This is a genomic window from Bacillus sp. G16 (assembly GCF_021282335.1).
Classification (GTDB): domain Bacteria; phylum Bacillota; class Bacilli; order Bacillales; family Bacillaceae; genus Bacillus; species Bacillus inaquosorum.
In genome coordinates this window covers 115,343-346,028 of the sequence record NZ_JAJSOZ010000003.1, presented here as the reverse complement: position 1 = coordinate 346,028, position 230,686 = coordinate 115,343, and the positions used below count along the sequence as shown (strand labels likewise).

General features: G+C 43.8%; 174 protein-coding genes and 2 pseudogenes (1 of these 176 only partly in view). 13 read left to right on the top strand and 163 right to left on the bottom strand.

Annotation, left to right across the window (positions count from 1 at the left end; translation table 11 throughout):
- Positions 1 to 308 precede the first annotated feature (308 nt).
- The 5 genes from glnA to spoVK all read right to left on the bottom strand — a co-directional run bounded on the left by glnA (position 309) and on the right by spoVK (position 5,864).
- Positions 309 to 1,643 (bottom strand): type I glutamate--ammonia ligase, encoded by a 1,335-nt coding sequence (gene glnA / locus LWH95_RS05390; RefSeq protein WP_003238339.1) that lies wholly within the window; start codon positions 1,641 to 1,643, stop codon positions 309 to 311.
- A gap of 57 nt (positions 1,644 to 1,700) precedes the next feature.
- Positions 1,701 to 2,108, bottom strand: coding sequence for a transcriptional repressor GlnR (glnR, locus tag LWH95_RS05385; protein ID WP_003238341.1), 408 nt, complete (start codon positions 2,106 to 2,108; stop codon positions 1,701 to 1,703).
- Between the two features lie 109 nt (positions 2,109 to 2,217).
- A complete protein-coding gene (locus tag LWH95_RS05380; RefSeq protein WP_003238343.1) occupies positions 2,218 to 3,483 on the bottom strand; it encodes a methionine gamma-lyase family protein in 1,266 nt (421 codons plus the stop codon).
- 17 nt (positions 3,484 to 3,500) lie between these two features.
- Positions 3,501 to 4,763: a GTPase HflX gene (gene hflX / locus LWH95_RS05375; protein ID WP_148981799.1), complete on the bottom strand. Its 1,263-nt coding sequence runs from the start codon at positions 4,761 to 4,763 to the stop codon at positions 3,501 to 3,503.
- A 132-nt stretch (positions 4,764 to 4,895) separates the two neighbouring features.
- Positions 4,896 to 5,864 carry a stage V sporulation protein K gene (gene spoVK / locus LWH95_RS05370; protein ID WP_019258474.1) on the bottom strand — a complete coding sequence of 323 codons (969 nt, stop codon included), beginning with the start codon at positions 5,862 to 5,864 and terminating at the stop codon, positions 4,896 to 4,898.
- An 860-nt stretch (positions 5,865 to 6,724) separates the two neighbouring features.
- Between spoVK and cwlC the strand changes: the two genes are divergently transcribed.
- Positions 6,725 to 7,492 (top strand): sporulation-specific N-acetylmuramoyl-L-alanine amidase, encoded by a 768-nt coding sequence (gene cwlC, locus LWH95_RS05365; protein WP_133487375.1) that lies wholly within the window; start codon positions 6,725 to 6,727, stop codon positions 7,490 to 7,492.
- Between the two features lie 62 nt (positions 7,493 to 7,554).
- On the opposite strand, the gene LWH95_RS05360 is transcribed toward cwlC, so the two are convergent.
- The 9 genes from LWH95_RS05360 to LWH95_RS05320 form a co-directional block, all read right to left on the bottom strand.
- Positions 7,555 to 8,175 (bottom strand): hypothetical protein, encoded by a 621-nt coding sequence (locus LWH95_RS05360; protein WP_232919105.1) that lies wholly within the window; start codon positions 8,173 to 8,175, stop codon positions 7,555 to 7,557.
- A gap of 47 nt (positions 8,176 to 8,222) precedes the next feature.
- Entirely contained in the window at positions 8,223 to 9,212 is a 990-nt protein-coding gene (gene nrdF / locus LWH95_RS05355) for a class 1b ribonucleoside-diphosphate reductase subunit beta (protein ID WP_014113879.1), read from the bottom strand.
- Positions 9,213 to 9,229: 17 nt separating this feature from the next.
- Positions 9,230 to 11,332: a class 1b ribonucleoside-diphosphate reductase subunit alpha gene (gene nrdE / locus LWH95_RS05350; protein WP_003238357.1), complete on the bottom strand. Its 2,103-nt coding sequence runs from the start codon at positions 11,330 to 11,332 to the stop codon at positions 9,230 to 9,232.
- Positions 11,292 to 11,684: a class Ib ribonucleoside-diphosphate reductase assembly flavoprotein NrdI gene (gene nrdI, locus LWH95_RS05345; RefSeq protein ID WP_003221104.1), complete on the bottom strand. Its 393-nt coding sequence runs from the start codon at positions 11,682 to 11,684 to the stop codon at positions 11,292 to 11,294. The genes nrdE and nrdI overlap by 41 nt, the downstream gene beginning before the upstream one ends.
- Before the next feature lie 243 nt (positions 11,685 to 11,927).
- Positions 11,928 to 12,158: a hypothetical protein gene (locus LWH95_RS05340; protein WP_003238362.1), complete on the bottom strand. Its 231-nt coding sequence runs from the start codon at positions 12,156 to 12,158 to the stop codon at positions 11,928 to 11,930.
- 81 nt (positions 12,159 to 12,239) lie between these two features.
- Positions 12,240 to 12,512 carry a YmzC family protein gene (locus LWH95_RS05335; protein ID WP_019258471.1) on the bottom strand — a complete coding sequence of 91 codons (273 nt, stop codon included), beginning with the start codon at positions 12,510 to 12,512 and terminating at the stop codon, positions 12,240 to 12,242.
- A 185-nt stretch (positions 12,513 to 12,697) separates the two neighbouring features.
- Positions 12,698 to 12,919, bottom strand: a complete 222-nt coding sequence (hfq, locus tag LWH95_RS05330) for an RNA chaperone Hfq (protein ID WP_003221097.1) — start codon at positions 12,917 to 12,919, stop codon at positions 12,698 to 12,700.
- A gap of 39 nt (positions 12,920 to 12,958) precedes the next feature.
- Positions 12,959 to 13,903 carry a tRNA (adenosine(37)-N6)-dimethylallyltransferase MiaA gene (gene miaA / locus LWH95_RS05325; RefSeq protein ID WP_060398666.1) on the bottom strand — a complete coding sequence of 315 codons (945 nt, stop codon included), beginning with the start codon at positions 13,901 to 13,903 and terminating at the stop codon, positions 12,959 to 12,961.
- 99 nt (positions 13,904 to 14,002) lie between these two features.
- Positions 14,003 to 14,416, bottom strand: a complete 414-nt coding sequence (locus LWH95_RS05320; protein WP_232919104.1) for a YmaF family protein — start codon at positions 14,414 to 14,416, stop codon at positions 14,003 to 14,005.
- Between the two features lie 89 nt (positions 14,417 to 14,505).
- Between LWH95_RS05320 and LWH95_RS05315 the strand changes: the two genes are divergently transcribed.
- From LWH95_RS05315 to ebrB, 3 genes are all read left to right on the top strand, one after another.
- The gene (locus tag LWH95_RS05315; RefSeq protein WP_003238366.1) at positions 14,506 to 14,739 is read left to right on the top strand and encodes a hypothetical protein; all 234 of its coding nucleotides are present in this window, start codon (positions 14,506 to 14,508) and stop codon (positions 14,737 to 14,739) included.
- A gap of 141 nt (positions 14,740 to 14,880) precedes the next feature.
- A complete protein-coding gene (gene ebrA / locus LWH95_RS05310) occupies positions 14,881 to 15,198 on the top strand; it encodes a multidrug efflux SMR transporter subunit EbrA (protein ID WP_019258469.1) in 318 nt (105 codons plus the stop codon).
- A gap of 12 nt (positions 15,199 to 15,210) precedes the next feature.
- Positions 15,211 to 15,564 (top strand): multidrug efflux SMR transporter subunit EbrB, encoded by a 354-nt coding sequence (gene ebrB / locus LWH95_RS05305; RefSeq protein WP_232919103.1) that lies wholly within the window; start codon positions 15,211 to 15,213, stop codon positions 15,562 to 15,564.
- 12 nt (positions 15,565 to 15,576) lie between these two features.
- Here ebrB and LWH95_RS05300 read toward each other — a convergent pair whose 3' ends face one another.
- The 3 genes from LWH95_RS05300 to LWH95_RS05290 form a co-directional block, all read right to left on the bottom strand.
- Positions 15,577 to 16,029 (bottom strand): OsmC family protein, encoded by a 453-nt coding sequence (locus LWH95_RS05300; protein ID WP_232919102.1) that lies wholly within the window; start codon positions 16,027 to 16,029, stop codon positions 15,577 to 15,579.
- 74 nt (positions 16,030 to 16,103) lie between these two features.
- The gene (locus tag LWH95_RS05295; RefSeq protein ID WP_003238370.1) at positions 16,104 to 16,811 is read right to left on the bottom strand and encodes a poly-gamma-glutamate hydrolase family protein; all 708 of its coding nucleotides are present in this window, start codon (positions 16,809 to 16,811) and stop codon (positions 16,104 to 16,106) included.
- Positions 16,812 to 17,096: 285 nt separating this feature from the next.
- Positions 17,097 to 17,330, bottom strand: a complete 234-nt coding sequence (locus LWH95_RS05290) for a hypothetical protein (protein WP_003238371.1) — start codon at positions 17,328 to 17,330, stop codon at positions 17,097 to 17,099.
- Between the two features lie 224 nt (positions 17,331 to 17,554).
- Here LWH95_RS05290 and aprX point away from each other — a divergent pair, with 224 nt between their 5' ends.
- From aprX to LWH95_RS05270, 4 genes are all read left to right on the top strand, one after another.
- Complete coding sequence (aprX, locus tag LWH95_RS05285; RefSeq protein ID WP_232919101.1) at positions 17,555 to 18,883, top strand: serine protease AprX; 1,329 nt, start codon at positions 17,555 to 17,557, stop codon at positions 18,881 to 18,883.
- Positions 18,884 to 18,993: 110 nt separating this feature from the next.
- The gene (locus LWH95_RS05280) at positions 18,994 to 19,818 is read left to right on the top strand and encodes an MBL fold metallo-hydrolase (protein WP_232919100.1); all 825 of its coding nucleotides are present in this window, start codon (positions 18,994 to 18,996) and stop codon (positions 19,816 to 19,818) included.
- Positions 19,819 to 19,896: 78 nt separating this feature from the next.
- Positions 19,897 to 20,253, top strand: coding sequence for a hypothetical protein (locus LWH95_RS05275; RefSeq protein WP_019258463.1), 357 nt, complete (start codon positions 19,897 to 19,899; stop codon positions 20,251 to 20,253).
- 233 nt (positions 20,254 to 20,486) lie between these two features.
- A complete protein-coding gene (locus tag LWH95_RS05270) occupies positions 20,487 to 21,704 on the top strand; it encodes a cytochrome P450 family protein (RefSeq protein ID WP_232919099.1) in 1,218 nt (405 codons plus the stop codon).
- A 42-nt stretch (positions 21,705 to 21,746) separates the two neighbouring features.
- On the opposite strand, the gene LWH95_RS05265 is transcribed toward LWH95_RS05270, so the two are convergent.
- The 16 genes and pseudogenes from LWH95_RS05265 to LWH95_RS05190 form a co-directional block, all read right to left on the bottom strand.
- On the bottom strand, positions 21,747 to 29,366 hold the full coding sequence (locus LWH95_RS05265; protein WP_232919098.1) for a beta-ketoacyl synthase N-terminal-like domain-containing protein: 7,620 nt from the start codon (positions 29,364 to 29,366) through the stop codon (positions 21,747 to 21,749).
- A 14-nt stretch (positions 29,367 to 29,380) separates the two neighbouring features.
- Entirely contained in the window at positions 29,381 to 45,841 is a 16,461-nt protein-coding gene (locus LWH95_RS05260) for a non-ribosomal peptide synthetase (RefSeq protein WP_232919114.1), read from the bottom strand.
- 67 nt (positions 45,842 to 45,908) lie between these two features.
- Complete coding sequence (locus tag LWH95_RS05255) at positions 45,909 to 58,712, bottom strand: type I polyketide synthase (protein WP_232919097.1); 12,804 nt, start codon at positions 58,710 to 58,712, stop codon at positions 45,909 to 45,911.
- A 15-nt stretch (positions 58,713 to 58,727) separates the two neighbouring features.
- Complete coding sequence (locus LWH95_RS05250; protein ID WP_232919096.1) at positions 58,728 to 72,425, bottom strand: type I polyketide synthase; 13,698 nt, start codon at positions 72,423 to 72,425, stop codon at positions 58,728 to 58,730.
- Positions 72,409 to 87,525: a non-ribosomal peptide synthetase gene (locus LWH95_RS05245; RefSeq protein WP_232919095.1), complete on the bottom strand. Its 15,117-nt coding sequence runs from the start codon at positions 87,523 to 87,525 to the stop codon at positions 72,409 to 72,411. The genes LWH95_RS05250 and LWH95_RS05245 overlap by 17 nt, the downstream gene beginning before the upstream one ends.
- Positions 87,526 to 87,570: 45 nt before the next feature.
- Positions 87,571 to 88,320 carry a polyketide synthase gene (locus LWH95_RS05240; protein WP_232919094.1) on the bottom strand — a complete coding sequence of 250 codons (750 nt, stop codon included), beginning with the start codon at positions 88,318 to 88,320 and terminating at the stop codon, positions 87,571 to 87,573.
- Positions 88,321 to 88,361: 41 nt separating this feature from the next.
- A complete protein-coding gene (locus LWH95_RS05235) occupies positions 88,362 to 89,141 on the bottom strand; it encodes an enoyl-CoA hydratase/isomerase (protein WP_133487405.1) in 780 nt (259 codons plus the stop codon).
- Entirely contained in the window at positions 89,129 to 90,391 is a 1,263-nt protein-coding gene (gene pksG, locus LWH95_RS05230) for a hydroxymethylglutaryl-CoA synthase family protein (RefSeq protein WP_232919093.1), read from the bottom strand. The genes LWH95_RS05235 and pksG overlap by 13 nt, the downstream gene beginning before the upstream one ends.
- Complete coding sequence (locus tag LWH95_RS05225; RefSeq protein WP_232919092.1) at positions 90,392 to 91,639, bottom strand: beta-ketoacyl synthase N-terminal-like domain-containing protein; 1,248 nt, start codon at positions 91,637 to 91,639, stop codon at positions 90,392 to 90,394.
- Positions 91,617 to 91,865 (bottom strand): acyl carrier protein, encoded by a 249-nt coding sequence (locus LWH95_RS05220; RefSeq protein WP_003238395.1) that lies wholly within the window; start codon positions 91,863 to 91,865, stop codon positions 91,617 to 91,619. Before LWH95_RS05220 ends, LWH95_RS05225 begins: the two co-directional genes overlap by 23 nt.
- An 88-nt stretch (positions 91,866 to 91,953) precedes the next feature.
- The gene (fabD, locus tag LWH95_RS05215; RefSeq protein WP_232919091.1) at positions 91,954 to 94,236 is read right to left on the bottom strand and encodes an ACP S-malonyltransferase; all 2,283 of its coding nucleotides are present in this window, start codon (positions 94,234 to 94,236) and stop codon (positions 91,954 to 91,956) included.
- On the bottom strand, positions 94,233 to 95,207 hold the full coding sequence (locus LWH95_RS05210) for an acyltransferase domain-containing protein (RefSeq protein WP_232919090.1): 975 nt from the start codon (positions 95,205 to 95,207) through the stop codon (positions 94,233 to 94,235). Before LWH95_RS05210 ends, fabD (LWH95_RS05215) begins: the two co-directional genes overlap by 4 nt.
- A 513-nt stretch (positions 95,208 to 95,720) precedes the next feature.
- Positions 95,721 to 96,587: an ACP S-malonyltransferase gene (gene fabD, locus LWH95_RS05205; RefSeq protein ID WP_232919089.1), complete on the bottom strand. Its 867-nt coding sequence runs from the start codon at positions 96,585 to 96,587 to the stop codon at positions 95,721 to 95,723.
- Positions 96,587 to 96,782 (bottom strand): annotated as a pseudogene (locus LWH95_RS05200) (hypothetical protein). Before LWH95_RS05200 ends, fabD (LWH95_RS05205) begins: the two are co-directional and overlap by 1 nt.
- A gap of 182 nt (positions 96,783 to 96,964) precedes the next feature.
- Positions 96,965 to 97,642: an MBL fold metallo-hydrolase gene (locus LWH95_RS05195; RefSeq protein ID WP_232919088.1), complete on the bottom strand. Its 678-nt coding sequence runs from the start codon at positions 97,640 to 97,642 to the stop codon at positions 96,965 to 96,967.
- A 187-nt stretch (positions 97,643 to 97,829) separates the two neighbouring features.
- Complete coding sequence (locus LWH95_RS05190; protein ID WP_003238404.1) at positions 97,830 to 98,447, bottom strand: TetR/AcrR family transcriptional regulator; 618 nt, start codon at positions 98,445 to 98,447, stop codon at positions 97,830 to 97,832.
- 119 nt (positions 98,448 to 98,566) lie between these two features.
- Here LWH95_RS05190 and LWH95_RS05185 point away from each other — a divergent pair, with 119 nt between their 5' ends.
- Both LWH95_RS05185 and LWH95_RS05180 read left to right on the top strand, forming a co-directional pair.
- Complete coding sequence (locus tag LWH95_RS05185) at positions 98,567 to 99,124, top strand: hypothetical protein (protein WP_019258448.1); 558 nt, start codon at positions 98,567 to 98,569, stop codon at positions 99,122 to 99,124.
- A 174-nt stretch (positions 99,125 to 99,298) separates the two neighbouring features.
- On the top strand, positions 99,299 to 99,766 hold the full coding sequence (locus LWH95_RS05180) for a regulatory YrvL family protein (protein WP_232919087.1): 468 nt from the start codon (positions 99,299 to 99,301) through the stop codon (positions 99,764 to 99,766).
- A 608-nt stretch (positions 99,767 to 100,374) separates the two neighbouring features.
- On the opposite strand, the gene LWH95_RS05175 is transcribed toward LWH95_RS05180, so the two are convergent.
- From LWH95_RS05175 to LWH95_RS05155, 5 genes and pseudogenes are all read right to left on the bottom strand, one after another.
- Entirely contained in the window at positions 100,375 to 100,980 is a 606-nt protein-coding gene (locus LWH95_RS05175) for a hypothetical protein (RefSeq protein WP_232919086.1), read from the bottom strand.
- 415 nt (positions 100,981 to 101,395) lie between these two features.
- A complete protein-coding gene (locus LWH95_RS05170) occupies positions 101,396 to 101,764 on the bottom strand; it encodes a hypothetical protein (protein ID WP_003238415.1) in 369 nt (122 codons plus the stop codon).
- 96 nt (positions 101,765 to 101,860) lie between these two features.
- On the bottom strand, positions 101,861 to 102,241 hold the full coding sequence (locus LWH95_RS05165) for a hypothetical protein (RefSeq protein WP_133487419.1): 381 nt from the start codon (positions 102,239 to 102,241) through the stop codon (positions 101,861 to 101,863).
- Positions 102,242 to 102,259: 18 nt separating this feature from the next.
- Positions 102,260 to 102,517, bottom strand: a complete 258-nt coding sequence (locus LWH95_RS05160; protein ID WP_060398657.1) for a hypothetical protein — start codon at positions 102,515 to 102,517, stop codon at positions 102,260 to 102,262.
- 284 nt (positions 102,518 to 102,801) lie between these two features.
- A pseudogene (locus LWH95_RS05155) lies at positions 102,802 to 103,205 on the bottom strand (tyrosine-type recombinase/integrase).
- Between the two features lie 506 nt (positions 103,206 to 103,711).
- On the opposite strand from LWH95_RS05155, the gene LWH95_RS21785 reads away from it, so the two are divergent.
- Entirely contained in the window at positions 103,712 to 103,975 is a 264-nt protein-coding gene (locus LWH95_RS21785; protein WP_133488188.1) for a tyrosine-type recombinase/integrase, read from the top strand.
- Between the two features lie 121 nt (positions 103,976 to 104,096).
- Here the strand turns inward: LWH95_RS21785 and mutL are convergent, their stop codons facing one another.
- The 108 genes from mutL to LWH95_RS04615 all read right to left on the bottom strand — a co-directional run bounded on the left by mutL (position 104,097) and on the right by LWH95_RS04615 (position 212,573).
- Positions 104,097 to 105,983 carry a DNA mismatch repair endonuclease MutL gene (gene mutL / locus LWH95_RS05150; RefSeq protein ID WP_060398656.1) on the bottom strand — a complete coding sequence of 629 codons (1,887 nt, stop codon included), beginning with the start codon at positions 105,981 to 105,983 and terminating at the stop codon, positions 104,097 to 104,099.
- Between the two features lie 15 nt (positions 105,984 to 105,998).
- On the bottom strand, positions 105,999 to 108,581 hold the full coding sequence (gene mutS / locus LWH95_RS05145; RefSeq protein WP_232919085.1) for a DNA mismatch repair protein MutS: 2,583 nt from the start codon (positions 108,579 to 108,581) through the stop codon (positions 105,999 to 106,001).
- Positions 108,582 to 108,713: 132 nt separating this feature from the next.
- On the bottom strand, positions 108,714 to 109,259 hold the full coding sequence (cotE, locus tag LWH95_RS05140) for an outer spore coat protein CotE (RefSeq protein WP_003221022.1): 546 nt from the start codon (positions 109,257 to 109,259) through the stop codon (positions 108,714 to 108,716).
- Between the two features lie 262 nt (positions 109,260 to 109,521).
- Complete coding sequence (gene ricA, locus LWH95_RS05135; protein WP_003238428.1) at positions 109,522 to 109,953, bottom strand: regulatory iron-sulfur-containing complex subunit RicA; 432 nt, start codon at positions 109,951 to 109,953, stop codon at positions 109,522 to 109,524.
- A gap of 1 nt (position 109,954) precedes the next feature.
- Complete coding sequence (miaB, locus tag LWH95_RS05130; protein WP_003238430.1) at positions 109,955 to 111,484, bottom strand: tRNA (N6-isopentenyl adenosine(37)-C2)-methylthiotransferase MiaB; 1,530 nt, start codon at positions 111,482 to 111,484, stop codon at positions 109,955 to 109,957.
- A 144-nt stretch (positions 111,485 to 111,628) separates the two neighbouring features.
- Positions 111,629 to 112,807: a glycine C-acetyltransferase gene (locus LWH95_RS05125; RefSeq protein ID WP_133487429.1), complete on the bottom strand. Its 1,179-nt coding sequence runs from the start codon at positions 112,805 to 112,807 to the stop codon at positions 111,629 to 111,631.
- A 13-nt stretch (positions 112,808 to 112,820) separates the two neighbouring features.
- Positions 112,821 to 113,864, bottom strand: a complete 1,044-nt coding sequence (gene tdh / locus LWH95_RS05120; RefSeq protein ID WP_232919084.1) for an L-threonine 3-dehydrogenase — start codon at positions 113,862 to 113,864, stop codon at positions 112,821 to 112,823.
- 265 nt (positions 113,865 to 114,129) lie between these two features.
- Positions 114,130 to 114,390 carry a stage V sporulation protein SpoVS gene (gene spoVS / locus LWH95_RS05115; RefSeq protein WP_003154135.1) on the bottom strand — a complete coding sequence of 87 codons (261 nt, stop codon included), beginning with the start codon at positions 114,388 to 114,390 and terminating at the stop codon, positions 114,130 to 114,132.
- A 199-nt stretch (positions 114,391 to 114,589) separates the two neighbouring features.
- Positions 114,590 to 115,384, bottom strand: a complete 795-nt coding sequence (gene ymdB / locus LWH95_RS05110; protein ID WP_003238436.1) for a 2',3'-cyclic-nucleotide 2'-phosphodiesterase — start codon at positions 115,382 to 115,384, stop codon at positions 114,590 to 114,592.
- 69 nt (positions 115,385 to 115,453) lie between these two features.
- On the bottom strand, positions 115,454 to 117,016 hold the full coding sequence (gene rny, locus LWH95_RS05105) for a ribonuclease Y (protein WP_003221010.1): 1,563 nt from the start codon (positions 117,014 to 117,016) through the stop codon (positions 115,454 to 115,456).
- A gap of 275 nt (positions 117,017 to 117,291) precedes the next feature.
- The gene (locus LWH95_RS05100; protein WP_133487433.1) at positions 117,292 to 118,467 is read right to left on the bottom strand and encodes a serine hydrolase domain-containing protein; all 1,176 of its coding nucleotides are present in this window, start codon (positions 118,465 to 118,467) and stop codon (positions 117,292 to 117,294) included.
- A gap of 167 nt (positions 118,468 to 118,634) precedes the next feature.
- A complete protein-coding gene (gene recA, locus LWH95_RS05095) occupies positions 118,635 to 119,681 on the bottom strand; it encodes a recombinase RecA (RefSeq protein WP_003238440.1) in 1,047 nt (348 codons plus the stop codon).
- 172 nt (positions 119,682 to 119,853) lie between these two features.
- Positions 119,854 to 121,104 carry a competence/damage-inducible protein A gene (locus tag LWH95_RS05090; protein WP_232919083.1) on the bottom strand — a complete coding sequence of 417 codons (1,251 nt, stop codon included), beginning with the start codon at positions 121,102 to 121,104 and terminating at the stop codon, positions 119,854 to 119,856.
- A gap of 18 nt (positions 121,105 to 121,122) precedes the next feature.
- Positions 121,123 to 121,704, bottom strand: a complete 582-nt coding sequence (gene pgsA / locus LWH95_RS05085) for a CDP-diacylglycerol--glycerol-3-phosphate 3-phosphatidyltransferase (protein WP_003238444.1) — start codon at positions 121,702 to 121,704, stop codon at positions 121,123 to 121,125.
- Between the two features lie 49 nt (positions 121,705 to 121,753).
- Positions 121,754 to 122,668, bottom strand: a complete 915-nt coding sequence (gene rodZ, locus LWH95_RS05080) for a cell shape determination protein RodZ (protein WP_003238446.1) — start codon at positions 122,666 to 122,668, stop codon at positions 121,754 to 121,756.
- Between the two features lie 18 nt (positions 122,669 to 122,686).
- Positions 122,687 to 123,478 carry a DUF3388 domain-containing protein gene (locus LWH95_RS05075; RefSeq protein ID WP_003220998.1) on the bottom strand — a complete coding sequence of 264 codons (792 nt, stop codon included), beginning with the start codon at positions 123,476 to 123,478 and terminating at the stop codon, positions 122,687 to 122,689.
- Positions 123,479 to 123,607: 129 nt separating this feature from the next.
- Positions 123,608 to 123,865: a DUF3243 domain-containing protein gene (locus LWH95_RS05070; RefSeq protein ID WP_003238448.1), complete on the bottom strand. Its 258-nt coding sequence runs from the start codon at positions 123,863 to 123,865 to the stop codon at positions 123,608 to 123,610.
- Positions 123,866 to 123,945: 80 nt separating this feature from the next.
- Positions 123,946 to 124,674 (bottom strand): elongation factor P 5-aminopentanone reductase, encoded by a 729-nt coding sequence (ymfI, locus tag LWH95_RS05065; protein WP_232919082.1) that lies wholly within the window; start codon positions 124,672 to 124,674, stop codon positions 123,946 to 123,948.
- Positions 124,675 to 124,728: 54 nt separating this feature from the next.
- Entirely contained in the window at positions 124,729 to 126,015 is a 1,287-nt protein-coding gene (yfmH, locus tag LWH95_RS05060; protein ID WP_232919081.1) for an EF-P 5-aminopentanol modification-associated protein YfmH, read from the bottom strand.
- Entirely contained in the window at positions 126,012 to 127,292 is a 1,281-nt protein-coding gene (gene yfmF, locus LWH95_RS05055) for an EF-P 5-aminopentanol modification-associated protein YfmF (RefSeq protein ID WP_232919080.1), read from the bottom strand. Before yfmF ends, yfmH begins: the two co-directional genes overlap by 4 nt.
- Before the next feature lie 271 nt (positions 127,293 to 127,563).
- Positions 127,564 to 128,775, bottom strand: coding sequence for a bacillibactin exporter BcbE (bcbE, locus tag LWH95_RS05050; protein ID WP_080010808.1), 1,212 nt, complete (start codon positions 128,773 to 128,775; stop codon positions 127,564 to 127,566).
- Between the two features lie 124 nt (positions 128,776 to 128,899).
- Positions 128,900 to 129,625, bottom strand: coding sequence for a GntR family transcriptional regulator (locus LWH95_RS05045; protein ID WP_003238458.1), 726 nt, complete (start codon positions 129,623 to 129,625; stop codon positions 128,900 to 128,902).
- 143 nt (positions 129,626 to 129,768) lie between these two features.
- Entirely contained in the window at positions 129,769 to 132,132 is a 2,364-nt protein-coding gene (gene spoIIIE / locus LWH95_RS05040) for a DNA translocase SpoIIIE (protein WP_232919079.1), read from the bottom strand.
- A 129-nt stretch (positions 132,133 to 132,261) separates the two neighbouring features.
- Positions 132,262 to 132,474, bottom strand: a complete 213-nt coding sequence (tepJ, locus tag LWH95_RS05035; protein ID WP_087991647.1) for a TepA modulator TepJ — start codon at positions 132,472 to 132,474, stop codon at positions 132,262 to 132,264.
- A complete protein-coding gene (gene tepA / locus LWH95_RS05030) occupies positions 132,471 to 133,208 on the bottom strand; it encodes a translocation-enhancing protein TepA (protein ID WP_003238463.1) in 738 nt (245 codons plus the stop codon). The genes tepJ and tepA overlap by 4 nt, the downstream gene beginning before the upstream one ends.
- Positions 133,209 to 133,324: 116 nt before the next feature.
- Positions 133,325 to 134,992, bottom strand: a complete 1,668-nt coding sequence (gene rnjB, locus LWH95_RS05025) for a ribonuclease J2 (RefSeq protein ID WP_003238465.1) — start codon at positions 134,990 to 134,992, stop codon at positions 133,325 to 133,327.
- Between the two features lie 178 nt (positions 134,993 to 135,170).
- Entirely contained in the window at positions 135,171 to 136,043 is an 873-nt protein-coding gene (gene dapA, locus LWH95_RS05020; protein WP_003238467.1) for a 4-hydroxy-tetrahydrodipicolinate synthase, read from the bottom strand.
- A gap of 30 nt (positions 136,044 to 136,073) precedes the next feature.
- A complete protein-coding gene (dapG, locus tag LWH95_RS05015) occupies positions 136,074 to 137,288 on the bottom strand; it encodes an aspartate kinase (RefSeq protein WP_003238469.1) in 1,215 nt (404 codons plus the stop codon).
- A gap of 91 nt (positions 137,289 to 137,379) precedes the next feature.
- A complete protein-coding gene (asd, locus tag LWH95_RS05010; protein ID WP_232919078.1) occupies positions 137,380 to 138,420 on the bottom strand; it encodes an aspartate-semialdehyde dehydrogenase in 1,041 nt (346 codons plus the stop codon).
- Positions 138,421 to 138,545: 125 nt separating this feature from the next.
- Positions 138,546 to 139,148 carry a dipicolinate synthase subunit B gene (gene dpaB, locus LWH95_RS05005; protein ID WP_232919077.1) on the bottom strand — a complete coding sequence of 201 codons (603 nt, stop codon included), beginning with the start codon at positions 139,146 to 139,148 and terminating at the stop codon, positions 138,546 to 138,548.
- Between the two features lie 2 nt (positions 139,149 to 139,150).
- Complete coding sequence (gene dpaA, locus LWH95_RS05000) at positions 139,151 to 140,044, bottom strand: dipicolinic acid synthetase subunit A (RefSeq protein ID WP_003238474.1); 894 nt, start codon at positions 140,042 to 140,044, stop codon at positions 139,151 to 139,153.
- 188 nt (positions 140,045 to 140,232) lie between these two features.
- Positions 140,233 to 140,490 (bottom strand): YlmC/YmxH family sporulation protein, encoded by a 258-nt coding sequence (locus tag LWH95_RS04995; RefSeq protein WP_003238478.1) that lies wholly within the window; start codon positions 140,488 to 140,490, stop codon positions 140,233 to 140,235.
- A 77-nt stretch (positions 140,491 to 140,567) separates the two neighbouring features.
- The gene (locus LWH95_RS04990) at positions 140,568 to 141,797 is read right to left on the bottom strand and encodes a M16 family metallopeptidase (RefSeq protein WP_003238480.1); all 1,230 of its coding nucleotides are present in this window, start codon (positions 141,795 to 141,797) and stop codon (positions 140,568 to 140,570) included.
- A gap of 39 nt (positions 141,798 to 141,836) precedes the next feature.
- Positions 141,837 to 142,796 carry a polysaccharide deacetylase family protein gene (locus tag LWH95_RS04985; RefSeq protein ID WP_232919076.1) on the bottom strand — a complete coding sequence of 320 codons (960 nt, stop codon included), beginning with the start codon at positions 142,794 to 142,796 and terminating at the stop codon, positions 141,837 to 141,839.
- A 116-nt stretch (positions 142,797 to 142,912) separates the two neighbouring features.
- Positions 142,913 to 145,030 (bottom strand): polyribonucleotide nucleotidyltransferase, encoded by a 2,118-nt coding sequence (gene pnp / locus LWH95_RS04980; protein WP_019258423.1) that lies wholly within the window; start codon positions 145,028 to 145,030, stop codon positions 142,913 to 142,915.
- Positions 145,031 to 145,202: 172 nt separating this feature from the next.
- Positions 145,203 to 145,472: a 30S ribosomal protein S15 gene (rpsO, locus tag LWH95_RS04975; protein WP_003154182.1), complete on the bottom strand. Its 270-nt coding sequence runs from the start codon at positions 145,470 to 145,472 to the stop codon at positions 145,203 to 145,205.
- A gap of 156 nt (positions 145,473 to 145,628) precedes the next feature.
- On the bottom strand, positions 145,629 to 146,579 hold the full coding sequence (gene ribF, locus LWH95_RS04970; RefSeq protein ID WP_019258422.1) for a bifunctional riboflavin kinase/FAD synthetase: 951 nt from the start codon (positions 146,577 to 146,579) through the stop codon (positions 145,629 to 145,631).
- 18 nt (positions 146,580 to 146,597) lie between these two features.
- Positions 146,598 to 147,527, bottom strand: a complete 930-nt coding sequence (gene truB / locus LWH95_RS04965) for a tRNA pseudouridine(55) synthase TruB (RefSeq protein WP_232919075.1) — start codon at positions 147,525 to 147,527, stop codon at positions 146,598 to 146,600.
- Between the two features lie 83 nt (positions 147,528 to 147,610).
- A complete protein-coding gene (gene rbfA, locus LWH95_RS04960) occupies positions 147,611 to 147,964 on the bottom strand; it encodes a 30S ribosome-binding factor RbfA (protein WP_019258420.1) in 354 nt (117 codons plus the stop codon).
- A gap of 16 nt (positions 147,965 to 147,980) precedes the next feature.
- Complete coding sequence (locus LWH95_RS04955) at positions 147,981 to 148,259, bottom strand: DUF503 domain-containing protein (RefSeq protein ID WP_003238492.1); 279 nt, start codon at positions 148,257 to 148,259, stop codon at positions 147,981 to 147,983.
- Positions 148,256 to 150,409 carry a translation initiation factor IF-2 gene (gene infB, locus LWH95_RS04950; protein WP_003238494.1) on the bottom strand — a complete coding sequence of 718 codons (2,154 nt, stop codon included), beginning with the start codon at positions 150,407 to 150,409 and terminating at the stop codon, positions 148,256 to 148,258. The genes LWH95_RS04955 and infB overlap by 4 nt, the downstream gene beginning before the upstream one ends.
- 19 nt (positions 150,410 to 150,428) lie before the next feature.
- Positions 150,429 to 150,731 (bottom strand): YlxQ family RNA-binding protein, encoded by a 303-nt coding sequence (locus tag LWH95_RS04945; RefSeq protein ID WP_003220946.1) that lies wholly within the window; start codon positions 150,729 to 150,731, stop codon positions 150,429 to 150,431.
- Position 150,732: 1 nt separating this feature from the next.
- A complete protein-coding gene (gene rulR / locus LWH95_RS04940; protein ID WP_010334283.1) occupies positions 150,733 to 151,008 on the bottom strand; it encodes a glucose-induced regulator RulR in 276 nt (91 codons plus the stop codon).
- Between the two features lie 13 nt (positions 151,009 to 151,021).
- On the bottom strand, positions 151,022 to 152,140 hold the full coding sequence (gene nusA / locus LWH95_RS04935) for a transcription termination factor NusA (RefSeq protein ID WP_003220941.1): 1,119 nt from the start codon (positions 152,138 to 152,140) through the stop codon (positions 151,022 to 151,024).
- Positions 152,141 to 152,174: 34 nt separating this feature from the next.
- Positions 152,175 to 152,645, bottom strand: coding sequence for a ribosome maturation factor RimP (rimP, locus tag LWH95_RS04930; protein ID WP_133487459.1), 471 nt, complete (start codon positions 152,643 to 152,645; stop codon positions 152,175 to 152,177).
- Between the two features lie 331 nt (positions 152,646 to 152,976).
- Positions 152,977 to 157,290, bottom strand: coding sequence for a PolC-type DNA polymerase III (locus LWH95_RS04925; protein ID WP_133487461.1), 4,314 nt, complete (start codon positions 157,288 to 157,290; stop codon positions 152,977 to 152,979).
- A 108-nt stretch (positions 157,291 to 157,398) separates the two neighbouring features.
- The gene (proS, locus tag LWH95_RS04920; RefSeq protein WP_232919074.1) at positions 157,399 to 159,093 is read right to left on the bottom strand and encodes a proline--tRNA ligase; all 1,695 of its coding nucleotides are present in this window, start codon (positions 159,091 to 159,093) and stop codon (positions 157,399 to 157,401) included.
- 32 nt (positions 159,094 to 159,125) lie between these two features.
- A complete protein-coding gene (gene rseP / locus LWH95_RS04915) occupies positions 159,126 to 160,394 on the bottom strand; it encodes an RIP metalloprotease RseP (RefSeq protein ID WP_148981760.1) in 1,269 nt (422 codons plus the stop codon).
- A 6-nt stretch (positions 160,395 to 160,400) separates the two neighbouring features.
- Complete coding sequence (gene dxr / locus LWH95_RS04910; RefSeq protein WP_003238505.1) at positions 160,401 to 161,552, bottom strand: 1-deoxy-D-xylulose-5-phosphate reductoisomerase; 1,152 nt, start codon at positions 161,550 to 161,552, stop codon at positions 160,401 to 160,403.
- A 61-nt stretch (positions 161,553 to 161,613) separates the two neighbouring features.
- The gene (cdsA, locus tag LWH95_RS04905) at positions 161,614 to 162,423 is read right to left on the bottom strand and encodes a phosphatidate cytidylyltransferase (protein WP_080010796.1); all 810 of its coding nucleotides are present in this window, start codon (positions 162,421 to 162,423) and stop codon (positions 161,614 to 161,616) included.
- 3 nt (positions 162,424 to 162,426) lie between these two features.
- Positions 162,427 to 163,209, bottom strand: coding sequence for an isoprenyl transferase (locus LWH95_RS04900; RefSeq protein WP_060398636.1), 783 nt, complete (start codon positions 163,207 to 163,209; stop codon positions 162,427 to 162,429).
- 130 nt (positions 163,210 to 163,339) lie between these two features.
- Entirely contained in the window at positions 163,340 to 163,897 is a 558-nt protein-coding gene (gene frr, locus LWH95_RS04895; RefSeq protein ID WP_003238508.1) for a ribosome recycling factor, read from the bottom strand.
- 1 nt (position 163,898) lies between these two features.
- Complete coding sequence (pyrH, locus tag LWH95_RS04890; protein WP_003238510.1) at positions 163,899 to 164,621, bottom strand: UMP kinase; 723 nt, start codon at positions 164,619 to 164,621, stop codon at positions 163,899 to 163,901.
- A 145-nt stretch (positions 164,622 to 164,766) separates the two neighbouring features.
- Positions 164,767 to 165,648: a translation elongation factor Ts gene (gene tsf / locus LWH95_RS04885; RefSeq protein WP_003238511.1), complete on the bottom strand. Its 882-nt coding sequence runs from the start codon at positions 165,646 to 165,648 to the stop codon at positions 164,767 to 164,769.
- Positions 165,649 to 165,748: 100 nt separating this feature from the next.
- Complete coding sequence (rpsB, locus tag LWH95_RS04880; protein WP_003220918.1) at positions 165,749 to 166,489, bottom strand: 30S ribosomal protein S2; 741 nt, start codon at positions 166,487 to 166,489, stop codon at positions 165,749 to 165,751.
- A 143-nt stretch (positions 166,490 to 166,632) separates the two neighbouring features.
- Positions 166,633 to 167,136 carry a hypothetical protein gene (locus LWH95_RS04875; RefSeq protein ID WP_003238512.1) on the bottom strand — a complete coding sequence of 168 codons (504 nt, stop codon included), beginning with the start codon at positions 167,134 to 167,136 and terminating at the stop codon, positions 166,633 to 166,635.
- Between the two features lie 28 nt (positions 167,137 to 167,164).
- Positions 167,165 to 167,929, bottom strand: a complete 765-nt coding sequence (gene sigD / locus LWH95_RS04870) for an RNA polymerase sigma-28 factor SigD (RefSeq protein ID WP_003220911.1) — start codon at positions 167,927 to 167,929, stop codon at positions 167,165 to 167,167.
- Positions 167,930 to 167,951: 22 nt separating this feature from the next.
- Complete coding sequence (cheD, locus tag LWH95_RS04865) at positions 167,952 to 168,452, bottom strand: chemoreceptor glutamine deamidase CheD (RefSeq protein WP_019258413.1); 501 nt, start codon at positions 168,450 to 168,452, stop codon at positions 167,952 to 167,954.
- Positions 168,449 to 169,078 carry a CheY-P phosphatase CheC gene (gene cheC / locus LWH95_RS04860; protein ID WP_019258412.1) on the bottom strand — a complete coding sequence of 210 codons (630 nt, stop codon included), beginning with the start codon at positions 169,076 to 169,078 and terminating at the stop codon, positions 168,449 to 168,451. Before cheC ends, cheD begins: the two co-directional genes overlap by 4 nt.
- An 18-nt stretch (positions 169,079 to 169,096) precedes the next feature.
- On the bottom strand, positions 169,097 to 169,567 hold the full coding sequence (gene cheW / locus LWH95_RS04855) for a chemotaxis protein CheW (protein WP_003238516.1): 471 nt from the start codon (positions 169,565 to 169,567) through the stop codon (positions 169,097 to 169,099).
- 21 nt (positions 169,568 to 169,588) lie between these two features.
- Positions 169,589 to 171,598 carry a chemotaxis protein CheA gene (gene cheA / locus LWH95_RS04850; protein ID WP_232919073.1) on the bottom strand — a complete coding sequence of 670 codons (2,010 nt, stop codon included), beginning with the start codon at positions 171,596 to 171,598 and terminating at the stop codon, positions 169,589 to 169,591.
- A 5-nt stretch (positions 171,599 to 171,603) separates the two neighbouring features.
- Positions 171,604 to 172,674: a protein-glutamate O-methylesterase CheB gene (gene cheB / locus LWH95_RS04845; protein ID WP_232919072.1), complete on the bottom strand. Its 1,071-nt coding sequence runs from the start codon at positions 172,672 to 172,674 to the stop codon at positions 171,604 to 171,606.
- Position 172,675: 1 nt separating this feature from the next.
- Entirely contained in the window at positions 172,676 to 173,572 is an 897-nt protein-coding gene (gene flhG, locus LWH95_RS04840) for a flagellum location/number ATPase FlhG (protein WP_232919071.1), read from the bottom strand.
- A complete protein-coding gene (locus LWH95_RS04835) occupies positions 173,563 to 174,663 on the bottom strand; it encodes a flagellar biosynthesis protein FlhF (protein ID WP_232919070.1) in 1,101 nt (366 codons plus the stop codon). Before LWH95_RS04835 ends, flhG begins: the two co-directional genes overlap by 10 nt.
- On the bottom strand, positions 174,663 to 176,696 hold the full coding sequence (flhA, locus tag LWH95_RS04830) for a flagellar biosynthesis protein FlhA (RefSeq protein WP_232919069.1): 2,034 nt from the start codon (positions 176,694 to 176,696) through the stop codon (positions 174,663 to 174,665). Before flhA ends, LWH95_RS04835 begins: the two co-directional genes overlap by 1 nt.
- A gap of 32 nt (positions 176,697 to 176,728) precedes the next feature.
- Entirely contained in the window at positions 176,729 to 177,811 is a 1,083-nt protein-coding gene (gene flhB, locus LWH95_RS04825) for a flagellar biosynthesis protein FlhB (protein WP_003238523.1), read from the bottom strand.
- Entirely contained in the window at positions 177,811 to 178,590 is a 780-nt protein-coding gene (gene fliR, locus LWH95_RS04820; RefSeq protein WP_003238525.1) for a flagellar biosynthetic protein FliR, read from the bottom strand. Before fliR ends, flhB begins: the two co-directional genes overlap by 1 nt.
- Before the next feature lie 7 nt (positions 178,591 to 178,597).
- Entirely contained in the window at positions 178,598 to 178,867 is a 270-nt protein-coding gene (fliQ, locus tag LWH95_RS04815) for a flagellar biosynthesis protein FliQ (protein ID WP_232919068.1), read from the bottom strand.
- A 14-nt stretch (positions 178,868 to 178,881) separates the two neighbouring features.
- On the bottom strand, positions 178,882 to 179,547 hold the full coding sequence (gene fliP / locus LWH95_RS04810; protein WP_019258404.1) for a flagellar type III secretion system pore protein FliP: 666 nt from the start codon (positions 179,545 to 179,547) through the stop codon (positions 178,882 to 178,884).
- On the bottom strand, positions 179,540 to 180,199 hold the full coding sequence (gene fliZ / locus LWH95_RS04805) for a flagella biosynthesis regulatory protein FliZ (protein ID WP_003238527.1): 660 nt from the start codon (positions 180,197 to 180,199) through the stop codon (positions 179,540 to 179,542). Before fliZ ends, fliP begins: the two co-directional genes overlap by 8 nt.
- A gap of 14 nt (positions 180,200 to 180,213) precedes the next feature.
- Positions 180,214 to 180,576 carry a chemotaxis protein CheY gene (cheY, locus tag LWH95_RS04800; protein WP_003220882.1) on the bottom strand — a complete coding sequence of 121 codons (363 nt, stop codon included), beginning with the start codon at positions 180,574 to 180,576 and terminating at the stop codon, positions 180,214 to 180,216.
- Between the two features lie 25 nt (positions 180,577 to 180,601).
- Positions 180,602 to 181,735, bottom strand: a complete 1,134-nt coding sequence (gene fliY / locus LWH95_RS04795) for a flagellar motor switch phosphatase FliY (protein ID WP_003238528.1) — start codon at positions 181,733 to 181,735, stop codon at positions 180,602 to 180,604.
- Positions 181,725 to 182,723 carry a flagellar motor switch protein FliM gene (gene fliM, locus LWH95_RS04790; RefSeq protein ID WP_003220879.1) on the bottom strand — a complete coding sequence of 333 codons (999 nt, stop codon included), beginning with the start codon at positions 182,721 to 182,723 and terminating at the stop codon, positions 181,725 to 181,727. The genes fliY and fliM overlap by 11 nt, the downstream gene beginning before the upstream one ends.
- A gap of 33 nt (positions 182,724 to 182,756) precedes the next feature.
- Complete coding sequence (gene fliL, locus LWH95_RS04785; protein ID WP_148981753.1) at positions 182,757 to 183,179, bottom strand: flagellar basal body-associated protein FliL; 423 nt, start codon at positions 183,177 to 183,179, stop codon at positions 182,757 to 182,759.
- A complete protein-coding gene (gene swrD / locus LWH95_RS04780; RefSeq protein ID WP_003220876.1) occupies positions 183,176 to 183,391 on the bottom strand; it encodes a swarming motility protein SwrD in 216 nt (71 codons plus the stop codon). Before swrD ends, fliL begins: the two co-directional genes overlap by 4 nt.
- A gap of 39 nt (positions 183,392 to 183,430) precedes the next feature.
- Entirely contained in the window at positions 183,431 to 184,225 is a 795-nt protein-coding gene (gene flgG / locus LWH95_RS04775; RefSeq protein ID WP_148981752.1) for a flagellar basal body rod protein FlgG, read from the bottom strand.
- A gap of 20 nt (positions 184,226 to 184,245) precedes the next feature.
- Positions 184,246 to 184,668 (bottom strand): flagellar hook assembly protein FlgD, encoded by a 423-nt coding sequence (gene flgD / locus LWH95_RS04770; RefSeq protein WP_148981751.1) that lies wholly within the window; start codon positions 184,666 to 184,668, stop codon positions 184,246 to 184,248.
- The gene (locus LWH95_RS04765; RefSeq protein ID WP_148981750.1) at positions 184,665 to 186,122 is read right to left on the bottom strand and encodes a flagellar hook-length control protein FliK; all 1,458 of its coding nucleotides are present in this window, start codon (positions 186,120 to 186,122) and stop codon (positions 184,665 to 184,667) included. Before LWH95_RS04765 ends, flgD begins: the two co-directional genes overlap by 4 nt.
- Before the next feature lie 12 nt (positions 186,123 to 186,134).
- Positions 186,135 to 186,749, bottom strand: coding sequence for a MotE family protein (locus tag LWH95_RS04760; RefSeq protein WP_232919067.1), 615 nt, complete (start codon positions 186,747 to 186,749; stop codon positions 186,135 to 186,137).
- An 11-nt stretch (positions 186,750 to 186,760) separates the two neighbouring features.
- On the bottom strand, positions 186,761 to 187,204 hold the full coding sequence (fliJ, locus tag LWH95_RS04755) for a flagellar export protein FliJ (RefSeq protein WP_003238536.1): 444 nt from the start codon (positions 187,202 to 187,204) through the stop codon (positions 186,761 to 186,763).
- A 2-nt stretch (positions 187,205 to 187,206) separates the two neighbouring features.
- Positions 187,207 to 188,523: a flagellar protein export ATPase FliI gene (fliI, locus tag LWH95_RS04750; RefSeq protein ID WP_232919066.1), complete on the bottom strand. Its 1,317-nt coding sequence runs from the start codon at positions 188,521 to 188,523 to the stop codon at positions 187,207 to 187,209.
- Complete coding sequence (fliH, locus tag LWH95_RS04745) at positions 188,520 to 189,272, bottom strand: flagellar assembly protein FliH (RefSeq protein ID WP_232919065.1); 753 nt, start codon at positions 189,270 to 189,272, stop codon at positions 188,520 to 188,522. Before fliH ends, fliI begins: the two co-directional genes overlap by 4 nt.
- Complete coding sequence (gene fliG, locus LWH95_RS04740; RefSeq protein WP_003231981.1) at positions 189,265 to 190,281, bottom strand: flagellar motor switch protein FliG; 1,017 nt, start codon at positions 190,279 to 190,281, stop codon at positions 189,265 to 189,267. Before fliG ends, fliH begins: the two co-directional genes overlap by 8 nt.
- A 12-nt stretch (positions 190,282 to 190,293) precedes the next feature.
- Positions 190,294 to 191,904 carry a flagellar basal-body MS-ring/collar protein FliF gene (fliF, locus tag LWH95_RS04735; protein ID WP_232919064.1) on the bottom strand — a complete coding sequence of 537 codons (1,611 nt, stop codon included), beginning with the start codon at positions 191,902 to 191,904 and terminating at the stop codon, positions 190,294 to 190,296.
- A gap of 45 nt (positions 191,905 to 191,949) precedes the next feature.
- A complete protein-coding gene (fliE, locus tag LWH95_RS04730) occupies positions 191,950 to 192,270 on the bottom strand; it encodes a flagellar hook-basal body complex protein FliE (protein WP_003238544.1) in 321 nt (106 codons plus the stop codon).
- 11 nt (positions 192,271 to 192,281) lie between these two features.
- Entirely contained in the window at positions 192,282 to 192,734 is a 453-nt protein-coding gene (gene flgC, locus LWH95_RS04725; protein WP_232919112.1) for a flagellar basal body rod protein FlgC, read from the bottom strand.
- Complete coding sequence (gene flgB, locus LWH95_RS04720; protein WP_232919063.1) at positions 192,734 to 193,123, bottom strand: flagellar basal body rod protein FlgB; 390 nt, start codon at positions 193,121 to 193,123, stop codon at positions 192,734 to 192,736. Before flgB ends, flgC begins: the two co-directional genes overlap by 1 nt.
- A gap of 381 nt (positions 193,124 to 193,504) precedes the next feature.
- Positions 193,505 to 194,284 carry a GTP-sensing pleiotropic transcriptional regulator CodY gene (codY, locus tag LWH95_RS04715; protein ID WP_003238551.1) on the bottom strand — a complete coding sequence of 260 codons (780 nt, stop codon included), beginning with the start codon at positions 194,282 to 194,284 and terminating at the stop codon, positions 193,505 to 193,507.
- A gap of 39 nt (positions 194,285 to 194,323) precedes the next feature.
- Positions 194,324 to 195,727, bottom strand: a complete 1,404-nt coding sequence (hslU, locus tag LWH95_RS04710; protein WP_003238553.1) for an HslU--HslV peptidase ATPase subunit — start codon at positions 195,725 to 195,727, stop codon at positions 194,324 to 194,326.
- A 16-nt stretch (positions 195,728 to 195,743) separates the two neighbouring features.
- Complete coding sequence (gene clpQ / locus LWH95_RS04705) at positions 195,744 to 196,289, bottom strand: ATP-dependent protease subunit ClpQ (RefSeq protein ID WP_003238555.1); 546 nt, start codon at positions 196,287 to 196,289, stop codon at positions 195,744 to 195,746.
- A 12-nt stretch (positions 196,290 to 196,301) separates the two neighbouring features.
- Positions 196,302 to 197,216, bottom strand: coding sequence for a tyrosine recombinase XerC (xerC, locus tag LWH95_RS04700; RefSeq protein WP_003238557.1), 915 nt, complete (start codon positions 197,214 to 197,216; stop codon positions 196,302 to 196,304).
- Positions 197,217 to 197,283: 67 nt separating this feature from the next.
- Positions 197,284 to 198,591: an FADH(2)-oxidizing methylenetetrahydrofolate--tRNA-(uracil(54)-C(5))-methyltransferase TrmFO gene (trmFO, locus tag LWH95_RS04695; RefSeq protein WP_232919062.1), complete on the bottom strand. Its 1,308-nt coding sequence runs from the start codon at positions 198,589 to 198,591 to the stop codon at positions 197,284 to 197,286.
- Positions 198,592 to 198,666: 75 nt separating this feature from the next.
- Positions 198,667 to 200,742 carry a type I DNA topoisomerase gene (gene topA / locus LWH95_RS04690; protein WP_225515051.1) on the bottom strand — a complete coding sequence of 692 codons (2,076 nt, stop codon included), beginning with the start codon at positions 200,740 to 200,742 and terminating at the stop codon, positions 198,667 to 198,669.
- 184 nt (positions 200,743 to 200,926) lie between these two features.
- The gene (gene dprA, locus LWH95_RS04685; protein ID WP_133487478.1) at positions 200,927 to 201,820 is read right to left on the bottom strand and encodes a DNA-processing protein DprA; all 894 of its coding nucleotides are present in this window, start codon (positions 201,818 to 201,820) and stop codon (positions 200,927 to 200,929) included.
- Positions 201,821 to 201,880: 60 nt separating this feature from the next.
- The gene (gene sucD / locus LWH95_RS04680) at positions 201,881 to 202,783 is read right to left on the bottom strand and encodes a succinate--CoA ligase subunit alpha (RefSeq protein ID WP_003238566.1); all 903 of its coding nucleotides are present in this window, start codon (positions 202,781 to 202,783) and stop codon (positions 201,881 to 201,883) included.
- A 28-nt stretch (positions 202,784 to 202,811) separates the two neighbouring features.
- Complete coding sequence (gene sucC / locus LWH95_RS04675; protein ID WP_003238568.1) at positions 202,812 to 203,969, bottom strand: ADP-forming succinate--CoA ligase subunit beta; 1,158 nt, start codon at positions 203,967 to 203,969, stop codon at positions 202,812 to 202,814.
- 173 nt (positions 203,970 to 204,142) lie between these two features.
- Positions 204,143 to 204,424, bottom strand: coding sequence for a FlhB-like flagellar biosynthesis protein (locus LWH95_RS04670; protein ID WP_003220834.1), 282 nt, complete (start codon positions 204,422 to 204,424; stop codon positions 204,143 to 204,145).
- Complete coding sequence (locus tag LWH95_RS04665; RefSeq protein WP_232919061.1) at positions 204,421 to 206,151, bottom strand: hypothetical protein; 1,731 nt, start codon at positions 206,149 to 206,151, stop codon at positions 204,421 to 204,423. Before LWH95_RS04665 ends, LWH95_RS04670 begins: the two co-directional genes overlap by 4 nt.
- A gap of 29 nt (positions 206,152 to 206,180) precedes the next feature.
- The gene (gene rnhB / locus LWH95_RS04660) at positions 206,181 to 206,948 is read right to left on the bottom strand and encodes a ribonuclease HII (RefSeq protein ID WP_133487480.1); all 768 of its coding nucleotides are present in this window, start codon (positions 206,946 to 206,948) and stop codon (positions 206,181 to 206,183) included.
- Between the two features lie 70 nt (positions 206,949 to 207,018).
- Positions 207,019 to 207,867, bottom strand: a complete 849-nt coding sequence (gene ylqF, locus LWH95_RS04655) for a ribosome biogenesis GTPase YlqF (RefSeq protein ID WP_019258385.1) — start codon at positions 207,865 to 207,867, stop codon at positions 207,019 to 207,021.
- Positions 207,868 to 208,011: 144 nt separating this feature from the next.
- Positions 208,012 to 208,359, bottom strand: a complete 348-nt coding sequence (gene rplS, locus LWH95_RS04650) for a 50S ribosomal protein L19 (protein ID WP_003220825.1) — start codon at positions 208,357 to 208,359, stop codon at positions 208,012 to 208,014.
- Between the two features lie 139 nt (positions 208,360 to 208,498).
- Positions 208,499 to 209,230 carry a tRNA (guanosine(37)-N1)-methyltransferase TrmD gene (gene trmD / locus LWH95_RS04645; RefSeq protein ID WP_003238578.1) on the bottom strand — a complete coding sequence of 244 codons (732 nt, stop codon included), beginning with the start codon at positions 209,228 to 209,230 and terminating at the stop codon, positions 208,499 to 208,501.
- A complete protein-coding gene (gene rimM / locus LWH95_RS04640) occupies positions 209,227 to 209,751 on the bottom strand; it encodes a ribosome maturation factor RimM (protein ID WP_060398618.1) in 525 nt (174 codons plus the stop codon). Before rimM ends, trmD begins: the two co-directional genes overlap by 4 nt.
- A 4-nt stretch (positions 209,752 to 209,755) precedes the next feature.
- Positions 209,756 to 210,142, bottom strand: a complete 387-nt coding sequence (locus LWH95_RS04635) for a YlqD family protein (protein WP_003238581.1) — start codon at positions 210,140 to 210,142, stop codon at positions 209,756 to 209,758.
- Between the two features lie 121 nt (positions 210,143 to 210,263).
- Entirely contained in the window at positions 210,264 to 210,509 is a 246-nt protein-coding gene (locus LWH95_RS04630; RefSeq protein ID WP_003238584.1) for a KH domain-containing protein, read from the bottom strand.
- Positions 210,509 to 210,781 (bottom strand): 30S ribosomal protein S16, encoded by a 273-nt coding sequence (gene rpsP, locus LWH95_RS04625; RefSeq protein WP_003220815.1) that lies wholly within the window; start codon positions 210,779 to 210,781, stop codon positions 210,509 to 210,511. Before rpsP ends, LWH95_RS04630 begins: the two co-directional genes overlap by 1 nt.
- Positions 210,782 to 210,886: 105 nt before the next feature.
- On the bottom strand, positions 210,887 to 212,227 hold the full coding sequence (gene ffh / locus LWH95_RS04620) for a signal recognition particle protein (RefSeq protein WP_232919060.1): 1,341 nt from the start codon (positions 212,225 to 212,227) through the stop codon (positions 210,887 to 210,889).
- Positions 212,228 to 212,240: 13 nt separating this feature from the next.
- Complete coding sequence (locus LWH95_RS04615) at positions 212,241 to 212,573, bottom strand: putative DNA-binding protein (RefSeq protein WP_003238590.1); 333 nt, start codon at positions 212,571 to 212,573, stop codon at positions 212,241 to 212,243.
- Positions 212,574 to 212,752: 179 nt separating this feature from the next.
- Here LWH95_RS04615 and LWH95_RS04610 point away from each other — a divergent pair, with 179 nt between their 5' ends.
- Positions 212,753 to 213,238, top strand: coding sequence for an Ig-like domain-containing protein (locus tag LWH95_RS04610; protein ID WP_232919059.1), 486 nt, complete (start codon positions 212,753 to 212,755; stop codon positions 213,236 to 213,238).
- A gap of 36 nt (positions 213,239 to 213,274) precedes the next feature.
- Here the strand turns inward: LWH95_RS04610 and ftsY are convergent, their stop codons facing one another.
- The 13 genes from ftsY to LWH95_RS04545 form a co-directional block, all read right to left on the bottom strand.
- On the bottom strand, positions 213,275 to 214,264 hold the full coding sequence (gene ftsY / locus LWH95_RS04605) for a signal recognition particle-docking protein FtsY (RefSeq protein WP_003238594.1): 990 nt from the start codon (positions 214,262 to 214,264) through the stop codon (positions 213,275 to 213,277).
- A gap of 19 nt (positions 214,265 to 214,283) precedes the next feature.
- On the bottom strand, positions 214,284 to 217,844 hold the full coding sequence (smc, locus tag LWH95_RS04600) for a chromosome segregation protein SMC (RefSeq protein ID WP_232919058.1): 3,561 nt from the start codon (positions 217,842 to 217,844) through the stop codon (positions 214,284 to 214,286).
- Positions 217,845 to 217,944: 100 nt separating this feature from the next.
- Positions 217,945 to 218,694 (bottom strand): ribonuclease III, encoded by a 750-nt coding sequence (rncS, locus tag LWH95_RS04595; protein ID WP_003232030.1) that lies wholly within the window; start codon positions 218,692 to 218,694, stop codon positions 217,945 to 217,947.
- A gap of 139 nt (positions 218,695 to 218,833) precedes the next feature.
- A complete protein-coding gene (gene acpP, locus LWH95_RS04590; RefSeq protein WP_003154310.1) occupies positions 218,834 to 219,067 on the bottom strand; it encodes an acyl carrier protein in 234 nt (77 codons plus the stop codon).
- Positions 219,068 to 219,151: 84 nt separating this feature from the next.
- Positions 219,152 to 219,892 carry a 3-oxoacyl-[acyl-carrier-protein] reductase gene (gene fabG / locus LWH95_RS04585; protein WP_003238596.1) on the bottom strand — a complete coding sequence of 247 codons (741 nt, stop codon included), beginning with the start codon at positions 219,890 to 219,892 and terminating at the stop codon, positions 219,152 to 219,154.
- A complete protein-coding gene (gene fabD / locus LWH95_RS04580; RefSeq protein ID WP_232919057.1) occupies positions 219,885 to 220,838 on the bottom strand; it encodes an ACP S-malonyltransferase in 954 nt (317 codons plus the stop codon). The genes fabG and fabD (LWH95_RS04580) overlap by 8 nt, the downstream gene beginning before the upstream one ends.
- Positions 220,839 to 220,856: 18 nt before the next feature.
- Positions 220,857 to 221,858: a phosphate acyltransferase PlsX gene (gene plsX, locus LWH95_RS04575; RefSeq protein ID WP_232919056.1), complete on the bottom strand. Its 1,002-nt coding sequence runs from the start codon at positions 221,856 to 221,858 to the stop codon at positions 220,857 to 220,859.
- A gap of 13 nt (positions 221,859 to 221,871) precedes the next feature.
- Positions 221,872 to 222,438, bottom strand: coding sequence for a transcription factor FapR (gene fapR, locus LWH95_RS04570; protein ID WP_003238599.1), 567 nt, complete (start codon positions 222,436 to 222,438; stop codon positions 221,872 to 221,874).
- A gap of 108 nt (positions 222,439 to 222,546) precedes the next feature.
- Positions 222,547 to 224,595: an ATP-dependent DNA helicase RecG gene (recG, locus tag LWH95_RS04565; protein ID WP_060398615.1), complete on the bottom strand. Its 2,049-nt coding sequence runs from the start codon at positions 224,593 to 224,595 to the stop codon at positions 222,547 to 222,549.
- Positions 224,573 to 225,475, bottom strand: coding sequence for an L-serine ammonia-lyase, iron-sulfur-dependent, subunit alpha (gene sdaAA, locus LWH95_RS04560; RefSeq protein WP_003238601.1), 903 nt, complete (start codon positions 225,473 to 225,475; stop codon positions 224,573 to 224,575). Before sdaAA ends, recG begins: the two co-directional genes overlap by 23 nt.
- Positions 225,476 to 225,498: 23 nt before the next feature.
- Positions 225,499 to 226,161, bottom strand: a complete 663-nt coding sequence (gene sdaAB / locus LWH95_RS04555; RefSeq protein ID WP_232919055.1) for an L-serine ammonia-lyase, iron-sulfur-dependent subunit beta — start codon at positions 226,159 to 226,161, stop codon at positions 225,499 to 225,501.
- A gap of 138 nt (positions 226,162 to 226,299) precedes the next feature.
- Positions 226,300 to 227,961, bottom strand: coding sequence for a DAK2 domain-containing protein (locus LWH95_RS04550; RefSeq protein ID WP_232919054.1), 1,662 nt, complete (start codon positions 227,959 to 227,961; stop codon positions 226,300 to 226,302).
- A 15-nt stretch (positions 227,962 to 227,976) separates the two neighbouring features.
- Entirely contained in the window at positions 227,977 to 228,339 is a 363-nt protein-coding gene (locus tag LWH95_RS04545; protein ID WP_003238605.1) for an Asp23/Gls24 family envelope stress response protein, read from the bottom strand.
- A 278-nt stretch (positions 228,340 to 228,617) separates the two neighbouring features.
- Here LWH95_RS04545 and rpmB point away from each other — a divergent pair, with 278 nt between their 5' ends.
- Entirely contained in the window at positions 228,618 to 228,806 is a 189-nt protein-coding gene (gene rpmB, locus LWH95_RS04540; RefSeq protein WP_003221548.1) for a 50S ribosomal protein L28, read from the top strand.
- A 72-nt stretch (positions 228,807 to 228,878) separates the two neighbouring features.
- Here the strand turns inward: rpmB and spoVM are convergent, their stop codons facing one another.
- The 4 genes from spoVM to rsgA all read right to left on the bottom strand — a co-directional run.
- Positions 228,879 to 228,959 (bottom strand): stage V sporulation protein SpoVM, encoded by an 81-nt coding sequence (spoVM, locus tag LWH95_RS04535; RefSeq protein WP_003221545.1) that lies wholly within the window; start codon positions 228,957 to 228,959, stop codon positions 228,879 to 228,881.
- Between the two features lie 69 nt (positions 228,960 to 229,028).
- Complete coding sequence (locus tag LWH95_RS04530) at positions 229,029 to 229,673, bottom strand: thiamine diphosphokinase (RefSeq protein ID WP_133488192.1); 645 nt, start codon at positions 229,671 to 229,673, stop codon at positions 229,029 to 229,031.
- A gap of 70 nt (positions 229,674 to 229,743) precedes the next feature.
- The gene (rpe, locus tag LWH95_RS04525; RefSeq protein WP_060398613.1) at positions 229,744 to 230,397 is read right to left on the bottom strand and encodes a ribulose-phosphate 3-epimerase; all 654 of its coding nucleotides are present in this window, start codon (positions 230,395 to 230,397) and stop codon (positions 229,744 to 229,746) included.
- Between the two features lie 4 nt (positions 230,398 to 230,401).
- Positions 230,402 to 230,686, bottom strand: the 3' end of a protein-coding gene (gene rsgA, locus LWH95_RS04520) for a ribosome small subunit-dependent GTPase A (RefSeq protein WP_232919053.1). It continues 612 nt past the right edge of the window; 285 of the gene's 897 nt are visible here — the last part of the coding sequence; its start codon lies beyond the right edge, outside the window; its stop codon occupies positions 230,402 to 230,404.

The following is a 230,686-nucleotide window of genomic DNA, read 5'->3' as shown; positions in this document are numbered from 1 at the left end:
TCCAAAGAGTATAAGCACCAAAAGATAATAAACCAACACCTAGTAGAAGTGCTAAAATCAAACCACCAAAGAAATAAAATCCTCCCATGAATCTCACTCCTTTCAGTATCATTTTGCCATTGTAGAAGCAATCTTCTTGATTAACTCATGTCCGTACCTACTTTCTAAAGTTGTATTCGTTGGTGATGATGCCTTTTCAGAGTGACACTTCTGGTGTTTTGTGGGTGATACAAGATTATACCAATTTATTAAAATAGAAAACAGATAAAAAAATCCCCTGACACCAATAGTGCCAAGGGATTGAGAGATTAATACTGAGACATATACTGTTCGCGTTCCCAAGGGTGAACTTGTGTGCGGAACATATCCCATTCGATTTCTTTTGCTTCGATGAAGTGTTCGAATAGGTGCTCGCCTAGCGCTTTGACCATGACTTCGTTTGATTTGAACTCTTCTAGCGCTTCCGCAAGTGTTGCTGGAAGGTCAACGATTCCGTTTTCCATGCGCTCTTCTTTGCTCATCACATAGATGTTGCGGTCGATTGGAGCTGGCGCTTCCAGTTTGTTTTTGATTCCGTCTAAGCCTGCAGCAAGCAATACGCTTAGTGCAAGGTACGGGTTAGCAGCTGGATCTACGCTGCGTACTTCAACACGTGTGCTGATGCCGCGGGAAGCCGGGATACGGATAAGCGGGCTTCTGTTTTGCGCGCTCCATGCTACGTAGCAAGGTGCTTCATAGCCAGGAACAAGACGTTTGTAAGAGTTTACTGTCGGGTTTGTTACTGCTGTAAAGCTTGTTGCGTGCTTCACGATACCTGCAATGAAGTGTTTCGCTGTTTCACTTAACTGAAGATCTGCGTTTTCGTCATAGAATGAGTTAACGCCATCTTTGAAGAGTGATAGATTACAGTGCATACCGGAACCGTTCACACCGAACAACGGTTTTGGCATAAATGTCGCATGCAGGCCGTGTTTGCGGGCAATTGTTTTGACAACCAGTTTAAACGTTTGGATGTCGTCACAAGAGCGGACTGCACCAGCATATTTAAAGTCGATTTCATGCTGGCCAGGCGCTACTTCGTGGTGAGACGCTTCGATTTCAAAGCCCATCTCTTCAAGCTCAAGTACGATATCGCGGCGGCAGTTTTCTCCCAAGTCAGTTGGAGCCAAGTCGAAATATCCGCCTTTGTCGTTTAGTTCAAGCGTCGGCTCGCCTTTTTCGTCTAATTTGAATAAGAAGAATTCAGGCTCAGGCCCGAGGTTGAAATCACTGAAGCCTAGGTCTTCCATTTCTTTCAAAATCCGTTTTAAGTTGTTTCGCGGGTCACCTTCGAAAGGTGTGCCATCCGGATTGTAGATATCACAGATGAAACGTGCTACTTTACCTTTTTCAGCTGTCCATGGGAAGATAACAAATGTATTTAGATCTGGATACAGGTACATGTCTGACTCTTCGATGCGAACGAATCCTTCAATAGAAGAACCGTCAAACATGACTTTATTATCAAGCGCTTTTCCAAGCTGGCTTACAGGAATTTCAACATTCTTGATCGTTCCAAGAATGTCAGTAAATTGAAGACGGATATACTTGACGTTTTCTTCTTTTACTAATTTTACGATATCTTCTCTAGTGTACTTTGCCATTTCGTAAAACTCCTCCTCTAAAAGGTAAATGTATATAGCAAAACAGTTGCTAACGGATTAATGAAAGAAGCGGGACATGTCGCCTTGACGGAATGTATTCCCTCTTTGAAAACGGCCGGCTTGCATGAGCTCGTTTTTCAAGAGTTGTCTCAGCTCGTCATCGGACAGATCATGTTTCATTGGTTTTTTCGTCTTCTCGTTTTGTTTTTGCTCCGGCTCGGCTTCTGCTTTCGCCAGAATCTGTTTGATTCCTGCCATGTTTACACCTTGTTCTATCAGGTGCTTGATTTCTAACAGTTTATCTACATCATGAAATGAAAATAATCGTCTATTTCCTTCGCTTCTAGCTGGAAATATTAGTCCATTTTCCTCATAATATCGAATTTGTCTTGCTGATAATTCAGTTAACTGCATGACAATTCCTATTGGAAATAAAGGCATTGAGCGGCGAATATTATCACTCATCTCAATTTCCTCCTTTTCTTAACTTAGTTTCATTATAGGTGATGTTATATTTTGTGTCAATACGATGTAAGGATTCTTAACATGAAATTCAGTGAAATTTTTAAAAAATTTAAATTAATTGTTTTTCCATGAGTGAATCCACTGCACTGCATATGGCATTCTTCACATGCGAATAGGTTAATCCTCCCTGAACATACGCTACATACGGCGGGCGGATAGGGCCATCTGCTGATAATTCGATGCTTGCTCCCTGAATAAATGTGCCTGCTGCCATAATGACATCATCTTCATATCCCGGCATGTAGGCCGGATAAGGCGTCACGTGGGCATTGATCGGCGATGCAAATTGAATCGCCTGGCAAAAGGCAATCATCTTTTCTCTGTCAGAAAACTCAACGGATTGTATCAAATCTGTTCTTTTCGCATCCCATTTCGGGTTTGAAGTGAAGCCCAGTTTTTCAAGGAATCTCGCTGTAAACACCGCTCCTTTTAAACTCTGAGACACAACGTGAGGCGCCAAAAAGAAGCCTTGATACATTTCTTGGAGCGAGTAAAGAGATGCTCCTGCTTCTCTGCCGATGCCAGGTGACGTCATACGGTATGAGCAAGCTTCAATCCATTTCGCTTTTCCGACGAGATAGCCTCCTGTTTTCGCAAGACCGCCGCCGGGATTTTTAATGAGAGATCCCGCCATCAGATCGGCTCCGACATGGCAAGGCTCAAGCTCTTCCACAAATTCTCCGTAACAGTTGTCCACAAAGACGATCAGGTTTTCATTGATTTCTTTTACAAAACGGATCATTTCTTTTATTTCACTAATTAAGAAAGAAGGACGATTTGCATATCCTTTTGAGCGCTGAATGCCGATTACTTTCGTCTTCGGATTGATCGCTGCGGCGACTGCATCATAGTCTATTTTTCCGTCTTCTGTCAGATCAACCGCATTGTAGCCGATTTGAAAATCCTTTAATGATCCAGCGTTTTCTCCGCCTCTGACGCCCACAATTTCTTCTAGCGTATCATATGGCTTGCCGGTTATATAAAGGAGCTCGTCCCCCGGTCTGAGAACACCGAACAAAGCAATCGAGATGGCATGGGTGCCTGAGATAATTTGCGGCCTTACAAGCCCCGCTTCTCCGCCAAACACATCCGCATAAATGCTCTCAAGCGTGTCTCTTCCGATATCATCATAGCCGTATCCTGTAGACGGCGTGAAATGAGTGTCACTTACTTTATGTTTTCTATAGCTTTGAAGCACCCTCCATTCATTGCGCTCGCTGATTTCTTCTATTTGTTTATGAACGCCGGCAATGTCTGATTCCACTTCCATTGCCGTTTTTTTCAATAATTCTCCGTGTGTTAATGTGTCAAACATGTCTTTGAATTTCCTTCCTACATATACTTCTTTAATTCACCGATGATGCTTTGCTCTTCTTGCACATAGCCTGATATGTCGTACCGTTCATTTTCTTCATTAAAATAGAAGCGGTCAACCATCGTTTCCGATTTGATTCTCGAAAGGAGCTTACCTTCACTTGCCGGCACATGCGCTTCAAAAGATGTTAACAGCTCTTGGCGCAAATAGCGCTGAATCGCTTCTTTAAACGCTTCAGCGTCTTCCTCAAATTTCGCACTGACCATAATGTGATCCCTTCCGGCGGACGGTATAAAATCAGGCAGCTTTTGATCACGTTTATTGTAAGCTGTCAGCATCGGGATGTCATCTGCTTCAAGCTCTTCAAGCAAACGAAGCACCGTTTTTTCGTGTCCCACGTAATCCTCATTTGAGGAATCAATCAAATGAAGGATCAAATCCGCTTCCTTTACTTCCTCAAGCGTTGACCGAAATGCAGCAATCAGTGTCGTCGGAAGATCCTGAATAAATCCTACTGTATCTGACAGAAGCACGCTGTAGCCGCTTGGCAGGACCATTTTTCTGGTCATCGGATCCAGTGTGGCAAACAGAAGGTCTTCTTCATAGCTGTCAGCACTTGTCAGGCGGTTGAACCATGTTGATTTCCCTGCGTTTGTATATCCGACAAGCGCAATTTGAAGCACACCGTTTTTCTTTCTTCTTTCACGGTATCGGCTTCTATGGCGAATAACAGTTGAAAGCTGTGTGTTGATTTCATGAATGCGATTTCTGATATGGCGGCGGTCGGTTTCCAGTTTCGTTTCCCCGGGACCTCTCGCCCCAATTCCTCCGCCTTGCCGGGAGAGATTGATCCCTTGCCCCGTCAGGCGCGGAAGTGCATATTGCAGCTGAGCCAGTTCAATCTGAAGTTTGCCTTCTCGCGTTCTTGCCCGCTTTGCAAAAATATCTAATATCAATTGCGTACGGTCAATCATCTTCACTTCAATCGCTGTTGCCAACGACTTCAGCTGACTTGGAGACAGCTCATCATTAAAGATAAGGAGATCAGCCTCAAGCTCTTCCACCAGTGCCTTCAGCTCTTCTACCTTCCCTTTTCCTATATATGTAGCGGCGTCAGCCCTGTTCCGTTTTTGTGTGACGCTGGTCAATACTTTTCCGTCTGCTGTTTTTGTCAAAGATGCAAGCTCTTCCATAGAATTTTCAAAATGCTCATCCGTGATATGCGGCAGCTGACATCCGACTAAAATAGCTTTTTCCTGTCTTGTTTCCTGTTCGTTCAAATGGATGTTCCTTTCTTTTGCATATTGGGCAGTAGTATTATCATACCAAACCCTGCATGTGTATACCACAAATCGATTGCTTTGAAAAGCAAGAAATACAGCAAAAAACAGACCTCTCGAAAACTGAGAGGTCTATACAGAGCCAGACGCTTCTTCTTTAATGGAAAGATCTTGGCTTTTAATAGTCATCAAGTCGCTTTTTAAGTATTGATCGCCCATTAAAAGCCTCATGGCTTGCGCTCTGATCGATTTTTCGATCACATTTCTGACAAAACGGCCATTGCTGAATTTAATGGGACTTGTCGTGCTTTTAACTGTCATTAAGTAATCTTTTAATTTCCATTCCGCTTCTTGACTGAGCTGGTATTCCCTATCAGCGATCATGCGTTTCGCAATCTCCATGAGCTGGGTGACAGAATAATCCGGAAAATCAATGGAGATGGGAAACCTTGATTGGAGACCTGGATTTAATGAGAGAAAATGATCCATTTCCCGAGAATATCCGGCGAGTATCAAAATAAACTCATGCTGTTTGTCTTCCATATGCTTTACGAGTGTGTCGATCGCTTCTTTCCCAAAATCCTTTTCGCCGCCTCTTGCCAGCGAATAGGCTTCGTCTATAAACAAAATGCCGCCTAATGACTTTTTGATTAAATCTCTCGTCTTTTGGGCGGTGTGGCCGATATATTCCCCGACCAGATCAGCCCGCTCTGCTTCTATCAGATGGCCTTTTGACAGCACATTCATTTCAAAGAACAGCCTGCCGATCAGCCGTGCAACAGTTGTTTTTCCTGTTCCCGGGTTTCCTTTAAACATCATATGCAGCGCTTGCTTCCCCACCTTCAAGCCTTGCTCCGCGCGTTTTTGGTTCACAAAAATCCAAGCGTATATTTCCTTGATGTTGCGTTTCATTTCCTCCATCCCAACCAGTGCGCTCATCTCTTTTTCTATTTCCTTCAAAATGCCGTGCTTCGCTTCGTTTTTTTGCAAAGCGGCTTGATATTCCGCCTCAGCCTCAGCATTTGTCAGCACTTGTTTTTGCCCGTTCAGAATAATGTTGATCTGTCCGTTGTTTTTATAAGTCACAGCGCGCTCCAACATTTTCACCTCTCTGTTCTCTCTATATGATATTCAAGCGGATGCCGTTTGTGACAAACGCCTATCATGTGTCGAAACAATTGCTTTTTTCGGGAACGATAAGGAATCTTGCGCTTTCCCGAGAAATACTTTATTTCTTATTGTATTCACGGACATGGGGTGGACAAACCAAGAGATTTTATTTTTAATCATTTTGTCAGAACATTGAGCTATAAAAATGGTGATATTTCTTTGGATGTATCAACCTCTTTATCATTATTTTCCCAAGTATCAGCCGGAAGCATCGATATGAAATCCCTTATTCTTTCTATAACCTTGTTACGACACTTCACTTAACGAAGCCCGAGCGGAAGCTCCGACGATACCGTGTTCTTTTTTCATAACGTACCCCGGTTTGGCGTGCGGCTTTCGGTTTTGAACAGATCCAATCCAAGAATACGAGGCACTCACACGTCAGCATATGATTCGTAGTTAATTTGCCGACCTCATTCACCTAAGATACTGACACATTCTCTTTCTTCTATTTATAAAGAGATATCTTTAACGATTCGTTCCTTTCTTAGCATATGAAAGTACTCCGCTTGTAAATTTACGTTCCAAATGCCTGCTCCAAAATTAGAACGCAAAGACTTAAAACGAGACGGAATCAGTGTAAATAAAGCCGAACCCATAATACCCGCAAACAAATGACATGTCTATATTTTTTATTCGAATGGAATCTGCTGTCGCTTCATGTTGAATTGTGCGCTTTCCCGAGAAATAATTTCCGCATGCGTAGAGGTTATTTCCTCATTTTTCAGACAGATGATACTCGTACAAGCAGAAGCCGTGTTTTTTCATATCCTGTAATGAGGTGATGAAGAATGGTTAAGATTTTTATTGATCCTGGCCATGGCGGGTCTGATCCAGGTGCAACAGGAAATGGCCTTCAAGAAAAAACGTTAACCCTGCAAATCGCTTTAGCTTTACGTACGATATTGACAAATGAGTATGAAGGAGTTTCTTTGCTGCTGAGCCGGACAAGCGACCAATATGTCAGCTTAAGTGACCGGACAAATGCCGCAAATAACTGGGGAGCAGATTTCTTTTTGTCCATTCACATTAATTCCGGGGGCGGCACAGGTTTTGAAAGCTATATTTACCCGGGTGTAGGAGCTCCAACAACAACTTACCAATCTGCAGTTCACTCTGCAGTGATACAAGCTGTCGACTTTGCCGACCGCGGCAAAAAAACAGCAAACTTCCACGTCCTAAGGGAGTCGGCAATGCCTGCCCTATTGACCGAGAACGGATTCATTGATACCGTTGCTGATGCAAATAAGCTTAAAACAAGCAGCTTTATTCAAAGCTTAGCGAGAGGCCATGCAAACGGGCTGGAGCAAGCCTTTAACCTTAAAAAAACATCCAGCTCAGGATTATATAAGGTTCAAATCGGCGCATTTAAAGTAAAAGCGAATGCGTACTCACTCGCTAGCAGTGCCGAAGCTAAAGGCTTTGACACGATTGTCGTTTTAAAGGACGGATTATACAAAGTGCAGATTGGCGCATTTTCGTCCAAAGACAATGCGGACGCTCTTGCTGCCAGAGCGGAGAATGCCGGCTTTGACGCAATTGTCATTCTAGAATCATAGTCTAGACGCGGACGAGCGTTTCATAAAAAACCCGGCTCCTCATCGCGAGAAACCGGGTTTTTTTATTCAAGAATATCAACAACAAATTGTGACCATGTTTCCAGACGGTTATAGATGTCGTCCTGTCTTAATTCTGAGACTTTCATCCATTTACCCTCAATTTGTTCTTTCTCCTTTACTTCCACTTCTGAGCCAGGCTTCAACTGTAGCGCAGAAAGAATACCGATATGCACTTTGCCGACACTGTTTTCATCATCATTGATGAGTCCAAGTGTGACAATCGCCTGTTTATCCTCTTCATGTATTTGCAGTTCTTCGTCAAGCTCCCGATCTGTGTTCAGCTTTAAGACTTCAGCAAATGTGGCTGCTCCTTCGATGGCGTTCATATGGCCTCCAAAGCCGAGAGAAAGCTTATTGTGCAGACGTGATTCTCCGCCGCCAGCCAGCCGCTCGTAAAGGAAAACTTCATCTTCGCGTTTAATGACGACATAGGGAATCGGCTGCTTGTAATGAGGATCTTCTTCTGCGTCTCCCCTTCTCATTTCACGATAGGCTACTTCGATCTGAGCCATGATTTCTGCTACTCTGCTATCTTCACTGTTCACGCCCTGAAAGGTTAAGCTCTCTTTCTTAAACACGTCGTCTCGCGGGGCGACCAAAATCATTTCGTCCATCTTTCCCATGGTTACTGCGTCCTCCTTATTTAACCTTCAAGCGAAAAGAGCAGATATTATATCTGCTCTTTTTCATCTCCAAAATAAAAGTCATCGTCTTTGAGCGGCTCAACTGTCGCTTTTTTATAACCGTTCCCCTTCATAGAGAAGAAGTCATGTGATTTTGTTTTTGTATTTAATCCGTTTAAAACGATCGGATTAATATCTTCCTCTTCAAAGTATGGATCAAATCCAAGGTTCATCAGCGCTTTATTGGCATTATAGCGGATGAATTTCTTTACATCGTGCGAGAGTCCGACCTGATCGTACAAGTCTTCTGTATACTCAAGCTCATTTTCATATAACTCATTCAGAAGGTCGATCGCAAATTCGCGAAGCTCTGCTTTTTTCTCTTCTGTCTGCTTATTATAGATTTCCTGAGCAAGGAGACCCACATAGACGCCGTGAATCGCTTCATCACGAAGGATCAGGTTGATGATTTCACCGCTTTGCATCAGTTTTCCTTGTCCGTAGAAATATAACGGATAATAGAAACCGCTGTAAAAGAGGAAGCTTTCAAGATAGACGGAAGCAACCATCGCTTTGAACAGTGAAATCTCGTCATCTTTTTGAATGGCTTTGTAAAGTCCGACGATGATTTGCGCTTTTTTCTGCAAATATTTATTTTGTTTAACCCATTCGAATACTTCATTAATCGTTTCAGTCGGTGCCAGGGTCATGAAAATATTAGAGTACGACTTCGCATGGACAGCGTTCTCCATCATTGCCATAAAGTTCAGCACCGCTTTCCGCTGATGACCGTCTACGTGTTCAGCCACGATTGGCATTCCCGTATTCCCCTGCTCTGTATCAAGAAGAGTAAGTCCAGCCAGTACCTTCATATAAGTGTCCTGCTCGTTTTTTCCGAGGTACTTCCAAGTGAGGAGATCGCCGTTTAAAGCAATCTCTTCCGGAAGCCAGAACTGTTTCACGTTTTGGTTATAGAACATTTGGGTAAAATCGTCTTCATGCTTTGACCAGTTTGCTGCGTCATAAATTTTCGTCACTATAAACTCTCCTTTAATCAAACAACACAAGAAAGGCAGCTGTCTTGCCCAGTATCTTTCGTTCTTGCATAGTAAATGGTTTTAATTCCTCTGTGATGTGCATACAGATCGATTCGGTTTAAATCACGAGTCGTCATTGTGTCTTTTAAGAACAATGTGAAGCTGATTCCCTGATCAATGTGCTGCTGGATAGTCGCGATCATATCTACAACCTTGAACATGTCCATATCGTAGGCTTCTTTATAGAAGAACCAGTTATTAGATGCAAGCCCAGGCATTGGGTAGTACGTTTTTGAGTTGCCGTATGTTCTTTCTTCAATCCGTTCCATAATCGGCATGACAGACGCCGTGCTTGATTGAACGTATGAGATAGAGCCTGTCGGCGCAATGCATAATCTGTAGCTGTGATACATGCCGTGTTCAGCCACAAATGCTTTTAGCTTTTCCCAGTCCTCTTTCGTCGGGATATGCATGCCTTCAAACAGGTTGGCGATTTTTTCGTATTTCGGTGAAAAATCAGTTGAAACGTATTTGTCGAAGTATTCACCTGTCGCATAGGTTGATCCTTCATATTGATCAAACGTTTCGCCCTTCTCTTTTGCGATTTCCGCAGAACGCTGGATGGAGTAGAAGTTCACCATCATAAAGAATGTGTTTGCAAAGTCACGCGCTTCTGGACTTTCATACGCAATGCCGTTTTGCGCAAGGTAGCCGTGAAGGTTCATAGCGCCGAGACCGATTGATTTCATCGCTTTGTTTGCCCGTCTTACAGCAGGCGCATTGCGGATATCAGTCGTTTCAGACACGTGTGTTAAAGAGTCTGTTGCAAGCTTAACTGTCTTTTCGATTGATTTGTGCTCCATGACGTTGAGAATGTTAAGCGAACCCAGGTTGCAGGAAATATCCAAACCGATTTCATCTTCTTCATCATAGTCTGTGTATGAAGAAACCTGAGATGCCTGCAGCACTTCAGAGCAAAGGTTAGAAAATTTCACCTTGGAAATATGGTTATTCGCATGCACTTTATTCACGTTATCTTGGAACATGATGTATGGATAGCCTGATTCAGAACGAAGCATCGCCAGTTTTTCAAGCAATTTCCGCGGGTTGATTTTTTCCTTTTTCACCCGAGGGTTGTCGACAAATTTGTCGTACATTTCGTTCATGTCCATCTCATCCATGTGCTGGCCGTACTCTTTATAAATCGTGTGCGGATAAAATACGTAAGCCGCTTTGTCCTCACGCGCAAGCTCAACGAACTTATCCGGAATGACAACACCGATAGAAAGCGTTTTGACGCGCACATCTTCATCGGCAGAAATCTTTTTCGTATCGAGAAAATCATTGATATCGCGGTGGAAAATGTTTAAGTACGCCGCGCCAGATCCCTGTCTTTGTCCCATTTGGTCAGCGTAACGGAACGCGTTATCAAGAAGCTTCATGACGCCTACAACACCTTTTGTGGCATTTTCAACATCTTTAATGGCTTCACCTTTCGCGCGAAGCTTGGACAGGTTAAGAGAAACCCCGCCGCCCAGTTTAGAAAGCTGCATGGAAATATCGATCGCTCTTGAAATATCGTTTAATGAATCATTGACCTCGAGCAAGAAGCAGCTCACCAGTTCACCGCGGCGTTTTCTGCCGGCGTTCAAAAATGTCGGTGTGCTCGGCTGGTATTCCTGATTGATCATCAGGCGCACATATTCTTTTGCTTTCTCAGTGTCGCCGTTTGCGAAGAACAGCGCGACAATTGAGATCCGGTCCTCATAACGCTCGAGGATTTTTTTCTTGTCATTCGTTTTCAAAGCATAGTCATTATAGAATTTAAACGCACTCATGAAGGAAGGAAAACGAAACTTCTTAGCGTAAGCTGTCTTAAACACTGCTTTAATGTCTTCAAAAGAATAAAGGCTTAAGAATTCCTCTTCGTAGTATTGGTTTTCAATCAAATAATCCAGCTTCTCTTTTAAATCGTGAAAGAAAACTGTGTTTTGATTGATATAATCTACAAAATAGCTATGTACAGCCTCTTTATCCTTATCAAACTGGAATTTTCCATCTTTTTGGATCATAATTTCGTTATTTAACTGGATCCATTTTGGCACTTGATTTTGTGACAACTCTTTCTACCTCCTGAGTAAACAATTCAACGTCTTTAGATGTGCCGCTGAGTTCAAATTTGTGCAAGATCGGCACCTGATATTGTCTTGAAATGGTATCGGCGCTTTTTGCAAAGTTATCGCCCCATACTTTATTGCCGCTCGCAGCGACTCCTAATAAGAGATGGGCGTATTTTTCGAGAAATGATTGTGTTGATGCCGGTACCTGACCGAAGTTTGTCGTGTAGGTGACCAAAACAAACGGAGTGTCCAGGTGGTCAATTTCGTCCACCTTGCGTATCTGCTGAAAGCCTATTTTGTTCACAAACCGCTGAACATTCCCTGTTTTTGAATCAAATATGATTTGTACCACGTTTTATCACGACCTATCAAAAAATATGAATCTCTCATCACTAACACTATATATAGTATACTACCCTCTAGCAAAAACACAATATATAGATTTGTTTTTATGAAAAATTCATATTTTGATCAAATCAGGCAAATGGGCAGACTCATAAGGGCCCAAAAAAGAGAGCAGAACGAGAATCATCTCTCGTCCTACTCAGGGTGTCGTTTTTAAGCCGATGTATATCATAACATGAAAAAAAACTGCTTAGTAGTCTAGATTTTTTTTTCTTAAGCTATCACAGCATTTTTCGCTCTCTACTGTTTCTTCTATTTCAACATCCGCACCGATCTCTTCTAAAACCGCCTTCAAAGCGCTGATGATTGACGCTTCTCTGATTAATTCTTTTCCGTTCACAATGATGCTTGTTCCGTATTCATAGCAAGAATCATCTTCGCAAATTTCTTCCCAATGATTCACGATCACTTTATGCTTCATTTTTTCACCCTCTGTTTGATCTGTGTCTGTATTTAGTTTAGCGGGTAGCATCCTCTTTGTAAAATCGGATGCTTGTGAATTTTATTCAAGCTCATCATCCGCGTATTCTTTCTTCAGCTTTACCTCATTGCGGGACTCATTATACTCATAAATTTTAATATAGCCGTCCTCCAGAACCCCAAAATGATTATGTTCAAGCGGAAACGAGGTTGGCTGAGGCGTATCATCATCTGAATTGCCGCTGTCTGTTTCAATGATGGTTTCTTGGTTCCCGCACGCCCCGAACAGCAAAAATACAGCTATCCACACAAGCACAATCCTGATTCGTCTCAGTTCTGCTTCACTTTCAAACAAGATCGCGTCACTCCCAGATTCAGATTTTTACATGATATTCGTTATAGCCTTACATATGTTGATCTCATAAAAAAAGACCGTGCCTTGGCATGGTCAGCTTACAGAACAACTTGGTTCATTTTAAAAATGGCTGCCGAGATTCCCCCGACAGCCTCCCCATGCGGTTGACATGGTATTTTTGTAATCTATTCGAGTTCAAGCTGGACGTTTTTTTGCGGCGCAAACGTTGAGATCGCATGTTTATATATAAGCTGCTGCTTCCCTTCCGATTCCAGCAATACGGTAAAGTTATCAAAGCCTTTCACTTGGCCACGCAACTGAAAGCCATTCAGCAAAAAAACAGTGACATACGTATTTTCTTTCCGGATTTGATTCAAAAACTGATCCTGAATATTAATCGGTTTCATGTTTCGTCCTCCTTGATTCTCTATATCATACAGTTTCGATTAAAGTTCGAGTTTTCCTGCTATATGTGTGAAAATTTCCTTTTTTTTCAGCTCCATATCAACGGGCGGTGTCATATCGAACCAGGCAACCTGCATTTTGTTGCGGAACCACGTCAGCTGGCGTTTCGCATACCGTCTTGAGTTCTGCTTTAGCTGATCGACAGCATCAGAAAGTGTCACAAAACCGTCAAAATATGCATATAGCTCCTTATAGCCTATCGCCTGTATCGACTGACAGTCTCTCACATTCCGGTCGTAGAGGCGTTTCACTTCCGGAAGAAGACCTGCCTCCATCATCATATCGACCCGCTGATTAATTCTAGCGTAAAGCGTGTCTCTGTCCATTGTCAGTCCGATTAACACAGCATTGTACAAGAGTTCTCGTTTTTGCTCCTTCAAATGCTGAGACATCGTTTTTCCAGACGTGTGTAAAATTTCCAGCGCGCGAATGACTCTTCTTGTATTATTCGGATGAATCGCAGCTGCTGCCTCAGGATCTGCCGCAGCAAGTTTTGCATGAAGAAAGTCAGCGCCTTCCCGCTCCGCAGCTATTTGCATGCTCTGTCGAAACGCAGGGTCGTTCGCCTCTTCCGTAAATGTATAATCGTACAGCACAGATTGTATATAAAGCCCTGTACCGCCGACAATCATCGGAAGCTTTCCTCTTTTGGCAATCTCGCTGATTTTGTTTCTCACTAAGCCTTGATAATCGGCGGTGGAGAAGGAATCTTGGGGATCTAAAATGTCAATCAGATGATGGGGCACTCCCTCCATCTCCTGTTCGGTGATTTTAGCTGTTCCAATATCCATCCCTTTATAAACCTGCATCGAATCTCCGCTGATAATTTCCGCGTTCAAGGATTTAGCTAGCTGAATACTTAAATTTGTTTTCCCCACTGCCGTCGGTCCGACTAAAATGACAACGGGCTGCTTCGTATTATTCAATATGTATCACTCTCTTTTATAAATCTCCCCCCATTATAGCATTCATCATGTACAACCACCTATCCATTTTGCCCTTTTTTTGCACCGGTAAACATCCTGCTACCAGCCGAGCGGCTCATTGCCGACGATTTCTCTCGTCCTTCCTTTCAGGGCATGCCGATGCGTTTTTCTTCCGTCATCTTTCGGATCATACACAACGCCTCCGTACCGGATCTCAATCGGTTCATTATAGGCCAGATACGTCGTTTCTTCGATTTCGTGATAATGAGTGCCGTCTGCTAAGGGAATCGCAGGGCCCGAGATTCCGTAATACCGGTGGAAATGACCGCTTTCAAAAGACGTAATCCCAGTAAAGTAGTGTGTATGCTGATCGGTATTCGATCCATTAGCCGGCTGAGTAAATCCTTCAATGAGATGATAATGTCCCTGTTCTCTCGTCGTTTTGACATGATAAGCATGTGCGTGAGGCGGTGCTTTTGACCAGTCAGACGGATACAGGCCCAATGTGATCACATCCCTTCTTTTTCATCAAACGCCCAATCAAATCTGGGTAGGCTGAATACACTGCATCATCTACAATTTATTACAGGAGGAAAGAAAAAATGAACGAGATAGAGAATTTCACTGCTGAAGATACAAGAATATTTGGAAGACCTTTTGGGTTTGGAAGACCTGGATTTGGCTACGGGTTTGGATTTGGCCGTCCATTCGGATTTTACGGGGGGCCTTTTTTCGGCGGCCTTGTAGGCGGGCTTGTAGGAAGCGCTTTATTTAATCCTTATTTCTATGGCGGATATCCCTATTATCCGTTTCCTCCATATCCTTATTACTATTAAACACAACAGACCTCTTAAAAAAGGGGTCTTTTTTATGTCAGTGAAAATGAATCTCTTGACTCATACTTAGGCATACACTAATATTTTTCTAGCTGAGATTTTTATGACCTAAAAACATATTTGAAGTGAGGAGAATTTACAATGTTAATAGGATACATATTCCTCACGATTGCCATATGCTCGGAATCGATAGGAGCGGCCATGCTGAAAGTGTCTGACGGCTTCAAAAAATGGAAGCCAAGCGCCTTGGTCGTGATTGGCTATTCCCTCGCCTTTTACATGCTGTCGCTCACCTTAAACCATATCCCCCTGAGTCTCTCATATGCGACATGGAGCGGTGTGGGCACGGTGCTGACGGCAGTGATCGGAGTGAAATGGTTCAAGGAAGAACTGAACGTGAAAGGACTAATTGGAATCCTTTTATTAATTTCAGGGGTTGTGTTACTTAACTGGCAGTAAGGAGTGATGATCATGAAAGGATTTCTTTATTTGGCTCTTGCCATTGTATCTGAGGTTTTCGGGAGCACGATGCTGAAGCTTTCAGAAGGATTTACACAAGCCTGGCCCATTATCGGAGTCATTGCCGGGTTTCTTTCTGCTTTTACCTTTCTAAGCTTTTCTTTAAAAACAATTGACTTATCAAGTGCGTATGCGACATGGTCGGGCATTGGAACGGCGCTTACAGCCATTGTCGGATTTTTGCTTTTTGGCGAAACCATCAGTTTAAAGGGAGTGTTCGGGCTCACGCTTGTCATTGCAGGCGTCGTCGTGTTAAATCAGTCAAAAGCCCCTGCTAAAGAAAAAAAACAGACGGCCTGTGAGTGACCGTCTGTTTTTTTATTCACCAGCCCGTTTTACAGTGGCCTCAAGCTGCAGCTCTACATTTCCTTGAACTGCGCGTGAAATCATGCATGACGACTCCGCCTTTTCACAAAGCTTGTGCGCCAATGCAATGTCTTCTTGTGAAGCATCATGTTTGAGCATGACGGAGGGACGGTGAATGATCTTTTTGTATGTAAAGACTCCTTTTGTGACGTCGACAATACCTTCTGACTCCATCTGCAAGTCTTCTTTTTCCAGCCCGCTTCTTTCCATCATCGCAGCAAGTGTAATAATGTAACAGGTCGCTGCCGCCCCGAGAAGCATTTCATCTGGGTTGGTCCCCTCTCCCGGTCCATCCATTTCTTTAGGAATAGAAATAGATGTGATGAGGTTTCCGCTTTCGATCGTACCGACGTCATTGCGGTTTCCCGGCCAGTTCGACTTTAAATAAAAATGATGATCTGCCATCGTATGTTTTGCCTCCTTTTATGATCCTATTTCAGTCTACTGATCTTCTCTTATTTTGTCTTCAGATCTGCTTGTTACGAATACTCTTTTTCAAGGACACTTTTGATCGCACGAACATAAGCATAAAATTCACTGTTCTTTGTGTATTTCCTATTTTTATAATAAAAATCATCGAAAAATGCTTCTCTCTGTTCGCGGCTGATTTCCAGCTGGATACTCAGCCCTGTTTCCCCTTGGTTGTTAATGTTTTCGGCACTCAATCCAGCGAGACCGCTTTTAGACGACGCTAGCTCAGCCGAAAATCCTCTTCTCTCAAGGGCTCTTACGATCATTTTCGCCCGCTTTCGGTCTGTGCCTCCAACAAGTGTATTCTTGTTCTCCCCTTTATATCCGTGAAAAGCCACAACATATTGGTGCTCCTTGATTTTCTTTGCAGCCAATGGCTCATCAAAGTTGGTGCTTGTAATGTGCAGCGTTTGGTTATCGTGTGACTTCAGCCCTTCAAACAGGTATGTAGAGTATTCATTATTGAAATACCGCACAAGCTCGCTTACTCCGCCTTCAATTCTTCCGCCGTGCGGAGACATAATTAAGACTTTGCTTCCCTTTTTTTCATTATAAGAAATATCATAATCGGCTGGGCTCTCATTCTCTGCCAAGCTGCTGAAATTTGAATATGTATCTGGCTGATCAGATGGTTCAGGTTCTAATGAGTAATGAACATATCTTAGGAATAAGACAATGGCTAAGACTAATATGACATTTAGTATAAATCTTCTCATGTTTAACTCCTTTCATAAGAATGGCACGGTTCATTATATGAGGTTTAGCCAATAGGTTTTATCTTACCATTGTATACACTATATCATCAGTGAAAAAGTTCCCGGTTTCAAAAAATCAATTGATTGTCACAGTTAATAGCGGTTCATTTCAAATATGAGTGAAAAAAGATTGAGAGGAAAGGCAAAAAAGGTAGGAACAACCTCACTTGGTAATTAAATGTATAGAGGTTTAAGGAGGGTTTTTCCAATTAACGGGCTGCCCGGTATACAGAAACGGACAGCCTGTTATCGTCCTGCAAAATAGAAATTTTGCTTATTTGTTCTCACAAAGTCACAGGAGAGAATAGAGTCTAACAAAAACGTTCTGATCTGTTGTTTCGAAAAACAAAAAGCTTTGATTTGCGTTTTGCTTTTCTGTCTTACAATAATCGTTCTTTTGCTTATCGTTCCGTCTTTCTTCATATATATAATGCTGATTGGCATTTGGCTTTCCAAAGACCGATGTAAGAAGAAATTCATCAAGCTGCACCCTTCCTGCCTGTTTAATATGACAACATTATAGTACGAACAAACGTTCTTTTTCAATGTCCAATGATTGCCACGACTTATGAATCTTTCGTATCTGATTCGAAAGGTTCATAAAAACCAACTCATGTCTGCCTCTTATAAAGGACAAACAAACTTACCAAACCTATCATCTGTTCATAGAGTATACAGAGAACCTTATAATAGGAGGAAAATACATGTTTGGGTACTCTATGGTACAAATGGTGAGAGCAAATGCTCATAAGCTAGATTGGCCGTTACGGGAAAGCGTCTTGCAGCTTTACAAGCCCTTCAAATGGACTCCTTGCTTCTTGCATCAATTTTTCGAAACCAAATTGAAAAACAGAAAAAAAATGTCAGTCATTATTGAATTTGAGGAAGGCTGTCATGAGGCTGGCTTCCAAACGGCTGGACAGGTGCTGCAAAAAGAAAAACGCAGCAAGCTAAAAAGCCGCTTCAACAAAATCAATTGCTGCAGCGCGGAGGTTACCCCTTCAGCGTTACATTCTCTTCTTTCTGAATGCGGCGATATCCGCAAAGTGTATTTAAACCGAGAAGTCAAAGCGCTTCTGGACACGGCAACCGAAGCAAGCCACGCGAAGGAAGTCGTTAGAAACGGGCAAACCCTGACAGGAAAAGGCGTTACCGTCGCTGTTGTCGATACAGGAATCTACCCGCACCCTGATTTAGAAGGCAGGATTGTCGGATTCGCGGACATGATCAATCAAAAAACCGAGCCTTATGATGATAATGGTCACGGCACACACTGTGCAGGTGATGTTGCAAGCAGCGGCGCGTCCTCTTCCGGCCAATACCGCGGACCTGCACCGGAAGCCAACCTAATCGGTGTGAAGGTGTTAAACAAGCAAGGTTCAGGAACGTTAGCGGATATTATTGAAGGTGTAGAGTGGTGTATTCAATACAATGAGGACAACCCGAATGAACCGATTGATATTATCAGTATGTCGCTCGGGGGCGATGCGCTTCGATATGATAATGAACTGGAAGACCCGTTAGTCAGAGCGGTTGAAGAAGCGTGGAACGCGGGGATTGTCGTCTGTGTCGCTGCCGGAAACTCAGGGCCTGATCCACAAACGATTGCAAGTCCGGGCGTGAGCGAAAAGGTGATTACAGTAGGTGCGCTTGACGATAACAATACCGCAAGCAGCGATGATGATACAGTCGCTTCCTTCTCAAGCCGCGGGCCGACAGTATACGGGAAAGAAAAGCCTGATATATTAGCGCCCGGTGTTAATATTATTTCCCTTCGCTCTCCGAATTCTTATATCGATAAGCTTCAAAAGTCAAGCCGTGTAGGATCTCAGTATTTTTCAATGTCAGGAACATCGATGGCAACGCCCATCTGTGCAGGAATTGCAGCTTTAATCCTTCAGCAAAATCCTGACCTTACACCGGATGAAGTGAAAGAGCTGTTGAAAAACGGCACGGACAAATGGAAAGGTGAAGATCCGAATGTTTACGGAGCGGGCGCTGTAAACGCAGAAAATTCCGTTCCCGGCCAATAGACAGCATCATAAAGCCGGCAAATCTCTCTCAGCAGAGTTGCCGGTTTTATGTTTTGAATTTTCATAATAATGGGATAAAATAATAGAAAATGGATGAAGGAAGTGGGGAAATGCCATATTATATCTGCAACACATGCGGTGTACAACATGCGCAGACTGTAAATCCGCCTAACTCATGTCTGATTTGCGATGAAGAAAGGCAGTATATTCATCCTGATGGACAATCTTGGACAACCCTTGAAGACATGCGTGAAAAAGGAAACCTTCAAAACATCCTCAAAAAGGAAGAAAAACATCTCTACAGCATCAAAACTGAACCAGAGTTTGCGATCGGACAGACAGCATTTCTTATCCAGCATAAGGGCTTCAATGTGCTGTGGGATTGCATTTCATATCTTGACCAAAAGACAATTAACCAAATTAACGAATTAGGAGGTATCAAAGCCATCGCTTTGTCTCATCCGCATTATTACTCTGCTCAGGTTGAGTGGGCTGAAGCGTTTCAGGCCCCGATCTATATCCATGAGGATGACAATGAATGGGTGGCAAGGCCGAGCAATCACATTCATTTCTGGTCAGGTGAAACTCTCAAGATGAAGCCGGGACTGGACCTCTACCGCCTGGGCGGACATTTTAAAGGCGGTGCTGTTCTCCATTGGAGCAAAGGCAATGAAGGGAAAGGCTGTCTATTGACCGGGGATATCATTACGGTTGCGGCGGATCGGAACTGGGTCAGCTTTATGTACAGCTATCCAAATCTCATTCCCCTTCCCGCCTCCAAAGTTGAAGAAATAGCGGCCAAAATGAAACCGCTTCAATTCAACCGGCTTTACAACGCTTTTTCTAAAGTTGTCAGAGAAAATGCCGGCGAAGCCGTCCAGCGTTCTGCCGTACGTTATATCAAGGCTCTGAACAGCGAATTGTTTCATACATAAGGGGTGAGGCGGTTCTTATGCGTGTAAAAGATGCAGTAATTGGGAATAGTATCGTGTAGATCAAAAGGAGGAATATTGATGGCATACACGAATACACAGCTATCTCAATGGCTGGAATCCAAAGTCGGCCAGACGCTTGATATTAGAAAAGGCGAATTGACCCATGATGAAGAGGTTTCAGATTTGGATCAGATTGTTCTCCACCTTCAAAAAGTGGGTATAAGAAGCACGAATCATCCTGATGACTATGTTGCAAAAGAAGAACTTGTTTTAGAAGGCGAAGGAACAACTTATACTGAGGATGGGGACGTACCGCTTCCGCAAAATGCCTATGAGATTCCTTTATTAGGTGATATTCATATTCACCAAGAAAACGAAGGATTGAAGGTTGTAACAGATCGTGCAGTATACACAATTGATGTTCAGCACAGCTGACAGTCACTCGAAGCAAAATAATATAGCTTAGCGCCTTTGAGCTTTCATTCAAAGGCGCTGCTTTACATGGACTCACTTTTTCATTTTTTTCGTTCTTCACCCTATTGAATGCCGCCTAAAATAGATATATAGTTTTAGAGACAGGATTAAGTTTCAAACAATTCCGTTTTTTACTACAACTTGTTTAACAGAATGAAATCATCTATTTACCCTATTAGGCGAGGAGAATGCACATGGAAAAATTGATGTTTCATCCGCACGGAAAAGAATTTCATCACGATCCTTTTTCAGTTTTGGGCCGATTTAGAGAGGAAGATCCCATTCACCGATTTGAATTAAAACGGTTCGGCGGCACATATCCGGCTTGGTTAATCACCCGTTACGATGATTGTATGGCCTTTCTAAAAGATAATCGAATTACAAGAGATGTTAAAAACGTGATGAGCCAAGAACAAATCAAAATGCTCAACGTCAGCGAGGATATCGATTTCGTATCCGATCATATGCTGGCAAAAGACACACCTGACCATACCCGCTTGAAATCACTTGTTCATCAAGCATTTACTCCACGCACCATTGAAAATCTGCGTGGCAGCATCGAACAAATTTCTGAACAGCTTTTAGATGAAATGGAAAATAAAAACAAAACGGATATCATGAAATCCTTCGCATCCCCTTTGCCTTTTATTGTTATATCTGAATTGATGGGAATTCCTAAAGAGGATCGGGCACAGTTTCAAATCTGGACCAATGCGATGGTTGATACCTCTGAAGGCAATAGAGAGCTGACAAATCAAGCCCTTCGTGAATTCAAAGACTATATCGCCAAGCTGATCCATGACAGAAGGATACAGCCAAAAGACGATTTAATCAGTAAACTTGTGCATGCTGAAGAAAACGGCAGCAAGTTAAGCGAAAAAGAACTTTATTCGATGCTGTTCTTGCTGGTCGTAGCGGGTCTTGAAACGACCGTTAACTTACTCGGATCAGGCACCCTTGCATTGCTTCAGCACAAAGAGGAATGTGAGAAGCTGAAGCAGCATCCTGAAATGATTGCTACTGCGGTTGAAGAATTGCTGCGCTACACCTCGCCTGTCGTGATGATGGCAAATCGGTGGGCCATCGAGGACTTTACATACAAGGGGCATTTAATCAAAAAAGGAGACATGATCTTTATAGGCATTGGATCTGCCAATCGCGATCCAAACTTTTTTGAGAACCCTGAAATTTTAAATATCAATCGGTCGCCGAACAGACATATTTCTTTCGGCTTTGGCATTCATTTCTGCTTAGGAGCGCCGCTTGCCAGGCTGGAAGGCCACGTTGCATTCAACGCACTTCTAAAGAGATTTCCAGATATTGAGCTCGCGGCAGCGCCTGATGAAATCCAATGGAGAAAAAATGTCTTTTTAAGAGGGTTAGAAAGTCTCCCTGTCTCACTTTCAAAATAACATATTCAAAAAGCCCCCTTCAAAAGGGGGCTTTTGTGTTTCTCAGCGCTTCACCAATTCATCTTCCTTTTCTTCTCTTGCTTCATGTTTTTTCCGGAAAGCCTTAAGAAAATTCGCGTTCACTACTCCCTTGTTTGAATAGAGCTTTTCGCAAAATTCTAACATGGCTCTGGACGCTTTTGGTTCCGTTAATATCATGAAGTGGTTGCTTGAATCGACATCTATCAGATTGAACTGGGGAATTTGACGCTCCCATTCCTCCCAGTAGGCAGCTTGATCGAACGGTGCTTTTTCATTTGATAAAGTGAAATAAATGTCTAAATCACCAAAGAAAGACCTGCTTTTGTTGCGGAAGTAATAACATTTTACCGCCCCAGGATCAGGCAGAGGCTGTACAGTGTACGCTTCAAAATCATAGGCACGCTGTGTTTTCATCATTTGCTGAGTCTGCGCACGTATTTGCTTCTCCGGTTTGTTTAATCCCCGTTTCTTTGCCAAATCGATCAGCTCAGACAGGAATTCTTCATCCTCTGTGCTTGATTCTACCTCTTCACGGCTGATGAGAACGTCAGTAAGCTTATCCGGCTTCGCAATCGATGCCAGCATTGTATTGATTGTTTGCAGCATTGACGTTTTCACAGAAGCCTCATGCTCTTTCGTGTCAGAACTGTATGGAGAGTCAATCATCACCATGCTTTTGACAGCAAGGCCTTGGCTTTGGAGCTGGCGTGTGACTTCATATGCAATCATTCCGCCTAAGGAATACCCGCCTACATCATAAGGGCCTTCCGGCTGTATGGCTCGAATGATCTCTATATAATAGGAAGCCATTTGTTCAATTCCGTGCAAAGGAGCATGTTGAGTCATAAATCCCCTTGCTTGAATGCCATAAAAAGGTCGCTGGCTTTTTTGTGCAAATTGCTGATAGATTTCAACGCCTCCTACTCCTCCATGAAACCAAAATACAGGGCGCCCCCGCTTGCCGTCATTTAACGGTATCAATTCCGGAAATGTAGGAGTGTGCTCGTTTTGTATGGATGAATCCTCCTGTTTCTTTGCGATCAAATCCGTCATATCCTGCACGGTTTGGCATGCTTGCAGCTCCGGCAAGGTGATGAAAGGATCAACTTCTGATTGCAATTGCTGTAATAACTGTATGCAAGAAATCGAATCAAATCCGTAATGCTGCAATGGCTTATGAGGATGCAGTTCTTCTGGAGCCATCCCTAATACATCAGCTAACATGTGATGATCGCTGCTGTTGATATGCTCATCGTGTGATACAGAGGGCGTATTCTCAATTGCTTGAAAGCCATTCCAGCAGCTTCTCTTTTCAAATGGATAGGTCGGCAACGGTATTCTTCGTGCACCTTTTCCTTGATAAAGCTGCTCCCACGGGATTTGCACCCCTTTTGTCCAGCAAAATGCAATCTTTTCAAGGTTGTTTTCAGACAACAGAGTCTCTATCACCATTTCTCTTAATGGACCATCAAGCAAGGTTTCGATATCTGATGAACACTCTTCTGCATTTCCGCTAAACACGGGTACAGACCTTTTCGGCTTTTCGCCTTTTTCCGCAGCTGTTAACCAGTCTCGCAAGCCGATTACGAGTTCTTTTTTACTGCGGACGACCAGCGCCAGCCGTTCACCCATCTCCTCTCGCCCGGTTTGAAGTGTATAAGCATAATGTTGGAATGACAGTTCTTGTTGTTTGTTCACATAATCTAACTGCTGTTGAACAACGGCTTTTAGCCTGTCCTGGCTCTTTGCAGAAAGGACGATCATGTATGCTTCATTCTCATTCATATTAGCCGGTGCTGTTGGTGAAGGAATATATTCTTCTAAAATGACGTGCGCATTTACGCCTCCAAAGCTATAGCTGTTGATACTCGCTCTGCGCGGGATTTTACTGCCAGCGCCGTCCTTTATATCCTCCCACTGCTGGTTCTCTGCAGTCATTCGGAAACGGGTGCCCTTCATTGACACCTGATCATTCAAAGAAGAGAATCCGGATATGCCTGGTATTGTTTGATGCTTCATCGCCATGCTGATTTTCATGAGAGCAGCCATGCCGGAGACCAGTTCACCGTGTCCGATGCTTGGCTTTAAGCTGCTGATATAACATGGCGCTTCCTCCTGTACTTCTTGTGGAAGTTCCAATTCAAGCTGGCTTAATCCTGAAGTTAACGCACCCATTTCTATCGCATCTGCCAATGGAGAAGCGATCCCATGCGCTTCTATATATGTTACCGTTTTGGGATCGATTTGCGCTCCTTGATAAGCCTTAAACATTGCATCCTTCATACCAACCGGATTTGGCGCGTGAAGTGACATTCCCCTGCCGCCATGCGATACACCTGTACCTTTAATAACCGAATAAATATGATCAGAATCATCTATGGCTTTTTGCAAAGGTTTAATGATGAGAACCCCTGCTCCTTCGCTTCTGACAAAGCCATTCGCATCTGCTTGAAAGGATTTGGCCTGTCCTTCCGCACTCAAATATCCCATTGAGTCGAATCCAATGAAGCCTTTTGGTGAAAGCAGCAAATTCACAGCCCCGACAATGGCTTGCTCACATTCGCCGTTTCGGATGGATTGTATGGCTCTGTGCAAAGCCACAAGAGCTGATGAGCAGGCAGCTTCGTAATATTCGCTTGGCCCTTTTACATCCAGTGCATAGGAGATACGGTTTGGAATTAAGGAAGGAATCACAGCTGTATCCGTATTGCCGGCTGCGACGAACACTCCTGTCGGACGGCCGGATAAGGCCTGTCCTGTTAAGCCTGCGTCTTCCATCGCCTTCCATGCATGTATCAAGAGCAGAAACTCCTGCGGATCCATATGTGCCGCTTCTTTAGGTGATATGCCAAAAAACAGCGGATCAAACTCACCTATTCCTTCAATAAATCCGCCCCATTGAAGACTTGATGGTCCCTCTTTATCAGCTGAGGCAAATTTACGCCAGTCCCAGCGTTCTTTTGGCACTTCAGAGATACAGTTCCTTCCGTGAATGATATTATCCCAAAATTCCGTTACACTGTTTGCTTTCGGAAACTGTCCCGACATGCCAATAATCGCCATACCGTCGGCCATAAGTTCGGTTGATTTATCCGTCTTCATCTCATAAGCCGGTATTTGTTTCATTTGGTTTTCGATTTGAGCAGAGCGTTCCTGCTGCTGATTAGTTTCGCCAAAAAGCCGCACAAATGATGCTTCATGTTTGTCCGCAAAAAAATCGATCAGCTCTTGAACAGTCGGATATTCAAAAAACAACGTCGGATTTAATTCGAGCTTTGTCTCTGATTCCATCTCCCTTGTTAATGCAACCAATTGAGAAGAATCGATCCCTAAATCCATAATATGAGCTTTTGAAAGAGACAGTTTTGACGGGTCGGCCATGTTTACTGCCAGTTTATCTGTTACATAGCTTCTGATACGATCTTTTAAACCGCGGTTCTGATTTTCATTGCTGAATTGATTTGAAACACGCAGTTGTTTTAACGAGTACCCCGAATAGTGCAGCACCGTTTCTGACGATTCATTGATCACATCTACATCGAACAGAAACATGTCACCTGTATTCTTAACCAATGTAACCAGAAGCCAGCAATCCTCTTGTATCGTATGATTTGTAAATTGAATATCATTGATTCCAAATGGCAGGAAACTGCCCTCAACGTCAAATTGCTCTAAGAAACTGAGGATAGCCAAGTAGGCGCTGTTTGTCATCAATGGGCTTACAGTGTAATGATGCCCGTTTGCCAGACCGCTTTGAGGCAGGCGAATTTTTGCCAGTATCGACTTATTGTCTCTGTAAAGATGAGTAATCGTCTTAAATAGCTCTCCCCACTCAGGCCCGTTTCCGGTTTTATACATCTGATCGATGTGATGAAGCTCGGTTAATGAATGCTTTAAGCTCTCGATATTGACTTTTTTTGGATCAAAAGAACTTCTTCCGCATTGTCCGATTGCGGCGGGCTTCCATATATCAGAGGCCATCTCGCGATACATGATTTGTAATTCTATGACATGATCCTTTTGAAACGGCTTTGCCTGCAGTTCAATGGTCTCGCCTTGTTTGATGACAATTGGATTGATATAGCTTAATTTGCTGATACGGCCGCTGTTTTCCTCAGGAAACAAATTAAAAAATGCATCAATGGCCAGACTGCTGTATGTTGCACCGACAAGCACCCGTTCATTGTTGAAGACGTGGCCTTGCACATAAGGCTCATCATATGTGAATTGATCTTTGACCGGATGATTGATATTGCTTTCCACAGCCGATGTTTTTCCATCACCTGCAGGAACATCGAAATGAAATGCTGTATGATGATCAAATGCATAGTGAGGCAGATGAACCCAGCCGGATCGGTTCCCTTGAGCAGCTTCTTTAAAATCAATGGATGCCCCTGCTGCCCATTGCTCTGCTGCACTTGTTTTTCTTTCCTTATGGGCTGATTCCGCGCATGGCTGTAAATCGAATGATGTATAAATACCTTGCTGGAGTGAACTTTCTTTTGATGTTTGGAACACCTTTAGTTTTTCAATCAGTTCCTGAGTCGATGTTACTGTAAATGCAGCCCTATGCTCTAAATCGTGGTTTCTCCTGTGTAAAGCCTGTACAATTGGTTCAATATCCAGAGCATCTTCCTTCTCTAAAAACAATTGCATGTGTTCAAGATAGCTGAGCAGGCTCCATTTTGTTTTTGCTGAAAAAACGGCTGTAAATTCCTGCTGGCGGGAAGCGATGTGTTTCTCAGGGGCCCTCCCCATATATTCTTCTATAATGAGATTGGCATAGGCCCCCCCCGCTCCGAAGGAATTGATCATGCTTCTGCGAGGCAATTGCTTTCCGGTTTCAGGATCATTCAAGCGATGCCATGGCTCCGTTTGTTCCTGAAGATAAAAAGCCGTGTTTTCCAGTTGAATATTTGGATTGACAGGTGTTGCGTTGATTGTCGGCACCAGCGTGCCCTTCTTCATCTGCAGCAGCACTTTTGTCAGCTGAGAGATGCCGGAAGCCGCCTCCAAATGCCCCAGGTTGGATTTGACAGAGCCAATCGCACAAAACTGTTTCTTATTTGTGTATTGCTGAAACGCATTTGTCAGCGCAATCACTTCAATAGGATCACCCAGCGCTGAACCATTTGCCGCTGATTCAATATAGCCGATAGTCTCCGGATCAATGCCCGACTGCTGAATCGACTTGGCAATTAATTTTGCTTGCTGCTTCGGGTCTGGAGCTGTATACATCTGTCTTCCGCCGCTATGGTTGGCAAAGCTGCTTTTGATCACAGCATAAATATGATCCTGATCCTCAATTGCCTTCGAAAGCGGTTTTAACAGGACAGCTCCAACACCTTCCCCGGGAATAAGCCCGGTTCCTGTGCCAAAACTTTTGCTTTGATTTCCGCTTTCCAGCAGATTGGCTCGCTCCAAAGAATCATACTTTGAGAGATCGAGTGTTAAATTGACCCCTCCTGCAATTGCCATAGAGCAGCTTTTCAATTTCAGGCTTTCACAGGCAAGATGAATGGCGTTTAATGAACTGGAGCATGCTGAGCTCACAGCAATACTCGGCCCGGTCAGGTTGAAAAAATGGGAAACGCGGTTTGCGATATGCCAGTCTCCCCCATTTGAGCTGAGGACTGCCTGCTCTAATGATGGTATATTCCAAAAATACTGGTTATACATATTCCCAATAAAGACGCCCACTCCGGTGTCTCCATCCCGCAGTTCATCCAGCCTGGTTCGGGTATAGCCGCCATCCTCAAATGTTTCCCAGACGGTTTCTAAAAATAAGCGGAGTTCCGGCGTCATTTCCATTACTCGGCTTTGCTCCACCTCAAAAAGCTGATGGTCAAACGATTCTATGTCTTGTAAAAAACCGCCATAACGCTTCTTATCTGCCGGCTGTATTGAATCTTTTGATAATGTTTTCAATAACGATGTGCACCATCTGGATTCCGGAGCCTCTGTAATACAATTGTCTCCAGCGATTAAATGCGCCCATAGCTCTTCTAAGCTATCAGACATCGGATAGCGTCCGCTGACCCCGATAATTGCGATATCTTCTATACTAGGATCATTCGTCTGCACCACTTGGAAATGGCTTGTCTTTTCCTTTTTCAACTCGTTATTTGATGCTTGCTGAGTTTCTTTGACCTGCTGCTCTTCGGCAAAGCGGCGCGTGTTAAAAGTAAACGGCTTATTAGGAGCTGTACGCTCTGTTTGAAGAGGCGCTTCATTTTTTGCAGGCTGTTTCGTTTCTTTTAACAATGTTGTCCGGAGCTTGCTTTCGTGTTCCTTAACTAAATAATCGACGAGTTCTTTCGTGTTGTTATGTTCAAATAAAATGGTTTTTGGAAGATCCCCCGTCACTTTTTCTAATTCACGAATGAAATTGACCTGCAAAATCGAATCGATTCCATACTTTTCGAATGTCGTATCTTCGTGAATACGCTCTGGTGATAGTTTTATTGATTTTGCCAGCGTATGCTTCACAAATTGTGCCGTTTGTTCAATGAGAGAAGCATTTTCTTTTGAATGATCTTTTTCAGCATCTATTTGTAAATGGCCTGTATCTTCTTCTGTCTCAGTTTTCTTCTTTTGACGGACGACTCCGTTACTTTCAGCAGCAATGATCTGCTGGCCGAGCTGATGTGATTGTTCAGCCATAAAGGATACATAGCGATATCCCTCACTCTCAAGCACCATCTTCCAAGTGTCCGGATACAGACCCGGGCAGCCCGGTATACGGAGGTCAGGATCCTCATACAGCCACCAGCCCTCTAAAAGGCCGAACGTCAAATGCGAATATATATTATGATCACTTATTTCATTTAATAGGAGCAGCCCGTTCTTTTTCAAAACTGCTTTTGCATTTCGCAATGTCTGCCGGATATTTTTCGTCGCATGCAGCACATTCGCTGCAATGACCACGTCATAGCTCCCCGGATCAATATGCTGTTCAGATGCCGGTTCCTCCACATTAAATCGTTTATATGTCAAATACGGATTGTCCGGACCGTACTTATTTTCTGCATGTATTAAAAATGCTTTAGACAGATCTGTATAGCAATATTCTTTTATATGTGTCTGCCATGCTTTCAATTTTTGAAAAACAGCCGCGCTTGTACCGCCGGTTCCGGCTCCGATTTCTAATATTCGAATCTTCGCCTCAGGCTCTTGCTTCAGACGTTCTTGCAGGTAGGCCGCTAACGTGTCCGCCAGCACATCATTAAAATAGTCAGCAACTTGGTTGTTTTTATAGACCCCTTCTACTAAATCCATAGATGAATTCGGAAACAGGATATCGGTGGCAGACGCCTTGCCGGTCAGAATATCCGGCAAGGCTTTCAGTGCTGTCTCCACCAATGTCACCATGGCTTTCATATTATTGTCTTGAAGCAGGTCAGATTTTTGTTCATTCCATTCTTTCCACAGCTCACTCATGGTGCCTATAGAGCGTGTTGGAACATGTCCGTTCTCCGTTCGCTTGAGAAATTGATGCCGTTCTAAAATCGATTGGCTTTCTTCAAACCATCTGCCATAGAAATTCTCCAATACCGGCTGGGATTTACTTTCTGTGAAAAACCCTATGGACTGTAATTGTGCGAAAAGCATTTTACAGAGAATGTCTTCTGTGTTCAGCATTGGCGCTTCCCCTCCTATAACAGTTGTTGAATCTTTGTGCTGTCACCCGGGTGATAGCTTCGCAGCTTTTGAATGGCGGAGCCGTGAGTTTCCGGGTAAACTTCAATAGTTTCTTCTGTCTGTTCCGCTTCATCATTCGTTTCGTTTGCCATTTTCATCATCACTAGCTGCTTCAGCGGTCCCCCGAGCAGCAATTCTAATGCTTCCATCGCTTCAGGGGCTTCAATAGAGCCAATGCCTGCCTGAGCCATTCTCTTCTGATAATCCGGTGAGGAAACCACACCGACGCTTCCCCAATAACTCCAATTCATCACGGCTACTGTACAAGGCCATACTTGAGAAAGCCGTTGTGCAAAAGCATCCTTAAAGCTGCAGCCGGCAGCGTAATTGCTTTGTCCGGAAGCTCTCGCAAACGATTGTACGGAAGAGAAAAATAAAACAAAGTCGAGTGGTTCATGCCGGAAAACTTGAGCCATTCGCACACTGACATCAACTTTTGCAGAAAGAACGTTCCTGAAACATTCCTCATTCATATTCATCAAGCTTCGGTCTTGCAAGACAATGGCCGAATGAATAATGCCGTTGATTTCTAGATGCATTTGTTTCGTTGTTTCATAAGCGCGCTCTAATTCCTCCCGGTTCGCCGCATCAGCTTGAATGTAAAACGGGGCAGGCCCCAGACGCCCAAGTCTGTCCAGCTTACTTTGAATAGCTGCATCCATTTTTCTTCTGCCAATCCAAACGATCTGCGCCTGGTATGTTCTGATCATATATTCGCTCCAGGCTTCGCCTATTCCGCCTGCGCCGCCTATCACGACATAAACGCCTCCGTGTTTATACTTCGTGTGCACCGGTTGATTGTTGTGTACTGGAATCAAGCGCAGTTTATGCCAGAGCTGATTTCGATAGGCCCAAGTATTCCCTTCTTGATCAGCAGGCAGGGAAAAGATCTCAGACACCGGCAAGTCCTCATGGTTCTTGACATCGATTAGCTTTGTCTGCCAATTTGGATATTCTTTTGCCATCGAACCGATCAGGCCGTGCACAGCGGCATCAGACGGGTCGACAACATCATCCTGATCAACACATTGCGTGTTCGCCGTCACGACCGTCCAGCTTATGGCTTTTTCACCATAGCCTAAAGAGAGCATTGCCTTAATGAGCCTGAACATTTGAATCACGCCTTGATCTTGGGCTTCAATCATGTCATCGCCGACTTCCCCTTCTGTCACACGAGAAGGAGACAGCCGCACAATATGGTCAAACGATCCGAGTGCTTCAAGCTGGTTTGCAATCTCATAATTCGATGCGTTCGGTTCAATGTGCAGCTCTTTGGCAAACGGGAACTGTCTTTGAACAGCTTTTCTGCTGTTGTCATCCCCTCCGAGGATGACAATACGCTCATCTGCAGGAGGAATGATGTTCTTCTCCTGTTTCACTTGATCCCATACCGGCGCCATAAGAAGCGATCCATCAAGAGATGCCTTGATATCTGGTGATGTCGGCTCATCTTGCGGCTGTATGTCTTCTTCCAGCACCCTTGAGGAAATACCCTTGATTCGTACACACACTCGACCTTGATCATCACACAGATCAATATCCAGTCTCTGTATTCTGTCCTCATTTGGACGAGATGTGATAGACACCCACATTTTGTCTGTACACGGACTACATATTTCAAGCTCTTGCAGCGCAAAAGGCAGGGAAAGCTGCTCGTCACCTGAATTCAGCTTCAGCCCGATCGACGCTTGTAACGCAGAGTCTGCCATACTTGGATGGAGAACGAATTCGTCCAGCGTGTGGGATACACCAGGAGGCAGTGAAAGTTCTGCCAAGGCCTGATTGCGGCCGATATAAAGCCGATTTATTCCTTGGAAACCTGGTCCGTAATCTATACCGATCGCCTTAAATAATTCATAGCATTGTTCGTGTGAAAGTGTGCTTAGGTTGCATTGGTCTTGAAGCACGCTGATATCCTGAACTTGAATGTCTCCTGCTTCGCTGATTGATGCACTGCCTTGACAGTGTATCTTTCGCCCATCGCGCGCATCCTCTGTAAAGATGGTAAAGGCAATCTCACCGTCCTGCTGAGGACCTAGACTGATATCGACTTGAACTGGCTGGCCGTCCGCCACAATCGGCTGTACCCATACAACATTTTTAATGTGAATAACAGATTGTGTATCTTCGATTCCTCTCACTGCTCTAGTAACGGCAGCATGAACCATCTCGAGATATGCGACACCCGGCATGACCGGGTTTCCCTTCACCTTATGATCGGTGAAAAAGAACTCAGCACCTGTAAAGGTTGAGCTGAAACGCTGCTCTGACAAATCGGATGTGTTTGACTGTACTAATGGGTGTAAAGCTGCTGTTTCGACAATAGTTGTTGCATGATGTGCGAATGCTTCCTCTTTCATGTCCGTTATCCAGTAGCGTTCTTTTGCAAATGGATAGGTTGGGAGGCTGATGCGTTTCGGCTGTTTGCCGCCATACAGTTTACTCCAATCTATTTCCATGCCTTTTATCCATAATTCAAGCAGTCTTTCATATATTCCGGGCTCCCAGCTGCTTTTGAGCATTTTCTGTATTTCATCATCTGATCTCAATGTCTGTACGATCCCTCTGTTTGCTCTGCCTGACATGTACTTCGCACTTGCATGTCCAGCTATAAAGAGGTTCAGTTTTTCCAGCAAGTCCTCTGCCGAAACAGCGATAATCCCTAATCTCTCCTCCATTGCATCACGCCCCACTTGGAGTGTATAGGCAATATCAGTGAGATCATGCGCTGTGGTAGATTGCTTGCTGATAAAGTCTGCTAATTGCCGGGCTTGGTCTTTCAGGCGATCTTCATCCTTTGCCGACAAGATAAAGATACCCGGGTGTTGTTCTGTCACAGCTGGTGCTTGTGCAGGATCAGTTGTTTCTTTTGGAATATATTCCTCAATGACAACGTGGGCATTGACGCCTCCAATGCCAAATGAACTGACACCTGCGCGCCGCGGCAGCTCTCGGCCGGATTCATCTTGCAGCGTCTTCCACTCTCTCGGTTCCTGCACAATATAAAACGGGCTGTCTTCCAGTCTGATATACGGATTGATCGTTTCACTATGCAAACTTTTTACAAGCGTCTTATGCTTTAGCTGCAATAACACTTTAATGACTCCCGCCACACCGGCCGCCAGCGATAAGTGGCCAATGTTTGTCTTTGCAGATCCGAGACCGCAATGGCTACCATGAACAGCTGGGTCTCCCGTTTTTTCATACAGCTCTTTAAATGCCGCTTTCAGGCCGTTGATTTCTACTGGGTCACCAAGCTCTGTTCCAGTTCCATGCGCTTCAATATAGGTCACAGTTCTTGGATCGATTCCCGCTTTTTCATATGCTGTTTTTACGACATCCGCCTGAGCCTTCGGATTAGGAGTCGTCAGAGAGTTTGCGCGGCCTCCGTGGTTTACCGCACTTCCTTTGATGACACCGTAAATATGATCTCCATCTCGTTCGGCCGCTGTCAGTTTTTTCAGGAAGAGAATGCCGGCACCTTCACTGACTGCGAACCCATCAGCTCTATCAGAAAATGTTTTGCATCTTCCTTCTTTGCTCAGCGCCCCGGCCTTATCATAGGCGATATGGCCTTGCGGTGTTACGACTGTGTTGACACCTCCTGCAATCGCCATTTCACAGTTTCCGTTTTCAATTGCGCAAACCGCATGATGAATGGCGACCAAAGAACTTGAACATGCAGTGTCAATCGGTTCGCTCGGTCCATGAATGTTCAGGAAATAACTAACCCTATTCGGCCCGGCGGAAGGACTCATATTCGCAGCTGCTGAGCCTTCTATATCTACATTTGACAGCAGCGAACTGTACCCCGTGTTTCCAGTCCCGATATAGATGCCCGTTTTGGTTCCTGACAGGCTTCTCGCTGAGTATCCCGCTTCTTCTATCGCCTTCCACGCATAGGTCATTAACAGGCGCTGCTGAGGCTCCATCTGCTCAGCCTCCAGCGGAGATATGCCGAAGAATAATGGATCAAAGTCAGCCACTTCATCAATAAAACCGCCCCATTTGACGTTTGTTTTATTCGCTTCTTTTAGAGGGTCTCCGTAATACTCCTGCCAATCCCAGCGGTCTTTTGGAACCTCTGTAATGCAATCTGCCCCCAATTTCAGATTCTTCCAGTATTCGTCGATGTCCTTTGCCTTCGGGAACACCCCGCTCATCCCGACAATCGCAACAGGCTCAGGCACGTGATCAGCTGCCTTTTGCACTGGCGGAACCGATGGTTTTACAAAGCGGTTCTCAGTTGAAAATGTCGTGTTTTTTATATTTTGTTCGACAGGCTGTAAAGGCTGCTCAGCTTTGGCAGGCGTTTGGGCTGTAAATGCATTTGGATATTCTTTTGACAGATACGCTGCAAATGCATAAACAGTTGCGTGCTCAAAGAAGATCGTAGGCGTCAGATCCAGCTTGTGCTGCACATTCAGTGTATTTGCGAATTCAGTCAACGTAATCGAATCAAATCCATATTGATTAAACTCCATATCCGGGTCAATCTCTTCAGGTTTGATTTTGAGCAATTGAGAGATTGTTTGCTTTAATGTTTCTTGAATGTGGTCAAACAAACTGTCTTGGCCCATTTTTTCCTCAGATGGCATCGGTGCTTGCGCTGTTTTCATTGGAGCATCATCAGAAGACGGCTTTTGAGTCATCTTTTCCCTCATCATGTCTTTGATGCCTTCCATGACGATGACTTGATCTTTGCCAAATGCCAAACCTTTATACAGTGCCTGAATGCCGGTCTCGGTCCGCATTGGAGTCACACCCGTGTTTTTCAAAGTCATGTTTTCAATTTCTTTATTCGCGCGCATGCCGCCTTCCTTCCAGAGCGGCCAATTGATCGACAATGTTTTTCCGTGCCTGTACATGGCGGTCACAAGCGCATTTCGATAAGCTGCATAACTGTCCATAAATGCGTTAGCCATCGCATAATCTGCCTGCCCCGCACTGCCGGCGACACTTGATATTGAAGAAAAGAGGATAAAGAAATCTAAAGCAAGATGCTCGGTTGCCTCATCCACATTCACAAGCCCTTTTACCTTAGGAGCGAGAACTTGTGTCAGCTCTTCATTGGTTTTGTTCATGAGATAATTATCTTTAATCAGCCCTGCGCTGTGAATGACGCCATGCAAGTCACCATAATCAGACGTAATGCTTGTGATGAGCGCGGAGGCTGCTTCCGCTTGTGTCACATCAACCCGCCTGTATTCTGCGCGAGCCCCCAAGCGCTGAAGCTCGTTAAGCTGCGCCTGCCGATCCGCATTCAGCGCAGATCTGCCTGTCAGAATGAGCACAGGCTGTTCGGTTTGACGAGCAACCTCTTTTGCAAAAATAAATCCAAGTCCTCCTGCACCGCCCGTAATGAGGTATACACCCTTATCTCGCCACGGCAGGCTTATTTCCTGATCAGCCATTTGCATTTCGCGTAATTCATTGATATACCGTTTGCCCGTTTCATATTTGATGTGCTGATCTTCTGCGTGTCTTTTATTCTCGTTCAGTTTTTCTATCATACTTTCAATATTTTCATTTGAATCAATTTCTATCGTCTGGCCTATTAGTTTTTTATTCTCCAGGCCGGCGGTTTTAAGGAGCGCCGATAGCCCTGAGAATGAGTACTGCTTTCTTTGTGCAGAGGTAAGCAGCTGAATCAGAACATTGCCCTGAGGTCTGCTTTTGAGAAGACCCTGGACCGTCTCAAGCGCTTGTTCGGCATAATCCTGGAACCTCTCTGCAAGTCCTTTGCGGTCAGACTTTAAAACGATGCATTCGGCGCCTTTCAGTCTTGATTCAAGACTGTCTTTTGAGAGTCCATTCATATTACAAAGCATGACAATGTGCCGTTCATAATGAGGCTCAGGACTTTCTTTTTCATCATCCTTAGGAACCCATTTTTCTTCAAACATCAGGGTTTCCAGTGTTTGATCAAGTTCTGCCGATCCAGAGCCGCCTTCCGCTGTTCTGAAAGACAACCCCCTTATCCGTACGCAAACATTGCCATTCTCATCTAACATATCAATATCCCGCTTTTGTACCTTATCAGTTGCCTTGCTGTCTTGACTGTATCTTGCGTATACCCACATTTCTGACGAGCAAGCTCCGAAGACTTCAAGCTCTTGTACCGCAAAAGGCAGTGTCAGCTGGTTATCCCCCGCGCCTGTCAAAATGCTTGACGCCTGCAAAGCAGAGTCCATCAGCCCCGGGTGCATTTTGTATTGGCTGAGCGTATCTAAAGCAGACGGATGCAATGACAATCTTGCCAAAACAAAATGTTCAGCTGTATAGATTTTTTCCACACCGCGATAAGCAGGACCATATTCAAAACCGATCATTTGATAGGTGTCATATACTTCGTTAACGCTGAAATGGCTTTCCTGACACTGCTCCCGCAAGGATTGCAAATCAACCACCGGGAGATTTTCAGCAGGATTCAATACTGCGCTGCCTTGACTGTAGACGATTGACTGTTCGCCTGCAGTGTTTGGATTACCGTAAATTTCATAAGATATCTCACCATTTTCCTCCGGTAAAAGCCTGATGTGTACTTGCTGCGGCTGGTCCTCCACAACAATAGGCCGCACCCATACCGCGTTCTTTAGCTTCATGGTGCACGGAACACCTTGTACCTCTGCCGCCTGTTCAACGGCAGCCCGCGCCAACTCAAGATGCGCCACCCCCGGCAAGATCCGTTGGCCTTTGACAACATGTTCGGCAAGGAAAAACTCTTCTCCCGTATAGATGGAGCTAAACCTTTGTTCCGAGAGGTTCGATGTGTTTTGATGCATTAATGGATGCAGCACGGCTGCGCCAAGTCGGGAGGCTGCTTTGTTTGCTTTAGGGCTGTCGCTTTTTTCAATATGATCAGAGATCCAATAACGGTCTTTTGCGAAAGGATACGTCGGCAAGCTGATGCGCTTTGGTAGATTCTCGCCATACAGTTTCGTCCAGTCTACATCAAGCCCCTTTACCCATAATTCAAGCAGTTTTGCGTACTTTCCCCGTTCCATCCATTTTTCGACGGCTTCTTGAATCTCTTCGTCCTCTGTCAGCATTTGCAGTGTGCCTTTATCAATCCTGCCTCTGAATACATCCTCCACATTGTTTTTGCCTGCAGCAAAGTCTTCTAATTTTTGCTGCAAATCCTCAATGGAACCGGAAATAATCCCAAGACGTTCTTCCATCGCGTCTCGTCCGGCCTGCAGTGTATAGGCAATATGAGTCAGATTTACATCTCTATATGTTTCCTTATCAAGCGCAGCTGCCAGCTGCTGTGCTTGCTCTTTTAGCCGCATTTCATTTTTGGCTGATAAAACGAAGATACCCGGATGTTCAGGCGTGATGAACGGTATATTCTCATCGGCTGCTTCTGGAATATATTCCTCAATAATCACGTGGGCGTTTACGCCGCCGATTCCAAATGAACTGACACCTGCTCGGCGAGGCAGTTCTTCTCCCCGTTCATTTTTCAGCGCTTTCCATTCTTCCGTTTCCCGTACGATATAGAACGGACTGTTTTTCAGCTGAATGTACGGGTTCACGGTTTCGCAGTGAAGACTTTTCACTAAGGTTCTGTGCTTAAGCTGCAATAATATTTTAATGATCCCTGCTGCACCGGCTGCCAGCGATAAGTGGCCAATGTTTGTCTTCACAGACCCCAGTCCGCAATAAGGGTTGGCTGATGCATCCCCCTCATTCACACCCAGTGCTTTAAAGGCTGATTTCAATCCGTTAATTTCAACCGGGTCACCAAGCTCCGTCCCGGTTCCGTGCGCTTCAATGTAGGTCACGGTTTTCGGATCAATTCCCGCTTTTTTGTATGCCGACTGAATGACATCCGCCTGCGCCTTCGGATTAGGAGTTGTTAAAGATTGTGCACGGCCGCCGTGATTGATTGCGCTGCCTTTTATGACTCCGTAAATGTGGTCTCCCGCTTCTTCAGCCGCTTTTAATTTTTTCAGAAACAGTATGCCGGCCCCTTCCCCATGAGCGAAACCATCGGCTTGATTTGAAAACGTCTTGCATTTTCCTTCTTTACTTAGTGCACCCGCTTTATCAAAGCTGATATACACTTCAGGAAGGATAATCGTATTCACGCCGCCGGCTAATGCCATGTCACAAGTGCCTTCCTCAATTGAAGAGATCGCGTGGTGGATAGCCACCAATGAGCTTGAACACGCTGTATCAATTGGTTCGCTTGGCCCATGCAGATTCAGAAAATAACTGACCCGGTTCGGACCGACTGACGGGCTCGTATTGGCAGCCGCCGAGCCTTCTATTGCCAAGTTGGCTTTCGACAAAAGGGAGCTGTATCCAGTATTTCCCGTTCCGATGAAGACGCCTGTTTTTGTGCCAGATAGACTTTTCGCCGAATATCCTGCATCTTCGATCGCTTTCCAGGCGTAAGTCAATAGTAAGCGCTGCTGAGGTTCCATTTGTTCAGCTTCACGTGGGGAAATGCCGAAAAATAATGGATCAAAATCTGCAATTCCGTCAATAAAACCGCCCCATTTTACGTTCGTTTTATTGACTTCCTTCGTTGGATCACCTTCATATTCACGCCAATCCCAGCGGTCTTTCGGAATTTCCGTCATGCAGTCTTTGCCCACTTTTAAGATCTTCCAGTACGCATCAACATCTTTCGCCATAGGGAAAATCCCGCTTATGCCCACAATGGCAATTGGCTCAGGCCCAGCATCACTCTGTGCGGCGGTTGGCAGCATGACCTGCTGCTTTCGGCGTCTTTTAGCTTTGACATGCAAGGCTTGCTCCGGTTTGGCAGCAGGCTGAACCTGGGGCGATGCAGTGCGCACAGCAAATGTGTTCGCAAAAACCGCTTGATATTCTTCTGACAAATGCTTGCCAAACGCATGAATCGTCGGGTGGTCAAAAAAGACGGTTGGCGTCAGCTCTAGTTTATAGGCGCGGTTGATATGGTTCGTGAATTCCGTCATTGAGATAGAATCAAATCCATACACCGTCATCTCGGCATGATCATCAATCGTTTCAAGCTTGACCTTTAACAGCTTGGCGACCTCCCGCTTTAACATCGCCTTTACTTTATCCAGCAAACTGTCTGTATCAATGTTCTTTACTTGTTCAGTCATGCTTTCTGTTTCCTTCTTTTTTATAGGCGCTGAGGCGGTTTTTGCCAGCATGTGTTGTTTTATTTTCTGCACATCGCCTTCGATCACCATTACTTGGTTTGCCTCGGAATGAAACGCTTGATATAATGCCTGAATTCCTTTTTCTGCTGTCATAGGAACAATCCCGGCCATTTGCACAAGCCTTTTTTCTGTTTCTTGATCGACCTTCATTCCGCCCTCTCTCCATAACGGCCAGTTTACAGAAAGCGTCTTCCCGTGCCGTTGGCTGAGACCGGCAAGCCTATTTCGATATCCTGCATACATATCCATAAATACATTGGCTGCCGCATAGTCAGACTGACCGATGCTTCCTAAACTTCCTGAAAGAGATGAAAAAAGAATAAAGAAGTCCAATGGAAAATCCTTGCTCGCTTCGTCTAGGAAAACAAGCCCTTTTACTTTAGGCGCCAGTACATCGTGCAAGTCTTCTGCCGGTTTATTGACCATATAGCTGTCTTTGATGATTCCCGCGCTATGAAGAATGCCGTCCAGACGGCCGTATGTTTTCTGAATTCCGTCAATGAGCTGGTAGACTTCAATCTTATCGGTAACATCTGTTTGCTGATAGGTGACCTCAGCCCCCTTGCCGTGAAGCTCTTTAAGCTTTTTGCTTTTGCTTTCGCTAAGAGGTGAGCGGCCCGTCAGAATGACTGTCGCATTCTTCGTTTGTTCCGCGATTTCTTTTACAAAAATAAGACCTAAGCCTCCGGCACCTCCTGTAATGAGATAAACGCCATCGTCTTTCCACGGCTTGCTGATGTCAAAGTTTTCCGTTTTGATATCACTCCAATCAGCAATGTACCTTTTACCGTTGTGATATTTGATATATGAATCGGGGCTCATTTGATTTTCTTTCAGTTTGCCAGCAATGCTTTCTCCGCTTTCTTCACTGCTGACTTCAATCATTTGGCCGGTTAGCTTGGCATTCTCCTGCTCAGCAGTTTTCAGCAGTCCTGTCAATCCTGAAAACAACTGCTGTTCTCCTTCTGCAGAGGTTACGATCTGAATGAGCATGTCGCCTTTCGATTTCTTGCGGATGATCTCTTGTACCTTCTTAAACACTTGTTCCGTATAAGAATGGAAACGCCCATCCACTGAAGAAGGCCTTGCTTCCAGGCTGTATACATGGGCATCCTCTATTACTGCTTCAATCTGTTCTCTCGTCTCATTGTCATATTCACAGAGGAACACGAGATGCTCTGCATATTTTTTTGCTGCCGCGCCTTCAGCTGCCTTTTGTTCTTGCCAAACGGGCTGAAGCAATAAAGTTTCAGTGTTCATTTTTGATGGTTCGGTTTGTATATCTGCCTCCATCACTCTCGTCGAAAATCCTTTCATCCGCACGCAAATCGTGCCATGCTCATCGCATAGATCAATATCGACTTTCTGTATCAAATCTCCCGGTTTGTTTTTCGAGTTGAATTGAACATAAACCCACATGTCAGCGACGCATTGATGAAAGACCTCAAGCTCCTCCAGGGCAAATGGCAGTGCGGCCTTAAAGTCTTCACTGTCTGAAAGCTCCGCCCTGATGACGTTTTGCAAATATTCAGCCGCCTGTAACGCCCCGTCCATTACACTTGGATGAAGAACATAATCGTCTGACGTATGCATCACAGATTCGGGCAGTGATAATTTGGCAAGCAGCTGGCCGTCGCCTTTATATACGGCCTCTACACTTTTGTAACCAGGACCGTAATCGGCTCCGATCATTCCTTCATAAAACGAGGCAGCGTCCATTCTGCTTTGATCACATCGGGTTTTGATCTCAGAAAGATCAAGCAATTTTTCTTGCTTTACCTGAATCAATTCCGCTATACCTTGGTTATATACAACTGGTTCTGCATCAGCAGATTCCGGCTCACCATACATCCGATAAAGAATGTGTCCGCCGTCTTCATCATAAAGTCCGATGTTTACTTGAACAGGCTCATCCCCTGCTACAACCGGGCGAATCCACACGACATTTTTCAGCCTGATTCCAGTTTCATGATCCTCCACTCCGCCAATTCCTTGTTCTATAGCGGCTCTTGCCATTTCAAGCGTGACCGCCGCCGGCAAAATCGCCATGCCTTTAATGATATGCTCGGAAATAAAATACTCTTGTCCTGTGAAGATGGAGCTGAACCGCTGCTCAGACAGAACCGATGTATTATGGTGCACCAAGGGATGTAAACGCGATGGTTCAACTGTTCTTGGTTCGCTGGTGCTGCTTTCAGGCCAGTACCGTTCTTCAGCAAAAGGGTATGTCGGCAAACTGATGCGGCGCGGCTTCGTATTTTGATAAAGTCTGCGCCATTCAACATGAAAGCCTTTGGCCCACATCTCGGCAAGCTTTTTCAATTCTCCTTTTGACATTCGTGATGCAGCCATCTCTTTTGCTTCTGCGTTGCCAAGCAACTGTTCAGCGGAGGTCATTCTCGTTTTTTCTCCTTGGATACAGCCTTCTTCCAGCGGCTTTCCATCCACAAAAGCTTCCAGCTGCTGTTTCCATTCTTCCAGATCGTTCGCCATAAAAATGATCCTGCTGTCCATTGCTTCCCGGCCGATCTGGAAGGTGTATGCAATATCTCTTAAAGTGATATGAGCTTGCTCGTTATGACTGATATAGATCAGCAATTCCTTCACGTATGCTTGGAGCCGCTCTCTGTTTTTTGCTGATACAGGAATGAGGCAGGGCAGATTTCCCTCGTTCTCGGCCCTCACATCAGAGTGGTTTTCATATTGCTCAAAAATAGCATGGGCGTTAGTGCCGCCAAGACCGAATGAGCTCAGAGCCGCCCGATGGACACCTTCACTTTTCTCTAACGGCTTTCGTTCCCGGACAACATAAAAGGGAGAGCTTTCAAAGTTAATATTCGGATTCGGCTCAGTGCAGTTGATGGTCGGTGCAAGTTCATTATGGTATAAACTCATCGCAACTTTAATGCATCCGGCTAACCCAGCAGCTGTATCTAAATGGCCGATATTCGTTTTCACCGAACCAATTCCACAAAATTGTGTTTTGTCAGTGTATTGCCTATACACTTTATTTAAAGCAGACATTTCAATAGGATCGCCTAATTTTGTTCCCGTTCCGTGCGCTTCAATATAACTGACCGTTTCGGGATGAATGTTGGTTTTATCCAATACTTGCTGTATCACTTCTGTTTGGCCTTTTACACTTGGCGCATAGAAGCCGGCCTTATCTGCGCCATCATTATTAATGTCTATTCCGCGCATAATGGCATAAATATGGTCTCCGTCTTTTACGGCATCCACAGCTTTTTTCAGCAGGATGACCGCTACGCCTTCACCTCCGGCCATTCCATCTGCTGAAGCATCGAACGCCTTAACATGTCCGTCGCTTGAAAAATTCAACCCGTTTTGGTGCACGTAGCCTATCGCTGATTGCGCGTGCAATGTTGCGCCTCCGACAAGTGCGTATTGAGATTCACCTGATGTCAAGCTTTTGTATGCCTGATACAAGCCGACTAGTGATGAAGAGCAGTTAGAATGAACAAAATAGCTTGGCCCCTTTAATCCGAGCTTATGCGAAATCATCGTCGGAATGGTTCCGCTTTGAGCTAAAACCCATGAGACATAGCCATCCGGTGATTCATGCCCTTCTGTTGCCTCCTTCGGCAATAACGTTCTGTATGAATTGCTGCTTGCAGACATATATACACTTGTGCCCGGAATCTCCTTTGCCACATATCCTGCATCCTCAATCGCTTTCCAGGAATGCAGCAATAAGAGGCGGAGCTGAGGGTCCATATACTCAGCATCTTTCGGAGAGATTTGAAAGAAACCGGGGTCGAATAAATCTTTCCCTTCGATCGCCGATTGCACAGGCACATAGTCAGGATGTTGAATCAATTCTTCCGGAACGCCGTTTTCGCGAAGCTCTTCTTCAGAGAAGAACTGAATGCTTTCTTTGCCTTCTTTGATGTGATTCCAAAAATCATGATGATTTTTCGCACCCGGAAACTGGCAGGATATCCCCACAATCGCGACACTGTCATCAAAATAAGGAGGAATCGTCTGCTGCGGGTATTTTCCATCTCTTTTGACATCATGATTGCCTTCATTTTCAGTCGCAGCTTGATCTGAGTTTTTCATCTCCAAAATGTATTGGCTGATCGCACGGATCGTGGAGTACTCGAACAGCTCAGTGACACTAAACTCACAGTCCAGTTCTTTTTTGATTCGTTCAGCCACAGCTACAGCCAGAAGCGAATCGCCGCCCGCATCGAAAAATCCGTCTTCCGTCCCAAAGCCGCTGACCTTGAGCGTTTCCTCCCAAATACGAAGCACCTGATCCTCTATTTTCGTTAACTGCAAGTGATTTGGTTTCTTTCTATTGAAAACGATCTCTCTTTTTTCCAGTTCTTTACGGTTCACTTTCCCGCTAGGGGATAACGGCAGCTCATCTAAGCGGATAAAGTGTGATGGTATCATATATTCAGGCAGACTGGATTTTAGATGACGGCGTAAATCTTTTGGGTCTGCAAGGGAATGTCCGCTTTCCTCTGTATAATAAGCAGCGAGCTGTTGATGGCCTTCCAGCTGCTTTACCACTACCGCCTGATCTAAAATGCCCGGATATTCACTCAGCTTTGTTTCTATTGCACCCAGCTCTACGCGAAAACCGCGTATTTTGACTTGGCTGTCAATCCGTCCTAAATATTCTATGTTGCCGTCAGGGAGCCATCTTGCTGAATCACCCGATTTATAAAGCTTCGTCCCTGGTTCAAACGGATTGTCAATAAATTTTTCAGCCGTAAGCCCTGGCTTATTATAGTAGCCTCTTGCCAAACCGGCTCCTGCGATGCAAAGTTCACCAGGCTGTCCGATCGGGGCAGGCTTCAAATGCTGGTCCACAATATAAATTTTCACGTTGGAGAGAGGCTTTCCAATCGGTGTATGGTGACTTGCGATATCTCCTTTTCTGCACCCAAAATACGCAGCGTAAATGGAGGCTTCGGTAGGTCCGTAAATATTGTCAACACGGCAGTTTTTAAAGATCGATACCGCCTTTTTCACTAATTCTTTAGGAAAAGCTTCACCTGCAACCATCATATACTTGAGCGGTCCATTATCAGTTAACTGCTTGTTGTCTTTCGCCGTTTCTAAAAAAACATGCAGCATAGCCGGCACAAAATTAATGTGGGTCACTTGATATGTTTCAATATAATCCATGCATTGCTGCGGTGATTTCTCTCCGTTTGGCGGAAGAATCACAAGGCGGCCGTTTCCGATAAACCATCCGAATAATTCCGAGATCGATACATCGAAAACATAGTTCGTCTTCAGTAAATATGCATCCTCAGCAGTCACGGGATAGTGAGATTCAAGAAAATTCAGGGTATTCATTATGCTACGATGTTCTACCATAACCCCTTTAGGCTGTCCGGTGCTTCCCGATGTGTAAATGATATAAGCGAGATGCTCCGGTTTTACTTCTCGCTTTAAACCACTGCTTTGCAGATCTGTATAACCGTTTCGGCAAGCCAAATCGATATTGATTGCTTTTATATGGCTGCCAGTTAATCCGCTGATCCTTTGATGAACGTTAGATTGGGTCAGGACAATGGACGCCTGACTGTCTTTGAGCATGTACTCCAACCGTTCTTGCGGGAAGCTTGGATCTAACGGCACATACGCTCCGCCGGCTTTCAGTATTCCTAAAATCCCGATAATCATATCAAACGAACGCTCTGCACAAATTGCAACGGGGTGTTCAGGTCCAACCCCCTGATGTTGAAGGTAGACTGCCACAGATGTGCTTTTTTCATCTACTTCTTTATATGTAAGAGACCTGTCTTCGAAAATCACAGCAACCGCATTTGGGGTTTGTTTCGCTTTTTCCTCGAATATTTCATGTATACACTTGGCATTTGGCGTATTTGTGCCTGTCGCATTCCATTGTTCCAGTAAACTGCTTTGCTCTTGATGTAACTGCAAAGAGTAGGTTTCAAGCGGCAAAGACGGGTCCTCCATCATATGTTGCGCGAGCTTCATATAGTTCTCCATCATACTTTCAATGAAGGACAATTCATATAGATCAGGGTTGTATAAAAGATGAAGCACTGTTTCATTTTCTTGCTCGTATATTTCGAGTGCCAGCTCAAACTCTCCCTCTTGCCGAATATCCTCCATATATTCAATGCCAAGCGTTTGATATGATTCAAGCACTTTTTGCAAGCCTGTTGCCTGAAAGAAGTTTTGGTACAGAAAGGCTGTTTGAAAAACCGGGGAATTTGCAGCCGATCGGTCTACATTGAGCTCTCTTACCAATGCAGGGAACGGATATGCCGCATGGTCCAGACCGTCAGCCATTGTCAGCTGAAGCTCCCGGATAAATGCTGTAAATGGCTGGGATCCGATATTCTTGCTCCGAACAGCCATCATATTGATAAAGTATCCGATAATAGATTCAAAACTATCTTCAGGCCGTCCCATTGTCGGAACGCCCACAATAATATCCTTTTGTTTTGTATAGTGATGCAGCAGCACCTTGTAAATGCAGAGAAACACAGCCGATTCATTCACATGATAGGTGCGGGCAAACGATTTGATTTGATTCCTCAGGTTATGAGGGAGCAAGCTTTTATAAGCTTGCCCCTTGAATTTTCGTGCTGAAGACCGCGGACGGTCAGCAGGAAGATCAAGAACTGGCAGATTCCCAGACAACTGTTCTTTCCAGTAAGCGAGATGCTCTTCCCCTTCTTTGCTGTTAAGCATCCGGGTTTCCCATTCGACAAAATCGTAATAATCAGCTGTGAATAGCCGCAGCACGGGCTCAATTCCATTCAGCAATTGCTGATACGCCTCGAAAAGCGCAGATATCAATGTCAGCATCGACACACCGTCAAATATGATATGGTGAATCGTTATGAGCACAATGCATTCTTCTTTTGATCGATGAAAAAGATGTGTGCGGAATAACGGGCCAGCTTCCAAACGAAAAGGTTCTTTTGCTTTTTCTTTTAGAAAAGGCAATACTTCTGCTGATTTCATTGAAGATATATCCTCTTCCTCAAAATAAAGAGCCCCAGATGACTGAACCGTTTGAAATGGAATGCCATTCTCCTCTTGAATCACACTAGTTAAAACAGGATATTGTTTCTGTACAAACAGAAGGGCTTTCTTGAACGTCTCTGCATGTATTGGTTTGCTAATGCGAAAGCATAAAGGAAGATTATATGCATTCATATCAGGAGACATTTTTTGAAGCATCCACAGCCCTTTTTGCCCTTCTGATAGCGGGCTTTTGAACTGCCGCTTCATGCCTTGAAGATGTTCTTCTACCTCAGTAATGGTTAATTCTCCTGATCTGAAGGCATCGAGAATTTCTTTATGATTCATACGATTTACTCCCTTCTATGATGTTTTGCACACTCTTAAAATCCAATTTTCCTTGCGCCACCTCTTGCATTAATCCGATGATCTGTTCGTCTGTATACGTGCCCTTTGTTTGATGTGCTGCCGCGCTTTGATTGTGTCTTTCTGCTTTCGAGGCCAAATGAGCGGATAGAGCTTGGACAGTCTGACATTCAAGGATTTCCCGGCCAGTCATCTTCATCTGCGTGGTTTTTTCGATATGACGCATCAATTTTCGGCCAAGAATTGAATCCATCCCATAATCCAGAAAGTTTCTTTTGAAATTGATTCGATCCTCAGATATGCCCAACTCTCGTGCTAAAAATTGAACAATGATCTTTTGAATGTGTGTCTCCCTATTTGGCTCGTCAATCTCTGTTTTCATGTCTTGTGTATGCGGTTTAACGGACTCTGATTGGTGATTGCCTGATGAAACCCAATATCGCTCCCTTGCAAATGGATAGCCAGGTAAAGGGAGCATCCGAACGTCATCACCTTCATGAAGGAGTTCCCAAGGGATCTGATATCCTTTCACCCAACATTCCGCAATGTTTTCCAAATTTGTCTCTTTTGCAAAAGCTTGCAGGAAAGCTTCATCTTGTTCTTCTAACATCCCTTCCGTATGTCCTGTATAAAGGAATGCCTGTTGGCCTGATACCCCACCATTCTTCATCGCTTCCGCATATTCCTTCAATTTTCGCACCAATTGCTCCTGATTGTTTACAACGATCGCGAGCCTTGCTTCCATGGCTTTTCTCCCCACCTGAAGTGTATATGCAACATCAGGTAAAGAAAGGTTATGATTCTGCTCAAGATACACAATCATGCGGGTGACAGCATCCTGAAGCCGATCGTCATTTTGGGCTGAGAGCACGATGACCTGCGGGCATTCAGCCGGCTCTTTATGTGGCTGTGTGAACGTCTGCTCATCCGGGATGTATTCTTCAATGACTGCATGCGCATTGGTGCCGCTGATTCCTGTCGTGCTGATTGTTCCCATCCTCGGCTTCTGATTTTCCCTGATCCATGGACGGTTCTCTTTACAAAGCACGAACGGGCTTTCTTTAAACTGAATATACGGGTTGTCCGATTCACAGTGATGAGTAGCCGGAATGGTCTGGTTTTTCATTGCCATCAGCATACTGATTAAAGCAACCACCCCTGACGCTGCAAATGTGTGACCGATTAAAGGTTTAATCGAGCTCATCATGCAGAATTGCTTCTGCTTCGTATATTTGCTGAACACGCTCGTTAATGCTTGGACCTCAAGCGGATCTCCAAGATTTGAGCCGGTACTGTGTGCCATCACATATTGAATATCGAGCGGGTTGATTTCATTTTTTTCATAAATGTTTTCAATCAATTCCGCCTGGCTGAAAGGATTTGGTGCAGTAATGCCATTGGTTTTGCCATCGTAATTCACACCGCTGGCCTTTATGCAGCCATAAATATGATCTTTATCTTCAATTGCCTTTGATAATGGTTTCAGGAGAACAGCAGCTACTGCTTCACCTGGCACCAGACCATTGGCATCTTGGTCAAACACTTTGCATTGTCCGTTCGGAGAAAGCATTTCGGCTCTTGTCAGCGCCTCAAAAGACATTTGAGAAATATTCAGGCTGACGCCGCCGGCTAAAGCCATTTCACAATCTCCTTGACGCAGGGCTGAACACGCCTGATGAATCGCCACAAGTCCAGATGAACATGCTGCTGTCAACGCCATATTAGGCCCTTTTAAATCTAACGCGTATGCGATTCGCGCAGATAATGTGGCGTTTTGCGTTCCATTAATGTAATCCGTATCTCCGGTTAAATGCGCATATTCTCCTTCTTCCACACCTACATAAACACCACAGGATTTCCCTTTTATCCGATGTCCCATATAGCCAGCGTCTTCAAATGTGTGCCATGCTTCCTCAAGAAAAATGCGCTGGCGCGGATCCATGCTTTCAGCTTCTTTAGGCGATATTTGAAAAAACAGCGGATCAAACCGGTCTATGTCCTTCAAAAATGCGCCCCATCTCGGCACTGCTTTTTCTGGATCTCTGTTAGCTCTTCCCCAGTCCCAGCGTTCTTTCGGAATCTCAGAGATACAATCTTTCCCCTTTTTCAGATTGTCCCATAGCTCATGAACCGAATCAGCTTGAGGAAACCTGCCGCTCATGCCGATAATGGCGATTGGCTCAGCGTGAGACTGCCGGACGCTTTTTTTATTGGTTTCTGGTTCTACAGAAACCGGAGCATCAGCTTCAGAAGGCTTTTGTGCCTCAGATGCATCATCCCGGTAAAATGCTTCGATCAGCTCTTTGTGATCCGTTAAGAAGAAGCGGATCAATTCTTGTAAAGTCGAATAGCCAAAAAATAAAGCCGGTGGCACTTCAATGTTGAAATGCTTTGATAATACATTCGAGAATTTAGCCAAATAGATCGAATCAAATCCGAAGTCGGCCCAATTTTTGTTCAAATTCAGCTTGTCCTTTGAGATTTTAAGCAATGCGTGAATATGCTCTTTCAAATCGTGTTCTAAACGCTTTTCAATGCTTAGCGTTTTGATCTCGCCCCTTTTTTCTTGTGCAGCAGGGGCTTGAATGGCCGGTTCCTGAATAGGTTCAGTCATTCCTAAAAAGCGGCTGACCCGGCTGGGCTGGCCGGCTATCACGAGATGCTGAGCATCCTGCTGAGACAGGATGTGTTCAAACATACGGATGCCTTCATCAGCTTCTAAGAAGCGCTGGCCGCTTGATTTCAGATACATATCGGTTGTTTCTTCATCACCGATCTTCATTCCGCCATCTTTCCATACAGGCCAGTTGATGACAAACGTTTTGCCGCTATGAAGCTCGTTTCTGTATTGTGCATAAGCCATTTGGAACCGATTCCCTATTGCATAATCACAACAGCCAAAATCTCCTAAAATCGCAGAAGATGAAGAAAAATAACAAATAAAATCAAGATTTTCATTTTTAAGCCATTCATCAAGCGCTATCGTACCGTTGATTTTCGGTTCAATGATGCGCTGGAAGCTTTCAATCTCTTTGTCAAAAATAGCAGAATCGCTCTCGACTCCGGCTGCATGAATAACGCCATTTATGGCGCCGAATCGGTCTTTCCCTCGTTTCACGCAGTCTCCCATCGCGATAGGATCAGAGACATCTGCTTCTGCATACATGGCTTCGCCGCCTAGATCCTTTACTTCTTTTATTTTCTTTTGCTTTTCTTCATTGAAAGGCGACCGCCCTGTTAAAATAACGTTTGCGGCATAGTGTTTAGCCAAATGTTTGGCGAATAAATAACCGAGCCCTCCTAAACCGCCTGTAATCAGGTAAGTACCGCCAGACTTCAATTTGCTGTTGTTCGGTTGTATCGCTGTCTGTTCAATGTGACTTACATATCGTTTGCCATTCTGATACAAAACAGTTTGTTCAGTTGAAGCCTGTAATTCCGTCCAGATCTTTCGAGCCCAATCATCCATTGATTTTTGTCCTGCCGGCTGAAAGATTCCAGTCACTTTTGTATGCGGGAGAACAAGCCCGAGTGAACGTTCGAAGCCAATCCATGATTCCAGATAGCTCCGGTCAAGACCATTTTCAAAACGTCCTGCCAGCAGAAGCCGTGAAGGATGAAGCTTTGCCGCGGACATACCTTGTAATAGATAGACAATCAAGGAATGGTCCTTTATACAGCTCGCGTCTTCCGCAGGCCACATATAAAGGACTGCATCTGGCTCTCCATGTTCGTCCTGAATGCTCTGGAAGGCTTTTTCAAAAGTGGCGGGTTGTTGCCGTACAATCTGATAGCTGTTTTGAGATTGTTTGACGTACACCTCACCCTGCGAAATAAAAATGACCTTGGTGTCTTGATCAACATTTTTCACAGATGCAGCGAATGCGTTTTGCTTTTCTCTATCAGTCAGAAAACAGATAAACGTTTTGAAGCGTTTCGATGTGAGAGACACTGGCTCTTCTTTCCACACTTCTTTAAAAGTCATCACCTCGAAATGTTCTTCTGTTTGCTGTTCATGATGCTGTTCTATAGGAGCTGGGGCCTTTGCCGTGCCTGGTGCCCAGTAACGTTCTTTTGCAAATGGATATGCCGGAAGACTGATCCGGATCGGCTTATGGGTTTCGTACAGCTTCCCCCAGTCAAAAGACAAGCCTTTCACCCAAAGATCCAGCAGTTTCGTGTATTTCCCTTTACTCATCCATGCCTCTATGATTTTTTCCGTATCTTCATCAGCTGATAAGACCGCTAATGCTTTTTTGTTATCATCAATGCGATCCAAGTAGAGGCTGTCTGTTTTGTTTTCGATAAAATCGTTTAGTTTTCTTTCAAGATCCTCTAATGATTCTGCTATAAAGCCCAGCCGTTCCTCCATTGCTTCACGGCCCGTTTGTAAGGTATAGGCGATCCGGATCAGATCTGTTTCGCTGTACCTTTTTTCCTGAATGGCTGTGAGCAGCTGCTCCGCTTTTTCTTGAAGCCGTTCCCTGTTTTTCGCTGACAGCACAATCAGCGCAGGAGGATGAGCTTCAGGAGTTTGCGCTTCTGTTCTCGGAATATATTCTTCCAGGATCATATGGGCATTGGACCCTCCGGCGCCAAAACTGCTCAATCCGGCACGTCTCGGCACCTCCTGCCCGTCAATCACCGGGCGCTTCCATTCACCAAGATCCTGCTGAACGACAAATGGCGTATGGTTGAATTCAATGTTTGGATTCAATCGCTGAGAATGCAATGATGGCGCAATTTGGCCGTATTTAAACTGAAAAAGTATTTTTGTCAGCCCTGCGATTCCAGCTGCACTTTCACAATGGCCGATATTTGACTTGCTGGAGCCAATCGCGCAAAACTGTTTCTCTTGCGTATCTTCCTCAAACGCTTTTGTTAATCCCGCTATCTCAATCGGATCTCCTAACGCGGTGCCTGTTCCGTGCGCTTCCACATAACTGATGGTTCGGGCAGGAATGTTGGCGCGCTCAATCGCTTCTTTAATCACCTGTGCCTGTGCATGAGGATTAGGAACGGTATAGCCATTCGTTTTTCCTCCGCTGTTAATCGCACTGGCCTTTATCACACTGTAAATATGGTCGCCGTCTGCTATTGCTTGCTGCAACGGCTTTAACACAATAGCTCCTACTCCTTCTCCGTCGACAAATCCATCTGCGTCATCGCCGAATGATTTACATGTATCACTTGCAGAGAGCATATTCATGACAGATAAGTTCTGATAATGGACCGGATCGACAACTAAATTAACACCGCCGGCAATGGCGCAATCACTCGATCCGCTATAAATGCTTTCCAGCGCTAAATGAATCGCTGTCAGAGAGGATGAGCAGGCAGTATCGACGGCAAGGCTCGGGCCTTGGAAATTCAGCAAATAGGATATTCTGTTGGCGATAGACCAATAGCCGTAGCCGGTCGGATAATTTTTGTTCATCACTCCGGCAAAGACGCCGATTTTTCTGCTTGTACAGAGCGTGTCAGGCGTGTATCCCGCATCTTCTATACTTGCATAAGCGGTTTGCAGAAATAATCGCTCCTGAGGGTCCATTCTTTCTGCTTCGAGCGGAGAAATCTGAAAGAATAAAGGATCAAACTTGTCCATATCCTTGATAAATCCGCCCCATTTCGTATAAATCGACCCTTCTTTTCCTTTTTCTTTATCGTAATAGGCTTTCCAATCCCAGCGTTCTTTCGGAATTTCCTCAATACAATTTCTTCCTTCTTTTAGGTTGTTCCAAAAATCTTCTGCTGTTTCAGCCTGAGGATAACGTCCGGAAATGCCGATAACGGCAACGTCACGGCTGGCAAGAGCGTGTGTTGGCGTTTCTTTCTCCCTGCTGAAGCCGAGCTTGCGAAAGCGCCGCGATCTTTTAGCGGCCTGTCCAGACTTTTGTAAAGATTCATTCTTGCTTGCGGCTGGTGGCTGTTGTTGAACTTGACGGTCAAGACCAGTCAGTTTCATGAGCGCTTCTGATTTTGTTTTGATTAAGTGTTCCACTAACGCGTCAATGGTCTGATACTCGAAAAATAAAGTGCTGCTTACATGGTCAAATTCTTTACGCAATTTATTTGTCAACTGGACAACGACGATAGAATCAATACCGTACTTTTCAAGCGGTTCAGATGACTCAATCTTGCCTACAGGAATTTTCAATGTTTCTCCAATTAGTTTTTTCATATATTCTGTGCTTTTTTCTCTGAGAGCAGCAGTATTTGATTGTCCATCTTTCTGCGTATCTATGTTTTGTGTATAGGCTTGCTCTTTATTAGACGCGGGGGAAACATCCTTCTCTGGCGAGACCACACTTTTCATCATCATACGGCGAACCAGCCCATTGCTTGAGGCTACGACGATCTGGTGACTGAGATCACGGGCCGCTTCGGCCGGGAAGAAGACAGATTCAAAGCCTTCGCTTTCTAGTGCCGATTTCCAGCTGTTAGGATATAAGCCTGGACATCCGGGAATCCGCACTGCAGGATCTTCATACAGCCACCAGCCTTCCAAGAGACCAAAGGTGATGTGAGGGAACAGGCTGTTTCCCGCCATTTCATTCAGCAGCAGCATTCCGTTGTTTTTCATCACTGCTTTTGTATGCCGCAGGGTTTGACGGATATTTTTTGTCGCGTGAAGGACATTAGCGGCAATGACGACATCATAGCCGCCAGCCTCGATCTCCTGCTGGTCAATCGGTTTTTCTACGTCAAAAAGCTGATACGTCAGGTACGGATTTACGGCCCCATATTCCTTTTCTGCATGCAGCAAAAATGCTTTCGACAGATCTGTATAACAGTATTCTTTAATATGATTTTGATAGGCTTTCAGTTTTTGAAAGATTCCGGCACTCGTGCCGCCTGTGCCTGCGCCTATTTCCATAATGCGAATCGATGCCTCAGGATCATGCTTCAGCCGTTCATCCAGGTAAGCTATTAACGTATCGGCAAGCACTTTATTAAAATAGTCTGCCACTTGGTTTTGCTTATAAATGCCTTCCACCAATTCCATTGAGGAATGCGGGAACATGATATCTGTGGCAGGCACTTCCCCTGTCAAAATATCCGGTAATCCTTTCAGCATAGTCTCTGCTAAAACAACCATCGCCTTGGTGTTGCTGTCTTTGAGCCATTTTTCTTTTTTCGCATTCCATTCTTGCCAAAGCAGCGCGATATCCTCTGCTCGATTCTTCCTTACCAATGAATCTCCATCTTTCTTAAGGTAATCATGCTGCAGAAGGAATTCACTGCTTTGCTGAAGCCATTTTTCATAAAATTCACGAGTCTTGTATTGTTTAAGGCGCTCAACTGATAATCTATGACCATCAAACAGCCCGGCCGTTTGCAGCTGACCTAATAACAGCCTGTAAAGAAGATCGTCCAGCTCTTCATGTGTAGCTCTTTGTACTTGTCCTGTTTTCGGCAGGCGCTCCTTCAGGCTTTCAGCGTCTGCTGAAGGGTGCTCGGGATAAAGGGTGATGAATTCATTCTGATTCACACCTTCGACTGCGACAGGTTTTGTCGTATGAATGAAAGCCGTTTGACTGACTGGCCCAGAAAGCAGTGCTTCCAGCGCCTTCATACCTTCCGCAGGTTCAATTAAACCTAAGCCAATTTGATTCATGAGCTGTACATATTGTTCATCCTCGGCCGCTTCACTGTTCCCCCAATATCCCCAGTTCATGACTTTTACAGGGCAAGCCCAGCTTTGGGAGAGCTGGTGAGCAAAAGCATCTGCAAATGCACAGCCAGAGGCATAATGGCTTTGCTTTACGTTTTTGATATGAGCTACAAGCGAAGAGAAGAATAGTACAAAATCCAAACGTTCATGTTGGAACACTTGAGCCGTACGGACACTGGCATCCACCTTGGCCGCCAGTCCGGTTTCAAATTCTTCCAGTGTCATATTTTCCAGGCTTTGCTCAAATAAAACCATTGCAGAGTGGACGATCCCGTGAATGTGAGGATGACGCTTTTTCACTTGATCATAAGCCTGCTGCAATGAATGCAAGTCCGCTGCATCGGCTGAAATATAGTAAGGCTCAGGGCCAAGCTCGGAAAGACGGTCTACTTTCGCCTGAATGGCATCATTGATTTGACTGCGTCCAATCCAAACGATTTGCGCCTGATAGCGGCGGATCATGTACTCACTCCATGCCCCCCCGATGTACCCGGCACCTCCGATGACCACATATACTCCGCCTGTTCGATATAGCGTGTCATTTGACGGTGAATGGCGATATGGGATCAGTTGCTGCTGATGCCATTGCTGATTCCGATAAGCCCAAGTGTGGCCAAGATGGTCAGCAGGGAGCGTAAACATTTGATGTACCGGCCATGTGCAGCCTTCTTCAAGATCAAGAAGACGGATGTTCCAATGCGGATATTCCTTAGCGATTGTGCCGGCGAGTCCATGAATGCTTGCATGAGCGGGATGTACTGTCTCGTGTTGAGTAACCGGCTGCGCTTGGACGGTCACAAAAGACCATTCTAGCTTTTTCTCACCATAGCCTAATTGAAGACATGCCTTCACAAGCTTAAATGCCTGAAGAACAGCCTCTCCTTGTCCCTCACTAACCATATTCTCCGGGTGTGACGGGGCAATCCACAATACATGGTCAATGTCTCCGCATGCTTGCAGCTTGTCCGCTATTGCAGCAATGTCATCTGCAGGCCGGATATCTACAAATGAAACCTGAGGATGATGCTGCTTTATTAACATCCGTTCACCTTCAGTACCGCCGCATAAAACAGCCTGCATCCCAACAAACGAAGCATTGTCTTTACCATTTGGAGAAACCGGTTCCCAGGCAGGGATCATCATTGTATGCCCTGTCAGCGGAGAATCAGCTGCTGCTTGAGGTTTGGTCTGCTGTTCTCCCTCAAGTGCTCGCATCGAAGCCCCCTTCATTCGAACACAAACGTTTCCGTTCTCATCGCATAAATCAATGTCGTACTTCCTGACTTTGTCCTCCGCTTTACTGTCTGAACTGTATCGAATATAAGACCAAATCTCCTCAGGACACGGGCTGAAAACGTCAAGCTGCTGCAATGCAAACGGGAGAGACAGCTGATGGATTTGCGCTTCAGCATTGACTGAGCTAACGATAAAACCGACTGTGGCATGGAAGGCGGAATCCATCAAACTCGGGTGGAGCGTAAAATGCTGCTTGCCGTCTTTTAGAAAAGCGGGTAACGAGATTTTTGCAAGCAATCGATCTTGTCCGACAAGCACTTTTTCAATCCCTTGATAGCCCTTGCCATAGTCAAGCCCAATCTTTCGAAACGCTGTATAGCATTGTTCTGACGTCACTGTATCCAGATTGCATTCTGTCTGTATTGATGCAAGGTCTAAAACAGGAGTGTCCGCTTCAGCTGAAATGACTGCACGACCTTGACTGTGTATCATCGGGGTTTCTTCTTTATTTTCAGAGCTGCTGTAAATGTCAAAGGAAATGTCCCCGTTATCCTCAGGATAAAGGCCAATATGTATTTCTTTTGGTTCACTTCCTATCGTGATAGGACGAATCCAGACGATGTCCTTAAGCGACACAACTCTTTGTTCACCTTCCGGATCTCCCGCAGCTTTTTCGGCTGCTTCCCTTGCCATTTCTAAATAGGCAACACCCGGCAAGATTTTTTGTCCCTGCACAACATGATCAGATAGGAAAAATTCCTTGCCTGTAAAAACAGAGCTAAAGCGCTGCTCAGTAAAGTCTGACGTATTGCGGTGCACCAGCGGATGTAAGGTATGATCTACTGTGCTGGTTTTTGTTTTAGGAGCCGGTATCCAGTAGCGCTCTTTAGCAAATGGGTATGTCGGAACACTGATTTTAAGCGGCTTGCGATCACCGTATAGGTCGTCCCAGATGACCCGCTTTCCTTGAACCCATGATTCCGCCATTTTCTTCAATTCGCTGTCTGTTATCGTGCTGTTTCTCAGCGCATTCTTCGATGTTGGCCCGGCGGCCTCCTGATTCTCCTTGGCTTGTCCGGTCCAGCAGCCATCGAGCTCTTTGTCACCATTTGCAAACGCCCGAAGTTTAGCAGTTAAATCCTTTATGTCCTTCACGATGAAGGCTGCCCGTTCCTCCATTTCCACCCGTCCTGCCTGCAATGTATAAGCTAATGCTACAATATTGATATCCTCGCTAAGAAAATCAAGGAGTTTTAGAGCATAAGCCTGCAGACGGTCTTTGTTTCTCGCGGACAACGGAATCATTATTTGGTCATTTTTCGCTAAAACCGGCTCTGAAAAACTCTCTGCCGGAATATATTCCTCCAAAATAAGATGTGCATTTGATCCTGAAGCGCCAAACGAACTTAAACCGGCGCGGCGGGGATATGTGATGTCCATCCCGTTTTCTGTCAATGATGGCTGCTCCCATTTTTTCGTTTCATGCTGGACAAAAAACGGGGTTTGATCGAGCTGCAAATATGGATTCAACTCTTCTGAGTGTAATGATGGCACCAATGTTTTATGATGCAGCTGCAGGACAGTCTTCGTTAAACCGCTGATGCCGGCTGCAGATTCGGCATGGCCAATATTTGATTTAACAGAACCAATTGAGCAGAATTGCTTGTCCTGCGTATTGCGGCTGAAAGCCTTCACCAATCCTTGTATTTCAATCGGATCTCCTAATGAGGTGCCAGTGCCATGGGCTTCAACATAGCTGATGGTGCGCGGATCAATTCCTGTTTTCTCTAAGCACGCTTCGATAACATCAGCTTGAGCTACCGGGCTCGGAACTGTAATTCCGCTTACTTTTCCTACATGATTAATTGCACTGCCTTTGATGACAGCATAGATCCGGTCGCCGTCCTGTTCAGCTTTTCGCAGCGGCTTTAACAGCACTGTTCCGACACCTTCTCCGGATACGTAGCCATCCCCGCCTTTGCCGAATGTATGGCAATAGCCGTCACTTGAGTGCATCCCCACACTGCCGTAGCTGATATATTTAGCCGGATGCAGTGACAAATTAACACCTCCGGCAAGCGCGGCCTCACATTCTCCATTCCGGATGCTCTCTATTGCCAGATGAACCGCAGTTAATGAAGAAGAGCAGACTGTATCCACCGCCATGCTTGGACCGTGGAAATTACAATAGTAAGAGACCCTGTTGGCAATTTGCGCATAATTCAGCGATAAAGGAAATGCATTTTGTTCTGATAGAGCCTCCGCTCCTATAAGGGAGTAGTCCTTATGCATAACACCTGCAAATACGCCGACATGCTGCCTTTTATTTTCTCCCTGCGGTGAAGCAATTGTTTCTGGTGTATACCCCGCATCTTCAATGGCTTCCCAGCACGTCTCTAAAAATAAGCGTTCCTGAGGGTCCATGGTTTCCGCTTCACGGGGTGAAATCCTGAAAAATTGAGGATCAAAACAATCAGCATCCTCGATAAACCCGCCCCATTTTGACAATGGCTTGCCCGAAGGTGAATCCAGCCCATTGTTTTCCTTCCATTCCCAGCGCGAGTTTGGGATCTCCGTGATGCAGTCGGTACCTGCCTTAAGATTTTCCCAAAATTCCTGTATGTTTTTTGCCTTAGGATAACGGCCTGCCATTCCGATAATGGCGATATCTTCCCCGAATTCTCGTAAAGAGGGAGCGGCGTCTGAAGAATCCTGCATTGGTTTAGGAGACTGGCGGACTGTTTCGTCCGCCTCTCCCATTGAATAGTGTTCAGCAAGATGCGCAGCTAGTTCTGCAATCGTTGTATATTCAAACAGCAGCGTTGGCGAAAGATCCGCTCCAATCTTAGCCCCTATCTCCTGAACTACCTTAAGCAAAGATGGTGAATCCAGTCCAAGCTCATAGTATCCGGCGTGGATATCCATTTGTTCTGCCGGCCTTTCAAGCTGTTCAGCAAGCAATTGTCGCAAATACGTTTCAAATGCAGTATAGTCCCGACCGGTATTCTGAGAGACAGCATGTCTTTCTTCTTGAATTTCTTTTGCCGAATGAAAGGCTGACCCGTCCCGTACAGACTTGCCTGCAAACTGTTTCAGCTCGGCCACTTTTTGTCCGGAGGAATTAAAATATTCAACCGTCATATAAGTGAGTTCTTTCTTCTGGCGCACGGATGAAGAGAGGATCCGGGCTGTACATCCTTTTTGTAATCGTTCTGAAGCTGAAAACGATTCATAACACAATGGCAGATACATCGTTTGTTCTGAGAGCAGGCAGCTTGAACCTATGCCGCTGCCGTCAATGAGAGTCGGGTGAAACAGAAACGCCTCAGAATGAAGCAATGCTTCCTGTCCGACAGATAGATCAATTAAAGCACCCTCCTTGGTTTCATAAATCTGCCCTTTTGCCTTCATCATGCCTGTATGAACTAATTGTTGAGAGCGGCATTGTTCATACAGGTCATCTAAATTCAGAATCCTGTCAGCTGTACTTTTCCACTGATTAAGGTTTATGGTTTCGGCAAAAGCAGTCCGTTCTTTACGATGCATTTCAGCCGTCACATATTGTCTTTTGTCCGATAGCGACTCGCCATGCTGTTTTTGTCCGACGATGATGATGGACCATGTCCCTTCCTTGCTTTCAGACGCATGAATGGTCAGGGCAATGTCATACGATTCGTCTGCGGTCAAAGGGTAAAAAATGATCAGATTTTTTAATTCAAGCTCTTCGTATGAGAAACCATGTTCTTGGAATACTTGATAGATCAAATCTATATAAGCAAGGCCGGGTAATAACGCTTGTCCATATACCTTATGGTTGGACATAATCGGATTATTTAATGAAATGTGCAGTTGTTCAGTTATCATTTTCCCACTCCTCTCTTATTTGAAAGTTTTCCAAAACATTTCTTTAGAAGCTCCCGTGCCTGAAAGCACTTTTTTCTGCACGGTCTGAGCCGATGGTTCTCTTAAAACGGGCTTCCGATTTAATTCCAGCAGAGGCAAAGGTTTTCTTCTGATTGCACGCTCGGCCGAGTCTTTCCAGCCTTCTACAATCAGATGGGCATTCGTTCCGCCATCTGCAAAACAATTGATTGCTGCAGCCGGCGTTGTCTCCTTCCACTCGTCTTGCGATTTACAGAAATACAAATCAGTCTCTTCTATATCAAAATGCGGCATGTTTTCGTCACCTGACAGGAATGGAACCAATTGTCTATGTTTCAGCATCAAAGCGACTTTAATCAGGCTCGCTATTCCTTCTGCACATAAAGGGTGGCCGATGTTAGGTTTCACTGATCCCAGCCCTAATGGCGCCTTTGAGCCGGAACGGTAAATGGCTTGAATCGCCTTCAGTTCAAGTAAATCTGTCACCGCTGATCCCGAGCCATTCGCTTCAAGATAACTGATCTCTTCAGGCTTTTTGCCGCTTTTTTCAAGCGCTGTCTGCATGACATCCTTTTGCGCCTCGAGATTCGGTGAAGATGGGCCTGCCGTTCTTCCGTCATTGTTGATAGCGGCGGCTTTAATGACAGCATATATGGAATCTCCGTCTTTGAGTGCCTGGCTGACGGTTTTGACGAGAACCATGCCCACGCCTTCTCCTAAAATGACACCGTCTGCCCGCTTATCAAAAATATGGAATGACGGCTTATCACATAAGAGTCCGCGCTCCTGAAACATTTGATGCGCATCAGCATCAAGCAAACTGACGCCGCCGACAACCGCTGCCTCAATATCTCCGCTCCGCAGAGCCTGAATGGCCATATTCAGTCCGACCAGTGCAGAGGAACAAGCAGTATCCAGTACAATACTCGGGCCCCTTAAGTCAAAAAATTGCGAGATGTTAGCTGCTAAATAGTTTTGTCCGCCAGCGACAATCGGATTTCTTGCTTTTGAAAGACTGGACGGATCAGGCTTGTGCTGGCTGCGGCCTCCTATATAAACACCAGCTCTCATGCCTTTCACTTCTTTCTCTGTATAACCGGCGTGATACCACAGCTTCAGGCTTTCCTCCAATACGGCCAACGCTTGAGGGTCCATCGCTCTGACATCGTTCTCGGACATCATGAAGAAATCATGATCAAATCGATTTATATCATCAATGAGGCCCGCGTAATTAGTACTGGAGTACCCGAATCGTTCAGGCAGTACAGGTTTAATTGCAGACTGTCCATCACGTATTAAATCCCAGTATGCCTCAAGTGTTTCCGCTCCAGGGAACCTGCAAGTAAGACCGATGATGGCAATATCTTCTGCAAGACCCGCCGTTTTTTCATGACTTATTTGTTGTGGCTGCTGTTCTTGCATGGGCGCCTGTTTCACTGCCGATTGTGTCTTAGCAGGTATTTGTGTCTCAGGAACAGATGGATGCAAAACAGCTGACACATCATATTTCGATATGAGCCAGTTTGCAAAGGATTCTATTGTCGGATATTCAAACAAAATCGATGGATCAATATCTCCATTTAATGTTTGGTTCATCTGCTGTACCAGCTGAGCCAATATAATTGAGTCGATTCCATATTCTTGGAAAGGCTCGTCCGTTTCAAAGTCTTCAGCTGCTATCTTCAGTTCATCTGTAAAAAGAGTTACGAGCCAGTCAACTGTTTCAAGGAACAGGTTTTGAGGGCTGGCTTGCTCTTTAGTCTCAGGATGTGAGAGGGCTTCAACAGGCAGTGACTGCTGCATAAGCTTGTCAGGCTTCCATACATTTGTATCTGGAATCGCCGGCAGCACGACAGCATGCTGTGTATCTGATAAAATCTGATCCAGCAGTTGTAATCCCTCATCGTTTCTCAAGCTCACCAATCCAGTCTGCTCTAAAGCTTTGCTTCGAACCTCACCTAAACCGGTCTCCTTCCAGTTAGGCCACTGAATGCTGACAATTGGACATTCATCTTTATGGGCCTCCGCAAAATAATCCATAAAAGCATTCGCCATGGCGTAATCAGCTTGTCCGGCTGCAAGAACAGGAATGACTGCTGATACTGATGAAAACAAGGCAAAGAACGCCAATGGTTCGTCTTTAAGCTGGTCAAATAACGTTTGCAGGCCTTCGACTTTCGGTTCAAGCACCTGTTCGATCTCTTCTACTGATTTTCTGATAAATGCCGGATTATGTTTGTTCACCTTCCCGGCACAGTGGATGACTCCGCCAATTGCCCCCATTGTTTCGTGTATTGTCTTCAGGCTCTGTTTGACAGCAAATGAATCGGTCAGGTCCAGAGACAGCACTTGAACTTGCGCACCCATGACTTCTAGCTCTTGAATGGCTTTTATCTTCTCAAGTGAGGCATTTTTCACTGAATTCCACTGATCACGCGGCGGCAGCTCTTCCCGGCCGATGAGCACCAGCCGCTTAACGCCGTATGTTTTCACAAAATGCCGCGCACACAACGAACCGAGACCTCTTGTCCCGCCTGTAATCAGCAGGACTTTGTCTGATGAAAACGATACTTGCTCAGGAGTAATCTCGGCTTCTGCTGGTTTCTCTGCCAAATATGCGCGATACCTCTGTCCGTTTCGATAACATACTTCTGATTCGGCACTATTAGCATAAAACTCGTCTGCGATCAGTCTGGCCAGCTCCTCATGAGAGGCTCCGCACTCCATGTCTGCGTGTCTTGATGTAAGATGGCTGTACTCGTTTTGAAGCATGCGGTATAAGCCGGCCCGCGAAGCACCGGACAAATGAACAGCTTCATTTGCGTAAGCCTCCAGCCCCTTCGTTACACCCAAGATCATTAAATTGCGCTTGCTTGTACGTCCTTGCTCGATCAGCTTTTGGAGCCAGTTTATCCAGCTTGTAGACTGCTCATGGCTCGTTCCGCACCCGATCAGATCGATTGCTCCGTCAGCATCTTCATAGTCAGCGGCAGATACATGATCGAGCTCTTGACTGTTAAATATACGGTAATCCAAGAAATACTTCGAAAGCTCTGCCGCCAATGCCATAGTCTCCTCGTTTGCTAATATGGCTACGGCTTGATTCGTACGTACTGCTGGTTCAATCGGACAACGCTGCCACTGTTTATGCAGAATGCAATGCTTAGTAAGCGGTTCGGAGTGAGGCAGTGCTGAACCACTGTTTTCGGTGTTTTCTTCTAGATTTGGCAGCCAGTAAAATTCTTCTGCAAACGGATAAGCAGGCAGACTGATTCGGCGAGGCATGTGATCTCCATAAAGTCCGTTCCAATCGACCTGCAGCCCTTTCACCCATAATTCCGCAACTTTCTCCAGCCTTTTCTTCTCTATCCATGTTTGCAGCAATTCCTTGGCATCGTGATCTGTTTCAAACAGCTTGATTTCGCTTTTCTTCGTTTTCACGTGAGCGGCATATAAGTTGCTGTTCGGTACATCTGCCAAATAATCATCCAAAGCTTTGATCAGCGATTCCTTTGAATCCGCCAAAAACGCCATGCGATAATCCATGGCTTCCCGGCCCGTCTGAAGTGTATATGCCATATCCTCCAGATTGATTTCTTCAATCGAATTTGTGAAATCTTTCATTGCTTTTGCATAGGCCTTCAGCTGCTGCTCTTTTTTCGCTGAGAGTACAAAGAGTGTTGAATGATGCTGCTTTGTTAATCGATCATGCCTCTTTTTCGGCTGATATTCTTCTATCACGATGTGGGCATTCGTCCCGCTATATCCGAAAGAGCTGACACAGGCTCTCCGCGGTTTTCCGTCAGCCGTTTCCCAAGGCTTGAGCTCCGTATTTACATATAAAGGAGAATGTTCAAATTGAAAATGCTCATTCGGCGTCGTGAAGTTCAATGTCGGCACCAACATTTTATGGTTCATACACAATAACACTTTTTGAACTCCAGCTACTCCGGCCGCCGCAGATGTATGGCCAATATTGCTTTTGACTGAACCGATAGCGCAAAACTGTTTTTTATCTGTTTTTTCTTGAAAAACGGTAGATAAGGCCTCTAATTCAATTGGATCGCCTTGTTTTGTTCCGGTGCCGTGCATTTCTACATAACTAATACTCTCAGGATCTATTCCGTATGTTTCATATATACCTCTTTCCAGATCCATTTGGCTTTTCGCACTCGGTGCCGTGATTCCGTTTGTTTTCCCGTCCTGATTAATACCTGAGCCAATGATAATGCCGTAAATATGGTCACGGTCCGCTTCCGCATCTTTCAGCCTTTTCAGTACCAACGCACCCGCACCCTCGCCGGGCACAAAACCATTCGCGCCATTGTCAAATGCTTTACATTGTCCATCAGGTGAAAGCATGCCGGCCTCACACATACTGATGTAAGATTCCGGCGTCAGGTATAAGCTGACACCGCCAACCAGCGCCATATCAATTTCTTTGTTTATGAGTGCCTGTCGTGCTAAATGTGTGCCGACCAATGAAGATGAGCATGCGGTGTCAATAGGAATAGCAGGCCCTTTTAAATTAAGAAAATACGGAATACGCGCCGCAGCAATCGCAAAGCTGTTCCCTGTGGCGTTTGCTCTTGCCTGCCGATTCAGCATAACTCCATATTCATTGCTCATAATCCCGAGATAAACGCCGCATTTTTTCTCATTTAATGTTCGGGCGTTATATCCAGCGTCCTCAAAAGCTTTATAGCCTTCCTGCAAAAATATTCGATGCTGGGGATCCATCAGTTCAGCTTCTGACGGCGGAATATTAAAAAACAACGGATCAAAATGTTCAATATCATCAAGCATCCCCATTGATTTGCAATAGCTTTTTCCTTTTTGGTTCAGGGCAGGATCATAATATTTGTCAACGTCCCAACGTGATGTTGGAATGTCCCGAATCGCATTTCTCGCATGAACCAGGTTATCCCAATATTCTCTTACATTACTGGCGCCCGGGTACCTCCCCGACATCCCGACAATGGCTATCGCATCCTCTCGGTGATCTTGTTGAATAGGAGCCGGTTTCTGCTCATGCTCTTTCTTTATTGGGTATTGAACAGACTGAAGCGGACGGTCTGCCGGCTTTGCCTTAGGGAGTGCTGCCGGCTGTTTCACATGTTTAACAGCTTCAGAGACATCATGCTGATCTGTCATTTCTTGCTTTCTCTTAAAATGCGTTCCAAGCTCGGACTTTAGCATCTCGGCAAAATCACGTATCGTTGGATAATCATACACTCTGGTGACTGAAAAGGACGTGCCATATTGCTTATTCACCGCTTTTATCCATTCGAGCCCGGTAATCGAGTCCATTCCGATATCGATGAATGCTTCGTCAATATCCACCTCGTTGGGCTCCATGAATAACACGTCTGCTATGCTTTCCCTCAATTCTTCATGCAACGTTTCAATTGCCCCAGTATATTGGCTTGATGCGGATATTTCTGCTGCTGCATATTGAATGGTTGCTGCAGGTTCCTCCTGCAGCGGCTGATGATTCTCTAACGGCTGCAGGGATATATTGTCCGGTTTTGCAGCGGGTGCTGCTGTTTTCTGTTTCATCGGCGCGTACGGCTCTGTTTGTTTTAAAACATCGATTCCTGCTGTTTTTTCTCCAGATTGTGTGCTTAACTCTTGTGCTAAGTAAACAGCGAAATCACGTGTTGTCGGATAATCATAAACCTTGGTGACATTTAGTGATGTGCCATACTGTTTATTTATTGCTTTTATCCATTCGAGTCCGGTAATCGAGTCCATTCCGATATCAATGAATGCTTCGTCTGGATCAACCTCGTTTTGATCCATATACAGCACTTCCGCTAAGCTCGCCGTTAGTTCATCGCACAAGGCTTCCGCCGCGATCGTCTTTGTTTCTGTATCTGATGGAAGCGGAGATGCCGCACGCTGCAAACGATCCTGATTGGCCATTAAAGGCTGTAACGTGATATTGGCAGGCTTACCGCTGGCTTCTTTGGCTATAGACGGTTTTTGAATGACGGGCTGTACCGAAGCGGCCGGTTCGTCTTTTCTTATTTCCTCAGCCTTTGCATTTACGTCTATCCAATAGCGATCTCGTGCAAAAGGATAGGCGGGTAAACTGATGCGCCGCGGTTTTTGATCTTGATAGAGCGCGCTCCAATCGATACGCAAGCCTCTTACCCAAAGGTCTAAAACCTTCGCGTACTTTCCTTTTTGCATCCATGCCTCGATTGTTTTTGACATATCTTCATCAGCAGCAAAAGCGGCAATAGATTCTTTATTGCGTTTTACTTGTCCTTGATAGACATATTCTCGATTTTCTGTTCCAGAGATAAAGTCGTTGAGTTTTTCTTCAAGCTCCTCCATCGTTTCAGCAACGAACGCCAGACGCTCATTCATCGCTTCACGACCGACTTGCAGCGTATAGGCGATTCGGTGCAAATCTGCTTCAGCATATCTTTGTTCACGAATAGCATGCAGCAATCGCTCCGCCCGTTTCTGAAGTTTTTCCTCATTTTTTGCTGAGAGCACAATGACAGCCGGCTGTTTCCCCGCTGGCGAACGTTCCTGCTTAGATTCGGCAACATGCTCTTCTATTAAAATATGGGCGTTTACTCCCCCGGCGCCAAATGAAGAAATGCCTGCGATTCTTGGATATTCGATTTCTTTTCCATTGACAGAAATGATTGGTCTCTTCCATTCTTCTAGCTCTTGCTGTACTTTAAACGGTGAGTTAAGGAAATCAATATTCGGATTCAGCACGTTTGAATGCAGGGAAGGTGCAAGCTGCCTGTATTTCATTTGGAGCAATACCTTCGTTAATCCTGCGATACCTGCCGCACTCTCACAGTGCCCGATATTTGATTTGGCCGAGCCTATTGCACAAAATTGTTTGTCATCCGTTTGTTGCGTAAACACTTTGGACAGCCCAGTCATTTCAATAGGATCTCCTAGAGAGGTTCCCGTGCCGTGCGCTTCTATATAACTGACTGCCCGCGGGTCAACCTCCGCTTCCACAAACGCCTTTTTGATCACATCAGCTTGGGCATTCGGGTTTGGAACTGAGTAACCGTTTGTTTTTCCTCCGTGGTTAATAGCTGTCCCCTTAATGATTCCATAAATGTGATCGCCATCTTCAAGAGCTTTAGACAATGGCTTAAGAAGCACTGCACCAACGCCTTCTCCCGGCACATAGCCGTCTCCGCCCTGTCCGAAGCTTTCACATCGGCCTTTGCTGGACATAAATTTGTTCTGCCCAAGCATCAAATATTTATTTGGGTGGATTGAAACATTCACGCCGCCCGCGAATGCCGCCACACACTCTCCGCGCTGCAAGCTTTGACAGGCCAAATGAATAGCAGTTAAAGAAGAAGAACACATGGTATCCAAAGCGATACTTGGCCCATGAAAATCAAAATAATAAGATACCCGGTTTGCGATGGATGATGGATTTCCTGTTAAAGCCAGAGACCTGCCCCGCACCTGCTCTTGCGCTCCATACAGCTGGTATTCTTCGTACATGACACCTACGTAAACACCGACGCTTCCGCCAAGCTCCGAATCACGCTTACGGCCGAGATGCTCCCTTGTATATCCTGCGTCTTCCATCGTTTCATACACACACTGCAAAAATAAACGCTCTTGAGGGTCCATTAATTTTGCCTCACGCGGCGAAATATGGAAAAACTGCGGGTCAAACTTGTCTACATCCTTCATGAAGCCGCCCCACTTGCTGTAGGTTTTTCCAGGCTTGTCCTTATCTTCATCATAATAGAGACTATGATCCCAGCGGTCTTCAGGAATTTCCGTAATACAGTCTCGCCCGTCCCTCAGGTTTTCCCACAATTCATAGATGTTGTCTGCCTGTGGATAGCGCCCTGACATACCGATGATTGCAATTTCCTCTGTTCCCTTTTCTCTTGACTGTTGTTGCCCTTTTTCTTGCAAAGGAAAGAATCCAGACTTTCTTGGGGCAACAGAGATTTCTCTCTTTTCAGGCTCTGAATCAGTTTTTGTATTTTCTGCAGCAGAAGGTTTGTCTTTTTCAATTCCCAAAATGTCCAGCAGCTTTTCTCTGTGGGAATCAGTAAAATACCGGGTTAATGACCGAATATCCTGGTATTCAAAGAACAGCGTCTTGGACAAAGATCCAAATACTTTTTCTAATTGACCGGTTACATGCATGATCATAATAGAATCGATCCCGTAATCCTCAAGAGGAGCTTCAGCATCAATTTGGCTGGCCGGCAGCTTGATAACCGAAGAAAGCACTTGTTTCATATAGTTCTCTGCTTTTTCTCTCAATGTCTCTTCATCGGCTCCAAAGACAATGTCTGCTTTTTCCGTATCCTGATTGTCATTTGTATTTTTCATATTTGGGGATTGGCCTTGACCATGTCCCGTTTCATATAAAAATGCACGAATCCGATTGGCAACACCTGATGCCACCAACAGCTGCGGCTTTCCTGACGCCCAGCCATGGTATAATGCCTGAATCCCATGACCTGTTTCCATGGCCACCATGCCTGTTTCTTTTGTCAGCATCCTTGCAGTTTCAGCATCAATACGCATGCCCCCGTCTTTCCACAGCGGCCAGCACACCGAAAGCGTTTTTCCGTAACGTTTGCGGAGCGCTGCTTGGCCATTTCGATATTCGCTGAATGCATTCATAAATGCATTCGCCATTGCATAATCAGCCTGTCCCGCACTTCCCACTGCTCCCGCACCTGAGGAAAAAAGGATAAAGAAGTCGAGCGGAATATCTTTCGTTGCTTCGTCAAGATGAATCAGACCAGTTACCTTTGGAGCGAGCACGGTTTGAATTTCTTCTTTCTTTTTCTTAATAATGAAATTATCTTTTATCATACCGGCGCTATGGATGATGCCGTCCAAGCCGCCGTAAGCGTTTTGAATCTCTTCTATTAAGGCATCAACAGCTCGTTTCTCTGTCAGATCCGCTTTTCTGTAAACTGCTCGGACATTAAGTTTCTGTAGCTCTTGAAGGATCGCCTGCTTCCTTTCATCGAGCGGAGAGCGTCCTGTCAGGATTACAACAGCATCATTCGTTTCGTTTGCGATTTCATTTGCAAAGATGAAGCCAAGACCGCCTGCACCGCCTGTAATCAGATAAACCCCTTTATCCTTCCACGGTATGTCAGCACTTAGGTGCTCACCAGACGTCTCTTTCCATTTGCTTACAAACCGTTTCCCTTGCCAATAGCGGATATGCGTGTTGCGGGGACAGCGTCTGTTTTCTTCTAATATTTCGAAGATGTCACTAGCAGACACCCCAGTATCTAATTCAATCAGCTGTCCTGTCAGTTTTGGATTTTCTAACTCAGCCGTTTTGAGCAGTCCGGTTAAGCCGCTTAATAGCTGCGGCTCGTTCAATGCAGGCACCGCCACTTGAATGAGTGTATGTCCCCCGGCTTTTGAGTGCAGCAGCTGCTTGATTTCTTCAAATAACTGTACGGCATATCCTTCAAACCGTTCATCAATTGCCTCTGTATGATGCTGCAGTACTGTACAGTCAAGATGATTCCGAATACTTTCCATTTGTTCTCCAAAATCACAGACAATGATTTTATGTGTCTCATACCCTATAAGCTCTTGCTTCTCTGCAGGAGCATTTTCTTCCCAAACGTGTTCAAACAGCAGTGTGTCAATTGTCTCAGAAGGACTTTCTGCCTCTGTTTCTAACACTCTTGCAGAATAGCCCTTCATTCGCACGCAAACCTGCCCTTCTTCATTGCACAAATCGATATCAAGCTTCTGCATACGATCCCCAGCTGCACTGCCCTCGCTGTATGTGATCCAGACCCACATAGACGCCTCGCAGCCTTTGAAGATTTGAACATCCTGTAATGCAAAAGGCAGCATTGCCTTTCTGTCTGTTAAACTCGCATCGCCTCCCAGCCTCAAACCGATAGATGCTTGAAATGCCGAATCTATCATGCTCGGATGCAGAACATAACGGTCTTGCGTATCAGAGATCACAGATGGCATCGTCAATTTTGCTAGAACTCCGTTTTTGCCGGCATATATGCTGTCGATGGCTCTGTGGCTGTCACCATAATGAATTCCCATGTCCGCATAAGCGTCGTAACAATCAGAAGGTGACAGAATCCGCTCTTTATCATTTGCCTTCAGTTCTTCAATGTTTATTACCGGAGATTCATCAGCCTCACAAAGCACTGCACTCCCTTGTCCGTATACAACTGGCTCCTTCTCTGCGCTTTCCGGCTCCTGGCAGATTTCAAATGCAATCTCACTATTGTCTTCAGGATATAAACGTATGTGTATGTCTGCTTGCTGTTCTGTGACGGCAAACGGCCGAACCCAGACGATATTCCGGAGTCGGAATCCTGTCGGAAACTGATTGGCAGCTGCCTTTTCCACAGCAGCACGAACCATCTCCAATAAAGCTGCACCGGGTAAAACCTGCTCGCCCTTAATGACATGATCCTTCAGGAAAAATTCACGTCCCGTGAACGCTGAACGGAAGCGTATTCCCGAAATGTCGGACACATTTTGATGCAGAAGAGGATGAAGGACATGACCTTCCCGTTTGGATCGATCAGCCGCTGCCTCCGCTTTCGGCACCCAATAACGCACCTTCTCAAAAGGATATGTCGGCAAGCTGATCCGCTTTGGTTTCTTTCCATCGTAAAGAAGTTTCCAGTCAATCGAAGCTCCGTTGACCCACTGCTCTGCAATCAGATCGAAATTTCTTTGTTCCAGCGATTTATGTACGGTTTCGGCAGAAAGCGATAAATCGCTTCCTCTTGACACTCGGCCCATCCAGCAATGCTGAACGGTTTCGTGCCCTTCTATAAAAGTCTTCAATTGACCGGTCAATTCTTGAATTCCATCTGCTACAAAAGCAACCCGCTCTTCCATCGGTTCACGACCTACCTGCAATGTATAAGCCAAATCTCTAATCTGAATCCCATCATGAAGAAAATCCAAGAGACGTTTTGCATATACATGAAGACGTTCTTGATTACGGGCAGAAAGCGGGATAACAGCCGGCATTTCAGAATCTGACGGCAAAGTAACGTCCTGCTCCGCTGTTTGAGGAATATATTCCTCTACAATAATATGTGCGTTTGAACCGGTCGCCCCGAAGGAACTGATACCTGCACGGCGCGGATAAGGAAGGTCTTTCCCATTTTCCTTAATAACAGGCTGCTTCCACGTTTCTGCTTCATGCTGTACATAAAATGGTGACTTTTCAAAATCCACGTACGGATTCAGTTCTTCCGAATGCAAAGAAGGCACGAGAGTCTGATAGTGAAGCTGAAGGGCAACTTTGCTTAAACCGCTGATACCCGCTGCGGATTCAGCATGACCGATGTTCGATTTAACAGAACCGATTGAACAGAATTGCCGATCCTGTGTATATTGGCGGAATGCTTTCACCAACCCTTGTATTTCGATCGGATCTCCTAAGGACGTACCGGTTCCATGTGCTTCCACATAACTGATCGTCCGCGGGTCAATTCCCGTTTTCTCCAAGCATTTCTCAATCAGATCAGCTTGAGAAACCGGACTCGGCACTGAAATGCCGCTTACAGTGCCCACATGATTCACAGCACTTCCTTTAATCACGGCATAAATGCGATCTCCGTCTTCCTCCGCCTGGCGCAAAGGCTTTAATAAAACCGCACCAATTCCTTCGGCCGGCACATAACCGTCCCCATCCTTGCCAAATGTACGGCAGTGCCCGTCAGTGGAAAACATATCCCAGACCCCGTATGTCATATATTTATTAGGATGCAGGGACAGATTCACTCCGCCTGCTAACGCGACATCACACTCACCGTGGCGAATGCTTTCCAATGCCAGATGTACAGCAGTCAGAGACGAGGAGCATACCGTATCAACCGCCATACTCGGACCGTGGAAATTACAAAAGTAAGATACACGGTTGGCGATTTGCGCATAGTTGAGCGAGAGAGGAAACACATTTTCCGCTGATGCTTCTTCAGCGCCGACTAGTGTATAATCCTTGTGCATGACGCCCGCAAAAACTCCTACATGATGCCTTTTATTTCGTCCTTTAGGCTTAGCCAACGTCTTTGGTGTGTAGCCAGCATCCTCAATGGTTTCCCAGCAGGTTTCTAAAAACAGCCGCTCCTGAGGGTCCATTGTCTCTGCTTCTCTCGGCGTGATTCTGAAAAATTGAGGATCGAAGCAGTCTGGGTCATCAATAAATCCGCCCCATTTGGAAATATCCTTGCCTGAAGGAGATGTGATTCCTTCAAAGCGCCGCCAATCCCAGCGCGACTCAGGAATCTCGCTAATGCAATCCTTCCCCTCTTTCAGATTGTTCCAAAATTCATGAATATTGTTCGCCTTCGGATACCTGCCCGCCATACCAATTATTGCAATGTCGCCTGCCGCCTCAGAAGGTATAACATTAGAAGATTCAGTACGTACGCTTTCAGCAGTCTTATCGTCGGTTATGCGATCAGAGACGTGTTCTCTTTCATTTTGAACAACGGAACCAGCGGCACTAAAATGCTCGGCATATTCCCCGACAAGAAATGCTGACAACTCTGCAATGGTGGTATGCTCAAACAGGAGAGTCGGCGAAAGGCTCTCACCGATCTTGTCACTGATGGTTTCTACCACTTCAAGCAATCCTGATGAATTCAGTCCCATTTGATAATAGCCGACCTGTTTTTCAATTTGTTCAATCGACTTATTGATTTTGTCTGCGATTAATTGGCTGACGAACTGTTCAGCCCCGCCATAGGCTCCCATACTGCCGGTTGAAGATACGGTATCAGCAGCATGAGTATGCTCCGCTATGTCCTTACTCGTCTCTTGTTTCTCCTGTACATCCTGATGCTTTCCGCTAATCAGCTCTGCTTCACGCACTAGTTTGCTTGTGAAGTTCTTCAGTTCAGCCACTTTTTCTCCGGAAGCATTGAAAAATTCAAGTGTTACATAAATCAGCTCTTTTTCCTGACGGACGGAGGAGCGCTTAATTCTCGTCATACAATGTGTCTGCAAAAGTGCTGAAGCGGAAAAGGATTCATAGAACAGAGGCAAATACAGCCTCTGTTCTCCTTTAAGCAAAGATGTGAGCAAATTGTTGGCCCCCACCCCGCTCCCATCTATGAGAGTTGGATGAAACATAAAGCCTTCTGCGTGACGCATGGCTTCTGAGCCGAGAGAAAGATCAAGAAGGACGCCGTCTTCCTCTTCATAGATGCAGCCTTTCACTTTCATATATTCACTGTGCACCAATTCCTGACGTCTGCATTGTTCATATACATCATCAAGCTGAACAACGTTCCTCGCAGATGCTTTCATCTGACCGAGCTCCAGTGTTTCTTCAAATACAACCGGGGAATGAGCGTGCATGTCAGCCTTCATATAGAGCTTTTCTTCTGAAGCTTCTTTCCCGCCACTTTTTTCAAGGCCTTTGGCTGTGATTTGCCACTTTCCTTCTTTTTTCTCCGTACATTGGATATTGAGAACAATCATCGCATCCTGTCCCACCGTCAGCGGCTGATAGATGGATAAATTTCGCAGCTGAAGCTCTGAGCAAGAGTAGCCATGTTCTCTGAATATCTGGTAGATCATATCGATATAGGCCAATCCCGGAAGGACATTTTGTCCGTAAACCACATGGTGATATATAAACGGATTTTTTAACGATAATGTGAGTTGTTTCGTTATATTTTTCACGTTAGACCTCCACCTCATAAGTATCCCATATGTTTGCCGCATCCATTTTTAAGGTCTCCGCTTCCGGCTTTGACTTGCCAGGCGAAAACGCCCGTTTCTTTAATTGAGGAGGCGATATTGGATTGCGCTTGATCGCGCGTTTTTCATCTTTTTCCCACGCCTCTACGATGACATGAGCATTCGTCCCCCCATCGGCAAAGCAGTTAATGGCCGCCGCAGGCCGCGAATCTGTCCATTTTTCTAGCGTTCGGGTGAACGTGATATTCGCTTTCTGTTGATCGAAATGCGCCATCTCTTTTTCACCTGATAAAAATGGGACAAAACTTCGCTCTTTCAGCATCAGCACAACCTTAATAAAGCTGGCGATCCCTTCTGCACATAGCGGATGCCCAATGTTTGGCTTGATTGAGCCGAGAGAAAGAGGCGATGAGTGACCGGAACGGTACACCGATTGGATCGCTTTCAGTTCAAGCAGATCGGTTACCACTGAACCTGACCCGTTTGCTTCAAGATAGCTGATGTCCTCTGGTTTTTTTCCGCTTTTGGCAAGCGCATCTTTCATGACTTCCTTTTGCGCCTCCAGATTAGGTGTTGCCGGTCCTGCCGTTCTTCCGTCATTATTGACCGAGGCCGCTTTCACGACAGCATATATGGTATCTCCGTCTTCCAGCGCCTGTTTTACTGTTTTTAACATGACCATTCCAACGCCTTCACCTAACACAACTCCGTCAGCACGTTCATCAAACACATGGAAGGATGAATGTTTACTTAAAATGCCGCGCCGGTCAAACAGCCTGTGAGAAGCATCTGAGCTTAGCAAGCTGACACCGCCGACTATGGCAGATTGAATATCACTGCTACGCAGCGCCTGAATGGCCATATTCATGCCGACCAAAGCTGACGAACATGCTGTATCAACTACAACACTCGGGCCGCGCACATCGAAAAATTGTGAAATATTAGCCGCTAAATAATTTTGGCCGACTGTCACGATCGGATTCTTAGCATGATGAAGACTCTCTTCATCAGGTTTGTGCTGGCTTCTGCCCCCAATATAAACGCCGACAGGCTTCCCCTTTATTTCCTCAGGTGTATATCCGGCGTGATACAAGAGTTTCAAACACTCTTCCAATACGAGTAATGCTTGCGGATCCATTGCCCTTACATCTTCTTCATGAAGCAGAAAGAAATCAGGATCAAAATGGCTGACATCATCAATCACGCCGGCATAATATGGCGTCTTGCAGCCCCAGCGCTCTGCCGGAACCGGACCGATTGACGAACGTCCCTCAGATAATAATGACCAATAGGTTTCCAGCTTATCTGCTCCCGGAAAGCGGCAAGACAGCCCGACAACAGCAATATCTTCTGCATGGGAGCCCGGCGAAATAGTCGCCGGCGCTTGTATCTGGGTGGCAGGAGCACGATCTTTCGCAGGGCCAGTAACACCTGCCTCCATTTTGCTCTCCATAGGTGCTACTGTTTTCGAGATCTTGTCTCCGAATAAAGCGGACAGCGTTTCGGAATAAGAGCTGATCAGCCAATCTGCGAACCTTTGAATTGTCGGGTATTCATATAGAATAGATGGATCGAGCGCTGCTTCTAATTTGCGGTTTATACGTTGGAGCACCTGCGCCAAAATGATCGAATCCACCCCATAATCTTGAAATAATCCGTCAATTTCGAAGTCTTCACGATTAATTCTCAGCTCTTCGGTAAACAGTTCAACAAGCCAGGACTGTGTTTCGGATAATAGCCCATCACTTTTGGAAATGTCATCAATCTCTTTGATGTCTGTGGCCAGCGGGCTCTGCAAAGTTGCTTCCTGCTCATGACGTTTCCTCCGCTTCATCAGCAGCTCCGGCTCCCAATTTGTTTGATTCGCCACCGCAGGGAGAACAACCGGATCGAGTGTTTTCGATAAGATTTGATCTAGAAAACGTAAGCCCTCTGAATTTGTAATGCTCAACAAGCCGCTTTCCCGATATACATGATTTGTCACTTCACCCATACCGGTTTCTTTCCAATTCGGCCACTGAACACTGATGATCGGCGCATTTTTCTGATGTGCTTCCGCAAAATAATCCATATAGCTATTTGCCATAGCATAATCAGCTTGTCCCGCCGAAAGCTCAGGGATAATGGCTGAAACAGAAGAAAATAATACAAAAAACTGTAATGGCTCGTTACACACGTGGCGATATAGCGTTGTCAGCCCAGCCACTTTAGGCTCCAGCACCCGCTGAATATCATCGGCAGTTTTTCGGATGAATGCCAGCGTATCCATATCGGTCAGACCCGCACAATGAATGACACCGCCAATCGGCCCTAATGTTTGCCTGATATCCTGTAGCGTTTGCTCAACATGAGCATCATCAGATAAAGTAAGCGACAGCATTTGCACTTGCACACCCTGCGCTTCCAGCTCCCGCACTGCCTGGATTTTCTGTGCCGCGGATGTGTTTGATGTCTCAAAGCGAGCCCACTCCTCTCGCGGAGGAAGCTGCTCTCGTCCAGTCAGCACCAGCTTTTTCACTCCATAGCGCTCCACAAAATGCCGGGCGCATAATAGTCCGATGCCTCGTGTCCCGCCTGTAATGAAAAGCACATGCTCTTTAGGGAAGGTCATGCTTTGTTCGACTCCCTTACCTGTTTCAGAACGCGCTTTTAGAAAAGCCTGATACCGCAAACCGTCTCTGTAGCAAACCTCCGTATCGTGAGAATCCGAATAGAACTCATCAGCGATCTGCTTGGCGAGACGATGATGATCAATGCCCCCCTCTGCATCCATATGCCTTGATGTAAGGTGACTGTACTCACTTTGAAGCATCCGATACAAACCAGCTCGTGAGGCTCCAGCCATCCGGACGGATGTGTTTTGAAACGATTCGAGCCCCTTCGTCACACAAAGCAGCCTGAGTCCCTCTTTATGCCCGAATTCAATAAGCCTTTGCATCCATTCAATCCAATCCAGCCTGTCTTCATCATGTTCACCGCAGCCGATGACATCCACTAGACCGTCAAACTCTTTCCAATCGGTGTCTGACTGATAACAGTCAGTCCGGCTCACATCTAATAAAAGGTGATTCGGAAAATACTTAGACACTTCAGCTGCCAAATCTGCTGTCTCTTGATTGCTCAGGATGGCAACCGTTCGTGTCCCCGGCACTTTTGAACCAATCGGACTCAAACTCCATTCTTTTGTCAAAAAACATGCGGTGCGCTTTTCACTAGTATCAACAAGTTCTGAATGTTCCTTTGCCGGTAGCCAATAGTGATCCTTCGCAAATGGATATGAAGGAAGACTGATCAGGCGCGGTTTGGTTTCGCCATATAATGTATTCCACTGGATCACTACGCCTTTGACCCATAAATCCGCAAGTTTGGCGTATTTTCTTTTTCTGATCCAAGCATCAAGTGCCATTGCCATATCCTCATCTGCTGTAAAAATGGCCTGGGTTTCTTTATTGCGATTAGACTGCCCCCGGAAGAATTCACCAGTTTCTTCCTTACCGTCAACAAACGCTTGCAGTTTTTCTTCAAGTTCCTGCATTGTCCCCGCAATACACGCCAGACGTTCATCCATCTCTTCGCGCCCAACTTGCAGGGTGTAAGCGATACGATGCAAATCCTGATCTGTATATCTTTTCTTGCGAATCGCCTCCAGCAATTGTGAAGCACGATCTATTAGCCTATTTTTATTTTTAGCCGACAGCACAATTATGCTTGGCTGTTCTGGTGCCGTTTGTTCTGAATTCACTTTTGGAATATATTCTTCAATCACAATATGTGCGTTTACTCCGCCAATCCCAAACGAACTGATTCCGGCACGGCGCGGAAGCTTGTTTCCGTCACGATCTGTGACAGCCTTCCATTCCTGTTTTTCCTGAACGATGTAAAACGGACTGTCAGCCAGCTGAAGATAAGGATTAAGCGTCTCGCAATGCAGGCTTTTCACTAACGTTTTATGCTTCATTTGCAGCAGCACTTTGATCAGGCCAGAAATACCTGCGGCAAGCTCTAAATGACCGATATTGCTTTTAACTGAGCCGATGCCGCAACGGTTCTCTGGAATGTCCGCCTGGCTGCCGCCTCTCTTATTGGATAGTTCCTTAAACGCGGCTTTCAGCCCGTTTATTTCAATCGGATCCCCCAATTCAGTCCCCGTTCCATGGGCTTCAATATATGTGACCGTGCTTGGGTCTATGCCTGCTTGGCGATATGCACGCACCAACAGATCAGCTTGGGCTTTCGGATTAGGTGATGTCAGGGTATTGGCTCTTCCGCCGTGATTTTCCGCCGTCCCCCGAATAACGCCGTATATATGATTCCCGTCACGCTCGGCATCTGCCAGCTTTTTCAGCATGACCATTCCGACACCTTCGCCTCTGACATAACCATTCGCATTGGCGGAGAAGGTTTTACACCTGCCGTCTTTGCTGAGCATCCCCGCCTTGCTGTAGCTAATGTGCGCCTCTTCGGTCAGGATCGTGTTCACACCTCCTGCAATCGCCATCTCACAATTGCCGCTTTGCATAGCGGTTACAGCACGGTGGATGGCTACAAGAGAGCTGGAACAAGCTGTTTCGATTGGTTCGCTCGGACCGTGGATATTTAAAAAATAACTCATTCTATTCGGGCCAACCGAAGGGATCATATGACCTGTAGCCGCATGGCCTTCAATCGGAAGATTCGCTCTATGGAATAGATCTTTATAACCCGTGTTTCCTGTGCCGACAAAGATCCCCGTCCCTGTACCCGAAAGGCTTTGCGGCGAGCAACCCGCATCTTCCAGCGCCTTCCATACAAACGTCATTAAGAGACGCTGCTGAGGATCTACATAATTGGCTTCTCTCGGCGAAATACCAAAAAACAACGGATCAAACTCTTCGACACCATCAATAAACCCGCCCCATTTGATGTCGGTTTTATTGACATCAGTGTCAGGGTTTCCATAATGCTCCCGCCAATCCCATCGATCTTTTGGAACCTCTGTAATGCTGTCTTTGCCTTCCTCAAGGTTTCTCCAAAATTCATCTATATCCTTAGCACCAGGGAATCGGCCGCTGATGCCGACAATCGCAATCGGCTCAAAATCGGCAGTCTGCTTTTTGCTTCTTTCTTCTTTTGCAATAACAGGCTGTTTGAAGCGGTGCTTGCTTCGTGTTGTGATCTTCGGCACAGTAGAGGATATTGTCTGTAACTCTTCTTGCCCCTCTGATTTTTCGACCTCCTGAACAAAAGTCGCCTCATGTTCATCTATCAAATATTCACCCAGGCTTTGGATGCTTCCATATTCAAAGAAAATGGTCGGCGCAAGCTCCAATTGATATGCCTCGTTGATCTTGTTTGTAAAGACTGTAAATGTAACCGAATCAAATCCGTATTCACTTAGCTCTGTATTGACATCAATATCTTCACTATCTACTTTTAAAATCGCACTGACCATGTCGCCTAATGATGCCCTCAGGCTGTTTAAACTGTGTAATGAGCTTGACGTTGCATCTGTGTCATTAACAGCAGCATCTTGATTCAATTCTCCCGGATACGCCGCAATTACATATTCAGCCAAGCTTTGGATGCTTCCATATTCAAAGAAAATGGTCGGCGTTAATTCCAATTGGTACGCTTCGTTGATCTTGTTTGTAAAGACAGTAAATGTTACCGAATCGAATCCGTACTCACTCAGCTCTGTATTGACATCGATATCGTCAGTGTTTACTTTTAAAATCGCTCCAACCATTTGAATTAAAGACGCTTCTAATTTTTGAGTTTGACCGTGAGCCTGATCTGCGTTTTTCTGCCCCTTCCGTTTGGATGTCGTTTCTGCAGAAAGCAGTTTTTGCTTCATTTTCTGAAGCTGACCTTCCATCACAAAAACTTGCGGCTTATCGGATGCTATCCCTTGATAAAATGCTTTCAAGGCGCTATCTGTCGGCATCGGGACCATTCCCATGGTTTTCAGCATTCTCTTTTCATCTTCAGCGCCGACTTGCATACCGCCTTCTTCCCATAACGGCCAGTTGAAGGAAATGGTTGAACCGAATCGCTTCTTAGATGCAGCAAGAAAACTGCGGTATGCAGCAAATGCATCCATAAACGTATTGGCCGCAGCATAATCGGCTTGTCCAGCGTTTCCTAAACATCCTGAAACAGATGAGAATAAAATGAAAAAGTCCAATGGAAAATCCTTGCTGCATTCGTCTACATGTAACAACCCGCTCACTTTTGGCTGTAACACTTCTTGAAACTCTTCCTTCGTTTTATGAACGATGAAGTGATCTTTAATGCTGCCTGCACCATGGATAATTCCGTTGAGAGTGCCATACTTTTCTTTGATTTCCTCCATGAGACGCCGAACCGCCCTCTGATCACTTACATCAGCTTCTCGATAGACAACCTCCGCCCCCATGCTTCGAAGAGCCTTCAGTTCATTTTCCTTACGCCCACTTAAAACAGAGCGTCCCGTCAGCACAATGGTGGATCGAACAGTTCGATTGGCAATTTCCTTTGCAAACAGAAGGCCTAAGCTTCCGGCTCCGCCTGTAATCAGATAAATGCCTTCGTCTCTCCACGGCATATGAAGCTCATTAGCGGAAGGAAGCGCCATTTCCCGCCAACCTTTCACAAAACGGTTTCCAGCCTCATATCGAATCTGTTTATCAGCAGGCCTCCGGCTATCATCTTTCAACTTGAGATGAAGATCATTCATCTCTTCAGGCTTCTCAATCTCGATAACCTGAGCTGTAAGTTTGCTGAATTCTAATTCAGCTGTTTTAAACAAACCGGAAACACCGGCAAACAATTGTTTCTCTTTTTTCAGCGGAACGATAGCTTGAATAATGATACGGCCGGCAGAATGCTCACGGATCTTGCTTTGCATGAGTTCAAAAATGTTCTGCATGTAACATTGATAACGTTCAGCAATATGTCCTTCAGCTTCATTCAGTGTAATGACACGGGCATCCTTCATGTTTGATGCAATGCTGTCGGTGACGCTTCGTTCAGTTTCAAAGAGAACAACGATATGCTCTGCGAATGAAAGATCTTCGTCCTCAAATCTGCCATTCTGTTCTCTCCATACCGGCTCAAGCATTAAGCGTTCATGCCGTGATGAAGGCTTGGATGAATGGACCTCTCCTTCCAATACTCTCGTTGAGAATCCTTTAATCCTGACACATACGTTTCCACTCTCATCAATGACATCGATATCCGCTTTCTGAACAATCCCCCCGGAGAGATCACTGTCACTTAAGCGAGCATATGCCCACATAGCAGAGGAACATCCTTTGATCACCTCAAGCTCTTCAAGCGCAAATGGCAAAATCAGCTTTTGATCCGTCAATTCCTGCATGATGCATATTGTTGCCGTCTGCAAGGCGGAGTCCATGATACTTGGGTGCAGTACAAACTGTTCCTTCGTTCCAGAAACGATTTCTGGGAGCTTCAGCTGCGCCAGAACCTCTCTGTTTCCTATATCAACATTCTTAATTCCTTGGAAGGCCGGACCATGGAACATCCCTCTGCTTCTGCCTTCTTCGTAAAATTGACCAGGTGACATCTTTCCTTTGCCGCAGCGGCGTGAAATTTCAGCGAGATCAGTGACCGGCGTTTCGGCGGCAGATACCAGCTCCGCGCTGCCTTGACTATGAATAACCGGGTCGGCCCCGTCTTCCTGTGTACTGTAAATCTCAAAAGTGATTTTCCCATCTTCTTCAGGAAAGAGACCGATATCCACTTGAGCCGAATGTTCGTCAACCACAACAGGCTGAACCCAGACTGTATGATTCAATCTGATTCTGACCCCCTGGCCATTATTGCTTCCCGTCGCCTGCTTGATAGCCGCGTGCGCCATTTCAAGGTACGCAACACCAGGGAGCACCGGTTTTCCTCTTACCACATGGTCTCTCAGAAAGAATTCTTCACCAGTAAAAACAGAACTGAATTTTTGTTCAGAAAAATCAGATGTATTCTGATGGAGCAGCGGATGGATGGAACCGATCTCTGTCTGATTTCCGGATATCTGACCCGACGGCTTGCGGTCATCCTGCGATGGCCAGTATCTTTCTTTTGCAAATGGATATGTCGGCAGACTCATTCTGTATGGGCGCTCACCTTTGTAAAGCTGCATCCAATCCATATGCGCTCCCTTGCTCCAAATCTCCGCAAGCTTGTTTACTTTTCCTTTGGCCATCCACTTACGGATCAGTTCCGCGCTGTCCTCGTCCTCCGTCAGCCATAAAATCTCCCTGTCATTGTGCTTACTTCCTTGAAAACAGCCTTCAATCGCTGTTTTTCCATTGATAAAATCTGTGAGCTTTTGTTTTAACTCGTTCACATGATCGGCAGTAAAGGCAACGCGATGCTCCATCTCTTCCCGCCCGACCTGTAGGGTATACGCAAAATCAGCTAGCTGTCCGTCCTCAAGTCCTTTTCTTTCCAAATAGGCCAGAATATCCTGCACATACTCTTGCAGCCTCTCTTTATTTTTTGCCGAGATCGGTATGATGCAGTTCCCGTCTATCTTTCTTTTGTCAGAATCTCTTTTGTATTGTTCGAAAATCGCATGAGTGTTTGTCCCGCCAAGCCCGAACGAGCTTAGTGCAGCCCTGTGCGTTTTGATATCACGGCTTAACGTTTTCTTTTGATCGACGACGTAAAAAGGAGAGCTGGATAAGTCTGTATTTGGATTCGGCACCTTATAATTGAGGCTCGGTGCAAGCTCCTGATGGTAAAGACTCATCACGACCTTAATGCAGCCAGCCAGACCGGCGGCCGTATCTAAATGTCCGATATTAGTTTTCACCGACCCAATGCCGCAAAATTGCGTTTTATTTGTGTATTGCCTGTAAACGTTTGTTAAAGCTGCCAGCTCGATTGGATCTCCCAGCTTCGTTCCGGTTCCGTGCGCTTCCACATAGCAGATGGATTCAGGCTGAATCTTCGTTTGATTCATGACCTTTTGCACCACGTCAGCCTGCCCTTTGACACTCGGAGCATAAAAACCGACTTTGTCAGCGCCGTCGTTATTTACACCTATGCCTCTCAGCAAAGCATAGATATGATCCCCGTCCTTTACAGCATCCGCTGCTTTTTTCAGCAATACAACGGCAACACCCTCACCGCCTATCATTCCGTCAGCTGAAGCGTCAAAAGCTTTAATATGTCCGTCGCTCGAAAAGTTCAGTCCCGGCTGATGCATATATCCGATATTTGACTCGGTATGCAGTGTTGCACCGCCTACTAAAGCATAAGCAGATTCCCCCGACTGCAGGCTTTTATAGGCAGAATGCAATCCAATCAGAGACGATGAGCAGTTGGCGTGGACGAAATAGCTTGGCCCTTTCAGCCCGAGCTTATGAGAAATCATTGTCGGAATCGTCCCGCTCTGCGCAAGCACCCACGAGACATAGCCGTCAGGCGTTTCCAGACTCTCTGTTGTATCTGACGGCAGCAGCGCGCGGTAAGAATTATTGCTTGCCGACATAAAAACACTGGTTTGCGGAATCTGTTTCGCAGCATAACCGGCATCTTCTATTGCTTTCCATGAATGAGTCAGCAGCATCCGAAGCTGCGGGTCCATAAATTCAGCGTCTTTAGGAGAGATTTGAAAGAAGCTTGGGTCAAATCTGTCTTTTCCATCAATTGAAGATTTAGCCGGGACGTATCCCGCATTCTCCGCGATCTCCCCTGAAATACCAAAGCGCTGAAGCTCTTCCTTACTGAAAAACGTAATGCTTTCCTTGCCGTCTCTGAGGTTCTCCCAAAACTCATCATGATTTTTCGCCCCTGGAAATTCACACGATATACCAATAATCGCTACACTATCCTCATAATAATCCGGGAGATCGTTCATCTGGGTGAACTGATCTATATGAGCAGCCGGTTCTGTCGGCATAGAGGCGCTTGTATCTCCCATTCGCTGTTCAGTGATGTATTGGCTGATATTTTTGATCGTTGAGTACTCAAACAGGTCTGTGACAGAAAACTCACAGGATAGCTCATGTTTGATGCGATCAGCCACAGTAACCGCGAGAAGCGAATCCCCGCCAACATCAAAAAATCCGTCTTCCCATTCAATGTCACTCATTTTCAATACATCCTGCCAAATGGCGAAAACAGCTTCCTGAATGTTCAAAGGAGAGATCTCCCTTTGCTTTGGCTGCTTTGCAGTTAATTCGTTATGCTTAAGACTGTTTCTGTCTATCTTTCCGTTCGGTGTCAACGGCATATGGTCAAGCTGAATAAAATAAGAAGGCACCATATAGGCAGGCAAAACGTCTTTCACATAATGACGCAGCTCCCTCGCCGCAAGAGATGCATTTGCATCTTTAGTTGTATAATAGGCAGCAAGCTTATCCATTCCATTCTCCTCAGTTGCGACAACGACGCAGTCCTGAATGCCGAAATGCTCACTGAGCCTGCTTTCAATATCGCCAAGCTCAATACGGAATCCGCGTATTTTCACTTGATTATCGATACGGCCTATATATTCAATTCGTCCTCCCGGAAGCCAGCGCGCCATGTCTCCCGTTCGATAAAGCTTCGTTCCAGACTCAAAAGGGCTGTCAATGAATCTCGAATTCGTTAATTCTTGCTTTTTGTAATAGCCCTTCGCCACGCCGTCCCCTGCAATGCAAAGCTCACCCGGGACACCAGCCGGGACTGGAACAAGCTGAGAATCCGTAATGTACATTTGTGTATTGGCTATTGGCTTTCCTATTGTGGCATGTGAGCATTCTTCGTTAATGCGCTGAACCGCTGACCAGATGGTTGTTTCTGTTGGCCCGAACATATTCCAGGCTTCGCTGCCCGTATGTAAGAAATATCGTTTTAACGTCTCAGGCAAAGCTTCGCCTCCGCATAGAATTTTCACTCTCTCTTCATTTTCCCAGCCTGCATAAAAGAGCATCTTCCATGTAGCAGGGGTTGCCTGCATCACTGTCGGTTTGATCGTTTGGATGTCTCGTTTCAGTTTTTCAACGTCTTTTGTATGTTCCGTTTGACAAATATGGCAGTGTGCCCCCTTTATCAAAGGCAGATATAACTCCAGAGCAGCGATATCAAAACAGTAGGTTGTGACAGCGAGCATTTTATCCTCTGGCGAAAGACCCGGCGTTTCTCCCATTGAAACGAGAAAATTTGTCAAAGCTTTATGAGGTATCATGACACCTTTTGGCTTCCCTGTGCTGCCGGATGTATAAATGACATATGCCAAGTTTTCCGGCGTGACAGTGCGTGTAAGCCCTTTTCGATCAGAGGCAGTTTGAGCGATGTCATCCCAATCTTTATCTAACAGAGCAGTCTTGACACCGTTCCAGCGTAAAGTATTTACTAATTCTGATGTCGTCAGCGTAATGGAAACTTCACTGTCTTCCAGCATGTATTCCAGTCGCTCAGCCGGATAGGACGGGTCTAACGGCACATATGCTCCGCCAGCCTTGAGAATCGCCAATAATCCCACCAGCATGTCCAGCGATCGATCCACATAGATTCCCGCCAGACGGTCAGGCCCCACTCCATGCGCCTGCAAATAAATGGCCAGCTGTGTACTTCTTTCATCGAGCTCCCGATACGTCAATGTTTCATCTTCATAGCTGACAGCCGCTCTATCAGGCGTCTTTTTCGCCTGCTGCTCAAATAATTCATGAAAACAAGTATATGGATACGTTTTGTCAGTGGCGTTCCATGCTTTGAGAATCATCTGCTCCTCTGCTTCAGGTAACAAAGAATACTCTTTTAACGGCTGAGAAGGATTCAACATCGCCTGTTCTGTTACATAAACAAAATGATCGAACATCGCGGATATAGAAGCCGCATCAAACAGCCCGGTATTGTATTTGATATTCAGCTCCATTTTTTCTTCTGTTTCCCACAGTTCAAATACTAATTCGTATTCACCCTCCTGATGAATACGCTCAACGAAATCGACAGAAAAGAAGTCAGCATAACGGTTCAACAAGCTTTGATAGCTTCCAGATTGAAGAAAATTCTGATAGAAAAAAGCGGTTTGAAATACTGGTGAACCCGTTTGGCTGCGAGGAACATTCAAATCCCTCACCATTTTCGGAAAAGGATAAGCTGCATGATCAAGTCCATCCAACATGGTGAATTGCAATTTTGAAATAAATTCAGAAAAAGTGTTTGCCGGGTTCAGCTCACTCCGAATCGGGAGCATATTGAGAAAATGTCCAATGGAAGCATCAAATCTATCTTCCGGTCTCACCATCGCCGGCACGCCGACAATCTGTTCCTTTTGGCCGGTATAACGGCCCAGCAGCATCATATAGCAGCTCAAGAATACCGTCGAAACATTCACAGATTGCTCTTTCGCAAACGCCCTGACTCGATTCATGAAGCCACTGGACAGCTGCCGGGTGTATGTATCCTCTTCAAACTCAGAATCGGCTGAACTTGTACTGACCTTAGGCAGCTGAAGATTCGGCAAAGTTCCCGATAGCTGTTTCTGCCAGTATGAACGATGCTTCGTACCGTCTTTTCCGGCAAGCATGTTCTGCTCCCATGCCGCGAAATCATGATAAATGGCAGGAGAAACTGATATTTCCGGCTGCTGCCCTTCTAAAAGAAGCTTATAGCTGTCAAACAGACTGCGTATAAATGTGACGGACGAAACCCCGTCAAAAATCATATGGTGAATGACAATAAGCAAAAAATGCTCTTGATCAGATCTGGAAAAACTCATAACACGCACTAACGGGCTGTTTTCCTTTACATACGGTTCCTTTACTTTCTTTCTAAGAAAAGCAGGAATATCAGACTTTTTCATACCTGAGATGTCTTCTGTCTGGATTTCAAGTGAAAGCGCTGGCTCATTTTTAAGAAATGGCACTCCGTCTTTCTCTTGGATGACGTGCTTTAAGATCGGATGCTGCTTCAATACAAGGCCGAAAGCCTTTTGTAATGTTTTAAGGTGAAGCCCTGACGAAAATCGAAAACAGAGAGGTACGTGATATGCACTTTTTTCAGGTGACATTTTCTGCAATGTCCATAATCCTTTTTGAACCTCAGAAAGGGGCTGAAAAGATGCCTGAATCCTTTCCTGTTCCATTTTGGATGTGCCAGTGTCCTCTCTGTCAGCAGACAAGCTGCTGATGTCTTCATGTTCAGATAGATAGCGAGCCAAGCGTTCAATCGTAGGATATTTATGTATCTCTCTGGCTGTGAGTTTGATGCGGTATTTTTTCTCGATCGACCGAGTGAGCTTCATCATCTTGATAGAATTCACTCCAAGACTCTGGATAGTTGCATTTGGCTCTACCCAATCACGGGAAACGTGCAGCTCCTCAGTCAAACAGCTGAGCAGATGCTCCTGTATCTCTTCCCTTATTCTTTTCGCATGATCTGCTTGCTGCATCTCCCCATCCTGGACCGCATCGTTCATCCGGTTGGATTTATGAAGCAAGAAGTCGAACTCCCCATTTTCAAATGAAGTTTTCAGCTGGGTGCGCTGGATCTTCCCGATAGCCGTTTTCGGAATCTCTTCTTTTTGTACCGGCAGCAAATATTCTGGAGTAACTCCGATCGCCTGTGAGACATGGGATTGTATCTTTCTAAGAAGCTGAGACATCTGCTCATCATTCATTTTTGCGGAAGTAACAAAGAAGATTGCCAGCTGATCCGTTGAATTCTGACCCACGCGGACTCCGCAGGCAGCTGTATAAGAAGTTTCGATTTCCGGTAATTCTTCAACAGCAGACTCAATCGCATGACTGTAGTAATTAATCCCGTTAATGATAATGGCATCTTTCGTGCGCCCCGTAATGGTTAAGCGCCCGTTTCGCAAAAAGCCAAGATCTCCGGTTTCAAACCATCCATCTTCTGTAAACACACTCTCATTTAAATCTGGGCGCCGGTAATAACCGCTTGTAACGGAAAGTCCTGAGACTTGAAAACGGCCAATCTCCCCTTCCTCAACCACTTCATTTTGGTCATTCACAATCCTCATAGAGAATCCAGGAATCGGGGAACCTATTTCAACAAAATGATCGTTATCACTAGTTGCAGCCCGGGTAAACTCATGAGAGAAAATAACGCCGGATGAAGTTTCGGACATTCCCCATGCAGGTCGGATGGCATCAGCAGGCAATCCATGAGGTTCTAAAAGCTCAAGCATTCTGCGCCCTACCTTGGCTACCATTGCTTCGCCGCCATTGAGCATGTAACGCATTGAGGACAGATCCCATTTCCGATCTTTCATTTCTTCTGCAAAGTCAGTGACAAGACCGAATGCAAAATTCGGCGCCCACGTAACAGAAGCACGGTAATGATCAATCCAATCCAGCCATTTCAGCGGCTCCATTAAGATCGTTTCACTTGAGACGTTAATTTCTTGGCACCCAAGATAGACATCCCGCAAATGCAGCATCCCGATGCCTCCGACATGATCAAACGGCATCCAGTTAAATGTGATATCTTCTCTGGTGAAGCCTTGCATTTGAATAATCCCTTTCACCATGCTCATAATGTTTCGATGATTCAGCATAACCGCTTTGGGTGTTCCCGTACTGCCTGAAGTCAGCAATAAAAGCGCTAAGTCTTCAGGACTGGATTGATGCCAATCCGTCTCTGCTTCAGCACTGAGCAGATCCTCTACAGCAATTGCACGGAATCCTTCAAGGCCTTGCTCTCTTGCCCAATCGAGCATTTCCTGGTGCATGTCCTGATCAGTAATTACCGTCGGCTTGTCAAGAAGCGTCCATGCGTCTTTCAGCTTTTGAGTCCCGCTGCTCGATTCAGCGTACGTTGGCGGAACGGCTAACGGAGCCGGAACAATGCCTGCTAAAACACACCCCCAGAACGCAGGGAGAAGCTGTGAATTGTCGCCAAGCTGCAAAATCACGTTTTGTTTTGCTTTCAAGCCTGATTGGCGGAGCCCCTTCACGATACGCAGTGCATCATTCCACAATCGTCCATATGATTGGTACACTTCAGTTCCATCCGGCTGCAAATAAATGATTCCCTTTGTATCCCCAAGCTCCGCAGCCGTTCTGTATAAAACTTCAGGTATTGTTGCCGGCTGCTCTTCAGATATATGTAAAGGCTCACCATAGCTGACAGAAGGGTTAGCTAATATGCGGGTATTATCATTATTTCTCATCGCGCTGCCTCCATTTCACCTGCAAATTTTTATGTAGGTTCTCAGTTAATTTCCATACATACCTTTGATTCTCGTTTTGACTTCGTCATGATGAAATGTTTTCTCATGCATCATTAATTCCTGTTCTATGATGCGCGGCAGCTGCTCGCGAAGCGGGGCCACCAAATGATCTTTTAATGTAATCAATGAGTTTCTCGGCTTTTCCGCCAGTTCACTCGCCAGCTCCACAGCATAATCTACTACTTCCGCACGGGGCAGCACTTTAAAGGGAACCCCTCTTTTTTCAAGATCTGCTCCCCGGTAGCTGCCCGCATTCATTAATATTTCCTGGGCCAGGCTGAATCCCAGTTTTTTAGGGACGATAAAGGTAGCGCCCATACCAGGCGTAAATCCGTATTTCATAAAATTAGCCGTATACACGCTCTCTCTGCTTAGAATGACAATGTCAGCAAAGAGCCCCATGACAAAGCCGCCTCCAATTCCATGGCCCTGCATGGCCGCAATGACTGGAATCTCACAATCCAACGCCAGAGAATAAAGATTGTCATCCGTGAACTTGGTCAATCCCTGCTGAATACGAAGCAGTCCTTCTTGTGTTCCTCCTGAAGCAAAATAATTATCATATCCCGTCAAAATGACCGCTTTATAATCTGGTTTCTGCCGAATGAATTTAAACGCTTGAATTAAACCGTCTGTAAGTTCTTGTGAAAACGCGTTTTTATGAGTGCGGTCATGCATCTTTACCTGAATAATGGCGGGCTCAATTTCGATGAGCTCTACAACAGAATGCGTCATGATGTCCTCCTAACGGTTCTGATTGTCATCTTTTCAAATGATTACTGTTCCTCCCATGGAAATTGCCCTGTCTCAACATACCTGATGATTCCCATTTGGTTTTGAGGATCAGAAAACATGTCTTGATTTGCAGTTAAAGCGATGGATTTCGAACGGCTGACTTGATGATCAAGTGAGCTGATATACTGTTTATAACGTGCGATTCCTTTTTTATTCAGCCTCCGCAAGCGCAATAAATGCTTTCTCAGCAGCACCTCACTTTGAGCATCAAAGGCATCTATTAACCCCCATTCACTGGCTTCCTGTATGGAAATCGGCTTTGTCATTAGCGTCATATAATGTGCTTTCTGCCAGCCGATCCGGCGGATCAGAAACGGTAAAACACAAGCCGGATACAGACCGAATAAAAGCTCAGAGAGACTGAATGACGCCGTTTCATCCGCAATGGCAATATCTGTGGCAGATACGAATCCAAGGCCGCCGGCATTCACTTTTCCCCTGACATGCGAAATCGTGACATAAGGGCCAGTCTGCAGTTTCAGCCACAAATCATAGAGAGGCTCTTGGGAGCTTGCCTGTTTTTTGCCGCTTTTCATTTCCTGATAGATTTCTTGAAAATCCGCGCCGAAGCAAAACACCTCGGGAAGCCCTTCTAAAACAACAACCGTAACTGATGATGTTTCACATTGGTTTAACACTTGTAAACATTCTTCTATGAGTGTGTCATTTATCGTATTATTCGCTTCAGGACGGTGAAATGTGATGTAGCAAACCGACTCATGGATGCGGACCTTTATTGTTTGATAGGTCACGAGGTCCACCTGTACTTCCGATGAAACTCAGAAATTTCTTCTAAAAACAATCGAGGCTTCTCTTGAGTAAACTGCATGATGCCCGGTATCATCTCAAAATCCAGCTTTACATTGCGCGTCCCGAACCGCACCATTCCGCTCCCCTTAAACAACAGCTCATACTCATCCATGGAGAGCTGATATCGGCGATCTAAATGCTTCTCAATGCCAAATGAGCGCTGGCGTTCCTGGCCTTGCGGAGTTGTTATTCCGCTGTAAAATTCAGAACAGCAGCCTGATCCGTAAGAAAAACAGCCGATTCGTTTAGGCGAATCAAACCGCCCTTGGTCTATCGTGCTGGCTAATGCCAGAAACAAGGCAGCTCCCATAATATTTCCAACCCTTTGGCAGTAGTTTAAACCTGGCTTTACCCGATTTAAAAAATCCGTTTCAATCTCAGCTGTTTTCACCTTCGCCACCTTACGCATCATTGTCCGGTGCGCACCTTTCACCATCCCGCCAAAAGGCGTATGGTAAGCAAGATATTGAAACGTGTCCTGATAATTGGCACCGGGTACACGTTTTTGATATTCCAGAAAGGTTTGTTCACAGCAATCCAGATATGACATTAAAGACAGGTCAGAATCTCCCGCTTCACTATCAGGAATGGGACGGCAGGTATCCATCACTTCATAGCCGTAATAGCCATTTGCTCCCGGATCTATCTGAAACACCTCGGGATTTTCGCCTACTAAAATGGCCACCGCTCCCGCTCCTGCACTCGGTTCGGCATAAGACCAGTCTTCACTTAAAGCGTCTCCGCCCTCAGCGATTAAAAAACGTGAAATATCACTGGCGATAACCAGTGCTTTGGCACCCGGAGAGGTCTGGGATAATATAAAATTCACCGCCATCTGAAATCCCGCTGTTCCTGAATAACATGCCTGTTTAATCTCAAACAAACGGCAGTTGCGGTTCAGCCCTAAATATTCATGGATATATGTACTTAACGATTTCCCAAAGTCGATCCCGGATTCAGAACAAGTGATTAACAATTCAATCCGGTCCTTCTCGGCTTCGGATAAAGCGTCAATAATCGGCTTAGCTGCATTGACTCCAAAGGTCACAGGATCTTCATAAGGCAGTGCTACCGCTTTTTCTTTCATTAATAAGTTTTCAAATCTTGCAGTATCTAAATGTCTGTATTTGGCCAGTTCCATGACATCAAGGTACGCCGTTCCGCCAAAGACATTCATCGCTTCTATTCCGGCTGAAACCATTTATGATTCGCCTCCACATTTCTCAATGTTTTGTATACAAACCGCGGTGTTCATTCCGCCAAAGCCCATGCTTAAGTTCAGCGCATTTTTGATGCGGTATGAAATCGATTTCTCATTTACCCAATGAAAGGAATCATCGATTGGATGATCCAAATTCCGGCTCGGGTGCAGGGCAGATTCTCTCATTTGCAGCAAAACAGAAACAATCTCTACGATTCCCGCCGCGCTGAGACCGTGCCCGGTTATCGATTTTGTTGCGTTGATGTAAGCATGGGAAAGCCGGCATGCATGCAGCGCCTTTAGTTCAATTTCGTCCCCAATAAAAGAACCTGTGCCATGGGGATTAATATAATCAATGTCTTCTGGTGAAAGACCGGCACGCTCCAGCGCCTCCTGGATGACATAAATCTCTCCTTCTAATGAAGGATCGGGATTCCGGTTCCCGTCTAGTTTGATTGACCACCCAGACAATGCTCCATAAGGTTTGACACCTCGGCGGACAGCCGTCTCCTTTCGTTCTATCACCAGTGCGCCGCAAGATTCTCCATAAATAAACCCGTCTCTGTTCTGATCGAAGGGACGGCAGGCTTTCGCAGGCTCATCAGCATATTTGTCCGTTCCCATAGCACCTAAAGCCCTGAGCGCTCCGCATTCCATGTAAGAAAGATCCATTAATGCACCCAGTGCTATGCAAACATCAACCTCGCCTGATAAGACTTGCTGAATCGCATGAATCACTGCTAACTGGCCGCTGGCGGAGGCTCCTCCCGCCGTATAAGCTAAGCCTGTGATGCCAAACTGATCTGTGCATAGCCCGCAAAGATCGCTATCCATGAAAGACAGGCCATATGCCGGCGAAATAAAACCAGAGCGGTCTTGATAACTTTCATAAAGCTGTAAGATTTCTCTCTGCTGAAAATTTGACCCGCCGACTACCAGTCCGATACGTGCAGAATCGACATCATCTAATTCAGCCTCCTCCCAAGCCTCTGAGAGGGTCACCAATGCAGTACGGCTCGAAAATGACGCTTTTCGCAGCAATTTTTTAGAAAGGCGGTCGGGATAAGACAATGACGCAATTTCAGCGCCGATAAACCGGCTGTCTTTTTGTCTGCCCGGACGCTCCATGACACCAAAGGCATGCCTGCCGGACAGCAGCGAAGAAGCAAATGCCTCTTTCCCTTGACCGATGGCAGCCGTGACGCCTACACCGGTCACCACCACCTCAGACAGATTGCACTTTGTCATAAAGCACCTCAGCTAATTCGCCGATGTTTTTCACCCCGGACAGCTCAATCCGGGGAATCTTTAATGATAGATCCTCAAGCACCATTGTGATAATTTCAGCTCTGTCTACAGAGTCAGCTCCTAACTCAACTAACTGATCTTCAGGCTCAAACCTGTGTCCGTCTAATTCAGGTAGCACCTCGCAAATATTGGTGACTAACACTTCAAAAATTTTCTGTTTATCCATAACGCGCTCTCTCCTTCAAGGGATCATTTTAGTGCTTTTTATAGGTATATTTTCATAATATTCGAACGATTAATCTTATGCTGTCTGCTTAATGCGCCGGTTGATACATTGATTGCATCCGTTTATGAAGCAATGCTGCTGTTTCTGTCATTAATTTTTTTCCGATCTCATCCACATGGCGATTGCGCCAGTTTTCTAATTCCGACCCTTTGACCCATTGATTAAAGGCTCCCAGCGCCGGACCGCAGTGAATTTGGTAATCGACCTTGGAATGTTCGTTGCCGCTGATTGCCAAGTTGGAGCTGTATCTGAAGTACCACCGGAAAATCAAAGCCATTTTATGCTTCGGATTTTGTTCAGCCTTCTCAATTTCTGCTGCAGGATAATGTAATGTCATATCTTCATAGATGTCTTCTATACTGCGTTTGAAGTATTTCTCCTCAAGCTGAGTCAACGTTTTTGCATCCAGCTCACGTATTGACCCATATCGCTGGTACAGTTCATATAACTTGTTTGCCCGCGCCGGAAAGAACACGCCTTTCTTCAGCACTTGTACTTTGCTGCCAGATTCGAACATATCACCCGCAGGCGCATAGGCAGTATCTTGTACATTCATTTGCTGAAGCAAATCCTTTACTTTGTCACTTGTTGCCGCCTCAACTGTACATTGATTGATTGAGCCTGTAACAATAAAATCCGCACCAAGCATAAAAGCTGCCATCGCCGCATCAGGCGTTCCAATTCCTCCAGCTGCACCCACTCTTACTTTTTTCGGATATTGATATTTTTTCATCATTTCATCTCTTAATGATGTCATGGCCGGCATCAGGCTGTATGCCACACCGCTATCTGTATGACCTCCTGAATCAGCTTCCACACAAATATCGTCAGCCATCGGAATGCGCCGCAATAATTCAGCTTCGCTCACTGTGATTTTATTTTCTCCTAAAAGCTTTTGCAGCATATTCTCAGGCGCAGGACTCAAAAATGATTCTGCAACTTCCGGCCGTGATATTTTCGCTATGAGACGATTTGAGCACATGACGTCACCATTGGGGTTTCGTCTCACTCCTTTTGCGCGATACCTTACCAATGCGGGAGTGACACTTAGAAATGCTGAAGCTTCCACATTTCTCACTTGATGCTTTAATAAAAGGTCGATCATCTTTTCTTCTGATTCAATATGTTTCATATTGTGGACGAGATTTATGCCGTAGGCTTGGCCTTCCCCTAGTTCACCTTGAATGGTGAGGATCGCATCTTCAACCTCATTCAAGCTCAGGCCGCCTGTGCCAAAGAACCCCATCATTCCCGCTCTTGACAGCTTTACTACCATTTCTTTCGAAGCAATGCCGCGGTACATTCCTCCTGCAAGATAAGCATATGTAAGATGATAATCCCGTTTAAATTCAGCACTTCCTAAAGACTCTGCCGTAATCCCAGCTTGAACATTATGTGGATAGTCAGCAGCTTCTGGATGACTTAAAGCAAGTTTCTTTTCGGGTGCATGCGTTAACGGTTCAGCTTCATTTTTAATCCGATGGATGAGACTGGTCAATACAGTTCCAGGCCCGATCTCTTCAAACTCCATTTCTCCTCTTCCCATCAGAAAACGTATGCTGTCCGTCCATTTCACTGTGCTGTCCATTTGTTCAGATAATGTCTCCTTTAACCTGTCCTGATGATATGGCTCTGCATAGACATTGGAAATAACCGGGATAGCCAGAGGCTCAAAATGGAATGAGTCAATAAATTGCTTAAATTCCTGTTTTGCTTCATTCATATATCTGGAATGAAAAGCCCCGCTTACATTTAAAACATGAAACAGCTTTACATCCTTGGTGTTTTCAAAAACAATTCGCGCTTTTTCAATCTCTTTTTTTGGGCCGGAAATCACAATTTGCCTGGGCGTATTTTCATTTGCTACATCAATGGCATGAAGACGGTGCTCTTCTAAAACGGCTGTAACTTGTTCCTTATTCAGGCCGATCACAGCAGCCATTCCGCCTCCTGTAATCCGCCCCATCAGTTCGCCTCTTTTTTTGACAAGTCTTAATCCGGTTCCGAAATCAAATGCACCCGTTGCAAACAGCGCATTGTATTCTCCTAAGCTATGTCCGGCCGCAAAATCAGGTTTTCTGCCGGTCTCCTCCACTCTCTTCAAATAACTGAGTGCATTGACGACGTACAAAGCCGGCTGCGTGTATTGCGTATGATTTAAATCCAAATAGGATTCTTCGGTACAGAGCTTTTCTATTGAAAAGCCCAATATTTGATCTGCTTGATCTGTCAAATGCCGATATTGTTCAAACAGCCCTTGTCCCATTCCCTTTTGCTGGGAGCCTTGCCCTGGAAAAACATATGTAATCATCTTGTAAACTTCCTTTCTGGTCTACGGAAACACTCAACCGTATTCAGATTTTTCAGCTCCTGATGAAATGGTGTCATGATCGAGCAGCTGCGGTTAGCTGAATCTCCCGGGAGTAGCTGTTTCACAAAAGCAGCTAAGGTACCGGATGGCCCCAAATCGATAAACCGGCATGCATGCTGACTTTCCAAATATCGAATCGCTTCGCGAAATCTCATTGGCTTTCTTACCGCATCCCAAAAGAAATGCTTGTCCATTTCGTGAAGGCAGCTTCCCGTTAAACTCGATACAACTGGTATTGACGGGTTTTTAAAAGATATTGACTTTAAATATTCTGCATAGGCACTTTCTGCCGGATCAATAAGTGAAGAATGAAAGGCATAGGACACAGGCAGCAGCTGGCAAAGAATCTGTTTCTCTTTTAAGTCCTCCATGATCTGCTTTATGTTTTCTTCTTCACCAGAAATGACGAAGTGCGAATCATAATTGATAGAAATGAGTTCACTGTTTTCAAATAGTTGTGGATGATCATTCAGTAATTGCGGTTTATCAAGAATGGCCAGCATTTTCCCTTTATCGCTGGATTTTTGGATGACAATAGCCTGTTCAAGTATGCAATCCAGTATATTCTCTGCGTCTGATACACCAGAAACAGCCGCTGATGAGAATTCTCCCAGACTTGATCCCAATACGTAATCAGGATAGATTCCCCTATCTTCCAAAACTTTGTATAAGGAATACTCAACCATAAAGATTGCAGGGTGGGAAAAAAGAATGCTGTCAAACGGATCCGACACACGTTTATCCGGATGATAGATTTCTTCAACAATCGATGCGCCGATGCGCCGTGCTGCAATGGCATCCATTTCAAGCATCGATTGGCGAAACACGATATTCTCCTTAAATAATTCCTTCCCCATATGATAGTACTGGGAACCTTGTCCGGAAAACATAAAAACGAGCGGTTCATTCATGTGCATACCTTCTTTTTTTATATTTATGACGGCTATTTTGATATCTCAACTCATTGTATGCAATACATAACAGCGATTGAGATCCGATTATTTAATCGGTAAGACATGATGTAAAAAAGAAAATGAGAAGAATCAACTTTAGGAGGATTGCTATTAGTGCTCTGGATGCAACTCTTTTATGAAGTGGTCATAGATGTATGTTGTTAGTCTCAAAAATAGATATGACAGGATCAGCAAAGAACATCGACTCTAAATTTGGGTACGGTTAAAAAGTAGGCCATCTTGATGTGAGAGCGATGGTCAGTCATGATATTCCGGCTGTCTAACATAGTTCAAATGTCTAATAGGGTGCGGATATGTTTGATCAGCCTCTTTATGTAACAGTATATAAAGTTATTCATTTAGAAACAGTGTCTATTGAACGATTGCGTCTCTAAAGCTTTATACCCTAAATAAAAGGAAATCTGTCCTTAGCCTTGCCTATGCGGTGCATGGTCTTAGGAACAATCATTTTCAGCGGGGCATTGGTTCCGCATCTTTCTTAATACGGTGAATCAACCCTGTTAAAACATTTCCTGGCCCTATTTCCTCAAACTCCATTTGGCCTTTTTTCATTAAGTAGCTTATGCTCTCAGTCCATTTCACTGAATGATTGATTTGATCGGCCAGCGTCTGCTTCATAAATTCGTATGTATACGGTTTGGCATACACATTAGAAATAACCGGGATAGACGGAGGCGAAAAATGGAAGGTATGAAGAAACTGCTCGAATTCTTCTTTTGCTTTATTCATGTATCTGGAATGAAACGCGCCGCTTACGTTTAAGAGGAGTACCATTGTAACTTCAGTCATCGTTTCAAAAAGAGATGCGGCTTTTTCGATATCATCTTTTTGGCCTGAAATCACTATTTGATATGGGGCGTTCACATTAGCGATATCAACATTGTGTAAATGGTATTTTTGCAGAGCCTTTGCAACCTGCTCTTCATTTAATCCCATAACAGCGGCCATACCGCCGTTGCTCACCATACTCATCAGCTCGCCTCTTTTTCTGACAAGCTTTAAACCTGTCTCAAAGTCAAAGGCCCCGGCTGCAAATAGCGCATTGTACTCACCCAAGCTGTGCCCGGCGACAAAGTCAGGCTTAGCTTCTGCTTCTCGGATTTTTTTCAGGTAACTTAATGCGTTTACCACATATAAAGCCGGCTGAGTAAATTGCGTTTTGTTTAAATTAGAATAAGGATTTTCTAAGCAAAGACGTTTAATTGAATACCCTAAGATCTCATCTGCCTGAGCCGTCAGTTCTTTAAATTCAGCAAATATATCGCTGCCCATTCCCTGTTTCTGTGAACCCTGACCCGGAAAAACATATGTGATCATTATCTCAAAGCCACCCTTCCGATAAGTAGATTTGTATCACTTCTGTATGATTTTATAAAAAAATAGTGATGACCGGATAAATAGTAGCATGTTCATGTTGATGGTAACCTCTGTAAATATGTCCGTCAAGTTAATTTTTCCTACAGTTTACTCGATTGCTTTCCTGCTTTTTTCAATTAAGGCATAAAGGATCAGGGCATATCACACAACATAAGAAAAATGACCTGCATCCCATAAAGGTCGCCATATGCTGACAATGCGCTTCAACTTATCACCTGAGCCTTTTCGATACAAATCAAATCCTTCTATGTAATCATTTTAAAAAATACTAATCATTTAGATATTCGAAGAAAAATAGGATAATAGATTCAGAAGAATTATTTAAAATCAAAAATACCTTTTTGGTTTTTACGGGTGCGAAATTTCACAAAATATTCTATCTTATCAATTTGAAAATAAATATTATACTGATAAAGATCCTCTATCGTATAGCCGGGCACTTTGCCAAATGAGTGACCAGGATAAACCCGTACATAGGGTGAAACCTCTGACTTAATCCTTTGAATGCTTCTGAACATCTCTTCCGCAGAACTGCCATCATCCTCACATATGCCGCACCCTTCTGTAAATACCGTATCTCCGGTAAAAATACTATTAGAAAACAAATAACACATTCCGCCGGCTGTATGCCCCGGCGTGAGAAGGCATTGCGCTCTTGTGTTTCCTATAATGATCGTCTGATGATCATGAAGGCCAATTAAATTTCTGCATCGGAATTGATAATAATCAATTTCTTTTTGGGACATATAAACTTGAGCGTTAAACATCTTCGTCAGCGGCTCTACAAGGTTTACATGATCATAATGAGAGTGTGTCAATACAATTGCTGTTAATTCAGCTTCGAGTTCTGAAAGTTTAGTTGTTATTTTACTCAGTTCCCATGAGGGGTCAACAACAATTGCAGATTTACTTACAATATCTTCAATGATATAGCAATAATTCGTCCAGCCTTGATACCTTGTTTTAATTGGATGTACCTTATAAGTAAGATTCATTTACACCATTCCTATCATGTAAAGTTCTTAAATGAAAGTTAGACAAACTGTTCAACCCTCAGTCCGTCTTTCATTCCACTTTACCAAACGGCATGATTGTTTTCCATTTTTTTCAGAGGCCCTTGTTCTTTTTGCATATAAAAAAGCTATTCCTTTGGAAGCATGTCCAACAAGAATAGCTCTTCGTTTAGGTATTTCTTTCTTCTATCCCACATGTTTCTTCTATGCAAATTGATGCTACATGCTGCATAATGACACGTTTGATGCGATCTTTATTCACTCGCACAGGGTCAAGCATCGCATGTAAAGCCAAGCCGTCAATTAGCGCGTAAAGTCTCTCAGCTTCAATGTCTTTATCAGCATTCTGCTTCAGTAAATCAAATTCATCTAAATAGGCAACCAGATTCCGCATGCCGCTGTAAATCCCGTCATGATCCGCATCAAACATATCCTTTTTATGTCTGGCGTAAACCGTAAAGGCGAACCACACCTCCATCTCTCTAATCGTTTCTTCATTCGTTGGGACAATTTCAAGCAAAATATGCAACACTTTTTCCTTAGGGGGCAAATCCTTCATTGCAATGTCCTTAATTCGGGCCATCGCCTTTTCCTGAACAAGTTTCATTGCAAAAACAAGCAGTTCATCTTGAGTAGAAAAATAATGGCGCAGCGCACCTAATGACAATCCTGCTTCCTTTGCAATGTTTCTGGCTGAGGCTCCCTCCATCCCCCGTTCTAAAATCACGCGCCACGTCGCTTCTGCAATTTGTTTTCTTCTTTTCTCATGGTCAATTTGTTTTGGCATAGCTTTATTGTAACAGGAAAAAAATAAGAGAGCAATTTTATAATACAGTTGTGTTATAAAAAAGAAGATGGTAAAATATTGTTTAAATAATACAACTGTATTGAAAAGAGGGGAATGAATTGAACGGTATCGCATGGATGATTGTCTTCTGTGAAATTGCATTTTGGGTTGTGATTGTTTTAGGGCTTGCTGTACGCTACCTATTCAAACAACGTACTTTAGGATTGCTATTCTTGGCCTTAACCCCAGTGATCGATTTGATCTTATTAGCGGCAACTGCTGTGGACCTTTACCGCGGAGCCTCAGCGACTGCTGCCCACGGGATTGCGGCTGTTTACATCGGTATATCGATCGCTTATGGGAAACAAATGATTCAATGGGCGGATGAAAGATTTCAATATTATGTGACAAAACAAGGAGCCAAACCGCTGAAGCGTTATGGAATGGATCATGCCAAGCACTATGCAAAAAGCTGGATAAGACACGTGCTGGCCTACCTTATTGGTGCGGGATTATTAGCAGGAATGATCTACTTCATCAATGATTCTGCCCGAACCGAGGCATTAAGCGGCATTCTTAAAACATGGACAGTCATTTTAGGCATTGATTTTCTCTTTACCGCCAGCTATTTTATTTGGCCGAAAAAAGAGAAAGCTTCGGAGAATCTCAGGAGTTAATATGAAAAAAGAAGGTCCTTTTCGCTGGAAAAGGGCTTTTTAAGTTTTTGTAAAAATATGTTATGCTATTTTACGGTGATCTACTGGGATCTCGACCCTTGCTGTTTTCATTAAAATAAGCTTAGGAGATTCATATTACAATGAGTAAGTAAGCATGTGAAAGGAGTGTCGTGCTTGAGCCAAAAAGAACAGAACGAGCAGTTTAAAGAGGTAAAGCTGAGCTCGAAATTAATCGTAATTGTATCTATCATTCTTATTGTTTCTATTGCACTAGCAGTGATCTTCGGCGGCTATTTCTTCGGGATGAAAGGGTTATTCTCTATACTGGGCATCACATACGATTCCAATCAAACATTAGTTTTATTTATTTTAGTCTGTTTTGCTGCAGGCTTGATCATAGACCCACTCACAATGATTGTCTCTATGATTCTGGCAAAATCACTTTCATTGAAAAAGACTGCACTTTTTGCTTTTATCCTGTACTTTATCAGCAATTTCATAACGATCTGTTTTGCGGATTACTTTATGCAGTCTATATATATTCCAGATGTCTTGCTTTTTGTGATATCAGCATTGATGGCTTTCATTGAACTTGCATTTGATGACCAGCCTAATGAAGGAACTGTTAAAAACAGCCTGTGATATTTCAAGCGGTTTTTACTTTTACCCAGATTGAAATATGAGAGAAAAAAATACATTTCCATAACTGATACACTCAAACAACAGCTCACATCTTTTTGCTTTCTCATCACAAAAAAACTCCCTGTTCATAAAAAACAGGAAGCAAAACAATGTTGATTTGATTTAGATTCTGCATTCATAAATAATTCCTTCAATCTCATGCTCAAGCTCATCCAAAAGGATAATTCTATTTGGATCGAATGTCATGTTCCCACCTCCCTACCTAAAATATACATTTATTTGAATTATTTGCAACATTTTATTATGGCAAGGGATATGTCCATAAACCCATTACGAAGTATAACGCTAAACATTGTTTTACACGTTACAGCTATTCTTAATGTATGACTCCAAATGAGTACAAAAAAGCTTTGACAAAGAATGTCTCAATGCTAAATGCTCCCGCTACATCACGCTTGAACATCTTTTCCATCTCATATGTCATGTTATTTTAGATTTCAAAATAACACCCAACCCTGATGAAAATCTGATATTTCAGTGTTTTCTTAGACTAAACATTTACAATAATTGAATTAACATGATTATTTATAAAACATGGGCAAAGTCATTTATTTGATCTTGCCCATTTCGCCATTAAAAAGTCTGCTTATTATTTTGATCAAGTTATTATATGAATTAAATTCTATGGTTGGATACATTTCATTTGCTATTCGATTTGCAAAATATTCTTTCCAAACCATAGGAGCTAGTGGAACTATTGCTAAATCTGTTCCTTTAGCATTAAAATCATTAACACTAAAGTTTACTGGATCATTTACGTGAGCTAATTCATGAAAAAAGACATTCAGACCTCTATTGTTTTCTGGATTATCTTTATCTATTGATCTAATATTAGATATCATCTCCGTTAAAATTTCAGAGTGATAAACAATAGTAGCTTTTTGTATATTCTCGGCTCCTAAATACTTCACCATCATCGCACGACCTTTTCCAATACTATCATTTGTATATCTGAGAGGCTTGCCTTTTTCCTTGAGTACTGCAAATAAATCTTCTTCATAGCATTCACTAAACACTATTTTCTCTAACTTATCTGTCTTTAAAATTGTATTGGCTAGATTCTCTATAACTTTTTTAAATAGATCCATTTTATTATCACTTAAACTATATTGTTTATTATCTATTTCGATAGCATTTCTTATCTCTATTTCCAAAGTTCCACACCCCCTTTTCATTTAATACCCTATTTTTCTCAATTCCCCATATGTTTTATACTGTGCAACTCGTCGAACTGTGCCAACCCCTTGCCCTATCTGTTTTCAAGCTAAAACCCTAACATTAATTACACACCTGTTATCTTTTATGGAACTCAAAAAAATTAAAATAAAACGTTCACCATAGAGTTCTGGATGAGTCATTAAAAACAATGTTAAAAAATCTAAATGCTAAGTACACAGTTTAGCAAGTGATTAATCCCAATAAAAAACGCTCTCCCGATTTTAGGAAAGCGTCTATCGATTTGCTTTATTGCTTATTACTTAAATATTTCTAGGGAAACACTATAAAGTGGTTTTCATGAAGCTTCTATCATAGGCCGTTACTGTCCATTTTAAGAATAACCAACCTTCTCTATTTAGGATAGAACGGAGTTGATCCTTTACTCACTTTATTTCTTTTTTGTTTGGTAATAGGTTTATTCACGTATTTTTCACCTGAATTAATTGTTTTATCAACTGCGTTACTCTTTTCTTGAGCAATTGCACTATCTCGCGTATCCTCGGCTGCATTACTTTCCTTCATAGCTATTGCTGCTCTCTTTACATTGCTAATACTTGTAAGTTCAGGGTTTTGTTCTTGCGTTAAATAAAGATTAATATTTATTTGAAGTGGTGTATCTTCTAATACTTCTTCTATTTTCTTTTTTATTTCTTTATTTAATAAATCTCTATCATTGATTTTAAAATTCCTGTCCACATGTCTTTCTGGTCTATTAAACATGGTGCTTTCACCTCTTTCTAATAAAAAGATACCACCCTACTACTGTTTAAGAATGTAGATAGGGTGGTGCCACTATTCCCCTTAAATAGCACTCAACTAATGTTTAGGAGTCCAGACTTTAGAACTCCCTTTATGCTTACCGTCATCTTTCTTATATTCAGTGTCTTTTTTACGTTTTTTATGCTTAACAGACTGATCAAAATCTGAATTTTCGGGATCACGAGATGCATTACTATGACCTTGAGCAACTGCGCTTTTCATTGGGTTATCTGAAGCTTGACTATAATCTTGGGCAATTGCACTGCCGTCGTTATCCTCGGCTGCGTTACTATTTCTAATAGCAATTGCAGTATCAGCAAAATCTCCAATCGAGATTAGTACCGGATTCTGTTTTTGATATTTTTTTGACTTTTCCTTATCTTTTTCTTTATCTTTTTCCTTATGATCTATATCTTTATATTTATCATCAAAAAACATATAATAACCTCCCTTATATTAATCCTTTTTGGTTTTTACAGATTGATCAAAATTACTGTCTTCAGGGTCCCTAGATGCATTACTGTAATCTTGAGCAACTGCACTATCCATCGGGTTATCTGAAGCACTACTATGACCTTGGGCAACTGCACTGTCATCATTACACTCAGCAGCATTACTGCCATCAATAGAAATTGCAGAGTCATTAAAGTTGATAATACTAATTAAAATAGGTTCCTGCTCTTGATCCGGCCGCTTTTTCTTTCTCTTTTCCACGAATTATTCACTCCTTCATATCAATAATTTTTATTCCATATAAGGTATAATCTTTTAACAATTTTGCTTGGACAAATAGTACAAGTTATGCTATTTCAAACATTTTCCTTAAGACCATTTTTTATATAAGGATTTAAGGATTTAAGGATTTAGCAATTAATCAAATACTATATATTTGCCGATCACTTACCCTCTCTTTTTGAAGATATCTCATAAATGAATTCCATACCTTTTTATTAAGATTTAAAGAAAAGACTCATCCTTGTTGTTTTGGATGAGCCTGGTTATATTTTAAATTTCTTCATAGCGTTGTTCATGGCGCCTTGATTGATTCCGATGTATCGCAGGGTTGTCCGTTGGTCTGAGTGATTAAATATCTCCTGCAGCATAGCAACGTCCTTTGTTTGTAAAAGTGATAGCCGAATGTTTTCCTCAATGTATGCGTGCCAATGTCATCTAACCCCACATAGGCCTTAAATTATTAAGGGCTGAAGTCATATCGATTCTCTTTTTTCTTTTTCTTTTCTTCTCTATGAGATCGTTTAGCGTCTCTTGCTCTCAGTTGCAGAATATCCGATATGCGGAGCCCTGAGTTGATACTGGTCACGAATAGTATGAAATTCTTCATGTTTTGCTCTTTTAAAAACCTCTTGATGTAGAAGATACATTCCGGATCACGTATTCTCAAATCTCCCCAACAACATTGTTGGTCAGTATTATACCTCACTGCTTCATTTCCTTAAGCGACGTACTATAAAGCAAAGTCAATTCTAAATCAACTAGTTTTTCTAATGAAACAGCCAAGAAAACCACCCTTTTATAATTTATAATCATATTAAATCACAAAAAAGTGAAATTATATTTTTTAATCATAAAATCCCCTTATGAATCTAAATATCGGATAAATCTGCTTGCGCAACAGTTGCCTAATCCTTAAATTCTGTCCACCAGATTGGGAACCCCATGAGACCACTCTATACACGCCGGGTTCAGCTAGCAAGCCAATAACTGATTCGGTTCCTGTTTGAAAATGACTGAAACCAGTAATGTCTGATGCTTCCAATTCGGTCCTATTGGCCCCTTACAAACCCTGACCGTAAGTGTTGGCAACATCACTGTATCCACCAAAGAACGGCTGCCCTGACGATTTCATCCCCTAGTCACTTTAGTTAACGAATTAACAAAATATAAAGACTGACAAGAAATAACAAGGAAACGTACGGCGAAAAATATGATGACTCCCCTTTCTTTATTACAACTCCAAAAGGGAAAGATTTTGGGCCTTACGCAATTAATAAAGTAATAGACGCGGTTCTAGAAAAAACTGATTTACACCATATTACTCCACATGGTCTAAGGCATACTCATGCAATCATGCTGTTAGAAAGTGGTGCAGATCTTAAATATGTAAGTGAACGACTTGGTCATACTACAGTCAAGATAACTGCAGATGTTTAAATTCATTTCACTGAAAAAACACAATAAAAAAAGCATTGATCAATTCGAAGAATATCTCAATGCTTGAAAAATGTATGGGCAAAATATGGGCAAAGGGGGTATTCCCCTCCGCCAACCCCCGCTACATCACGCGTTTGAACATCTTTTCCATTTCATATGTCGAATGGTGTATGATGATCGGCCGGCCGTGCGGGCATGTAAATGGGTCTGATGTGCTTCGGAGGTCGTCCAGAAGCGCTTTGATTTCGTCATTTCTGAGGTGGCGGTTCGCTTTGATGGAGCCCTTGCAGCTCATCATAATCGCCGCTTCCTCGCGCAGTTTTTTAATATCAATATGTTTGGAGTCGAGCACCTGCTGAATGATTTCTTCAATCAGCTCAGCTTCTTCCCCCTTTGGAAACCAGGCCGGGTGGCAGCGGACGATGTAGCTGTTTGAGCCGAATGACTCTAAAAAAACACCGACGCTTTCGAGTTCTTGTTTGTGCTGTTCAATAATCAATGCCTCGTTCGTGGAGTAGTGGAACGTCAGCGGCACGATCATATCCTGCACCTCAGGTTCAACCTCTCCCACCTTTTCACGGAAGTATTCGTACTTAATACGCTCTTGGGCGGCGTGCTGGTCGATAATATACAGGCCGTTTTCGTTTTGTGCCAATATATAAGTCCCATGCATTTGGCCGATCGGGTACATAATCGGAACCCGCTCAGACGTTGGCTCAGGCTGTTCTTCTTGATGGTATTCTTGCTCAAATGCTTCAGGCTGTTCTTCTGAAACATCAGGCACCTCAATGCTTTGTTCCTCATCAACGATAGGAGGAGCATTAAATTGGAGAGGAGGCAATTCTTCCTCCGCATCAACCGGCTCTTTCACGACTGAGCTGAGCTTCATTGGGGAATAAGATGGCGCAGGCGCTTTTTCCGGAACTTTTCTTTCCGCAGGCTTTTCATCAAAGGTTATGAACTGTTGCTCATTTTTGATGACAGGTGCCGATTTTTTCGGGAGCTGGGCACTCGGAATCAGCTGCTGCTGTTTAAATACATCTTTAATTCCGTCACGAATTAAGTCATGTAGCTCTGTTTCCTTGCTGAGACGAACCTCAAGCTTCGATGGGTGCACGTTGACATCGACTAAAATCGGGTCCATCGTAATTTCTATAAAGGTAATCGGATGACGCCCAATGGGCAGAAGCGTATGGTATCCTTCATGGACCGCTTTGACGAGCGGGAAATTTTTAATGTAACGGCCATTGATCACAGACGACATATAATTTCTCGACGCCCGTGTAATCTCTGGGAGAGCGATATATCCCTTTACTTCAAAATCCAAAGAGCTCACATGCAGCGGAAGCATTTTTTTGGCGACAGCCGTGCCGTAAATCGCTGCCAGGACATGGCGCACATCTCCGTTTCCGTTCGTTTGAAGCAGGTTTTTCCCATGATGGCGCAGGCGGATCGATACCTCCGGATGCGCCAGCGCAATACGGTTGACTACATCAGTAATATTTCCAAGCTCTGTATGAACGGTTTTCATATATTTCAAGCGGGCCGGTGTGTTAAAAAACAGGTTAGAAACGACGATTTCAGTTCCCTTTCTGCTTGAGGAACGTGATTCAGAAATGACGTTTCCTCCTTGGAGGACGAGCTTCGTCCCTGCGCCCTCACCGGTGCTTGTCGTAATCTCCAGATGGGAGACTGACGCGATACTCGGCAGTGCTTCTCCCCTAAACCCAAGCGTTCTCACCCTGAATAAATCATTTTCATCTTTAATTTTACTCGTTGCGTGGCGGCGGAAAGCACGCTTGCAATCTTCATTTTCCATTCCTTCGCCGTTATCCAATACTCGAATGGATGCAAGACCTGCTTCCTCAATATCGATTTCAATGACTGTGCTGTCAGCGTCGATCGCATTTTCCACCAATTCTTTGACGACTGAGGCGGGCCGTTCCACAACCTCGCCCGCCGCTATTTTATTTGAAAGCTCATCTGACAGCTGGATGACTTTTGCCACATTCATCACCCCGTTTTAATGTAATTTCTTTTGCAGCTTGTACATTTCATTCATCGCTTCAAGCGGTGTCATATCTAATATATTAAGTGATTTGAAGGCATCAAGCACTTGCTTTTCTTTTTTTGAAAGCTTCGGCGCTTCAGCAGGCTTTTCCGCTTCATCAAAAAAGGACAGCTGTGCCGGCTCTTCTTTCACCTCGGGCTTCTGCTTCTGCACTGGCACTTCCGGTTTGTTCCCTGAATGCTCAAGCTCTTTTAAAATATCTTGAGCGCGCGAAATGAGATCTTCCGGCAGCTCGGCAAGCTGGGCTACATGGATACCGTAGCTTTTGTCGGCTGCCCCTTCTTTTATTTGATGAAGAAAGACAACCGTTCCATTATATTCCTCTGCACGCACATGAACGTTTTTCAGCTGATGCAACTTGTCCTCAAGAACGGTCAGCTCGTGATAGTGTGTGCTGAACAGCGTCTTGGCGCCGATATGATCGTGAACGTATTCGATAATCGCTTGTGCCAGCGCCATGCCGTCATAAGTGGACGTTCCCCGGCCGATTTCGTCAAACAGAATAAGGCTGTTTTTCGTCGCATTGACAATTGCATTTTTGGCTTCAAGCATTTCCACCATAAATGTACTTTGTCCGGAAATCAAATCATCTGCAGCGCCGATTCGAGTGAAGATTTGATCAAAAATCGGAAGCACCGCTTTCTTCGCGGGTACAAAGCAGCCGATTTGCGCCATGATGGAAATGAGCGCGATTTGTCTCATATACGTACTTTTCCCTGACATGTTTGGACCGGTAATGAGAAGCATTTGTCTGTTATCGCCCATCATACAATTGTTCGGGACATATTCCTGGCTATCCATGACTTTTTCAACAACTGGGTGTCTGCCTTCAATCACTTCGACTTCATCTTCAGAGAACTCCGGTTTCGTATAGTGACGATTTTCACTGATTGTCGCAAAGCACTGAAGTGCATCAAGCTCGCTCATCTGTTTGGCAAGCTGCTGCAGACGCGGAATATACCGCTTCACTTTCTCACGCAGTTCGGTGAACAGCTCGTATTCCAGTTCGCAGATGTTATTTTCCGCTTCTAAAATGAGCGCTTCTTTTTCTTTTAATTCAGGTGTGATGTAGCGCTCTGCATTCGTTAACGTCTGCTTCCTCTCATAGCGCCCTTCCTCAAGCAAGTGCAAATTCGCTTTTGTCACTTCAATATAATAACCGAAAACTTTATTGAAGCCGACCTTTAAAGAGCGAATGCCTGTGTATTCGCGCTCCTGCTGTTCCAGGCGGGCAATCCAGTCCTTTCCGTTTCTGCTTGCATCACGGTATTCATCGAGCTTTTGATTGTATCCGTCTTTAATCAGGTTCCCTTCTTTTAACGATAAAGGAGGGTTAGCGTACAGCGCTTCTTCCAGCAATTCAAGCACATCCCCGCAAGGATCAATCCGTTCCGCACGTTCCTTAGCTTTGTCATGAGCCAGTGAAGCAACCAGCTGTTTGATACCAGGCACTTGCTTTAACGATTCCTTCAGCTGAATTAAATCCCGTGCATTGACATTTCCGAATGCAACACGGCCTGCAAGGCGTTCTAAGTCATATACTTCTTTTAAACGTTCACGCAGATCTTCCCGTTCAAAGAAATGGGATATCAATGTTTCCACCATTTCTTGGCGCTCTTCGATTTGATTGACTCTGATGAGCGGCCGGTCAATCCACTGTTTAAGCAGCCTACCTCCCATGGCAGTTTTTGTTTCATCCAGCAGCCACAAAAGAGAACCTTTTTTATTTTTCGAACGGATCGTTTCAGTGAGCTCCAGATTTCGCTTTGAGTACAAGTCAATTTTCATCGCTTCCTCAAGCTCATACACCTGCACGGGCTGAAGATGATCAAGACTGCGTTTTTGGGTTCTTTTCAAGTACGTATATAAGCGCAAAAATGTTTTTGTTACATCTTCATTATTTAAGTGCTCAATGATCGTTACGTGTTCGTCTGTTTCTCCGTCTTCAATTGAGATCGTTGCATCGCACCGCTCTTTCAGCTGTACGACCTTATTGGGATCCATGCTTCCTGAAACGACGATTTCCCGTGCACCGACTGAATAAATTTCTGATATGACGTCTTCAAGCCGTTCAATCAAGACAGCCAAATTTTCTCCCGTTGTTAAATCAGACAGCGCCAGCCCGTATCCGTTCGAGCAGACGGAAACAGATGCGATAAAGTTATTTTCTGATTCATGGATGCCTTTACCGTCCATTACTGTTCCTGGCGTAATAAGCTGAACCACTTCCCGTTTCACAACGCCCTTTGCGGCTTTCGGATCTTCCGTCTGTTCACAGATCGCCACTTTGTACCCTTTTTTAATAAGCTGCTCAATATACGCAGAAGCAGAATGATACGGCACACCGCACATCGGTATTTTTTCAGCCGCACCTCCATCTCTGCTCGTTAATGTAATTTCCAGCTCTTGTGACGCTTTTTTGGCGTCCTCAAAAAACATTTCGTAAAAATCACCAAGGCGAAAAAATAAAAAGGCATCCTGGTGCTCTGCCTTTATTTTTAAATATTGCTGTATCATAGGCGTATAACCGGCCATTGTTTAATCCCTCACTATGTATCAACGTTTCTATTTTCCAGCCTTCATTATAACATAAACAAAAAGTGATAAAAGAATGATATATCAATATAAAAAAGAGACTTGGGGGTACTGCCTCCCCTAGTCCCTTTTTTATTCTTCAGGATCTCCCACTAAAAATTCAGGATTGATGTCTTCCAGCTCTTCATCAAGCTCATCTTCCCAATCTTCTTCGTCCTCTTCTTCCCAGTCAGGATTAACCTCAACAACAACTTTTGTTTCTCCCACCACTTCCGCCAAAAACTCCCTTTCTGCCTGCACAACAATTTTATTTCCATTCGGTGAAATGGTCACTTCAAGACAGTTAGGCTGCTGAAGGACTTTTGCAATCACTTCATGCTCGTCATCTAAGTAATTGTTGTCTCTGTATCTGAGTTTAATGACATCTACGTATTTCACCCGTTCTGTGACAACCTCTGTTTTTGTGTTGTCCGCGTAAGAGTACCATACGTTTATATCATAATACCCTTCAATTTCTACTGTTTTCCCGATTTTTTCAGCGTCATACTTGTGGTTAATGATCCAACCACCCAAAATGCTGCTCGGTTTTTTCTCAGGGGAGATGGTATTGGTGCATTGGGTGAATTTTCTGCCTTTCGCTACTACCGCCTTCGTAATAATTTCCCTGTATTCAGACATTCCGGCATGCCTCCTTGTTCTTCTTCGTGTTATCTTATGCTGGGCATTTGTCTAGTGTGCATTTTTATAATTAAAATATAAAAATACAAAGTTTCTGTTCCATTGTATGCAGGCGCGCCTAGAAACTTTACTTATAAGTGCGATAAAGTTTCTTCGCGGGTGAGAACCCCAAAAAACACTTTGAAGATTTGGCACATAGATTTTTTAGTTCATTTTTAGCCGCATAAGTCTAAAAAAACACGGGCCTGTAAAGGCACCGTGTTTAGAAAGAACAGCTGTTATTTGAATGCTTCACCTTTGAACCGGTTTCCCCTTTCAGAAGGTTTCCTCCGGTTGACGTGATGATTTCATTTGTGACTTGGTTGGAAATGGTGTGTGCAACGAGCTGCAGAAGGTCATTTACCTCCATCTGCGAGTCTCTGAATTCCTGGATGACAGGAATCTCTTCAAGCTCTTCTTGCAGCGCGTCAATTTTTGCTTCTACTTGTTTGAGCGCTTCATGCTTTTCGTAATGCTTCAAATTGACAGCTTGCTTTTGCAGGGCTTTAATCTGATTAATGATTGCAGACACTTTGTCATTCTCATTGATTTGCGCTTCAGCCCGTTTGAAAAAATCAACCTCTTCTGTTTCAGAGATCATTTTTGCAAGGTTTCGTGCCTGCTGCACAATGTCTTTTTTTGAGTAGAGCGTCATCTTATTTCACCTCGATTGCTTCTCCTACCATTTCTCCGTCAAGCGACCATGTTTTCGCTTGCTGGATTTTCACGCGGACGATTTTGCCGATTGCTTCCTTCGGCCCTTTGAAATTGACAAGCTTGCTTTTTTCAGTGTAGCCGGCAAGAATATCAGGGTTATTTTTGCTTTCACCCTCAACTAATACTTCGACAACCTGGCCTTCGTATTCCTTCATTTTTTTAGCAGAAATTTCATTCACCAGTGCGTTCAAACGCTGCAGACGTTCTTTTTTCACGCGCATCGGAACATTATCTTTCATTTTGGCAGCCGGAGTGCCCTCACGCGGAGAGTAAATGAACGTATAGGCGCTGTCAAACTCCACTTCACGGTAAAGAGAAAGCGTTTCTTCAAACTGTTCGTCCGTTTCGTTCGGGAATCCGACGATAATGTCCGTTGTCAAAGATGCATTCGGCATTGCTTCCTTAATTTTTCGAACGAGCTCCATATAACGCTCTCTGTCATATTTGCGGGCCATCAGTTTCAGAACCTCTGAACTTCCTGATTGAACCGGAAGATGAATGTGATCAAGCAGGTTGCCGCCTTTTGCCAGCACTTCAATAAGGCGGTCGTCAAAGTCACGCGGATGACTCGTTGTAAAACGTATTCTCGGGATATCGATTTTTCTCAGTTCATCCATCAAATCACCGAGACCGTACGTCATATCTTCAAAGTCTTTTCCGTACGCGTTTACGTTTTGGCCTAATAGTGTAATTTCTTTGTAGCCTTCGCTTGCGAGCCTTCTCACTTCCTGAATGATCTCTTCAGGGCGGCGGCTTCTTTCTTTTCCGCGTGTGTAAGGCACAATGCAATACGTACAGAATTTGTCACAGCCGTACATGATATTGACCCAGCCCTTAATTTTTCCGTTCCGGACTTTCGGAAGGTTTTCAATAACGTCCCCTTCCTTGGACCAAACTTCTATGACCATTTCTTTTGAAAGGTATGCTTCTGACAAAAGCTCTGGCAGGCGATGGATGTTATGCGTTCCGAAAATCATATCGACAAACGGATGTTTTTTCAAAATCCGGTTCACGACTGATTCCTCTTGGGACATACAGCCGCACACGCCTAAAATCAGATCGGGATTGTTTTTTTTCAGCGCTTTTAAATGCCCCAGCTCACCAAACACCTTGTTCTCGGCATTTTCGCGGATTGCGCATGTATTTAACAAAATGACATTGGCATCGTCAACAGAGTTTGTCGCTTCGTAACCGAGCGCCATAAAAATCCCTGCCATAACCTCTGTATCGTGTTCATTCATTTGGCAGCCGTACGTACGGATATAGAACTTCCTTCCGTCTCCCAGCCCTTTAAATTGTTCAGAAATTTTAAAGTCATTATGATAAGTAACGGCTTCCTTGCCTCGTTTTTTCGCATCTTTTAAGGAAGGCGGAATGTAAACAGCTTCAAAGTACTTGCTGTAATCCTTCTCGGATTTTTTGTCCGATGGATTAACTTGTCCGCTCTCTAATTTTTGTTTTTCATTCATGTCATGATTTCTCCTTTCAAACCAAACTTCCACCCTCCAGTATAAAGGTTATTGAAGCTCTGCACAACTGGCAACCTATCATTGTACACTCATTGAGAATAATAATCAATAAGGAATAAAAAGAGGAAGAGTATACTCTTCCTCTTACAATAGCTGGAGTTCTTCAGCCGTCTTTTTGATGACGTCAAGCGCCTCATTCAGTTCTTCTTTGGTATGCTCAGCGGTGATAATCGTGCGAATTCTGGCTTTCCCCTTTGCAACAGTCGGAAATACAATGCTTTGGGCAAAAACGCCGCGCGAAAGGAGCTGATCAGAAAATTGCTTTGCCACACCTTCATCACCTATTAAAATCGGAAGAATCGGCGTTTCACTCTGTGTGAGAGTCAAACCCATTTTCATAAGCATTGATTTAAAATAGGCCGTATTTTCCCATAAGCGGTCCATATGCTCCGGCTCCTCCAGCAATACATCAATCGCTTCCATACAAGCTGCGGTGACAGCCGGCGGATGGGACGTGCTGAATAAAAACGGACGGCCTTTATGGCGCAAATAATCGATCAGCACCTTTGAACCGGCAGCGTAGCCGCCGAGCACTCCGATTGCCTTGCTTAGCGTTCCAACCTGAATATGGACTCTGCCGTCAAGACCGAAGTGGTTCACCGTTCCCCTCCCGTTTTCGCCAAGCACTCCGGATGCATGGGCGTCATCCACCATCACAAATGCGTCATATTTCTCAGCGAGCGCTACAATATCAGGCAAAGGGGCTATGTTGCCATCCATGGAAAATACGCCGTCTGTCACAATCAGACGCATCCGATAATTCATTGACTTTCTCAGCACCCTCTCTAAATCACTCATATCAACATGCTGATACACTTTTTTATCCGCCTTTGTCAGCCTGATTCCGTCGATGATAGAGGCATGGTTTAATTCATCTGAGATGACAATATCTTCTTTTGAAAGAATACTTGAAAGTACGCCTTGGTTGGTTGTAAAGCCTGATTGGAATACAAGTGCCGCCTCCGTTTTTTTAAAGGCTGCCAGCTTTTGCTCAAGCTCTTGATGCATTGTAAGTGTACCGGCAATCGTTCTCACTGATCCGGTGCCGGCTCCAAATTGCTGAACAGCCTCCTGCGCGGCTTTGATGAGTCTTGGGTGTGAAGTAAATCCGAGGTAGTTATTAGAAGAAAGCTGAATGACGTTTTTGTGATTTACTGTGACAGAAGGTCCCTGCATTGATTCAAGCTGTTTTATCTCTTGCCATGTATGGTTTTCTTTCATTCTATCAAGCTCTGCTTTTAAAAACTCAAATTCCTTCGTCATGTTTATCCCCCTATTATGGAATTAAAATCACTTTTCCGCACTGGCCGCTTCTCATCAGTTCGAATCCTTTCTCAAACTCCTCTAACGGAAACTGATGGGTAATGACAGGTGAAAGATCTAGCACGTTTGATCTGAGCAATTGAGACACCTGCCGCCATGTCGAAAACATTTTTCTTCCTGTGATTCCTTGGATCGTAAGTCCTTTAAATACCACTTTATTCGTCAAATCAATTGTCACTGGATGTTCCGGCAAGCTGAGAATATGAAATCTTCCGCCATTCGCAGCCATCGCAAGACCTTGGGCAATCGCTGAAGGATGGCCCGACATTTCACAAACGAGATCCGCTCCTTCCCCATCCGTTAAAGCGCTTACAATTTTGAGCGGATCTTCTTTTTCAATAGAAACAGTACGTGCAGCTCCCATTTGTTTGGCAAGCTCCAGCCTGTATTCATTTTTATCAATCGCAATCACCTGAGAAGCACCTGCTGCTTTTGCAACCGCAACAGCCATAAGACCAATCGGTCCGCATCCAATGACTGCAGTCGTCCCTCCTGCCGGCTGGCTCTCGAGTACTGTATGAACCGCATTTCCTAAAGGCTCTTGAATGGAAGCAACCGCTGGGTCCATATCGGCGGGATTCTTCCAAACGTTATCAGCGGGGACTTTTACATACTCCGCAAAACAGCCTGCTGTGTCCACCCCGATAATAGCAGTATTGGTACAAACATGAGATTTTCCGGTTACGCAAGGGACACATTCACCGCAGACAATATGCGTTTCAGCAGACACATACTCCCCCACTTTTACACTGCCGACATTCTCTCCTACAGCTTCAACAATGCCGCTGAACTCATGGCCGAAAACATAAGGTGTTTTGATTCTCTGACGTGCCCATTGATCCCAATTATAAATATGCACATCCGTGCCGCATATGGAAGCAGCTTTTACTTTTATGAGGACTTCATGTTTATCGATCTCAGGAATGGGAACTTCAGTCAGCACAGCACCAAACGCCCCGTCCTTTTTCATTAGAGCTTTCATCTTTCCACTCTGCATGTACAATCCTCCTTGAAAAATTCTTGTTACATTCGGATTGTACCATGATATGGAATAAGCGTAAATAGCACTGTCTTTCTGAGAAAGACAAAAGTATCCGTCTTGAAAAATGGGCGAAATTTTTTTCTGAAACGTTCTAGTTCATTTCTGACTTTTGTATTCCCGTCATTTATATGCCGAAAATACTATCGGAAGAAAATATCACAATAAATGAAAAACAACCTGTTTGCATGAGGCAAACAGGTTGAGAATGCTTTATTTGTTTTTAGCGAGGCTCCACGATTAATTTAATCGCCGTTCTTTCTTCACCATCGATTTGAATATCAGTAAAAGCCGGAATACAAATCAAATCTACGCCGCTAGGCGCCACAAATCCCCTGGCAATCGCCACAGCTTTTACAGCTTGGTTTAATGCACCCGCTCCAATTGCTTGAATCTCGGCGGCCCCTCGCTCTCTTAACACACCTGCAAGCGCACCTGCCACTGAATTTGGACTCGATTTTGCTGAAACTTTTAAGATTTCCATTTCTGCTCCCCCTTAGTTTTACAATGGATAAGTGAGTGTTCATTAGAACAATCATTATTAGATGTTGCTATCCAAAAAGCCATCCCCACAATGCTTTTCAAAAATAGCGGGCTACCTTCCATTTTTACTATATTCACTAAGGAGTTGCTATATTCCTGCTTTTCTTTTTAATATTTTTATAAAATAACCATATGTTCAATTATTCAAAGAACATGTGATCATCATTGATTAAAATACGTTCGATTTTAACGGCTTTTTTCGTTTGATCGTCGATGTCGATGACAACACCGCTCAGTGTTGTTTTTCCTTCAGCGACAGTAAAACGCACTGGAAGGTTTGTTTTGAAGCGCTTGATAATCGTCTCTCTGTCCATCCCCAGTATACCGTCATATGGGCCAGTCATTCCTACATCAGTAATATATGCTGTACCCTTCGGCAAAATGCGGTTATCCGCTGTTTGCACGTGTGTATGAGTTCCAACAACAGCTGATGCCCGTCCATCCGTGTACCAGCCAAGTGCGAGCTTCTCACTTGTCGCTTCAGCATGGAAGTCGATAAAAATGTACGGTGTTCTTTTTGCAGCTTCAGCAATCAATTCATCGACTTTTAAAAACGGATCATCAAGCGGCGGTAAAAACGTGCGTCCCTGTAAATTAATGACGGCAAGCTCTTTGCCGTTTGCTTTCACATAGGTTATGCCTTTTCCCGGTGTTCCCTCTGGAAAGTTTGCGGGACGAACCAAATTCGGAACGTCATCTATAAAATCGAAAATTTCTTTTTTATCCCATGTGTGGTTCCCCATCGTGATTGCATCTGCACCGGCTTGTATTAAGCTGTGATAAATTTTTTCTGTCAGGCCTTTTCCATGTGCAGCATTTTCACCATTAATAATGGTAAAGTGAGGCTTATATTTTGTTTTTAGCTTTGGTACATATTCTTTGACCATGTCACGGCCCGGTGAACCGACAACATCTCCGATAAATAAAATTCTCATTTTGTAAATCCTTTCTTCTTGAAAATTCCTTGGCCGTCAAAAAAATAAAGTGATGCTTAGCGCATCACTTTATTTTGCATACTCTACGGCTCGAGTTTCTCTGATTACCGTCACTTTAATATGACCTGGATAATCGAGCTCGTCCTCAATTCGCTTACGGATATCTCGCGCCAGTCGATGAGCTTCAAGATCATTAATTGAATCCGGCTTCACCATAATACGCACTTCGCGTCCAGCCTGAATCGCAAATGATTTTTCTACACCTTCGTAGGACTCAGAAATTTCTTCGAGCTTTTCAAGTCTTCGAATATAATTCTCGAGCGTCTCACTTCTTGCGCCAGGTCTTGCAGCGGAAAGTGCATCTGCTGCAGCTACCAGCACAGCGATAATGGAAGTCGGCTCTTCATCCCCGTGGTGTGATGCAATACTATTAATCACGACTGGGTGCTCTTTATATTTGGTCGCAAGCTCTACCCCGATTTCAACGTGGCTTCCTTCTACTTCATGGTCAATTGCTTTTCCGATGTCGTGAAGAAGGCCCGCACGTTTAGCAAGCTTTGCGTCTTCTCCGAGCTCCGATGCCATTAGACCGGCCAAGAATGCGACTTCCATGGAATGCTTGAGCACATTTTGACCGTAGCTTGTACGGAACTTTAAGCGGCCGAGGATCTTGATAAGATCTGGGTGGAGGCCGTGAACGCCAACCTCAAATGTCGTTTGCTCACCCATCTCACGAATATAGTCATCGACCTCGCGGCGAGATTTTTCAACCATTTCTTCAATCCGTGCCGGATGAATACGGCCATCCTGAACGAGTTTATCAAGAGCAATCCTTGCTGTCTCACGTCTGATCGGATCAAATCCGGAAAGAATGACAGCTTCAGGTGTATCATCAATAATCAGGTCAATACCTGTCAGCGTTTCAAGCGTACGAATGTTACGCCCTTCCCGTCCGATGATACGTCCTTTCATCTCATCATTTGGAAGATTGACAACTGATACCGTTGTTTCGGCAACGTGGTCCGCTGCGCAGCGCTGTAAGGCGAGTGAAAGAATGTTTTTCGCTTTCTTATCCGCCTCTTCTTTCGCACGGTTTTCAGTTTCTTTTGTCATGATGGCGATGTCATGTGAAAGCTCGTTTTCAACCCGCTCAAGAATGATTTGTTTTGCTTCATCACGAGTCAGACTCGAAATTCGTTCCAACTCTGACTGCTGCATACGAATCATCTCATCCACTTTGCTTTCCATCTCTTCAATATGTTGTTGTCGTTCATTCAGAGAATGATCTTTCTTCTCCAACATCGCTTCCCGTTTATCAATTCCCTCATGTTTGCGATCAAGGTTTTCCTCCTTTTGGAGTAAACGGTTTTCTTGTTTTTGAAGCTCATTTCGTCTTTCACGAACTTCCTGTTCAGCATCTATTCGAAGTTTGTGGATTTCATCCTTTGCTTCAAGCAGAGCTTCTTTTTTCAGTGCTTCAGCATCACGCTTTGCATCTTCAAGAATTTGCTCGGCTGCACCGCGTGCGCCCGCAATTTTCGCTTCGGCAATGGTTTTACGAACAAAGTAGCCAACAACTAAACCGAGTAGAATCAGCAAAATGGAGATGAGAACCATCATAATTGGGGTCATACTTTCACCTCCTCTTGCTATGAACTTGGTTGTTGCTTAAATAAGTGTCGGCATGTACATTGTCTAGTTTTCTCAACATACAGAACCTTCACAGGGAATGAGTATTTTCATCGCCCTTGTCAAGTTTAAATGGTTTAACAATCATGTTAAAAAAACAAATGTTACAACTTCATTGTAAATGTGTCGGAAATACTTGTCAAGCTTGCCATCTTAACGATTGCGACCAGATGCCTTTTAGCGTGCCGAATGCAATCCTTCCAAAAGAAGATCATGAATTATTCTTGATTCAGAAGCTGGTATATTTTATTGTTCACTTGGCCCAGTTTAGCGTTATTTTGAATGTTTGAGAACAAAACTACAATCGTTTGCCCAGATTTGCTAAAGCTGTTCAAGATGTTGAAACCAGGCATGACACCATGGTTTGAATAGCTTCCGGGAGCAACATAAAATCCCATACCGTATGTAGAACTGCTCCCTGGCGTCAGCATCTTTTCATAGCTTTTTTGCGAGTACAGTTTGCCGTCTATCAGCGCTTGGTCAAATTTGTACATATCTATAGCACTCATATATATATCACCGGCTCCATACAACTGGGATAAATCGGGCATATACGGCGTAAACGCTCTGCCGCCCTTCAGCTTATACCCGACAGCAGGATAAGGTTCTTTATCATATGTTTTATAAAAGCCTGCATGTGTCATTCCCGCCGGTTTAAAAATATGATTCGTTATGTATTGTTCATAGGACTCGCCGCTCACTTCAGCAACAATATAAGCGAGAACAGAATAGTTGGAATCCTTATAGTCCCATACGCCCGGCTGGCGTTTGATTCCCTGACGTTCTATGTCTTTTACTAAATCTTCCGGAGTGATTGCGCCGTTTCCTTCAATATGTCCGTTTATTCCCGATGTATGTGTAAGCAGATTCTTCAAAGTAATCGTTTGTCCGTTAGGGAAATGAGGTAAATACGTGCTTACCGGATCACTTGTCTGAAGTTTCCCCTTTTCCTCAAGCTGCAAAATTGCGGTTGCAATCAGCGCTTTTTGTGACGAACCGATATAAAAAGATGTCAACGGATTATTTTGAATGTGATGTTTACGGTCTGCATAACCAAAACCTTTACTTGTTACGATTTCTCCATTTCTGACAATCATGGCTGTTCCGCTGAAACCGATCTCATTTAAATAATTGCTTATTTTTTGATTACGATCGACTGTTTTGATTTGTTCCTCTGTTTTTTTGGCGGTTTTCTTTTTGACTTCTTTTTTCTGACTGGTATCTGAAACTGCTGCAGTTTCTTGAGATGGCTCGTTTTCTTCACTATTTCGATGAAGCGCATTCCAAATCGTAAAGCAAATCATCACTGCTAAAAGACCAAGCAAAAGTTTGCCTCTTTTATTTAGTTTTCTCCGTCTGCGTTTTGCAGTTCTCCTGCGGGTTGGGCTTGTCATTCATTTTTTCCTCCCAAAATAAATTCCATTTTGCACACGTTTTGTTAGACGAATAAAGCACTGAAAAAGTTGTCAAAAAAAGCAATATTTTTATCATTTTTTTGCAAAATACAAAAAGGCTGAGTTTTTCACTCAGCCTTTTGTATCATTTCAAACTTATTATATTTTTATTCTTCAAATTCGAGTTCTTCTTGTGCCTCTTCAGCTTGCTGCTGCACTACGCCGTGATTATCCAAGCCGTAATGTTCACGAATTTGCTCCTGGATCATCAGCATGATATCTTTATTTTCTTTCAGGAATTGTTTTGCATTTTCACGACCTTGGCCAAGACGCTCTTCTTCATAAGAGTACCATGAACCGCTTTTTTGCACGATATCAAGTTCAGTTCCAAGATCAATGATTTCGCCCTCTTTTGAGATGCCTTCTCCGTACATAATGTCAACCTCGGCTGTACGGAACGGCGGAGCCACCTTGTTTTTTACGACTTTGATTTTCGTTTTGTTCCCCATTACGTCGTTGCCTTGTTTCAGCTGTTCAGCACGGCGCACTTCGAGACGCACGGAAGAGTAGAATTTCAGCGCACGGCCGCCAGGAGTTGTTTCCGGGTTTCCGAACATAACGCCGACTTTTTCACGAATTTGGTTAATGAAAATCGCAATTGTCTTCGATTTGTTAATGGCTCCTGAAAGCTTACGAAGCGCTTGAGACATTAAGCGTGCTTGTAAACCGACATGTGAATCTCCCATGTCGCCTTCAATTTCCGCTTTCGGAACGAGAGCTGCCACAGAGTCGACTACGACAATGTCAACTGCACCGCTTCGAACCAGCGCTTCCGCAATTTCAAGCGCCTGCTCGCCTGTGTCAGGCTGAGACAGTAAGAGCTCTTCGATGTTGACTCCGAGCTTCTGCGCGTATACCGGATCTAACGCATGCTCCGCATCGATAAACGCGGCTTGTCCGCCTTGCTGCTGAACCTCAGCAATCGCATGGAGCGCAACAGTTGTTTTACCTGAGCTTTCAGGACCGTATACTTCAATAATCCGTCCGCGCGGATATCCGCCAATTCCCAGTGCCGTATCAAGAGCGAGGGAGCCGCTTGGGACAGTAGAAATTCTTGTATCTGTCTTTTCTCCCAGTTTCATAATGGAACCTTTACCGAACTGTTTTTCTATTTGTTTAAGAGCCATATCTAAGGCTGCCTGACGATCACTCATTCTATTTTTTCCTCCTTTATGTTACCACTACATATACTATACCCTGTTTGAAGGGATTTGCCAAGAAAAAAGCGAACGCATATTCGGATTTTTTCCTGGCGTGATTTCTATCAAAATATCATAATGCATTAGAGAAATCATGTTTTCTTAGGAGGATAATGTGCTGAAAATATTATTTTTGCTCTAAAAGCTTCAAGATTAAATGGCAGCCGTATTTAGCGCCTCGTTTTCTGATTCCCGTTCTGGAGCCCGCAAAGTGAAACTCGTGAACCTCTTCTTTTCCATTTGCTGAAATGCCGATAAACACATGTCCAGGCTCATGCCCTTCTTGAGTATCAGGTCCTGCTACACCGGTAAAGCTGATGCCGATGTCGCTGCCAGTGAGTTTTTGAACACCCTTTGCCAGCTCTGATGCGCACTCCTTGCTGACCGCGCCAAAACGATCTAATGTTTCCTTCTTGACGCCAAGCACATTCTGCTTCACGTCGTTTGTATAGCAAACGACGCCGCCGGCAAATAATTTTGAAGCACCGCTAAGATCCGTCAGCCATTCAGAAAACAGCCCGCCGGTAAAGCTTTCCGCCGCGGAAATCGTAATGCCTTTTTCCTTACATGTTTTAGAAAGCTCTTTTACAAGGGAAGTATCATCGTAGCCATAGAAAAATTCACCGACTCGTTCTAAGATAACAGCCTCTGTTTCTTTTAACAGACGCTCTGTTTCCTTTTCGTCAGCATGTTTGGCTGTCAGTCGCAGCGTCACCTCACCGTCAGCCGCCAAAGGAGCGATTGTCGGGTTCGTTTGTGCATCAATAATGTCTTCCAAATCGGCTTCAAGCTGAGATTCGCCGATACCGAAAAAGCGAAGAACAGTTGAAACAATTTTTTCATTTGAGCCCATCTTTTTCAGCAGAAGAGGCTTTGCTTCATTTTCAAACATTGGACGCAACTCGCTTGGCGGCCCAGGAAGAAGCATATAAAAGCGCGATTCATGCTCTGTGAGCATTCCCGGCGCCATTCCAAAGTGATTCGCCAGTACGTCAGATCCTTCGATCACAAGCGCCTGTTTGCGATTATTAGGTGACATCGTGCGTTTTGTTCGTTTGAAATAGTCCTCAATGGATTGGAACGCTTCATCATTTAATACGAGCGGACGTCCCAGCGCTTTTGCAATCGTTTCTTTCGTCAGATCATCTTTTGTCGGTCCGAGACCACCTGAAAAAATAATGAAGTCAGAGCGTTCTTCAGCAATGCGGATGACTTGCTTCAGCCGCTCCGGATTATCTCCGACTGCTGTATGATAAAATACGTTAACTCCGATCTCAGCGAGCTGTTTGCTGATAAATTGAGCATTTGTATTGGCGATCTGGCCAAGCAACAGCTCTGAACCGACTGCAATAATTTCTGCTTTTTTTGGAAATTCCATGACGTAAGTCCTTCTTTCTTAGTTAGATGTTTTTAGCGCTTCCCAGTTTTTAGAGAAATATTCCCAGCCTGATACGACAGTAAAGAAGACAGCTACCCACAACGCTAAGTCAGCAAACGGGAATGACACAAGTTCAAATGGAAGATTATGAAGAAGCAATGCGGAAACCGCAATGATTTGTGCCCAGGTTTTAATTTTACCAAGCATATTAGCAGCTACTACTTCTCCTGTTCCGGCTAAGACAAGCCTTAAACCTGTCACGGCAAACTCCCGGCTGATAATCACAATGACCATCCAAGCTGGAGCAAGATCAAATTGAACAAGGATAATTAACGCTGCGGATACAAGCAGTTTATCCGCAAGCGGATCAAGAAATTTCCCGAAGTTTGTCACGAGATTCAGTTTTCGGGCATAATACCCGTCCACCCAGTCTGTTGTGGATGCAATAATAAATAAAATAGCGCCCGCCAAGTGTGCGACCGGGATCGATTCGTCTCCAAATTCGAGCCTGCCCCAGTCAAACGGCGCCAGCATGATAATCATGAAGATTGGGATTAATGCGATTCTAGCTAGTGTGATTTTATTTGGTAAGTTAAACATAAAGCCCCTCCAGTTTCATACTCGGACGTGAAGAAAAGTCATCTGGTAATTAAGATGACTTTTCTTCCTTTTTATTTACAATCTTAATGGTTTGTGCCATCACATCATTCGGATCAAGTTCATATGAAAGAACCTTACCGTTGATTTTTATTTTCAGATTAGGTGCATATCCTGTGCGGATTTCAACTTGTTTCTGATCAGTTATGTCTTTTTTATAGGTTTCGTCTTTTTTCAGCGTTCCCTCTTTTAACGAGCTGCTGTTTTCATCGCGCACTCGAACCCAAGAGCTGTCTGATGCCTTCAGTTCAAGCTCGATTTTATCAGCGCCGGACACTTCATAAGTCGTTAACGAGCCTTCAGTGCCAGCCGCTTTAATCTCCAGTTTATCACTGTCACTTTCTTCTTTTTTATCTTCATTTTCTTTTGTTTCTTTTTTAGTGTCTGCCTCTTTTTCAGAGCTGTTATTTTGATTCTCTTTTAGTGTTGAATCTTTAGGGATTTCATACTTGCTTTCACTTTGCGTAATTGATTTTTCAGATGCCGCATTGTTATCATCGCTGTTTTTATGATTCGCAAATTGAATGATCGCGTACACAATCGCAATTACGACAATCACGCCGAGAATCACAAGTATTGTTGGCAGCAGCTCCAGCGCCTTAGATGCTGGCTTTGGCATTTCCTTTTGAAGATTCATGCCGGAGATCTTTTCAGACACATCGTCATGATACGTGTTCGGGATATCTTTTTTATGCTCCTCAAACAGCTGATCCGCATCTAGCCCGACGGCTTCTGCATATTGCTTGATGAATGCCCGAACATAAAACTTCCCCGGAATAATGTCATAGTTTCCTTCCTCCAAGGCAGTTAAATACCTTTTTTGAATCTTTGTTGCCGCTTGGAGATCATCCAATGACATTGCTTTTTCCTCTCTGGCTTCTTTGAGCCGGATTCCTAGTTCAGTCACAACAAACACCTTCCAATTTTAAAAATCAAAGCTTGAAAACCCGGATTGATCAAACATTTGGGGTTCCTCGGCATGTTCATATGTAATAACCTCATCAGGGTCATTTCTCAGTTCAATAATATAATCAAAGTCATCTAGTGTATACTCTGTATTTTGAACGAATATGTCTGGATGCTCCACCACTTTTGTTGCAGGCAGCCTCATAATTTCTCTGACCAGCTGGAGATGGCGTTCTGACCCTCTTCGTGTTGACACAATTCCGTCAACGATAAAGACATTCTCAGTGCTGTATTCGTCGGCAATCAGCTGGCTTCTTATCGTCTGCTTCAGCAAGGTTGATGACACAAAAAGCCACCTTTTGCTTGCACACACGCTGGAGGCCACAATTGATTCTGTTTTCCCGACACGTGGCATACCACGAATTCCGATTAATTTATGGCCTTCTTTTTTGAACAGTTCGGCCATAAAATCGACTAATAATCCTAGCTCGTCCCGTTCAAAGCGGAACGTTTTCTTGTCATCGGCATCCCTTTGAATGTAACGGCCGTGGCGTACAGCAAGACGGTCGCGAAGCCTCGGTTCTCTCAGCTTCGTTACTTTAATTGTTTCCATCGTTTTTAAGATTGATTCTAATCGTTTAATTTGATCTATATGGCGGCACCTGAGGAGCATTCCCCTTCTGGAAAGATCGACGCCGTTTATCGTTACGATGTTAATAGAAAGCATCCCAAGAAGAGATGAAATATCCCCGAGCAGTCCGGGGCGGTTCACTTGAATTTCATATTCAAAATACCATTCGAGCTTTGCCAAATGATATACCCCCTTCATTGTGGCAAAATTTTACCTTCCTTTATCATAAAGCATTTTTCTCTAATTAGAAAGAAGAATGTTGCTGTGATGAGGAAAACATAAAAAAGAGAGGAAAAATCCCCTCTCTTCCTAGTGAGTGCTGTTATTTTCAACAAGCTTAACCATCATATTGGCAATGGCGTGCTGTTCATCTTTTGATGCTACGCTCCAAAGATCTGCCAGCACTTTTTCCTGCTCGTTCTTAGATTCCACTTCATTAGCCAAGTAGCTGCCGATTTCTGTCGCAAGATCTGTAATAGTATCCTGGCTCATACCTTGATCTTGCGCATAGTTCAGACGGTCGCCAAGGAAGTTTTTCCAGCTATCCCAGTTTTCTAATACTGACATGCTTGTTTCCTCCATTTCATGTGAAGTTACAAGATTATTGTGTCCTTCGCAAAAGAAACTATACACCGAATATTTTCGGATCAGCAGTGCCAGCCGCCATTCACCGACAAAATTTGGCCAGTGATATATGACGCTTTTTTAGACAGGAGAAAAGCTGTTGCATCCGCAATTTCTTGCGGCCGGGCCAGCCGGCCGATCGGGATCTCATCAGCGATCTCTTCTTTTTCAGACGGGGTGAATTGATTCATCATATTTGTATCAACCGCGCCTGGCGCTACGGCGTTTACTCTGATTCCGCTTGGCGCCAGCTCCTTAGCCAGTCCTTTTACAAACGAGTGCTGAGCTCCCTTTGCCATGCTGTACAGCACTTCACAAGATGCTCCAGTCTCTCCCCAAATAGAGCTGACAGCCACAATTGCTCCTGATTTCTTCCGGATCATGCCTGGAAGAAGGTTTCTCGTCAGCATATAAGGACTCGCCACATGAAGCTGAACCATTTCCTGGACCGTTGCATTATCCACATCCGTAATTAGCCCAAAATGGCTTCTTCCGCTATTTAAAATAATCGCATCAAGCGGCTGAACAATTGAACCTGTCAGCTTATCTGCTCCTTCTGGCGCGGACAGATCGGCTTGTAAAATTTCAGCATGCACGCCAAACGTCTCTCTTAGTTTTTCAGCAAGCTCCGCTGCCGCGTTTTGATTTGTATTGTAATGCAGCAACAAATTATATCCATCTGCCGCAAGGGTTTCACTTATGCTTTTGCCAATGCCGCCGCTTGCTCCGGTGATTAGTGCTGTTTTGTTCATCCTCTTTCCTTCTTTCCGCAGAAAAACACCCCTCACACTGGAGGGATGTTTTGTTTATGATTTAGGAACAACCTTGCAGACGGTCAGTCTGTCTGCAGCAATTTCCTCTTGTATTACTTGCTGGACATCCTCGAGGGTAATTTGCTCGAGTACCGTTACGACGTCAAACAGGCTCATATCCAAGAAAGCATAACGGGTAAATTGATTGGCAATGTATTCAGGTGAATTCAGCGCCTTTAAGAATGAACCGATCTTTTTCTTTCTGGCAAGTTCAATCTTTTCAGCAGTAATCAGTTCACCGGCGCGCAGAAGCATGCTTGAAATGTCTTCAGCCAATTGATCAGGTTCCGGCGTATCGCCTCCGATCGCCGCAAAACCAAACCCATATTCTGCAGTAAAATCAAAGCTGAACGTTTCGTCAATATACCCTTTTTCATAAAGTGTTTCGTACTGGGCAGAGCTTTTGCCGAAAAGGGATTCAAGCAATAAGTTCATTGAAAGTTCATGCTTTAACAGCTCTTTGCCTAATTTAAAAGGGTTCTTTGATTTGAGCCCGACAAGGCATTTCGGTCCCTGCACGTTCATTTTGATCTCTTTTTCTTTTCGGAAAACCGCTTCTTGCTCCTGTACTTCCTCCCGTTTGATCTCCGGCTGATCAGTATACGGCTTTCTTTCCTGATTTTCTCTTACCTGAGAAATGATCGTTTCAGGATCTACTGAGCCAACAATGAAGAGGAGCATGTTGCTCGGGTGATAAAACGTTTCATAGCATTCATAAAGAAGGTCTTTTGTAATATGTGAAATGCTTTCCACTGTTCCCGCTATGTCAATTCTGACAGGATGTTCTTTGTACATGTTTTCAATGACCCCGAAGTAAAGCCTCCAATCAGGGTTGTCGTCATACATGTTAATCTCCTGCCCGATAATCCCTTTTTCTTTTTCAACCGTTTTTTCAGTAAAATATGGGTCCTGCACAAAATCGATCAGTGTCTCTAAATTGCGTTCAACATTTGATGTGCTTGAGAAAAGGTAAGCCGTTCTTGTAAATGACGTAAACGCATTGGCAGAAGCGCCCTGTTTGCTAAAATCTTGAAAAACGTCTCCGTCCGCTTTTTCAAATAGCTTGTGCTCAAGAAAATGGGCGATGCCGTCCGGCACGTGGACCATCTCATTTTTACCTAAAGGGACAAACCGGTTATCTATAGAGCCGTACTTTGTTGTAAAGACCGCATATGTCTTGTTGAAGCCTTTTTTCGGCAAAACGTAAACGTCAAGGCCGTTTGGCATTTTTTCATGGTACAGCGTCTCCTGAAGCTGTTCATATTCGATTGGTTTGATCAAGATGCACCCTCCGTCCCTTTTAAGAAATAAGTCGTATCAAGCTGAATCTTTTCGCCGGCTTTTATGATATCCTCTTTTGTGACCTGCTCAATATTGGCAAGAAAGTCTTCAATTGGAATATCGACCTGGGCAGTGGCCTGCTGATATAAAAATTCAGATAAACCGTACGCAGTATCAATGGTTTCCAGCACTTGATTTCGAATGACGGCCTTTGTCTGAGCGATGTCCTGCTCACTGAAGTCGCCGTTTTTCATTGCCTGAAATTGCTCAGCAATAATAGAAACAGCCTGTTCGTAATTTTTCACTTCAATGCCCGACATCACCATTAACAAGCCTTTAAAACTTTCTATTCGAGAAGCGGCGTAGTAAGCAAGACTGGCTTTTTCCCGAACATTGATGAAAAGCTTGGAATGAGAGAACCCGCCGAACAGTCCGTTAAACACTTGTAAGGCAGGATAATCCTGATCCGTATAAGTGATACCGGTGCGGTAGCCTATGTTCAGCTTTCCTTGTTTGACATCTTCTTCATCAATCACTTCTTTAGGCTGGGCTTTTTGCTCAGCTTGATTGTTTTCAATCGCTGCGAGGGTGCGCTCTTCTGTTTGAAAATACTTGTCAATTGACGCTTGCACTTGGTTACTGTCCACATCGCCAACAACATAAAGATCAAGCTGGTCTTTTTGGATCGCGCTTTGGTATGTTTCATACAATTGATCAGGCGTAATGGCATCGACATCGTCGATTTCACCATTGACATGGAGCGCGTAAGGCTCATTTTTGCACATTTCCTGTATCAGCCTTAAATTCGAGTAGCGCATTTTATCATCATAGACCGCTTGGATTCTTTGCTTGAGCGTCCGTTTTTCTTGAGCCACATATTGTGATTGAAATACGCCTCCCTCTAGAGCAGGTGAAAAGACGATTTCTGCGAGAAGCTGCAGTCCTTTTTCAAGAAGCGGCGTTTGATCTTTTAAATATTTTTCATTCGGGATTTCAAGCCTGAGCGTAATGACGTGCCGCTCTCCTTTTTTCGAAAGATCCGCCGAAACTGACGTGCCGTACAGTTCATCTAAATAAGAGCGCAATTCTGCTGTTTTCGGATGGTTTTTTGTTCCGCGAAGAAGCACATGCGGAAGCAGTGCTCTTTTTGTGACTTGGTCCTTTGTCAGCGGCGCAAGCATTTTAAAAATAAGCGAGACGGTTTTGAATTTTTCTGTTTCTACAATGTGTGCGGTTAAACCGCCGTGCTTTGTTTTGACTTCATTTACATATGACATATGGAACCTCCTTCGTTCATTTCTTATTAGTATGTATTATGACCAATTTTCAGCATACGCAGAAACACTCTTTCATGTAATTATAGCAACTGTAGGATTTATAAGGAAACAATAACCTCCGCCTGACAAACAGAGGCTGTATAGGTTGATCCTTTTTCATTCTTGAAGGCTGCTGTTTGAGCCTCACAGAATGAAAAATGCAAACTGCAAGAGAGAATGACTTTCCGCTAAATGACAGCATCCGGCCTTCACAGCAAAAAAAGACGGTTGGCTAGACCGTCCCTAAGTTTTTTTCTTCCTCTTCACTTTTTTTAGCATCCACAGTAAAGAGCACTAGAAATAAAGAAACAATGCTGCAAAACGCCGATAGAATGAAAATCAGCCAGTTTGCATTAGACATTAACGCCGCAAACACAGGAGGACCGAGAGCTACTCCTATAAAGCGCATGCTATTGTAAAAGGAGGAAATGGTTCCGCATTGCTCACTTTTAATGCCTTCGGTTATCAGTGCATCTAAAGCAGGGAGAGCCATTCCGATCCCAATCCCGCCAAAGCTTAAAAAGGCAAATAAAAAATAAAAACTGTGGTTCCACCACAAAGCAATAAACGACAGGGTTAACATAACCATTCCCGTAACAACGCAAAATTTCATGCGCCCTTTATCTTTACCGATCTTTTTGCCAGCTATAAAAGAACTGGTTGATAGAAACAAAAGTGGGATTGCCAGTAATCCGCCTTTAGCCACTCCGTCAATGGCATACTTGTTCTCCAGCGTATCTGACAAATAAAATAATACGCCGAATAACAAAAACATAATCACACACCCGATAATAAAGACCGTATAAAGCCAGCGCCCGTCCTGTTTAAAGATTTTCCGCACACTCTTGACAAACTCAGAAACCGCTGGTGCATCTTCATCTTCTTCAGGCTTAGACACCAGAAACAACACGAGCAAAAAGCTGATTAAACAGAAAAACGGAATAAACCAAAACGGTACAAACCAGTACCAGGAAGCCAGTAAAGCGCCAAGTATGGGACTCAGTACCTTCCCAGATGTGTTGGCGGTTTCAATATCGCCAAGACCGGCGCTGACCTTTTCATCGTCTCCTTCAAACAAATCGCCGATAAACGGCATGACGATAGGAGCTGCACCTGCAGAACCGATGCCTTGAAGAACCCGGCCCGCCAAAATCATAGCGTAAGGATTTTTCATATAGGTGGAGGCAAAAGCAGCGACCACCCCTCCTAATCCTGCAATGAGGAGGCATGGCAGCAATATTTTTTTTCTCCCGAATCGATCTGACAGATACCCCGCAATCGGAATGCAAATAATTGCCACGACCGAATATACAGTAATGATTAAAGACACTTGAAATGAAGTCACCGACAGCTTTTTCTCCATCATCGGCAGAACGGGAATCAGCATGGAGTTCCCGAGTGTCATCACAAGCGGTACGGAGGACAATGCAATAATATTTTTCATTCCATTTTTCTCTCTCAACATTTTCACCCATTCACTTTCTTGTCATCCCTTATATGTTGCGTTAACCCGAGTGAAAGTATGTAAAAAGACAAATAAAAAAACAGACACATCACAGGCGTCCGTTTTAGAATCGTTTACGCAAAACATGAAATCTGAATTTATCCGCTCTAAAATAATTTAATGAGTAAAGCACCGGTTGATCGTGCTGATCGTAATGGGTTTGTTTTAACAGCAGGAGAGCTGTTTCCGGATCGCATTCCAGCACTGGAGAAATTGTATCATGATAGCCGATCGGTTCAATATCAGTCACTGCATAGCTGATCACGGAGCCTGAATTTTTCTCAAGCAAATCAAACATAGATTCTTGCTGATGAGAAAAAGAATTCGGCAAAATATCCATCGGAATTTTGTCTATACAATACACAATCGGCTGTCCGTTAGCTGTTCTGACTCGTTCGAGGTAAAAAAGTTCTTGCCCTTCTGCCAAATGAAATCTCTTGATATCATCTTCAGACGGCATAAGCACTTGCGATGATAGAAAAATCGTGCCAGGTGTCAAATTTGCCTGTTCTATCATCTTGGTTACACTGTTCAGCTGTTCAATGCCCGAAAGAAATAACGGCTTAGAATGGACAAAAGTGCCTACACCATGCCTTCTGATAATCACATGCTCTTCTTCCAGTATCCGCAAGGCTTCTCTTAGCGTCGCTCTGCTGACACCCAGCTTTTTGGAAAGCTCAAATTCAGAAGGCAGCTTTTCCTTCTCAGTGTAGATGCCATTTTTGATATCCTCTTTAATTCGTTCAATCACTTTTAAATACAAGTGCCGATTATCAGCTTTTGTAGACATGTTTCCCCTCCGTAAACCACTTTCGATAAAAATTATTGAACAATTGGGACAACTATATCATGTTTTGTCGAAAAAATAAATAGAAAGGTTGTTAGTTTACATAATGTTATTATTGGTAACTGCAGAAAACTGAACTCCCTTCATTAAGAAGAGAGCTCATCATATTTCTCTTTTGATAATAAGACTTCCCTAGGTTTGCTGCCTTCATACGGCCCAACAACGCCTCTTTCCTCCATTGCATCAATCAGGCGCGCCGCTCGCGTATAACCGATTCTGAATCTTCTTTGCAGCATTGAAACAGATGCCGTCTGCATGCCGACGATTAATTCAACAGCTTCATCATAAAGCTCATCGGTAACCTCGGAATGTGTTTCCGTTGTCTCCTCCGGAATCATTTCTTCCTGGTATTGCGCTTTCTGCTGCGTAATCACATGGTCGACGATCTTCTCCACTTCGTCATCCGACATAAATGCTCCCTGCACGCGGACGGGTTTATTAGCCCCGACAGGCAAAAACAGCATATCGCCTCGTCCGAGCAGCTTCTCAGCGCCACCCATGTCAAGAATCGTCCTTGAATCCGTCTGTGAAGAAACACTGAACGCGATTCGTGACGGAATATTCGCTTTGATGACCCCTGTGATAACGTCAACCGACGGCCGCTGTGTCGCAATAATGAGATGGATGCCGGCAGCCCGCGCCATTTGGGACAATCTCGTAATCGAATCTTCCACATCAGATGAAGCGACCATCATGAGATCGGCAAGCTCGTCCACAATCACAACGATATACGGCAGCTCCGGCTGTTTCGCTCCTTCTTCATTGTTGGCGCGTTTTATATAATCATTGTATCCTTCAATATTTCTTGTACCTGTATGAGAAAATAATTCGTACCGCCGCTCCATTTCATTGACAACTTTTTTCAAAGCCTGTGACGCTTTTTTCGGATCGGTTACGACCGGAGCAAGCAAATGCGGAATCCCGTTGTAGACATTCAGCTCTACCATTTTAGGATCGATCATCATCATTTTCACTTCATGCGGTTTCGCACGCATCAAAATGCTTGTAATGATGCCGTTGACACAAACGCTTTTCCCGCTTCCGGTTGCGCCTGCGACCAAAAGATGGGGCATCTTGTTTAACTCAGCCAATACAGCTTCACCTGAAATATTACGGCCGAGTCCAATTAGCAGTTTCGCATCCGGTCTGTCATTTAATTTAGACTCGAGCACTTCCTTCAGTGATACCATTGCCACTTCTGCGTTCGGAACCTCTATTCCGATTGCTGATTTGCCTGGTATAGGCGCCTCAATCCTGATATCCTTCGCAGCAAGTGCAAGCGCTAAATCATCGCTTAAATTGACAATTTTGCTAACCTTCACTCCGACATCGGGATACACTTCATATTTGGTTACGGCCGGCCCGAGATGAACCTGTGTAACTTTCGCCTTTACGCCAAAGCTTTGGAAGGTGCGTTCGAGCTTTCTTGCATTTTCATAAATATTCTTTTTATCAGCCTGCTGGCCGGTATGCTTTGGATCGGCCAGTAAATCCAGTGACGGCATCTCGTAATCCTTATTTTCAAGCTCCGTAAAGGTCATAGGAGGAGCAGAAACAGTTTCCTGATCACCTGTCTCAGTCTGGATGTCCCGAAGCGGCTCTGATACAGATTCAGCTCGCTTTTCAATGACTGGAGATTCTTCATCTTCATTACGATCTGAAAAGCTTGAGATAATCGGCTCTGAATGAATAAGAGGCGATGCCGCTTCCTGGTCCTCCTCTTCATTAGAAGGCTCTGGTTCCATTTGCTGTTTTTTGCGGGCCGGCTTTTGTTTTTTGCTAGGCGCCTTCGTTTTTTTCGATGACTTCATATTTGTTTTGACGGATTTCATATCATCAATAAATGCAAGCCATTGTTCTTTTATAAAGCGGCCAATCGGGCTCATCCACTTTTTCAGCGTTTCTTGAAGAGAGCGACCTGTAACTAAAATCATTCCGATCAAAATCATGACAATCGCCATGATCTGAGAACCAGTCGACGCAAACAAAAAGTGTGAAGCCGCAAACAGCAGCGCACCGATCATCCCTCCGCCCAAATCAGGTGAAGCGGAGCTGCCATTCATGTCCATCAAAAACAATTCCCACGTGTTGCGCACCACGCTTGCGGACTCAATAGACCCTTTGTGCGTCAAATTTTTAAACAGCTGCACATGGGAAAGCAGCAATATGCTTGCGATGATGCAGTACAACCCAGCCTTTCGTCTCGTTAATAGGCTTGGTGTTTTCTTCTTCCAAAACAGCGAGACGCCTAACACCAATAAACCTAACAAACATAAAATAAACCACTCTCCAGCAAAAAAGCGGAACAAGTAAATAAAGGTTTGGCCGACTACCCCCAGCTGCAGAATCGCGATAATTGAAATGGCTATACACAGCAATCCGTTGAGTTCATATTTTATATTGAGCTGTTTCGCCTGTTTTTTTCTTGATTTTCGTTTTTTCTTTGCCACACTCATCACCTTACTGCGTTAAAAAATGTAAGTTCTTACATAATGAAGAAAGCAGCCGTTTACAGGCTGCGTTTTTTCTGTAGGATTCCCCTATTATAGCATATTTTGCCCTTAAAAAAGGGGTGGATCTTATACGTTTAATTTAAGCTTTTGTCCCGGAGAAATGTCTGGGTGCAGAAAATGCATTGGATTTGTGCTCATGATTTGAATGACTTCCGCTTCATTGCCTTTCATCTCGACAAGAAGCGGCACACCTTTATACTCAATTTGCTCATGAACGCTTGTCTCCTGGTTCTGTTCCGCAAACACAATTTCCTGCGGCATCACGGTATACAGAATCATTGAATCATCCGTCCTTCTTCTGCCCTTGCTTCCTCAATGAGCTCATTCAGCTTATTGATCGCCTGTCCAACACCGCCTGTGTGATCGATCAGCCCGTATTCAACTGCATCCTTCCCGACTACATTTGTTCCGATGTCTCGTGTTAAGTTTCCTTTTGAAAACATCAGCTCTTTAAACTTCTCTTCCGTTATATTGGAATGGCTTGTCACAAATTTCACAACTCTTTCTTGCATCTTATCCAAGTATTCAAACGTTTGCGGCACACCGATGACCAGTCCGGTCAGCCGAACGGGATGAATCGTCATTGTTGCTGTTTCAGCGATATAGCTGTAATCACAGGATACTGCAATCGGAACGCCGATAGAATGCCCGCCGCCAAGCACGATAGAAACGGTCGGTTTTGATAAAGATGCGAGCATTTCTGCTATCGCAAGGCCCGCTTCAACATCTCCTCCGACAGTATTTAATATAATCAGCAGGCCTTCAATTTTGGGATTCTGTTCAATTGCGACAATTTGCGGGATGACATGCTCATATTTTGTTGTTTTGTTTTGCGGAGGAAGCTGAACATGGCCTTCTATTTGTCCGATAATGGTTAGACAATGAATATTTGTATCTTGGGACAGCTGCGGGAGCGTCGTTTCCCCAAGCTGCTGTATTTTATTCATAATGCTGTCTTTCGCATCATTTTTTTCAGAACGCTCTTCTTCTGTGTTTTCCATACGATGATCCATCTCGCTTTCACCCTTTCCGAGTTTCTCTTTGTATTATGAACAAAGATACTCAATTCAATCCCGGCTTGAAAGGCAAAAAAATAAAGACCGGAGCAGCTCCGGTCTTTATTCAGACATTATACTTCCATAATGATTGGGATGATCATCGGTTTACGTTTCGTTTTTTCATATAGGAATTGGTTCAAAGCATCCCGCATTGCCTGCTTCAGCGTTGACCATTCAACATTTGATGCTTCTGTCGCTTCTGTCACGATAGAACGGACAAGCTCAGTAGCCTGTACGATAAGGCCTTCAGACTCTCTTACATAAACAAAACCGCGCGTGATAATTTCTGGTCCTGATACAAGATGTTTCTTTTGTTTATCAAGTGTAATGACAACGATTAAAATTCCGTCCTGTGAAAGTAAGCGGCGGTCTCGCAATACGATATTGCCGATATCACCGACACCTAAACCATCAATTAAAATATTGCCGTACGGAACTTTATCCCCAATTTTTACGTTTTGGCCGCGGAATTCAACGACGTCTCCTTTTTCAATTAAGAAGATGTCACTGCGCTTCATGCCGATTTCTTCAGCGATTTTTGAATGAGCTTTTTGCATTCTGTATTCGCCGTTTACAGGAATTAAATATTTTGGTTTAAGCAGATTGATCATCAGCTTTAACTCTTCTTGTGAGCCGTGGCCAGATACATGGACACGCTTTTGAGCAAAGATGACTTGTGCACCGGCTCTCGCGAGAAGATCTACTGTTTTAGAATAAATGAGTTCCTGCCCAGGGATTGGTGTGGACGCAATCACAACCGTATCCCCTTCTTCAATGTTCAGCTGTTTGTGAGCTTTGTTTGCCATTCTTGTCAGGGCAGCTAACGGCTCACCTTGGCTGCCGGCTGTAATAATGGCCACTTCGCGCTTCGGATATTTCTTGACATCCTGCACAGAAATAAACAGTTCATCATCGGCCTCAATATATCCGAGCTTTCTTGCCAGTTGCAGGACAGATTGAAGATTTTTTCCGGCTACGGCAATCTTTCTGCCATTTTGAGCCGCAGCATGAATGACTTGCTGAATCCGGTTAATATTGGATGCGAAAACAGCAATAATCACCCGGTTATCTGAATTATACAGCGCGTCCGAAATTTCGCCGCTGACAGCTGCTTCCGAAGGGGTATAACCCGGACGTTCCGCATTTGCACTGTCAGAAAGCAGGGCGAGCACGCCGCTATTGCCGATCTTGGCGATCTCGCCAATGTCGCACGTTTGATTAAGTGCAGGTGTTTGGTCAAATTTGAAGTCTCCCGTGCATACAATAGATCCAAGTGATGTTTTAAAACTTACACCTACAGAATCAGGGATGCTGTGAATCGTTCTAAAGAACGATACTTTTGTCGATTCAAATGTAATGACAGATTTGGAGTGAATTTCTCTTAAATCAGTTTTTCGGTTATGTCCGTATTGTTTTAATTTTTCTCTTAACAGTGCAAGCGTCAGCTTTGTTCCGTATACTGGAACGGACAGCTTGTTTAATAAGTAAAAAACGCCGCCGATATTTTCATCGTGCCCGTGCGTTAAAAAGATTGCCTTGACGCGGTCAGCCCGTTCAATCAAATATGATATGTCAGGAATCACAACATCAATACCGAGCATTTCGTTTTCTGGATGCATAAGGCCGGCATCAACAACAAATATGTCTGAGTCAATTTCAATGACATAAAGGTTCTTCCCAATTTCTCCGACACCGCCAAGGGCGATAATTCTAACGTTTTCTGTATTTTTCTTTTTCAAAATCTATATCCTCCTAGTCTCATACCCGTCCATCATCACTTGTTCCTATTATAACTGAAAGTAAATTTAGAAAACAAGATAAAGCAGAAGGTTTAGGGAAAACCAATATGTATAAGAAACGGTCAAACTCAGCTGAATGTGAGAATGACCGCGTTTGTTTCACTGTATGAAATTTTTCTTACAGTTCGCTGATCGTGCTGCTTAAGCTCAGCCGTTCATCTTCGCTTAGCGGGATAAGAGGAAGTCGCACTGATCCGACATCAAGGCCTTTCAGCTGAAGAGCTGTTTTGACAGGAGCCGGGTTAGGCGCTTTAAACAGTTCCTTCATAATCGGCAGCAGTTTCTGATGAATTAGTGCCGCATTAGCTGTTTGCCCATTCGTATAATTTTTGATCATTTGCTGCATATCAGAGCCTACAATATGGCTCGCAACTGACACAACTCCTCTTCCTCCGACTGAGAGAATAGGAAGCGTCAGGGCGTCATCCCCTGAATAGACAGAGAAGTCTTCCGGCGTTTCTGCAACAATTTTTGTAATCGCTTCTAGGTCTCCGCTCGCTTCTTTAATCGCAACCACATTCGGGATGTCTGCCGCCAAACGGATCGTCGTTTCAGGAGCGAGAGAAGCTACCGTGCGGCCCGGCACATTATACAGCATAACAGGAAGAGACGTTTCTGCCGCAATTGCTTTAAAATGCTGGTACATTCCTTCTTGAGAAGGTTTATTGTAATACGGCGTAACGAGCATAACCGCGTCTACGCCCGCTTCCTCAGCTTTTTTTGTCAGCTTAATGGAATCTTTTGTGTTGTTGCTTCCAGTACCCGCAATAACCGGCACCCTTCCGTTCACTTCTTTTACCGTATATTCAAAAAGCGCAATTTTTTCTTCAGTTGAAAGGGTTGGAGATTCTCCAGTTGTTCCCGCTACTACTAAAGAATCCGTTCCGTTTTTCAACAAGTAATCAATCAGTGTAGACAGTTTTTGAAAGTCTACGTTCCCTTTATTGTCAAAGGGTGTAATCATCGCTGTAGACACATTTCCGAAATTCATTTTTTTCACCTCATCATGATTCAATCACATTTACTTGGAAAGTTCAAACACTTCATGCAAAGCGTTTACAGCAGGTACCATATCTGCTTCATGGACGAGCACCCATATCGTCGTATGGCTGTCAGCCGACTGAAGGATCGGTATTTCTTTTTCTGAAAGAGCCGAAACAATTTTGGACGTGACACCAGGAACACCCATAATGCCCGCTCCGACCGCCGATACCTTCGCGCAATTTCTCGTTACCATCGGATCATAGCCCATATCCATTAAAATACGCTGAGCTGTTTCTGTTTTATTCCCGGCTACTGTATATACGATTTCACTAGGTGTAATGTTAAAGAAATCGACACTGATTCCCGCATTCGCCATCGCCTTGAACACTTCAGTCTGAACGTTATACTGACCGATTTTCGAAGGAACTTTAAACTGCGTGACATCTTTGACATGGGCAATTCCCGTAATCAGCCTTTCAAAAACATCGCTTCCGACTTTAGAAGAGTGATGTGATGTCACCAATGTGCCTTTATCTTTCGAATAAGTCGAACGGACGCGGATCGGAACCTTGGCCTGCATCGCAATTTCCACAGCCCGAGGATGAATGACCTTCGCCCCTTGATACGCCAGGTTGCAAATTTCCGTATACGTCACGACAGGGAGCGGTTTCGCATTTTCCACCACTCTTGGGTCAGCAGTCATCACACCTTCAACATCTGTGAAAATATCGATGTATTCCGCGTCAACCGCTGCTCCGAGTGCGGCTGCTGACGTATCGCTGCCCCCTCTGCCAATCGTTGTTGTATCACCCTTTTCAGTTGCCCCCTGGAACCCTGCGACGACTACAGCGTCATGATTCGCGAGCACACTGAATAAACGCTCCGGTCTCATTTCAACGATTTTCGCATTGGTATGCTGATCATTTGTTAAAAAGCCAGCCTGGGCCCCTGTCAGCGCAGCTGCTTTCACACCGTTATCAAGCAGCATGCTTGTAAAGACGACAGAGGAAATGGTCTCTCCGCAAGATAAAAGCAAATCCTGCTCTCTTGGAGAAATCGCTGATTGATCGCCGTAAAGCAGCCCCAGCAAAGAATCTGTTGCGTACGGGTCTCCTTTCCGGCCCATCGCTGAAACGACAACGACAACCTTATATCCTTCACTGATTGCTTCTTTAATATGCCCTAAAGCCAGTTTACGGCCTTTATCATCTTTTACAGATGTTCCGCCGAACTTTTGAACAATTATCTTCACTGTTTTCACTCCAAATTATTCGGACGTAACAGAAGAGAGCAGGCTGATAGCGCCTTACTCTCTTCTATTCGTCTTTAGGAAATTCTCTCTTTTATACGAGGTTTAGTTTTTTCAGGCTTTCTGCAATTTGAACAGAGTTCCATGCCGCGCCTTTTAATAGGTTATCAGAAACAACCCATAAATGAAAACCGTTTGCTCTGTCCAAGTCTTTGCGGATGCGGCCTACAAACACATCGTTTTTGCCGACGGCATCAGCAGGCATCGGATAAAGCTGCTGGCTTGGGTCATCCTGAAGTGTCACGCCCGGAGCTTCTTTTAATAGATTTTTAATATCTTCAACTGTAGCGTTATCACGGTCTACCTCGATGTAGACGGACTCTGAGTGCCCAGTTTGAATTGGCAGTCTCACACATGTAGCCGCTACCTGAAGGTCAGGCATGTGCATGATTTTTTTCGTTTCATTTATCATTTTCATTTCCTCAAACGTATAGCCGTTATCTTGGAATTTATCAATTTGCGGAATCGCGTTGAAGGCGATTTGATAGTGTTTTTTGTCACCTTTGACAGGCATGATCGCAGGCTCAATTTCTTCTTGATTTAAAATCGCCTGTGTTTGGCTGTAAAGCTCTTTTACAGCTTCATTTCCCGCTCCTGATACCGCCTGGTAAGTTGATACGATGACTTTATTTAAGCCGTATGCTTTGCGGATCGGTTCAAGAGCTGCAACCATTTGGATTGTAGAGCAGTTAGGATTGGCAATAATGCCGTTGTGTTCATGCAAGTCTACCTCATTCACTTCAGGCACAACTAGCGGTGTATTTTCGTCCATACGGAATGCACTCGTATTATCTATAACAATAGCGCCGCGTTTTACAGCTTCTGGTGCCAATGCTTGTGATACGCTTCCGCCGGCGCTGAACAAAGCAATATTTACCCCTTCAAAGCTCTCAGGAGAAGCTTCCTGAACAGTCAGCTCTTGGCCTTTAAACGTGACTTTTGTCCCCGCAGAGCGTTTTGAAGATAGCAATGTAAGTGTGTCCATTTCAAAGTTTCTGTCTTCAAGTGTTTTAAGCATTTGTTGTCCTACAGCTCCTGTCGCTCCGACAACAGCTACGTGTAAACCTCTTCCCATCTGTAAAACTCCTTCCGCCAATCAGCATCATTGAATTGATTTGACTATGATTTTACGTTTTATTTTACCATAGAATATGCGGGTGATGACCGAATTTTTTAGTTTGGGAAAGATTTTCTGTAAATTTAGTCATTTCCCTGATAATTCTCAACTAGAACCGGCTGAAGCTGCTGATACACCAATGCCTTTTCAATGGTTTGCGGTAACAGATCCATTTTGGCTACCATTGAATTCGGTTTTTTAAATGGATCGTCTTGCCCGAATGGAATAAAAAAGATATTTTTTGTTGACATGAGCCTCATTAAATTTGTTCCGTTTAAACCGAGAGCATCATTTGTGGAAATGCCAAGAACGACCGGCCGATTGTTTCGGATTGTCGCTTTTGCTGCCATCAGCACCGGACTGTCCGTCATGGCATTTGCCAGCTTGCTCATTGAATTGCCTGTTAAAGGAGCAATGACCATGCAGTCAAGGGGCAGCTTCGGCCCAAGGGGCTCTGCCTTTACAATCGAATCAATGGCCTCATATCCGGTCAGGTCTTCAATTTTTTCAACCCATTCTGCTCCCTCTCCAAATCGGGTATTTGTGGACTTCACGTTAAATGTGACAACCGGACGGACTTCAGCACCTTCGTTGATCAGCGCCTCAATTTGCGGAAAAACCGCTTCATAGGTGCAATGCGAGCCGGTCAGTCCAAACCCGATTCTTTTTCCTTTTAATGACGACATGCTTATTTTCCCTCCTCAGCTTGTATTTCAGCCAAAAGCTTGCTCAAGACGTTTGCGAGGATTTGTCCGGCTGTTTTAGGAGCGACAATCCCTGGAAGACCTGGGGCAAGAAGTGCTTTAATCCCCTGTTTTTCGGCATATTTAAAATCCGTTCCCCCGGGACGTGAGGCCAGATCCAATATTAAGGTTTTTGGTGTCATGCTAGAAAGTACCGTTTGATTTAAAATCATACTTGGTATGGTATTAATACAAATATCTATATCTTTTACATGCTCTTTCAGCTCATCGGTATGAAAAGGAATGAGCCCCATTTCAGTGATACGTGCCAGATGTGCTGAACTTCTTGCCCCCACTTTTACATTCGCCCCGAGCGCGGCAAATGTACGGGCAATCGTCATCCCGGTGCGCCCCAGACCTAGAACGGCCACCTTAGACCCGTGTATCGTATAATCCGTGTGCTGAATAGCCAGCATGATCGTTCCTTCTACTGTCGGAATAGAATTGTATATCGCAATGTCATCCCGCTCAAACAGCTTAACAAGTTTTCTGTTTGCTTGAGCTGCAATGTTTTCTAAATAGGCGTTAGAAATTCCTGAGAAAATGACACAGTGTGCAGGCGTTTTGTCGAGATGCTCTTGTTTTAACACAACCTCTTCATTCGAAAATACAGTCGATACGACACCTTCCCCTGTTGTCGCAGACACTGGTAGAATGATGCTGTCTATTTGCTGAAAAGGAATTTCATCAATGTTGCATTTTACTGCTCCGGTAAAACCATGATCCAATTGGTCAAAACCGACAAGATAGATGTCAGCCTGCTGTTCAGTGAGCTTTCTTATAATTTCGAGCTGTCTTGCGTCACCGCCGATAACTGCAATTTTCAATCCGGTTAACATTCTAAACGTTCACCTTCTTTGTATATACTGGATCTCTAGTTGTTAAGCTCCCCTTCATCTTATGATCAAAAGGAAATACCGGTGAATTAAAACATGCGCTTTTTCATATAAAAAAACATCGGCTGCCGGAGCCGATGTTTCATGTTTACTTTAGAGCCCGCATTACAGTCATTTTGGGCTTTTTTCATTTACTCTTGTCGAGGAGACATTTCCTCAGGTACGTCTAATATGATCATATCTGATCCGATCTTTTGAATATGATGCCAGGGGACACGAATGTCTTGACCGTGTTTTCTCAAACCAAACCACTTAACTGTCGGAATGAGGAGTGCTGTAATCTGGCCATCCTGTTCATTGATTTCTAAATCGGTCTGGCCAAGCACTCCCAGCCGTTCAGCTCTTTTGATGTCTACAATTTCCTTTCCTGATAATTCACTGAGCCGCATGTCTGTCACCCCCTTGTACTATGTATGTTCAAAAGGATAAAAAAATGCCTGCTCCGTTATAGGGCAGGCATTTCCTTTTAAGACGGCATATTGCCGGAAGGGCTGATGAGTGCTAATGCATAGTCATCAGTAAACAATTGTCTGGCAAGACCGTTGACACGCTCTAAGTTCACGGCGTTTAATTCATTGATGATCTCATCTAATGTTTTATGTTTGCCGAGCAGCAGTTCATTTTTCCCGTTTCGGCTCATTTTGCTGTTTGTGCTCTCTAAGCTCAGCATCAAGCTTCCCTTCATTTGCTCTTTGCTGTTTTCCAGCTCTTTCGAGGTAATGCCGTCACGTTTTAATGTCGCAAGGGTTTCTTGAATTGTTTCTGACAGCTGCTGAAGCTGATTTGCACCGGTTCCGCCATAAATGGTAAGCATTCCGCTGTCCTCATAAGAGCTGTGATAGCTGTAAACAGAGTAAGCGAGGCCTTTATCTTCGCGGACATCTTGGAACAGCCGGCTGCTCATACTGCCTCCGAGCACATTATTTAGGACGATTAAATCATAAATGCGTTCATGGCCAACCTCAAGGCCTTTAAATCCAAGGCACAAATGAGCCTGCTCTGTTTCTTTTTTTCTTGTCAGTTTTTCCGTGTAGAACTCGGGTTTCTCAAGACCTGTCGCTTTGCCCTTCGCCTCGTATGATCCGAACCATTTTTCTACATCTTTGATAAAACTGTCAGATATATTGCCCGCTACCGAAATCACCACTCTGTCCGGTGTATAATAATCATGCATGTATTGTCTGAGAGAGTCACCATTGAAAGAAGCAAGCGTTTCTTCCGTGCCAAGAATTGGGTAGCCTAAAGAATGATTGCCGTAAGTGGCTTTGCTCAGTAAATCATGCACAATGTCGTCCGGCGCATCTTCGTACATTTTAATTTCTTCATATACTACATTTTTTTCTTTTTTCAGCTCGTTTTCATCAAATGTTGAATGAAAGAACATATCTGCTAATACGTCCAGCGCGTAATTCGCATGCTCGTCAAGCACCTTTGCATAGTAGCAGGTATATTCCTTTGAGGTAAACGCATTGACCTGACCGCCAATACGATCAAAAGATTCTGCTATCTCGCGTGCAGATCTTGTGCTCGTCCCTTTAAAGAACATGTGCTCTAAAAAGTGAGAAATCCCGTTTATCTCCGGCGTTTCGTGCCGTGAACCTGTGCCGATCCACACGCCGATCGCAACAGAACGGACTGTCGGGTTATTTTCCAGCACAACTCTTACACCATTTTGACACGTATATCGTTTTATCAAATTTGTTCCTCCTATTCAAAGACAAGCTGCCTGCATCTGTTACTTCAACAGTCTGGTTTCATCCATTAGTTCAGTGACTGTTCCAAGCGCGTATCCTTTATCTTTTATCTTTGTAATCAGCGCTTCAAGACTTTCCGCCGTGGGTTCAGTCGGATGCATTAAAATCATGGCACCATTATGTATCTTGCTTAACACTCTCGTTTGGAGTACAGAAGGAGCCGGTTTTTGCCAATCAATCGTATCAACTGTCCACATTACTGTTCCCATCTGTTTCTCAGCTGCAATGTCGACAACCGCTTTTCTGAAACTTCCGCTCGGCGGAGCGAACCACTTCGGCTTATGGCCGATTGTTTGTTCTATTTGCTCATTTGTCTTGTCGAGCTGCTCGGAAATTCTTCCTGTAGTCAGTTTGCTCATATCCGGATGATTGTATGAATGATTTCCGATTTCATGTCCGTCTTCTGCAATCTTCTTAGCGAGCTGTTCATTGTTTCTCACCCAATTGCCTTCTAAAAAGAACGTAGCCTTGACTTGGTGCTTTTGCAGAATAGGGAGCATTTTTTCCAAATACTCATTTCCCCATGCCACATTAATTAAAAAAGCCACCATCGGTTTATCAGGATTTCCTTTATAAATAGGCTCAGGCTGAAGAGACTCAAGATGAACGCTTGGTTTTACTTGGCTGTATACCAGTTCGTTTTCGCGAAACTCGCCGTGCTTTTTCATTTTTTTATATGATTTTTCAATATTGACCTTCAATCCATTATAGCCGGGAATGCTTTTCCACACTTTATCTATTCTGGCATCCTGGGGCTTGACTTCGTACTCTGGCGCTTTTTGAAGCAATTCTTCATATAACGGGTCTTTGGACGCCGTGACAGTTACCGTATCTTTTTTCATTGCCCCTATATAATCAAGTGCGTACGGATTTTTCATCATCTCAAATGAGACAAAAAAAAGAAATAGAAAAACGGCAAACGGTACAAATTTTTTGTACATGTTCTGTCCCCCCTCACCTCACATTATGAAGGAGAAGGACAAGGTAGAACCCGCCTGCGCTTTAAAAGCTTCAAAATAAAGAAGCCGGGTCTCCCAGGCTCCTTTTATGTTTTCATTTAAGATTGTTGTTCTTCTTTTTCTTTCTCTTCACGGAGCACCGCTTTACGAGACAAATTGACTCGTCCTTGTTTATCAATTTCAGTGACCTTGACAAGAATTTCGTCTCCGATTTTTACAACATCTTCAACTTTTCCTACGCGTTCAAGCGCAAGCTCTGAAATGTGCACCAAACCGTCTTTTCCGCTGAAAATTTCAACGAAAGCCCCGAATTTTTCGATTCGTTTTACTTTACCTAAGTAAAGCTGGCCAACTTCAACTTCTCTGACAAGGTCTTCGATGATTTTTTTCGCTTTTTGGTTGCTGCTTTCATCTGTTGAAGAAATAAAGATTGTGCCGTCCTGCTCAATATCAATTTTAACACCGGTTTCTTCGATGATCTTATTGATTTGTTTTCCGCTTGGCCCGATGACATCGCGGATTTTATCAGGATTAATGGCCATTGTTAAAATCTTAGGCGCATATCGAGAAAGCTCTTTTCTTGATTCGCTTAATGTCGCAAGCATGCTATTAAGGATTTCCATTCTTCCTTTTTTCGCCTGCTGTAGCGCTTCTTCAAGAATCTCTCTGGAAAGGCCTTCGATTTTAATGTCCATTTGCAGCGCCGTTACGCCTTTTTCAGTCCCCGCTACTTTAAAGTCCATGTCTCCAAGCGCATCTTCCATGCCTTGAATGTCAGTCAGAACAGTGTAATGTTCGCCTGATTTGACGAGACCCATCGCGATACCAGCAACTGGAGCTTTAATCGGTACACCGGCATCCATCATTGCAAGTGTGCTTGCGCAAATACTTGCTTGAGACGTAGAGCCGTTTGATTCAAGCACTTCTGATACAAGACGGACAGTGTAAGGGAAATCTTTTTCAGACGGAATAACTGGCTCAAGCGCACGCTCACCCAGTGCTCCGTGTCCGATTTCACGGCGTCCCGGTCCACGCATCGGTCCTGTTTCCCCAACGCTGAATTGCGGGAAGTTGTAGTGATGCATAAACCGTTTCGACTCTTCTACACCTAAGCCGTCAAGGATTTGCACATCTCCCAGAGCACCTAACGTACATACGCTGAGAGCCTGAGTTTGTCCCCTTGTAAACAGACCTGATCCGTGCGTTCTTGGCAAGAGGCCAACCTCTGAAGAAAGCGGGCGGATTTGATCGACACCGCGGCCGTCCGGTCTTACTTTTTCTTCAGTAATCAGGCGGCGCACTTCATTTTTCACCATCTTGGATAAAATCTGCTTCACTTGCTTGATTGTGTCTTCATCATGCTCTTCATCCTCGAATTTTGCCACAACTGCATTTTTCACTTCATTAATGGCATCTTCGCGGGCATGCTTTTCATGAACTTGGATGGCTTTCAGCAGATCGTCTTCTGCTAAAGCTTTTACTTTTTCACTAAGCTCTTCATCAACTTCATAGAGCGTAATTTCTGATTTCTCTTTGCCGACTGCTGCAACAATTTCTTCTTGGAATGCAATCAGGCGTTTAATCTCTTCATGGCCGAACATAATGGCTTCAAGCATGGTTTCCTCAGGAACCTCGTCCGCTCCCGCTTCTACCATGTTAATGGCATCTTTCGTGCCGGCAACGACAAGATTGATGTCGCTTTTCTCAAGCTGATCGACTGTCGGGTTAATGATAAATTGATCATCAATGCGTCCGACAGTTACCCCTGCAATCGGTCCTTCAAACGGAATATCCGATACAGAAAGAGCAAGAGATGAACCGAACATGGCAGCCATTTCAGAAGAGCAGTCTTGGTCAACACTCATGACAATGCTGATGACTTGAACTTCATTACGGAATCCATCTGCAAACAAAGGACGGATTGGACGGTCGATTAAACGGCTGGCAAGAACCGCTTTTTCACTTGGGCGTCCTTCTCTTTTAATAAATCCGCCCGGAATTTTTCCTACCGCATATAATCTTTCCTCATAGTTTACAGTAAGCGGGAAGAAATCAAGCGGTTTTGGTTCTTTTGAAGCGGTTGCTGTACTAAGCACTGCTGTATCACCGTAGCGGATCATCACAGCACCGTTTGCCTGTTTGGCAAGCTGGCCGGTTTCAACTGTAAGCGTTCTTCCGGCCCAATCTATGGTAAAGACATGTTTTTCTTGTCCCATACGATTACGAACTCCTCTCTTCGTTGTGTGAAATAATCAATTACTCCTATTATGAACGAAATGAATTGAACATATCAATGTCAAAGTAGTATGTAAAAGGATTTCAATGATTTGTTATAAGAAATTTCGCTTTAATACGATAAAAAAGCGGGAATCCTCCCGCTTTTTACGATTATCGACGTAAGCCTAGTTTGTTAATTAACTCACGGTAACGAGTTACGTCTTTATTACGTAGATACGTAAGAAGATTACGACGCTTACCTACCATTTTAAGAAGACCGCGACGTGAGTGGTGGTCTTTCTTGTGAGTACGTAAATGCTCGTTCAAGTTGTTAATTGAGTCAGTTAGGATAGCGATCTGAACTTCTGGAGATCCAGTATCAGATTCGTGTGTTTTGAACTCGCTGATGAGTTGGTTTTTACGCTCTTGAGTAATTGCCATCCTGTTTCACCTCCAAATCATATTTAGCCCCAGTTACCTAGCAACCGTCGGTGACTTCGGATTGCCAAGCAATGGTTTTAAGACTACGAAAACTATCATACTAAAAATCGGGCCTATATGCAAATATTTTAGAATAAAATTTGTGTGCGTTGCATGTTATTTCCGCAGATTGCTGAAATAACGGATGGCTTCCTGCTTATCTTTCTCAATTTGCTCTGTTAATTCTTTGATGCCATTGAATTTTCGCTCGCTCCGAATCCGTTTATACCATTCGATCTTTATAGCGGCTCCGTATACCTCCTGATCGAAATCAAACAGATTGACTTCAATTGAAGGCTGCTCCGGACGTTTTTCATAAAACGTCGGCTTATAGCCGATATTGCAAACGCCATTGTAGACTTCGCCGTTCACTTCCGCTTTTACGGCATATACACCCGTCGGCGGAACGATATAGCTGTTATTTAAACCGACATTTGCTGTCGGAAACCCGATGGTCCGCCCTCTTTTATCACCGTGAATGACAATTCCCTTAATAAAATAAGGCTGTCCGAGCAAGACATTCGCCAATTCAACGTCTCCGTTTTGAAGCGCGGTACGGATATACGAGGAACTTATTTTCTTATCCTGCTCCGTTAATTTTTCTACCATTGTGCACTCAGCTTTTCCTTCTAAATCATGCGGCATGGTCTCCATTGTCCCCTTGCCGTATTTCCCGTACGTAAAGTCAAAGCCCGCCACTGCGTGCTGCACATTAAGGCCGATAATATACTGGTCTGCAAACTGCTTAGGAGAAAGAGAAGCAAATACTTCATTAAATTTAACGACATACAGAATCTCTGTGCCTAATTGTTCAATTTGGTTTATTTTATCTTCCAGAGGCGTAATCAGATCCTTTGGCTCCTGATCCCTGCCCAATACATGAGAGGGATGAGGATGAAAGGTCATCACAGCTAATGCCAAGCCCTTTTCTTCAGCTATTTGCTTCGCTGTGCCGATTACCTTTTGATGTCCAAGATGAACGCCGTCAAAATACCCTAACGCCATCACAGACTTTGCCTGCTCCTCTTTGATTAAATGATGAGGATGTGTAATATGTATCGTCTTCACAGAACGGTCACCTTTTTTCTATTGTTCGCTTTTTTGCATCAATACTTTTGCCGGCTTTAACAGCCCATTTTTTGTAGGATGGGGGAAATAGATCGCCAAACAGCTTCCGGATTCAGTAAAGACGGCAATGCGGTCTTCGCCTGTCATTTCAGAAAACTGCTCGGGCGTCTCAAGCAAAGCCCCATTTTCTACTTTCTTAGCTAATGTATCACTTATGATCCATTTCGGCAAATGATTGAGCGCACGTTCAATAGGAACTGTATGCTCTCCTACGGTTCCGGACTGGACTTGTGCTTCCAGTTCTTCAAAGGTAAAGCATTCGTCAAGAGAAAAGTCTCCGGATGCCGTACGGATTAAATGAGACATATGAGCCGGAAATCCGAGCTTTTCTCCGATCATGACCGCCAGCGTCCTTACATAGGTCCCTTTGGAGCATGTCACTGTAAATCGGAAGCTTGCGGTTTCTCCGTTATGTTTAATCTCTGTAGTCAGGGCAATGTCTTCAATGGTAATCATGCGTTTCGGACGTTCTACTTCAATGCCTGCTCTTGCGTACTCGTATAATTTTTTGCCGTTTACTTTTACAGCGGAATACATGGGAGGAATTTGTTCCTGTTTACCCTTTAAACTGTTTAACACCTTTTCTACATCGGCTTTATCAATATCTTGACTGACAGGTTTTGTTTCAACTGTTTCTCCGGTTTGATCCTCTGTTGTCGTTGAAAAGCCAAGTGTTATTTCCGCATCATACGTTTTAGACTTTTCAGTTAAATATTCGACAATTTTTGTCGCCCTTCCCACACAAATCGGAAGCACGCCTGACACTTCTGGATCGAGCGTTCCCGTATGCCCTACTTTTTTTGTTTTTAACAGTTTTCGGATCTTCATGACACAGTCATGCGATGTCATGCCAACTGGTTTATGTAAAAGGAGAACTCCGTTAACCATTTGTCCTTTCACTCCTTCTTTTGAGCTTTTCTCTTTAAAACGCAGAAAAGAGGACAGACGATATACGCCTATCCTCTCCATTTTTATTCAGATGGTTTCTCTGAATGTATTTCGTGAATCAATGTTTCGATACGATTTCCGTAATCGATTGATTCATCGAACTCAAATTCAATTTCAGGCGTTTTTCGAAGTCTTATACGGCTGCCAATTTCGGATCGGATAAATCCTTTCGCTTTAGCCAGCCCTTTCAGCGCTTCCTCCCGTTTTTTCTCGTCACCGAGAACCGAGATATACACCTTTGCAATTTGCAAATCACCTGATACACGTACATCCGTTACTGTCAGAAAACCAATTCTCGGGTCTTTCAGCTTGCGGCTGATAATATCACCGAGTTCTTTTTTCATTTGCTCGCCGACACGGTTTGCTCTCATACTCAATTCAATCACCTCTAAGTTAAAACCACTCTGTTCTAGTGATCGTCCGTTCAATTTCAGGAAAAGAATCGATAAACGCCAAAACGCGCTGCAGCTCTTTTTCTGTTTGAACGCGAGAGGAAGAAACAGCGGCGATTCCAAAGCTGGTTCTTTGCCAAGTGTCTTGAAAGCCAATCTCCGAAATCGAAACATTGAACTTATTTTGAACCCTGGTTACGATCCGCTTCAGAACGGCACGCTTTTCTTTTAGCGATCCTGCGTCATAAATGATGCATTCACACTCCGCAAATCCGATCACGTTCTTTCAATTTCTTGCATGACAAACGCTTCAAGGATGTCACCTTCACGAATGTCATTGTATTTCTTAATTGTAATACCACATTCATAGCCTTGTGAAACTTCTTTCACATCGTCTTTAAAGCGTTTCAGAACGTCTACTTCGCCTTCGAAGATGACGACGCCGTCACGAATTAAACGGAGGCCGCTGTCGCGCGTAATGGTTCCTTCAGTAACATATCCGCCGGCAATTGTACCGATTTTAGATACTTTGAATGTTTGTCGCACTTCTACTTGACCAATTACTTTTTCTTCATATTCAGGATCAAGCATACCTTTCATGGCAGCTTCAATCTCGTCGATTACTTTGTAAATGATACGGTGAAGTCGAATATCTACATTTTCAGCTTCAGCCGTACTCTTAGCATTTCCGTCCGGTCTCACATTAAACCCGATAACAATTGCATTGGAAGCAGATGCCAAGATAATGTCAGATTCAGTAATCGCACCAACGCCTGTATGGATGATTTTCACTTTAACGCCTTCTACTTCAATTTTTTGAAGTGCGGCCGTTAAAGCTTCAGCAGATCCTTGAACGTCAGCTTTTACGATGATGTTGATGTCTTTTACATCACCTTGTTTAATTTGCTCGAATAAGTCATCAAGACTGAGCTTCGCTTTATCGCTGCGCTGCTCTTCAAGCTGTTTCGAAGCACGGGCTTCCCCGACAGAACGAGCTGTTTTTTCATCTTTAAAGACAAGGAATTGGTCTCCCGCTTGAGGGACATCATTCAAACCGGTAATTTCAACCGGAGTTGACGGGCCGGCAGTTTTCACACGGCGTCCAATGTCGTTAACCATTGCACGGACACGGCCAAATGTGTTGCCGACTACGATCGGATCACCGACATGCAGTGTTCCAGTCTGTACGAGCAATGTCGCAACTGATCCTCTGCCTTTATCGAGTTCCGCTTCAATAACCGTTCCTTTTGCCTGGCGATTCGGGTTCGCTTTCAGTTCCTCTACTTCACTGACAAGCAAAATCATTTCAACGAGTTCATCAATGCCTTTTCCAGTTAAAGCGGAAAGCGGAACAAAAATTGTTTCTCCGCCCCAAGCTTCAGGGACAAGCCCGTATTCCGTCAGTTCTTGCATCACACGGTCAGGATTTGCGGATTCTTTATCAATTTTATTCACAGCAACGATAATGGGAACCTCAGCTGCTTTTGCATGGTTAATCGCTTCTACTGTTTGCGGCATTACACCGTCATCAGCAGCAACAACGAGAATTGTAATATCAGTTACTTCTGCACCGCGTGCACGCATTGTTGTAAATGCGGCGTGACCCGGAGTATCCAAGAACGTAATTTTCTTGCCGTTCTCTTCAATTTGGTAAGCACCGATATGCTGAGTGATTCCGCCTGCTTCTCCTTCAACAACCTTCGTTTTACGGATGCTGTCAAGAAGCGTCGTTTTCCCATGGTCAACGTGACCCATGATCGTAACGACAGGAGGACGAATTTCGAGATCCTCTTCATTATCAGGCTCTTCGTATTTTTCCAGCTCTGTTTCTTCAAGCACAATGACTTCTTCTGTTTCAACACCATATTCTGATGCAATGAGTTCAATTGTATCTTTATCAAGCTCTTGGTTGATGGTTGCCATTACACCAAGAAGCATCAGCTTTTTAATGATTTCTGAAGGCTCTTTGCCAAGCTCTTCAGCCAGTGCGCCGACTGTTAAAGTACCGGAGAACGTAATTTTCTCAGGAAGCTCTTTTTTCGGCTTTACAGGCTTTTGCTGATATTGATTTTTATTGTTGTTGTTACGTTTATTTTTTTTGTTGTTGTTATTCTTCTTGTTTTTGTTAAATTGATTATTCTGCACGTCATTCTTCTTTCCGTCTCGAATTTTATTTGGTTGATTTCCAGCTGATTGCTGATTAACCCCTTGCGGCTGTTTGTTTTTGTTCGTTTCTGCAGGCTTTTGAGATTTAGCGGCTGCGCTTGCGCCGCCTTTTTTATATTTGGCATCAAGCTGTTTAATGGCCTTTTCTTCAAGCATGGCCATATGATTATTCACTTCTAAATCCATGTTTTTCAGTGCGGTCAAAATTTCCTTACTTGAAACATTTAACGCTTTTGCATATTCGTATACTCTCATTTTAGCCATTCGTTCACCCCCAAAAATATTAATCGAGCAAGCTGATCAGCTTATTCGCAAAACCTTGGTCAGTGACGGCGACAACGACACGGGCTTCTTTACCGATAGAGCGTCCAAGAACCGCGCGACTCTCGACTTTTTTATAAGGGACTTTATAATAATTGCACTTGTCGGTTACTTTTTTTGCTGTATTAGATGATGCATCCTCTGTAAGCAGGACAAGCTTTGCACGCGCATTCCTGATTTCTTTAATTACCAAGTCCTCGCCTGACACGACCTTACGAGCTCGATTGGCCAGACCCAGCAAGGGAAACCATTCCATTCCAGACATTTTATTTTTTCACCTTTTCCGCCAGCTCCAGCAATTCTTCGAAAATCTGGTCATCGATTTGTGATTGAAATTGATTTTGTAAAGTGTTTTTCTTTTTTGCTGCTAAGATGCACTCTTTATCCAGCGTTAAATAAGCACCCCGCCCGTTCTTTTTTCCGGTCGGGTCTACTGAGATTTCGCCTTCTTTCGAACGTACAACTCGGATCAGTTCCTTTTTAGGCTTCATTTCCCCAGTCACTACACATTTGCGTAACGGGATCTTCTTGTGTTTATTCACCTAAGGTCACCTCTTATTCATCCGATTCAGCAGTTTCAGGCTCCGTAAAGAGCGGCTCATCGTCTTCTTCTTCAAGTTCTCTCGGATAGATTCCAAGTTCTCTTGCGTCTGTTTCGCTCTTAATATCAATCTTCCAGCCTGTCAGTTTAGCAGCTAAGCGTGCGTTTTGTCCTCTTTTGCCAATCGCCAGAGACAGCTGGTAATCAGGAACGATAACAGTTGTCGCTTTTTCTTCTTCATTAACGATGACATCCAGCACTTTCGAAGGGCTGAGCGCATTCGCGACAAATTCTACAGGATCACTGGACCAGTTGACAATGTCAATTTTTTCACCTTTTAATTCATTGACGATCGCCTGAACACGCTGGCCTTTAGGGCCTACGCATGAGCCGACAGGATCCACGTCAGGATCATCTGTGCGGACAGAAATTTTTGAACGGTCGCCGGCTTCTCTGGCAACAGATTTCAGCTCGACAGTTCCATCATAAATTTCGGGCACTTCAATTTCAAACAAACGCTTTAACAGGCCTGGATGTGTTCTTGACACATAAATCTGCGGACCCTTCGTCGTTTTTTCTACTTTTGTGATATATACCTTAATGCGGTCATGAGGCTTGTAGCTTTCATTCGGCATTTGCTCATTAACCGGCAGCAAGGCTTCAATTTTGCCTAAAGACACGTAGATAAACTTATTGTCCAGACGCTGGACAATACCCGTCATGATGTCTTCTTCACGGTCGATAAATTCAGAATAAATCACACCGCGCTCAGCTTCGCGCACACGCTGTGTGACAACCTGCTTCGCTGTTTGAGCAGCTATGCGCCCGAAATCCTTAGGTGTTACTTCGATTTCGACGACATCGCCGACCATATATTCCGGATGGATGCCCTGCGCCTCTTCAATAGAGATCTCCAGTCTTTGGTCGTATACTTCGTCAACGACATCTTTTCTTGCAAATACACGGATGGAGCCTGTTTCACGGTTTAAATCCACTCGTACATTTTGCGCTTGATTAAAATTCCGCTTATAAGCAGAAATTAAGGCAGCTTCGATTGCTTCAATGATAATTTCTTTACTGATGCCTTTTTCTTTTTCAAGAATCGTGAGAGCATCTAATAATTCACTGCTCATTTAACGGTCTCCCCCCTTAAAACATTTGTATTCATTAGAATGTAACAGCTAATCTTGCATTAGCTATCTTTTCATACGGAATATTGATCCGTCTCTTTCTTGTTTTGATCGTGATCTCAACTGTCACTGTTTGTCCATCAAATTCAGCCAGTTCACCTTCAAACACTTTAACGCCCTCAATAGGCTCATACGTCTTAATGTACACATTTTTCCCAAGTGATTTTTCGAAATCGGCCTTTTTCTTTAGCGGACGCTCAGCTCCCGGAGATGAAACTTCAAGAAAGTAATTTTGGCTGATTGGATCTGCCTCATCAAGCTTTTCGCTTAAAGCTTCGCTTACTTTGGCACATTCCTCAATATCCACACCGTCATCGGAATCAATAAACACGCGAAGGAACCAGCTTTGACCCTCTTTGACAAATTCAATGTCAACGAGTTCAAGCTGAAGGCTGTCTACGATTGGCTGAGCCATTTCTTGAACGGTGTCAGTCACTTTTTTGCTCATGTTCTTCCTCCTTGTGCTGTCGATCTCATATTCGTCTCGTCACTCTGCATAAAAACCCTGCTTCAAAAGAGCAGGGGGCTAAAAAGTAAACGATGAACATGTCGAGACAAAATTCTCTTGTTCAATACAAAAGAGCGGGTTTCCCCACTCTTTGCCTCGGTAATCGTTAGCATTTCCAATAAAACTATACCATAACCATATTTTTATTGCAAATGGATATACGCTTACCTTCATACCTAAGCAAATAACAGAGACTCTAATGTTACGATGGCACTTTTTACGCCTATGTATGCATAGAAGCAGAATTTCCAGAGAAATTCTGCTTTCCATGTTAGAACAGTGACAATTGGTTTTGATCAGGCAGTGATTCCAAGCAGCCATGACGATCTAAATACTCTAGAATCGTTTTTGACACTTTCCCTCTCTTTTGTAAATCTTCTTTCGAGAGGAATTCGCCTTCTTCACGAGCCTTTACAATGTTCAGAGCGGCGTTCGTCCCTAATCCAGGAATGGAGTTAAACGGTGGGATAAGACTGTTGCCGTCAATAATAAACTCTGTAGCGCTGGAGCGATATAAATCGACTTTTTGGAATGAATAGCCTCTTTCACACATTTCAAGCGCTAATTCTAAAACAGTGAGAAGGTTTTTTTCCTTCGGTGAAGCATCAAGTCCTTTAGAGTTAATATCCTCCATTACAGCCTTGATTGCTGTAGAACCCTTGATCATTGTATCGATATCAAAATCGTCTGCACGAACGGTAAAATAAGCCGCATAATACAAAAGCGCGTGATGGACTTTAAAGTAAGCAATGCGGACTGCCATTAATACATAAGCTGCGGCGTGGGCTTTCGGGAACATGTATTTAATCTTTTTACAAGAATCAATATACCAGTCTGGGACATTGTTATTTTTCATTTCTTCTTCCCATTCAGGCGTTAATCCTTTTCCTTTACGCACAAATTCCATGATTTTAAAGGCAAGGGACGGCTCAAGGCCCTGATAGATTAAGTAAACCATAATGTCATCACGGCAGCCGATAACCTCACTCAGCTCACAAATATTATTGTGGATGAGCTCTTGCGCATTGCCGAGCCATACATCAGTTCCGTGAGACAAGCCCGAAATCTGAACGAGCTCGGAAAAAGTTGTCGGCTTTGTGTCTTCAAGCATCTGCCGGACAAATCGGGTTCCGAATTCAGGGATTCCAAGAGTGCCCGTTTTACAGCCGATCTGTTCTTCTGTAACACCGAGTGATTCGGTTCCCTGGAAGATCTTCATCACTTCAGGATCATCTGTTGGAATTGTTTTTGGATCAATTCCGCTTAAGTCCTGAAGCATCCGAATGACGGTCGGGTCATCGTGTCCGAGAATATCGAGTTTCAACAGGTTGTCATGAATGGAGTGGAAATCAAAATGAGTCGTTTTCCACTCCGAACCCGTGGCATCTGCCGGGAACTGAATCGGTGAAAAATCATAAATATCCATATAATCCGGAACGACGATAATACCCCCAGGGTGCTGTCCAGTCGTCCGTTTTACACCTGTACATCCCTGTACGAGCCGATCTACTTCGGCCCCGCGCATATGAAGGTTATTGTCTCCGGCATAGCCTTTTACATAACCATAAGCTGTTTTTTCTGCAACAGTGCCTATTGTTCCCGCACGATATACATTGTCTTCTCCGAACAATACTTTTGTGTAATTGTGTGCTTGCGGCTGATATTCCCCTGAGAAGTTCAAATCGATATCAGGTACTTTGTCCCCTTTAAATCCTAAGAACGTTTCAAACGGAATATCATGGCCGTCTTTTTTCAAAGGCGTTCCGCAATGAGGACATGTCTTGTCAGGCAGGTCAAAACCGGAACCGACAGAACCATCATTAAAGAACTCAGAATGCTGGCACTCAGAGCATACATAGTGCGGCGGCAGCGGGTTCACCTCAGTGATCTCAGTAAGCGTCGCAACTAATGAAGATCCTACGGAACCACGGGAACCTACGAGATACCCGTCATCTAGTGAACGTTTTACAAGTTTGTGAGAGATCAAATAAATAACAGCGAAGCCGTGGCCAATGATACTCTTTAATTCTTTTTCAATCCGCGCTTCTACAATTTCAGGCAGCTGTTCGCCGTAAATGCTTCTTGCACGCTGATAGCTCATTTCTCTGATCTCTTCATCAGCGCCTTCGATTTTCGGTGTATACAAATCATCTTTAATCGGCTTGATGTCATCAATTAAAGAAGCAACCTTTTGGGTATTGGTGACAACGATTTCCTTCGCTTTTTCTTCGCCTAAGAAAGAAAATGCTTCAAGCATTTCGTCTGTCGTTCTGAAATGCACTTTCGGCAGTTCATGCCTGTTCAGCGGATTGGCCCCGCCTTGAGAGGATATTAAAATCTTTCTGTAGATTTTATCCTCATCATTCAAGTAATGAACATTTCCTGTAGCAACAACCGGTTTATTAAGCTTTTCACCCAGTTTCGTGATATTCGCAATAATTTCTTTCAGCGACTTTTCATCACGGACCAGCTCAAGCTCTAGCAAGTGACGGTACACTTCAGGCGGCTGAACCTCAAGATAATCATAGAATGACGCGACATCTTCAACCTCTTCAGGCGATTTTTGCATCATCCCTTCAAAAACCTCTCCCCTGTCACAGGCCGAACCGATCAGAAGCCCTTCCCTGTATTTCTCAAGCTGAGATCTCGGAATACGAGGCACTCTGTAAAAATAATGAATATGAGAAAGTGACACAAGCTTAAATAAATTTTTAAGCCCCGTGCTGTTCACAGCAAGTAATGTTGCATGATACGGTCTTGATCTTTGATAAGCATTGGACTGACCCATATTTTCATTCAACTCATCATGGTACTGAATGCCTTTTTCAGATGCGTCTTTTAGCATTTTCAGAAGCAAATAAGCGGTTGCCTCAGTATCATAGATCGCACGGTGGTGCTGTGTGAGTTCGATATCAAACTTTTTACAAAGTGTGTTCAACCGATGGTTCTTAAATTCCGGATAAAGGAAACGTCCAAGTTCAAGCGTATCAATGACTGGGTTTTTAGCTTTATCGACTTCAAGAAGCTTTTTATAAGCTACATTTAAGAATCCCATATCAAAGCTTGCATTATGAGCGACAAGGATATCATCGCCGACCCACTCTCTAAACTCTCTAATTACATCTACAACATCCGGAGCGTCGCGAAGCATATCATCAGTGATGCCTGTCAGCTCTATGATTGTGGCTGAAAGCGGACGATGCGGGTTCGCAAACGCCTCAAATTTATCAATAATTTCTCCGCCTTTTACTTTTACTGCAGCCAGCTCAATAATGGTGTCATAAACAGCAGACAAGCCTGTCGTCTCGACGTCAAAAACAACATATGTTTCTTCCTCAAGCAGACGATGTGCAGCGTTATAAGCAATTGGCACGCCATCATCAACGAGATTCGCTTCCATCCCGTAAATCATTTTAATTCCATGCTTTTTAGCGGCAGAATACGCATCAGGGAAAGATTGAACGACAGCATGGTCAGTCAAAGCGATGGCCTCATGCCCCCATTTTTTCGCCTGTTCGACAAGCTTTCCAATCCCTGTAACAGCATCCATTTGGCTCATTGGAGAATGCAGATGCAATTCCACTCTTTTTTCTCCTTCAGGAGCCGAATCTTCACGGGTTTTTGCTTTTATTTCGTTAACGTCATTTGCGATCATGACGAGATCTCTGACGAAAGTGTCATTCTGAATGCTTCCGCGTGCTTTTACCCACATTCCTTTTTTCAGAGACTTCATCAGTGCCGCATCTTCTTTTTCACGTGCAAACATTTTGATTAAGATACTATTTGTGTAGTCTGTAATTTTGAAGATGCATAGCGTGCGCCCGCTTTTCAGCTCTCGGGTCTCCACATCAAACACATAACCCTGAACCGTAATTCTCCGTTCTTCGTCCATGATGCTGTCAAGTGTCCGGATTTCTTCGTTATCTTTAATTTGATAACCGATGACAAGAGGCCCAGATGGCGCTTGATCTTCATCACTTTCTTTGTCTTTCTTCTCCATTTCAATCAGCGCTTGCATGGCCCGCTCTTGGTCTTCTGCAAGCTTTTGTTCCCGAAACTTTTGAACTTCTTGCTCGGATACAAATATTTCGGCATCAAGTTGAAGGTCCGGGAAACCAAATTGACGGTAGCCTGCTTGAATCATGGAACTATATTTGTTCTTAAGTGCAGCAGCTTCCGTATCCGTTTTTGTTTTGACAATCAGTTTATTGCCCTTCAGCTTCGGTTTTTGCTGGTTTAATAGACTGATAATCGGCGGCGAAATGCCTTGCAATTCTTCAATGCAGCGTGACCAGTAGTCTTGTACAAGACTTTCGCTGACCTCTGCATCTTGCACTTCGATTGATGATGTAACTTTTGCTATGTGGGCAAACGATTGCGTCAGCCTCATTGTTAATGTGTCATATATTTGAAAAGGCAGCAAAGATTTAAATTGAAAATGAAAATGCCAAGACTTTGTCGCTTTGTGTATCGTCAACTTTTTAATCTCGCCATCTTCAAAGTATGTCATGAAGGTATCATCTGTCATATTAATCTGCTGCAGAAGAATTTGAAACTGCCTTCTGTTTACTGATAACTGTTCCATTCAGACAGTATCCCTCCCTAAAAACATCATAAGTGAAGGTACCTCAGGCAATGAGGTACCTTCTATTATTTCTATTTTAACATGTTTTTTAATAAATCGTTATGGTGATTACTGCTTGCTGATAAAAGCAGATAATTCGTCTACTGAAATCTCAGTTGACTCACCCGTTTTACGGATTTTCACTTCGACAATTCCTTCGTCAGCCCGTTTTCCGACAGTGATGCGGATTGGAAGTCCGATTAGATCTGAATCAGCAAATTTTACGCCGGCGCGCTCAGCACGATCGTCATAGAGCACTCCATAGCCTTCCGCTTTTAAATCGGCATACAGCTTTTCAGCAAGCTCTCTTTGGGCATCGTTTTTCATGTTCAAAGCAAGAATATGAAGATCGTACGGCGCAACGCTTTTTGGCCAGATTAACCCTTTTTCGTCGTGATGCTGTTCAGCAATAGCAGAAAGCGTTCTTGACACACCGATTCCGTAACAGCCCATCAGCATTGGCTGCGCGCGTCCGTTTTCGTCTAAGTATGTCGCATTCATCGCTTCTGAATAGCGTGTTCCGAGCTTAAAGACTTGTCCGACTTCGATTCCTTCCGCAAAGCGGATTGTGCCTTTACCGTCTGGTGAAAGATCACCTTCTTTAATAAATCGAAGATCGGCAAATTCTTTAATTTGCGCATCACGGTTCACGTTGACATTTTGATAATGATGATCTCCTTCATTCGCACCGGCAACAGCATTGACCATTGCTTTCACAGCATGATCGGCATAAACTTCAACATCTTGATTGACACCGACAGGGCCGACAAATCCTGGCTCTGTTCCGAGCTGCTGAATGACCTCTTCATGTGAGGCAAGCTCCACAACTTCTGCATGAAGCAAGTTTTTCACTTTAATATCGTTGACTTCATGGTCGCCTCTTACAAGCACTAAGACAAAACGGTCATCTGCTTTAAACAATACTGACTTAATGCAGGCTTCAGCGGAAACCTGTAAAAACGCAGTCAGTTCTTCGATTGTTTTCACGTTAGGCGTGTGAACTTTCTCTAAAGCTTTAGGCTCTTCATCAGAAGGGACTTCTTGATAAAGAACTTCAGCCATTTCGATATTGGCCGCATATTGTGATTCATCAGAATACGCAATTGTATCCTCTCCGATTGCAGAAAGTGCCATAAACTCGTGCGTATCCTTTCCTCCCATTGCGCCTGAATCGGCGATGACAGGTCTTACATTAATGCCGCAGCGGGCAAAAATATTAGAATAGGCCTCGTACATTTTTTGATACGTTTCATCTAAGCTCTCTTCAGATGCATGGAAAGAATACGCATCCTTCATAATAAATTCGCGGCCTCTTAACAAACCAAAGCGAGGACGTTTTTCATCTCTGAACTTAGACTGAATTTGATACAGAGTCAGAGGGAGACGCTTATAGGATTTAACCTCATCGCGAACAAGTGAAGTGATAACTTCCTCATGCGTTGCCCCTAAAGCAAACTCACGGCCATGACGGTCTTTTAGTCTCATCAGTTCAGGACCATACGTATACCATCTGCCTGATTCCTGCCATGTCTCAGCCTGCTGCAATGCGGGCATAAGCATTTCTACGGCATCAATTTTCTCCATTTCTTCACGAACAATCTGCTGAATGTTTTGAATCACCTTATACGCAAGAGGCATATAGCTGTATACCCCGCTCGTATTCTGTCTGATAAATCCTGCTCTCAGAAGAAGCTGATGACTTTTTGCTTCGGCATCAGCTGGAACTTCACGGAGCGTAGGAATAAGCGTCAAGCTTTGTCTCATTTCTTCGCACCTCTGATTGATTTACTTTTCATTTACAAGAACAGCCGCTGGATATCGTTCCATGTGACGACCAGCATAAGAAGCATTAAGAAAGCTACCCCGATAAACACAACAAATGCTTCTTTTTCTCTGTTAATCGGTTTGCCCCGAATCGCTTCAATAAATAGAAATAACAGCCTTCCTCCGTCAAGTGCCGGAATCGGAAGCAAGTTGACAATCCCAAGGTTAATGCTTAAAAACGCAGCAAACTGGAATAAGTTAACTAACCCCGTTTTCGCCACTTGGTCTGTCATATCATATATGCCGACAGGACCTGACAACATATCAAGTTTAAATTGGCCTGTTACTAATTTGCTTAAGTTGGTTAAAATGGCTTTGGTGACATCAACTGTTGATGTCGCGCCGTAAGCAACTGCTGAGAGAACGCCTTTTTCAGTCGGCGCATAGGAACCGAAACGTCCGATTGTCTTTTTGCTCTCATCTTTCACAGCTTCCGGAGTCACTGAAATATGAAGCGTTTTGTTATCTCTTTTTACTGCAACGTCCATTTCTTTTTCCGGGTTTTCTTTTACAGCGGAGACAATGTCAGTCCAAGACCTCATTTTCTCACCGTTAATGCTTTGAATGTAATCCCCTTCTTTTAGCCCTGCCTCGGCCGCCCTTCCATTGTCAGTCAGCTGCCCGAGCACAGGCTCATTTGACGGCACGCCTTGAACAAGTCCAAGCATTACTAAAATGACGTAAGCTAAAATAAAGTTCATAATCGGTCCTGCAGCAATCGCTTTAATCCGCTGCCACACAGGTTTGGAACCAAATTGGCGATTATACGGCGCAATCTGTACTTCTTCTCCGTCTACAATGAAAAAGGATGTTTCGCTGACAGTAAAGCCGGAAAGCTCATCCTCTTTCCCCTGTTCATAGCCGGTGATCTTCATGTCATGCTCTAAATCCGCTGTTTCCACTTCAATGACTAAAGCATCCGGGTATTTTTCCTTTTGATTGATGATGACTTTCTCAACTTGATCTTCTTTATTAAAGAGAAGCCCGACCGTGTAACCGGGTTTCACCTCAATCATTTCCGGGTCTTCGCCTGCCATACGGACAAATCCGCCGACCGGAAGCAGCCTGATCGTATAAACTGTTTCATTTTTTTTGAAAGAAAAAATTTTTGGACCGAAGCCGATCGCAAATTCACGGCAGAGAATTCCCGCTCTTTGGGCTAGCAATAAATGGCCCAGTTCATGGAAGAAAACGAGCGTTCCGAAAATAATGATAAACGCTATAACTGTATTCACGAACATACCACCTTATGTGAGTATTGAATTGACGTATCCCCGGGTATCTTTGTCCACTTCTTGAATGTCCGCCAAGCTCGGTTTTTTCATTACCTGATGGCGGGATAGTGCCTTTTCGATACAGTCTTCAATAGCCAAAAACGGTATCTTGCCGGCTAAAAAGGCAGCGACAGCTACTTCATTTGCCGCATTTAGCACTGTCGGCATTGTTCCTCCTATTTTACCTGATTCAAAAGCAAATTGTAAGCATCGGAACCTGTCAAAATCAGCTTTCTCAAAATGCAGACTGCCGATTTCCCATAATTCAAGCCTTTTCGCATCTGGTAATGGCAACCGGTCAGGATAAGTGAGCGCATATTGGATTGGAACTCTCATATCCGGAGTTCCGAGCTGTGCGATCACACTTTTGTCATGAAACTCAACCATTGAATGGATGATGCTCTCCTTATGTAAAACTACATCAATTTGTTCATATGGTATATCGAATAGCCAATGTGCCTCGATCACCTCTAACCCCTTATTCATCATTGTAGCCGAATCAATCGTAATTTTTGCACCCATTGACCAATTCGGGTGTTTTAATGCATCCTCAACTGTTACTGATTCGAGCTCCTCCCGCGTCTTGTCCCGAAAGCTTCCGCCGGATGCCGTAATGATGAGGCGTTCAATGTTTTTAGCCTGTTCGCCTTGAAGGGCTTGAAAAATTGCCGAATGCTCACTGTCAACAGGCAGCAGCGGAACATCATATTTCTTAGCATGTTCTTTTACTATATGCCCTGCAGTGACAAGAGTTTCCTTATTTGCAAGCGCAATTGTTTTTTTCTGTTCAATTGCCTTTAACGTCGGGATAAGACCGACGCTTCCGAGCAAGGCGTTGACAACAATGTCAACCTCCTCCATCACTGCTGCTTCTATCAGTCCTTCTTCTCCCAGCCCGATTTGGCATTCAAAAGAAAAAGACATTTGTTTTAATTTATGATATGTATCCAGATCACCGACAGAGACAAACTTCGGCTGAAAGGCCTCAATCATTGGTACGGCCTTATCAATATTTCTGCCAAACGACATAGATACCAGCTGAAATTGATCTTGATGCGTACGCAATACGTCAAGAGTCTGTTCGCCGATTGATCCTGTTGCTCCTAAAAGACAAATATTTTTCAAAGCTGCCACTACTCCTATTCTTTTTGCTGCATGATCAGTCTCATATTCATATTAGACTTTTTTATGAAAAAAGGGCAAGCAGAAAGTACAAGAAAGGCATGACAAACAAGAAACTGTCAAAACGGTCTAATATACCGCCATGCCCGGGAAGAATCTTCCCAGAATCCTTTACATCGTAATGTCTTTTCAAGGCGGATTCCACTAAATCTCCAAGTTGTCCGAAAACAGACAAAAACAGCGTGATCAAAAGCAGATAGATATACGGGATCGGAAGATGTGCAAAAAGCTGAAAAATCGTCGCCAGTACAAGTGCGATGACAATTCCGCCTGCAAAGCCTTCCACTGTTTTGTTCGGACTGATTTCAGGCCACAGTTTTCGCTTACCAAGCGCTTTCCCGACAAAATATGCACCGGAATCAGTGGACCAAATCACAACACACGCGTAAAAAATGTATGTTAACCCGTATTGGTCAAGATTTCTGATTTCTATAAAATAATGAAAACACATTCCGATGTAAATTGCTGCAAGCGTAATAAACCCGACTTCATCAAAAGTAAAGGTGTTTTTCACCAACACTGTGTAAGTCAGCAAAAGCAGTACCGCAAACAAAGCGATTTCCATTTTTGAAATACCATTCGCTTCAAAAAACGAATACTGGCTTGGCAATAAGAACATCCACAATAATAAAAGACTGATCAAACCCGGCAGTGAAACCAGCTTCAGCTTTTTCATCCGTAAAAGCTCAAAAAGCGCCACACTGCCCATAGCATAAATTAATATGGTGAACGGCAATTTCCCGACAATAACCAAAAATAAAAATACAATTGCTGCCAGAACACCTGTCAAAATTCTTTGTTTCATGTCCACCATCCTCTAAATTCCGCCAAACCTCCGGCCCCTCTGCTGATATTCTCCTAACGCCTGTAAGAAGTGATCCTCTTTAAAGTCAGGCCATAAGACGTCAGTAAAGACAAATTCACTGTAGGCAACCTGCCATAGCATAAAATTGCTCAGTCTAATCTCGCCGCTCGTTCGAATTAAAAGTTCAGGATCCTGCAAAGATTCAGTCATTAAATAATTAGAAAAAAGCGATTCATCAATGTCTTCAATATCCAAAGAGCCTTCCTTCACTTTTTCCGCGAGTGCTTTTGCAGCAGTGACAATTTCAGTACGGCCTCCATAATTGAGAGCAAAATTAAGGATCATTCCGTCGTTTTGCGCCGTATCCTCTACAGCCTTTTCAATCGCACGTAATGTGTGCGCCGGCAAAGCCGTTTCATCTCCTATGATCCGAACCTGTACATTTTCCTCTACAAGCTCTGGAAGATACGTATTTAAAAATTCTTCTGGAAGCTTCATTAAAAAATCGACTTCCATTTTCGGCCTCTTCCAGTTTTCTGTTGAAAATGCATACAATGTCAGTACTTTGACACCTAGTTCGTTCGCAAGCTTCGTTGTCCTTTTTACCACCTTCATTCCTTCATGGTGGCCTGCAATTCGGGGAAGAGAGCGTTTTTTAGCCCAACGGCCATTTCCATCCATGATAATGGCGATGTGTTCGGGAATTTCTCCCTTAAGTATGTCTTCTTTTGTATAACGTTCTAAGTTGGAAGCCGCAGTTTGCTGGTTCTTCCAATTTTTGAGTATGTTGAGCATGAGATTCCTCCGTCACCCAAAAAGGTTGCATTCCCTGCTGATAACCGATGTAATCAACAGTATTAACAAAAAAACCCCCTGTAAACATGAGAGGGTCTTTTCACTATTATCTATTGTACATAGTTTTTCATTAAACTTCCATGATTTCTTTTTCTTTGTCTTTTGTGACACTGTCAATTTTTGACACATATTCATCTGTCAGTTTTTGAACGTCTTCAGTTGAAGCACGCAGTTCATCCTCAGTAATGTCTCCGTTTTTCTCAAGTTTTTTGAGATCATCGTTAGCATCACGGCGAACGTTACGGACAGCTACTTTCGCTTCTTCAGCATATTTTTTCACAACTTTTACTAATTCCTTGCGTCTTTCTTCTGTTAATGCCGGAATCGCAATTCGAATCATGTTGCCGTCACTTGTTGGCGTAAGGCCTAAATCAGCTTTTAAAATCGCTTTTTCGATATCGCCGATTGCTGATTTATCATATGGCGTTACAACGAGCATACGAGCTTCAGGCACGTTAATAGAAGACAGCTGATTTAAAGGTGTCTGTGCTCCGTAATATTCAACCGTTACTTTATCTAATAAAGATGGATTTGCACGGCCTGCACGTACTGTAGCCAATTCGCGCTGATAAGCAGCAATTGCTTTTTCCATTTTTTCTTTTGTTTGAGTTAATACTTCTTTTGACACGTTATTTCCCCCTCACGATCGTTCCGATTGATTCACCGATAACGGCACGTTTGATATTTCCTTCTTCCATAATAGAAAAGACGATAAGCGGAATGTCATTATCCATGCATAAAGATGATGCTGTTGAATCCATGACTTCCAGGCCGTCTTTTAGAACGTCAAGATAAGAAAGTGATTCATACTTAACAGCTGATTCATCTTTTCTAGGATCAGCATTATACACACCGTCAACATTATTTTTCGCCATTAAAATAACGTCTGCTTCAATTTCAGCAGCCCGCAGTGCAGCTGTCGTATCAGTTGAGAAATATGGGTTTCCTGTGCCCGCAGCGAAAATAACGACACGTTTTTTCTCTAAGTGGCGTATCGCTTTTCTTCTTATGTACGGTTCAGCAACTTGTCTCATTTCAATGGATGTTTGCACTCTGGACTGGATTCCGAGTGTTTCCAAGCTGTCTTGAAGAGCAAGCGAATTCATAACTGTCGCCAGCATTCCCATATAGTCAGCAGTTGCACGGTCCATGCCCAGGTCACTTCCTGTTTTTCCGCGCCATAAGTTGCCGCCGCCTACTACAACAGCCACTTCGACATCAAGCTCAGCGATTTCTTTCACTTGCTTTGCAATGGATTGAATGACAGTCGGGTTAATTCCGTTACCCTGTTCTCCTGCCAATGCTTCCCCGCTAAGCTTTAATACGATTCGTTTGTATTTTGGTTTTTCCATGATAACCTCCAAGTGTAAACATTGCCGTTTTCTATTATGCAAGAGAAAAAAAGGTTTGTAAATATAGTTTTAAAAATAGGGAACACAAAGTGTGTCCCCTATACTGCCTGAAAAGACGCGACTTGGCCGCGAAATCTTTTCGCCATTATTTTTTCACTTGGTTCATTACTTCTTCAGCAAAGTTTTCTTGACGTTTTTCGATGCCTTCTCCAACTTCATAGCGGACATAAGTTTGAACAGTTGCGTTTTTCGCTGCAACAACTTGTTTCACTTTTTCATCTGGGTTTTTAACGAACGCCTGGTCTAAAAGACAAATTTCTTCGAAGAATTTGTTCAGACGGCCTTCAACCATTTTCGCTACGATGTTTTCAGGTTTGCCTTCTTGAAGGGCTTGCTGAGTTAAGATTTGACGCTCATGGTTTGCTTCTTCTTCAGATACTTGATCACGAGAAATGTAACGAGGGTTAACCGCGGCAACGTGCATTGCGATATCTTTCGCAGTTTCTTCGTCAGTTGTACCGTTCAGAACAGTTAATACGCCGATGCGGCCGCCCATGTGAAGGTAAGCACCGAATGCAGAGTTTTCGTCTTTTGTAAGAACTGTAAAGCGGCGAAGAGTGATTTTCTCACCGATTTTAGCAACTGCGCTTGTGATGTACTCTTCAACAGTAGAGCCGTTTTCCATTTTTTGACCCATTGCTTCTTCAACATCTGCTGGAGTATTTGCAAGAAGGTGATCAGCTAAAGTGTTAAGAAGCTCTTTGAAGCCTTCGTTTTTCGCAACGAAGTCAGTTTCAGAGTTTACTTCTAAGATAACACCTTTGTTGCCGTCAGTTTTAATAAGAGTAGAACCTTCTGCTGCGATACGGTCAGCTTTTTTCGCTGCTTTCGCAATCCCTTTTTCTCTTAAAAGGTCAATTGCTTTGTCCATATCTCCGTCAGTTTCAGTTAACGCTTTTTTACAATCCATCATGCCCGCGCCAGTTTTTTCACGCAGTTCTTTTACTTGCTGTGCAGTAATTGCCATTTGTATTCCTCCTTATATGTTAAACAAGAGTATGTATCTTACACATTTTTCTTGAAAAAAGGTGATAAAAGGCAGTCCCTCTTATCACCTTTTGAATAGGTTACGCAGTTGTTGTTTCTGTTTCTGGTGCAGTTTCTTCAGCAACTTCCGCTTCTTCTTCGCCTTGCTTCGCTTCTAAGATTGCATCTGCCATTTTAGAAGTTAGAAGTTTAACAGCGCGGATAGCGTCATCGTTCGCTGGGATTACAACATCGATTTCATCTGGATCACAGTTAGTATCTACGATACCGATGATAGGGATGTTTAATTTGCGAGCTTCTGCAACAGCGATGCGCTCTTTGCGAGGATCGATGATGAATAATGCATCAGGAAGATCCTTCATATCTTTAATTCCGCCTAGGAATTTTTCAAGACGCTCTAATTCTTTTTTCAATTGAACGACTTCTTTTTTAGGAAGTACATCAAACGTACCGTTTTCTTGCATTTTTTCAATGTCTTTAAGACGTTTAATACGTTTTTGGATTGTTTCAAAGTTTGTTAATGTACCGCCCAACCAGCGTTGGTTGACATAGTACATGCCAGAGCGTTGAGCTTCTTCTTTAACAGAATCTTGAGCTTGTTTTTTTGTTCCGACGAAAAGGATTTTTCCGCCTTCAGCAGCAAGATTTTTAGTGAAGTTGTAAGCTTCCTCTACTTTTTTGACTGTTTTTTGAAGGTCAATGATGTAGATTCCGTTACGCTCCGTGAAAATGTAACGCTTCATTTTTGGGTTCCAACGGCGTGTTTGGTGACCGAAGTGAACACCAGCTTCAAGCAATTGCTTCATAGAAATGACTGACATGTTATTTCCTCCTAATATAATGGTTTTTTTCCTCCGCTTAGGTCATTTTTGTGCAGAACTGCCGCCTGCAGCACCCTCTGCATAAATCGTTAAGCGTGTGTATTTAACACCAAGACATAATATAACACAGCTTTATCCGACAATCAAGAATCCTTTACACCTTTGGAGCGAAATTTTAAAAATAGCTCGATTTCTGTTTTTCCACTCTTCAGTTTCTGGGCAATTTGACTGGCCGAATACCCCTGCTCATATAATTCTATGACCTGGTCTTCAAATGATTGGACATCGCTGTTTACGCTCTCTTCCTGAAGCTCAACCGCAGTAATCAGACCTTCAATATGTTCAGGAAGATTCTCTTCTTCTTGAACTGCATCCCGCTCTGAATATTTTTCAGAGTGCTGAAGGTCTGGCTTTTTGGTTTCTTCCTCAGTTTGACTTGAGGGTGGACCGGTATTTTCTATCAGTTTCTCATTTTCTTCTTTTAATTCAAGAAGAAATGCCGCCAAGGTGTTTTCCGTCTCTTCAAGTATCTTCTTTTGCTGTTTTTCTGTTTCTTTCACAGCCGCGAGCCTCGTATACAGAATAATGACAGCGTACAAAAGAGCGCCGTGGAGCGTAAAGCTTAAAAGCCATAATAGTGTTGACATGTTTTTCACTCGCTAACCATGAAATTCATTATTGAATCACTTTTTCCAGCAGATTCTTTAGTTTAAATAGTGCCTTTGAATGGATCTGTGATATGCGGGACGTAGATAGATTTAATACTTGTCCGATTTCTGTCAATGTCAACTCCTCTTTGTAGAACAAACTGACCACCAGCTGTTCTTTTTCAGAGAGTTCGTGAATTTTTTCAGCAAGCTGTGCAATCAGTTCATCCTTCATAATCTTTTCTTCAGGCGGCACATTTTTGTCATCTCTGATCATGACCTGAATGTTTTCACCGTCATCTTGATCATGGAGCTTTTCATCAATTGACAGCAGATTTGCAAAAAAACCTTCATTCATTGTTGACACTACATCCTGTACCGTCATTCCAAGTTCCTCTGCAATTTCTGCGGGCGATACGTTCCGAAGATAGCGCTGTTCAAGCTTTTCAATTGCTGCTTCAACCTTCTTTGTTTTTTCACGTGAGGTTCTGGGCAGCCAATCTTCTTTACGAAGCCCGTCTATGATTGCGCCGCGAATTCTAAACGAGGCGTAGGTATCAAATTTTAAGTCCCGGCTGGGGTCAAATTTTTCAAGGGCATCATATAAACCAAGCATACCAAGGCTCATAAGATCGTCTTTATGCACTGATTTAGGCAGTCCGACAGAAATTCTGCCTACATGATATGTGACAAGCGGCATGTAACGGCGCATTAAATCGTCACCGGCTTTAGGATCTTTCCACTCTTTCCAGCGCGTCCAAAGCACCTGATCTTCATAATTCAAGGATTGCATTGTTATCCCCCTAATACCTTAATTAAATCGTTTTTTCACCTTGTTTAACAGTTCGAATATGCAGCATGCAGGACTTCGGTTCAAATTCTATCGTCCGGCCGCTTGAGCCGCCTGTATCTTCACTCATAATAGGAATATTATATAAAGACAGCTGTTCCTTTATCGCTAATACATTTCTCGGTCCGATCTTCATCAAATCATTTGTTGATTTAAACTTAAACATTTCTGACCCGCCCGCAAGCTTTGCTTTTAATGCAAATTTCCGGCAACCCGCTTCTACCAGCATATCAATCGTGGTCTTTACGGCAGTGTCAGCATATTTAGCCCGATTGAGTTCGGCAGTTTTAGATAACGTTGAATCCGGAAGCATAACATGGACAAGGCCCGCCGTTTGCTTTTCTTTATCATAAAGCACCAGCCCCACACATGATCCCAAACCAGATGTCCGGATGGTGTCCGGGAAGCGGGCGATCTTCACGTCAGCAATTCCTACCTTTACAACAACAGCCTCAGTTGTACTCATAATGATGCACCCAAGGCGACAAAGAGCTTTTCAAATGAATCATAGTCCGGCAGCATAAACATATGCGCTTTCAGCTCCTGCTGATGGCTTTGGTCAAAAATCGACGTGTCGACAACAATAGCGTGTTCTCCAACCTGACTGAGCTCCATCAGCCCTTCGCTGATCACAGCGCCGAACATATCCAATGAAACTTCAGGAACACTAGGATAAAGCTGTAGTTTCGTCAAATCCGCCAAGGCCGTTAAATATGATCCTGCTAAAATATTGCCCAGTTCATGCAAAGCGGATGAGCTCATATGGTCTTCACTTAAGTCCTCTATATCAAAATCGGGGTTTCCAATCAGCTCTCTGATAAACTGCTCCGCCTGATAAAAAGGCATTATAAAGAACATCGAACCCGTTAAATCGCCTTCCATTCTTAAAAAGATGCTGGCAACCGGGATATCAGCGCCTCCGAAAAAATCGACAAGCTCATCGAAAGACAGCAGCTTTGCAAACGGGACTTCCATATCTATCTTTCTATTTAACAGCTGGGCCATTGCAGAGGCGGAGTGGCCGGCGCCAATATTGCCGACTTCCCGCAAAATGTCCATCTGCTCTTCTTTGATTCCATTAAAAATACTCATGTCATAACCCCTTTAAGATTAAGCTTGATCGGGCACAGCGGACTGAGATGATTCTTTATCCAAAACCGCGTTCGCATCAATAATATTTAATAGCCTGTTCTCTTGCTTCACAATCTGTTTGATCGACACATCCGTATCTTTCTGGATGCTTTCTGGAGCGGATTCTATTTCACTTTCGTGTACGGTGATCACATCATTGGCTTCATCCACAATCCAGCCGACTTCAGTATCGCGATAAGCAATAATGATAATTCGTGTTTCATCCGTAATTTCATACTCTGGCAAATTCAGGCGCTTTCTTAAATCAATAACCGGAGTCACCACTCCGCGCAAATTGATTACCCCGCAAATATATGGTTCGACGCCAGGCACTCTCGTTGGTTTTTGCCATTTTTCAATTGATTTCACCTGAGTGACAGAAATGGCATATTCTTTGCCATTTACCACAAAGACAATCATTTTTTCGCCTGTTTTAATTTCTGCAGTCATGTGAGACACCTCCTCGAATGGTTAAATAATCAGTGCATTACAATCAATAATGAGCGCTACTTCTCCGTCTCCTAAAATAGTAGCTCCGGAAATTGCAAAGACGTTTGTTAAATAATCTCCGAGTGATTTCAGCACAACTTCCTGCTGGCCAATAAAGGAGTCCACCACAAATGCAGTAGGTTTGTCGCCTTTTTTCACGACAATGATATGGAGCTGTTCCGCATCTTGTCTTGAATCTTCTATTTTAAACTCTTCTTTTAAATAAACGACAGGGACAATGTGTCCTCTAAAGTCAATCACTTCACGGTCATGCGTTTGCAAAATGTCTTTTCTATCAATAACTGCTGTTTCAATGATTGAAGAAATTGGAATGGCAAATGTCTCTTCTTCCAATTTAATCAGCAGTACTGAAATAATGGACAATGTAAGCGGAAGCTGGATGCTGAACAAAGAGCCTTGACCTTCTGCAGATTTCACACTGACTGAACCGCCAAGAGACTCCAGTTTATTTTTCACAACATCAAGTCCGACACCGCGTCCGGAAATATCAGAAATTTGATCAGCAGTTGAGAACCCTGGAGCAAAAATCAATTCGTAAATTTCATTGTCTTCTAAGGTTTCAGCTTCTTTTTCCGTAATGACCCCGCGCTCAAGCGCTTTTTCAAGAATTTTTTTGCGATTAAGGCCTGCACCGTCATCCTCTACTTCGATAAAGACATGGTTGCCGCTGTGATAGGCTTTAAGCACAACTTTTCCTGATTCCGGTTTTCCCTTTTGCAAACGTATTTCCGGCGACTCGATACCATGGTCAATACTGTTTCTGATCAAGTGAACGAGAGGATCTCCGATTTCATCAATTACTGTTCGATCCAGTTCAGTTTCCGCACCGATGATCGAGAGTTCGATTTTTTTATTCAGCTCTTTTTGAAGCTGTCGAATCATTCTCGGGAACCGGTTAAAAACGGTTTCAACCGGAACCATTCTCATATTAAGAATAATTGATTGCAAATCTCCGGAAATTCTCGTCATTCGTTCAACCGTTTCAGTCAGTTCATTGTGCTCAAGCTCTTTTGCAATCTGCTCGAGACGCCCGCGGTCAATGACAAGCTCTTCAAATAAGTTCATTAAAGAATCAAGTCTGTCAATGTTGACACGAATTGTTTTAGATCCGCCGTGCTTCGCCTGTTCATCGTTTTTAGCAGGCTGTTTTTGTTTCTCCTGCTTCACAGGTACAGCTGCTGGTGAATCTGCCGGCTTAGATTCTTCCGGCTTTTCTGCTGATGTTAAAGGAGCCCCTTGAATGACTTCAACATGCTCAATTTCTGAAACGCCATTGATCAATTGTTCAATCTCTTCCGCTGATTGATGTGTTAAGAAGCAAACTTGAAAGTCAGTGCCGAAATCTTCGGTTTCAAGCACTTCCGCACTTGGGATTGTTTTCGCTACTTCTCCGACTTCATTAAGCTTTTCAAACACCATATATACACGAACTGCTTTTAACATACAGTTTTCGTTCAGAGAAATCTTGATTTCATATCGTTTGAAGCCTTGCTCCTCCGCTTCTTGTATGACAGTCCGTTCAAATTCGTCATATCCCCAATCAGATGCTGAATTTTGTGCTTCTGCAGGTTCCGCAGAGGCAGCCGTTTCAGCGTGCGCTCCATTTACATCAAGCTTTGCGCTCACTTCTGAGATATCTCTTTTACCATCCCCGCCGTCAATAATGGACTGAACCATAGCTTCCAGGTGATCCAGGGCTTCAAACAAGATATCCAGCCAGTCTGAGGTAACTGCCATATCTCCGTTTCGGATTGCATCCAGCACGTTTTCAAGCAGGTGGGTTAGATGTGCTAAATCCGTATAGCCCATCGTTGCGCTCATTCCTTTTAATGTATGGGCAGCCCTGAAAATATCATGAACGAGCTGAAGGTCAGTCGGGTCTTTCTCTAAAAGGAGAAGCTTTTCATTACATGTTTGTAAATGTTCTTTACTCTCATCAATAAAGACATCTAAATACTGATTCATATCCATTTGAATCACACCCTCTCTTTTTTCACGCAGCTTGTGATGGATGCTGCGATATCTTCCACATGTTTAATCTCATGGATGAGGCCCGCTTTAACAGCTGCTTTCGGCATCCCATATACGACACAAGATTCTTCAGACTCCGCAATGGCTTTCACATTGCCGGCCGTAAGCATGTCTTTTAGGCCGGCAGTGCCGTCACTGCCCATTCCGGTCATGATCACCGCTACTTTTTCATAGTCTGCCAGTTTACCGACAGAACGGAATAAATAATCGGCTGATGGCTTATGACGGCTTGGCGTATCGAGATTATCAAGAACGATCTGAAGTCCTCCGCTATTTTTGATAACGGATATGTTTTTTCCGCCCGGTGCTATGTAAACACAGCCGTTAAGAGCTGTTTCGCCATCTTTTGCTTCTTTTACTTGTATGTCGGATAAATGATTCAGCCGCTCAGCCAAAGAAGCAGTAAAACCTTCAGGCATGTGCTGAACAACAACCACTGGTGCGTTCAAATCCTTAGGAAGCTTCGGTATCACCTTTTGTAACGCCCTTGGACCGCCTGTTGATGTGCCGATGCATACAATTTGTCTGCCTGTGCCGGGTTTCGGTTTGCTTAATTCAGGCTTTACAGCACGTACTATAGGGTGAGGCCGAACTGCCTGTGAAGCAGGATGTTTCCGCTTGCCGGAAAGTCCAGCCGCGACGACACGCTCAACTAATTGTTCTTTAATTTTGTACAAATCCAGAGATATTGAGCCTGATGGCTTTGTGATAAAGTCAAAGGCACCGATCTCTAAACAATTAATTGTGCACTCTTTTCCTTTCTCGGTCTGGCTTGACACCATGATGACCGGCAAGTTATAAATCTCAATGATTTTGCGCAGTGTGTCTGTCCCATTCATGACCGGCATTTCAACATCAAGAGTAACAACATCCGGCTTTAGTAATTTAATTTTCTTAAGCGCTTCTTCTCCGTTTCTCGCAGTTCCGATTACTTCTATCTGCTTTTCCTCGGTTAGAAAATCACTTATCATTTTTCTCATGAAAGCTGAATCATCAACTACAAGCACACGAATCAAATTAAGCCCTCCTCATTAAAAAAGAAGATAACTTCTCAATAAATGTCTGTTTTTCTACTTTGTGTCTTGTTTCTTCTCTTTCAAACAAGGCATCCGCTAAAAGACGGACTGACCGGCTGGCTTTTGCCTGAGGACTTTGTATGAAAAAAGGAACCTGTTCGACAACTGCTTTGCTTACGATCGGATCGTCAGAAACAGAACCTGCAAACTGAACCTGAACATTCAAAAACATATGAATCGTGCGGGAAAGGCGGGTAAAAGCGTTCAGCCCTTCTTTTTGATCACGGCACCGATTGACAGCGACCTTCATTGATAGCTTATTTTCTGTCAAAACCAAGTGCTTGACAGCGCTATATGCGTCCATGATGGCCGTAGGTTCGGGAGTTGTTATGATCAAAATATCTTCCGCCGATAAAATAAAAGGCAACTGATCTTTTGATAAGCCCGCTCCCATGTCAAACAGTACATAATCGAACTGGCTTAACGCATGAGAAAGCTCATTGGCAAAAAACGCCCATTTTCTCTGATCCAGCTGAAATATCACATCAAGACCGGTTCCCCCTGATATGTACCGCAAACCCTTTGGCCCAACAGATAATGACTGCATCAAAGGCTTGCGATCGGTTAATACATCGATAATCGTGGAAGACGATGAATTTCCCATTAATATATCAATGTTCCCCATCCCGATATCAAGATCGATGAGCAGTACCTTCTTACCTTTATCCTGCAGCGCAAGAGCCATGTTTAAGGTAATATTGGATTTTCCGACACCGCCCTTGCCGCTGATGACAGCAAGTGTCTTCGCTTTTTGAGAATAAACCATTGGCAGAACACGCTGACGCTTTTCCATTTTCGCCCGTAAAGTTGCTGCTTGGTCAAATCTGTTCATCTGCACAGCATCCTTACAAAATCAAGAGGTGATACAGTCTGTATATCCTCCGGCACATTCTGGCCGTTTGTTATAAATCCGGCACCTATTTTTGATTCTGCCAGTATATTAAATACAGAACCTAAAGAAGAAGTCTCATCTATTTTTGTAAAAATGAACTGATTGACAGGGACAGATGAAAACCGTTTGACAATATGCTTCATATCTTCATATTTTGTAGTCGCGGATAAAACGAGAAATGACTGAATGCTGCTCTCAAAAGGAATCGTCTCTTTCAATTCATCAATGTATTGCTGCTCCTTGAAGTTTCTTCCGGCTGTATCAATAAACACATGATCATACTCAGAAAATAACTCTTTCGCCTGCTGAAATTCTTCTTTTGTATAGCAAACTTCCAGAGGAGCCTGCAGCAGTTCGGCGTATGTTTTCAACTGTTCAACAGCTGCAATACGATACGTATCTGTTGTAATAAAAGCAATTTTTTTCTGTTTTTCAAGCATAGATATGGCTGCGAGCTTAGCAAGCGTTGTTGTTTTACCAGCCCCTGTTGAACCAAACAGCACGATATACTTTGAATGAATAGGCTCCTGCCACTTGTCTGCTGAAGGCAGCTTATCACATAGTATATCCTGAAGTTTACTGACCACGTTTTCTTCCGTAAGACCGCCCTTTTCCACAGAGCAGCGCAGCAGTTTTTTCAGAGCGCTCGTCTTCGTTGCCTCTTTAATCCCCGTTTCTTGCAAAAGCTTTTCTGCTTTTCGCAGCGGCTCAGGAAGTACAGATTGATAAGCTGAAAAATCAACGGGTTCATGTTGCGCCGGAAATTGAGGGGGGTATGTCCTCTCCTCTATTTTCGGACTGCTGACCGGAGTTTTTAATGTTTGTTTCGGCTCAGCTGCCTTCTGAGGCGTTTTTTTCTCAAGAAAGTCTTGATCCAATACGGCAATTACTTCAACAGCAGGCTTGTTGACGAGTCCAAACCATTTTCGCTTTTTAATTTTTTTCGAATTTAAGATGACCGCTTCATTACCCAACTCTTTTCTGATGAGAAGTGCCGCTTCTTGCATTGAAGCAGCAGTAAATTTTTTGATTTTCATTAAATATCCACCACTCCAATGCTTTGTACCTCAACATTCGCCTCAAGTTCGTTATAAGAGAGTACCGGAAGATCAGGGAAGTATCGTTCCAGAAGCTGTTTCACATACATTCTGACAGGCGGCGAGCAAAGAAGAATCGCAGTTTCCTGACGCAATGAGAGCTGTTCAGCTTCTTTAGCGACAGAGCGTACAATACTTTCTGAAATATCTGGTTCAAGCGATAAATAATTCCCGTGTTCCGTTTGCTGTACACCGTCTGCTATTGCCTTTTCTACACGGCCCGAACAAGTAACAACCTTCAACACTTCATTTTCTTTAGCAAACTGGGCTGTAATTTGTTTTGCCAGTGCCTGTCTTGTATACTCTGTCAAAAGATCAGAATCTGTTGTTAATTTTCCATAGTCAGCAAGCGTTTCGAAAATCGTTACTAAGTTTCGGATTGAAACTTTTTCTTTTAAAAGCTTAGCCAGCACCTTCTGAATATCACCAACAGACAACGGATTCGGCGTAACCTCTTCCACAAGGACTGGATACGTTTCTTTCAAGTGATCGATGAGCTGTTTCGTCTCCTGTCTTCCGATCAATTCGTGGGCATACTGCTTAATTTTCTCCGTAATATGGGTTGAAACGACTGAAGCAGGATCGACAACTGTATAACCAAGCATGTCAGCCTCATCCTTTACCGATTCGCCAATCCATTTGGCCGGCAGTCCGAATGACGGCTCCACTGTTTCAATCCCTTCTATGAGATCGTCTTCAGGCGTAGGCGACATCGCTAAATAATGATCAAGGAGCAGCTCGCCTTTTGCTACTTCGTTTCCTTTAATTTTCAATCGGTATTCATTAGGCTGCAGTGCTATATTATCTCTGATGCGCACGACAGGAATGACAAGCCCTAGTTCTAGGGCCAACTGGCGGCGAATCATAACAATTCGGTCTAATAAATCACCGCCTTGATTGGCATCAGCAAGCGGTATCAGACCATACCCAAACTCAAATTCTATCGGATCGATGTGCAGAAGCTGAACAACGCTTTCAGGGCTTTTAAGCTCGTCAACCTCAGCCTCTTCCTCAAGAATCTCATCCACTTCTTCTTTTTCCTTACCTGATTTAGTTAGCGTATAAGCACCGAAAGCAAGCAGCCCCGCAAGCGGCCCCGTCAGAAAAATGCCAATCGGAGTGAAAATACCAAGAAGCAGAATCGTAGCTGCTGCGACGTATAAAAGCTTTGGATAAGCAAACAGCTGACCTGTAATGTCATGCCCTAAGTTTCCTTCAGAGGCAGCTCTTGTCACGACAATACCCGTAGCTGTAGAAATTAACAGCGCCGGAATTTGCGAAACAATTCCATCCCCTACAGTCAGCATCGTAAAGTGTGAAGCGGCCTCTTGAATAGACATGCCCTGCTGAAGCATTCCGATAATGATACCGAAAATAATATTGATCATCACAATGATGATTCCGGCAATCGCGTCGCCTTTTACAAATTTACTGGCACCGTCCATTGCTCCATAAAAGTCTGCTTCTCTTGCCACTTTTTCGCGGCGGTGCTTCGCTTCCTGTTCGGTAATCATCCCTGCGTTTAAATCAGCATCAATACTCATCTGCTTCCCGGGCATTGCGTCCAGCGTAAACCTTGCTGCAACCTCAGAAACACGTTCAGCACCTTTCGTAATGACGATAAACTGAATAATAATCAGGATGATAAATACAACAAGTCCAACTAATACATTTCCGCCGACAACGAAATTTCCGAAAGTCTCGACGACTTTTCCTCCTTCACCATGTGAAAGAATTGAACGGGTAGTTGAGACGTTCAAGCCCAAACGAAATAGGGTTAAAAGCAGCAACAGTGACGGAAAAATCGAAAACTGAAGCGCTTCCTGCATATTCATTGTGGTGAGAAGCACGATCAACGCAAGAGAAATATTTATAATGATCAAAATACTTAACAGCCATGGAGGAAATGGAATCACCAGCATCGCCACAATGAGGACCACACTTATTAAAACGGATAAATCTCTTGTTGACATGCTGTTTTTTCTCTCCTTTTAAATCGAAAAGTTCAATATACTTTTTGTTTTGTTTTATATACGTAAGCTAGAATTTCTGCCAAGACTTTAAAAAATTCTTCCGGCACTGCCTGGTCAATTTCTACCTGATCATATAACGCACGGGCAAGCGGTCTGTTTTCTACCATCATGACATCATGCTCTTTAGCAATTTTCCTGATTTTTAACGCCAGGTGGTCAACACCTTTTGCAACAATATAAGGAGCGTCCATTTTTTCTTCGTCATATTTCAGGGCAATCGCATAGTGAGTAGGGTTTGTGATAATGACATCCGCTTTTGGAACTTCCTGCATCATCCGCCTCATTGCCATTTCCCGCTGTCTTTGTTTAATTTTAGACTTGATAATCGGGTCTCCTTCAGATTTTTTGTACTCATCTTTTATATCCTGTTTTGACATTTTGATATTTTTCTCATAGTCAAATCTCTGATATAAATAATCGAGACCAGCAAGAATCAACAAAGCGACTGCACCGCTCAGCCCCATCCACAGTGTGAGCTTTGAAACAAAAGAAAGGGCCTCTTCTGGTGTCAGGAGCGGGAGCCGGAGAATTTCTCCATAATGCAGCCAAAGAACAGCGAAGGCCGCAAAACCGACAACCGTGATTTTCAATATCGATTTAATCAGCTCTACAATCGCCCTCATACTGTATATTCGTTTAAATCCTTTGATCGGGTCCAGTTTTTCAAGCTTAGGCTGTATCACTTCAGCAGAAAACAAGAACCCAACCTGCATATAGTTGCTTACGACCCCTGCAACAAGAGCGACAAGCAAGATCGGTGCAAGTATGATGCCCGTATCCTCTAATAAGCTGATAAACAGTGTGTGCACATTTGATTCTGAGAGCTTCATTGTGAGCGACTCGGTATAAAAAGTTTCTATAAATGACAGCAGCCTGTCTCTCATAAACGGACCAATCGCAATAAGCGAAAGGAATACTACCAATAAAGAAATGGCGGTATTGACATCCGCGCTTTTTGCTACCTGCCCTTTTTTTCGCGTATCCTTCCGTTTTTTCGGAGTGGCTTTCTCTGTCTTTTCTCCCGCAAAAAACTGCAGGTCAATTCTAAGCTTCATTAAGAAACACCGACCAATGCTAAAAGATTCCGCATCGTTTCAATCGTTAAACTAAAGACATTCCGCACAACGACGAAGATAACGGACATACACACAATGAGCATGATGAAACTGACAGCGATCTTTAAAGGCAGACCGACAACAAATACATTTAATTGCGGAACAGTTCGAGCCACGATACCTAATGCTAAATCAACAAGAAACAAACTGGCCACAACCGGCGCTGACATTTGAAAAGCAATAATAAACATCGCATTAAAGCTTTTCGCGATAAAATAAGCAAACTTTTCATCGCCGAAATTCGGAAATGCCTGATCAACTGAAATATACTGAAAGCTGTAGTAAATACCGTCAAGCAGCAAATGGTGGGCATTGACACTCAGCATAAACAAAAGTGCCATCGTATAGATAAACTGGCCGATCAACGGACTTTGTGCACCAGTTTGCGGATCAATAACATTCGCAATTGAAAATCCCATTTGAAAATCAATAAAAGAGCCGGCAATTTGAACTGCGGCAATCATCATATAAGCAATTAAGCCTAGACAAAGACCAACCAAAGCTTCCTTAAACGCCAAGAGCATATATTGCCCATCTATCTCCAAAGAGGGAGGTTTATCAATGGTGCTGAAACAAATGACCGCGAGAAAAAAAGCAAATCCAATACGATGAACAGCTGGGACATTCCGGTGTCCGAATAGCGGAATCGTTACAAAAAAAGCAGAAATTCTAATAAAAACCAATAAGAAGGCAGGAAATAAATCAATAATCGAATTCATCTCTACATTACCCTGCAAAACGATTTAAATTAGAAAACAGCTCTGTTGTAAACGAAAGAATGGTCGACAGCATCCATGGACCAAAAAAAATCAAGGCCAGAAGAACTGCCACGATTTTCGGAATAAACGCCAAAGTCTGTTCCTGGATTTGAGTTGTCGCCTGAAATATGCTGACGATTAAACCGACCAGTAAAGCAATAGCCAGCAATGGCGCACTCATCATCAGCGTTACGTATACGGCTTTTTCCGCCATAGAAATTACAAATTCTGAACTCACGTTTAGCACCTACCCTAAAAGCTCTGAAGCAAAGATTTCACAATTAAATACCAGCCGTCTACTAAAACAAAAAGTAATATTTTAAAGGGCAGAGAAATCATAACTGGAGGGAGCATCATCATTCCCATTGACATTAAGACGCTCGCCACTACCATATCTATAATTAAAAATGGGATAAAAATCATAAAACCTATTTGAAACGCTGTTTTGAGCTCCGATATGGCAAAAGCGGGAACCATCGTCGTTAGTGGAATATCCTTTAATGATTCCGGTTTATCCATTTTCGCGTAATTCATAAACAGCGCCAGATCCTTCTGCCTTGTGTGTTTACTCATAAATTCTTTAATTGGTTCCTCAGCTTTCGTATACGCTTCGTCCAAGCTGATTTTGTTGTCCATCAATGGCGTCAGCGCTTCTTTATTAATCTCTGAAAAAGTAGGAGCCATAATAAAAAACGTTAAAAACAGCGCAAGCCCGATAAGAACCTGGTTTGGCGGCATAGATTGCGTCGCCAGTGAAGTCCTGACAAATGACAGAACAATGACGATGCGCGTAAAACAAGTCATAAGAATCAATATTCCAGGCGCCACTGAAAATACAGTTAACAATAATAGTAATTTAACAGTTGAACTAACGTTTTCCGGATCGCTTGAATTGAAAATATTTATAAACTCATTCATGATGACGTGGGCCTTTCTTCTTTCCTTCAGAACGGTTTTGTTTTAACTCTTCAAGCTGCTCTTTTAAAGCTTTTGAAAATGAAGGCAGTTTTTGCTGCGGCTGATGTTCAGAGCCCTTCAGCGGCTTCACAAACTTTTGCCACTCTATCTTGCTTGACATAGCCTCTTCATGCTGGCTGAGAATGACTTCAATCTCTTTTTCATCCTCAATTTCTTTCAGCAGCTGGATCGTCTCTCCAACACCGACGACGAGCACACTTTTTCCGACTTTGATCAATTGGATGGATCTGTTTTGGCCGACCGATGTGCCGCCAATATTTTCAACATATTGAAAAGGCTTTAGGAGCCGATTTCTTTTGTTCATGAGCTTAACCAGCCCGTAAATCAGCACGATAACAAACAGTAAAGCGAAAATCATCTTTACAAAATCAAAAGCTGAGACAGAAGGAGCCGCCGCTCCCTCCGTCTCATCAGCAGTTTGTGTTGTTTTTTCTTCCTTTTGCTCTGACTTATCTGCAGTTTTTTCATCTTTCTTTTGAAACCATTCGTTTACAGTTGAATTATCAGAGTCTGCCGCGGCAGCAGCAATCGGATGTACACTGAATAAAACGAAAAAACAAATAAAAGCGATGAAATATTGACTCTTTTTCAACAGTCGTACACCCTTTAACTTAATGTTTTGTTGATTGCTTCAAGCACACGGTCTGCCTGGAAAGGTTTTACGATAAAATCCTTAGCGCCGGCCTGAATGGCATCGATAACCATTGATTGCTGTCCCATAGCAGAACACATAATGATTCTTGCCTGTGCATCAATTTGTTTAATTTCTTTTAATGCTGAAATCCCATCCATTTCTGGCATCGTGATATCCATAGTAACAAGATCAGGAGAATGCTCTTTATACTTTTCTACTGCTTGTGCTCCATTTTCAGCTTCCGCTACTACTTCAAAACCGTTTTTCACCAAAATATCTTTAATCATCATTCGCATAAATGCTGCGTCATCTACAATTAAAATTCTGTGTGCCATATTCAATCTCTCTCCTTGTGTTTCGTTATTTTAAATTATTAATGCGCTCTGCCTGGCTTAAAATGTCAGTGACTCTTACACCAAAGTTTTCTTCAATCACAACGACCTCGCCTTTGGCAACAATACGCTGATTAACTAAAATATCTACCGGCTCACCGGCTAATTTATCAAGCTCAATAATACTTCCGGCAGAAAGCTCCAAAATCTCTTTTACGCTTCTCTTTGTTCTGCCAAGCTCAACAGTAATCGAAAGCGGGATATCCAAAAGCATATCCAGGTTGTTTATAGGGGCTTGCGAAGCCTCATTTGGGTCAAACGCGGAAAATTCCACCGGTGAAACCTGAACTGGTGCTGTTTTTTTCGGCGTCCCCTGCCTTTTTGGCGGCTGTTGCTGCTGCGGTTCAATACGCGGCTCTGGTGCCACAGGCTCTTTCGGCTGCTCATATGTAACATCAGGCTGCGGCGTTGTTTCTCCCTCTGCATTTCCTGTGTTCATAAGGCTTGAAATTAAATCTTTCGCAAATGTCAGTGGGTAAAGCTGCATAATGCTGGAGTCTATTAATTCTCCTACCTTTAAGTTGAAAGAAACTTTCACCAGCATTTCATCATCAGGAATACGGTCTGTTCCCTTTTCTTCAGTGACATCGAGCAATTCAACCCGAGGCGGTGAAATATCAATTTTTTTACTGAATACAGTAGACATTGATGTGGCTGCCGATCCCATCATTTGGTTCATTGCTTCTTGAACCGCACTTAAATGGATTTCACCCAATGAAGGGTCCGCACCTTTCCCATCTCCCCCGATCATTAAGTCAGCAATGATCGCCGCGTCATTTTGTTCCACGACCAGCAGGTTGCTGCCGCTGAAGCCCTCCGTATAATTTACTTCAATCGCTACATACGGTTCAGGAAACGCATCGCTGATTTTACTTTTAGGTATGACAGTTACGCTCGGAGTCGTAATATCGACTTTTTGGTTTAAAAGCGTTGACAGTGCTGTTGCAGAACTGCCGAATGAAATATTTCCGATTTCACCGATCGCATCACGCTCCATTTCCGATAAGTCAAGTACTTCCGGAACCTCTGGCTCATCCGGCGTGCTGCCAGTGCCGTTAAGAAGCGCGTCAATCTCATCTTGAGATAATCTATTATTCTCCATCTTGTTCACCTCTTATGTCGTGATCTAAAATTTGCACTGCCTGTTTTCGATTCACCCGGCCGGCTTGTCCTAAAAATTTCGGCTTATCTCCGACCAATACAGTAAGAGGATCCGTGACTGATTTGTCCAAAGTTATGCAGTCTCCGACTTCTAAACTTAAAAACTCTTCTATTGTCAGTTCAGATGTGCCGAGCTCGGCCACGACAGGTATTTGTGCTGTCATGATACGTTTTTCAAGCGATTTTGTTTCCTCAGGCTTCGGCTCATTTCGATCTGATTGCATCCAATAGTGGACTGAAAGCTTCGGTATGAGCGGCTCGAGGACGATATGCGGGATACAGAGATTTATGACACCGCTGATTTCACCGATTTGAGTATTGAGTGAAATTACCACAACTGTTTCGTTAGGAGATACCATCTGAACGAATTGCGGATTTACTTCAAACTCAGTCATTTCCGGTTCAATATCAGCAATTGACTGCCAAGCTTCTTTATAATTTCCCAGTGCATTTTCAAATAAATTAGAAATGATTTTTGTTTCAATTTCTGTCAAGCTATCAACCTTATTATGACTGATTCCAATACCGCCCATTACCCGATCCATCATCGTATAAGCAATCGTCGGGTTAACCTCCATCATAATTCTGCCTTCCATCGGATGGACATCAAACAGATTCAGGATCGTCATGTTCGGTATAGATCTGATAAATTCCTCATAAGGGACTTGGTCAACAGAACTGACAGATATGTGAATATAGGTTCTGAGCTGAGCAGAAAAGTGAGTAGTAAGAAGTCTTGCAAAATTGTCATGAATTCTCGTTAAACTGCGGATCTGATCCTTAGAAAACCGCAGCGCACGTTTGAAATCATAAACCTTCACTTTCTTCTCTTTTTCTTCTTTTTTCAGTTCTTCAGCGTCCATTTCACCAGTGGATATTGCAGAAAGCAGTGCATCTATTTCATTTTGGGAGAGAACTTCTCCTGACATTTTCCTCACCTCCGTATTCTGTCAAATTATGCTTTATTGCAGATTAAAGGAGGTAATATACACTTTTTCTACTTTTCCTTCTTGGAGGTAGCTATTTATTTTATCTTTTAGTTCCTTCTTAAAGGTTTCTTTTCCCTTGTCTCCCTCAATCTCATCAGCATTCGTATCAGCCAGCAGTGATATTACAGCGTCCTTCACTTGAAAATCACGTTTTTCAAGTTCTTCTTTTGATTTATCAGAGTCAGTTTCAAGTTTAATAGCAAGCCGGATAATATTATCAGACTTTAAATTTGTTGTGATCTCTTCTACATCAACAGAAGATGCAACGATTTCATCAATACTTTTTTTCACTTCACTTTTTTCGGACTTTCCGCCTAAAACAAAATAAGCCGCCGCCCCGAGAGCACCAATTATGACAAGAATAATTAGTAAAATGATCATTAATTTTTTCTTCATTCCGGTTCCTCTATTCCTTGATCCATTGAAAATATTTGTATTTTTCGGTAGAAAGATGCGATCTTTTCCAGAACAGCTTCTTCATCTTCTTTTACTACAAACTTCTTACCATTTGACAGAGTGATTGTAGTATCCGGAAAGCATTCAATCTGTTCAATAAACAGCGCATTCAGTGTAAAGGGCTGCCCATTCAAACGGGTTACTTTAATCATAAAACAGCGGAGAAGCGATTACTCGCCTCCCCTCCCTCCTTAACGTTTAAGGTTAACCAGTTCTTGAAGGATTTCATCAGATGTTGTAATAATTTTCGAGTTTGATTGGAATCCGCGCTGGGCAACGATCATTTCAGTAAATTCGTCAGTTAAATCAACGTTAGACATTTCGAGAAAACCTGATTTAAGGGAACCTGTACCGCCATCACCAGGCTGGTTGGCTGCACTGGCAGTCCCAGAGTTTAAAGACTCACGGTATAAGTTGCTTCCGACTTTATCCAGGCCGTCACTGTTTGCAAAAGTAACAATCCCGATTTGTCCGCCGTCTTGTGTTTGACCGCCTGCATCAACAATTGACACCTTTCCATCAGAACCAATGCTGAAGCTTTGTGCATCAAGAGGGATTTGAATTGTTCCACCAGTCATATTTAACACATGATAGCCATCACCGGTAACCAGTGTTCCGGTATTATCTAAATAGAAGTTTCCTGCTCTTGTATAAGCTGTTCCGTCGCCTGTATCAATTCTAAAGTAACCATCGCCGTCAATCGCTAAATCAAGTGTTCGCCCTGTGCTTTGTGTTGCGCTTGTTGAATGAATTGTATCAATTGTGCCAGAAGATGAACCTAAACCGATCTGCTTAGAGTTCGTACCGCCGATAGTTGCACCAGCCGCAGAACCGCCGGCAATTGTTTGGCTTACCATATCTTTAAAGGTAACACGGCTCTTTTTGAATCCTACTGTATTCACGTTGGCAATGTTGTTGCCGATAACGTCAAGCTTTGTTTGAAAGTTTTTCATACCGCTGATTCCAGAATAAAGTGAACGTAACATAATAAATTCCCCCAGATTTTTTATTTAGAAGACTGTGCTACAGACATTACATTCCACGGATTGATCTCGGTCCCATCATCAAGAATGAGATAATAGTTTCCTTGAGAATGTTTAACAGAGCTTACTGTGCCAGTTTTATCTGCTGTACTTTGACCATCAGTCCAAGATACTTCTTTTCCCAACCAATCAACATACGAAGTAAACGGATCTTGATTTTCAACAAATTGAGTCATGGTCTTATTCATGTTCATCATTTGCTCCAAGCTTGAAAAAGTCGCCATCTGACTGATAAATTCTTTGTCATCAACCGGGTTGAGCGGATCTTGGTTTTGGACTTGAGTCATTAATATCTTTAAGAACTCATCTTTCCCCAAGCTGCTATTGCTAGTCGTCACAGTGCTTGTTTTTTCAGGCAGTTTATATTCTGAACTTATAGAAGTCATTCTTCTTCCTCCATTTCAACCATCGACACTTCATCGAGCAGATCACCGAAATCATTTGATTGCTTTTTCTGTCTTTGCTGTCTCTGCCCCTCTTGCTGCTGTTTCTGTTCATCAGCAAGCTGGCCGTATATCGGCTGATCTCCGGTTTGGACCGGGAGAGTAAAACGGTCAACTTGAACGGCCATATTCGGCAATGATTGCTTCAGCTGAGGAAGATGCTGTTCAAGCAGTTCCTTTGCTGATTGGCTCGATGCAATGATTTTACTCTGAAAGATCCCATTTTCATTTGTCAGCTTGATTGTGACAAATCCTAAATGTTCAGGGTTCAGCCGAATGGTGAAACTTCCCGTCGATCTGCCGAAAGGCGTATATTTCATCTGCTTCCATGCATTGATCACTTGATCAGCCACCGTTTTTGTTTCAGCAGTCGGTAAATCAGATGAGAGCTGCTGCAGATCCAGTGTTTGAACTCCATTGCTTCGGTATCCTGAAAACAGCATTTGGAGTCCTGATTTATTATCTACAGGCTGAATACTTCCAGAAGCATCCGGTCCACTTTTGCTGGATGAACTCTGTGAGAGCGGTGAGAGGGCACGCTTTCCAAAGTCTTGCGATGATTCGGATGATTTCGATAACAGGAAAGCTTTCAGCTGACTTTCAGCTAAATTCCATTCTTTGGTCCCTTTTTGAGGAAGCATAGACATTTGTTCCATTAAGCTTTGAAAGCTTTTCAGCTCTGACGCTGTCATCGAATAAAGTTTTGAACTAGACTCATCTTTAGTGAATATTTGCTGTTTAAGATCCTGAATGAGCTGTTGAGATACGCCCTTTTTTTCTAATGCAGAAAGAAATTGATCACCATTCTGGTAAATGACATGAGCTTCATTTCCCTTCCCGCGGTCAGCAAGCTTATTCCCTTCTAGCAGCTGACTAATGAACATCTGGATAAGGATAAGTTCTTTATCATCCTCAGATCCTTCATTCTCCTGATTTGATTGCTCTGTATCAGACTTCAGTTCTCCATTAATGTCAGCAGCAGAATCATTGGTTGCCAAAGCCGTTTTACTTTCTGAAATGATTTTGTCTGCTTCTACGAGTAATTGATCTGTCCCGCCGGACACTTTTGATTCAACTGCTTGCAACAGATTCTGCAGCATTCGCTGAGCAGTTTCATCCAACTGCTCCCCTGTTAGTTTGTTTAATGTTTGCAGAAGTTCCGCTTTTTGTTTGTCTTGATCTTCAGGACTTGCATTTAGCCAATCACTGATCTTTTTAAGCGCATCTGCCAAAAGATGACCGGAAGTAGGAGTTCCACTTCCTTGTTCTGAGATTTCCTTCAATCCGGCCTCAGACATCAGCCAGTTTTGAAAAACTCCCTGGTTACTTTTCATGGTTTTAGCAGCAGTACCCGCTGTGGTTTGCAGCAAAGGTCCCGCCAATTCAAGCAGCTTCACCTTCAATTCCCCCTATTCTTGGCTGGCAGCAATTTTTTCTGTATAGGTTGCTGCTTGCTCAGGAGTCATTTTTGCCAAGATGTCAGCAAGCTGCTTTTTGCTTAGACCATTCAATATTTTCAGCGCTTCTTGCTCCTTTAATTGGGCAATAATTTTAGCAGCCTTTCCGCTGTCCATGCTTTTATATACACTGATCACTTTGTCATCCTTAGAAGAAGAATTCGAACCTGATGTTTCTTCTGGATTATCTTCTGGTGACTTTTTTTGATCCTCCGCCGTCTTTTCAAGTGAACGGATCTTTTGATTGAGCCTGTCGATTTCAGATTTACTTGTTTCTAAATCTTTATTCAATATACTAATTTCACTTTTTTGGTCCTTAATGGTCTTTTCCAGAGCTGCCGTATTACTGCTATCCTTATTTGATGCTGTGTCTTTTTTATTTTCGGTTTCAGGAACCAATTCTTTAAGAACCGGCGTTTTTGCCGCAGCTTCCTGTATCGGCTTTAAGACATTGACACCAGCAGCCCAAAGAACAATCCCCCCAGCGATTAGAAGAAACATCAGCGGAAGGATAATGATAAGCAAAACCGAACGGAACTTACCTGATTCTTTCTTTTTGCCGGACATTACATTCGCTCCTAATGGCCTTGAATCATAAACTGCTTGATCGAAATATCGTCCATTTCTTTCATCTCTGCAGCTTTGTCTTCAAGAGCAAACATTTTAAACTGTTTTTCACGCATTTTTTCAAACTTTTTTACTTCTATATTTTTCTCTGTCAAAATTTCTTGTTTTTGATTCATTTGATTTCTTTTCATAATGACAAGCTTTTGATAGTGATAGATCGTGTTTTCAAGGTTTGAGACAAATTGCTGGTAATGCCTCATTTCTTGTACACTCATGCCGCTTTTCAATTTCTTTTCCTTATTTTGTTCAAGCAATTCCTTTTTGCTCATATTCTCATATAATTTTTCAGCAACATTTTCAAATTCAGAAACTGATTGCTGATACTCGGATAAGGATTGATCTTTCTCATTTTCTTTTAGTTCCAGCAGCTTTTGGAATCTAAATTGATAAGCCACGTTTATTCCTCATTTCCTGTCAAACTAGTTAATGCAGCAATGCTTTCTTCCAATAATGCTGATTCGTCTGTTCCCTGTTTTAAAAATTGAATAAGCTGCGGATAAAATTGTATCGCTTCATCAATTTCTCTTGAGGATCCTCTTTTGTAAGCTCCGATATTAATGAGATCTTCCGAATTTTGATATGTTGATAAAAGTTCACGGAATTTATTTGCTGCTTCCAGATGTTGTCTTGTCGATATGTTTGACATCACCCTGCTGATGCTTTTTAGTACATTAACTGCAGGAAACTGGCCTTTATTTGCAAGCGCCCTGTCCAACACAATATGTCCGTCTAAAATTCCGCGAACAGTGTCCGCAATCGGCTCATTCATGTCATCCCCGTCTACCAATACTGTATAAAACGCCGTAATGGTTCCGTGCTCATTTGCACCTGTTCGCTCTAATAAACGAGGTAAAATAGCGAACACAGAAGGTGTATAGCCTTTTGTCGTCGGAGGTTCTCCGGCAGCCAGTCCAATCTCACGCTGCGCCATTGCCACCCTTGTAACAGAATCCATCATAAACATGACATTTTTGCCTTTATCGCGGAAATACTCGGCAATTGCCGTCGCTGTATATGCCGCTTTCAATCTCATTAATGCTGGCTGATCTGAGGTGGCAACGACCACAATCGATCGTTTAAGCCCCTCTTCCCCAAGATCTTTTTCAATAAACTCCCGAACCTCTCGCCCGCGTTCCCCGACAAGTGCAATGACGTTTAAGTCAGCCTCTGTCTGCTTGGCGATCATCCCCATTAATGTACTTTTTCCGACACCGCTTCCTGCAAAAATGCCAATCCGCTGGCCTTTACCGACTGTCAGCAAGCTGTCAATTGATCTGACTCCTACACCCATCTTTTCACGGATAGGCGGCCGTTTCATCGGGTTGGGCGGTGATTGCTCCGTCGATACAGGCGAGAGCCCTTTCGGCAGCAGTTTTCCGTCAAGCGGCTCGCCAAAAGCATCGATAACCTGTCCGATCAGTCCTGCTCCGACTTTAACCCGAAGAGATTCACCAGTGGCTTCTACAATACTGCCGGGCGCAATGCTTGCAGCCTCTAAATAAGGCATAAGAAAAATATTTTCTTCCTGGAAGCCGACAACCTCAGCTTTAATGACTTTACCAGATTGTCCTTTTGCATAAATCAGGCACACGTCGCCAATTGAGCTTGCAGGCCCTTTTGATTCAATCATCAGGCCGATCACCCGCTTGACTTTTCCGTACCGTTTATACGAGTCCGTCATTTCTATACAATCTATCAGACTCTGTGTCTTCATTCAGCTGCACCCGCTTCCAGCACTATCAGAAGTTTATCTTTCAATTGCATTAGTTGTGTGTCAACACTCGCATCCACTCTGCCAAAAGGAGTTTCTATATAACAAGATCCTTTTTGAGCTTTTTCATCAGCATATATGCCAAGCCGGCATTCTTTATAAAGAAGCTGCAGAATTTCATCTTTTTGCTGAAAGACTGTCTCATAGTAATATGGGTCTACATATATTGAGATATCGTCATATTCCTTTACTTCGTTTACAACCTGTTTCACTAGCAGGAGAAAAGCCTCTTTATCATCAGATTTTTGCTGCCATACTTTTTTAGCCAGTGCAACGGCAAGCTCAACGATTTCTTCAGAAGCGTCTTCAAGCTTGTCCTCAACAGCTTTTCTGGACATTTCAGTTATGCTGTTTGCTTGGTCGATCAGCTCGGAATACTGTTGAAGCGCCTCCGCTTTGCCTAATGCCACACCTTGTTCAAAACCCTCGGCTTTTGCTTCCTCAATAAGCTTTTGTTTTTCAGCTGCCCAATCATTTTTTTCCTGCTCAATTTGACGGCGAATAGTTTCTATATGGCTGTTGGCCTGCTCTGAAATCCGGTCAGCTTCCTCTTTCACTCGGGCGATAAGCGCTTTCGGATTCTCTTCAGCCTGCAAAAGGTGAGAATGATCGATTCGCACCTCTTGTACAGAGAGTTTTCTTCTTTCCTTTTGTGGGGAAAAAGATGATTCTTGTTTAATGATATTAGACAATAATATCGTCCCCTCCGCCTCTTGCTATCACAATTTCACCGGCTTCTTCAAGCTTTCTGACGATGCTTACAATTCTTGATTGAGCTTCTTCTACATCTTTCAAGCGTACAGGGCCCATGAATTCCATTTCTTCTTTAAAGGTTTCAACCATACGCTGTGACATATTGTTGAATACAATTTCTTTGACTTCCTCGCTCGCAACCTTTAATGAAAGGAGCAGATCGTCGTTTTCAACATCGCGAATGACTCTCTGAATTGCGCGGTTATCAAGTGTAACAATATCTTCGAAGACAAACATCCGCTTTTTAATTTCTTCAGCAAGATCAGGATCCTGAATTTCCAATGAATCTAAGATCGTCTTCTCTGTTCCTCTGTCTACCCCGTTTAACACTTCAACAACAGCTTCAATTCCGCCTGTTTGTGTATAATCTTGAGTAAATGCAGAAGATAATTTTTGTTCCAGAATCCGTTCTACCTCATTAATAATTTCAGGTGACGTTCTGTCCATGACCGCGATTCTTCTTGCGACCTCAGCCTGTACCTCAGGATTCAGCTCGGATAAAATTTGCCCGGCTTGCACAGGATCTAAATAAGACAAGATTAAAGCCATCGTCTGCGGATGCTCTTGCTGTATAAAATTCAAAATTTGTTCTGGCTCCGCTTTTCTGGCAAAATCAAATGGTTTAACCTGTAAAGATGAAGTCAGCCTGTTTAGAATGTTTTCCGCCTTATCCTCTCCAAGCGCCTTCTCAAGAACTTGTCTTGCATAGCTTAGACCGCCCTGAGAAATATAATCTTGCGCAATGGCTATATTATGAAATTCTTCTATAATTTCATCCTTTTTTTGATGATCAACACTTCGAACACCCGATATTTCCAGGGTAAGCCTTTCAATTTCTTCATCGGTTAAGTGCTTATATACAGAAGCTGACACATCTAACCCCAAGGAAATCATGAGAATGGCTGCTTTTTGTTTTCCTGTAAGCTTATCTTGATCACGTCTCGCCATTTCTAATTCCTCCTAATCCTCGGCCAGCCAGCTTCTCAGCAATTTTGCAAAATCTTCTGGCTTGTCTTTCGCCATCTTTTCAAGCTGTTTTCGTCTGACTGTTTCCGCTGTTTCATTTTCCTCTTCGTTGATATCAGGCAGATTGATCGGTTCTTGAGGAACCTCATATTCATATTCCTCATATTCATCCTCTTGCGCCCGTTTCTTTCTCACTAGCATAATGATGAGAACAATGATCGCTGCGATTAAAACACCGCCTACGATATATGCCCACAGCGGGATACCTGAGGATTTTTCCGTATTTGTATCCAAGTTGACTTTTCCGTCAAATGGCTGAACGGAGACCACAATTTTATTATTGATATCTTCATCAGAAAGGTTCTGGTTTTGTGTTGCATCCTTATCCAGTGATGTTCTGACAACAGTTGAAAGGATTTTTTGTATATCATCCTGTCTTTCAGTTGATAGCGACGCTGTGTTTTTGGCATCAGGCGGCTCTACCATGACTTGAATCCCTAAATCTCTGACCTTATAAGGGCTTTCAGCGATTTCTTTATGGATGCGGTTAACTTCGTAATTGATTTTATTACTGCTCTTTTCGTAGTTCCCGCTTTCGGTATTTTCGCCGTCAGCTTTATAGTTTGTTACATCTTCGTCGCCGGTTCCGGCAGTTCCGCCATTGGCTGCACCATCACCCTGGTATGTTTCAGAAACCTTTTCCGCGCTGACTGCAATACCTTCCATGTTTTCTTTATCAACAGGTTCAACAATGTCTTCTGTGCGATTTTCTTTTGTGAAATCAATGTCAGCTGTCACGGAGACAACGACTTTATCTTGTCCCATCATCGTTCCAAGCAATGACTGAACATGTTTTTGAATATCTTTTTCAACTTGGGACTTAATTCCTTGCTGAGAAGAATAACTATCCGCGTAGGACCCTGCATCGCTGTCTGACTTGTCGTAGTATGTAGAATTTTGGTCCATGATGACGATGTTATCTTCTTTTAAGTTCGGCACGCTTTTCGATACCAGATGATACAATCCGTTGATCTGGCTTTGATCAAGTGTATAGCCCGGTTGAACCTGCAGAACGATTGACGCAGATGCTGCAGACTGCTCCTCACCGACAAAAACAGCGTCTTTCGGGAGGTTAATCATTACTTTTGAATTTTTGATACCGTCCATTTCATTGATCAAATTTGATAGTTCTGTCTGTGTTGCTTTCACTTTGACCATATCAAACTCATTGTCTGTCAAACCAAAACCGGCATTCTGCCCAAAAAACGAATAATCAATTGATCCGGTTTTAGGAAGTCCTTCTGCAGCCATCTGCACTTTCAATGAATCAACCTGATCCTCCGGAACGCTAATCACTGTACCGCCGTTTGAAAGTTCGTTTGGCACTTTTTTCGCATCGAGTTCTTCTTTGATTTGCCCTGCTTCTTCGGCAGACAAATCTTTGTACAGCGGCGCCATTTTTGTGCTGGAAGCAAAAACACTAATAATAATTCCAATAATAATAATTGCCGCTAAAGCACTAATCATTAAAATCCTTTGTAACTTAGATCTATTTTTCCAAAACTCACTCGTTTTGTTTTTCATTTGCATTAGAGTACGATTCATGTTAACCCCCGGTCATTCCACTCTTTCTCTTAATCGTCAGACCCCCTACATTTGCATTCTCATAATCTCCTGATAGGCTTCCACAGCTTTATTGCGGAACTCTGTTGCAGCAGTTAGAGAGATACTTGCTTTTTGAGCGGCGATCATGACCTCATCAAGATTTACATCTTTTCCTGCTGCCAAGGCATTAGTCATGTTGTCAGAAGCTACTTGGGACTCATTTAACGAACTAATAGAGTTTTTTAAAAGCTCCGAAAAGCTTGTTTGATTTGAAGAATCTGTTTTTTGGCTATTGTTTACTTGATTTGTTGCATTTTGAGTGTTTTGAGTATTTTGAACCTGAAAAGGAGAAATTGCATTAATCACATTCATTCACCTTACTTTCCGATTTCTAACGCCTTCATCAGCATTCCCTTTGTGGCATTCATCGCTGTCACATTCGCCTCATATGATCTTGTGCTGCTGACAAGGTCAACCATTTCTTTTAATGGATCAACATTAGGCTTTTGTACATATCCTTCAGCGTTTGCATCAGGGTCTGTCGGATCATAGACAAGATTAAAATCCGAATCATCTTCCGTGATTTTTGAAACCTTTACACCGTTTCCTGCATTGCCGCTTCCGCTCATTTGTGAATTGAGAATGGAAGAGAACGATTCACCTTTTAACTGAAGGGAAACCATTTTTCTTCTGTAAGGCACCCACTCTCCATCCACTTGCTTAGCTCTTGTCGTATCCATATTAGCCAAGTTAGACGATACAACGTCCATTCTGACACGCTGAGCTGTTAAAGCTGATGCTGAAACATTTAAGCTATGAAAAGCTGTCATCATTTTCCTCCTGTTAATACGGTCTTCAGCGAATTAAATTTACCGTTCATTCTTTCAACTAAAGCTTGATAGTTGATTTGGTTTTGTGCTAATTCCGTCATCTCTTTGTCAACATCAACATTGTTTCCATTTTGCTGATACGATGTATTCCCGCTTGTTACAATTGAATAATTCGAATCAGTATCAGAAAAATCAATATGACGATAGTCTGTTTTTATCGCATCAAGACGCGAGGATTCTTGATCTAATAAATTTTGGAAAGAGACTTTTTTTGCCTTATAGTCCGGTGTATCTATATTGGCGATATTATTAGTTATGACTTTTTGCTTAATATCCGCTCTGTTCAAGGCATTTTCAAGATTTTGTATCGTTCCAGAAAATAAGCTCAAATCCACTTACCTCCATTTCAGTTTTTTTCACCCTCAATATCCTTGTCGAGAATTGTAAAACTATATGCTTATTGTAAGAAATAACAGGCATAAAGTCTATGAAGTTCGTGTAAAAAAATGTCCTCACAATTATCTATTTTGCAACTAGGCACATAGTCCTAGATTATTTGAACTATGTTTTCACTTTGATATAAGCCTGAAAATAGCAGAATTTCTGTTTTTTCTTCATTATTTTCGTCATTTTTATGTCCATTTGAAGAAAAATGTAAATTTTATTAAAATTATTACAACGAAAGACTTTCAACCCAGGAAATAAAGCTTATCAATTTCCTTTTATTTGAGTATAAAAAAGAACCCCTTTTTAAGGGGTTCTTTCGGTGATTAATGAGATTTTAGATTTTCTAATTCAATTAGGAATTTGTTGTTAAGAACTTTGATATAAGTACCTTTCATTCCTAATGATCTTGACTCGATGACACCGGCGCTTTCTAGCTTTCTGAGTGCATTAACAATCACAGAGCGGGTAATGCCGACACGGTCTGCGATTTTACTTGCAACGAGAAGGCCTTCGTTTCCGTCAAGCTCTTCAAAAATGTGCTCAATTGCTTCAAGCTCACTGTAAGAAAGAGAGCTGATAGCCATTTGTACGACAGCTTTGCTTCTCGCTTCCTCTTCGATTTCTTCTGCTTTTTCTCTCAGAATTTCCATGCCGACAACTGTAGCGCCGTATTCAGCGAGAATTAAATCATCATCATGAAATTGATCCTGTAAACGTGAAAGAATGAGGGTTCCTAATCTTTCTCCGCCTCCGATGATCGGCACAATTGTTGTTAAACCAGCTTGGAACAGGTCTCTGTTCTCAACAGGAAAAGCAGTATATTCACTATTAATATCCAAGTTAGAAGATGTTTCAGGGACGTTAAACAGATTTTTCGTATATTCTTCAGGGAATTGACGATCCTCAAGCATTTTTTTCATACGATCATTTTCAATTTGCTGGTTAATAGAATATCCAAGGAGTTTGCCTCTGCGGCTCACAACGAAAATATTGGAATCAATTACATCCCGCAGCGTCTCCGCCATTTCCTTGAAGTTTACCGGTTTCCCTGCCGCAGCTTGCAGCATGGAGTTAATAATTCTTGTTTTTTGTAATAAAGCCATGATAAATAATCCTCCTAAACATTCCTCTTATTAAATTTTTCACAATATAAATTGACTTAAATCTTTATTTTTGGCTATCGTTCCGAGCTTTTCTTCGACATACTGTGGTGTAATCGTTATTTTCTCCATTGTTACATCAGGAGCCTCAAACGACAGATCTTCTAATAGGCGTTCGAGTATTGTATGAAGGCGTCTCGCACCGATATTATCTGTGTCCTGGTTCACATGATAAGCAACTTCAGCAATCTTATGAATAGCTTCGTCAGAAAATTCAAGAGATATACCTTCTGTCTGCAATAAAGCCTGATATTGTTTCAGCAGCGCATTATCCGGCTCAACCAAAATTCTCACGAAGTCGTCTACCGTGAGTTTGCTCAGTTCTACACGAATCGGGAAACGTCCCTGCAGCTCAGGAATTAAATCAGACGGTTTGGCCATATGAAACGCTCCTGCTGCAATAAATAACACATGGTCTGTTTTTACCGAACCATATTTAGTAACAACGGTAGAACCCTCAACGATTGGGAGGATATCCCGCTGAACGCCTTCTCTTGATACATCGGCAGATGATGACGCGCCGCCGTTTTTTGCAATTTTATCGATCTCGTCGATAAAGATAATGCCGCTCTCTTCTGCTCTCTGAACAGCTTCCTGGCTGACTTCATCCATATCGATGAGTTTGCTTGCTTCTTCATTTGTCAGGACTTTTCTGGCTTCTCTGACTGTCATTTTGCGCCGTTTCTTTTTCTTTGGCATTAATCCGCTCAGCGCGTCCTGCATATTCATGCCCATCTGCTCCATACCCGAGCCTTGCAGCATGTCAAACATAGAAGGCTGCTGCTCTTCGACTTCTACTGTTACATAATAGTCTTCGAGCTCTCCTAAAGCCAGCTGATGCGCCATGCGTTTTCTTTTTTCTTCAATGTTTGCTTCTTCCTGGCTCTCCGCCTCATCTTCGCCATTCGGCTGGCTGCCGCCAAAAAACATTTCAAACGGATTTTTCACGCCTGATTGTTTTTTCTTCCCAGGAACTAACAGACGAACAATGCGTTTGTTTGCATTTTCTTCTGCCTGCTCCTTTACTTCAGTCATTTTCTCTTCTTTTATAAGCCGAACAGAAGTTTCCACAAGGTCTCTGACCATTGATTCAACATCTCTGCCTACATAACCGACTTCGGTGAATTTTGTTGCTTCAATTTTAATAAATGGCGCACCTGAAAGCTTGGCGATACGTCTGGCAATTTCAGTTTTTCCAACGCCGGTAGGCCCCATCATTAAAATGTTTTTCGGAACGACCTCGTCCTTCAGCTTTTCATCCAGAAGACTTCTTCTATAGCGGTTTCTTAATGCCACGGCGACAGCTTTTTTAGCGTTTTGCTGACCGACAATATATTGGTCTAACCGATCTACTATCTGTCTAGGTGTTAACGGTTTTTTTTCCATGCGCCTCAAGTCCTTTCTATTCAAGCTCTTCCAGTATGATTTGATCGTTCGTGTAAACACAAATTTCGCCTGCTGTTTCTAACGCGGCTCTAGCAATCTCACTTGCAGACATGCTTTCACCGGCATGCTTTTTCAAAGCTCTTCCGGCTGCCAAAGCATAATTGCCTCCTGATCCAATCGCGAGAATGCCGTCATCTGGTTCGATCACCTCGCCTGTTCCCGATACGAGAAGCAAAGTATCCTGGTTCATCACAATCAGCATAGCTTCAAGCTTTCTAAGCACTTTATCGCTGCGCCATTCCTTTGCAAGCTCAACGGCTGCCCGTTTTAAGTTGCCGTTATACTCTTCAAGCTTAGCTTCAAACTTTTCGAATAAAGTGAAAGCGTCTGCAACAGAACCCGCAAACCCAGCAAGAACCTTGCCGTTAAACAGTTTTCTCACTTTTCTCGCAGTGTGTTTCATGACAACAGCCTGACCAAATGTCACTTGGCCGTCTCCGGACATTGCGCTTCGTCCCTTATGCTGGACGGCAAATATTGTGGTCGCATGAAAAGATGACATAAAGGGCCTCCTTTAATTTTTCTTAAAAGCTCTTGGATGGTGAGACATATATGTGTTTCTCAACATTTCCTTCGAAACGTGCGTGTATATCTGTGTCGAAGACAGATTGGAATGCCCGAGCAGTTCTTGAACGCTTCTCAAATCTGCTCCTTCGTTTAACAGATGAGTAGCGAACGTATGTCGAAGCATATGCGGATGGATATGTAAAGTGCCGGACGCTTTTTGAACAAGCCCGCTTAAAATATGTCTGATGCCTCGGGCTGTAAGCGGTCCGCCTCTTTGATTCACGAATAATAGATCATGAGGTTCTTTTGCTTTCATCAGCAAGCACTGTCTTCCGCTATTCATATATACCTTCAATGCTTCGCGGGCGTAAGACCCAAAGGGGATATAGCGCTGCTTCTTGCCTTTACCGTGAACAAGTACAGTGTCCATAAATAAATCGATATCGTTGACACTTATGGAACAACATTCACTGACCCTCATTCCGGTGGCATAGAGAAGCTCTAGCAGCGCTTGATCCCTCATTCCGGCCGGCTGGCTTATATCTGAAACTTCAAACAGCTCCTCAAGCTCTTTTTGATATAGAAACTTCGGTATCCGTTTCTCTTGTTTCGGCAGATGAACAAGCTGAAACGGATTTTCTTCAACAAGCTTTTCCCGCATCAGAAACTTATAAAAGCTTCTCAATGCAGATATCTTTTTGCTTATTGTTCGTCTCGATAAACCTTTTTCATAGGCTTCTGTCAAAAAAATCCTAGTATCTTGATATGCAGCTTTTTCAAATCCATTTATACCTTGAACGCGCAGGAAAGTCTCGAATTCTTCAATTGAATCCACATAATTCACAATAGTATATTGTGAATAATTTTTTTCAATTTGTAAATATTCAACGAATAACTTTACGAAATTCTTAACATTCTCCATGCCTAATACCTCCCCAGAAAGGGCTTTTAAATGGTATCACAAATCGCGTTCAAGTTGCAATCAATACCTATATTGTTTTCGAAATTGTTCGAATTGTCTCAATTGCGCGGTTCGCGTATTGTTCATTTCGCTCTTTTTTATTTTTAATTTTAACAGGCAATTCTTTTAAAAGCCCAAAGTTTGCATTCATCGGCTGGAAGTTCTTCTGATTTGTTGTTGTAATATAGTGAGCCATGCTGCCTATCGCTGTTTCCTGAGGGAAAGTGACAAGCTCTTCTCCTAAAACAAGTTTAGCCGCATTAATGCCTGCTACCAGTCCTGAGGCAGCTGATTCCACATATCCTTCTACTCCCGTCATTTGGCCTGCAAAGAACAGATCACTGCGGTTTTTAAATTGATAGGTCGGCTTTAACAGGCTTGGAGAATTAATGAATGTGTTTCTGTGCATCACACCGTATCTGACGATTTCTACATTTTCAAGCCCTGGAATCAATTTGAGAACTTCCTTTTGGTCTCCCCATTTTAAATGAGTCTGGAATCCTACAATATTATAGAGTGTTCCTGCTGCATCATCCTGTCTGAGCTGAACGACAGCATAAGGACGTTTTCCTGTAACAGGATGCTCTAGACCAACCGGTTTCATCGGGCCGAAAAGCATTGTTTTCTTACCCCGTTTTGCCATGACTTCAATCGGCATGCAGCCTTCAAAGAAAATCTCTTTTTCAAATTCTTTTAACGGGACTGTTTCTGCTGATGTTAATGCTTCATGAAAACGGTCAAACTCTTCTTCTGTCATCGGGCAGTTCAAATACGCCGCTTCACCTTTATCATAACGGGATTTCAAGTACACTTTATCCATATCAAGGCTGTCTTTTTCTACAATTGGTGCCGCTGCATCATAAAAATATAAATAGTCCTCTCCAGTCAGCTCCTTCAGCTGGGCAGACAGCGATTCTGATGTTAATGGACCCGTTGCGATAATGGTAGGGCCTTCAGGGATTTCTGTCACTTCTTCATTAATAACGGTTACGTTTGGATGATTTTTCACCCGATTTGTCACACTTGCGGCAAATTCATGACGGTCTACTGCGAGAGCCCCGCCGGCAGGGACTGAACATTCGTCAGCAGCCGCGATGATGGCTGAATCAAGCGCCCGCATTTCTTCCTTTAATACACCGACAGCGTTAGCAAGCGTGTTGGAACGCAGAGAGTTGCTGCACACAAGCTCGGCAAATTTATCTGTATGGTGCGCAGGCGTTTGTTTAACAGGGCGCATTTCATATAATTTAACTTGAATTCCCCGTTTGGCAAGCTGCCATGCGGCTTCACTTCCTGCGAGTCCGGCTCCGATTACATTCACTGTTTGTTGGTTCATCTTTCACATCTCCTAGTTTATTATTCAAGGCCTTCTTTTAACACACAAAGAAGGTGAGCAAGACCCTGCTCACCGCTACTTCTGTGGTTCTTCCTTATAATCGCATTCCACGCATTGGACTTGTATGCCTTTTTTGAGTTTTTTCTCGACAAGCATTTTTCCGCATTTCGGGCATTTCCGTTCAATTGGTTTGTCCCAGGAAACGAATTCACAGTCCGGATAACGGTCACAGCCGTAAAAAACCCGTTTCTTTTTCGATTTTCGCTCCACAATATTTCCTTCACCGCAGCTCGGGCACTTTACGCCGATTTGTTTCACAATCGGTTTTGTGTTCCGGCAGTCCGGGAAGTTGGAGCAGGCTAAGAATTTACCGTACCGACCCATTTTATATACCATTGGAGAACTGCACAATTCACAATCTTCTCCTGCATATTCCGGTTCGATTTCAACTTCCTTCATTTCCGCTTCTGCTTTTTTGACCCGTTTTTCAAAATCGGTATAGAAGTTATCAATAATCTTAACCCATTCGGTATTGCCTTCTTCAACATGATCAAGGTCTTTTTCCATTTTCGCTGTAAACTCAACGTTAATAATTTCAGGGAAAAATTCCATAATTAAGTCAAGGACAATCTGTCCCAGTTCAGTCGGAACAAAGCGTTTATTATCCAAACCCACGTAGCCGCGCCGCTGAATGGTATCAAGCGTCGGAGCATATGTGGAAGGACGGCCGATACCGAGTTCTTCAAGGGTTTTAACGAGTCGTGCCTCAGTATAGCGCGGAGGCGGCTGGGTAAAATGCTGCTCCGGTTCTATATCTTTTGATAATACCGTGTCGCCTTCTTGTAAGTCAGGCAGCATCCGGTCTTTTTCTTCCATTTGGTCGTCTTTTCCTTCAACATACACCTTCATAAACCCGGAAAACTTGACTTTACTTCCATTTGCACGAAATGTCAAACCATTGTTTGTCAGGTCAACACTCATTGTATCGAGAACAGCAGGTGCCATTTGGCTGGCAACAAAGCGCTCCCAAATTAATTTATACAATCTCATTTGATCTCTGCCAAGTACTGCTTTTAATTCACTTGGTTTTCTGAGAACTGATGTCGGGCGGATTGCTTCGTGAGCGTCCTGAGCATTTTCATTCTTTTTCGCAGGCTTTCGTTTGCCGCCTAAGAACTCTTTGCCGTATGCCTGATCAATAAATGCAGCTGCTTCATCAACAGCCGTATTTGAAATACGGGTTGAATCCGTTCTCATATACGTGATCAGACCGACAGTTCCTTCTCTTCCAAGATCGATTCCTTCATATAATTGCTGTGCAATCATCATCGTTTTCTTCGCTCTGAAATTGAGCTTACGCGCAGCTTCCTGCTGCAGGGTGGAAGTTGTAAAAGGCAAGGCCGGATTACGTTTGCGTTCCTTTTTCGTTACTTTTTCAACTGTATATTTATTGCCTTTGAGCTGAGAAAGAATGTCTTTTACGTCGGCTTCACTTTTTAAAGGAAGTTTTTTGCCGTTTTTTCCGAAAAAGCTCGCTTCGAACGTTTCCTGTCCTTTCAAGAACGTACCGTCAATTGTCCAATATTCCTCTGGCTTAAAGTCGTTAATCTCTTTTTCACGATCAATAATCAAGCGGAGGGCAACGGATTGTACGCGGCCTGCACTAAGGCCTTTTTTGACCTTTTTCCATAGGATTGGACTGATTTTATATCCGACAAGCCTGTCTAAAATACGTCTCGCCTGCTGTGCATCCACTAAATCCATATTGATCATGCGAGGATGCTTAAACGATTCCTTAATGGCGTCTTTTGTAATTTCGTTAAACACCACACGGCAGTCTGAATTGAGATCTAAATCAAGGCTGTGTGCCAAGTGCCATGCAATCGCTTCCCCTTCTCTGTCGGGGTCGGCTGCGAGATACACTTTTTTGGCTTTTTTCGCAGCCGTTTTCAGCTCTTTTAATACCGGCCCTTTACCTCGAATGGTAATGTATTTCGGCTCAAAATTCTGTTCTATGTCAACTCCCATTTGACTTTTTGGAAGATCCCGGACATGTCCCATTGATGCTTTTACTTTATATTTTTTACCTAAGTAACGTTCAATCGTTTTCGCCTTAGCGGGCGATTCCACGATGACTAGATAATCAGACATTTTCATCCCCCTCAAGAGGTGTTCTCTCTCTTCAAGTATTTCAATTTTGTTTTTGCAGCTGTCTTTATTTGGCTTTCAACATTTCATTCTTTATGATGAACGTCATTATTTAAATAGAAAACAATATGCAACTTTAAATCCTCACTATTATTAAATATTACAATGCCGTTTGTCAAACGATAATTCAAAAGGGTTCCGTATATTGAACGTTTCTCTCAGGAAGCTCCTCGAAAATATCATCTGCTGACCATATGGCTTTAGCCCCCTGCTGGATTAGTTTTATAGGACCTCCGGCGTAAGGATCAAATAATGAACCGGGTACGGCAAAAACTTCTCTCCCTTGTTCCATTGCTTGGTCTGCAGTAATCAGCGAACCGCTTTTTTCTTTGCCCTGCACGACAATAATGCCTTCACTTAATCCGCTGATGATACGGTTTCTCATAGGGAAATGCCATTTTTGGGGTTTGGTTGCTGGTGGATGCTCTGACAGAAGGATATGGTGTTTAGCCATGTGATCTGCTAACTGAAGGTTTTCCCGGGGATAAATGTGCTGAAATCCGCCTGCAATGACGCCGATTGTCCGCCCCTTCGCCTTAATACTTGCAGCATGGGACATTCCGTCTATTCCAGACGCCAGTCCGCTGACAATCACCCAATCTTTACGGCAAAGCTCTTTTGTAAGATGGTTGACAACTTGTATACCATACGCTGTTGGATTTCTTGTACCTACAATTCCAATTTTCCTCCCTTTAGAAAGAAGGGTCATATCACCCTTTGCAAACAGGACAGCGGGGGGATCATAAATGGTTTTCAGCCAGAAAGGATATTGCTTTGAAGAAATCGGGATGATGTTAATGCCTTGCTCATGGTAAGCAGCAAGTACACGCTGAAGTTTTGGGTAATGTTCTTCTATTTTGTTTTTTAATGCAGCTGCTTTTACTTTACCGTGAGTAACAGTTTCGAACACGGGCGATGTCAGCGACATAGACGGATCAGCTTTCCACCATTTTAATAGAAGGGATGGGGATAATAATTGATTGATTCTGCAAATCATTAAACAGGCAGCGGCCTGATCCAATATATTGACCTCCTTTTGACAGAAAAAGCAGGAACAGCCTTGACGGCTGTCCCTTCTTTATTAATGCGTTTTGCAAGTTTCGAACAAATTCTTTTCTTTCAGCACCTTAATTAAGGTTTCACCCATTACAGAAGGTGTCTCTGCAACTTCGATTCCGCATGCATTAAGGGTTTTGATTTTTTCATCAGCTGTACCTTTTCCGCCGGAAATAATGGCGCCTGCATGCCCCATGCGTTTCCCTGGTGGTGCTGTTTTCCCGCCGATAAAGCCGACTACCGGTTTTGTCATGTTGGCTTTTACCCACTCTGCCGCTTCCTCTTCGGCAGTACCGCCGATTTCGCCAATCATGATGACAGCGTGTGTATCAGGATCTTCGTTAAACGCTTTTAAAACGTCAATAAAGTTTGTTCCATTTACAGGGTCGCCGCCGATTCCAACAGCTGTAGATTGTCCTACACCCGCTTCTGACAGCTGGTGCACCGCTTCGTATGTTAAAGTTCCTGAACGCGATACAACGCCTACATGACCCTTTTTATGGATATATCCAGGCATAATGCCGATTTTACATTCTTCAGGCGTGATGACACCAGGGCAGTTCGGCCCTATCAGTCTCGTTTTCTTGCCTTCCATGAAGCGTTTGACCTTCACCATATCCAAAACCGGAATATGCTCAGTGATGCAAATCACGAGATCAAGCTCCGCATCTACCGCTTCCATAATCGCATCTGCTGCAAACGGTGCCGGCACATATATAACAGACGCGTTAGCGCCGGTCGTTTGGACTGCTTCAGCCACTGTATTAAATACAGGAACACCTTCCGCTTCAGTTCCGCCTTTTCCAGGTGTTACACCGCCTACGATATTTGTGCCGTATTCGAGCATCTGCTTCGTATGAAATAAAGCGGTAGAACCTGTAATCCCTTGCACAATAACTCTTGTATCTTTATTAATAAAAACACTCATTATCTGGTCCCCTGCCTTTCATTCTTTCCTAAACTAAGGATACGATTTTCTGCGCGCCGTCAGCCATTGATTCCGCAGATGTAATATTTAATCCTGATTCACTAAGGATTTTCTTCCCTAGATCCACGTTTGTGCCTTCAAGACGGACGACAAGCGGCAATGTCAAACCAACTTGTCTTGTCGCTTCAACAACCCCTTCTGCGATGACATCACATTTCATAATGCCGCCGAAGATGTTGACAAAAATCCCTTTAACGTTTTGATCAGAAAGAATGATTTTAAATGCTTCCGTGACTTTTTCTGCGGTTGCACCGCCGCCCACATCAAGGAAGTTGGCCGGTTCTCCTCCATAATGCTTGATAATATCCATTGTGGACATTGCAAGTCCCGCGCCGTTTACCATACAGCCGATATTTCCATCAAGGGAAATGTAGCTTAAATCATATTTGGATGCTTCGATTTCTTTCGGATCTTCTTCATCCAAATCTCTGTACTCCATAATGTCCTTTTGTCTGTACAACGCGTTGCTGTCGAAGTTCAATTTCGCATCAAGCGCCATCACATTTCCATCGCCGGTTACAACGAGCGGATTGATTTCGGCGATTGAGCAGTCTTTCTCAACAAACGCTTTATATAGTCCAAGCATAAACTTAGCAGCTTTTCCCACGAGCTCCTTTGGAATATTAATAGCGAATGCGATTTCTCTAGCTTGATAGCCTTGAAGGCCGACAGCCGGATCAATGACAGCTTTTTTGATTTTTTCCGGTGTTTTCTCCGCAACTTCTTCAATTTCCGTTCCGCCTTCTTCAGAAGCCATCAGAACGATTCTAGAAGTAGCGCGGTCAAGAACGAGCCCCACGTAGTATTCTTTTTTAATATCGCAGCCTTCTTCAATAAGTAAGCGTTTTATTACTTGGCCGTCCGGACCCGTCTGATGTGTAACTAGGGTCTTCCCTAAAAGTTCTTCGGCATACGCTTTCACTTCGTCTAATGATTTTGCTATTTTTACCCCACCAGCTTTGCCTCGACCGCCAGCATGAATTTGAGCCTTTACGACATAAACCGAGCTGGATAAACTCTTTGCTTTCTCAACTGCTTCTTCTGCTGTAAAAGCCACTTTACCTTCAGGAACAGATACCCCATATTTTCTGAGGACTTCTTTTCCCTGGTACTCATGGATATTCATTTCCCATCCTCCTAACTTATGTAACAAAACTAAAATAGACTGCGCTTTCATTCTATAATAATACTGGAAGAATTGTCTAGAGTTCGATGCAAAATCTTAAAATCCTTCTAAACATTCAAACTTTTATTTTATTAAAAACATAAATTTCAAACAGAGGATGGGGAATATTTTAGCTATTTTTTGTTTTTTACGCTTTCGTCCAATCGGTAAATGAACGAAAAAATCTCAGCTACCGTTTCATAAAGAGCTTCCGGAATTTGATCATCTACAGTCAAATGGCGCATTAATTCGACAAGGGTCCGATCTTCTTGAATCGGGACCCCTGCCTTTTTTGCTTCTTTAATAATGTTGTCGGCTACATGGCCCTTACCTGTCGCAATCACTTTCGGCGCCTTGTCTTTTTGTTCATCATAATGGAGAGCCACAGCTTTTCTGATCGGCGTCTGCTCTTTCATATTTTCACATCCACTTCCTGATCACTGATGCTTGTTATGTATTGATCGATTGCAGTCTTTTCTTCGGGGCGAATCCTTTTTTTAGCGTTTACCCCTGAAAGGCTGTACCCCATTTCCTTGAGGCCCTGTTTAAGCGCGGGCACCATCGGATCGATCGCAGCCTGAAGCTCGAAATCAGTCTCAATTGTAATGGTCATGACTTTTTGCTGTATCAAGCAGTCAACGACGGTTTCTTTTAACGTATCCAGCTGCAGTAAAAACAAAAGGCGGCAATGGGAAGGATCAAGCTTTCCATCCGCTTCTTTCTTACCTTTAAACAAAACAGTCATGTCCTGAGCCCCTGACTTCGAAAACAGCGGAAATGACATCACAATTTGGCTGTATGAGGGGTGATCCTGCTGCATGAAAAGCTGGCCGTTTAATTTATGAAAAAGCTGATCAGCTTCCTGTTTGACAGGCTCGGCTACCTCATGCGATGCTCTTGCGGCATGAAGAGCCAGCTTGATGGATTGTATATCGTCAGGTGTGACTGAGCTTCCTTGTTCAAATGCTTTAATAAATGCAAGCTCGTCCCTTGCGCCGATTGCAATTTTCACTTTGGATAAAAAAGAAAGGACATCTGCCTTATCCGCCAAACTAGGTGCTGTCTGCTGGGCAGCCTTTAAAAAAACTTCGGCTTCCTGATCTGATACTCGCGCCTCCTGTAAAACAGCTGAAGCTGCAGGTGACTTACCATCACCCGATAAAGCAGCCGCTTTAATCCAATTTGCTGCTTCTTTCACAATTTGAAGACCGTTTTTTTCAGCAGAATCCGTCAGCTTTGTCAGCAGCTGGCGGGCTTCTTTGATTGGAATGTCTGCTGCGTTTTTAATAGGCTCTTCTTGTATGCTTCTCTGTTCCGCTGTGTGGTTTACAGGCGGCAAATTGGTCTTTAAGGGGGAGCCGGCTGGTGCGCTAAGCTCCCTGTTTCCAGCTGTATTGCCTGAAGAAGGTGCTTTTGTATTGTCCGTTAAAGAAATAAGCTTTTCGATCAGACGTTCTGCATGGATTTCGATTTCACTATTAAAAAGTGCTGTAACTGCTTCTTTCAGTTTTGCCATCATCTGGCTCTGCTGAGGGCTTTGGCTGATTGCCTGAAGCAGCTGGGATACGTGCTGATGCAGCGGAATAGGTGATTTTATAGCATGAACACCGCTCAACACCTCGGGGTGAATGGGAAGATCACGTTTTAAGGCGAACAGAACCGTTTCAATCGCTTTTTTTGTGTCTTGCGCAGGCAGCGTATCCATCCAGCAGACAGCCGTTTTGATATCATTTTCTGTTACAGGTGTTTTGCTCTTCAGCATTGCTCCTGTCATCATGAGAGCAGTGTTTGACGGTTTCACTGATATGGCATTTAAAAGCTTGCCAGCTGCATCCTGAATGGTTTTTGGATTTTGGTCAAAGCTTTGAACGACCTGAAGACGGCCTGTCTGTTCTGCCGTTTTTTTTTCGTAGGAAAACCAATAGTACGCCTGAGGACGAAGCTGGGTTTCAAGTTTTCCCTGGACAGTTTGATTGCCGACTTGGATCAGCGCATGCTGGTCTCCTAATAAACGAAGCACTTTTCCTAAAAGGAGACGCTTTTCCCCGTTTAGCGCTTCGCTGGCATTTGATGTTTCCTGCGGGATTGCTGTATTTCCCCAAAGGTGCTGCAGCGCCTTTTGCACATCATTTCGTATATTCATTTAAAAAAGGTGCCTCCTCGTTCATTGGTTTATCTGAAAGATTGAACAGGAGCGAAAGTTTTGCGGTGCAATTCAGTTGGGCCGTATGCGGCAAGAGCTTCAAGATGCTCTTTTGTCCCATAGCCTTTATTTTTTTCAAAGCCGTACATGGGATATGTTTCGGCATAGGCGCTCATCATCCGGTCTCTTGTGACTTTCGCGATACACGCACCTGCCGCAATAGACACACTTTTGGCATCACCTTTTATAATTGACGACTGAGCAGTGTCGAGCGGCAGCGTCATTGCGTCAACAAGCAAATAATCAGGTGTATCTGACAAATCGTGTATCGCTTTCACCATTGCCATCTTTGAAGCTTCATATATATTGATTTCATCAATGACAGAGGCTTCTACAATCCCTATTCCGACCGCCAATGCTTCTTTCATAATAAGCTCGTAATATTCCTCACGCTTTTTTTCTGAAAGCTTTTTGGAGTCTGTCAGCCCAAGCATTTCACTTTCCTCTGGAAGGATAACTGCGCTGGCGACAACAGGTCCTGCCAATGGCCCCCGGCCGACCTCGTCAACACCTGCAATCAAGCGAAATCCTTTGTTTCTTGCCAGCCTTTCATAGGAAGTCATATTCACCCATTGTTCTTTCAGCGCTTTTTCTTTCGCCTGCTTTTTAAGCCATTGCTCTACAAGCGTTTGAACGCTTTTTCTCGGGTCGTTTTCGCATTGGGCAAGAAATGGGTCTTGATCATCCTTCACTTGCTGCAAACGGTCTTTAATGTCCTTTACGGTTAATGTATTCACTTTCTCTTCTCCCTTACTGTATGTATCGGTTCGGTCAGGAAAAAATAAAGACCCGCATTTCTGCGCGCCTTTACATAGTCGGCTGTTCAAATGACAGCCTGCCGAACTTTTCAGTGCGGATATCACGAATGATGACTTCAGTCGTTTTATCGTAGTTAATGAGCCCTCCGCTCATGAGACAGCCGCGCTTTTCACCAATTGCATCAAACAGCTCCGCAATGTCCTCTGGGATCTCATCAAGTCCGTAACGCTCTTTAAGCCGTTCAGGATAGTGTTCTTCGAGAAAACGAAGACCAAACACGGCCACATCCTGCAGGTTGATAATCGAGTCTTTAATAGCCCCGGTGACTGCGAGTCTCAAGCCGACAAGCTCGTCCTCAAATTTAGGCCATAAAATCCCCGGTGTATCTAAGAGCTCTAATTCTTTTCCGACTTTGACCCACTGCTGAGATGTCGTAATACCAGGTCTGTCTCCCGTTTTCGCTATGTTTTTCTTTGCCAGCCGGTTGATGAGCGTTGATTTTCCGACGTTTGGAATGCCGATAATCAAAGCGCGAATTGCTCTCGGCTTCACACCTTTCGCCCTCATCCGGTCAAATTTTTCTTGGAGAATCTCTTTCGATGCCGGCACAATTTGATTTAAGCCTTGTCCGTTCACAGAGTTAATGGACAGAGAGCGGATACCCTCTTTCTCAAAGTGCTCTTTCCATTGCTGTGTAACTGCCGCATCTGCTTTGTCAGCCTTGTTTAACAGCATAATTCGCGGCTTATTTTTTAGAATGTCTTCAATCATTGGATTTCTTGATGACATTGGAATTCTGGCATCTACCAATTCATATACAATATCGATTAATTTTAGTTTTTCGGTTACTTCCCTTCTTGCCTTTGCCATATGGCCCGGGAACCATTGAATTGTCATGTGACACGAACACCGCCTTTATCTCTTCAGTATGTAAGATTCTTTGTTGTCCTTTATGTATTTTACGATGCCTGTCCGGCATTTTCAAATTCTGTATAAAAAAAGAGCTTGTTACAGGTAACAAGCTCTTTTCGTTCGTTATCATTATCGTCTGATCTCTTTAATACGAGCCGCTTTTCCGCGAAGTTCACGCAGGTAGTAAAGCTTAGCACGGCGTACTTTACCGTAACGTACAACTTCGATTTTCGCGATTTTTGGTGTGTGTACAGGGAAAGTACGTTCAACGCCAACACCGTAAGAAATCTTACGAACTGTGAACGTTTCGCTGATTCCACCACCACGACGCTTAATCACAACACCTTCAAAGATCTGGATACGCTCACGGTTACCCTCAACAACTTTAACGTGTACACGTAAAGTGTCACCAGGACGGAACGCAGGAAGATCAGTACGAAGCTGTTCTTTTGTGATATCTTCAATTAGTTTTTGCATCGTTTTCAACTCCTTCCAACAGATGCTCTTGGCCACAAAACCCGGCACAGCGGAACATCGTTTTCAAGCTTATAGCGGATAAGCCCGCTTAAGCCACAAGTAGTATCTTATCACAATTTCATAGCCTATGCAATAAAATCTATTCTTTTTCCCATTCAGAAATCCATTTTCTTTGCTGTTCTGTAAGCGGATAGTCTTTCAAAAGATCCGGACGTCTTACATAGGTCCTTCTGATTGATTCTTTATTCCGCCATTCTTTGATTTTTGCATGGTTTCCTGATAGAAGTGTTTCAGGCACTTTTAAACCTTTATAATCTGCCGGTCTTGTATAATGCGGGTGCTCTAAGAGACCGGTGCTGAATGAATCCTCAATATGGGAAGCTTCTTTGCCCAGCACACCCGGAAGCAGTCTGACGACACTGTCTGCAATCATCATTGCAGGAAGCTCGCCGCCTGTCAGAACAAAATCGCCAATGGATATTTCATCCGTCACCAGATGCTCTCGAATGCGTTCATCATATCCTTCATAATGGCCGCAAATGAACAGCAAATGCTCTTCCTTTGCTAATTGTTCTGCTTTTTTTTGGGTGAAACGCTCACCTTGCGGGCATACGAGGATGATACGCGGAGCAGCGGCTGCCTTTGATGTCAGATCCTCGACCGCGTCAAAAACAGGCTGAGGCTTGAGAACCATGCCTGCGCCGCCGCCATAAGGATAATCATCAACAGTATTGTGCTTGTTATCAGAATACTCCCGGAAATTCACAACCTGAAACTGCACCGCATCTTTTTCCTGGGCTTTTTGAAGAATCGATGAACCGAGCACACCTTCAAACATTTCGGGAAACAGTGTCAAAAAGTCGATTTTCATTCGTCTATTAACCCTTCCATGAGTTCAATCTCAATTTTCTTTTCACTGACATCGATATGCTTGACCACTGATTCAATGTAAGGAATCAGCGCGTCTTTTTTCCCTTTTCGCGCGACGACCCATACATCATTAGCTCCAGGCGTCAAAATTTCTTTGATCTTTCCGATTAGTTCGCCGTCTTCTGTAAATACTTCGCACCCAATAATTTCGTGGAAATAAAACTCTCCCTCATTCAGCTCTCCTAAATCCTCTTCAGGAACTTTAATGATTGCGTTTTTCAGTTCCTCTACTTCATTCAGGCTTTGTCTTTCTTTAAACTGCAGCAGATGAAATTGCTTATGCAGTCTGTGCGTGTTTACCGTTACTTCCACGGGTTCGTTACGTCCGTCCATAAACAAATACAGCGTGTTGCCCGGCTTGTACCGTTCTTCGGCAAAATCTGTTTTCGAAATCACCCGAACTTCGCCTTTGATTCCGTGGGTATTTACGATTTTGCCTACATTAAACCATCGCGTTGTCATATGATCACCTCTGGCGAATTTCAATTACTTTTCCGTCTTTTATGACGATGGTGTTTGCTGCTGTTTTCTCCTGCCAGTCATCCCCGGCTTCAATTGTCAGCAGCGCATCGACTTCCTTTTCTTTCATCTCACTGCCGAGCGGCAATGTATGTACTTGACCGATTTGAAAATCGATTATTTTTATGTTATCTTTTCGCTTTTCTATTGCCTTTTTAAATTGTTCAATCATATCTGGGTTTTGCTGTTCTTTCTCATGTTTTCTAAGCTGAAAATAGAGCTGGCTGCATTCTCGTTCAAGCATTTGTTTCTTTTCGGCAAAAGAAGCTAAAAGCTTTTCTTTGCTGCGCTCGGTTAAGACTTGCATAACGGCTACACGGTGAATAATTTGCATCGCACCAAGCTCCCCGCTTTTAAAACTTTTTTTGGCTCAGGCTTTTCTATTTTGCCTAAGCTTCTATCAGTTTACCCTTTTTTTGCGTGTAAAAAAAGGGGAGGTGCCGGCCCTCTCCCTTTTAGTCAAATATCTCAAATTGAACTTTCTTAGAAGACTGTGCGCCAGCTGCAAATACAGCTGTTCGAATCGCTTTTGCAGTCCGGCCTTGCTTTCCGATAACTTTACCGGTATCTGACTTATGGACAGATAAGCGCAGCGCAATCTTTTGATCGGTTTCTTCTCTTATGACGCGAATGTCATCTGGATGATCAACAAGCGGCGTCACAATTTTGACAATCAAATCTTCCAAGTGTTGATCAGTCATTACTTGCCTTGTTTAGCGTTGTGGAATTTTTCCATGATTCCTTGGCTAGAGAACAAGTTGCGAACTGTATCAGATGGTTTCGCTCCAGTTTGAAGCCATTTAAGAGCAAGCTCTTCGTCGATTTTTACTTCCGCTGGTTTTGCAACCGGGTTGTAAGTTCCGACTGTTTCGATGAAACGGCCGTCACGCGGTGAACGAGAATCTGCTACAACAATACGATAGAAAGGAGATTTTTTTGCTCCCATACGTTTTAAACGAATTTTTACTGCCATTTTACTAGCACCTCCGAAAATATTTCAACAAGATAGTATATTAACAATGATAAAAGTGTTTGTAAAGTGTTTTTTCTTAACAACGGTTTTATCATGTATAACCGATTACATAAAAGGTAGCTTAAACCCTTTTTTCTTACCTTTTGACATGTTTGTCATCTGCTTCATCATTTTTTTCATTTCGTCAAACTGCTTAAGCAGACGGTTGACTTCCTGCACGGATGTCCCGCTTCCTTTCGCAATCCGCTTCCGCCGGCTGGCATTGATGATATCCGGCTGTTCTTTTTCAAGAACAGTCATGGATTTAATGATCGCTTCCACATGATTCAGCTGTTTTTCATCAACTTGGATGTTTTTCAGGCCTTTCATTTTGCCTGCACCCGGCATCATTTGCAGAAGCTCATCAAGCGGCCCCATGTTTCTGACCTGCCCGAGCTGCTCCAGAAAATCGTCCAATGTGAAGCTCATCGTCCTCATTTTTTGTTCGAGCTCTTTGGCCTTATCTTCATCGACGCTGGCCTGTGCTTTTTCAATCAATGTCAGCACGTCGCCCATGCCAAGAATCCTTGATGCCATACGTTCAGGATGGAACGCTTCTAATGCATCAAGCTTTTCGCCTAAACCAGCGAACTTAATCGGCGTGTTTGTGACCGCGCGAATAGAAAGCGCAGCACCGCCGCGTGTGTCTCCATCAAGCTTAGTTAACACAACACCGGTTAAACCGAGCTGTTCATTAAAGCTTTTGGCAACATTCACAGCGTCCTGACCTGTCATTGAATCGACAACCAGGAAGATTTCTTCCGGATTCGCGATGTCTTTCACGTTGGTCAGTTCATCCATCAGTTCATGGTCGATATGCAAGCGGCCTGCCGTATCCAAAATGACATAGTCATAATGTTCTTCCTTGGCTTTTTCAATAGCCTGTTTAGCTATTTCTACAGGACTGACCTGATCACCAAGAGAGAAAACAGGCATGTCAAGCTGTTTGCCGAGCGTTTCAAGCTGCTTAATCGCGGCTGGGCGGTAAATATCGGCAGCAACCAGCATCGGTTTGCGATTATGCTTTTTGCGCAGCAGATTCGCAAGCTTACCGCTTGTTGTCGTTTTACCGGCACCTTGGAGACCGACCATCATAATAACAGTCGGCGGTCTTTTTGCAACGGCGATTTTGCTCTCTTCGCCGCCCATCAGCTCAGTCAGTTCCTCTTTAACAACTTTAATGACCTGCTGGCCGGGCGTCAGACTTTTCATGACGTCTTGGCCTACAGCGCGTTCACTTACTTTTTTGACAAAATCCTTGACTACTTTAAAGTTAACGTCAGCCTCAAGAAGCGCAAGACGAACCTCACGCATCATATCTTTTACATCTTGTTCGCTGACTTTCCCTTTTCCGCGGATTTTAGAAATCGTCTGCTGCAGTCGGTCGGCTAATCCTTCAAATGCCATAGTTTGCCGCCTCCTAATCTAATTTCTCAAGCGCTTCAATCAGAGCTGTAATTTCTTCCTCTTCTTTTGAACCGGAAGCAAGCTCCTTCAGCTTATTAAACATCTCTTTACGCTCCTGAAACTTTTTCAAAAGGAGCAGCTTTTCTTCATATTGTTCAAGCATCGCTTCTGTTCGTTTGATGTTATCATAAACAGCTTGTCTTGAAACCTCATATTCTTCGGCTATTTCGCCTAGGGAGAAATCGTCCAAATAATAAAGCGACATGTAGCTCTTCTGTTTTGACGTCAACAACGACTGATAAAAATCAAACAGATAGTTCATTCTCGTTGTCTTTTCGAGTGACATTTGAGCTCTCCCCTTTGTTAAGTCAAATCCCTTTACGATAACTTAGTTTACACGGTTTCATTGAGACTGTCAAGTTTTTATCTTGTCAATGCAATGATTACCTTTTTCCAAAATACGCTAAATAAAATCCAATTTATTCCGATGTTGTATATGAACCCTATTTTAAAGGAGGATTTTTTATGAAAAAAATCGGTTTATTATTTATGCTGTGCTTGGCAGCCGTGTTTACAATCATTTTCCCTGCACATCAAGCAGACGCTGCTGAGGCGCCTTATAAGGCTTCAATCACTAATATCAGCACAGATGGAGGGGTTTACGGAAAAATCAATTACGGCCAAGGTCAATTTTGGCGAGTCAAGTACAATATTACGATAAGCGGCAAATTACTCGACCAAAACGGACAGCAGGTGCCAAACGCTCCAGTAAGATTCGAAGCAGATACGAAAGTCGGAAATACAACACAAACCGCTTCAGGAACAACCGATGCAAACGGAACGTTTGAGGTTCCAATGTATTTGGGGCCAGCTGCAGGGTACTACACGTATTACACATCTGTTTCCGTTCATTACTATGACATCATCCCATTCAGAGTTTATTCAGGAGATTCAAGACTGGCATCCACTGATAATAGCCTTTATCATTTCGCCTATCAAGTGAGAAGATAAAAAAAGAAAAAGGCCCCCAAATGTGAGGGCCCTTTTTTAATCGTCGGCTTTTTCCACTAAATCTGAAAAGAGTCCGTACACATACGATTCAGGATCAAATTCCTGGAGATCATCAACTTTTTCACCTAACCCGACTAGTTTAACCGGGATGTGAAGTTCGTTGCGGATCGCAAGGACGATACCGCCTTTTGCCGTACCGTCAAGCTTCGTTAAAGCAATGCCGGTAACATTTGTTGCTTTAGAGAACTCTTTCGCCTGTGCCATAGCGTTTTGGCCGGTTGTGGCATCAAGGGCAAGCAGCACTTCATGCGGCGCTTCAGGCACTTCTCTTTCGATGACGCGCTTCACTTTTTCAAGCTCTTTCATTAAGTTTACTTTGTTTTGGAGACGCCCTGCCGTATCACAGATTAATACATCGGCATTTCTTGCTTTGGCAGCATGGACAGCATCGTAGATGACAGCCGCAGGGTCGCTACCGGCGGTCTGCTTAATGACAGGAACTCCCGTACGCTCTCCCCATACTTCAAGCTGTTCAATGGCGCCTGCTCTAAATGTGTCTCCGGCAGCAAGTACGACAGATTTTCCTTCTTGCTTTAGTTTATGGGCAAGCTTTCCGATCGTTGTCGTTTTGCCAACTCCGTTTACACCCACCAGAAGGATTACATTTAAACGGCCATCCTGGATGTTCAACTCAGAAATTTGCTCATCTCCGCTGTTATAAATCTCGACCAGCTTCTCAGAAATAACAGACTGGACTTCCATCGGATCTTGAATATTTCTGCGTTTCACTTCTTTTTTCAGCTCATCTATTAATTCCATAACGGTTGTAAAACCGACATCCGCGCTGATGAGAACCTCTTCAAGCTCTTCGAAGAAATCCTCATCCACTTTACGGTAACGGGATACAAGATCATTCACTTTGTTTTGAAAGGAGTTTCTTGTTTTTTCAAGGCCATCCTTAAACTTTTCAGATACGGAATCTGTCTGTTTTGTGATTTTCTCTTTTAATTTTTTAAAAAAGCTCATCTTTTAACCTCTTTCCTCGTTACTGAACGAATTCTTTTGTTTCTTCCAGCTTAACTGAGATTACCTTGGAAACACCGGATTCCTGCATTGTTACGCCGTATAGCACATCCGCTTCCTCCATCGTCCCTTTTCTGTGGGTAATCACGATAAACTGGGTATCGCTGCTGTATTTTTTTAAATACTGCGCAAAACGGAACACGTTCGCTTCGTCGAGCGCAGCTTCTACTTCGTCAAGGACGCAAAACGGCACAGGACGAACCTTTAAGATAGAGAATAAGAGCGCTATTGCAGTAAGCGCACGCTCTCCGCCCGACAGAAGGTTTAAGTTTTGCAGTTTTTTCCCCGGCGGCTGTGCGATAATCTCGACTCCTGAGTGAAGCAGATCGTTAGGATCGGTGAGCCTCAGTTCAGCTCGACCTCCTCCGAATAGGGAGCGGAAGACTTGATCAAAGTGTGATCGGATTTGAACGAATGTGTCGTTAAAGCGTTTCGTCATTTCTTCATCCATTTCTTCAATCACTTGGAACAGGGTATTTTTCGCTTCTGTCAAATCTTCTTTTTGTTCTGACAGAAACTTATACCGTTCGTTGACCCTTTCAAACTCATCTATGCTTCCGAGGTTTACGGTGCCCAGCTCTTCGATTGCAAGTTTAATCAGCTTCACGCGCTTTCTGGCTTCCTCTGGATCAGTTTCAAGCTGATATTTCTCTTTTGCCCCCTCAAAGGACAAGCTGTATTCCTCCCGTAAGTACTGGAGTAAATTATCAAGCTCTACTTCCATTCGGCCAAGTTTGACTTCTTCGTCTTTTAGGAGCGTTGTTTTTTGTTTATACAGGCGTTTCATTTCTTTCAGCTCACGCTCATACGTATCAAGCCCATGCTGAAGCTTGATACGCTGATCGCGTCTTAACGCAATCAGTTCGATCGTTTTCGTTTTGTCATTCAATTTATGTTTTGCGGCTTCTTCCAGCTTTTCTTCGCCGCTGGTGCTTGAAGACATCTCTGACGTTAAAAAGCTTAAGTCTTCTTTCGCCTCTTTTAACGCAAACTCTGTTTCTGTGAGCTCTTTCTTTAATCTGGCAAGGTTGTCCTCTTCACCCTTGCATGCCTGTTCTTTTTTGGCCGCTGTGATCTTCAGCTCAGTCAGCTCGTTGGAGAGAGACTCTTTCGTTGACGATTGTGTTTGTTTTTGTTTTGTCAGTCTGTCAATATCCTCTTCAAGCTGTTTCATCTTTTCTGATACGGAAGAAAGCTCTTCTTCCAGCTTGTGTTTGCGTGTTTTCTTCTCTTCATCGCTTTCTGACAGAGCAGATTTTTCTTGATCGTAGAGCTCTAAATGGGTGTTGATATTTTTCTCGGCAACTTGTAGTTCGTACAGCTGGCCTTTTACATCCTGCTGCTTTAATCTTAAGCCTTCCCCGGTTTCTCTTAAGTCAGCCAGTTTTTTCTCCATATCCTGAATGGATTGCTTAAGGGTTTTGACTTCTTGTTCAAGCAGTGCTGTTTTCTCTTCCATTTCAGCGAGCCGTTTGCTCACATCTTCAAGCTCCCGGCTTCTTCCAAGCAGGGAGTTATTTTTCTTTTTAACCGCGCCGCCCGTCATCGAACCACCCGGATTCACGACATCTCCCTCAAGGGTTACGATGCGGTACCGGTGACCGAGAAGCTTCGCAAGCTCGTTTGCTCCCTTTAAATCCTCTGTGATCAGCACGGTTCCAAGCAGGTTCTGGATGATACGACGATATGCAGGATCAAATGTGACTAGTTCACTGGCAACCCCGAGAAATGACGAGTGCTGTGCTGCTGTTTCCGCGTCACGGCTTTGAAGCTGGCGGTCTCTGATAACAGAAAGAGGCAGAAACGTCGCCCGGCCGAAGGAATTCTGTTTTAAATATTGAATCGCTTTACGGGCAGACTGTTCATCGTCGGTCACGACATGCTGGGCAGAAGCGCCGAGCGCAATTTCGATGGCCGTTTCATACTTCCGTTCTGTTGAGATCAGCTCAAGTACAGCTCCGCGAATTCCGCCAAGGCGCTCTTTCGCTTTCAGCACTTCTTTAACACCTTGATAAAAGCCGGAGAAATCACCCTGCATCGTCTCAAGCATGTCCTTTTTCGATCTCGCTTGCTGAACGTATTGGTATGCCTGATACAGAGCGGATTCATTTTTTTCGTATTGACGCTTTTTCTGCTCATATTTTGTCTGCATGTCACGATATGCACTGACTTGGCTGTGTATCTCCTGCTCAATTCGGGCAAACTCCGTTTCACATGCGGCTTTTCGCGCAGAAATATCGCGCCGTTCCTGAAGATGCTTTTCATTGTTGTCCGCAAGCCTCTGCAATATAACAGCGGATTGGGACATCTGGTCATCCAGCAGCTGGAGCTCATTACGAATCGAAGCCTGGCTGTTCAAAAGCTCAAAGTAATCGCTTTTCAGCTGCTCGATTTTCTCTTCGACATTTTCATTGTGAAGACTGAGAGCCTGCTGCTTTTCTTTTACCTGAGCTCTTAACTGTTTCACCTCTGTCTGAAGCGTTTTGAAGACAGCTTCCTGCTTCGCTAGCTCTTCTTTCAGCACCGTTTCTTTTTGCTGAAACTGAACGATGGCTTCTTCAAGCTGTTCTTGGTTCTGCACAGCGTTTTTCTTGCGTTCTTTCAGGACTTCTTTACGGCCTTCAAGCTTTTCCAGCTCTTCACTCGTTGCCAGTAAGACTTGCTGGAGCTCATCTACTGATTCATCAAGCGCTTGAATTTTGTCTCGCGTATCCTCAATCTTTGCTTCTTTCGCAGAAATCGCAGACGATTCAGCGAGCTCTTCTTCTTTGGCGAGCTGTACCTTCTCTTTAAGAGTTGACCATTTGCCATGCAGCTCTTCGATATCATAGGCTGTCAGCGCAATTTCAACATGCTCCAGCTCTTTCTTTTTCTCCAGGTAGTCTTTCGCTATCGAAGCTTGAATTTTAAGAGGTTCAACCTGTCCTTCTAGCTCATGTAATATATCTTCTACCCGGTTTAAATTGTCCTGTGTCTCAAACAATTTATTTTCTGCTTTTTTCTTTCTCGTTTTATATTTAAGCACTCCGGCCGCTTCTTCAAAGATACTGCGGCGATCCTCCGCTTTACTGCTCAGGATCTCTTCCACTTTCCCTTGGCTGATAATAGAAAATGCTTCTTTACCCAGGCCAGAGTCCATAAATAAATCAATAATATCTTTTAAGCGGCACGGCTGATTGTTAATCAGAAACTCACTCTCGCCTGATCTGTACACGCGTCTTGTGACACTGACCTCATGGAAGTCAATCGGCAAGAAATGATCATCATTATCAAGAGTAAGCGTAACTTCAGCTAGATTTAATCGCTTTCTCGAATCACTGCCGGCAAAAATGATATCTTCCATTTTTCCGCCGCGAAGAGACCGGGCTGATTGTTCTCCGAGAACCCAGCGAATGGCATCTGTGATGTTGCTTTTTCCGCTTCCGTTCGGTCCGACAACCGCTGTAACGCCTTTTACAAAATCTACGGAAATCCGTTCTGCAAATGATTTAAATCCTATAACGTCTAAACGTTTGAGGAACATAGCGATCCTCCTTATGTAATAAGTATTTCAATTCTATCATAAACATGGGTGAAATAAGACGGCATACATACTGAAATCCCCCTTACGACTCAGGGGGATTTTATTGTTTCGTATGGTGTTTTTGCAATTTAGCTAAAGCTTCCTGAGCAGCGTGCTGTTCGGCTTCTTTCTTTGAACGGCCATTTCCGACTCCGAGTGGTTCACCCTTTAGAGATACGATGGCTTCGAATTCACGATTGTGCGCAGGACCTTTTTCGTTGGAGATTTTATACTCCAGAGAGCCTTTGCCGTCCCGCTGCACATATTCCTGCAGCTGGCTTTTGAAATCCATCACATGAGAAAAAGCACCATCGTTAATTTTAGGGAACACATAGACTTTTAAGAAACTTTCGACCGGCTCTAATCCCTGGTCAAGATACAAGGCTCCGATAAATGCCTCAAAAACATCCGCCAATAGAGCAGGACGCTTTCTTCCGCCTGTCATTTCCTCACCTTTACCCAACAGGACAAGGTCGCCGAATGACAGTTCGTGAGCCAATGAAACGAGAGACGGTTCGCATACAATCGCGGCTCTCAATTTCGTCAAATCTCCTTCACTCATAGCCGGGTACTTGGCAAATAAGAATCTGGAGATCGTCAGTTCCAAAACAGCGTCACCTAAAAATTCAAGCCTTTCATTATCTTCATACGGCTTTTTCCGATGCTCATTCACATAAGATGAATGTGTAAATGCTTGATACAAAAGCTTTTCATTTTGAAAGTGAACCGAAATCCGTTCTTGAAACTCTTTAAATTGTTCTACTTTTTTATAGAACTTTTTTTTATCTTTATAATGTGAGTGTTTTGACATAGTAACCTCCATAGGCACATCAGGTTCACCGCGCTTCTCTGACTAAACCGGATACAGCGCGCGTAAAAGCGGCATGCTGTAATAACTGCACGAATAAAGGGCTAAAGCCCCGCGTTTCGGCGGGACTTTTAGCATCAGCTTATTGCTGGTTTTGTATGTAGTTCACAGCGTCGCCGACTGTTGCAATCTTTTCAGCATCTTCGTCAGAAATTTCCATATCAAACTCGTCTTCAAGTTCCATAACAAGCTCAACTACATCTAGGGAATCAGCACCTAAGTCTTCCTTGAAAGAAGCTTCAAGTTTGACGTCTGCTTCATCAACGCCAAGGCGATCTACGATGATTTTCGTTACACGCTCTAATGTATCTGCCATAGCAATTCACCTCCCCTCAAGTATTATAGTGGATTCGTTTTTAAAAAACTAGAGAAACTATGATGAAATTTTTGAGAAAAAAACTTACATCACCATTCCGCCGTCAATATGAAGCGTTTGGCCTGTCATGTAACGGGCTCCCTCTGAAGCAAGGAACGTGACAACGCTGCTGACATCGCCAGGTTCGCCAAAGCGCGCGAGCGGAATTTGTTTCAGCATTTCGTCTTGAACGTCTTTTGAAAGCTTATCTGTCATATCAGTTGAGATAAATCCAGGCGCAATCGCATTTACCGTAATATTGCGGCTTGCGAGCTCCTTAGCAGAAGATTTTGTTAAACCGATCACACCGGCTTTTGCAGCCACGTAGTTGGCTTGTCCAGGATTTCCGCTGACGCCGACGATAGACGATACGTTAATAATCCGGCCTGAACGCTGTTTCATCATTTGTCTTGTAACAGCTTTCGTGCAGTTGAAAACACCCTTCAGGTTAATGTTAATGACATCATCCCATTCATCTTCTTTCATTCTCATGATGAGATTGTCTCTTGTAATTCCGGCATTATTAACAAGAATGTCAATCGTAGAAAAAACAGATAGCGTTTCTTTTATCATGTTTTGTACATCTTCGGGATTTGATACATCCGCTTTGACAGCAATTGCTTTTCTGCCCATTGATTTGATTTCATCTACGACTTCATTTGCTTTCGCTTCATTGCCGGAGTAGTTCACGACAACGTTTGCGCCGCTTTTTGCCAGGTCAAGGGCGATTGAGCGGCCGATTCCGCGGGATGCGCCAGTGACAATAGCTGTTTTGTCATTAAGCATTTTCATTCTCCTCCTTAAGCGTTTGAATTGCCAGCTCGATCGTTTCCGGATCTGATACAGCAATTGTTTTTAAGCGTCTGTTTACTTTTTTCACAAGGCCTGAAAGCACTTTTCCGGGACCGATTTCAATAAAAGTCGTCACACCCTCTGCAATCAGCTTGTTAATGCTTTCCTCAAAACGAACCGGAGAGTATAGCTGCTCAATGAGTTTCTCTTTGATGTCTGCCTTATCAGTCATAACATCAGCAGAAACATTTGAGATGACCGGAACGTCAGCGTCTTTTACTTCACAGGAGTCCAGTACTTCTTTCAGTTTTTCAGCAGCAGGCTTCATTAGTTCGGAATGGAACGGACCGCTTACTTCAAGCGGGATTGCGCGTTTTGCACCGTTCTCTTTTGCCTGTTCAGACGCAAGCTCTACCCCTTTAGCTGTTCCGGAAATAACGATTTGTCCGGGACAGTTGAGATTCGCAAGCTGTACAAGGTGGCCTTCCTCCGTGACTTTATCGGTTACTTGCTTTAATGCTTCAGCATCCATGCCGAGAACCGCAGCCATAGCTCCTTCGCCAGCCGGCACCGCTTCATTCATAAACTCGCCGCGTTTTCTGACGGTATAAACAGCATCTTTGAAAGACAGTGCGCCAGACGCAACCAGTGCGGAATATTCACCAAGGCTGTGTCCTGCTGTAAAATCAGGTGTAATGCCTGATTCTTTAAATTTCTCAAGAACAGCAATGCTTGTCGTCAGCAAGGCAGGCTGCGCATTGTATGTAAGTGTTAATTCTTCAGCATCACCTTCAAAAATCAGTGAGCTGAGTTTTGTTTCCAATGTTTCATCCGCTTCATCAAACAGACGTTTTGCAGCAGGCACCTGCTCATAAAGCTCTTTTCCCATGCCAATAAATTGTGATCCCTGACCCGGGAATAAAAATGCAATCTTACTCATGATGTAAAAACCTCCAGACTACTCATCTGTTTTTTCTTCTTTAACTTCTTTCTGAATGAGCGCAGCCACATTTTGGCTGACCATCTCTCTTGCTTGCCGAATCGCATGAAAAACAGCATTAGAATCTGAAGAGCCGTGCGCCTTGATCACAGGCGCTTTTAAGCCAAAAAGACTTGCTCCGCCATAATTCGAATACTCCATTTTCATTTTCATTTCTTTCAACTTTGGCTTCAGCACAGCTGCTGCAAGCTTTGATGTGAGATTAGACATCATTACTTCTCTCATCATTTTAAAAATAGATAACGCAGAGCCTTCCAGTGTTTTGAGTGTAACATTCCCGGTAAAGCCGTCTGTTACTACAACATCCGCCACATCATCTAAAAGGTCTCGCGCTTCCACATTTCCGATAAAATTAATATTTGCTGTTTCTTTTAAAATTTGAAACGTCTGCTTCGTCAGTTCGTTTCCTTTTTTATCTTCTGTTCCGACATTTAAAAGCCCGACTCTCGGTGAAGTGACACCGCGCACTTGCTGAGAATAAACAGAACCCATGATGGCGTATTGAACGAGGTGCTCCGGTTTGGCATCGACATTGGCGCCAACATCAAGGAGAAGAAAACCGTCTCCTGAAACGGTCGGAAGTGTCGGGGCAAGCGCCGGGCGGTCAATTCCTTTAATTCTTCCGACAATAAACAGACCGGCTGTCATTAATGCACCGGTATTTCCTGCTGAAATGCAGGCGTCAGCTCTGTTTTCCGCAACTTCCTGCGCCATAAGGACCATAGATGAGTTCTTTTTTCTTCTCACGGCGCGGACCGGTTCATCCGTAGGCTCAATCACTTCATCTGCGTGCAGCACCGTGATGCGATCTGATGTTGTGGTTAAGTGTGATTCTATCGTTGTTTTGTCACCGACAAGTGTGATATGGAGATCATCAAATGCCTCTATCCCCTTTATAACTCCGTCAATAACAGCTTTGGGAGCGTGGTCTCCTCCCATTGCATCTACAGCTATTCTCATGCATGCTCCACCTTTATGAATGTTTTGAACGGTACATGTCAAAATGTCCAGAAAAAACAATTTCTTCGCCGACATAGCTGTTCACTTCGACGACCGTTCTTCCTTTTTCTTTTTCGACTGCCGTCACTTTCGCTTTCGCTACGACACGTTCACCCTGCTTTACCTGTCTTGTAAAGCGGATGTCTGCACTTGCAGTCAGCGCCAGCTCGTCATCAATGACTGCAACGGCCAAAGAATTCGCCTGCGCAAATAAATGGTGCCCTCTCGCAATCTGATTCCGGCTGAACACATGCTCCTGTTTTATTTCTAAAATGGATATCGCCTGATCATCCAGCTCAAGGTCAATAATTTCTCCGATAACTTCGTCCAGTGACAGAGATTTGACTTCATCTTCAAGCGTTTTCTCTGCCACATTCTTAATTCTTTCTCTCAGCTCCGGTATGGAAAGCTCTAAGCGGTCCAAACGTATCGTCTGGATGCTCACCCCAAATTTACCCGCTAATTCTTCGTCTGTAATAAAGGGGGTTATTTGAATCGTCTGCTGAAGTAATTCCTGGCGTTCTCTCTTATTTCTTCTCATATCTAAACACCATCCGGACAATTAAGACTAGGTACTAATAGTAGTATATAATTTCATAGATTGGAATGCAACGATTGTTTCTGACTGAACACCAAAAACTTCTGGTGCTCAGCTCAATTTTTCCCCGTCCATTACGCCGCTCTTCAGCAAATGCTCTCTCAGCGCACCGTATTCCGGCTCCTTCCAGAACGCGTCAGAAGCCACAAGATTCGAAGCATCCTGCCTTGCTGTTTCAAGCGCTCTGTAATCATGAACCATGTCCGCCACCTTGAATTCAGGCATACCGCTTTGTTTTTTCCCGAAGAAATCCCCGGGGCCTCTAAGTTCAAGGTCCTTTTCAGATAGCTCGAAGCCGTCATTGGTCTCGGACATGATTCTCATCCGTTCTTTTCCTGTTTCTGATTTAGGGTCGGCCATCAGAATGCAGAAAGATTGATGCTCCCCCCGTCCGACACGTCCGCGCAGCTGGTGAAGCTGTGACAGCCCGAAACGGTCGGCATCATAAATCACCATAATGGTTGCATTCGGAACATTCACGCCAACCTCAACAACAGTGGTTGATACGAGAATTTGACAGTGATTCGCGCTGAATTCTCTCATGACCTGATCTTTTTCATCAGAATGCAGCTTTCCGTGCATAAGACCGACGTTCCATTTCCCCCGGAAAATGTCAGAAAGCATATTGTACACGTCAATGGCGTTTTGCACATCAAGCTTGTCTGATTCTTCAATCAGCGGGCAGATGATATAAGCCTGCCTGCCCTGCTTTAATTCTTTTTCGACGAATGCCAAAATACGGTCCAGCATGTCATGCTTTACCCAATAGGTTTCGATTTGTTTTCGTCCCGCCGGCATTTCATCAATGACAGATACATCCATTTCACCGAACACTGTAATGGCTAACGTTCTTGGGATTGGAGTGGCTGTCATAAAGAGAACATCGGGATCCTGCCCTTTGTTCCGAAGCTTTTTACGCTGCTCAACTCCAAATCTATGCTGTTCATCTGTAATAACGAGACTCAGCGCCTTAAACTCCACTTCATCTTGGATTAAAGCGTGGGTTCCTACAAGAATATCAATCTCTCCCGCCGCAAGGCGCTCAAGCAGTTCTTTTCGCCGCTTTCCTTTGACAGAGCTTGTCAAAAGGGCGACGCTGACATCCCACTTTTCAAATAGTGAAACGAGCGAATCAGCATGCTGTTCGGCCAGAATTTCTGTCGGCACCATGAGCGCTCCCTGGTATCCGGACAGAATCGCGGCATACAGCGCAATGGCGGCGACTGCCGTTTTTCCTGATCCTACGTCCCCTTGAAGAAGACGGTTCATTCTGTATGGAGAAGACATGTCTGATGTTATTTCGCGAAGCACGCGCGACTGGGCGTTTGTGAGGGGAAACGGGAGGCTTTTGATAAATCTCATGAGTTCTTCGTTTGAAAAACGCTGCCGTATCCCTTGAGTCTGCTCTCTTTCCGCCTTTCGGAACGCCTGCATTTTCAACTGAAACAACAAAAATTCTTCGTAAACAAACCGGCGTCTGGCAAGCTTTAACGCTTCTCTTGTTTCAGGCTGGTGCATTGCTTTTAACGCCTGTTGATAGTCCGGCAGCTTATAGCTTGTTCTTAGCTTTTCCGGAAGAGGATCCGGAAGTGAGTCTGCATATTGGGTCAGCGCCTGTTGAATAAAGCGTCTCATCATTTTGACGGTCACATTTTCTTTCACAGAATACACTGGTTCAATGCTTTTATCCTCTTGATGCGGCCCGTTTTTTAACTCCTGAACAGAGATGGTTTGGCGGTGCTTGTCCCATTTACCGGAGACCGTCACAACAGAGCCAAGCGAAAGCTTTTTCTTCAAATAAGGCCGGTTAAAACATACGGCTGTGATTAAATAGTGGCCGACAAGAAGCCTGAATGTCAGCCGGTTTCGTTTCTTTCCGTAATAGGTAAGAGAAGGCTCTGAATGAACCTTCCCTTCGACGGTAACTCTTTCATCATGCTTCACTTCTTCTAAATCCCTCAGCTCGTAGTCATCATAGCGATAAGGGAAATAATTCAGAAGATCAGAAATGTCATAAATACCGAGTTCATTCAATGTTTTTTCTGTTTCCGGCCCAATACCCTTAATGTTAGCTATACTAGTTTGCTGATGTTGTTTCACGTGAACCTAGCGCTCCTCCGAAAATTTTTTTCTCTAATTCTCTTCCAGTCGGTGTTGCTGCTAAACCGCCCTGTCCTGTTTCTCTAAGTGCAGTGGGCATCGTTTGGCCAATTTTATACATTGCATCGATAACCTCATCACATGGGATGCGGCTTGTAATGCCTGCCAATGCCATATCAGCAGCAATCATCGCATTTGACGCGCCCATTGCATTCCGTTTCACGCAAGGCACTTCAACAAGCCCCGCAACAGGGTCGCACACAAGGCCAAGCATATTTTTTAATGTAATGGCCATGGCCTCTGCGCTTTGTTCGGGCGTTCCGCCTGCCATTTCAACAATCGCCGCAGCTGCCATGCCTGAGGCTGATCCAACCTCTGCCTGACATCCCCCGGCGGCGCCGGAAATACTTGCGTTATTAGCCACAACAAATCCGAAAGCACCGGCCGTAAATAAAAAGCGGATCATTTGTTCTCTTGTTGGGTTCAGCTTTTCTTTTACAGCAAATAACGTGCCTGGCACCACACCAGCAGAACCTGCAGTCGGTGTCGCGCAGATCGTTCCCATAGCTGCATTTACTTCATTTGTTGCAACAGCTTTCGATACCGCATCTAAAATCAGCGGTCCAGACAGGCTTTTTCCTGATTGAATATAGGCCTGCAATTTAACGGCATCCCCGCCTGTTAAGCCCGTTTGGCTCGTAACTCCCTCGAGTCCTTTCTGAACCGCCGCTTCCATAACAGTCAGATTGTGATCCATCTGCTGAAAAATCTCTTCTTTTGTTTTTTCTGTTACTTCCATCTCTTGTGCGATCATTACCTCAGAGATGGATATTTGCTTTTCTTTAGTAATCTCAATTAATTCCTTTACATTACGAAACATAACTGGCTCCTCCTGACCTTTCTCTAGTCAGCAATCTTTGTCACTTGAATAATATTCGGCAGCTTCGACAGCTCGTCGAGAATGTGGTCGTCAATATTTTGATCGACTTCTATTGTCATCAGCGCAAGCTGGCCGATATCTTTGCGGGCTACTTCCATATGGCCTACGTTGATTGAAAATTTCGCCAAAACATTGGCAACACCGGCAATCGTGCCAAACTTGTCATTATGAACAACCAATATGGCCGGATGATTTCCTGAAAGCCGGAGTTCAAAACCATTTAATTCTGTGATTTCAATCTTTCCTCCGCCAATTGAAATACCCGTCAGCTCAAGCTCTCCCTTTTCATCAGAAATGGTGATTTTGGCTGTGTTCGGATGGACCGGGACAGCATCTTCAACCCGAAACTCTATATCAATTCCTTTATCTTCTGCAATTTTTATAGCGGTTTTAATTCGTTCGTCGAATGTATCAAAATCAAGCAATCCGCCGATAATCGCGACATCTGTGCCGTGGCCCTTATACGTTTCCGCAAAAGAGCCGTAAAAGGATACGACGATGCTCTCAGGCTCTCTGCCAAATAAACTTCTGGCCACTCTCCCAATTCTCGCCGCTCCCGCTGTATGCGAGCTGGACGGACCGATCATAACCGGGCCGATAATATCAAAAACGCTTCTGTATTTCATGCTATTCCTCCTTATGAACAAGAGCTTATAAGCGCTTTGCTTCTAGACTAATTGATCACATATAAAATGGCAAGCGGGCGCGTTACAGCGCTGCCGCACTTAAAAGCAGACATAAGAATAGAAGGGCGAATCGCCCTTCTATTCTACAGAAACTATATACGAATACAGCGGCTGTTTTCCGTTGTGGATCTCAACCTCAATCTCCTCGTACTTTTCACTAAGAAACGCTTCAAGCTCCTCCGCTTCTTCCTGAGACGCATCCTCACCATATAGGATGGTGACAATTTCGTCGTCTTCTCCGATCATTTCTGACATCAGCATTTTCGCGGCTGACAGCTGATCTTCAGCAGTGCCGATAATCGTTCCATTCAGAATTCCCATAAAGTCGCCTTTTTTAATATCTTTGCCGTCAATATGAGTGTCTCTGACTGAGTACGTCACCTGCCCGCTTTTTACTTGCTGAATGGCGCTGAGCATATTGGCTTCGTTCGCTTCAGTTTCTTGATCCGGATTAAATGCCAGCAGGGCTGACATCCCTTGCGGAACCGTTTTGGCAGGAATGACAAAAACCTGTTCACCCATTACGCTGGCCGCTTGATTAGCAGCCATGATGATGTTTGAGTTATTCGGTAGGATAAACACCGTTTCTGCATTTACAGATTTCACGGCCTCGACAATATCCTCAGTGCTCGGGTTCATGGTCTGCCCGCCTTCAATCACAACAGAAGCGCCGATGCTTTTGAATAAGTCAGAAATGCCTTCTCCCATCGCTACAGTCACAATGCCATACGGCTGCTTTGCCGGCGGTTTTTCGTTCTCAGCAGGCTTGCTTTCTTGGCTGATGATGGAGGTATGCTGTTCTCTCATATTTTCTATTTTAATTTTGATCAATTCACCGTAATGCTGGGCATAGTTTAATACATTTCCCGGCTCTTCCGCATGAATATGAACCTTTGCCAGCGATTCATCCGCAATGACTAACAGAGAATCACCGAACTGGCTTAGGTCTTGTCTGAACGTGCCTTCGTCGAATTCTCGTTTTGTCTGATCGAGCCTAACCATCACTTCGGTACAAAAACCAAATTCAATATCTTCGGTATTCATCATGCTTTGCGCGCTCTTGTGATGCTCTGCGCTGACCATGTCGTCAAGTGACGGAAGAACTGCTTTCTGAGGCACAATTTCACCTTTTAATGAAGCAAGAAAACCTTCATACACACAAAGCAGGCCTTTGCCGCCGCTGTCGACGACTCCTACTTCCTTCAGGACAGGGAGCAATTCAGGGGTCCTGTTTAAAGACGCCTCTGCTTCACCTGTCACAGCAGTCATCAGCGCTGTGATATCGGTTTCTTTTTCTGCCAGAGCCACCGCTTTTTTCGCAGCGTCTTTTGCAACTGTTAAAATGGTGCCTTCTACAGGTTTCATGACAGCTTTATACGCCATATCAACACCTGCTTGCAGTGCTTGTGCAAACTCTAACGCATTAATTTCTTTTTTCGTTTCAATGCTTTTACTGAAGCCGCGGAACAATTGGGACAGGATAACTCCTGAATTTCCGCGTGCTCCCATGAGCAGTCCTTTAGATAACGCGGAGCCCACCTTACCGATATCATCCGTATCCATTTGCTCCACTTCTCTTGCTCCGGAAGTCATCGACAGGTTCATGTTTGTTCCCGTATCGCCGTCCGGCACTGGAAACACGTTCAGCGCATCAACCGCACTCGCGTTTTGAGACAGATTCTGCGCTCCCGCAAGAATCATCTCGGCAAAGGTTCTGCCGTCTAATGTTCTGATAGACAATCCTACTCCTCCTAACTACGGGTTCGTCACTCGTACGCCTTGGACATAAATATTGACAGAGTCCACTGCCAGTCCGATGGTTTGATTTACTGTGTACTTTACTTTTGTTTGGACATTATGTGCCACTTCAGAAATTTTCGTGCCATAGCTGACAATGATATACATGTCAATATGTATCTGTTCTCCTTCTTGGCGAACTTGGACACCCCTGCTGAAATTCTCTTTCCGAAGGATTTCAGTCAGTCCGTCTTTAATCTGGTTTTTAGAGGCCATGCCGACAATGCCGTAACAGTCAATCGCCGCGCCTCCTGCAACCATCGCAATGACTTCATTAGATATATCAATCTGCCCGTACTTCGTTCTTAATTCAATGGACACACTAGTTCCTCCTTCGAATGCATAGAGTTACAGCTATTCTACTATATGGTTTCCATTATGAAAAGAAAAGACCCGGGTATTGCTGCCCGTCCCTCTACATATACTATAGCGCCGCTGTTTCTGCAAGATGTCAAGTGAATTTTCTTGAAAGATGATGAAACAATAGTTGCAAACGTTTTTTAGCTGTGGTAAATTATTTAAAGTATCCATATCGAAAGCATCTAAGATCATATGAATGTTTAAAAGTAGATGTTTTGTGCAAGTGAGGAGGGAAACAAATGGCACGTAAATGCGTTATCACAGGTAAAAAAACAACAGCTGGGAATAACCGTTCTCACGCAATGAACGCTTCTAAGCGCACTTGGGGCGCGAATCTTCAAAAGGTTCGTATCCTTGTGAACGGAAAACCTAAAAAAGTATATGTATCTGCTCGAGCTTTGAAATCCGGTAAAGTTGAGCGTGTATAACAAAATGAACGCCTGCCCCGATATGTGGCAGGCGTTTTTATGTGGTGAAAGAGGGCTTTGAACCCCTGGGCATTAATCTTTTCTAAATGAGCCCAGCATCGCCCGGACAATTCCTCCTAAAAACTTCGGCAATTTAATGGTGTAAAATTTCATTTTTGTCCCCTCCTATAACGTCCCGTAACCGCCTGTTCATTGATTTCAGCAAATGAATGAAAGCACATGCTAATCCGTGCTTCTTATCATTATTAATATGCCTTTTGTAAACGAAAAAGTACCTCGTGAATGAATGAGTTCGTTACTAATACATAGTGTTGAACCGAGCGTAATATGACACTTATTTAGCGGATATTTAAAACCGTCCAGGGTCAGCTCATGTATTTCTTCGGAAAACGGTATGAAGGAGATATATCGCTTGTTTTCATCCTTCTCAATATCATATTCACCGGGAGGGAACATTTGAATATGATTTTGTTTGTCTATCAGCCTAATTTTTATATTTGTTTTTACACCTCTGTACAGAAGCTGGATGTTTCCTAAAAAATGATCAGCTCTGCCGCCTGTAATGCCGAAAATCTGAATGATATCCGGCTGCTTTTCCAGCGCCCAGTCAAGGGCGAGGTCTAAATCTGTTTGATCTTTTTCTGCTTGATACACATGGAGTGCGGGAGCGGCTTTTTCAATTCGGCGGCGTTCTTGCTCTGTTATGCTGTCAAAATCTCCAAAGGCTTCATCAGGAATGATCCCGGCATCTAAAAGAGTGACCGTGCCTTTGTCGACACCGATCCAGAGGATGTGTTCAGCCGTATAGCCGGTTAGATCGGGAATGAGATCATTAGGGCCTCCCGCAACGATATTGATTGTTTTCATCTCTGATTCCTTTCTCTGCATACAGGAAAAAGAGCTTAGGCTCAGTATGCCCAGCTCTTTTTTGATTTGCTTATTTGCTTCCTCTGATTTCAGAAATCGCTTTTTTGCGGTCAGGCTGGCCATAAACAGCTGAGCCGGCAACGAGTAAATTTGCGCCCGCTTCAATGACTAGCGGAGCGGTTTCTTTGTTGACGCCGCCGTCTACTTCAATTAACAGATCTTTTTTTCCTCTTTCATCGGCCATTCGCTTAACCTCTTTTATTTTAGGAAGGACTGAATGAATAAATTTCTGCCCGCCAAATCCCGGGTTCACCGTCATTAAAAGAACAAGATCAAGATCGTCAAAAACATGCTCGATGACTTGAACAGGCGTATGCGGGTTCAGAACAACACCGGCCTTCACGCCATGCTCTTTAATGAGCTGGATGGTGCGGTGCAGGTGCGGACATGCCTCAGCATGCACAGACAGGATATCTGCGCCCGCTTTCGCGAAATCCGTGATATAACGATCCGGCTCCTCTATCATTAAATGAACATCAAGCGGCAGATCTGTTACCGGCCGGACAGCTTCTACAATCAGCGGACCGATCGTGATATTCGGGACAAAATGGCCGTCCATGACATCAATATGAATACAATCGGCTCCGCCCTTTTCTACATCTTTAATCTCATTGCCTAAAGCGGCAAAATCAGCGGAAAGAATAGATGGTGCAACCTTTATCATTATGCTAATACCTCGGCTTTCTGTCTTTAATCTCCGTCATAAATTCAACATAATGGTTATAGCGGTACTGCTTTAATTCCCCGTCTTCAACAGCTTGTTTCACCGCACATTTCGGCTCTTTTAAATGCAGACAGCCTCTAAATTTGCACGAAGAGCTTTTTTCTCTAATATCAGGGAAGGTATAGCCCAGCTCTTCTTCCTCAATGTCTGTGAATTCAAGCGAACTGAATCCCGGAGTATCCGCAACCAAGCCTCCGGACGTGTGAATCAGCTCCACGTGACGGGTTGT

Excerpts from the sequence above, each read along its gene's own strand:
- LWH95_RS05280 (WP_232919100.1), top strand. The coding sequence starts at position 18,994 with ATGCCATATTATATCTGCAACACATGCGGTGTACAACATGCGCAGACT.
- LWH95_RS04635 (WP_003238581.1), bottom strand. The coding sequence starts at position 210,142 with ATGCAAATTATTCACCGTGTAGCCGTTATGCAAGTCTTAACCGAGCGC.
- nusA (WP_003220941.1), bottom strand. The coding sequence starts at position 152,140 with ATGAGCAGTGAATTATTAGATGCTCTCACGATTCTTGAAAAAGAAAAA.
- rny (WP_003221010.1), bottom strand. The coding sequence starts at position 117,016 with ATGACCCCAATTATGATGGTTCTCATCTCCATTTTGCTGATTCTACTC.
- pksG (WP_232919093.1), bottom strand. The coding sequence starts at position 90,391 with ATGGTTTCAGCCGGAATAGAAGCGATGAATGTCTTTGGCGGAACGGCG.
- xerC (WP_003238557.1), bottom strand. The coding sequence starts at position 197,216 with ATGGAGAATGTTAAGAATTTCGTAAAGTTATTCGTTGAATATTTACAA.
- infB (WP_003238494.1), bottom strand. The coding sequence starts at position 150,409 with ATGGCTAAAATGAGAGTATACGAATATGCAAAAGCGTTAAATGTTTCA.
- tsf (WP_003238511.1), bottom strand. The coding sequence starts at position 165,648 with ATGGCAATTACTGCACAGCAAGTAAAAGAACTGCGTGAAAAAACTGGC.
- fliR (WP_003238525.1), bottom strand. The coding sequence starts at position 178,590 with ATGAATTCGATTATTGATTTATTTCCTGCCTTCTTATTGGTTTTTATT.
- LWH95_RS05245 (WP_232919095.1), bottom strand. The coding sequence starts at position 87,525 with ATGAGAAATAATGATAATACCCGCATATTAGCTAACCCTTCTGTCAGC.
- LWH95_RS05255 (WP_232919097.1), bottom strand. The coding sequence starts at position 58,712 with ATGATAACTGAACAACTGCACATTTCATTAAATAATCCGATTATGTCC.
- sigD (WP_003220911.1), bottom strand. The coding sequence starts at position 167,929 with ATGCAATCCTTGAATTATGAAGATCAGGTGCTTTGGACGCGCTGGAAA.
- yfmF (WP_232919080.1), bottom strand. The coding sequence starts at position 127,292 with ATGTCATATGTAAATGAAGTCAAAACAAAGCACGGCGGTTTAACCGCA.
- LWH95_RS04665 (WP_232919061.1), bottom strand. The coding sequence starts at position 206,151 with ATGAATATACGAAATGATGTGCAAAAGGCGCTGCAGCACCTTTGGGGA.
- dpaB (WP_232919077.1), bottom strand. The coding sequence starts at position 139,148 with ATGTCGTCATTAAAAGGAAAAAGAATCGGGTTTGGACTGACCGGCTCG.
- glnR (WP_003238341.1), bottom strand. The coding sequence starts at position 2,108 with ATGAGTGATAATATTCGCCGCTCAATGCCTTTATTTCCAATAGGAATT.
- rpsB (WP_003220918.1), bottom strand. The coding sequence starts at position 166,489 with ATGTCAGTCATTTCTATGAAGCAATTGCTTGAAGCTGGTGTTCACTTC.
- LWH95_RS04630 (WP_003238584.1), bottom strand. The coding sequence starts at position 210,509 with ATGACTGATCAACACTTGGAAGATTTGATTGTCAAAATTGTGACGCCG.
- truB (WP_232919075.1), bottom strand. The coding sequence starts at position 147,527 with ATGGTTAACGGAGTTCTCCTTTTACATAAACCAGTTGGCATGACATCG.
- LWH95_RS05125 (WP_133487429.1), bottom strand. The coding sequence starts at position 112,807 with ATGACGAAGGAATTTGAGTTTTTAAAAGCAGAGCTTGATAGAATGAAA.
- flhB (WP_003238523.1), bottom strand. The coding sequence starts at position 177,811 with ATGAAGCTTAGAATTGACCTGCAGTTTTTTGCGGGAGAAAAGACAGAG.
- LWH95_RS05170 (WP_003238415.1), bottom strand. The coding sequence starts at position 101,764 with ATGTTTAATAGACCAGAAAGACATGTGGACAGGAATTTTAAAATCAAT.
- LWH95_RS04945 (WP_003220946.1), bottom strand. The coding sequence starts at position 150,731 with ATGTCTGGAATGGAATGGTTTCCCTTGCTGGGTCTGGCCAATCGAGCT.
- aprX (WP_232919101.1), top strand. The coding sequence starts at position 17,555 with ATGTTTGGGTACTCTATGGTACAAATGGTGAGAGCAAATGCTCATAAG.
- ffh (WP_232919060.1), bottom strand. The coding sequence starts at position 212,227 with ATGGCATTTGAAGGATTAGCCGACCGACTGCAGCAGACGATTTCTAAA.
- LWH95_RS05100 (WP_133487433.1), bottom strand. The coding sequence starts at position 118,467 with ATGACAAGCCCAACCCGCAGGAGAACTGCAAAACGCAGACGGAGAAAA.
- fliP (WP_019258404.1), bottom strand. The coding sequence starts at position 179,547 with ATGAATGAGTTTATAAATATTTTCAATTCAAGCGATCCGGAAAACGTT.
- ebrA (WP_019258469.1), top strand. The coding sequence starts at position 14,881 with ATGTTAATAGGATACATATTCCTCACGATTGCCATATGCTCGGAATCG.
- LWH95_RS05190 (WP_003238404.1), bottom strand. The coding sequence starts at position 98,447 with ATGCCAAAACAAATTGACCATGAGAAAAGAAGAAAACAAATTGCAGAA.
- spoVS (WP_003154135.1), bottom strand. The coding sequence starts at position 114,390 with ATGGAAATCTTAAAAGTTTCAGCAAAATCGAGTCCAAATTCAGTGGCA.
- sdaAB (WP_232919055.1), bottom strand. The coding sequence starts at position 226,161 with ATGAAATACAGAAGCGTTTTTGATATTATCGGCCCGGTTATGATCGGT.
- LWH95_RS05165 (WP_133487419.1), bottom strand. The coding sequence starts at position 102,241 with ATGTTTTTTGATGATAAATATAAAGATATAGATCATAAGGAAAAAGAT.
- LWH95_RS05360 (WP_232919105.1), bottom strand. The coding sequence starts at position 8,175 with ATGGGAAAGATGGACGAAATGATTTTGGTCGCCCCGCGAGACGACGTG.
- acpP (WP_003154310.1), bottom strand. The coding sequence starts at position 219,067 with ATGGCAGATACATTAGAGCGTGTAACGAAAATCATCGTAGATCGCCTT.
- codY (WP_003238551.1), bottom strand. The coding sequence starts at position 194,284 with ATGGCTTTATTACAAAAAACAAGAATTATTAACTCCATGCTGCAAGCT.
- ebrB (WP_232919103.1), top strand. The coding sequence starts at position 15,211 with ATGAAAGGATTTCTTTATTTGGCTCTTGCCATTGTATCTGAGGTTTTC.
- asd (WP_232919078.1), bottom strand. The coding sequence starts at position 138,420 with ATGGGAAGAGGTTTACACGTAGCTGTTGTCGGAGCGACAGGAGCTGTA.
- clpQ (WP_003238555.1), bottom strand. The coding sequence starts at position 196,289 with ATGTCATCTTTTCATGCGACCACAATATTTGCCGTCCAGCATAAGGGA.
- cheD (WP_019258413.1), bottom strand. The coding sequence starts at position 168,452 with ATGAGTACAACTGAGGCTGTTGTTGTAAAGGTAGGAATTGCTGACGTG.
- ftsY (WP_003238594.1), bottom strand. The coding sequence starts at position 214,264 with ATGAGCTTTTTTAAAAAATTAAAAGAGAAAATCACAAAACAGACAGAT.
- LWH95_RS04670 (WP_003220834.1), bottom strand. The coding sequence starts at position 204,424 with ATGAAAGAGCAGACGCCGATCAGAAAAGCTGTGGCTCTCCATTATGAT.
- tepJ (WP_087991647.1), bottom strand. The coding sequence starts at position 132,474 with ATGATTCTGTATACCGTGATGCCGCAGGAAATTGTGTTTGCGGAACAG.
- flgC (WP_232919112.1), bottom strand. The coding sequence starts at position 192,734 with ATGACAGCTTTTCATAGCTTAAATGTTTCAGCATCAGCTTTAACAGCT.
- flhA (WP_232919069.1), bottom strand. The coding sequence starts at position 176,696 with ATGTCAACAAGAGATTTATCCGTTTTAATAAGTGTGGTCCTCATTGTG.
- spoVK (WP_019258474.1), bottom strand. The coding sequence starts at position 5,864 with ATGTTGGAGCGCGCTGTGACTTATAAAAACAACGGACAGATCAACATT.
- sucC (WP_003238568.1), bottom strand. The coding sequence starts at position 203,969 with ATGAATATCCATGAGTACCAGGGAAAAGAAGTCCTCAGAAAATATGGG.
- LWH95_RS04530 (WP_133488192.1), bottom strand. The coding sequence starts at position 229,673 with ATGAAAACAATCAATATCGTTGCGGGAGGCCCTAATGATCTCATTCCC.
- LWH95_RS04995 (WP_003238478.1), bottom strand. The coding sequence starts at position 140,490 with ATGCGGCTCAGTGAATTATCAGGAAAGGAAATTGTAGACATCAAAAGA.
- ricA (WP_003238428.1), bottom strand. The coding sequence starts at position 109,953 with ATGACGCTCTACTCAAAAAAAGACATTGTGCAGCAGGCACGAAACCTT.
- LWH95_RS04615 (WP_003238590.1), bottom strand. The coding sequence starts at position 212,573 with ATGTCACTCGAAAAGACAACGAGAATGAACTATCTGTTTGATTTTTAT.
- hslU (WP_003238553.1), bottom strand. The coding sequence starts at position 195,727 with ATGGAAAAAAAACCGTTAACACCTAGACAGATAGTAGATCGGTTAGAC.
- pnp (WP_019258423.1), bottom strand. The coding sequence starts at position 145,030 with ATGGGACAAGAAAAACATGTCTTTACCATAGATTGGGCCGGAAGAACG.
- tdh (WP_232919084.1), bottom strand. The coding sequence starts at position 113,864 with ATGCAGAGTGGAAAGATGAAAGCTCTAATGAAAAAGGACGGGGCGTTT.
- smc (WP_232919058.1), bottom strand. The coding sequence starts at position 217,844 with ATGTTCCTCAAACGTTTAGACGTTATAGGATTTAAATCATTTGCAGAA.
- plsX (WP_232919056.1), bottom strand. The coding sequence starts at position 221,858 with ATGAGAATAGCTGTAGATGCAATGGGAGGAGACCACGCTCCCAAAGCT.
- LWH95_RS05380 (WP_003238343.1), bottom strand. The coding sequence starts at position 3,483 with ATGTTTGACACATTAACACACGGAGAATTATTGAAAAAAACGGCAATG.
- swrD (WP_003220876.1), bottom strand. The coding sequence starts at position 183,391 with ATGATTAAAGTAACCCGTTTGAATGGGCAGCCCTTTACACTGAATGCG.
- ymdB (WP_003238436.1), bottom strand. The coding sequence starts at position 115,384 with ATGAGAATTTTATTTATCGGAGATGTTGTCGGTTCACCGGGCCGTGAC.
- fliM (WP_003220879.1), bottom strand. The coding sequence starts at position 182,723 with ATGTCAGGAGAAGTTCTCTCCCAAAATGAAATAGATGCACTGCTTTCT.
- LWH95_RS05340 (WP_003238362.1), bottom strand. The coding sequence starts at position 12,158 with ATGAAGCATAAAGTGATCGTGAATCATTGGGAAGAAATTTGCGAAGAT.
- fliL (WP_148981753.1), bottom strand. The coding sequence starts at position 183,179 with ATGAAGAAAAAATTAATGATCATTTTACTAATTATTCTTGTCATAATT.
- flgG (WP_148981752.1), bottom strand. The coding sequence starts at position 184,225 with ATGTTACGTTCACTTTATTCTGGAATCAGCGGTATGAAAAACTTTCAA.
- LWH95_RS05045 (WP_003238458.1), bottom strand. The coding sequence starts at position 129,625 with ATGTCTACAAAAGCTGATAATCGGCACTTGTATTTAAAAGTGATTGAA.
- cheY (WP_003220882.1), bottom strand. The coding sequence starts at position 180,576 with ATGGCACACAGAATTTTAATTGTAGATGACGCAGCATTTATGCGAATG.
- trmFO (WP_232919062.1), bottom strand. The coding sequence starts at position 198,591 with ATGAACCAACAAACAGTGAATGTAATCGGAGCCGGACTCGCAGGAAGT.
- LWH95_RS05275 (WP_019258463.1), top strand. The coding sequence starts at position 19,897 with ATGGCATACACGAATACACAGCTATCTCAATGGCTGGAATCCAAAGTC.
- LWH95_RS04610 (WP_232919059.1), top strand. The coding sequence starts at position 212,753 with ATGAAAAAAATCGGTTTATTATTTATGCTGTGCTTGGCAGCCGTGTTT.
- LWH95_RS05195 (WP_232919088.1), bottom strand. The coding sequence starts at position 97,642 with ATGAATCTTACTTATAAGGTACATCCAATTAAAACAAGGTATCAAGGC.
- LWH95_RS05240 (WP_232919094.1), bottom strand. The coding sequence starts at position 88,320 with ATGACGCATTCTGTTGTAGAGCTCATCGAAATTGAGCCCGCCATTATT.
- LWH95_RS04835 (WP_232919070.1), bottom strand. The coding sequence starts at position 174,663 with ATGAAAATCAAAAAATTTACTGCTGCTTCAATGCAAGAAGCGGCACTT.
- LWH95_RS05265 (WP_232919098.1), bottom strand. The coding sequence starts at position 29,366 with ATGCTGAACACAGAAGACATTCTCTGTAAAATGCTTTTCGCACAATTA.
- topA (WP_225515051.1), bottom strand. The coding sequence starts at position 200,742 with ATGTCTGATTATCTAGTCATCGTGGAATCGCCCGCTAAGGCGAAAACG.
- LWH95_RS04925 (WP_133487461.1), bottom strand. The coding sequence starts at position 157,290 with ATGGAACAGTTATCAGTAAACAGAAGGCAGTTTCAAATTCTTCTGCAG.
- cheC (WP_019258412.1), bottom strand. The coding sequence starts at position 169,078 with ATGAGTATTTTTAATGGAATCAAAGAAGAGCAGATGGACATTTTGCGG.
- fliF (WP_232919064.1), bottom strand. The coding sequence starts at position 191,904 with ATGAATCGTACTCTAATGCAAATGAAAAACAAAACGAGTGAGTTTTGG.
- rimP (WP_133487459.1), bottom strand. The coding sequence starts at position 152,645 with ATGAGCAAAAAAGTGACTGACACCGTTCAAGAAATGGCTCAGCCAATC.
- rpsO (WP_003154182.1), bottom strand. The coding sequence starts at position 145,472 with ATGGCAATTACTCAAGAGCGTAAAAACCAACTCATCAGCGAGTTCAAA.
- sdaAA (WP_003238601.1), bottom strand. The coding sequence starts at position 225,475 with ATGTTTCGTAATGTAAAGGAATTAATTGAGATTACTAAAGAAAAGCAA.
- LWH95_RS05250 (WP_232919096.1), bottom strand. The coding sequence starts at position 72,425 with ATGAGGTGGAGGTCTAACGTGAAAAATATAACGAAACAACTCACATTA.
- recA (WP_003238440.1), bottom strand. The coding sequence starts at position 119,681 with ATGAGTGATCGTCAGGCAGCCTTAGATATGGCTCTTAAACAAATAGAA.
- LWH95_RS05270 (WP_232919099.1), top strand. The coding sequence starts at position 20,487 with ATGGAAAAATTGATGTTTCATCCGCACGGAAAAGAATTTCATCACGAT.
- LWH95_RS04900 (WP_060398636.1), bottom strand. The coding sequence starts at position 163,209 with ATGCTCAACATACTCAAAAATTGGAAGAACCAGCAAACTGCGGCTTCC.
- flgD (WP_148981751.1), bottom strand. The coding sequence starts at position 184,668 with ATGACTTCTATAAGTTCAGAATATAAACTGCCTGAAAAAACAAGCACT.
- cheW (WP_003238516.1), bottom strand. The coding sequence starts at position 169,567 with ATGACTGCAGAAATTAAAACAGGCGAAAAAATGATTGTCTTTGTGGTA.
- glnA (WP_003238339.1), bottom strand. The coding sequence starts at position 1,643 with ATGGCAAAGTACACTAGAGAAGATATCGTAAAATTAGTAAAAGAAGAA.
- fabD (WP_232919091.1), bottom strand. The coding sequence starts at position 94,236 with ATGATTACATATGTTTTTCCAGGGCAAGGCTCCCAGCAAAAGGGAATG.
- pyrH (WP_003238510.1), bottom strand. The coding sequence starts at position 164,621 with ATGGAAAAACCAAAATACAAACGAATCGTATTAAAGCTTAGCGGGGAA.
- sucD (WP_003238566.1), bottom strand. The coding sequence starts at position 202,783 with ATGAGTGTTTTTATTAATAAAGATACAAGAGTTATTGTGCAAGGGATT.
- spoVM (WP_003221545.1), bottom strand. The coding sequence starts at position 228,959 with ATGAAATTTTACACCATTAAATTGCCGAAGTTTTTAGGAGGAATTGTC.
- fabG (WP_003238596.1), bottom strand. The coding sequence starts at position 219,892 with ATGCTTAATGACAAAACAGCTATTGTCACTGGCGCATCCCGCGGAATC.
- LWH95_RS05220 (WP_003238395.1), bottom strand. The coding sequence starts at position 91,865 with ATGGATAAACAGAAAATTTTTGAAGTGTTAGTCACCAATATTTGCGAG.
- bcbE (WP_080010808.1), bottom strand. The coding sequence starts at position 128,775 with ATGAAAAATATTATTGCATTGTCCTCCGTACCGCTTGTGATGACACTC.
- rplS (WP_003220825.1), bottom strand. The coding sequence starts at position 208,359 with ATGCAAAAACTAATTGAAGATATCACAAAAGAACAGCTTCGTACTGAT.
- LWH95_RS05090 (WP_232919083.1), bottom strand. The coding sequence starts at position 121,104 with ATGGAATTTCCAAAAAAAGCAGAAATTATTGCAGTCGGTTCAGAGCTG.
- LWH95_RS05260 (WP_232919114.1), bottom strand. The coding sequence starts at position 45,841 with ATGAAGCGGCAGTTCAAAAGCCCGCTATCAGAAGGGCAAAAAGGGCTG.
- fliG (WP_003231981.1), bottom strand. The coding sequence starts at position 190,281 with ATGGCGAGACGTGATCAAGATAAGCTTACAGGAAAACAAAAAGCAGCC.
- rpsP (WP_003220815.1), bottom strand. The coding sequence starts at position 210,781 with ATGGCAGTAAAAATTCGTTTAAAACGTATGGGAGCAAAAAAATCTCCT.
- cotE (WP_003221022.1), bottom strand. The coding sequence starts at position 109,259 with ATGTCTGAATACAGGGAAATTATTACGAAGGCGGTAGTAGCGAAAGGC.
- trmD (WP_003238578.1), bottom strand. The coding sequence starts at position 209,230 with ATGAAAATCGACTTTTTGACACTGTTTCCCGAAATGTTTGAAGGTGTG.
- fabD (WP_232919089.1), bottom strand. The coding sequence starts at position 96,587 with ATGATCACATATGTTTTTCCGGGTCAGGGTTCACAGAAACAGGGAATG.
- rpe (WP_060398613.1), bottom strand. The coding sequence starts at position 230,397 with ATGATAAAGGTTGCACCATCTATTCTTTCCGCTGATTTTGCCGCTTTA.
- miaB (WP_003238430.1), bottom strand. The coding sequence starts at position 111,484 with ATGAATGAAAAACAAAAATTAGAGAGCGGACAAGTTAATCCATCGGAC.
- LWH95_RS04985 (WP_232919076.1), bottom strand. The coding sequence starts at position 142,796 with ATGTACAAAAAATTTGTACCGTTTGCCGTTTTTCTATTTCTTTTTTTT.
- ylqF (WP_019258385.1), bottom strand. The coding sequence starts at position 207,867 with ATGACAATTCAATGGTTCCCGGGCCATATGGCAAAGGCAAGAAGGGAA.
- proS (WP_232919074.1), bottom strand. The coding sequence starts at position 159,093 with ATGAGACAAAGCTTGACGCTTATTCCTACGCTCCGTGAAGTTCCAGCT.
- mutS (WP_232919085.1), bottom strand. The coding sequence starts at position 108,581 with ATGGCCGGTTATACGCCTATGATACAGCAATATTTAAAAATAAAGGCA.
- fapR (WP_003238599.1), bottom strand. The coding sequence starts at position 222,438 with ATGAGAAGAAATAAGAGAGAACGCCAGGAATTACTTCAGCAGACGATT.
- cwlC (WP_133487375.1), top strand. The coding sequence starts at position 6,725 with ATGGTTAAGATTTTTATTGATCCTGGCCATGGCGGGTCTGATCCAGGT.
- hfq (WP_003221097.1), bottom strand. The coding sequence starts at position 12,919 with ATGAAACCGATTAATATTCAGGATCAGTTTTTGAATCAAATCCGGAAA.
- fabD (WP_232919057.1), bottom strand. The coding sequence starts at position 220,838 with ATGAGTAAGATTGCATTTTTATTCCCGGGTCAGGGATCACAATTTATT.
- fliY (WP_003238528.1), bottom strand. The coding sequence starts at position 181,735 with ATGGAGAATAATAGATTATCTCAAGATGAGATTGACGCGCTTCTTAAC.
- pgsA (WP_003238444.1), bottom strand. The coding sequence starts at position 121,704 with ATGTTTAACTTACCAAATAAAATCACACTAGCTAGAATCGCATTAATC.
- fliI (WP_232919066.1), bottom strand. The coding sequence starts at position 188,523 with ATGAAGACACAGAGTCTGATAGATTGTATAGAAATGACGGACTCGTAT.
- LWH95_RS04760 (WP_232919067.1), bottom strand. The coding sequence starts at position 186,749 with ATGTCCGGCAAAAAGAAAGAATCAGGTAAGTTCCGTTCGGTTTTGCTT.
- rpmB (WP_003221548.1), top strand. The coding sequence starts at position 228,618 with ATGGCACGTAAATGCGTTATCACAGGTAAAAAAACAACAGCTGGGAAT.
- tepA (WP_003238463.1), bottom strand. The coding sequence starts at position 133,208 with ATGGATCATCGTATGGAAAACACAGAAGAAGAGCGTTCTGAAAAAAAT.
- rncS (WP_003232030.1), bottom strand. The coding sequence starts at position 218,694 with ATGTCAAAACACTCACATTATAAAGATAAAAAAAAGTTCTATAAAAAA.
- rseP (WP_148981760.1), bottom strand. The coding sequence starts at position 160,394 with ATGTTCGTGAATACAGTTATAGCGTTTATCATTATTTTCGGAACGCTC.
- cheA (WP_232919073.1), bottom strand. The coding sequence starts at position 171,598 with ATGGATATGAATCAGTATTTAGATGTCTTTATTGATGAGAGTAAAGAA.
- rimM (WP_060398618.1), bottom strand. The coding sequence starts at position 209,751 with ATGACAACGCGATGGTTTAATGTAGGCAAAATCGTAAATACCCACGGA.
- dpaA (WP_003238474.1), bottom strand. The coding sequence starts at position 140,044 with ATGTTAACCGGATTGAAAATTGCAGTTATCGGCGGTGACGCAAGACAG.
- LWH95_RS04875 (WP_003238512.1), bottom strand. The coding sequence starts at position 167,136 with ATGTCAACACTATTATGGCTTTTAAGCTTTACGCTCCACGGCGCTCTT.
- cdsA (WP_080010796.1), bottom strand. The coding sequence starts at position 162,423 with ATGGTGGACATGAAACAAAGAATTTTGACAGGTGTTCTGGCAGCAATT.
- LWH95_RS05225 (WP_232919092.1), bottom strand. The coding sequence starts at position 91,639 with ATGACAAAGTGCAATCTGTCTGAGGTGGTGGTGACCGGTGTAGGCGTC.
- LWH95_RS05315 (WP_003238366.1), top strand. The coding sequence starts at position 14,506 with ATGAACGAGATAGAGAATTTCACTGCTGAAGATACAAGAATATTTGGA.
- LWH95_RS05070 (WP_003238448.1), bottom strand. The coding sequence starts at position 123,865 with ATGTCAGTATTAGAAAACTGGGATAGCTGGAAAAACTTCCTTGGCGAC.
- LWH95_RS05300 (WP_232919102.1), bottom strand. The coding sequence starts at position 16,029 with ATGGCAGATCATCATTTTTATTTAAAGTCGAACTGGCCGGGAAACCGC.
- ymfI (WP_232919082.1), bottom strand. The coding sequence starts at position 124,674 with ATGAACAAAACAGCACTAATCACCGGAGCAAGCGGCGGCATTGGCAAA.
- dapA (WP_003238467.1), bottom strand. The coding sequence starts at position 136,043 with ATGAATTTCGGAAATGTGTCTACAGCGATGATTACACCCTTTGACAAT.
- LWH95_RS05290 (WP_003238371.1), bottom strand. The coding sequence starts at position 17,330 with ATGAATTTCTTCTTACATCGGTCTTTGGAAAGCCAAATGCCAATCAGC.
- LWH95_RS05210 (WP_232919090.1), bottom strand. The coding sequence starts at position 95,207 with ATGAATGAACCGCTCGTTTTTATGTTTTCCGGACAAGGTTCCCAGTAC.
- LWH95_RS05295 (WP_003238370.1), bottom strand. The coding sequence starts at position 16,811 with ATGAGAAGATTTATACTAAATGTCATATTAGTCTTAGCCATTGTCTTA.